The organism is Burkholderia sp. PAMC 26561 (genome assembly GCF_001557535.2).
Lineage (GTDB): Bacteria > Pseudomonadota > Gammaproteobacteria > Burkholderiales > Burkholderiaceae > Caballeronia.
Window position 1 is genome coordinate 683,621 of the sequence record NZ_CP014306.1, and the last position, 230,686, is coordinate 914,306.

General features: G+C 60.1%; 210 protein-coding genes, 6 tRNA genes, 6 rRNA genes, 1 pseudogene and 1 riboswitch (2 of these 224 cut by a window edge). Of the genes and pseudogenes, 79 read left to right on the top strand and 144 right to left on the bottom strand.

What is annotated here, in order from left to right:
- The 13 genes from araG to mpl form a co-directional block, all read right to left on the bottom strand.
- A protein-coding gene (araG, locus tag AXG89_RS03170; RefSeq protein ID WP_062000260.1) for an L-arabinose ABC transporter ATP-binding protein AraG crosses the window boundary here: on the bottom strand, positions 1–278 show its start. Its footprint begins 1,240 nt before the window's first position; 278 of the gene's 1,518 nt are visible here — the first part of the coding sequence; it begins with the start codon at positions 276–278; its stop codon lies beyond the left edge, outside the window.
- A gap of 76 nt (positions 279–354) precedes the next feature.
- On the bottom strand, positions 355–1,365 hold the full coding sequence (locus AXG89_RS03175) for an arabinose ABC transporter substrate-binding protein (RefSeq protein WP_062000261.1): 1,011 nt from the start codon (positions 1,363–1,365) through the stop codon (positions 355–357).
- Positions 1,366–1,486: 121 nt separating this feature from the next.
- Positions 1,487–2,269: an SDR family oxidoreductase gene (locus AXG89_RS03180; protein ID WP_062167918.1), complete on the bottom strand. Its 783-nt coding sequence runs from the start codon at positions 2,267–2,269 to the stop codon at positions 1,487–1,489.
- Positions 2,266–2,946 carry a 2-dehydro-3-deoxy-6-phosphogalactonate aldolase gene (locus tag AXG89_RS03185; RefSeq protein WP_062167920.1) on the bottom strand — a complete coding sequence of 227 codons (681 nt, stop codon included), beginning with the start codon at positions 2,944–2,946 and terminating at the stop codon, positions 2,266–2,268. The genes AXG89_RS03180 and AXG89_RS03185 overlap by 4 nt, the downstream gene beginning before the upstream one ends.
- Before the next feature lie 13 nt (positions 2,947–2,959).
- Positions 2,960–3,943 carry a 2-dehydro-3-deoxygalactonokinase gene (locus tag AXG89_RS03190; protein WP_062167922.1) on the bottom strand — a complete coding sequence of 328 codons (984 nt, stop codon included), beginning with the start codon at positions 3,941–3,943 and terminating at the stop codon, positions 2,960–2,962.
- Complete coding sequence (locus AXG89_RS03195; RefSeq protein ID WP_062170246.1) at positions 3,940–4,815, bottom strand: IclR family transcriptional regulator; 876 nt, start codon at positions 4,813–4,815, stop codon at positions 3,940–3,942. Before AXG89_RS03195 ends, AXG89_RS03190 begins: the two co-directional genes overlap by 4 nt.
- Before the next feature lie 373 nt (positions 4,816–5,188).
- Entirely contained in the window at positions 5,189–6,589 is a 1,401-nt protein-coding gene (locus tag AXG89_RS03200; RefSeq protein WP_062167924.1) for a HipA domain-containing protein, read from the bottom strand.
- The gene (locus AXG89_RS03205) at positions 6,589–6,912 is read right to left on the bottom strand and encodes a helix-turn-helix domain-containing protein (protein ID WP_062167926.1); all 324 of its coding nucleotides are present in this window, start codon (positions 6,910–6,912) and stop codon (positions 6,589–6,591) included. Before AXG89_RS03205 ends, AXG89_RS03200 begins: the two co-directional genes overlap by 1 nt.
- Before the next feature lie 282 nt (positions 6,913–7,194).
- The gene (gene mtgA, locus AXG89_RS03210) at positions 7,195–7,917 is read right to left on the bottom strand and encodes a monofunctional biosynthetic peptidoglycan transglycosylase (RefSeq protein ID WP_062167928.1); all 723 of its coding nucleotides are present in this window, start codon (positions 7,915–7,917) and stop codon (positions 7,195–7,197) included.
- Between the two features lie 31 nt (positions 7,918–7,948).
- Positions 7,949–8,815 (bottom strand): shikimate dehydrogenase, encoded by an 867-nt coding sequence (gene aroE / locus AXG89_RS03215; protein WP_062167930.1) that lies wholly within the window; start codon positions 8,813–8,815, stop codon positions 7,949–7,951.
- Positions 8,812–10,872, bottom strand: a complete 2,061-nt coding sequence (locus tag AXG89_RS03220; RefSeq protein ID WP_062167932.1) for a ribonuclease catalytic domain-containing protein — start codon at positions 10,870–10,872, stop codon at positions 8,812–8,814. Before AXG89_RS03220 ends, aroE begins: the two co-directional genes overlap by 4 nt.
- 102 nt (positions 10,873–10,974) lie before the next feature.
- Entirely contained in the window at positions 10,975–11,562 is a 588-nt protein-coding gene (locus AXG89_RS03225) for a YqiA/YcfP family alpha/beta fold hydrolase (protein ID WP_062167934.1), read from the bottom strand.
- Entirely contained in the window at positions 11,559–12,995 is a 1,437-nt protein-coding gene (gene mpl, locus AXG89_RS03230; protein ID WP_442861747.1) for a UDP-N-acetylmuramate:L-alanyl-gamma-D-glutamyl-meso-diaminopimelate ligase, read from the bottom strand. Before mpl ends, AXG89_RS03225 begins: the two co-directional genes overlap by 4 nt.
- Before the next feature lie 885 nt (positions 12,996–13,880).
- Here mpl and AXG89_RS03235 point away from each other — a divergent pair.
- The 10 genes from AXG89_RS03235 (at position 13,881) to AXG89_RS03280 (ending at position 22,492) form a co-directional block, all read left to right on the top strand.
- Complete coding sequence (locus tag AXG89_RS03235; protein WP_062167938.1) at positions 13,881–14,528, top strand: hypothetical protein; 648 nt, start codon at positions 13,881–13,883, stop codon at positions 14,526–14,528.
- A complete protein-coding gene (locus tag AXG89_RS03240; protein WP_062167940.1) occupies positions 14,525–15,073 on the top strand; it encodes a TlpA family protein disulfide reductase in 549 nt (182 codons plus the stop codon). The genes AXG89_RS03235 and AXG89_RS03240 overlap by 4 nt, the downstream gene beginning before the upstream one ends.
- Before the next feature lie 201 nt (positions 15,074–15,274).
- The gene (gene aroQ / locus AXG89_RS03245) at positions 15,275–15,727 is read left to right on the top strand and encodes a type II 3-dehydroquinate dehydratase (protein ID WP_062167942.1); all 453 of its coding nucleotides are present in this window, start codon (positions 15,275–15,277) and stop codon (positions 15,725–15,727) included.
- A gap of 152 nt (positions 15,728–15,879) precedes the next feature.
- Positions 15,880–16,365: an acetyl-CoA carboxylase biotin carboxyl carrier protein gene (gene accB / locus AXG89_RS03250; RefSeq protein WP_062170248.1), complete on the top strand. Its 486-nt coding sequence runs from the start codon at positions 15,880–15,882 to the stop codon at positions 16,363–16,365.
- A gap of 171 nt (positions 16,366–16,536) precedes the next feature.
- Positions 16,537–17,919: an acetyl-CoA carboxylase biotin carboxylase subunit gene (gene accC, locus AXG89_RS03255; RefSeq protein ID WP_062000277.1), complete on the top strand. Its 1,383-nt coding sequence runs from the start codon at positions 16,537–16,539 to the stop codon at positions 17,917–17,919.
- A gap of 15 nt (positions 17,920–17,934) precedes the next feature.
- The gene (gene prmA / locus AXG89_RS03260; protein ID WP_062167944.1) at positions 17,935–18,837 is read left to right on the top strand and encodes a 50S ribosomal protein L11 methyltransferase; all 903 of its coding nucleotides are present in this window, start codon (positions 17,935–17,937) and stop codon (positions 18,835–18,837) included.
- Between the two features lie 45 nt (positions 18,838–18,882).
- The gene (locus AXG89_RS03265; RefSeq protein ID WP_062167946.1) at positions 18,883–20,181 is read left to right on the top strand and encodes a zinc-ribbon and DUF3426 domain-containing protein; all 1,299 of its coding nucleotides are present in this window, start codon (positions 18,883–18,885) and stop codon (positions 20,179–20,181) included.
- A 104-nt stretch (positions 20,182–20,285) separates the two neighbouring features.
- Positions 20,286–20,786 (top strand): thiol peroxidase, encoded by a 501-nt coding sequence (gene tpx / locus AXG89_RS03270; protein WP_062167948.1) that lies wholly within the window; start codon positions 20,286–20,288, stop codon positions 20,784–20,786.
- A 217-nt stretch (positions 20,787–21,003) separates the two neighbouring features.
- A complete protein-coding gene (locus AXG89_RS03275) occupies positions 21,004–21,939 on the top strand; it encodes a carbohydrate kinase family protein (protein ID WP_062167950.1) in 936 nt (311 codons plus the stop codon).
- 76 nt (positions 21,940–22,015) lie between these two features.
- A complete protein-coding gene (locus AXG89_RS03280; protein ID WP_062167952.1) occupies positions 22,016–22,492 on the top strand; it encodes a glycine zipper 2TM domain-containing protein in 477 nt (158 codons plus the stop codon).
- A gap of 198 nt (positions 22,493–22,690) precedes the next feature.
- Here the strand turns inward: AXG89_RS03280 and AXG89_RS03285 are convergent, their stop codons facing one another.
- From AXG89_RS03285 to AXG89_RS03300, 4 genes are all read right to left on the bottom strand, one after another.
- Entirely contained in the window at positions 22,691–23,407 is a 717-nt protein-coding gene (locus AXG89_RS03285) for a histone H1-like repetitive region-containing protein (RefSeq protein WP_062167954.1), read from the bottom strand.
- 30 nt (positions 23,408–23,437) lie between these two features.
- The gene (locus tag AXG89_RS42960) at positions 23,438–23,752 is read right to left on the bottom strand and encodes a hypothetical protein (protein WP_082771328.1); all 315 of its coding nucleotides are present in this window, start codon (positions 23,750–23,752) and stop codon (positions 23,438–23,440) included.
- Between the two features lie 177 nt (positions 23,753–23,929).
- Positions 23,930–25,201, bottom strand: coding sequence for a ribonucleotide-diphosphate reductase subunit beta (locus AXG89_RS03295; RefSeq protein ID WP_062167957.1), 1,272 nt, complete (start codon positions 25,199–25,201; stop codon positions 23,930–23,932).
- Between the two features lie 686 nt (positions 25,202–25,887).
- The gene (locus AXG89_RS03300) at positions 25,888–26,106 is read right to left on the bottom strand and encodes a DUF3820 family protein (RefSeq protein ID WP_062000284.1); all 219 of its coding nucleotides are present in this window, start codon (positions 26,104–26,106) and stop codon (positions 25,888–25,890) included.
- 90 nt (positions 26,107–26,196) lie between these two features.
- Here AXG89_RS03300 and AXG89_RS03305 point away from each other — a divergent pair, with 90 nt between their 5' ends.
- Entirely contained in the window at positions 26,197–27,594 is a 1,398-nt protein-coding gene (locus AXG89_RS03305; protein ID WP_062000285.1) for an MFS transporter, read from the top strand.
- 142 nt (positions 27,595–27,736) lie between these two features.
- On the opposite strand, the gene AXG89_RS03310 is transcribed toward AXG89_RS03305, so the two are convergent.
- From AXG89_RS03310 to AXG89_RS03325, 4 genes are all read right to left on the bottom strand, one after another.
- Positions 27,737–30,751, bottom strand: coding sequence for a ribonucleoside-diphosphate reductase subunit alpha (locus tag AXG89_RS03310; protein ID WP_062167959.1), 3,015 nt, complete (start codon positions 30,749–30,751; stop codon positions 27,737–27,739).
- A 511-nt stretch (positions 30,752–31,262) separates the two neighbouring features.
- Positions 31,263–31,856, bottom strand: a complete 594-nt coding sequence (gene ampD, locus AXG89_RS03315; RefSeq protein ID WP_062167961.1) for a 1,6-anhydro-N-acetylmuramyl-L-alanine amidase AmpD — start codon at positions 31,854–31,856, stop codon at positions 31,263–31,265.
- Positions 31,853–32,179, bottom strand: a complete 327-nt coding sequence (locus AXG89_RS03320) for a PP0621 family protein (protein ID WP_062167964.1) — start codon at positions 32,177–32,179, stop codon at positions 31,853–31,855. Before AXG89_RS03320 ends, ampD begins: the two co-directional genes overlap by 4 nt.
- A gap of 57 nt (positions 32,180–32,236) precedes the next feature.
- Positions 32,237–33,160 (bottom strand): cytochrome C assembly family protein, encoded by a 924-nt coding sequence (locus tag AXG89_RS03325; protein ID WP_062000289.1) that lies wholly within the window; start codon positions 33,158–33,160, stop codon positions 32,237–32,239.
- Positions 33,161–33,279: 119 nt separating this feature from the next.
- Here AXG89_RS03325 and ffh point away from each other — a divergent pair, with 119 nt between their 5' ends.
- On the top strand, positions 33,280–34,647 hold the full coding sequence (ffh, locus tag AXG89_RS03330; RefSeq protein WP_062167966.1) for a signal recognition particle protein: 1,368 nt from the start codon (positions 33,280–33,282) through the stop codon (positions 34,645–34,647).
- 148 nt (positions 34,648–34,795) lie between these two features.
- Positions 34,796–35,347 carry a hypoxanthine-guanine phosphoribosyltransferase gene (locus AXG89_RS03335; protein ID WP_062000291.1) on the top strand — a complete coding sequence of 184 codons (552 nt, stop codon included), beginning with the start codon at positions 34,796–34,798 and terminating at the stop codon, positions 35,345–35,347.
- A 116-nt stretch (positions 35,348–35,463) separates the two neighbouring features.
- Here the strand turns inward: AXG89_RS03335 and AXG89_RS03340 are convergent, their stop codons facing one another.
- On the bottom strand, positions 35,464–36,075 hold the full coding sequence (locus tag AXG89_RS03340; RefSeq protein ID WP_062000292.1) for a MarC family protein: 612 nt from the start codon (positions 36,073–36,075) through the stop codon (positions 35,464–35,466).
- Between the two features lies 1 nt (position 36,076).
- Entirely contained in the window at positions 36,077–37,825 is a 1,749-nt protein-coding gene (locus AXG89_RS03345) for a proline--tRNA ligase (protein ID WP_062167967.1), read from the bottom strand.
- 228 nt (positions 37,826–38,053) lie between these two features.
- On the opposite strand from AXG89_RS03345, the gene AXG89_RS03350 reads away from it, so the two are divergent.
- On the top strand, positions 38,054–38,704 hold the full coding sequence (locus tag AXG89_RS03350; RefSeq protein ID WP_062000294.1) for an RNA pyrophosphohydrolase: 651 nt from the start codon (positions 38,054–38,056) through the stop codon (positions 38,702–38,704).
- 146 nt (positions 38,705–38,850) lie between these two features.
- Positions 38,851–39,405: a CNP1-like family protein gene (locus tag AXG89_RS03355; RefSeq protein WP_062167970.1), complete on the top strand. Its 555-nt coding sequence runs from the start codon at positions 38,851–38,853 to the stop codon at positions 39,403–39,405.
- Positions 39,406–39,460: 55 nt separating this feature from the next.
- Here the strand turns inward: AXG89_RS03355 and proB are convergent, their stop codons facing one another.
- From proB to rplU, 4 genes are all read right to left on the bottom strand, one after another.
- The gene (gene proB / locus AXG89_RS03360; protein WP_062170250.1) at positions 39,461–40,579 is read right to left on the bottom strand and encodes a glutamate 5-kinase; all 1,119 of its coding nucleotides are present in this window, start codon (positions 40,577–40,579) and stop codon (positions 39,461–39,463) included.
- Between the two features lie 41 nt (positions 40,580–40,620).
- Entirely contained in the window at positions 40,621–41,757 is a 1,137-nt protein-coding gene (obgE, locus tag AXG89_RS03365) for a GTPase ObgE (protein ID WP_062170252.1), read from the bottom strand.
- A gap of 180 nt (positions 41,758–41,937) precedes the next feature.
- The gene (rpmA, locus tag AXG89_RS03370) at positions 41,938–42,198 is read right to left on the bottom strand and encodes a 50S ribosomal protein L27 (protein ID WP_056354760.1); all 261 of its coding nucleotides are present in this window, start codon (positions 42,196–42,198) and stop codon (positions 41,938–41,940) included.
- 39 nt (positions 42,199–42,237) lie between these two features.
- Positions 42,238–42,552, bottom strand: a complete 315-nt coding sequence (gene rplU, locus AXG89_RS03375; RefSeq protein WP_056354755.1) for a 50S ribosomal protein L21 — start codon at positions 42,550–42,552, stop codon at positions 42,238–42,240.
- 287 nt (positions 42,553–42,839) lie between these two features.
- On the opposite strand from rplU, the gene AXG89_RS03380 reads away from it, so the two are divergent.
- The 4 genes from AXG89_RS03380 (at position 42,840) to AXG89_RS03395 (ending at position 45,025) form a co-directional block, all read left to right on the top strand.
- Complete coding sequence (locus tag AXG89_RS03380; protein WP_062167971.1) at positions 42,840–43,832, top strand: polyprenyl synthetase family protein; 993 nt, start codon at positions 42,840–42,842, stop codon at positions 43,830–43,832.
- 31 nt (positions 43,833–43,863) lie between these two features.
- Positions 43,864–43,940, top strand: a tRNA-Pro gene (locus AXG89_RS03385).
- A 158-nt stretch (positions 43,941–44,098) separates the two neighbouring features.
- Positions 44,099–44,500 carry a DoxX family protein gene (locus AXG89_RS03390; protein ID WP_236873370.1) on the top strand — a complete coding sequence of 134 codons (402 nt, stop codon included), beginning with the start codon at positions 44,099–44,101 and terminating at the stop codon, positions 44,498–44,500.
- A gap of 15 nt (positions 44,501–44,515) precedes the next feature.
- On the top strand, positions 44,516–45,025 hold the full coding sequence (locus AXG89_RS03395; RefSeq protein WP_062167976.1) for a M48 metallopeptidase family protein: 510 nt from the start codon (positions 44,516–44,518) through the stop codon (positions 45,023–45,025).
- 2 nt (positions 45,026–45,027) lie between these two features.
- Here AXG89_RS03395 and AXG89_RS03400 read toward each other — a convergent pair whose 3' ends face one another.
- Entirely contained in the window at positions 45,028–46,569 is a 1,542-nt protein-coding gene (locus AXG89_RS03400) for a DHA2 family efflux MFS transporter permease subunit (protein ID WP_062167978.1), read from the bottom strand.
- Between the two features lie 150 nt (positions 46,570–46,719).
- On the opposite strand from AXG89_RS03400, the gene AXG89_RS03405 reads away from it, so the two are divergent.
- Positions 46,720–47,163, top strand: a complete 444-nt coding sequence (locus AXG89_RS03405) for a MarR family winged helix-turn-helix transcriptional regulator (protein WP_062000300.1) — start codon at positions 46,720–46,722, stop codon at positions 47,161–47,163.
- Positions 47,164–47,227: 64 nt separating this feature from the next.
- Positions 47,228–48,511: a cardiolipin synthase gene (gene cls / locus AXG89_RS03410; RefSeq protein ID WP_062000301.1), complete on the top strand. Its 1,284-nt coding sequence runs from the start codon at positions 47,228–47,230 to the stop codon at positions 48,509–48,511.
- 9 nt (positions 48,512–48,520) lie between these two features.
- On the opposite strand, the gene AXG89_RS03415 is transcribed toward cls, so the two are convergent.
- Positions 48,521–49,789, bottom strand: a complete 1,269-nt coding sequence (locus AXG89_RS03415) for a CaiB/BaiF CoA transferase family protein (protein WP_062167980.1) — start codon at positions 49,787–49,789, stop codon at positions 48,521–48,523.
- A 178-nt stretch (positions 49,790–49,967) separates the two neighbouring features.
- Between AXG89_RS03415 and AXG89_RS03420 the strand changes: the two genes are divergently transcribed.
- Genes AXG89_RS03420 through AXG89_RS03435 form a run of 4 tightly spaced genes read left to right on the top strand, consistent with a single transcriptional unit; the run spans position 49,968 to position 52,246 of the window.
- On the top strand, positions 49,968–50,336 hold the full coding sequence (locus AXG89_RS03420) for a COG4315 family predicted lipoprotein (RefSeq protein WP_205583057.1): 369 nt from the start codon (positions 49,968–49,970) through the stop codon (positions 50,334–50,336).
- Positions 50,337–50,394: 58 nt separating this feature from the next.
- The gene (locus AXG89_RS03425; RefSeq protein ID WP_062000304.1) at positions 50,395–50,913 is read left to right on the top strand and encodes a sigma-70 family RNA polymerase sigma factor; all 519 of its coding nucleotides are present in this window, start codon (positions 50,395–50,397) and stop codon (positions 50,911–50,913) included.
- Positions 50,910–51,704, top strand: a complete 795-nt coding sequence (locus AXG89_RS03430) for an anti-sigma factor family protein (protein WP_062167984.1) — start codon at positions 50,910–50,912, stop codon at positions 51,702–51,704. The genes AXG89_RS03425 and AXG89_RS03430 overlap by 4 nt, the downstream gene beginning before the upstream one ends.
- A complete protein-coding gene (locus AXG89_RS03435) occupies positions 51,701–52,246 on the top strand; it encodes a YbhB/YbcL family Raf kinase inhibitor-like protein (protein ID WP_236873371.1) in 546 nt (181 codons plus the stop codon). Before AXG89_RS03430 ends, AXG89_RS03435 begins: the two co-directional genes overlap by 4 nt.
- Positions 52,247–52,261: 15 nt before the next feature.
- Here AXG89_RS03435 and AXG89_RS03440 read toward each other — a convergent pair whose 3' ends face one another.
- From AXG89_RS03440 to AXG89_RS03450, 3 genes are all read right to left on the bottom strand, one after another.
- Positions 52,262–53,764 carry a glycosyltransferase family 2 protein gene (locus tag AXG89_RS03440; protein WP_062170254.1) on the bottom strand — a complete coding sequence of 501 codons (1,503 nt, stop codon included), beginning with the start codon at positions 53,762–53,764 and terminating at the stop codon, positions 52,262–52,264.
- 5 nt (positions 53,765–53,769) lie between these two features.
- Entirely contained in the window at positions 53,770–54,372 is a 603-nt protein-coding gene (locus tag AXG89_RS03445; protein WP_062167987.1) for a cytochrome b, read from the bottom strand.
- A gap of 188 nt (positions 54,373–54,560) precedes the next feature.
- Positions 54,561–55,502 carry a LysR family transcriptional regulator gene (locus tag AXG89_RS03450; RefSeq protein ID WP_062167989.1) on the bottom strand — a complete coding sequence of 314 codons (942 nt, stop codon included), beginning with the start codon at positions 55,500–55,502 and terminating at the stop codon, positions 54,561–54,563.
- 121 nt (positions 55,503–55,623) lie between these two features.
- Here AXG89_RS03450 and AXG89_RS03455 point away from each other — a divergent pair, with 121 nt between their 5' ends.
- The 10 genes and pseudogenes from AXG89_RS03455 to yacG all read left to right on the top strand — a co-directional run bounded on the left by AXG89_RS03455 (position 55,624) and on the right by yacG (position 66,501).
- On the top strand, positions 55,624–56,976 hold the full coding sequence (locus AXG89_RS03455) for an MFS transporter (RefSeq protein ID WP_062167991.1): 1,353 nt from the start codon (positions 55,624–55,626) through the stop codon (positions 56,974–56,976).
- Positions 56,977–57,987 carry a hypothetical protein gene (locus tag AXG89_RS03460; RefSeq protein WP_062167993.1) on the top strand — a complete coding sequence of 337 codons (1,011 nt, stop codon included), beginning with the start codon at positions 56,977–56,979 and terminating at the stop codon, positions 57,985–57,987.
- Between the two features lie 46 nt (positions 57,988–58,033).
- Positions 58,034–59,689, top strand: coding sequence for a tannase/feruloyl esterase family alpha/beta hydrolase (locus AXG89_RS03465; RefSeq protein WP_062167995.1), 1,656 nt, complete (start codon positions 58,034–58,036; stop codon positions 59,687–59,689).
- A 135-nt stretch (positions 59,690–59,824) separates the two neighbouring features.
- Positions 59,825–61,114 (top strand): HlyC/CorC family transporter, encoded by a 1,290-nt coding sequence (locus tag AXG89_RS03470; RefSeq protein WP_062167997.1) that lies wholly within the window; start codon positions 59,825–59,827, stop codon positions 61,112–61,114.
- 206 nt (positions 61,115–61,320) lie between these two features.
- Positions 61,321–62,534: pseudogene (locus AXG89_RS03475) on the top strand (GspE/PulE family protein); the annotation flags it as partial.
- 1 nt (position 62,535) lies between these two features.
- Positions 62,536–63,762 carry a type II secretion system F family protein gene (locus AXG89_RS03480; protein ID WP_062167999.1) on the top strand — a complete coding sequence of 409 codons (1,227 nt, stop codon included), beginning with the start codon at positions 62,536–62,538 and terminating at the stop codon, positions 63,760–63,762.
- 39 nt (positions 63,763–63,801) lie between these two features.
- Entirely contained in the window at positions 63,802–64,704 is a 903-nt protein-coding gene (locus AXG89_RS03485) for a prepilin peptidase (protein WP_062168001.1), read from the top strand.
- 16 nt (positions 64,705–64,720) lie between these two features.
- Positions 64,721–65,344 carry a dephospho-CoA kinase gene (gene coaE / locus AXG89_RS03490; protein ID WP_062168003.1) on the top strand — a complete coding sequence of 208 codons (624 nt, stop codon included), beginning with the start codon at positions 64,721–64,723 and terminating at the stop codon, positions 65,342–65,344.
- A 155-nt stretch (positions 65,345–65,499) separates the two neighbouring features.
- Positions 65,500–66,255 (top strand): cell division protein ZapD, encoded by a 756-nt coding sequence (gene zapD, locus AXG89_RS03495; protein WP_062000318.1) that lies wholly within the window; start codon positions 65,500–65,502, stop codon positions 66,253–66,255.
- 57 nt (positions 66,256–66,312) lie between these two features.
- Entirely contained in the window at positions 66,313–66,501 is a 189-nt protein-coding gene (yacG, locus tag AXG89_RS03500; protein ID WP_062000319.1) for a DNA gyrase inhibitor YacG, read from the top strand.
- Positions 66,502–66,528: 27 nt separating this feature from the next.
- On the opposite strand, the gene mutT is transcribed toward yacG, so the two are convergent.
- The 4 genes from mutT to secA form a co-directional block, all read right to left on the bottom strand.
- Complete coding sequence (gene mutT / locus AXG89_RS03505) at positions 66,529–66,960, bottom strand: 8-oxo-dGTP diphosphatase MutT (protein WP_062168004.1); 432 nt, start codon at positions 66,958–66,960, stop codon at positions 66,529–66,531.
- A complete protein-coding gene (locus AXG89_RS03510) occupies positions 66,957–67,820 on the bottom strand; it encodes an ATP-binding protein (RefSeq protein WP_062168006.1) in 864 nt (287 codons plus the stop codon). The genes mutT and AXG89_RS03510 overlap by 4 nt, the downstream gene beginning before the upstream one ends.
- Before the next feature lie 14 nt (positions 67,821–67,834).
- The gene (gene argJ, locus AXG89_RS03515; RefSeq protein ID WP_062168008.1) at positions 67,835–69,076 is read right to left on the bottom strand and encodes a bifunctional glutamate N-acetyltransferase/amino-acid acetyltransferase ArgJ; all 1,242 of its coding nucleotides are present in this window, start codon (positions 69,074–69,076) and stop codon (positions 67,835–67,837) included.
- Positions 69,077–69,299: 223 nt separating this feature from the next.
- Entirely contained in the window at positions 69,300–72,107 is a 2,808-nt protein-coding gene (gene secA / locus AXG89_RS03520; RefSeq protein WP_062168011.1) for a preprotein translocase subunit SecA, read from the bottom strand.
- 263 nt (positions 72,108–72,370) lie between these two features.
- On the opposite strand from secA, the gene AXG89_RS03525 reads away from it, so the two are divergent.
- Positions 72,371–72,862, top strand: a complete 492-nt coding sequence (locus AXG89_RS03525; protein WP_062168013.1) for a DciA family protein — start codon at positions 72,371–72,373, stop codon at positions 72,860–72,862.
- A 55-nt stretch (positions 72,863–72,917) separates the two neighbouring features.
- Here the strand turns inward: AXG89_RS03525 and lpxC are convergent, their stop codons facing one another.
- From lpxC to coq7, 18 genes are all read right to left on the bottom strand, one after another.
- Positions 72,918–73,835: a UDP-3-O-acyl-N-acetylglucosamine deacetylase gene (lpxC, locus tag AXG89_RS03530; protein ID WP_062000325.1), complete on the bottom strand. Its 918-nt coding sequence runs from the start codon at positions 73,833–73,835 to the stop codon at positions 72,918–72,920.
- A 352-nt stretch (positions 73,836–74,187) separates the two neighbouring features.
- Positions 74,188–74,691 (bottom strand): peroxiredoxin, encoded by a 504-nt coding sequence (locus tag AXG89_RS03535; RefSeq protein WP_062168015.1) that lies wholly within the window; start codon positions 74,689–74,691, stop codon positions 74,188–74,190.
- A gap of 265 nt (positions 74,692–74,956) precedes the next feature.
- On the bottom strand, positions 74,957–76,150 hold the full coding sequence (gene ftsZ, locus AXG89_RS03540) for a cell division protein FtsZ (protein WP_062000327.1): 1,194 nt from the start codon (positions 76,148–76,150) through the stop codon (positions 74,957–74,959).
- Positions 76,151–76,246: 96 nt separating this feature from the next.
- On the bottom strand, positions 76,247–77,479 hold the full coding sequence (gene ftsA / locus AXG89_RS03545; RefSeq protein WP_062000328.1) for a cell division protein FtsA: 1,233 nt from the start codon (positions 77,477–77,479) through the stop codon (positions 76,247–76,249).
- Positions 77,480–77,505: 26 nt separating this feature from the next.
- Entirely contained in the window at positions 77,506–78,258 is a 753-nt protein-coding gene (locus tag AXG89_RS03550; protein ID WP_062168016.1) for a cell division protein FtsQ/DivIB, read from the bottom strand.
- A gap of 24 nt (positions 78,259–78,282) precedes the next feature.
- A complete protein-coding gene (locus tag AXG89_RS03555; protein ID WP_442861742.1) occupies positions 78,283–79,230 on the bottom strand; it encodes a D-alanine--D-alanine ligase in 948 nt (315 codons plus the stop codon).
- An 8-nt stretch (positions 79,231–79,238) separates the two neighbouring features.
- On the bottom strand, positions 79,239–80,651 hold the full coding sequence (murC, locus tag AXG89_RS03560) for a UDP-N-acetylmuramate--L-alanine ligase (RefSeq protein ID WP_062168020.1): 1,413 nt from the start codon (positions 80,649–80,651) through the stop codon (positions 79,239–79,241).
- Positions 80,648–81,793: an undecaprenyldiphospho-muramoylpentapeptide beta-N-acetylglucosaminyltransferase gene (gene murG / locus AXG89_RS03565; RefSeq protein ID WP_062168022.1), complete on the bottom strand. Its 1,146-nt coding sequence runs from the start codon at positions 81,791–81,793 to the stop codon at positions 80,648–80,650. The genes murC and murG overlap by 4 nt, the downstream gene beginning before the upstream one ends.
- Positions 81,790–83,118, bottom strand: a complete 1,329-nt coding sequence (ftsW, locus tag AXG89_RS03570; protein ID WP_062168024.1) for a putative lipid II flippase FtsW — start codon at positions 83,116–83,118, stop codon at positions 81,790–81,792. Before ftsW ends, murG begins: the two co-directional genes overlap by 4 nt.
- Positions 83,115–84,626 (bottom strand): UDP-N-acetylmuramoyl-L-alanine--D-glutamate ligase, encoded by a 1,512-nt coding sequence (gene murD / locus AXG89_RS03575; protein ID WP_062168026.1) that lies wholly within the window; start codon positions 84,624–84,626, stop codon positions 83,115–83,117. The genes ftsW and murD overlap by 4 nt, the downstream gene beginning before the upstream one ends.
- A 27-nt stretch (positions 84,627–84,653) precedes the next feature.
- A complete protein-coding gene (gene mraY / locus AXG89_RS03580; RefSeq protein ID WP_062000335.1) occupies positions 84,654–85,823 on the bottom strand; it encodes a phospho-N-acetylmuramoyl-pentapeptide-transferase in 1,170 nt (389 codons plus the stop codon).
- Positions 85,824–85,838: 15 nt separating this feature from the next.
- Complete coding sequence (locus AXG89_RS03585) at positions 85,839–87,251, bottom strand: UDP-N-acetylmuramoyl-tripeptide--D-alanyl-D-alanine ligase (protein ID WP_062168027.1); 1,413 nt, start codon at positions 87,249–87,251, stop codon at positions 85,839–85,841.
- Complete coding sequence (locus AXG89_RS03590) at positions 87,248–88,795, bottom strand: UDP-N-acetylmuramoyl-L-alanyl-D-glutamate--2,6-diaminopimelate ligase (RefSeq protein WP_062168029.1); 1,548 nt, start codon at positions 88,793–88,795, stop codon at positions 87,248–87,250. The genes AXG89_RS03585 and AXG89_RS03590 overlap by 4 nt, the downstream gene beginning before the upstream one ends.
- Positions 88,792–90,651 (bottom strand): peptidoglycan D,D-transpeptidase FtsI family protein, encoded by a 1,860-nt coding sequence (locus AXG89_RS03595; RefSeq protein WP_062168031.1) that lies wholly within the window; start codon positions 90,649–90,651, stop codon positions 88,792–88,794. The genes AXG89_RS03590 and AXG89_RS03595 overlap by 4 nt, the downstream gene beginning before the upstream one ends.
- On the bottom strand, positions 90,648–90,992 hold the full coding sequence (gene ftsL / locus AXG89_RS03600) for a cell division protein FtsL (protein ID WP_062000339.1): 345 nt from the start codon (positions 90,990–90,992) through the stop codon (positions 90,648–90,650). Before ftsL ends, AXG89_RS03595 begins: the two co-directional genes overlap by 4 nt.
- Complete coding sequence (gene rsmH / locus AXG89_RS03605) at positions 90,989–91,954, bottom strand: 16S rRNA (cytosine(1402)-N(4))-methyltransferase RsmH (RefSeq protein WP_075358589.1); 966 nt, start codon at positions 91,952–91,954, stop codon at positions 90,989–90,991. Before rsmH ends, ftsL begins: the two co-directional genes overlap by 4 nt.
- A 16-nt stretch (positions 91,955–91,970) precedes the next feature.
- The gene (gene mraZ, locus AXG89_RS03610) at positions 91,971–92,399 is read right to left on the bottom strand and encodes a division/cell wall cluster transcriptional repressor MraZ (RefSeq protein WP_062000341.1); all 429 of its coding nucleotides are present in this window, start codon (positions 92,397–92,399) and stop codon (positions 91,971–91,973) included.
- Positions 92,400–92,810: 411 nt separating this feature from the next.
- A complete protein-coding gene (coq7, locus tag AXG89_RS03615) occupies positions 92,811–93,470 on the bottom strand; it encodes a 2-polyprenyl-3-methyl-6-methoxy-1,4-benzoquinone monooxygenase (RefSeq protein WP_062168035.1) in 660 nt (219 codons plus the stop codon).
- 312 nt (positions 93,471–93,782) lie between these two features.
- On the opposite strand from coq7, the gene AXG89_RS03620 reads away from it, so the two are divergent.
- The gene (locus AXG89_RS03620) at positions 93,783–94,934 is read left to right on the top strand and encodes a porin (RefSeq protein ID WP_062168037.1); all 1,152 of its coding nucleotides are present in this window, start codon (positions 93,783–93,785) and stop codon (positions 94,932–94,934) included.
- A gap of 155 nt (positions 94,935–95,089) precedes the next feature.
- On the opposite strand, the gene AXG89_RS03625 is transcribed toward AXG89_RS03620, so the two are convergent.
- Positions 95,090–96,763 (bottom strand): long-chain fatty acid--CoA ligase, encoded by a 1,674-nt coding sequence (locus AXG89_RS03625; protein WP_062000344.1) that lies wholly within the window; start codon positions 96,761–96,763, stop codon positions 95,090–95,092.
- Between the two features lie 154 nt (positions 96,764–96,917).
- Positions 96,918–98,999 (bottom strand): molybdopterin-containing oxidoreductase family protein, encoded by a 2,082-nt coding sequence (locus tag AXG89_RS03630; protein ID WP_062168039.1) that lies wholly within the window; start codon positions 98,997–98,999, stop codon positions 96,918–96,920.
- A gap of 165 nt (positions 99,000–99,164) precedes the next feature.
- Between AXG89_RS03630 and AXG89_RS03635 the strand changes: the two genes are divergently transcribed.
- The gene (locus AXG89_RS03635; RefSeq protein ID WP_062000346.1) at positions 99,165–100,358 is read left to right on the top strand and encodes a M20 aminoacylase family protein; all 1,194 of its coding nucleotides are present in this window, start codon (positions 99,165–99,167) and stop codon (positions 100,356–100,358) included.
- Between the two features lie 169 nt (positions 100,359–100,527).
- Here AXG89_RS03635 and rrf (AXG89_RS03640) read toward each other — a convergent pair.
- The 6 genes from rrf (AXG89_RS03640) to AXG89_RS03665 form a co-directional block, all read right to left on the bottom strand.
- Positions 100,528–100,640: ribosomal RNA gene (rrf, locus tag AXG89_RS03640) — 5S ribosomal RNA — on the bottom strand.
- A gap of 245 nt (positions 100,641–100,885) precedes the next feature.
- A 23S ribosomal RNA gene (locus AXG89_RS03645) occupies positions 100,886–103,766 on the bottom strand.
- A gap of 352 nt (positions 103,767–104,118) precedes the next feature.
- Positions 104,119–104,194: transfer RNA gene (locus AXG89_RS03650), tRNA-Ala, on the bottom strand.
- Between the two features lie 65 nt (positions 104,195–104,259).
- Positions 104,260–104,336 (bottom strand) — tRNA-Ile (locus AXG89_RS03655).
- 69 nt (positions 104,337–104,405) lie between these two features.
- Positions 104,406–105,936: ribosomal RNA gene (locus AXG89_RS03660) — 16S ribosomal RNA — on the bottom strand.
- Together the 16S, 23S and 5S rRNA genes with 2 tRNA genes alongside form the textbook arrangement of a ribosomal RNA operon.
- Positions 105,937–106,447: 511 nt before the next feature.
- Entirely contained in the window at positions 106,448–107,224 is a 777-nt protein-coding gene (locus AXG89_RS03665; protein ID WP_062000347.1) for an enoyl-CoA hydratase, read from the bottom strand.
- Positions 107,225–107,356: 132 nt separating this feature from the next.
- On the opposite strand from AXG89_RS03665, the gene paaN reads away from it, so the two are divergent.
- The 4 genes from paaN (at position 107,357) to paaK (ending at position 111,838) form a co-directional block, all read left to right on the top strand.
- Positions 107,357–109,066 carry a phenylacetic acid degradation protein PaaN gene (paaN, locus tag AXG89_RS03670; protein WP_062168041.1) on the top strand — a complete coding sequence of 570 codons (1,710 nt, stop codon included), beginning with the start codon at positions 107,357–107,359 and terminating at the stop codon, positions 109,064–109,066.
- A 118-nt stretch (positions 109,067–109,184) separates the two neighbouring features.
- Positions 109,185–109,982 (top strand): 2-(1,2-epoxy-1,2-dihydrophenyl)acetyl-CoA isomerase PaaG, encoded by a 798-nt coding sequence (gene paaG, locus AXG89_RS03675; RefSeq protein ID WP_062168043.1) that lies wholly within the window; start codon positions 109,185–109,187, stop codon positions 109,980–109,982.
- A gap of 33 nt (positions 109,983–110,015) precedes the next feature.
- Positions 110,016–110,447 carry a hydroxyphenylacetyl-CoA thioesterase PaaI gene (gene paaI / locus AXG89_RS03680; RefSeq protein ID WP_062168045.1) on the top strand — a complete coding sequence of 144 codons (432 nt, stop codon included), beginning with the start codon at positions 110,016–110,018 and terminating at the stop codon, positions 110,445–110,447.
- Between the two features lie 86 nt (positions 110,448–110,533).
- A complete protein-coding gene (gene paaK, locus AXG89_RS03685; RefSeq protein ID WP_062000988.1) occupies positions 110,534–111,838 on the top strand; it encodes a phenylacetate--CoA ligase PaaK in 1,305 nt (434 codons plus the stop codon).
- A gap of 80 nt (positions 111,839–111,918) precedes the next feature.
- Here the strand turns inward: paaK and mltA are convergent, their stop codons facing one another.
- Positions 111,919–113,085, bottom strand: coding sequence for a murein transglycosylase A (mltA, locus tag AXG89_RS03690; RefSeq protein WP_062168047.1), 1,167 nt, complete (start codon positions 113,083–113,085; stop codon positions 111,919–111,921).
- Here mltA and AXG89_RS44135 point away from each other — a divergent pair.
- Complete coding sequence (locus AXG89_RS44135; protein WP_255581283.1) at positions 113,084–113,206, top strand: hypothetical protein; 123 nt, start codon at positions 113,084–113,086, stop codon at positions 113,204–113,206. The genes mltA and AXG89_RS44135 overlap by 2 nt on opposite strands.
- A gap of 17 nt (positions 113,207–113,223) precedes the next feature.
- Here the strand turns inward: AXG89_RS44135 and apaG are convergent, their stop codons facing one another.
- The gene (apaG, locus tag AXG89_RS03695) at positions 113,224–113,598 is read right to left on the bottom strand and encodes a Co2+/Mg2+ efflux protein ApaG (RefSeq protein WP_062000352.1); all 375 of its coding nucleotides are present in this window, start codon (positions 113,596–113,598) and stop codon (positions 113,224–113,226) included.
- A 293-nt stretch (positions 113,599–113,891) separates the two neighbouring features.
- On the opposite strand from apaG, the gene rpe reads away from it, so the two are divergent.
- The 8 genes from rpe to AXG89_RS03735 all read left to right on the top strand — a co-directional run bounded on the left by rpe (position 113,892) and on the right by AXG89_RS03735 (position 121,134).
- Positions 113,892–114,587 carry a ribulose-phosphate 3-epimerase gene (gene rpe, locus AXG89_RS03700; RefSeq protein WP_062000353.1) on the top strand — a complete coding sequence of 232 codons (696 nt, stop codon included), beginning with the start codon at positions 113,892–113,894 and terminating at the stop codon, positions 114,585–114,587.
- Positions 114,584–115,333 carry a phosphoglycolate phosphatase gene (locus AXG89_RS03705; protein ID WP_062000354.1) on the top strand — a complete coding sequence of 250 codons (750 nt, stop codon included), beginning with the start codon at positions 114,584–114,586 and terminating at the stop codon, positions 115,331–115,333. The genes rpe and AXG89_RS03705 overlap by 4 nt, the downstream gene beginning before the upstream one ends.
- A gap of 411 nt (positions 115,334–115,744) precedes the next feature.
- Positions 115,745–117,241, top strand: a complete 1,497-nt coding sequence (gene trpE / locus AXG89_RS03710; RefSeq protein WP_062168049.1) for an anthranilate synthase component I — start codon at positions 115,745–115,747, stop codon at positions 117,239–117,241.
- 14 nt (positions 117,242–117,255) lie between these two features.
- Positions 117,256–117,840, top strand: coding sequence for an aminodeoxychorismate/anthranilate synthase component II (locus AXG89_RS03715; protein ID WP_062000378.1), 585 nt, complete (start codon positions 117,256–117,258; stop codon positions 117,838–117,840).
- Positions 117,841–117,854: 14 nt separating this feature from the next.
- Complete coding sequence (trpD, locus tag AXG89_RS03720; RefSeq protein ID WP_062170256.1) at positions 117,855–118,886, top strand: anthranilate phosphoribosyltransferase; 1,032 nt, start codon at positions 117,855–117,857, stop codon at positions 118,884–118,886.
- An 11-nt stretch (positions 118,887–118,897) separates the two neighbouring features.
- Positions 118,898–119,683, top strand: coding sequence for an indole-3-glycerol phosphate synthase TrpC (gene trpC, locus AXG89_RS03725; protein WP_062168051.1), 786 nt, complete (start codon positions 118,898–118,900; stop codon positions 119,681–119,683).
- A gap of 21 nt (positions 119,684–119,704) precedes the next feature.
- Entirely contained in the window at positions 119,705–120,361 is a 657-nt protein-coding gene (locus tag AXG89_RS03730) for a CYTH domain-containing protein (protein WP_062168053.1), read from the top strand.
- Positions 120,358–121,134: a uracil-DNA glycosylase gene (locus AXG89_RS03735; RefSeq protein WP_062168055.1), complete on the top strand. Its 777-nt coding sequence runs from the start codon at positions 120,358–120,360 to the stop codon at positions 121,132–121,134. Before AXG89_RS03730 ends, AXG89_RS03735 begins: the two co-directional genes overlap by 4 nt.
- A gap of 65 nt (positions 121,135–121,199) precedes the next feature.
- Here the strand turns inward: AXG89_RS03735 and AXG89_RS03740 are convergent, their stop codons facing one another.
- The 4 genes from AXG89_RS03740 to AXG89_RS03755 form a co-directional block, all read right to left on the bottom strand.
- Positions 121,200–121,796 (bottom strand): FMN-dependent NADH-azoreductase, encoded by a 597-nt coding sequence (locus AXG89_RS03740; RefSeq protein WP_062170258.1) that lies wholly within the window; start codon positions 121,794–121,796, stop codon positions 121,200–121,202.
- A 148-nt stretch (positions 121,797–121,944) separates the two neighbouring features.
- Positions 121,945–123,744, bottom strand: coding sequence for a M61 family metallopeptidase (locus AXG89_RS03745; protein ID WP_062168057.1), 1,800 nt, complete (start codon positions 123,742–123,744; stop codon positions 121,945–121,947).
- A gap of 106 nt (positions 123,745–123,850) precedes the next feature.
- Complete coding sequence (locus AXG89_RS03750; RefSeq protein ID WP_062168059.1) at positions 123,851–124,582, bottom strand: DsbC family protein; 732 nt, start codon at positions 124,580–124,582, stop codon at positions 123,851–123,853.
- 35 nt (positions 124,583–124,617) lie between these two features.
- A complete protein-coding gene (locus tag AXG89_RS03755) occupies positions 124,618–125,790 on the bottom strand; it encodes a UbiH/UbiF family hydroxylase (RefSeq protein WP_062170260.1) in 1,173 nt (390 codons plus the stop codon).
- A gap of 202 nt (positions 125,791–125,992) precedes the next feature.
- Here AXG89_RS03755 and ychF point away from each other — a divergent pair, with 202 nt between their 5' ends.
- From ychF to AXG89_RS03775, 4 genes are all read left to right on the top strand, one after another.
- Positions 125,993–127,087, top strand: coding sequence for a redox-regulated ATPase YchF (ychF, locus tag AXG89_RS03760; RefSeq protein WP_062000386.1), 1,095 nt, complete (start codon positions 125,993–125,995; stop codon positions 127,085–127,087).
- A gap of 135 nt (positions 127,088–127,222) precedes the next feature.
- A complete protein-coding gene (locus AXG89_RS44585; RefSeq protein WP_075359959.1) occupies positions 127,223–127,303 on the top strand; it encodes a DUF3761 domain-containing protein in 81 nt (26 codons plus the stop codon).
- A 194-nt stretch (positions 127,304–127,497) separates the two neighbouring features.
- Entirely contained in the window at positions 127,498–129,165 is a 1,668-nt protein-coding gene (gene ettA / locus AXG89_RS03770) for an energy-dependent translational throttle protein EttA (RefSeq protein WP_062000389.1), read from the top strand.
- Positions 129,166–129,241: 76 nt separating this feature from the next.
- Complete coding sequence (locus AXG89_RS03775; protein WP_062168062.1) at positions 129,242–130,360, top strand: DUF748 domain-containing protein; 1,119 nt, start codon at positions 129,242–129,244, stop codon at positions 130,358–130,360.
- Here AXG89_RS03775 and AXG89_RS03780 read toward each other — a convergent pair whose 3' ends face one another.
- Genes AXG89_RS03780 through AXG89_RS03790 form a run of 3 tightly spaced genes read right to left on the bottom strand, consistent with a single transcriptional unit; the run spans position 130,361 to position 133,105 of the window.
- Positions 130,361–130,984: an HAD family hydrolase gene (locus AXG89_RS03780; RefSeq protein WP_062168064.1), complete on the bottom strand. Its 624-nt coding sequence runs from the start codon at positions 130,982–130,984 to the stop codon at positions 130,361–130,363.
- A gap of 15 nt (positions 130,985–130,999) precedes the next feature.
- Entirely contained in the window at positions 131,000–132,820 is a 1,821-nt protein-coding gene (locus tag AXG89_RS03785; RefSeq protein ID WP_062168066.1) for an aminopeptidase P family protein, read from the bottom strand.
- A gap of 21 nt (positions 132,821–132,841) precedes the next feature.
- Positions 132,842–133,105: a hypothetical protein gene (locus tag AXG89_RS03790; protein ID WP_062000393.1), complete on the bottom strand. Its 264-nt coding sequence runs from the start codon at positions 133,103–133,105 to the stop codon at positions 132,842–132,844.
- 203 nt (positions 133,106–133,308) lie between these two features.
- Here AXG89_RS03790 and AXG89_RS03795 point away from each other — a divergent pair, with 203 nt between their 5' ends.
- The 7 genes from AXG89_RS03795 (at position 133,309) to AXG89_RS03825 (ending at position 139,391) form a co-directional block, all read left to right on the top strand.
- Positions 133,309–134,070, top strand: a complete 762-nt coding sequence (locus tag AXG89_RS03795) for a response regulator transcription factor (RefSeq protein WP_069638338.1) — start codon at positions 133,309–133,311, stop codon at positions 134,068–134,070.
- 52 nt (positions 134,071–134,122) lie between these two features.
- A complete protein-coding gene (gene hemA / locus AXG89_RS03800; RefSeq protein WP_062000394.1) occupies positions 134,123–135,427 on the top strand; it encodes a glutamyl-tRNA reductase in 1,305 nt (434 codons plus the stop codon).
- Positions 135,428–135,539: 112 nt separating this feature from the next.
- Positions 135,540–136,622, top strand: coding sequence for a peptide chain release factor 1 (gene prfA / locus AXG89_RS03805; protein ID WP_062000395.1), 1,083 nt, complete (start codon positions 135,540–135,542; stop codon positions 136,620–136,622).
- Positions 136,619–137,446 carry a peptide chain release factor N(5)-glutamine methyltransferase gene (gene prmC, locus AXG89_RS03810; RefSeq protein ID WP_062168067.1) on the top strand — a complete coding sequence of 276 codons (828 nt, stop codon included), beginning with the start codon at positions 136,619–136,621 and terminating at the stop codon, positions 137,444–137,446. The genes prfA and prmC overlap by 4 nt, the downstream gene beginning before the upstream one ends.
- Before the next feature lie 122 nt (positions 137,447–137,568).
- Positions 137,569–137,880, top strand: a complete 312-nt coding sequence (gene grxD, locus AXG89_RS03815) for a Grx4 family monothiol glutaredoxin (RefSeq protein WP_062168069.1) — start codon at positions 137,569–137,571, stop codon at positions 137,878–137,880.
- A 13-nt stretch (positions 137,881–137,893) separates the two neighbouring features.
- Positions 137,894–138,508, top strand: coding sequence for a UbiX family flavin prenyltransferase (locus AXG89_RS03820; RefSeq protein ID WP_062000398.1), 615 nt, complete (start codon positions 137,894–137,896; stop codon positions 138,506–138,508).
- A 97-nt stretch (positions 138,509–138,605) separates the two neighbouring features.
- Positions 138,606–139,391, top strand: a complete 786-nt coding sequence (locus AXG89_RS03825) for a DODA-type extradiol aromatic ring-opening family dioxygenase (RefSeq protein ID WP_062168071.1) — start codon at positions 138,606–138,608, stop codon at positions 139,389–139,391.
- Between the two features lie 92 nt (positions 139,392–139,483).
- Here AXG89_RS03825 and AXG89_RS03830 read toward each other — a convergent pair whose 3' ends face one another.
- The gene (locus AXG89_RS03830; protein ID WP_062168073.1) at positions 139,484–141,076 is read right to left on the bottom strand and encodes an APC family permease; all 1,593 of its coding nucleotides are present in this window, start codon (positions 141,074–141,076) and stop codon (positions 139,484–139,486) included.
- A 457-nt stretch (positions 141,077–141,533) separates the two neighbouring features.
- On the opposite strand from AXG89_RS03830, the gene AXG89_RS03835 reads away from it, so the two are divergent.
- A complete protein-coding gene (locus tag AXG89_RS03835) occupies positions 141,534–141,737 on the top strand; it encodes a cold-shock protein (RefSeq protein WP_060858913.1) in 204 nt (67 codons plus the stop codon).
- Positions 141,738–141,871: 134 nt separating this feature from the next.
- On the opposite strand, the gene AXG89_RS03840 is transcribed toward AXG89_RS03835, so the two are convergent.
- Positions 141,872–143,122 carry an Hsp70 family protein gene (locus AXG89_RS03840; protein ID WP_062170262.1) on the bottom strand — a complete coding sequence of 417 codons (1,251 nt, stop codon included), beginning with the start codon at positions 143,120–143,122 and terminating at the stop codon, positions 141,872–141,874.
- A gap of 196 nt (positions 143,123–143,318) precedes the next feature.
- On the opposite strand from AXG89_RS03840, the gene AXG89_RS03845 reads away from it, so the two are divergent.
- Positions 143,319–144,797, top strand: coding sequence for an MFS transporter (locus AXG89_RS03845; protein WP_062168075.1), 1,479 nt, complete (start codon positions 143,319–143,321; stop codon positions 144,795–144,797).
- 35 nt (positions 144,798–144,832) lie between these two features.
- On the opposite strand, the gene AXG89_RS03850 is transcribed toward AXG89_RS03845, so the two are convergent.
- Together AXG89_RS03850 and AXG89_RS03855 are read right to left on the bottom strand one after the other, a co-directional pair.
- Entirely contained in the window at positions 144,833–145,429 is a 597-nt protein-coding gene (locus tag AXG89_RS03850; protein WP_062168077.1) for a nitroreductase family protein, read from the bottom strand.
- 130 nt (positions 145,430–145,559) lie between these two features.
- Complete coding sequence (locus AXG89_RS03855) at positions 145,560–146,843, bottom strand: MFS transporter (protein ID WP_062168079.1); 1,284 nt, start codon at positions 146,841–146,843, stop codon at positions 145,560–145,562.
- Between the two features lie 193 nt (positions 146,844–147,036).
- On the opposite strand from AXG89_RS03855, the gene AXG89_RS03860 reads away from it, so the two are divergent.
- Both AXG89_RS03860 and AXG89_RS03865 read left to right on the top strand, forming a co-directional pair.
- Positions 147,037–147,624 carry a TetR/AcrR family transcriptional regulator gene (locus AXG89_RS03860; RefSeq protein ID WP_236873404.1) on the top strand — a complete coding sequence of 196 codons (588 nt, stop codon included), beginning with the start codon at positions 147,037–147,039 and terminating at the stop codon, positions 147,622–147,624.
- Positions 147,621–148,175 (top strand): DUF1415 domain-containing protein, encoded by a 555-nt coding sequence (locus AXG89_RS03865; RefSeq protein ID WP_062168083.1) that lies wholly within the window; start codon positions 147,621–147,623, stop codon positions 148,173–148,175. Before AXG89_RS03860 ends, AXG89_RS03865 begins: the two co-directional genes overlap by 4 nt.
- Here AXG89_RS03865 and AXG89_RS03870 read toward each other — a convergent pair.
- Entirely contained in the window at positions 148,165–149,070 is a 906-nt protein-coding gene (locus tag AXG89_RS03870; RefSeq protein WP_082771331.1) for a class I SAM-dependent methyltransferase, read from the bottom strand. The genes AXG89_RS03865 and AXG89_RS03870 overlap by 11 nt on opposite strands.
- Positions 149,071–149,484: 414 nt before the next feature.
- Between AXG89_RS03870 and AXG89_RS03875 the strand changes: the two genes are divergently transcribed.
- On the top strand, positions 149,485–149,805 hold the full coding sequence (locus AXG89_RS03875) for a hypothetical protein (RefSeq protein WP_062000407.1): 321 nt from the start codon (positions 149,485–149,487) through the stop codon (positions 149,803–149,805).
- Positions 149,806–149,871: 66 nt separating this feature from the next.
- Here AXG89_RS03875 and AXG89_RS03880 read toward each other — a convergent pair whose 3' ends face one another.
- Positions 149,872–150,579 (bottom strand): FadR/GntR family transcriptional regulator, encoded by a 708-nt coding sequence (locus AXG89_RS03880; protein ID WP_062168085.1) that lies wholly within the window; start codon positions 150,577–150,579, stop codon positions 149,872–149,874.
- A gap of 176 nt (positions 150,580–150,755) precedes the next feature.
- On the opposite strand from AXG89_RS03880, the gene AXG89_RS03885 reads away from it, so the two are divergent.
- Entirely contained in the window at positions 150,756–151,778 is a 1,023-nt protein-coding gene (locus AXG89_RS03885; RefSeq protein ID WP_062168086.1) for a zinc-binding alcohol dehydrogenase family protein, read from the top strand.
- A 7-nt stretch (positions 151,779–151,785) separates the two neighbouring features.
- A complete protein-coding gene (locus AXG89_RS03890; protein WP_062168088.1) occupies positions 151,786–152,904 on the top strand; it encodes a D-mannonate oxidoreductase in 1,119 nt (372 codons plus the stop codon).
- 1 nt (position 152,905) lies between these two features.
- Here the strand turns inward: AXG89_RS03890 and AXG89_RS03895 are convergent, their stop codons facing one another.
- The 13 genes from AXG89_RS03895 to AXG89_RS03955 form a co-directional block, all read right to left on the bottom strand.
- Positions 152,906–154,519: an NAD(P)/FAD-dependent oxidoreductase gene (locus AXG89_RS03895; protein WP_062000411.1), complete on the bottom strand. Its 1,614-nt coding sequence runs from the start codon at positions 154,517–154,519 to the stop codon at positions 152,906–152,908.
- Positions 154,520–154,720: 201 nt separating this feature from the next.
- Positions 154,721–154,833 (bottom strand): 5S ribosomal RNA (rrf, locus tag AXG89_RS03900).
- A gap of 245 nt (positions 154,834–155,078) precedes the next feature.
- A 23S ribosomal RNA gene (locus AXG89_RS03905) occupies positions 155,079–157,959 on the bottom strand.
- A 352-nt stretch (positions 157,960–158,311) separates the two neighbouring features.
- Positions 158,312–158,387, bottom strand: a tRNA-Ala gene (locus tag AXG89_RS03910).
- A gap of 65 nt (positions 158,388–158,452) precedes the next feature.
- Positions 158,453–158,529: transfer RNA gene (locus tag AXG89_RS03915), tRNA-Ile, on the bottom strand.
- Positions 158,530–158,598: 69 nt separating this feature from the next.
- Positions 158,599–160,129: ribosomal RNA gene (locus AXG89_RS03920) — 16S ribosomal RNA — on the bottom strand.
- Between the two features lie 668 nt (positions 160,130–160,797).
- Positions 160,798–160,873, bottom strand: a tRNA-Thr gene (locus AXG89_RS03925).
- An 18-nt stretch (positions 160,874–160,891) separates the two neighbouring features.
- The gene (locus AXG89_RS03930; protein WP_062000424.1) at positions 160,892–161,398 is read right to left on the bottom strand and encodes a ClpXP protease specificity-enhancing factor; all 507 of its coding nucleotides are present in this window, start codon (positions 161,396–161,398) and stop codon (positions 160,892–160,894) included.
- 64 nt (positions 161,399–161,462) lie between these two features.
- Positions 161,463–162,074 carry a glutathione S-transferase N-terminal domain-containing protein gene (locus AXG89_RS03935; protein WP_031362199.1) on the bottom strand — a complete coding sequence of 204 codons (612 nt, stop codon included), beginning with the start codon at positions 162,072–162,074 and terminating at the stop codon, positions 161,463–161,465.
- Between the two features lie 96 nt (positions 162,075–162,170).
- On the bottom strand, positions 162,171–162,926 hold the full coding sequence (locus AXG89_RS03940; protein ID WP_062168090.1) for a cytochrome c1: 756 nt from the start codon (positions 162,924–162,926) through the stop codon (positions 162,171–162,173).
- An 88-nt stretch (positions 162,927–163,014) separates the two neighbouring features.
- Positions 163,015–164,397: a cytochrome b gene (locus AXG89_RS03945; protein WP_062000426.1), complete on the bottom strand. Its 1,383-nt coding sequence runs from the start codon at positions 164,395–164,397 to the stop codon at positions 163,015–163,017.
- Positions 164,397–165,017, bottom strand: coding sequence for a ubiquinol-cytochrome c reductase iron-sulfur subunit (gene petA, locus AXG89_RS03950; RefSeq protein WP_062168092.1), 621 nt, complete (start codon positions 165,015–165,017; stop codon positions 164,397–164,399). The genes AXG89_RS03945 and petA overlap by 1 nt, the downstream gene beginning before the upstream one ends.
- Before the next feature lie 205 nt (positions 165,018–165,222).
- Positions 165,223–165,969: a Nif3-like dinuclear metal center hexameric protein gene (locus tag AXG89_RS03955; protein ID WP_062000428.1), complete on the bottom strand. Its 747-nt coding sequence runs from the start codon at positions 165,967–165,969 to the stop codon at positions 165,223–165,225.
- A gap of 20 nt (positions 165,970–165,989) precedes the next feature.
- Here AXG89_RS03955 and AXG89_RS03960 point away from each other — a divergent pair, with 20 nt between their 5' ends.
- Positions 165,990–167,219 carry a S1C family serine protease gene (locus AXG89_RS03960; protein WP_062168094.1) on the top strand — a complete coding sequence of 410 codons (1,230 nt, stop codon included), beginning with the start codon at positions 165,990–165,992 and terminating at the stop codon, positions 167,217–167,219.
- Between the two features lie 90 nt (positions 167,220–167,309).
- On the opposite strand, the gene tatC is transcribed toward AXG89_RS03960, so the two are convergent.
- The 29 genes from tatC to AXG89_RS04105 all read right to left on the bottom strand — a co-directional run bounded on the left by tatC (position 167,310) and on the right by AXG89_RS04105 (position 189,083).
- On the bottom strand, positions 167,310–168,110 hold the full coding sequence (gene tatC, locus AXG89_RS03965; protein WP_062000430.1) for a twin-arginine translocase subunit TatC: 801 nt from the start codon (positions 168,108–168,110) through the stop codon (positions 167,310–167,312).
- Between the two features lie 69 nt (positions 168,111–168,179).
- Positions 168,180–168,713 (bottom strand): Sec-independent protein translocase protein TatB, encoded by a 534-nt coding sequence (gene tatB / locus AXG89_RS03970; RefSeq protein WP_062168096.1) that lies wholly within the window; start codon positions 168,711–168,713, stop codon positions 168,180–168,182.
- 70 nt (positions 168,714–168,783) lie between these two features.
- Positions 168,784–169,011, bottom strand: coding sequence for a Sec-independent protein translocase subunit TatA (tatA, locus tag AXG89_RS03975; RefSeq protein ID WP_056355605.1), 228 nt, complete (start codon positions 169,009–169,011; stop codon positions 168,784–168,786).
- 167 nt (positions 169,012–169,178) lie between these two features.
- The gene (locus AXG89_RS03980) at positions 169,179–169,541 is read right to left on the bottom strand and encodes a histidine triad nucleotide-binding protein (RefSeq protein WP_062168098.1); all 363 of its coding nucleotides are present in this window, start codon (positions 169,539–169,541) and stop codon (positions 169,179–169,181) included.
- Between the two features lie 48 nt (positions 169,542–169,589).
- On the bottom strand, positions 169,590–169,982 hold the full coding sequence (locus tag AXG89_RS03985) for a DUF4870 family protein (protein WP_062168100.1): 393 nt from the start codon (positions 169,980–169,982) through the stop codon (positions 169,590–169,592).
- A gap of 42 nt (positions 169,983–170,024) precedes the next feature.
- The gene (locus AXG89_RS03990) at positions 170,025–170,405 is read right to left on the bottom strand and encodes a phosphoribosyl-ATP diphosphatase (protein WP_062168101.1); all 381 of its coding nucleotides are present in this window, start codon (positions 170,403–170,405) and stop codon (positions 170,025–170,027) included.
- On the bottom strand, positions 170,405–170,818 hold the full coding sequence (gene hisI / locus AXG89_RS03995) for a phosphoribosyl-AMP cyclohydrolase (RefSeq protein ID WP_062000436.1): 414 nt from the start codon (positions 170,816–170,818) through the stop codon (positions 170,405–170,407). Before hisI ends, AXG89_RS03990 begins: the two co-directional genes overlap by 1 nt.
- Positions 170,819–170,821: 3 nt before the next feature.
- The gene (gene hisF, locus AXG89_RS04000; RefSeq protein WP_062000437.1) at positions 170,822–171,595 is read right to left on the bottom strand and encodes an imidazole glycerol phosphate synthase subunit HisF; all 774 of its coding nucleotides are present in this window, start codon (positions 171,593–171,595) and stop codon (positions 170,822–170,824) included.
- A gap of 166 nt (positions 171,596–171,761) precedes the next feature.
- A complete protein-coding gene (gene hisA, locus AXG89_RS04005; RefSeq protein WP_062000438.1) occupies positions 171,762–172,514 on the bottom strand; it encodes a 1-(5-phosphoribosyl)-5-[(5-phosphoribosylamino)methylideneamino]imidazole-4-carboxamide isomerase in 753 nt (250 codons plus the stop codon).
- A gap of 155 nt (positions 172,515–172,669) precedes the next feature.
- Positions 172,670–173,320 carry an imidazole glycerol phosphate synthase subunit HisH gene (gene hisH, locus AXG89_RS04010; RefSeq protein ID WP_062168103.1) on the bottom strand — a complete coding sequence of 217 codons (651 nt, stop codon included), beginning with the start codon at positions 173,318–173,320 and terminating at the stop codon, positions 172,670–172,672.
- 19 nt (positions 173,321–173,339) lie between these two features.
- Positions 173,340–173,960, bottom strand: coding sequence for a MarC family protein (locus tag AXG89_RS04015; RefSeq protein ID WP_062000440.1), 621 nt, complete (start codon positions 173,958–173,960; stop codon positions 173,340–173,342).
- 50 nt (positions 173,961–174,010) lie between these two features.
- Positions 174,011–174,598: an imidazoleglycerol-phosphate dehydratase HisB gene (gene hisB, locus AXG89_RS04020; RefSeq protein ID WP_056355581.1), complete on the bottom strand. Its 588-nt coding sequence runs from the start codon at positions 174,596–174,598 to the stop codon at positions 174,011–174,013.
- Positions 174,599–174,627: 29 nt separating this feature from the next.
- Entirely contained in the window at positions 174,628–175,698 is a 1,071-nt protein-coding gene (hisC, locus tag AXG89_RS04025; RefSeq protein WP_062000441.1) for a histidinol-phosphate transaminase, read from the bottom strand.
- 50 nt (positions 175,699–175,748) lie between these two features.
- A complete protein-coding gene (hisD, locus tag AXG89_RS04030; RefSeq protein WP_062168105.1) occupies positions 175,749–177,074 on the bottom strand; it encodes a histidinol dehydrogenase in 1,326 nt (441 codons plus the stop codon).
- A 43-nt stretch (positions 177,075–177,117) separates the two neighbouring features.
- A complete protein-coding gene (hisG, locus tag AXG89_RS04035) occupies positions 177,118–177,801 on the bottom strand; it encodes an ATP phosphoribosyltransferase (protein ID WP_062000442.1) in 684 nt (227 codons plus the stop codon).
- On the bottom strand, positions 177,798–179,066 hold the full coding sequence (murA, locus tag AXG89_RS04040) for a UDP-N-acetylglucosamine 1-carboxyvinyltransferase (RefSeq protein WP_062168107.1): 1,269 nt from the start codon (positions 179,064–179,066) through the stop codon (positions 177,798–177,800). The genes hisG and murA overlap by 4 nt, the downstream gene beginning before the upstream one ends.
- Positions 179,067–179,202: 136 nt before the next feature.
- Positions 179,203–179,442 (bottom strand): BolA family protein, encoded by a 240-nt coding sequence (locus tag AXG89_RS04045; protein ID WP_062000443.1) that lies wholly within the window; start codon positions 179,440–179,442, stop codon positions 179,203–179,205.
- A 64-nt stretch (positions 179,443–179,506) separates the two neighbouring features.
- Positions 179,507–180,262, bottom strand: a complete 756-nt coding sequence (locus AXG89_RS04050; RefSeq protein ID WP_062000444.1) for an ABC transporter permease — start codon at positions 180,260–180,262, stop codon at positions 179,507–179,509.
- Positions 180,259–181,185 carry an ABC transporter ATP-binding protein gene (locus AXG89_RS04055; protein ID WP_062000445.1) on the bottom strand — a complete coding sequence of 309 codons (927 nt, stop codon included), beginning with the start codon at positions 181,183–181,185 and terminating at the stop codon, positions 180,259–180,261. Before AXG89_RS04055 ends, AXG89_RS04050 begins: the two co-directional genes overlap by 4 nt.
- A gap of 224 nt (positions 181,186–181,409) precedes the next feature.
- On the bottom strand, positions 181,410–181,679 hold the full coding sequence (locus tag AXG89_RS04060; RefSeq protein WP_172811952.1) for an STAS domain-containing protein: 270 nt from the start codon (positions 181,677–181,679) through the stop codon (positions 181,410–181,412).
- Positions 181,676–182,305, bottom strand: a complete 630-nt coding sequence (locus AXG89_RS04065; RefSeq protein WP_062000447.1) for an MlaC/ttg2D family ABC transporter substrate-binding protein — start codon at positions 182,303–182,305, stop codon at positions 181,676–181,678. Before AXG89_RS04065 ends, AXG89_RS04060 begins: the two co-directional genes overlap by 4 nt.
- A 137-nt stretch (positions 182,306–182,442) precedes the next feature.
- Positions 182,443–183,372, bottom strand: a complete 930-nt coding sequence (locus tag AXG89_RS04070) for an MlaA family lipoprotein (RefSeq protein WP_062000448.1) — start codon at positions 183,370–183,372, stop codon at positions 182,443–182,445.
- A 100-nt stretch (positions 183,373–183,472) separates the two neighbouring features.
- Complete coding sequence (gene mlaD / locus AXG89_RS04075; RefSeq protein WP_062000449.1) at positions 183,473–184,045, bottom strand: outer membrane lipid asymmetry maintenance protein MlaD; 573 nt, start codon at positions 184,043–184,045, stop codon at positions 183,473–183,475.
- A 94-nt stretch (positions 184,046–184,139) separates the two neighbouring features.
- Positions 184,140–184,907, bottom strand: a complete 768-nt coding sequence (gene mlaE, locus AXG89_RS04080) for a lipid asymmetry maintenance ABC transporter permease subunit MlaE (protein WP_056355557.1) — start codon at positions 184,905–184,907, stop codon at positions 184,140–184,142.
- On the bottom strand, positions 184,904–185,722 hold the full coding sequence (locus AXG89_RS04085; protein ID WP_062168109.1) for an ABC transporter ATP-binding protein: 819 nt from the start codon (positions 185,720–185,722) through the stop codon (positions 184,904–184,906). Before AXG89_RS04085 ends, mlaE begins: the two co-directional genes overlap by 4 nt.
- Positions 185,723–185,839: 117 nt before the next feature.
- Positions 185,840–186,910, bottom strand: coding sequence for a thiamine phosphate synthase (thiE, locus tag AXG89_RS04090; protein WP_082771332.1), 1,071 nt, complete (start codon positions 186,908–186,910; stop codon positions 185,840–185,842).
- Complete coding sequence (locus AXG89_RS04095) at positions 186,907–187,719, bottom strand: thiazole synthase (protein WP_056355552.1); 813 nt, start codon at positions 187,717–187,719, stop codon at positions 186,907–186,909. The genes thiE and AXG89_RS04095 overlap by 4 nt, the downstream gene beginning before the upstream one ends.
- 21 nt (positions 187,720–187,740) lie before the next feature.
- Complete coding sequence (gene thiS, locus AXG89_RS04100) at positions 187,741–187,938, bottom strand: sulfur carrier protein ThiS (RefSeq protein ID WP_062168111.1); 198 nt, start codon at positions 187,936–187,938, stop codon at positions 187,741–187,743.
- 8 nt (positions 187,939–187,946) lie between these two features.
- Positions 187,947–189,083 (bottom strand): FAD-dependent oxidoreductase, encoded by a 1,137-nt coding sequence (locus AXG89_RS04105; protein ID WP_062168113.1) that lies wholly within the window; start codon positions 189,081–189,083, stop codon positions 187,947–187,949.
- A 224-nt stretch (positions 189,084–189,307) separates the two neighbouring features.
- Positions 189,308–189,438: riboswitch (TPP riboswitch) on the bottom strand.
- Positions 189,439–189,733: 295 nt separating this feature from the next.
- Here AXG89_RS04105 and AXG89_RS04110 point away from each other — a divergent pair.
- Together AXG89_RS04110 and AXG89_RS04115 are read left to right on the top strand one after the other, a co-directional pair.
- Positions 189,734–191,485: an ABC transporter ATP-binding protein/permease gene (locus AXG89_RS04110; protein ID WP_062168115.1), complete on the top strand. Its 1,752-nt coding sequence runs from the start codon at positions 189,734–189,736 to the stop codon at positions 191,483–191,485.
- Between the two features lie 117 nt (positions 191,486–191,602).
- Entirely contained in the window at positions 191,603–192,844 is a 1,242-nt protein-coding gene (locus tag AXG89_RS04115; protein WP_062168117.1) for an MFS transporter, read from the top strand.
- Positions 192,845–192,889: 45 nt separating this feature from the next.
- Here AXG89_RS04115 and AXG89_RS04120 read toward each other — a convergent pair whose 3' ends face one another.
- From AXG89_RS04120 to AXG89_RS04135, 4 genes are all read right to left on the bottom strand, one after another.
- Entirely contained in the window at positions 192,890–193,660 is a 771-nt protein-coding gene (locus tag AXG89_RS04120; RefSeq protein WP_062168118.1) for a carbonic anhydrase, read from the bottom strand.
- A gap of 169 nt (positions 193,661–193,829) precedes the next feature.
- Positions 193,830–195,296, bottom strand: a complete 1,467-nt coding sequence (locus tag AXG89_RS04125) for a glutamate synthase subunit beta (RefSeq protein ID WP_062168119.1) — start codon at positions 195,294–195,296, stop codon at positions 193,830–193,832.
- Between the two features lie 81 nt (positions 195,297–195,377).
- Positions 195,378–200,081 (bottom strand): glutamate synthase-related protein, encoded by a 4,704-nt coding sequence (locus AXG89_RS04130; protein WP_062168120.1) that lies wholly within the window; start codon positions 200,079–200,081, stop codon positions 195,378–195,380.
- A 333-nt stretch (positions 200,082–200,414) separates the two neighbouring features.
- Entirely contained in the window at positions 200,415–201,122 is a 708-nt protein-coding gene (locus AXG89_RS04135) for a transposase (protein WP_062000457.1), read from the bottom strand.
- Positions 201,123–201,399: 277 nt separating this feature from the next.
- On the opposite strand from AXG89_RS04135, the gene AXG89_RS04140 reads away from it, so the two are divergent.
- Positions 201,400–202,125 carry an OmpW/AlkL family protein gene (locus AXG89_RS04140; RefSeq protein ID WP_062000458.1) on the top strand — a complete coding sequence of 242 codons (726 nt, stop codon included), beginning with the start codon at positions 201,400–201,402 and terminating at the stop codon, positions 202,123–202,125.
- A gap of 304 nt (positions 202,126–202,429) precedes the next feature.
- Positions 202,430–202,807, top strand: coding sequence for a DUF883 family protein (locus AXG89_RS04145; RefSeq protein WP_062168121.1), 378 nt, complete (start codon positions 202,430–202,432; stop codon positions 202,805–202,807).
- 73 nt (positions 202,808–202,880) lie between these two features.
- Here the strand turns inward: AXG89_RS04145 and ugpQ are convergent, their stop codons facing one another.
- From ugpQ to pilM, 13 genes are all read right to left on the bottom strand, one after another.
- Positions 202,881–203,624 carry a glycerophosphodiester phosphodiesterase gene (gene ugpQ, locus AXG89_RS04150; RefSeq protein ID WP_062168123.1) on the bottom strand — a complete coding sequence of 248 codons (744 nt, stop codon included), beginning with the start codon at positions 203,622–203,624 and terminating at the stop codon, positions 202,881–202,883.
- A gap of 16 nt (positions 203,625–203,640) precedes the next feature.
- Positions 203,641–204,723 (bottom strand): sn-glycerol-3-phosphate import ATP-binding protein UgpC, encoded by a 1,083-nt coding sequence (locus AXG89_RS04155; protein ID WP_062168127.1) that lies wholly within the window; start codon positions 204,721–204,723, stop codon positions 203,641–203,643.
- A gap of 10 nt (positions 204,724–204,733) precedes the next feature.
- The gene (locus tag AXG89_RS04160) at positions 204,734–205,042 is read right to left on the bottom strand and encodes an antibiotic biosynthesis monooxygenase family protein (protein ID WP_062000462.1); all 309 of its coding nucleotides are present in this window, start codon (positions 205,040–205,042) and stop codon (positions 204,734–204,736) included.
- A gap of 13 nt (positions 205,043–205,055) precedes the next feature.
- Positions 205,056–205,901, bottom strand: a complete 846-nt coding sequence (ugpE, locus tag AXG89_RS04165) for a sn-glycerol-3-phosphate ABC transporter permease UgpE (RefSeq protein ID WP_062000463.1) — start codon at positions 205,899–205,901, stop codon at positions 205,056–205,058.
- Positions 205,898–206,782, bottom strand: coding sequence for a sn-glycerol-3-phosphate ABC transporter permease UgpA (gene ugpA, locus AXG89_RS04170; protein WP_062168129.1), 885 nt, complete (start codon positions 206,780–206,782; stop codon positions 205,898–205,900). The genes ugpE and ugpA overlap by 4 nt, the downstream gene beginning before the upstream one ends.
- A 9-nt stretch (positions 206,783–206,791) precedes the next feature.
- Positions 206,792–208,114, bottom strand: a complete 1,323-nt coding sequence (gene ugpB, locus AXG89_RS04175) for a sn-glycerol-3-phosphate ABC transporter substrate-binding protein UgpB (protein ID WP_062168131.1) — start codon at positions 208,112–208,114, stop codon at positions 206,792–206,794.
- Positions 208,115–208,195: 81 nt separating this feature from the next.
- Positions 208,196–209,422 carry a deoxyguanosinetriphosphate triphosphohydrolase gene (locus AXG89_RS04180; protein ID WP_062000466.1) on the bottom strand — a complete coding sequence of 409 codons (1,227 nt, stop codon included), beginning with the start codon at positions 209,420–209,422 and terminating at the stop codon, positions 208,196–208,198.
- Between the two features lie 186 nt (positions 209,423–209,608).
- A complete protein-coding gene (gene aroB, locus AXG89_RS04185; RefSeq protein ID WP_062170268.1) occupies positions 209,609–210,685 on the bottom strand; it encodes a 3-dehydroquinate synthase in 1,077 nt (358 codons plus the stop codon).
- Positions 210,686–210,693: 8 nt separating this feature from the next.
- Complete coding sequence (locus AXG89_RS04190; RefSeq protein WP_372237077.1) at positions 210,694–211,200, bottom strand: shikimate kinase; 507 nt, start codon at positions 211,198–211,200, stop codon at positions 210,694–210,696.
- A gap of 174 nt (positions 211,201–211,374) precedes the next feature.
- Positions 211,375–212,964, bottom strand: coding sequence for a type IV pilus secretin PilQ (locus AXG89_RS04195; protein ID WP_062168133.1), 1,590 nt, complete (start codon positions 212,962–212,964; stop codon positions 211,375–211,377).
- The gene (gene pilO / locus AXG89_RS04200; protein ID WP_062168135.1) at positions 212,961–213,803 is read right to left on the bottom strand and encodes a type 4a pilus biogenesis protein PilO; all 843 of its coding nucleotides are present in this window, start codon (positions 213,801–213,803) and stop codon (positions 212,961–212,963) included. The genes AXG89_RS04195 and pilO overlap by 4 nt, the downstream gene beginning before the upstream one ends.
- Entirely contained in the window at positions 213,800–214,477 is a 678-nt protein-coding gene (locus AXG89_RS04205; RefSeq protein ID WP_062168137.1) for a hypothetical protein, read from the bottom strand. Before AXG89_RS04205 ends, pilO begins: the two co-directional genes overlap by 4 nt.
- A complete protein-coding gene (gene pilM, locus AXG89_RS04210; protein ID WP_062000471.1) occupies positions 214,474–215,463 on the bottom strand; it encodes a type IV pilus biogenesis protein PilM in 990 nt (329 codons plus the stop codon). The genes AXG89_RS04205 and pilM overlap by 4 nt, the downstream gene beginning before the upstream one ends.
- 302 nt (positions 215,464–215,765) lie before the next feature.
- On the opposite strand from pilM, the gene AXG89_RS04215 reads away from it, so the two are divergent.
- A complete protein-coding gene (locus tag AXG89_RS04215; protein WP_062168139.1) occupies positions 215,766–218,174 on the top strand; it encodes a penicillin-binding protein 1A in 2,409 nt (802 codons plus the stop codon).
- A 36-nt stretch (positions 218,175–218,210) separates the two neighbouring features.
- On the opposite strand, the gene cyaY is transcribed toward AXG89_RS04215, so the two are convergent.
- Complete coding sequence (gene cyaY, locus AXG89_RS04220; protein ID WP_062000473.1) at positions 218,211–218,528, bottom strand: iron donor protein CyaY; 318 nt, start codon at positions 218,526–218,528, stop codon at positions 218,211–218,213.
- 35 nt (positions 218,529–218,563) lie between these two features.
- Here cyaY and lptM point away from each other — a divergent pair, with 35 nt between their 5' ends.
- Positions 218,564–218,863, top strand: a complete 300-nt coding sequence (gene lptM, locus AXG89_RS04225; RefSeq protein WP_062000474.1) for an LPS translocon maturation chaperone LptM — start codon at positions 218,564–218,566, stop codon at positions 218,861–218,863.
- 100 nt (positions 218,864–218,963) lie between these two features.
- Positions 218,964–220,226, top strand: a complete 1,263-nt coding sequence (gene lysA, locus AXG89_RS04230) for a diaminopimelate decarboxylase (protein ID WP_062168141.1) — start codon at positions 218,964–218,966, stop codon at positions 220,224–220,226.
- A gap of 64 nt (positions 220,227–220,290) precedes the next feature.
- Here lysA and msrQ read toward each other — a convergent pair whose 3' ends face one another.
- The 5 genes from msrQ to AXG89_RS04255 all read right to left on the bottom strand — a co-directional run bounded on the left by msrQ (position 220,291) and on the right by AXG89_RS04255 (position 226,459).
- A complete protein-coding gene (gene msrQ, locus AXG89_RS04235) occupies positions 220,291–220,962 on the bottom strand; it encodes a protein-methionine-sulfoxide reductase heme-binding subunit MsrQ (protein ID WP_062168143.1) in 672 nt (223 codons plus the stop codon).
- Positions 220,963–220,972: 10 nt separating this feature from the next.
- On the bottom strand, positions 220,973–221,962 hold the full coding sequence (gene msrP / locus AXG89_RS04240; protein ID WP_062000477.1) for a protein-methionine-sulfoxide reductase catalytic subunit MsrP: 990 nt from the start codon (positions 221,960–221,962) through the stop codon (positions 220,973–220,975).
- 160 nt (positions 221,963–222,122) lie between these two features.
- The gene (ccsB, locus tag AXG89_RS04245; RefSeq protein ID WP_062168145.1) at positions 222,123–223,325 is read right to left on the bottom strand and encodes a c-type cytochrome biogenesis protein CcsB; all 1,203 of its coding nucleotides are present in this window, start codon (positions 223,323–223,325) and stop codon (positions 222,123–222,125) included.
- 4 nt (positions 223,326–223,329) lie between these two features.
- Positions 223,330–225,564 carry a cytochrome c biogenesis protein ResB gene (locus tag AXG89_RS04250; RefSeq protein WP_062168148.1) on the bottom strand — a complete coding sequence of 745 codons (2,235 nt, stop codon included), beginning with the start codon at positions 225,562–225,564 and terminating at the stop codon, positions 223,330–223,332.
- Between the two features lie 208 nt (positions 225,565–225,772).
- Positions 225,773–226,459 carry a c-type cytochrome gene (locus AXG89_RS04255; protein WP_062168150.1) on the bottom strand — a complete coding sequence of 229 codons (687 nt, stop codon included), beginning with the start codon at positions 226,457–226,459 and terminating at the stop codon, positions 225,773–225,775.
- Between the two features lie 321 nt (positions 226,460–226,780).
- Here AXG89_RS04255 and yihA point away from each other — a divergent pair, with 321 nt between their 5' ends.
- Both yihA and hemB read left to right on the top strand, forming a co-directional pair.
- On the top strand, positions 226,781–227,446 hold the full coding sequence (gene yihA / locus AXG89_RS04260) for a ribosome biogenesis GTP-binding protein YihA/YsxC (protein WP_062168151.1): 666 nt from the start codon (positions 226,781–226,783) through the stop codon (positions 227,444–227,446).
- Positions 227,447–227,734: 288 nt separating this feature from the next.
- Positions 227,735–228,733, top strand: coding sequence for a porphobilinogen synthase (gene hemB, locus AXG89_RS04265; protein WP_062000481.1), 999 nt, complete (start codon positions 227,735–227,737; stop codon positions 228,731–228,733).
- Positions 228,734–228,801: 68 nt separating this feature from the next.
- On the opposite strand, the gene dsbD is transcribed toward hemB, so the two are convergent.
- Positions 228,802–230,655, bottom strand: a complete 1,854-nt coding sequence (gene dsbD / locus AXG89_RS04270) for a protein-disulfide reductase DsbD (RefSeq protein ID WP_082771335.1) — start codon at positions 230,653–230,655, stop codon at positions 228,802–228,804.
- A protein-coding gene (cutA, locus tag AXG89_RS04275) for a divalent-cation tolerance protein CutA (protein WP_062000999.1) crosses the window boundary here: on the bottom strand, positions 230,648–230,686 show its 3' portion. 294 nt of this gene lie beyond the right edge of the window; only the last 39 of its 333 coding nucleotides appear in the window; its start codon lies beyond the right edge, outside the window; its stop codon occupies positions 230,648–230,650. The genes dsbD and cutA overlap by 8 nt, the downstream gene beginning before the upstream one ends.

Sequence of the window (230,686 nt, forward strand, 5' to 3'; positions counted from 1 at the left end):
TCCGGTACGTACTGCAATTCCTGGTGAATCACCGCGATGCCCGCCGCAATCGATGCCGCCGCACTCGAGAACTTCACCTCGTTGCCATCGATCAGGACACGCCCGGAATCGGGTTGATATTCACCGCCCAGCACTTTCAGCAAAGTCGATTTACCCGCGCCGTTCTCGCCCATCAGACCGTGCACTTCGCCGGCGTTGACGTCGAACGACACGCCGTCGAGCGCGCGCACGCCTGGAAAAATCTTGCCGATATTGTCAAAACGCAGCGTCGCTGACACATCGCCTCCTTGGAATTCGAGCGGACCGCGCGGCTTGTGCAACGCGGTCCGTACTACACAGAACTTACTTGGCCGCTTATTTAGCCGATGCCAGGCCCATCTTCTCGCGCACGTCGGCCACGTTGTCACGCGTTGCCAGCATGCCGGTCGTGAGCGTCACGAGCGGCGGTTCCTTGCCGTCCTTGATCCACGTGTAGACCAGTTCCGTCGTTTCTTCGCCATGACGCTTCGGGCTGATGATCACCGTGCCGTAGAAGCCGGTCGGGTTCGGTTTCTTGAATTCGTTCAAAGCCGAATCCGAGCCGCCAATACCCACGCCAATCATGTTGTCCGCCTTGAAGCCACGGCCTTCTGCTGCACGCACGGCGCCGAGAACGGCTTCGTCGTTAAGACCGAATGCGACCCAGTGCTTGAACTTCGTGTTTTTCGTCAACGCGATGTTCGCTGCATTGAAGGCGTTTTCCGTATCGGTCTTGGCTTGCGGCGCCATCACGATGTTCGCCTTCGGGAAACCGGCCGCGACCAGCGCTTCGACTGCGCCAGCGGTACGGTCATGCGCCGTCGGAAGTTGCTCATACGTCACGTCGATCGCGCCCACGTCGGCCATGTTCCAGCCGCGCTTCTTGATCTCTGCAGCAATGCCGTCGCCCACTTGCTTGCCGATGTTGAACGCCGAAATGCCCATGTAAGGGACCGATTCGATCGGCTTGCCCGAGCCGTCGACCAGGCGGTCATCGACCGTCATCATCTTGAGCCCTGCAGCTTTCGCCTTGGCGACAATGCCCGGTCCGAGCTTGACGTCAGGCGTGCAGATCACGAAACCCTGGGCCTTTTGCGCGGCGAGGTTGTCGATCGCGCTCATGACTTTTTCACCCGACGGCGCGCCGATCTTCACCAGCGTGAAGCCCTTGTCCTTGGCGGCCATTTCGGCGAATTTCCATTCGTCCTGGAACCAAGGTTCTTCCGGCTGCTTCACGAGAAAGCCGATCTTGACCGGATCAGCGGCCTGCGCGATCGGCGCCGCGAACATGGTGGCGCTTGCAGCCGTAGCCGTGGCAACCAGCGTGATGAACATTCTGCGTTTCATGGTCTGTCTCCTGACTTGAATGTCTAGTTGGTACGAAGGTGTTGGCCGCGTTTTGTTTTCATGACGTCGCACCACGGCCAGTGCGTCATCCGATACTGCTGAATTCGCTTATTTCTCTTTCTTAATCGTGGTACAGCGCCGAGCGCCCGCCATCGACGGTGATGCAACTTGCGTTGATGAACGGCGCTTCATCCGATGCCAGGAACACCGCCGTCATCGCCACTTCTTCCGGCTGGCCGATGCGTTTCATCGGCTGGAGATCGAGCGTTGCCTGTTTCGCTTTTGCCGGATCGGCCTGCCCGTTCCACCAGTCGTGGGTGAGCTGCGTTTCGATATAACCCGGCGCAATCGCATTCACCCGAACCTGCCGCCCCGCGTATTCAATACCCAACGCCCGCGTCAACCCGATCACGCCGTGCTTCGCCACCGGATACGGAAAGCAGCCCGGGATGATCTTGAACGAATGCGTGGACGCAATATTCACGATGCTGCCGCGCCCGCGTTCCACCATGCCCGGCAATACGGCGCGACAACCGTTCCAGACGCCATCGAGATCGACGGCGAAGCAGCGGCGCCAGTCGTCGTCGGTCATGGTCAGCGGATCGCAGAACACGTTGATGCCGGCGTTGTTCACGAGCACATCGACGGGACCGAATTTCGCTTCAGCTTCCTTGACCGCGTTTTGCACCGACGCGCTTTGCGTCACGTCCGTCTGCACAGCGAGCACGTTGGCGAGCAAGTTTTCAGCGGAGCCGATCCGCTGCGCGGTTTCGCGCGCCAGACCCATATCCAGTTCCGCCAGAACCACAGCCGCGCCTTCGCGCACGAACGCAGCGGCAATCGCAGCGCCGATGCCACGCCCGGCGCCGGTGATCATCGCGACCTTGCCTGCAAGCCGGTTCATTTCTTCTGGCCTCGCGCCACCGCCAATCCATTGATGTATGCCTTCGCATGCGCCAGGGTCGTCGCCGCGCTTTGGCCCGGCTTGTACAACGCTGAGCCGAGACCGAATCCGTTCGCGCCCGCGGTGAGAAACGGCCCCATGTTGTCCGGCGCGATACCGCCGACCGGCACGAGCGGAACCTTCGCCGAAATCACCGCGCGCCACGCCTTAACCACGTGCGCGCCGAGTTGCTCAGCGGGGAACATCTTCAGCACATCGGCGCCATTCTTCAGCGCAAGAAACGCTTCATTCGGCGTCGCCACGCCCGGGGCGCATGCCAAACCTTGAGACTTTGCAGCACGCACCACATCGCCGTCGCTGTGCGGCATCACGATCAATTCGCCACCGGCCTTTTTCACTTCACCCACGTAATGTGGATGCAAGACCGTTCCCGCGCCAACGATCGCATCGGCGGGAAGCGCCTGACGGATCGCCGCGATGCTGTCGAACGGCTGCGGCGAATTCAGCGGCACTTCGACGATCCGAAAGCCCGCTTCGTACAGCGCGCGGCCATGGTCGGCGGCGTCCGCCGGCGTCACGCCGCGCAGGATCGCGATCAGCGGACATGCGCTGAACGCAGCGGCAAGTCCGGCGTGCGGCGTGTATGGGCCGGGAAGGTTGATATCGATATCGCTCATGTTCTGCTCCTGATTAGTTCGCGCTGGCCGTCGAGCGGATCAGCCCGGCCTGCAGCGCGATTTCGTGCAAGCCGCGTTCGGTGGCGTGGGCGACGGTTTGGGCATCGTTGCAACCGAAGCGCGCAAGCGCATGCCGATACCGCTCGCACAGCGCATCGTTGCCGATCAGCCTGAGCGTCTTGCCCGCGAGGTCCGATTGCTCGCGTGCGAGCACTTCGTTGAGGCCGCGCAATTCGTGGCCGATCAGCAGGCCCGAGAGGTAATCGGCCTGCTGTTCGGGCTTGAGTTTTCCGGTCAGACCCAATGTGCGCGTGCTGAAGATCGTCGCCAGCATGCCGGCGTGGCCGGCGTCCTTGGCGGTATCGACGCCGCGAATGAACGCCGGCATGTCGTGCTGATCGGCGGCGCGCATCGTGCGGCCGAGGATCGTGTGATCGCGCAGCGCGCCGAAGGTCTCGCCGGTCATGAACGTATAGAAGCGCTCGATCCGTCCCGCCGATACAAACGCCCACTTCGCGTGCGTCCCCGGCAAGCCGATCAACTCGCTGTGCGTGGTGTCGCCGGAGAGCGCGCCGAAGATCTGCGTTTCTTCGCCGCGCATCACGTTCGGCAGCGCGCCGTCTTCCAGCACGCCCGGCACGATATGCACCGTGACGCCCTTAGTCGTCGTCACGCGCACGATGCCCGCTACCAGCGCTGCGGAATCCGCGGGCGTGGTCACGTACGGCGCTTCCACCCAGCCCTGCGCGCTGCCGACCATGCCGGCAGCGATCACCGGAAGTTGCGGGTTGGCGCCAAGCCACGCGCCGCAGGTTTCATCGAAGACGATATCGAAACCGCCTTCCGCCGCCGGGCGCGGCAAATTCATGATCCCCGCCGATGACGCGCGGGTGTCCAGCACCACGCCATCTGCATCGAGGAGATAGGCGCGCAGCGCCGTGGTGCCCCAGTCGAGTGCTATCAGCGCAGCCGTGGATTGGTCGTGGGCAACGCTCATCGTTTGATCCTGCGTGTTGCGGGCTGCGGCACGCGCCAGCCGAGTTCTTGCGATATCGCGCGCGCTTCGCGCTGCACGACGGGAATCAGTTCTTCCATGCGCTCGGTCGGCATGTAGGGGATCGTGCTCGCCACCGAAAGCGCCGCGACGATCGCGCCGGATGCATCGCGCACAGGCGCGGCGACGCAGCGGATGGACGCTTCGTTTTCTTCCAGGTCGAAGGTGAAACCGCCCTGGGCATAGCGCGTCATGCGCTGCACGAAGGTATCCGAATCAGGCTGGTGATCTGGCCGGAAACTCACCTTCGCAAGCACGCGATGCGACGCTTCGAGCAGCGTCGACCACTTTTCGGGCGGCAGGTCGAGCATCATCGCCTTGCCGATGCCGGTGGACGCCATCGGCATGCGGTGACCTACGCGGGAACGCATTTCGAGGCCGCGTGTGCCCGGAATCTTGTCGATGTACAGCACGTCGTCACCATCGCGTACACCGAGGTGGATGGTGTCGTGCGTGTAGTCGGCGAGCACTTGCAGATGCGGCCGCGCCACCGCGGTAAGCGGCATTTGTTCAAGCGCGATGGTGCCGAGTTCGATCAGCTTCGGGCCGAGCAGATAACCGCCGCCGACCTGGCGCAGATAGCGTGCTTGAACGAGCGAGCTGACCAGCCGGTGCGTCGTGCTGCGGGTCGTGCCGAGCGCCGCACCGATGCTGCGCAGATCGCGCGCGCCGGTCGCAGCCGCTTCGAGGATTGCGAGGCCGCGCAGCAGCGTTTGCGTGCCGGCTTGCTGGGGTGTGAGGTCGAGCAGCGCGGCGGCCGATGCCTGGGCTTCGTTGGCGACACTTGCGTCCTGCTCGGCGATGACGCGGTCCATCGACAATTCGGCTTCGATGGTGGAGTTCAGGGTCTTGGTCATGACACTCATCAGCCCGCCAACGAGACAGTGCGGGTTTTCATCAGTAAGGAGTGCTGGACGCGCGGATGCTCGAGCAGATGCGATTGCGCTGGCGATTTCATGACACGTCTCCGATTGCTTTTGTCGTTGCATGAGCTCTTCGGGATTACCCGGAGGCTCATGGAACTGCCGTTTGGCTGTGATCGGATTTTAGAGCCGCGTCGCTGAATTATTCAATATGTGATTGATGTGTTCACATATTGGGAGCATTGAGTTTGTTTCGTCACGTTGGGATGAAATGCAAAAAACCCCGCCGGGCGGGGTTTTGCTTGCTGAGTTCCAGATGAACCCTCTACAGCAGCGACCGGTCGATTCGGGGTACCGAGGGAGCCAGTTGCAACAGCTTATCGGCCTGAACGGTCACGAAGCCGTGAATGCGCTGCACCAGTCGCCTCTCCTCGGCCACGTAGATCTCCGAACGCGCCAAGTCTCCGGAGACGCGCTTTATTGCAAGCGCCATACGCGTCAGTTCGCGTGCAAGAAGCGGTCGGGGCGTACCGGTTCGGTTTGCAAAGTCCGCAAGCTCAAACGCCGTTACCCCGTCCAGCCGGAAGGCGTCGCCGTAAGCCACCGCCATGTCCTGTTCGACCGCGTCTCCATAGGCATTGACGGAGACAAGGTCATAAAAAGGCGCGGGCGACAAACCCGCAGGTCGCACATGAAAAGACAGGTTTTTGCCGTGGGCGTCACTGTTGCCGATGAAGAGTTGAAATAGCGCCCACCGCAGCATGATCTGGCGAGCCTGGGCTGGATTCTCCAGGTGTCGCTCGAGCGAGAACAGCTTCTCGAAGCTCGCGCCCTCTCTGATATTACGAACCGCCGGAGCGTTGCCGAAGTTACGCTCGTACTTGAGGCTCACAGGCAGATCCAGGGCCTGGCACCCGTCAATGACGTGCGTGCGGCGAACTCGAAGCGCCGTGACGCCGTCAGCGGGATCAAGTTCTGCCTGCCGGTCAAATCGCTCGATGAGTAGTATAGGTTCCGGAATTCGGCGAATCTCAACGGCCGCCGTCGGCAATCCGATGCGCGCGGCCAGCGTCATGCAGTAGTGCTCGTTAGCCACCATGAAGGCGGATGCGGGGTTAAGCGACTCCGGCTTGAGGATGTGCGTGGAACTGATGGGGCCGCCATCTACAAGCGAAATTGATTCACCTTCGACCAGCACCTGCAACTTGTCCTGGAAGCCCGCAACTGACAGCCGGAGCTTGCGATCCCATACCGGGAAGGGAATTTCATCCCGACGACGGATACGGTCGCTCAATTCATCGTTGAGGACGATTCGACGCACGGACGGCGCGCCTTCCTGCTGATCGGCCGTGTACTCCGCCTCCGCATTTACGCCGCCCTCTTCGCCGGCCGCAGCGTTTTGCGCCGGGGCCGTGAAACTCAACGCGCCGACCGGTTCTTTCCCCAGGATGTGCATCAAGCCAAAAGTGTTGTCCTTCGACATTTGGTGCATGACGGAGGCGACTTCAAGCGCACGCCCTTCAGGAAGCAGGTTCGCGAGGAAGCGATGCACGGTCCCGAGTTTCGGCTGCTCGCCCGAAAGCGGAATATGCGGCGAAAGCGGGAAAGCGGCGTCCCTGGCCTGCCAGGCTTCATCGTATTTAAAGCTGTAGACGTCTTGCTGCGACTCGAAGCCTAGTTGCCCTACCGGGCCGTCCTGCGTGGAAACGTTGAGCACATGCGCCATCAGGATTGTCCTCCCAGGAGGGACGCCTTCGCATGACTGGTCGGCTCATTCAAAGCGCGCAATGCGGTCGTCGACTTGTTCTTCGGAAGCACCAGCATGATCAAACCGAACCCTTCGAGCACTCGGAGCAGCCGATCCGAGCCGACCGGATGCCCGTTCTCGAGCCGGGAAAGCACGCTTGCGGACACCCCTAGCAGGTCAGCGGCGTCGTCGATGCGCATGGCCTGCTCAAGTCGGCGGTTGCGTACCAAGGCGCCGAGCGCAGCCATGTCTTGGGCGAGCGCTGTGACATTGGGGTCATGCGGGGACAGTGATCGAGCCATAGTTATGCAATATGGAAACAATGAAAATTGGACACCCACTCCACATTATAGTTTCCTTTTATAGAAACTAATCGGTGGAAGTTCAGCACTAACCTTTGGTTTCTATATACGAAAACAACGGCTTTGTGCCGCTGCCTGGTGGATAGTTTCCACATTCTCAGAACGATTTGTCCTTAGCGGAACCGGACTGTGTAGACGGCAAAATAAAAAACCCCGCCAAGCGGGGTTTCCGTTCCTTTGCCACGGGCTGCTTCAATTGCCCCGATCAACGCACAAGCGCACTCACTGCGGCAACTCCGCCGCCCCCATGCGCCTCGCAATTACCCCCGCCCGCTGCGACAGATACGCGGACCCGCGATGTTCATCGAAGTATTTCGGCCTTGGCAGCATCACCGCCAGCCGCGCCGATTGCCACGCGGTCAGCTTCGATGCCGACGTCTTGTAGTAATAATGCGCCGCAGCTTCGGCGCCATACACGCCGTTGCCCCACTCCACCGAATTCAGGTAGATCTCGAAAATGCGCTCCTTGTCCATCCAGAACTCGAGCATCGATGTAATCACGAGTTCCTGGGCCTTCCTCACATAACTCTTTTCCCGCGATAAAAACAGGTTCCGCGCCAGTTGCTGCGAGATGGTCGAGCCGCCCGCCACGATTTTCCCGCGCGCCTTGTTTTTCTCCCAGGCTTGCAGGATGGCATCGGTTTCATAACCGTTGTTGTTGACGAAGTTCGCGTCCTCGGACGCAATGATCGCGCGCTTCAGATTCCGCGATATCTGGTCGTACGGAACCCACGTGCGCTGAATGGAAAGATCGGGACGATCCTGCGCAAGCCGCCAGGCATCGGAACGCATGAACGCCGTGGACGATGGATTCACCACCGTGTAGATGCCGACCATCGCGAAGAAGTAGACCTGCGTGGCGATGACCGCAATCATCATCACCGAGATGCCGTAGACAATCCATCGGGCCGGCCCGAGACGCACGGGCGATTTTGTTCTTGTCATCGTGCTTGTTCTGTTGAGAAGGCCAGCCGCTTCAAATTGACTTCGATAACTTCAGCCGCAACGCCCGCAGCACCGCGCCGCTGTCCGGACGCACCCCGCGCCACAGGAAAAACGATTCGGCAGCCTGTTCCACGAGCATCCCGAGTCCATCCGATGAACGCGCGCCCAAGGTTTCGGCGTGGCGCATGAAGACGGTCGGCTGCGCGCTGTACATCATGTCGTAGGCGAGTGTGCCGGGGCCGAACGAGGCGTGATCGCACGTGGGCAGTGCATCGTCCAGACTGCCGGCCGTTGCGTTGACGATCACATCGTACGGGCCCGCTTCCACACTGTTCGCGCCGCCGCCCGAGAAACGCACGTTCGCGGCGTGGGCGGCATCGGAGAAGTGATCGACCAGTATTTGCGCCTTCGATGCCGTCCGGTTCACGATCGTCAGCGCTGCAACGCCGCAATCGAGCATGGGCAACACGACACCACGCGCCGCGCCGCCGGCGCCGAGCAACAACACGCGTGCGCCCTTCAAGCCAACGCCCAGATTCCCTTCGATATCGCGCACGAGGCCGACGCCATCGGTGTTGTCGCCAAGCACGCCATCCGAGTTGAACGCCAGGGTGTTCACCGCCCCCGCCGCTGCAGCGCGCGGCGTGAGCGTGTTGGCGAAAGCGTGTGCGTCGAGCTTGAACGGCACGGTCACGTTCATGCCGCGACCGCCTGTTTCAACGAAAGCGCGGACATCGTCTGCAAATTCGCCGACGGTTCCCAGCACGCGTCCGTATTCGATCCGCTCGCCGGTCTGCTCGGCGAAGCGCGCGTGAATCCACGGCGATTTGCTATGCGCGACCGGATTGCCGATCACCGCGTATTGATCGATGCCCTCGCCCCGAACGCCCGATGTCATTGCGCGGGCTCCGTCGCGTCCGGCGTGTTTTCGCCAGCCGGTTGCGGCTCTTCCGCAGGCGTGGCTTCCGCCTGCGCCTCGGCCTCGCTTTCGGCGCTCAGGTCTTCCGCTTCGACCAGCTCTTCTTCCGGCTCTTCCGGCTGCGTTGCCGCGCCCGAAGGTGCATCGATCACGTGCAACAAGCGGCACGATGCCTCGACGGTGAGTTCATCGAGATTCATCACTTCCAGCATCACCTTCGTTCCGCGCGCATGCACGCCGAGCCCGGGGACGTGGAGCATCAGCGGGATTTCATCGAGGCGCACGAGATCGTCCTTCACCACCGCCGCCACGACCTGCTTCTTGTTCTCCTGCTTCAGCCAGCGCAGACACCAGAAGAATTCCATGCGCCGTTGATGATCGGCGTAGGCGGAATACTGGTCATCGAATCCCTGGACGACCGCGAACAGATCGGCATCTTTCGGCTTGAACGGCGCGACGAGCGCCGCCGTCACGCCATGCCGCACGCACGCGAGCAACTGCCATTGATTGACCAGGTCGACATACCGGCGCAACGGCGACGTGCTCCACGCGTATTGCGCAACGCCCAGCCCTTCGTGCGGCGCGGGCGTGGTCTGCATGCGCGTGCGCTTCGGACCCGGCGCGCCAAACCCGCGCTGCGAGCGGTAAATGCCCGGCACGCTGTGATCATTGAGGAATGCGCCCCACGATGAATTCGCGAGAATCGCCAGTTCGGCCACGATCAGATCGAGCGGCGACCCGCGGCGGCGCGGCGTGATCTCGATGTGTTCGCCTTCCACATAAAAATTGAAGTCGTTATTGCGCTGCACCTCGCGCCGCAAACCGTAACCGGCACGCGCTTCCTGACGCTTTTCGAACAGCGCCTGCGCGAGCGGCCACAGCACCGCGATGTCATCCTTGTGCGGATATTCGCCCGTTCCCGCCGCGAGCGATTCCTCGGTGACGTGTTCATCGAGATAGTTGTGCCGAAGATTGCTCTTCACGAACACGCGTTCTGCACGCGTTTCGCTGGCGACGATCTCCTGTGTTTCCCGGTTCACGATGATGTAAAGCGACAACGCCGGCCGCAACCCGCCTTCGGCAAGCGTGAACGCTTCCACGACGCTGTCCGGCAGCATCGTAATCTTGTCGCCGGGCATGTAGACCGTTGAAAGACGCGTGCGCGCGATCGCATCGATCATGTCGCCGCGCGTAATGCCCAACGCCGGCGCGGCAATATGCACGCCGATACGAACGCGGCCATCGGCGAGATGTTCGACGGAAAACGCGTCATCGATTTCGGTGGTCGTGACGTCATCGATAGAAAACGCCTGGACGTGCGCTTCCGGCAGATCGTCCGGCAACGGCGGCACGGTGACCGGCGCAAAGCCCGTCCCGTGCGGGAAAAATTCGGAGAGAAAACGCGCTTCGTGCAGTGCACGCGCCGACGGAATGCCGCCGACTTCCAGCATCAGCCGCGCTTGCGAGATGCCGCGCGTCGCTGCGGCGCCCTCGAGCGCCTTATATTCGATGGAGTTCTTGTCCGGCTTCGTCAGCAAGCCAATTGCCTTGCCGGCGAGCGCTTCGGGCAATTTGCCGGCGACTAGTTCCTCTTCGTAGCCGGCCTGCACGAGCGCGAGTTGCCGTTTCTTCTCCAGCCCGGCGAGCGCCATCTGCAACTGTTCCTGCGGCGCGCGCTGATATTGGCCACGGCCTTTCCGGCGGAAATACACCGGCGATCCGTGCATGCGCAAGACGAGCGCGGCGCGTTCGGTCGCGCCGAATTTATCGCCGAAATAATCCGCGCCGAGCTCCGCGAACGGAAACTCTTCCTCCGGCGCGCATTCCCACAGGAAATCCAGATCGATGTCCTTCGCGATGGCGTCGGCCTGTTGCATCAAATCGGCGGCATTCGGTTTCTCGAACTCGATCAACACGTCTTTTGCGCGCACCTTCGCGCGCCGTCCGCCCGGCAATTCGACCTGGAATGCATCGTTTGCCTTCGACAAAACAGCGCCGGCCTTGAAACTACCCGATTCCTCGAAAAAAACGTTCACTCAGTACTCTCGAAAGACTGTTGGTCGGCATGGCGTGCAGGCGGGCGTGTTCCCCGGTTGCCAAGCGCCAGGCCAACGAAAAATGGATGCGCTTGAAAAGATTCAGGCCGCGGCTGCCGGCGGCTGGGCTGCGCAAAACGCCAGCACGTCGTCCAGATAACTGGAAAAGTCGCTGATGGCGTGATTGCTGCCCTGGATCAGCGTGGTTCGCACGCCGGGATAATGCTTGAGCATGGTGCGGTAATCGAGCACTTCGTCGCCCGTGGCGGCTATCAAATAGTAGCGCTCCGGCTGCGTGATCGATGGTACGGAAAGCGCACGTAATTCGTCGATATGCCACGGCTCCACCACGATACTTCCGCCGCCATGCCACAACGGCTGCTCGCCGATATACGCACTCAAGTCTTCCTGCGGCACGACCGCCGGGTTCAGCAGCACGGCGCGCCAGCCGTGCTTTTCGGCGAGCCACGTTGCATAGAACCCGCCAAGCGAACTGCCGACCAGCGTGATGTCTTCACCGATTGCCTGCGCGGCGAGTGATTCGGCCAGCGCGATGGCATCGCGCGGTGAAACCGGCAGCACGGGACAGCACCATTCTTGGCTGAGTCCGAGTTCTTCCAGCCGCGCGCGCATCAATCGAGCCTTGAACGATTGCGGCGATGACCGGAAGCCGTGCAAATAGAGAATCACTCACGCTCCTTCGTGGCAGGACGCGCCGACAATGCATCCAGCAATTTCTGGTGCACGCCGCCGAAGCCGCCGTTGCTCATGACCAGCACATGATCGCCCGGTTTCGCCGCCGCGACGACCGACTTCACCAGGAGCGCGAGGTCGTCGAACGCGCGGGCTTTGTCGCCGAGCGGGCTCAGCGCGGCTTGCAGATCCCAGCCGAGCTTGTCGCGGCCTTCGTGCGCGCCGTAGCCGAAGATCAGGTCGGCGCCCGCGAGACTGGCGGGTAGTTGCGCTTTCATGGTGCCGAGTTTCATGGTGTTCGAACGCGGTTCCAACACGGCCAGAATCCGGTTCTTCCCACCGATACGAGTTCGCAATCCCGCCACCGTCGTTTCGATGGCAGTCGGATGGTGCGCGAAGTCATCGTACACGGTCACGCCGTCGACGCTACCCTTCACTTCCATGCGCCGCTTCACGTTGCGAAACGCTGAGAGCGATTGCGTCGCTTGCGCGGGCGGAACGCCCACCGAGCGCGCCGCCGCGATCGCCGCCAGCGCGTTCAGGCGGTTGTGTTCGCCTTGAACTTGCCAGTCGACCACGCCCATGCGCTCGCCTTCCCAATAGACGGCGAATTGTTCATCGGCGGGAACGCCTTCGGTGGCCGGCTGCGCTTCCCAGCCGCCTTGCACGCCGAAACGCTCGACACTTGACCAGCAACCGCGCGTCAGCACGCGTTCGAGTGCGTCCTCACGCCCGTTCGTCACGATCCTGCCGACGCCGGGAACGGTGCGCACGAGATGGTGGAATTGGGTTTCGATGGCGCCGAGATCCGGGAAGATGTCGGCGTGATCGAATTCGAGGTTGTTCAGAAGCGCGGTGCGCGGGCGGTAGTGGACGAACTTCGAGCGTTTATCGAAAAAAGCCGTGTCGTATTCGTCGGCTTCGATCACGAAGAAGCTCGAATCCGTGAGACGCGCTGAAATGCCGAAATTGAGCGGCACCCCGCCGATGAGGAATCCCGGATTAAGACCCGCATCCTCCAGCAGCCACGCGAGCATGGAACTCGTGGTGGTCTTGCCGTGCGTGCCGGCGACTGCGAGCACCCATTTGCCGTTCAGGACATGTTCGCCGAGCCATTGCGGACCGGACGTGTAGGGCAGGCCGCGATCGAGGATGGTTTCCATCAGTGGATTGCCGCGAGTGACCACGTTGCCGATCACGAAGAGATCGGGTTCCAGTGCGATCTGTTCGACCCCGTACCCCTCGATCAACTCGATGCCTTGCGCTTCGAGCTGCGTGCTCATGGGGGGATAGACGCCGGCGTCGCAGCCGGTGACGCGGTGTCCGGCTTCGCGCGCGAGGACTGCGAGACCGCCCATGAATGTGCCGCAGATGCCGAGGATGTGAATGTGCATAGAGGTTTGTTGGCACGGGGGGAAGTTGGGAATAATCCCGCCCGGAGGGGGATATTGTAACCGACAGGGTTGGGTGGCTGGCGCCTGGGGCGGGATTGGGCGGGGGAGGTCGGGGTTGGTGCCGGGTTGTTGCTCTTCAGGTCTTCGCGCGTTCCGTGTTGGCTGATATTTTTCGCACTATTAGCCACTGTGCGTGGCGGCACTTCATTTCTTTGTTCAACGGCGACAAAGAAACGAAGCAAAGAAAACGCCTCTCAACCGAGGGCACATAAGTGTCCCGAGCGTGCAGTGACAACTGTTTGGTACGTCAGAAGAACGCTCGACGCTGGAATTCAGAACACTTGAAACCCTCCCCCTCCGTAAACGGCAACCCACACGCTTCGCCACCAGTGTGGGAATCCGTTAATGAGGCTTCCGCGCTGCGCGCGCTGACGCCCAAACGCAGGGGTTGGCTGTACTGGTGACGAAGTCTTGGGCAAGTTCAAGATGTTGTAGGGCCGCTATGGGCTCAACCCGTTGTTTTACGTGGGCGAGGTTTCCGTCTTGACTGCCACAGTTACTGGTGGCGAAGCGTGTGGGTATCCGTGTTCGGAGGGGGAGGGGTTCAAGTGTTCGTGGTTATGGCGTCGAGCGTTCTTCTGAAGTACCAAACAGTTGTCACTGCACGCTCGGGACACTTAAGAATTAGCGGTTGGGAGGCTTTTTCTTTGCTTCGTTTCTTTTTCGCCGTTTGGAAAAAGAAATGAAGTGCCGCCACGCACAGTGGCTAATAGTGCAAAAGAAAATGGCCAACATCAAACGCGCGAGAACTTGGAAAGCAGCAACCCGGCATCAACCCCGACCACTACGAACAAGAAACCTCCTCCCAACGAAAACCCCACCCAACCGCCAGCGTCCGCCCCTTCCGGTATCATCCTCACCATGATTCGCAAACCTCATTTCGACCCTCAGCGCGTCCGCGAGGAAATCGCCATCGCGGCGGCGCGAATGATCGCCGAAGACGGCCTCGACTACTCCTCCGCCAAGCGCAAAGCCGCCCGCCAGGTGGTCGGCGAAACGCGCGTCAGCGGCGAATGGCTCCCCGATAACACGCAGATCGAAGAAGAAATCCGCGAGTACCAGGCACTCTTCCAAAGTGAAAGCCAACCCGCCGTCCTGCGCCGGATGCGCGAGGTCACCCTCGAATGGATGCAGCGCCTGAAACCGTTCAACCCTTACGTCACCGGCGCCGTGCTGAACGGCACCGCAGGCGAGCACTCGGACATCCATCTGCAATGTTTCTGCGATAACCCCAAGGAAGTCGCAATCTATTTACTGAACGCAAACATTCAATACGATGTCTCCGAGACGCGCCATTTCGCCGGCCGCGGTTATGTGGAAACGCTGAGCTTCCTCACGCGTCCATCCCGCGACGAAGAACCCATGGGCCTGCACATCGCGCTTTACGATACCAACGACCTGCGAGGCGCCGTCCGCGCCGACGGACGCGGCAAGCTTGCTCGCGCAAACGCCGCCACCGTACAGGCACTCCTCGACGCCCCTCCTTCCACACCGGCTACATCACTATGAAACCCATGCGCATCGTTGCTGCCCTGATTGTCGCCATCGCGGCAACCGGCGGCGGCTTTTATGCAAGCCACCTGATCATGGGCGGCAGCCCGAGCGAAGCGGCCATGACGACATCGGCAAAGGGCAATGCCGTCGATGACCTCTGGAAACAGCAACTGCAAATGGCCGCCGGCACGCAACAAAGCCTGGCATCGTTCAAGGGCAAACCGGTCGTGGTCAATTTCTGGGCGTCGTGGTGCGGCCCGTGCGTGAAGGAAATGCCGACGCTCGCGGCGCTGCATCGTGAATATGCGAAGAAAGGCATCACCTTCATCGGGCTCGGCGTGGACTCCGAGAAGAACGTGAACGCGTTCCTGCAGAAAGTGCCCGTCGACTACCCCATCTATATTGCGGGCTTCGGCGGCGCCGATCTGGCTCGAAGCTTTGGCAACGATGCGGGCGCGCTGCCGTTCACGGTGGTCATCGACGCGAAAGGCGCGATCCGGTCCACAAAACTGGGTGAGGTCGATCCAAAAGAGCTAAAAGCGACGCTCGACGGCCTGTAGGCGTCTGGTTGATCCGCGTCAAATCGAAACGATTCACGGAAAGTTAACGGTAATTCTGCGAAGTTTGCCCGAAAATGCGTGCAAAATGCGCGTGTACACACTCATCTGCCTAGAGTCCAAGGCCGGTGCGGCTTCGTAAAACTAGACAAAATTCTCTAAAGGGCGCTAAAGTGCGCCCAACTCCGCATAAACCAAAGCCCTATGTCACGACTGCTGGTGCTTCACGGCCCTAATCTAAACCTGCTCGGCACCCGCGAACCGGACGTCTATGGACGGGTCACGCTCGCTCAGATCGACCAGGCGCTGGCAGAGAAGGCCAAGGCTGCGGGCGCGGAACTGACGTCATTCCAGAGCAATCATGAAGGCGCGATCGTCGACCGCATTCAGCAGGCGCGGATCGAACATGTGGATTTCGTGCTGATCAACCCGGCCGCGTACACGCACACGAGCGTCGCAATTCGCGATGCGCTTGCAGGCGTGGCGCTGCCGTTCGTCGAGATTCATTTGTCGAACGTCCACAAGCGGGAAGCTTTCCGGCATCACTCTTATTTCTCCGATCTCGCCGAAGCCGTGATTTGCGGCCTTGGCTGGAAAGGCTATCTGTATGCACTCGACTTCGCACTCGAGCGCATTGCCCCGAAGACGCGCGATTGAGCCGCGACCCGCTCGGATCTGAACTGCCCGCACACGATGACGCGGAGCCAGTGTCAGAAGCGCCAACGGACGCACCCGTCGGCGGCACCCAAAAACCAAGTCAAGCACCGGGAAAAGCTCCCGGTCACCAAGCATTGAAAGGGGAATTTTCGATGGACCTTCGTAAACTAAAAACGCTGATCGACCTCGTCTCGGAATCCGGTATCTCGGAACTCGAAGTGACCGAGGGCGAAGGCAAGGTTCGCATCGTCAAGAATGCCGCGCCGGTCTACATGCAGGCCCCGCAGTACATGCCGCAAGGCCAGATGGGCCAGGTGCCGCAGTACAGCCAGTCCGGCGATGCAGGCGCCGGCGGCGCTGCTGCAGGCGCACCGGCTACGCCGGCTGCCGTCGTGCCGCAAGGCCACGTGGTCACCTCGCCGATGGTCGGCTCGTTCTACCGCGCGCCGTCGCCGGGCGCAGACGCGTTCGTGCAAGTGGGCGACACGGTCAAGGAAGGGCAGACGCTTTGCATCATCGAAGCCATGAAGCTGCTCAACGAAATCGAGTCGGACAAGTCGGGCGTCGTGAAGGAAATCCTGGTCGAGAACGGTCAGGCCGTCGAGTACGGCCAACCGCTCTTTGTAATCGGCGATTGATCTCCCGCGCTTCAATAGAGGCGTCGCACGCAGCACGCGCGCCCGGTGAAACGCAGCACTCGGGCGCTCGCCACGTCTGTCAGACAGACAACGGCCGAGACGCGCCGCCGATCTCCCAGGAACGCCACGGACCCTTGTCCCGGCGGTCCATCGATGAGTCGAAACCTTGCTATGTTTGAAAAAATCCTCATTGCGAACCGTGGTGAAATCGCGCTGCGAATCCAGCGCGCGTGCCGCGAACTCGGCGTCAAGACGGTCATCGTCTATTCGGAAGCCGATAAAGAAGCAAAATACGTGAAGTTGGCCGACGAAGCCGTGTGTATTGGACCGGCTCCGTCCAACCTCAGCTACCTCAACATGCCGGCGCTGATCAGCGCGGCAGAAGTCACCGACGCTGAAGCGATCCACCCGGGCTACGGTTTCTTGTCCGAAAACGCGGATTTCGCGGAACGTGTCGAGCAGTCGGGCTTCACGTTTATCGGACCGCGCCCCGAAACGATCCGCATGATGGGTGACAAGGTCTCCGCCAAGCAGACGATGATCAAGACCGGCGTGCCCTGCGTCCCGGGTTCTGAAGGCGCGTTGCCCGACGATCCCAAGGAAATCGTGAAGATTGCGCGCGCAGTGGGTTATCCGGTGATCATCAAGGCGGCAGGCGGCGGCGGTGGTCGCGGCATGCGCGTGGTGCACACGGAAGCGGCGCTGGTGAACGCGGTGAACATGACCCGCGAAGAAGCCGGCCGCGCGTTTGGCAACCCGCAGGTCTACATGGAAAAATTCCTGGAGAACCCGCGGCACATCGAAATCCAGATCCTCGCCGATTCGTTCCGTAACGCAATCTGGCTGGGTGAACGCGATTGCTCCATGCAACGCCGTCACCAGAAGGTAATCGAAGAAGCGCCGGCGCCGGGCATTCCGCGCCGCCTGATCGACCGGATTGGCGATCGCTGCGCCGACGCCTGCAAGAAGATGGGTTATCTCGGTGCCGGCACGTTCGAATTCCTGTACGAGAACAACGAGTTCTATTTCATCGAAATGAACACGCGCGTGCAGGTCGAGCATCCGGTGACGGAGCTGATCACGGGCGTGGATATCGTTCAGGAACAGATTCGTATTGCCGCCGGCGAAAAGCTCGCGTTCCGCCAGAAGGACATCCAGTTCCGCGGCCACGCGATCGAATGCCGGATCAATGCGGAAGATCCGTTCAAGTTCACGCCGTCGCCGGGACGCCTCACGTCGTGGCACGCGCCGGGCGGTCCGGGGATTCGCGTCGATTCGCACGTGTACAACGGCTATTTCGTTCCGCCGAACTACGATTCGATGATCGGCAAGCTGATCTCGTACGGCGCGACGCGCGAGCAGGCGATCAACCGCATGCGTATCGCGTTGTCGGAGATGGTGGTGGAAGGCATCTCGACCAACATCCCGCTGCATCGCGAGATGATGATCGACGCCAAGTTCGTCGAAGGCGGCACGAGCATTCACTACCTCGAAAACAAGCTCGCCGCGCGCAAGGCGGCAGCTGCCGTCGCCGCGGAAGACGCAGCACTATAAGTAAGGCAGCAAAAGATGAGCTACCGGGAATTGATCGCCGAGCTGGACCGGGAACACGCGGAAGCGTTGTCGGATGCGCTGCTGGAACTGGGCGCGCTGTCGGTATCGGTGGAAGACGCCGACGCCGATACCCCCGACGAGCAACCCCTGTTCGGCGAGCCCGGCCTCACGCCGGATCAGAAAGCGTGGAACCGTTCGCGCGTGGTTGCGCTGCTTTCCAATGACGCCGATCCCGCCGTGCTGCTTGCGGCAGCGGCCAATGAAATCGGCTTGAAGGACACGCCTTCGTTCACGTTGCGCGACGTTGAAGACCAGGACTGGGTACGCCTCACACAATCCCAGTTCGATCCGATTCCCATCGGCAAACGGATCTGGGTCGTGCCGTCATGGCACGACGCGCCCGAACCCGACGCGCTCGTGCTCGAACTCGATCCGGGCCTCGCATTCGGCACCGGCAGCCATCCGACCACTCGGCTTTGCATGGAGTGGATCGAGCAGTCGGTGTTCGAAAACCAGTCCGTGCTCGACTACGGTTGCGGTTCCGGCATCCTCGCGATTCTTGCGAAGAAATGCGGTGCAAATCCGGTGGTGGGTATCGATATCGATCCGCAAGCCGTCGAATCCGCGCGCCAGAACAGCGAGCGCAATCACGCGGAAGTGACCTACGGCCTGCCCGCCGACCTGCCCGAAGGACAGTTCGATATCGTCGTGGCGAACATCTTGTCGAACCCGCTGAAACTGATGGCGTCGATGCTTTCCACCCGCGTGAAACCGGGCGGACGCATAGCGCTGTCGGGCATTCTCGCGCGTCAGGCCGACGAAGTTGCGGCCGTCTACGCGCGCTGGATCGACATCAGCGTATGGCGCGAGCACGAAGGATGGGTATGTCTTGCCGGTACCCGCCGCGAAAGCCTTTAGAATAGCGCCATCGTCCTTCTACTGGCCTCTGGCCTTCGGCTAACTATGGCGCTGGCTACCCGCTGTCCCCACTGCGATACGGTTTTCCGCCTTGACCCGCATCTGCTCGCGCCGCACGACGGCCGCGTGCGCTGCGGTCATTGCCAGGAAATTTTCGATGCCGCGCATTATCAATTCGACCGCGATGCCATTGCGATGACCGCGCAGGCGGCGGCCGCGGCTACGCCCGTTCCGAACTACGGGGTCGATCCGGCAAGTCCGTGGGCGGAAAAGTCGAGCGCGGAAGTCGCCGGCGGCAAGGACGAGGCGCTCGGCATTTCGCTGCACCCGTTCATCCCGGATACCGCGCTCGGGCCTCAAGCTGAGGAAGATTTGGCGGCAAACCCCGCGCACGCCGTGCCGGAGGAAGAACCGTTCGCCGGATTGGCTGCGGCGCAAGCCGAAGCGTTGTCACGTACGCGCGACGCGAGCGATTTCCCGGGTGATGGCCGCACAGAATCGCCGTGGCATGAAGTCAATCGTCCGCAGACGCGAGCCGAACCAAACACCCCCAGCCGTAACGACCCGTTCATTGACCGAGTGGAGCCCGAGCCGACAAGGCGCGTCGATCCTTTTATCGGCCGGACGGAAAATGAAGCATTGCACGAGTCGCGTACCGAGCCGTTTGTCGGACGGACAGCGCCCCGTGACGAACCGGAGAAGCCCGCGCCGCGACGCGCCGAAACTCCGCATCCGTGGGCCGAAGAACCCGACGACGATCCCCACGCCGACGACGAACCGCGCTTCGGCCGTCCGGCATCGGCCGTCCCTCCTCCTGCCGAGCCCTTCCCCGTCACCCGTGAAACGCGGCCGGCTACGCGCTCGGGAATGGCCTGGAAGATCATCGGCTCACTGATTGCGCTCGTGCTGCTTGTCGCGCTCGTCGCACAAGTCGCGTGGTGGCAGCGTGAAACCGTCATGGTCTACTGGCCGGCATCGCAACCGCTGTTCGCGCAGGCGTGCGAGCAGATTGGCTGCACGGTTGCGCCGCCGCGCGATATCGATGGATTGCAGATCGAGAATTCCGGCCTGCGTCAGGTGGATGGATCGCACAAGCTCGAACTGAAACTGTCGCTGCGCAATCGCTTCGACCTCGCCATTGCGTATCCGGCGCTGGAACTCACGCTGCTCGACGACAAGAACAACGTCGCGATCCGCCGTGTGCTCTGGCCGCAGGATTACGCGCGGCCGGGAACGCAGATCGGCGCGGGCCTCGGCGCTCGCAGCACGCAACCGGTTATCGTCCGGCTCGATACCGGCGACGCCGTTGCGGCGAATTATCGCGTGCAGATTTTCTACCCCTGACGCGCTTCACTCTTAGTTAGTCGTTGTCTCCGTGCGCGCCGCCCGTCCCTTCTGGCCGGACGACGCGCTCAATCCCTGACCATCAGACCCATTCTGGAGTAGACATGAGCCAAGTTACCCTCGGCGGCAACCCGATCGAAGTCGCCGGCACCTTCCCGTCTGCCGGCGCAAAAGCAGCCGATTTCACGCTGGTCGGCAAGGACCTCGGCAACCTGACGCTCGCGAGCTTCGGCGGCAAGCGCAAGGTGCTGAACATCGTACCGAGCCTGGATACGCCCACGTGCGCCACGTCCACGCGCAAGTTCAACGAAGCCGCAGCCGGCCTCGACAACACGGTCGTCGTGGTGGTTTCCGGCGACCTGCCGTTTGCAGCGTCGCGTTTTTGCACGACGGAAGGCATCGCGAACGTGGTGACGGCTTCGACATTTCGCAGCCATGATTTCGCCAAGGCGTATGGCGTCGATGTCACGAGCGGTCCGCTCACGGGCCTGACGGCGCGCGCGGTCGTGGTTATCGATGAAAACGACAAGGTGCTGTACTCGGAACTCGTGCCGGAAATCAAGAACGAGCCGAACTACGACGCAGCGCTGGCCGCGTTGAAGTAAGCAGAAGAATTTGCGGGACGCCGGCGAGGAATGAAAACGTTGCTCGCCGGCAATGCATGACATCAGAAGTCAGCGGCATGTGCATTCGTGGCGTTGAATAACGAGAAACGCGCAACGAGCAACGCAACGAATGCGCAGCGCCATCATCCGGGCATGCACAGTGCTCAGGAACCTTCACCTGCGCGCACCTTTACCATCATTTTCAGGAATTTCGCCAGTGTCTACGCTCATCTGCGGCTCGCTCGCCTACGACAACATCATGACGTTCCAGGGCCGTTTCGGCGACCACATCCTGCCGGACCAGGTGCATCAGTTGAACATCAGCTTCCTGGTCCCCACGATGCGGCGCAACTTCGGCGGCTGCGCGGGCAACATTGCCTATGCACTGCAGTTGCTCGGCGGCGATGCAAAGATCATGGCGACGCTCGGTGAAGCCGATGCCCAGCTCTACCTCGATCGCTTCGATGCACTGGGTTTGTCGCGCGAATACGTGCGTGTCCTGCCCGACCAGCACTCAGCGCAGTGCTTCATCACGACCGATCTGGCGAACAACCAGATCACCGCATTCCACCCCGGCGCCATGATGGATTCGCACCTGAATCATGCCGGAGAAACGAAGGGCATCACGCTTGGGATCGTCGCACCGGATGGCGCCGACGGCATGCGCCAGCACGTTGAAGAACTCGCGGCGGCGGGCATCCCGTTCGTCTTCGATCCGGGCCAGGGCCTGCCGATTCTCGAAGGTGTGGAGCTTTGTCGCATGATTGAACTTGCCACATACGTGGCGGTCAACGACTACGAGGCGAAATTGTTGAGCAACAAGACCGGCTGGTCTATCGACGAAATTCTGATCCGCGTCGACGCATTGATCATCACGCGCGGCGAGCACGGCGCGCAGATCCTGCACGCTGACGGTATCGAAGAAATCCCGGTTGTGAAGGCGCAGCAGATCATCGACCCAACCGGTTGCGGCGATGCATTCCGCGGCGGCTTGCTTTATGGCATCGAGAACAAGCTGGGCTGGGCGAAAACCGGTCGTCTCGCAAGCCTGATGGGATCGCTGAAGATCGAACATCAGGGACCACAGACCTACGCGCCCACGCGCGCTGAGATCGCCGAGCGTTTCGAGTCGGCGTTCGGCATGGCGCTTTGAGCGTGAAGCAATGAAACACGACGTGGCCGGCTGCTATTCAAAAACGGCGGCCGGCAGTAATTAGCAGGGGTGAAGAATGAACACGACAAACCGAGTAGTGCTGGCAGCAGCGCTGGTTAGCAGCGTCTTCGTGACGGGATGCGCCTACAACAGCAGCTCGCCGGACGTGTACACGGCATCGCAGGCGCAACGCGAAGAGACGGTCCGCATGGGCACCGTCGACAGCGTGCGCGGCGTGAAGATCAGCTCGAACAACGGCCAGCCGAGTGGCCTTGGTGCTATCGGCGGCGGTGCGTTGGGTGCAGTGGCCGGCAGCGCGCTGGGCGGCGGACGTGGCTCGATCCTGACGGGTATCGTTGGTGGTATCGCAGGCGCAGTCGCGGGTAACGCTGTTGAAAACGGTGTCGCCACGCAAAACGGACTAGAGATCACCGTGCGACTTGATAACGGCGACATGCGCGCCATCACGCAAACCGCAACCGGCGAAGTGTTCCAGGCCGGCGAACGTGTCCGCCTGTTGTCGAGCGGCGGTGTGACGCGCGTCACCCACTGAAGTTGATGACGCGTCGGCGCGATCGAACAGGTTGTGCCGGCGCTGGAGAAAGCGCATGGTCCTTCGGGCGCATGCGTTTTTTTTCGCCCATAAAAAAACCCGCCGCCGATATAAACCGGACAGCGGGTCGGGACCGCGCAGCACCACGCGGCCGCGACACACAGAGCGTGTGCCGAATTACTGCATTACCACCTGCGCTTACGGACGGCTGCCCGTCGGGAACGGCCATGCAGCAGCCGGGTTCAACGCCGTCTTGACCGTTGCAGCCGGAGCCGGCGCTGCGGGGGTCGTTGCCGTCGTTGCCGGTGCTACAGCAGTCGTCTTCTTTGCAGCGGCAGCCTTCTTGGCCGGAGCCTTCTTTGCAACCGGAGCAGGCGCTGCAGCGGGGGCTGCGGCAGGAGCGGGAGCTGCAGCTTCCTTCGCAGCAGGGGCGGCCTTCTTCGCAGCAGGGGTAGCCTTCTTGGCGGGCGCAGCCTTCTTGGCGGCCGCCTTTTTGGCAGGTGCCTTCTTAGCAGGCGCCTTTTTGGCAGCAGCCTTTTTAGCAGGCGCCTTTTTGGCAGCGGCCTTCTTCGCAGGAGCCTTTTTAGCAGGCGCCTTTTTGGCAGCAGCCTTCTTCGCAGGCGCCTTCTTGGCAGCGGCCTTCTTCGCCGGCGCCTTCTTCGCTGCAACCTTCTTCACTGCAACTTTCTTGGCTGCAACTTTCTTCGCCGGTGCCTTCTTGGCAGCTACCTTCTTCGCTGCAACCTTCTTCGCCGCGACCTTCTTCACTGCGACTTTCTTGGCTGCAACTTTCTTGGCGGCTACTTTCTTGGCTGCCGGCGCCTTCTTCGCTACCGTTGCCTTCTTGGCAGCCGTCTTCTTAACAGCCGGTTTTGCTGCAGCCTTCTTTGCGACGGATTTCTTGGCTAATGCCATCATTTTCTCCTTCAGGTTTCAAGATGAGAGTCAGTTCAAACAACACCCTTCGTCAAAACCCGCTTCCCGCGTGGGCTTCTCAGGACGCACGCTGCGAAGCGGATTATTCATCGGCGTACGCTGATGGAGCCTGCTTACGCTAATGAATACGGCAAGGCGCGCGGTGCCAGAAGGCACCACGCGCCGAATTAAGTCAGCACCTTGAGACGGTGCCGGCAATCGCTTGATCGTGCCGTCGGCACTGCCGACGGCATATTTCGGGGGGAAGTTTGCCCGTCCCACTGAAGGGTCCGCAAAACGCCTGTCATCTATATGGGCTGTCGAGCCACAAGGCGCACTTTGCATCAGGCGACCGTTCTCCTAAACCTGTTGGACCGGCGCGCGCACAATCGCGTTTCGCACGCGAGAACACCGGTTTGCTATTTACCCGTCTACTCGGCGCCGTAATCGGCGCCTGGTCTGCATCTCATTCTTCGCGGCAATGCGTCCATTGCCGCGGCTGACGTCGATTCGCTTTGCCGTTTATTCCCAGGTCAACGCGCCGCCAGTTTGATACTCGATTACTCGCGTCTCGAAGAAGTTGCGTTCCTTCTTCAAGTCGATCATCTCGCTCATCCACGGGAACGGGTTTTCCTCGTTCGGGAACAGCGTGTCGAGGCCGATCTGCTGGCATCGACGGTTACAGATGAAGCGCAAGTAGCTCTTGAACATGGATGCATTCAGACCGAGCACGCCGCGCGGCATCGTGTCTTCTGCATACCGGTACTCGAGTTCAACAGCCTGCTGGAAAATCTCGCGGATCTCCGCGCGGAATTCCGGCGTCCACAATTGCGGCTCTTCAAGCTTGATCTGGTTGATCAGGTCGATACCGAAATTGCAGTGCATCGACTCGTCGCGCAAGATGTATTGATACTGCTCTGCCGCGCCTGTCATCTTGTTCTGGCGACCCAGCGCCAGGATCTGTGTAAAGCCGACGTAGAAGAACAGCCCTTCCATCACGCAAGCAAACACGATCAACGACTTCAGCAATTTCTGGTCCGCTTCGAGCGTACCCGTGGTGAATGCCGGATCAGTCAGCGTGTTGATGAACGGAATCAGGAACTCGTCCTTCGCACGAATCGAGTCGACTTCGTGATACGCGTTGAAGATCTCGCTCTCGTCCAGACCCAGCGATTCGACGATGTACTGATACGCGTGCGTGTGGATTGCTTCCTCGAACGCCTGGCGCAGCAGGAACTGGCGGCACTCGGGCGCGGTGATGTGGCGATACGTGCCGAGCACGATATTGTTCGCCGCCAGCGAATCCGCCGTCACGAAGAAACCGAGGTTGCGCTTCACGATGCGGCGCTCGTCGTCGGAGAGACCATTCGGATCTTTCCACAACGCGATGTCGCGCGACATGTTCACTTCCTGCGGCATCCAGTGGTTTGCACAACCCGCCAGATACTTTTCCCACGCCCACTTGTACTTGAACGGCACCAACTGGTTCACGTCGGTCTTGCCGTTGATGATGCGCTTGTCCGCTACATTCACCCGCTTCGCACTTGCAGCCGCGATGTCGCTGGCGCTCGGTGCAGCGGGAGCAACGAAGTCGCTCGCAAAAATGTTCGCGCCTACTGGCGTTTGATGGGCAGTTTGAAGAACGCCATGACCTGCAGCATGCGCAGCGCTCGGAGCGGCTGCACGTGATGCCTGACTGACGTCGGCAACCTGGCCTGCCGGGTTACGCAACGTGTTGTGTTGCGAACCGTTCGAGGGAGTTACGGCAGTGGTCTCGTCATCCCAGTTGAGCATAAATTCTCACCATCAATTTAGATCGGTTTGTACCATCTTTCCATGAGCGATAAAAGAGCTTGCTCATAAAAATCCTGTTTTCGTGTTGACGCTGCTACTTGCATACAACACTTTGCGTTCATCTCACTGCTTGAAGCTTCAAGCGAGATGCTGCTGAGCGTGTTCGAAGCAGTGCGCTTTCATGCACTTCACAGCGTTGTGATGCGTTGCTGCGAATCGTCTTGCATGTGTCGTTTGAAGCGTGACGTCCAGTGACTTTCGTTGCATTCGAACTTCAATTGCCTTCGATGAAAATCCTGGCTCGCCTGCATGTTGATGCGTGTGGATCTGTTGCGGGTTCGTACGATGCGCAACGCGTTCATTCAGTTAAGTCGATCTTCGCGATGCACACAAGCAAAGCTTTGAAACTCACCTCGGACGACACGCTTGCGCGACACGTTCTTGATCGATCGAGCGCTGCTTCAGCGCCTTCGATTCCCGCCTGTCCCGCAGTGGAAACAAGGCGCTTTCGCGTCGTGTTTCCATGGTGAAAGTGTAGCACTCGCCGCCTTCATCGCAAAGGTTAAAAACACAAAATCTTGGGTCTTCGAGTCAGTTACAAACTACCTATAGTACAAGTCTGCGCATCGTGCAAGCGGCAATCCGGGCCGGAAAATCAAGCCTCGAAGCCTTGCTCAGCACTGCGCTCACGCACGTTTGTCTCGCAGCGGCACGAGCAGTTCACGCAGATTGTTGTGATCGATTTCGTGCATCAGGGCGAGCAGCCGGCCGAGCTGTCCTGCAGGAAAACCCTCACGCGCAAACCACGCGAGATAGTGACCGGGCAGGTCCGCAAGCAAGCGGTCCTTGTACTTTCCGTAAGGCATTTTTTGCGTGACGAGACGCTGCAGATCTTCGGGGTCCATCGTCGTGCTCCTTGTGTTTCGAATGTCGCTGCCATGATATCGATGCCATAATCGCAACTCCCGCCGCGAAGAGATCCCCTTCCGTTCTCCATGCCGCTAGCCATCAAAGCTTTCGTTGCCCCTCTCATCGTCGCGTGTGCGATGTTCATGGAAAGCGTCGATGCCAACGTCATCGTCACCGCGATCCCCGAAATGGCCAAAGCTTTCGGCCGCGATCCTGTAACGCTAAAGATTGCGGTCACGAGTTATGTGCTCGGCCTCGGCGTGTTCATTCCGATCTGCGGCTGGGTCGCCGACCGCTTTGGCGCGCGCACCATCTTTCGTCTTGCCATCGGCATCTTCGTGGCCGGCTCCATCTTGTGCGCGGCGTCCACCTCGCTGATTCCCTTCACCCTCGCGCGTTTCGTGCAGGGCGTCGGCGGCGCGATGATGGTCCCGGTCGGGCGGATCATCATCTTCCGCTCGGTGCGCCGCTCGGAGTTCATCCGGGCGATGAACTACCTGTCGCTGCCTGCCATGTTCGGTCCCGCGGTCGGTCCGCTGCTCGGCGGGTTCATCACGACGTACCTGCACTGGCGCCTGATTTTCTTCATCAACATCCCGATCGGTATTGCCGGGATCTACCTCACGAACAAGTACATTGCGAATGTGCGCGAGGCGCATCCGGGGCCGCTCGACTGGCTTGGCTTCTTTTTATCGGCGATGGGCGGCACGTTGTTCCTGCTCGGACTCTCGCTGATCGGCGGCGAACTGGTCACGGATCGGGTCGCGGCGGGCATGGCGCTCGGCGGCGTGGTTTTCCTCGTGCTCTATTTTCTCCACTCGCGGCGCATCAAGTTGCCACTGCTCGATCTGAGCTTCCTGCGCGTGCCGACCTTCCAGGCGAGCGTGGTCGGCGGGTCGCTGTTTCGTATCGGCTTGGGCGCCGTGCCGTTCCTGCTGCCGCTCGCCATGCAGGAGGGACTCGGCATGAGCGCGTTCAAGTCGGGCTCGATCACATGCGCGTCCGCGGTTGGCGGCATGTTCATGCGCTCGCTGGCCTCGCGCGTGCTGCACCGCTTCGGCTTCCGGCAGACGCTGATGGTGAATGCCGCGCTCTCCGGCATCGCGATCGCGGCGTGCGGCATGTTCTATCCGGGCACGCCGACGTGGCTCATCTGGGCGGTCGTGCTGCTCGGCGGATTCTTCCCGGCGCTGCAATTCACGAGCCTCAACTCGCTGACCTACGCAGAAATCGAAAGCCGCGATGTGGGCCGCGCGACGAGTCTCGGCAGTTTCATCCAGCAGGTTTCGCTGGGCTTGGGCGTGACGGTCGGCGGGATCGCGCTGCAGATCTCTCACGATCTGCAAGGCCATCCGCAGATGGTCTGGTCGGACTTCTGGCCGGCGTTCGTGGTTGTCGGCATGTTTTCGTTTCTTTCGATTCCCATTACCGCGAAGCTTTCCCGTGATGCCGGGCATGAGATCTCGCGTGGAACGCGAGGGTAAGCGGCGAGTACAAATGGAAAAGGCCGGTATCGAATCCGGCCGCCACTTCCTGACCAGGAAGAACAACCATATCCGTACCGGCCTCTACTAACTACTGTACTTATTAGCGACGGGCCATCTGCAACCCGTCGCCTGCATCTTCTTACTGGCAAGCCTCGCATTCGTCGAACCCGGCATCGCCCGGACGCATCATGCAAACCGGACCATCGGCTTCCTGCTCAGCCGCTGCCACCGCTGGCGCCGCGACTGCCGCCGCATTGAAACCACCCGTCGATGACCCGTGCGAACCCTGCGTGCCGAAGCCGCTGCCGTTCGTACCCGAAGCACCACCCGCACCGCCCGCGCCGTTGTCCGAACTGCCCGACGGCACCGAGTTCAACTGACCGTGAGCCACAGTCGACTTCTCGACGTGCGTGGCGGCCATGGTGCGGAGGTAGTACGTGGTCTTCAGGCCGCGCAGCCACGCGAGCTTGTACACCTCGTCCAGTTTCTTGCCCGATGCGCCGCCCATATAGATGTTCAGCGACTGCGCCTGGTCGATCCACTTCTGGCGGCGCGATGCCGCTTCCACGACCCAGGTTGCGTCCAGTTCGAACGCAGTGGCGTAGATGGCGCGCAGATCGGCCGGCACCCGGTCAATCCGCGAGAGCGTGCCGTCGAAGTACTTCAGGTCGGAGACCATAACTTCGTCCCACAGGCCGCGTTCCTTCAGGTCACGCACCAGGTATTCGTTCACGACCGTGAATTCACCCGACAGATTCGACTTCACGTACAGATTCTGGAACGTCGGCTCAATACACGCCGACACGCCGATGATGTTCGAAATCGTCGCAGTAGGTGCAATCGCCACGCAATTCGAGTTGCGCATGCCATAAGTTGCAATGCGCGAACGCAGCTCGGTCCAGTCCATGGACGCGCTTTCGTCCACTTCCACGTAGCCGCCACGCTCGGCCGCCAGCAGCTTCAGCGAGTCTTGCGGCAGAATGCCGCGATCCCACAGCGAACCGCGATAGCTCGAATAACGGCCGCGCTCTTGCGCCAGTTCCGTCGATGCGTAGTACGCGTAGTAGCAGACCGCTTCCATCGACGTATCGGCGAATTCGACCGCTTCCTTCGATGCATACGGCGTGCGCAGCAAGTGCAGGCAGTCCTGGAAGCCCATGATGCCCATGCCGACCGGACGATGCTTCAGGTTCGAATTACGCGCCTTGGCAACGGCGTAGTAATTGATGTCGATGACGTTGTCGAGCATGCGCATTGCCACGCTGACCGTGCGCTTGAGCTTCTCGTGATCGAGCGCCAGCGTGCCGTCGGCCTGCTTCGTCATGTGCGCGACGAGGTTCACAGAGCCGAGGTTACATACGGCGATTTCAGTGTCGCTGGTGTTCAGCGTGATTTCCGTGCACAGGTTCGACGAATGCACGACACCCACGTGCTGCTGCGGCGAACGGATGTTGCACGGATCCTTGAACGTGATCCACGGGTGACCCGTTTCGAACAGCATGCCCAGCATCTTGCGCCACAGTTGCGCGGCCGGAACCTTCTTGAACAGCTTGAGTTCGCCACGCGCCGCTTTTTCTTCGTACGCCACGTAGGCTTTTTCAAACGCTGCGCCGAACAGGTCGTGCAGATCCGGCGTGTTGGCCGGCGAGAACAGCGTCCAGTCGCCGTTTTCGTGAACGCGCTTCATGAACAGGTCGGGAATCCAGTTCGCCGTGTTCATGTCATGCGTGCGGCGACGGTCGTCGCCCGTGTTCTTGCGCAGTTCCAGGAATTCTTCGATATCCAGGTGCCACGTTTCCAGGTACGCGCACACCGCGCCCTTGCGCTTGCCGCCCTGGTTCACCGCGACGGCGGTATCGTTCACGACCTTCAGGAACGGCACCACGCCTTGCGACTTGCCGTTCGTACCCTTGATGTGCGAACCAAGCGCACGCACGCGCGTCCAGTCGTTGCCCAGGCCGCCCGCGAACTTCGAGAGCAGCGCATTTTCCTTCAGCGCTTCGTAGATGCCGTCGAGGTCGTCGGCGACCGTCGTCAGATAGCACGATGACAACTGCGAACGGCGCGTGCCCGAGTTGAACAGCGTCGGCGTGGACGACATGAAGTCGAAGCTCGACAACACGTTGTAGAACTCGATAGCGCGTGCTTCGCGGTCGATCTCGTTGAGCGCCAGGCCCATTGCAACGCGCATGAAGAACGCCTGCGGCAGTTCGATGCGCTTGTTTTCGTTGTGCAAGAAGTAGCGGTCATACAGCGTCTGCAGGCCCAGATAGCCGAATTGCAGGTCGCGGTCGGCATCGAGTGCGGCGCCCAGGCGCTTCAGGTCGTACTGCTGGAGCTTCTCGTCGAGCAGTTCCGCTTCCACGCCCTGCTTGATGAACAGCGGGAAGTATTCGGCGTAGCGCGTCGACATTTCGCCTTGCGAGACGTCTTCCTCCAGGATTTCGCGTCGGATGGTGTGCAGCAGGATGCGTGCGGTGACCTGGCTGTACGCCGGGTCCTTTTCGATCATGGTGCGCGCGGCGAGAATGGCCGAGTCGTAGACTTGCGCCATCGGCACGCCGTCATACAGGTTCTTCACCGTCTCCGCGACGATCGGGTCCGCGTTCACTTCGCTGCCGAGGTTCACGCACGCTTCGTTGATGCGCGCCTTCAATGCGTCGAGGTCGAGCGGATGCGACACGCCGTTGTCGATCACGTTGATGCCGAGCGCGTTCGCACGCGTTTCCGGTGCGTGAGCGCGTTCCTGCGTGCGCTTCTCGCGATACAGCACGTAAGCGCGCGCCACGTTGTGCTCGCCGCCGCGCATCAGCGCGAGTTCGACCTGATCCTGGATGTCTTCTATATGGAACGTGCCGCCGTTCGGACGGCTGCGCACCAGCGCGCGTACGACGCTGTGCGTCAGTTGTTCAACGAGCTCGCGCACACGGGCCGAACCTGCGCCCTGACCTCCGTTCACGGCAAGGAATGCCTTCGTCACGGCGATGGAAATCTTCGACGGCTCGAACGACACCACGGTCCCGTTACGACGTATGACTTTGTAGTCGGCCAGCGTGGCGTCCGGCGCGAGCGCGTTCGGCTGTTGAGCCTGCGCGCCGGTGGGCCGCTGGTAGGCGCCTTCGTAGGAAATCGTGGCGTTGTCGGTGGTTTGCATGTGCAAATCTCCTGGTGTTCGATGGTGCGGAACGTCCGCGGATTGAGATGCGTGCCGTGCGCGCTTGGCTAGCTTTTTACTGCTGGATGCTGCTCATGCCGCCCGCGCACGACGATGAAATTGAGAATGGTCAGCTTGGGAAATTGCCGCTGCGATCAATAAGATCGCGATGGTAAATCACTCACTACGCCTATCTGCCCCCGAGTGTTTCAACCCGACTCGCCGGCGATTTTCACGCGGCGAATCAGTTGCTTATGCGGCGTCTTGTTCTATGGCCGCACAAGCATGCGGCGCCGGCTCTGTGAGCAGGGCGCCGCCTTGACAACACAACATATAGTGCGATTTACGTCTCTGAGCACCAAGTATAGTGACATTCCGCACAGTCTCAAAAACTTTTATTTGCTGAGGAATCGACTAACCGGGCTTGACTTTTCGAATGCCAAAGTCGGGCAAGGGCTCGCGAGCTTGTAATGATTTAATGCGCTGCGCTGCAAAATGAAAGACAGGGATGTCAAGCAGTGCGCGCGTTGGCGAGATAGGGAAAGTACTGAAGAGGAAGTTCACAACCGTGTTGCAGCCGCGACCATTCGAAGTGCGGACCGGGATCGGTCTTGCGGCCCGGCGCAATGTCCGAATGGCCGGCGAAGGCGTCGATTGGATAACGCTGCATGGTCGCGCGGACCACCTCGTCGAGCGACGCGTACTGGGCATCTTCGAACGGGCTTGTGTCGCTGCCTTCCAGCTCGATGCCCACCGAAAAATCATTGCAGCGTTCGCGCCCGAAGAAATTCGATAACCCCGCGTGCCACGCGCGCTCGTTGCACGAGACATATTGCTCGACCACGCCGTCGCGGCGAATGACGAAATGCGACGAGACGCGCATGCCGCGCAACTGGTCGTAGTACGGATGGGCGTCGTGATCGAGACGGTTCTGGAAGAGCTCGGTGATCGCGCTGCCGCCGAAGTCATCGGGCGGCAGGCTGATGTTGTGAACCACGATCAGCGTCGGTTCAATGCTGCCCGGACGCACTTCAAAGTTGGGCGACGGCAACCGGCGCGCTGATGAATACCATCCATCCTCGCCGATGAAACCTGCTTCGTTCATCGTGCGTCGCGGCCTGTCGGGCGCGCGGCGTGACGTTGAGCGTGGTCGACGGAGCAGAAGCGGTGGCCTGCCGCGACGACCGCGTCGCTGCTCGGCGTATGCACGCCGCATTCGGCGCAACGCACGAGTGCATCGGGAAGTTGCGGCGCGCTGGAGGCCGAAGGACCGCGAGAGGCCCGCGCACTGCCAGTGCCATTGCCATTGCCGGCACCATTACCCGCGCCGGCCTGCGCACCGCCGGCGGCAGCCTGGGCGCGCTTGAGCTTTTTGAAAAGCCACTGGCTCGCGAAGAACACAAATATGAGAAGGATGATTTGGCGCATGAGCTTAGTAATAGACGAAGCAGAAGAAGCAATAGACGCGAAGCCGGGGCGAACGCGTCAGACGACCGCGCGATGCAGCAGCACTTCGAACACAAAGCGGCTGCCCACATACGCAAGCAGCAGCGCCACGAACGACGCGAGCACCCAGCGCAACGCAGCGCGGCCACGCCAACCGGAGACGCGGCGGGCGGTCAGCAAAGCGCCGAACATCAACCACGACAGAATCGCGAACACCGTCTTGTGATCGAGCCTGAACGCCTTGTCGACGAGTTGTTCGTTGAACGCAACGCCCGAGATCAGCGTGAGCGTCAACAGCACGAACCCCGCCGAAATCAGGCGAAACAATAATTTTTCGAGCGTGAGCAACGGCGGCAAGGTATCGAGCCAGCTCGATACCCAGCTATTCGATGTATGCCGCGTCGCCGTGCCGCGCATGTTCTGCAATCGCCTTTCGACCATCAACATGAGGATGGCGTGGAGCGCCGCGATGGCAAACAATCCATACGCAATATTGGCGATCAGGAAGTGCAGCTTGAACATGGGCGCGGCCGAATACGGCAACACGCGCACGCCGCCGAAGAACAGCGGCATCACCGACGCGACGCACGCGAGCGGCAATACGAGCAGCCGCAAGCCGTCGAGCGGGAAGAAGAAACTTTCGATCCAGTAGATGCCCGCACCCAGCCAGAACATGGCGGAGAGCGCAAACGCGAAGCCGAACACCATCGCGTTCTGAGGAAAGATGGTGGTGTGCAGCAGCACGCCATGCAAAAGCAACGCTACGCCGAGCAGCACGCGCCCCATGGAACTCATGCCCGACGCCTTCGATACCCGCCCGCTATCCATGGAGCTGCCCACACGGGCACCCGCCGGCATGCCGGCGAGCGCCGGTTCGACCGACGTGTCGCGATGCGCGCGCCAGCCCGCTACGGCAAGTCCGCCGTAGAGAAGCGCAGTGAGGGCATACAGTACAATATCCATGATTGAAGTTTACACCAGGCCCCGAGGCCGCGACGTCTTCCCCCTTCTCGCAAAGGGCTGCCGAGACGCCGTTATCGCTTAGTTACCGACACTTACCGGCCGCACTCTCACACGCTCCCATGCTAGACACACTCACTACACGGATGGCGCGCGTCGTAAAGACGCTGCGCGGCGAAGCCCGGCTCACCGAGGCTAACACGCAGGAAATGCTGCGCGAAGTACGCCTGGCGCTGCTCGAGGCCGACGTTGCGCTGCCGGTCGTGCGCGAATTCATCGCCAAGGTGAAGGAAAAGGCGCTTGGCGAAGAGGTGATCTCAAGCTTGTCGCCGGGTCAGGCGCTGGTCGGCGTGGTGCAGCGCGAGCTGACGGCGATCATCGGCGGGGATTATGAGGGCAAGGCGGTCGAGCTGAATCTTGCCGTCACGCCACCTGCAATCATACTCATGGCCGGTCTGCAAGGTGCGGGCAAGACCACCACGACCGGCAAGCTCGCCAAGCTGCTGCGCGAAAAGCACAAGAAAAAGGTGCTGACGGTGTCGGTCGACGTGTATCGACCGGCTGCTATCGCGCAGTTGAAAACGGTGACCGAACAGGTTGGCGCGGACTTTTTCCCGTCGGAACCGGATCAGAAACCGGCGGACATTGCGCGGGCGGCGGTGGATTGGGCGAAACGCCACTTCCACGACGTGCTGATCGTCGATACGGCCGGCCGGCTCGGTATCGACGAAGCCATGATGAAGGAAATCACCGAGCTTCACGGCATCCTGAAACCGGCGGAAACGCTGTTCGTAGTCGACGCCATGCTCGGCCAGGACGCGGTCAATACGGCCAAGGCGTTCAGTGACGCCCTGCCGCTGACCGGCGTGGTGCTCACCAAGCTCGACGGCGATTCCCGCGGCGGCGCGGCGCTTTCCGTGCGCCACGTGACCGGCAAGCCGATCAAGTTCGTAGGCGTCGCCGAAAAGCTCGACGGCCTGGAAGTGTTCCACCCGGATCGCATGGCGAACCGGATTCTCGGCATGGGTGACATTCTCGCCCTGGTCGAGGAAGCGCAGAAAGGCGTGGACAGCGCTGCCGCGCAAAAACTCGCCGACAAGGTCAAGAAAGGCGGCGATTTCGACCTGAACGACTTCCGCGCCCAACTCGCGCAGATGAAGAACATGGGCGGTTTGTCGTCGCTGATGGACAAGCTGCCGGCGCAATTCCAGCAAGCTGCGGCGGGAGCGAACATGGGTATCGCTGAAAAGCAGATGCGCCGCATGGAAGGCATCATCAATTCCATGACGCTTGCGGAGCGTGCGAAACCCGACCTCATCAAGGCGCAGCGCAAACGCCGGATCGCCGCGGGCGCGGGCGTGCAAGTGCAGGAAGTGAACCGCATGCTGAATCAGTACGAGCAAATGCGCGGCATGATGAAAAAGCTGAAGGGCGGTAATCTGCAGAAAATGATGCGCGGCATGAAAGGCATGATGCCGGGCATGCGCTAAGCGCTCATCTTTTTTTGTCCGACAATCGGCTTTGATTCGATCGGCCCGGGTTTCATCGAGGAACTCGGGTTTATCATGTCGTGGCGCGCGCCTGAGCGTTGGCGCCCTCGTCGCTCCTTTTTAGCCTCATACCCTCCCCGCCTGCCCTATGAACCGCGAAGAAGCACTCCACATTTTCAGCCACTCCGAAGAGATTGTTTCGGCGCAGGACGTGACCGCGTCGATCGTCAACATGGCGAAAGCCATCGGCGCGAGCACCGGCGAAGAATTTCCGCTCGTGCTGTCCGTCATGGGCGGCGCGGCGGTGTTCACCGGCATGCTGCTGCCGCATCTCGACTTCCCGCTCGAGTTCGACTACATCCATTTGACGCGCTACCGCAACACGACCAAGGGCGGCGACAAGATGGAATGGCGCGTGGCGCCGGCGGAGGCGGTGAAGGATCGCGTGGTGCTCGTACTCGACGACATCCTGGATGAAGGCGAAACCATGGCCGCCATCCGCGACCGGATCATGGCAATGGGCGCGAAGAAATTCCTCTCGGCGGTGCTCTGCGAGAAGCTCATCAGCAAAGAGAAACCGCTGCGTCCGGATTTTTGCGGTTTCGAAGTCCCCGACCGTTACGTGTTCGGCTGCGGCATGGACGCGAAAGGCTATTGGCGTAACCTGCCGACCATCCGGGCACTGACTGAAGGTGCATGATTGAAGGCGCGTGATTGAAGGCGCGTGACCGGCCGAACGGCCATTGCAGCAGAAAGTGAAAAAGGCCGTTTCAACTCAAGTTGAAACGGCCTTCTGTCTTATTGGCAGCAACGAAATCAGCCGTTCGCCGCCAGTTGATGTACGAAGGTCCGAATCCCGGTCAGGATCATTTCGACGGATATGGACACGAGCACCAGTCCCATCAGCCTTTCGAACGCCGTCACCGCGCGTTCGCCGAGCCAGTGCTGAATCTTCTCGGCCATGACCAGCACGATCGCGCAGACGAACATGGTCACGGTCAGCGCGCCGATCCATTCCCACATCTGCCCCGGCGCCTGCGATGTCAGCAGCATCACGGTCGCCAACGCCGACGGACCGGCGAGCGCCGGAATGGCCAGCGGCACGATCAGCGGTTCACCGCCGCGCGAATCGCCGCCCATGGGGCCATCGGGATGCGGGAAGATCATTCGCAGCGCGATCAGGAACAGCACGATCCCGCCACCCAGCCGCAGCGACAAGTCTGTCAGGCTCATCGCGCGAAGAAAGCGGTCGCCGACCAGCATGAACAGCAGCAAGATCCCGAACGCGATCGCGACTTCACGCAGGATCACAACCCGCCGGCGCTCCTTCGCCACACCACGCAACGCGTTGATGAAGATCGGGATGTTGCCGAGCGGATCGGTGATCAGGATCAGCAGCACCGTCGCCGAGAGGAAGTTGTACTGCACGTTACTTCGTCACTCCACCCGCCAGCGCGGCTCGTACCTTCTCGATCACCACATTCGCGGCGTCATCGACCGGTAACAACGTCGCTTCTGCGTCGCGTCGTGCCTGGTATTCGAGCTTGCCTTCCTTCAGCCCGCGATCACCGATCACCAGCCGATGCGGCACGCCGATCAGCTCCCAATCTGCGAACATCACACCCGGCCGCTCGCCGCGATCGTCCAGGATCACGTCGATACCCGCCGCCTGCAGCGTTGCATACAGCTTGTCGGCCTGCTCGCGCACGGCCTCGCTGCGGTCACAGCCCATGGGGCAGAGCACGACTTCGAACGGTGCGATCGATTCCGGCCAGATGATGCCCTTGGCATCGAAATTCTGTTCGATCGCCGCACCCAGAACCCGCGTGATGCCGATGCCGTAACAGCCCATCAGCATCTTGGCCGGCTTGCCGTTTTCATCGAGGAACGTCGCGCCCATGGCGTCCGAATACTTCGTGCCGAGCTGGAACACGTGGCCCACTTCAATGCCGCGGCAAATTTCGAGCGCACCCTTGCCGTCCGGCGAAGGATCGCCCGCCAGCACATTGCGGATGTCCGCCACGACCGGTTCCGGCAGATCGCGGCCCCAGTTCACGCCGGTGATGTGATAGTCCACCTCGTTCGCGCCGACCACGAAATCGCTCATGTTCGCGACCGTGCGGTCCGCGATCACCTTGACCGGCTTCTTCGTGTTGATCGGGCCGAGATACCCGGGCGGCGTGCCGAAGGTATCGATGATCTCCGCTTCCGTGGCGAACCGGTAACCCGACAAGCCCGGCAGCTTGCCCGTCTTGATGTCGTTGAGCGAATGGTCGCCGCGCAGCATCAGCAACCAGATGGTCGCCTCGGCGCCTTCGTTTTCGGTTGCGAGGATGATCGACTTGATGGTCCGTTGCAGCGGAATGTTCAGCAACTCGGCCACGGCCTCGCACTTCGCCTTGCCCGGTGTTGCAGTCTTCTTCATTTCCTCGGCCGGCGCCGCACGGGTGGCGTTCAGCGGCAACGCCTCTGCCGCTTCGATGTTCGCCGCGTAATCCGATGCCGGGTTGTACGCAATCGCGTCTTCGCCGGTGTCGGCGATCACGTGGAATTCATGCGAACCGCTGCCGCCAATCGATCCGTTATCTGCCGCGACCGCACGGAATTCCAGGCCGATGCGCGAGAACACCCGCGCGTAGGCATCGAACATTTTCTTGTACGACTCGGCAAGACCCGCTTGGTTGCGATCGAACGAATACGCGTCCTTCATGATGAATTCGCGGCCGCGCATCACGCCGAAACGCGGGCGGATTTCATCGCGGAATTTCGTCTGGATCTGATAGAAATTGACCGGCAATTGCCTGTAGCTCTTGATCTCGCGGCGCGCAATGTCCGTCACCACTTCTTCGTGCGTCGGGCCGACCACGAAATCGCGGTCGTGACGATCCTTGATACGCAGCAATTCCGGCCCGTATTGCTCCCAACGACCCGACTCCTGCCAAAGTTCGGCGGGCTGCACCGCGGGCATCAGCAATTCGAGCGCGCCAGCGCGATCCATTTCTTCGCGCACGATGGCTTCCACCTTGCGAATGGAACGCAGACCGATAGGCAGATAGCTGTAAATGCCGCCGGCGACACGGCGGATCATGCCTGCGCGAACCATGAGCTGATGGCTGACGATTTCTGCGTCGGTGGGGGCTTCTTTCAGGGTGGCGATAAAGAAACGGGATGCTTTCATTCAAAAATCTTCCAAAGCGGAGCGCGTCGATTGAATGGGCGGTGAGCGCCCAATCGTGCTGAACGTGCGGAACGAGTGAACGACGGGACAGCGATGCGGGGCGAAGACCAAAGCGCGCCCGCCTCAACGCCCACACGCAACGAACGCTGGATTCGGGTTCGTGCCGGTGCGCCAGGCCCGTTATCTGTTTATAATCAAAGCAATTTTAAAGGATTCGAAGGTGGTTGTATGCTGGATCGTGAAGGCTTTCGCCCGAACGTCGGCATCATCCTCTTGAACGCGCACAACGAAGTGTTTTGGGGCAAGCGGCTGCGTGAACATTCCTGGCAGTTTCCGCAAGGGGGCATCAAGTACGGCGAGACCCCTGTGCAAGCGATGTATCGGGAGTTACACGAAGAAACCGGTTTGCTGCCGGAACACGTCAAGGTCGTGGGTCGAACCCGCGACTGGCTGCGTTATGAGGTGCCGGACAAGTTCATCAAGCGCGAAGTGCGCGGTCATTATCGCGGACAAAAGCAGATTTGGTTTTTGTTACGCATGGTTGGCCGCGACTGTGACATTTGTTTGCGTGCGACTGATCATCCGGAATTCGATGCCTGGCGGTGGAACGAATATTGGGTCCCGCTCGACGCGGTGATCGAGTTCAAGCGTGATGTTTATCAGCTTGCGCTCACAGAACTTTCTCGCTTCCTGAGGCGCGCCGCCGTGCGTGCCGAGCGCGCGGAACATTTGGCGCGTCATGCGAATCGGTATCCGCGCGTGATTGGGAGCATGACCATGGAGGACGCGACCGTTTCTGCCAACGGTCAGGTCATTCAGGCAGAATGTTCAGTGACCGAAGAGCTGCATATCTACGCACAACGTCCTTCGCGGGATTAGGACGTGTGTCATCCAAAGCGGCGGCGCGGCAACGCGCGCCGCTTTTTTTTCGTGCAGCGTTGGAGACGGGCCCCAGGCGTCGTGAGGCTCAAACCATTTGCAGTCGATTTGCAGTCGCTGCTGCATCAACCTCAGGGATTCAAGAATTGAAAGCCATTGCATTGTTTGCGGCATCCGCGGCAGCTCTTGTCGTGCTCGCCGGTTGCGGCAGCTCGAAGCCTTCAAACAAGGACGACAGCGCGTTTGTTTATTTGATGGACCGCAAGCCGAACTGGACCGAAAACAAGGTCGAGACCATCCCGCCGTTGCCGCAAGACGCCAATCTGGTGCCGTTCACGGTTTCGCAGAACACGCCGCTCAGTTTTTTCATCGATAAAAAATCGCTCAGCGTCGGCGATGACGGCGTGATTCGCTACACGGTCGTGGTGCAAAGTCCGGCCGGCGCGCGCAACGTGAACTACGAAGGGATCCGCTGCGACAACTTCAACTGGCGCCTCTACGCGAGCATCAACGAGTACCAGACAGGTTGGGATCGTGCGGTGGAACGGGACTTTGCGCGCATTGAAACCGGCGAGCTGAACTCGTATCACTCGGCGCTGTATCAGGATTATTTCTGTGCAAACAAACTGCCGACGGGAACGGCACAGCAAATCTTGTCAAATATTCAGATGAAACGGACAGCGGTGTCGAACTACCACTAAGCGTCGCGTTAAAAGAAAAAGTCGCCAGTTGGCGGCTTTTTTCGTGGTCGACCGGTCAGGCAAGGACCAGATTGTCGCGATGAATGAGCTCCGGCTCCAGCATGTAGCCGAGCACCGTTTCGATCTCGCCGCTTGGTTTGCGCTGGATCAGCCGCGCCTCCGAGCTGCTGTAATTCGTAATGCCGCGCGCCACTTCGTGTCCGGCCGGATTCATGCACGCGATCACTTCGCCACGCGCGAACGCGCCGTGGACATCGATCACACCGATTGGCAGCAGGCTTTTACCGCCCGCCGTGAGCTTCTCGACCGCGCCGTTGTCGATAACCACGTGTCCGCGCACCTGCAGGTGATCGGCCATCCATTGCTTTCGCGCCGCAATCCGCGCCGTCCGGGCAACGAGTTGCGTACCGATCATCTCGCCCGAAGCGAGTCGCGTCAGGACATCCGACTCCCGCCCGCTCGCAATCACGGTATTCGCCCCACTGTGCGCCGCGCGCTTTGCCGCAAGAATCTTGGTTAGCATGCCGCCGCGCCCGAGGCTAGACCCCGCGCCCCCCGCCATGGCTTCGAGTTCCGGCGTGCCGGCATCGGCTTGTTCGACCAAAGTCGCCGATGGATCGTGACGCGGATCGGCGGTGAACAGACCGCGCTGATCGGTGAGGATGATCAGCGCGTCGCCCTCAATCAGATTCGCCACGAGCGCGCCGAGCGTGTCGTTGTCGCCGAATTTGATTTCGTCGGTGATGACGGTGTCATTTTCATTGATGATCGGCACGCAACCCAGGCGCAGCAAGGTCAGGAGCGTTGAGCGTGCGTTCAGATAACGTTCGCGATCGGCCAGATCGGCATGCGTGAGCAGAATTTGTGCGGTCCGGATGCCGTGTTTGCCGAAACTGCTTTCGTAGACCTGCGCCAGCCCCATTTGCCCGACTGCCGCGGCGGCCTGCAACTCGTCGATTTCACGCGGCCGCTTTGTCCAGCCCAGCCGATGAATCCCTTCGGCAATCGCGCCCGAACTTACCAGCACGACTTCCTTGCCCTGAGCGCGCAACGCTGCGATCTGCGCGGCCCAGCGCGCGATGGCTGCATGATCGAGCCCGCGGCCATCGTTTGTCACGAGGCTCGATCCCACTTTCACTACGAGTCGCTTTGAAGCGGCTATGACGGAACGCATCTGACGCATTTCTCCTCGATACACCACGGGCCTGGCTTTTCTTACGCTTCGTTTTCGTCTTCGTCTTCGTCGATCTCCGGCGCTGGCTGAGGCGCCGCGACTGCGGGCTCGTCGCGGAAACGCACGTCGGCGGCGAGGTCTTCGGCTTCCGCCGCACGCGATGCGTCCGAGTTCTTCGAGATGTAGTCGAAGATGGCGTACGTCAGGCCTTCGCAGCCCTGGCCGGTCAGCGCCGAGATTTCGAACACCGGACCGTCCCATTCATAACGCTTGATGAAGTCCGCCACGCGCGCCTTGCGCTCGTCGTCCGGAACCATATCCAGCTTGTTGAGCACCAGCCAGCGTGGTTTTTTGTACAGCGCTTCGTCGTACTTGCGCAGTTCGTTGACGATCGCACGCGCTTCCTGAACCGGGTCGACGGCTTCGTCGAACGGGGCCAGATCCACGAGATGCAGCAGCACGCCCGTGCGCTGCAAATGCCGCAGGAACCGGTGGCCAAGCCCCGCGCCTTCCGCCGCACCTTCGATCAGGCCCGGAATGTCCGCGATCACAAAGCTCTTTTCCGGCCCGACGCGCACCACGCCGAGATTCGGCGCGAGCGTGGTGAACGGATAATCGGCGATTTTCGGCCGCGCATTCGACACGGATGAGATAAATGTCGACTTGCCGGCGTTCGGCATGCCGAGCAGACCGACGTCGGCAAGCACTTTCAGCTCGAGACGCAGCATGCGCCGGTCGCCGGGCTTGCCTTCAGTTTTCTGGCGCGGCGCGCGGTTCGTGCTCGACTTGAAATGCAGGTTGCCAAGGCCGCCCGCGCCGCCATGCGCAATCAACACGCTCTGGTTGTGCTCGGTCAGATCGGCAATCAGCTCGCCCGTTTCCGTATCCGCGATGATCGTGCCGACCGGCATGCGCAGGATGATGTCGTCACCGCCCTTGCCGTAACAGTCAGCGCCGCGGCCGTTTTCGCCGTTGCGCGCCTGGTGTTTCTTGGCGTAACGATAGTCGATCAGCGTGTTGATGTTGCGATCCGCGACCGCGTACACGCTGCCGCCCCGGCCGCCGTCGCCGCCGTCCGGTCCGCCGAACGGGACGAACTTCTCGCGCCGCATCGACGCGCTGCCATCCCCTCCGTCGCCGGCGATGACTTCAATTCTCGCTTCGTCAATGAACTTCATGAGTTGCTCCGTCCCGTGTTTCAGCGGTGTTCCGCTATTTTGCCGCGACCAGCCGATGCCAGCCACTAGACCATTCGATATATGTCACTACTTGGCTGGTCGAAAAAATCAGCCAATAAAAAAAGCCCCGCGAACTTCGCGGGGCCTGTTCCGGTCCTGAAGCCCGTGCCTGAATCTTACTTAGGCAGCCGGGACGACGTTGACCAGATGCTTCTTTGCTGCGCCCTTCGTCGTGAACGTGACGTGGCCGTCCGTCAACGCGAACAAGGTGTGATCCTTGCCAATGCCGACGTTGTCGCCCGGGTGCATGCGCGTGCCGCGCTGGCGAACAATGATGCCGCCTGCGTTGATTGCCTGGCCGCCATAAACCTTCACGCCGAGGCGCTTTGATTCAGAGTCGCGACCATTGCGGGATGACCCGCCTGCTTTTTTGTGTGCCATTTGATAGCTCCTTGACCGTTTAGCTTATCGACTCGACGCTTAAGCAGCGTTGATGGCGTCGATACGCAGTTCGGTATAGTTCTGGCGATGGCCAGCGTGCTTTTGGTAGTGCTTCCGGCGACGCATCTTGAAGATCGTGACCTTCTTGTGACGACCTTGGGACACGACGGTACATGTGACGGAAGCCCCACTGACCAGCGGTGCACCGAACTGAATCGATTCACCTTCGCCTACTGCGAGAACCTGGTCGAGCGTGATTTCAGCGTCAATGTCTGCCGGTATCTGTTCTACTTTCAATTTTTCGCCGACAGCAACTTTATACTGCTTGCCACCGGTTTTTATGACCGCGTACATTGAGAACCTCACTCTGAATTCATTTTTCCGCACACCGTGCGCGAAAACGCGTGATTATACAGAGAGTTAGGCTCTCCGTCAAAACCCTTGTTCGTCGCAAAATGCGCCGCCGCTGTGCCAGGACGGGGCGCGGGGGATGCGAGGCACCCGAGGCGAACGCAATATTATCCTGATCATTACCGCGACATGCCGCACGTGAAGCGAGGCTGGATGGTCCAAGGCGTCTATTAGAGGCGTCGATCGGCCGATTCGCCTTATAATTCGCGGCACTACCCTAATTGCCGATCATGTCGTCCACAGCCACTTCCTCCCCAAACGCCGCCAACGTGCTCGAGCCTATCGCCGAGGACATGCAGCAGGTCAATCGCGTCATCCGGCAGCGCCTGGCATCCGAAGTGATGCTGATCAACCAGATTTCCGAGTACATCATCGGGGCCGGCGGCAAACGGCTTCGTCCCGCGCTGCTGCTTCTGGTGTCGGGCGCGCTCGGCGACAAGACCGGCCATCGGCACGAACTGGCCGCAGTCGTCGAGTTCATTCATACGGCGACCCTGCTGCACGATGACGTCGTCGACGAATCCGATCTCCGGCGCGGCCGCAAGACCGCGAACGCGATCTTCGGCAACGCGGCGAGCGTGCTGGTCGGCGATTTCCTGTATTCGCGTTCGTTCGAAATGATGGTCGGCGTGGGCAAGATGCGCGTGATGGAAATCCTGTCGGTTGCGACCAACGTGATCTCCGAAGGCGAAGTGCTGCAGTTGCTGAACATGCACGATCCGGATGTCGACGAAGCGCGCTACATGCAGGTGATCCGCTACAAGACGGCAAAGCTTTTCGAAGCGGCGGCGCAGCTCGGCGCAGTGCTCTCCGGATCGGATGCAAAGACGGAAGCCGCGGCGGCGGAATTCGGACGGCGCATCGGCACGGCATTCCAGATCATGGACGACTGGCTCGACTACACGGGCACGGCGGAATCCATGGGCAAGAACGCCGGCGACGATCTGCGCGAAGGCAAACCCACGTTGCCGCTCATCTATTTGATGGAGAACGGCACGGCGGAACAGGCGGCGTTGGCGCGCGAGGCTATCGAGCAAGGCGGGACCGACAAATTCGATACCATTTTCGAAGCCATCACCACGTCGGGCGCGCTCGATCACACGCTGAAATGTGCACGTCAGGAAGCGCAAGCGGCCGCGAATGCAATTTCTTCGTTTCCGGATTCCATTTTCAAAGAGAGCCTGCTAGAATTATGTTCTTACTCGACGGCGAGACAGTCCTGAAAAGGAAACGAACCGTCTCTGAGTAAATTTTCGGGGTGTAGCTTAGCCTGGTAGAGCGCTACGTTCGGGACGTAGAGGCCGGAGGTTCGAATCCTCTCACCCCGACCAGAATTCCCTTGTTAAACCAAGGCCAAAACCGCCCAGCTTGCTGGGCGGTTTTTTGTTTTGGGGCTGATTTTTGCGTGCGGGTATCGTGTAAGACGCCGTGTAAATCGCCGCGCAATCCACAGGGCAATCCCCTTCCTGCTTTTTCTGCCGGGTGCCTCATGGGTTTATCGAGCATTGCATCGCCGCCAATGTCCATCGCACGACGTCTCGCCCTGACATTCGTGTTCCTCTGGTTCGCGATCGGCGGCGTCTGCCACTTTCTCCTCATGCCGTCGTTCGTGAAGATCGTGCCGCCGTTCGTGCCCGCACCCATCCTGGCCGTGATCGTCAGCGGCGTGTTCGAATTGCTCGGCGCCGCCGGCATCACGATCAGACGCACGCGCCGCATGGCGGGAATCGGGCTGACGCTTTTGACCATCGCGGTGACGCCGGCCAATGTCTTCATGCTCCAGCACGCCGAACTCTTTCCCGGCGTTCCTGTGTGGGCGCTCATCGCACGCCTGCCGCTTCAGCTCGCTTTGATCGCGTGTATCTTGTGGAGCACGCAGCGTACTAACTAAGTAACGGGTCTCGCCATGCTTCCTCTGAAATACCTGAGCGCGTACCCGGAAACGCTTCAGGACAAGGTCCGCAAACTGATCGCCGACGACAAGCTCGGCATGTACCTCGCTGATCGATATCCGCATCGGCATGCGGTGCAGTCCGACCGCGCGCTGTATGAATACACGACCGAGTTGAAGCAGGAGTTCCTGCGCGTGGCGCCGGCCATCGACAAGGTCATGTACGACGCCAAGCTCGACGTGCTGCGGCACGCGCTCGGCCTGCATACGGCGATATCGCGTGTACAGGGCGGCAAGCTGAAGGCGAAGAAGGAGATCCGCGTGGCGTCGCTCTTCAAGGAAACGCCGCCGGAATTCCTGCGCATGATCGTCGTGCACGAACTCGCGCATCTGAAGGAAAGCGATCACAACAAGGCGTTTTACCGGCTGTGTGAATTCATGCAGCCGGGGTATCACCAGATTGAATTCGACCTGCGCGTGTACCTGACGCAGCGCGATCTCGCACGCGATTCTTCCATCAAATAGTTCTAATCTGCGGCCGCGTGCACGAGGGTTTCGCCCGGAATCGGTCGCGCCGGACGGATCAGCAACACGAGCGGCACGACCAGCAACGTTGCGACGAACATCAGCTTGAAGTCGTTCAGGTAGGCGATCATCTGCGCCTGCTGGTTGATCGACTGGTCCATTAACGCGAGACTCATCTGCGACCCGGTTTCAAGCATGGGTTGCATCGATGGATTGAAGACGTTCACGTTCGCCGCAAGATCCGCGTGCGCGACCTGCGTGTTGCGCGTCATCATGGTCTGCACAATCGAAATGCCGATACTGCTGCCAATGTTGCGCATCAGGCTGTAGGTCGCGGTGCCATCGGCGCGAAGCTCGGGCGTCAAGGTCGAGAACGTCAGCGCGCTCAGCGGCACGAATACGAAGCCCAGTCCAAAGCCCTGGATCACACCCGGCCAGACGATGTCGGACACCGACAGCACCAGCGTGTATTGCATCATCTGCCATAACGCGAACGCCGATATCAGGAAGCCCGCGAGTAACAGAAGCCGTGCATCGGTGCGTCGCAGCATGCGGCCTGCGATCATCATGGCGAGCATCGTTCCGGCGCCGCTGGGCGCCGTGACAAGGCCGGTGGTTGCCACCGGATAGTTCATCAGGTTCTGCAACATCGGCGGCAGGAGCGCACGCGTCGCGTACATCACGGCGCCGATCACGAAGATGAAAAATACCCCGGTCGCGAAGTTCCTGTCCTTCAACAATTCATATTTGAAGAACGAACGTTTGCCGGCCGTCGCGGTATGCGCCAGGAAAAAGATGAAACTGAGCAAAGCCAGAATCGCTTCGATGCGGATCTCGAGCGAGCCGAACCAGTCGAGTTGCTCGCCGCGATCGAGCATCGCCTGGAATGCACCGATCGCGAGACCAAGCGTGGCGAAGCCGAAGGCATCGAATTTCACGCCGTGCTTCGCGGCGCGCGCCGGCAGGAAAGTCAGCACGCCAAACAGCGCAAACGCGCCGATGGGCACATTGATGAAAAACACCCAGCGCCAGTTGTAGCTGTCGGTGAGCCATCCGCCGAGCGTTGGCCCGAGGATCGGCCCGACCATCACGCCCATGCCCCAGACGGCCATCGCCTGGCCTTGCTTTTCGCGCGGGTTGATGTCGAGCAGGATGGATTGCGAAAGCGGTACGAGCGACGCGCCGAAAATTCCCTGCAGCAACCGCGACGCAACAATCTGCCCGAGTGATTCAGAAAGGCCGCAGAGCGCGGATGCAACTGTGAAACCGCCTATCGAGATGATGAGCAGGCGCTTCGTGCTCAGGCGGTCGGAAAGCCAGCCGGTGAGCGGAGTTGCGATGGCGGCAGCCACGATGTACGACGTCAGCACCCACGTGATCTCGTCCTGCGACGCCGACAGCGTGCCCTGCATGTGCGGCAACGCAACGTTGGCGATGGTGCTGTCGAGCGTCTGGATCAGCGTGGCAAGCATGATCGACACAGTCAGCATGGGCCGGTTGAGCGGCGCTTCGGCAGCGCTCAACGGGATTGATTCTGAGGACATTCAGGCGCCGGATCGTTGGATCAAATAGTAAGCATGCTTATTATAAACAGGCTATCGATTGTCACAACATGTCAATAACCGGGATAAACCCGTAGGCTGCGGCAGGCCTTATCTGCCGGTAAATGCGCGCATCTTTCGTATAATCGGCGCATGGAAACGCACCTCGACAAGCGCTTTGGCTTTCTGATTTCGGACGTGGGGCGCTTGTGCAGCAAGCGCTTCGACGAACTTGCGAAATCGTCCCTCGATCTCACGCGGGCGCAATGCCGCGCGCTCGCATATCTGTCGCACTTCGGCGATGTGAACCAGGCCCGCCTCGCCGACCTGCTGGAAGTCGCACCCATATCGGCGGGCCGTTTGCTCGACCGGATGGAAGAAGGCGGCTGGATAGAACGCTTTTCAAACCCTGATGACCGCCGCGAGCGGACGGTGCGCATGACGGCCAAGGCCGAAGGCGCGCTTGGCCGAGCACGGCGAGTCGGGGACGCAGTTGCGACGGAAGCGCTGGCCGGCCTCGATGCGGACGAACGCGCGCTATTGATCTCCATGCTGCGCCGCGTGCGCCTGAATCTCAGCACGATCGTGGACGAATAGCGGAGAAGGTCCGACTCTTGCTGCAAGGCGTGGCGAATCCCGCATCGCTCTCCTTGGACTCGACATGCTCTTTCTTGTCATACCGCTTACGGTTCTGATCACGCTCATTGTCGTGGTGTTTCTGGCGAATTTCGTAAGCGGTGAGAAGAAGGTCGAGCACAACATCGACCGGCTCTATTCCAGCGACGACCCGCAGTTCATCCGCTCGATGAGCCTGCTGCTCGGGCCGCCGGTTACATCGGGGAACCGGTATCGCGTGCTGCTCAACGGCGACGAAATCTTTCCATCGATGCTCGACGGCATCCGCTCGGCCAAAGAAACCATCACGTTCGAAACGTTCATTTACTGGTCCGGCGAAATCGGGGAACAGTTTGCGGCGGCGTTATCGGAGAAAGCGCGTTCGGGCGTGGCCGTGCACGTGCTGCTCGACTGGGTCGGCTGCAAGAAAATGGACCACAAGTATCTGGAACAATTGCGCCAGGCCGGCGCTGAGGTCGTTCAGTATCACAAGCCGCACTGGACTGGACTCGGGCGCATGAACAACCGGACGCATCGGAAGTTGCTGATCATCGACGGGCGCGTGGGGTTCACCGGAGGCGTGGGGATCGCGGAAGAATGGACCGGCCACGCGCAGGACGAGAAGCACTGGCGCGACACGCATTTTCGCGTGGAAGGACCGGTGGTCGGGCACATGCAGGCCGTGTTCATGGACAACTGGATCAAGGTGACCGGCGACGTGCTGCACGGTCCGAAGTACTTTCCTGACGTCAAACCGTTGCCGGAGGGCGAAGCGAGCAACGGCGTCGCGCACATGTTCAGCAGCTCGCCGACGCACGGCGCCGACGACATGGAGCTGATGTACCTGATGGCGATCACGGCGGCGACGGGAAGCATCGATCTGGCGAGTGCGTACTTCGTCCCGGACGGCCTCGCGATCAACGCGCTGGTCGAAGCCGCGCGGCGCGGCGTGAAAGTGCGGATCGTGACGCCGGGAAAGCGTATCGATACCCACACGGTACGCGAAGCCTCGCGGGCGTGCTGGGGTGATCTGCTGGCGGCGGGCATCGAAATTCACGAATATCAGCCGACCATGTTCCACTGCAAATTGCTCGTGGTGGACGAGTTTTTGGTATCGGTGGGATCGACGAATTTCGACAGCCGTTCGTTCAAGCTCAACGACGAAGCCAACCTCAATATCTACGACCGCGAGTTCGCGCGGCAGCAAAGCGCGATCTTCGATGCGGATATCGAAAAGTCGCAGCTAGTCACATATCAAGACTGGCTCAATCGGCCCGCGATGGAAAAGCTGATCGAGAAGGCCGTGCCCTTGCTTGACTGGCAACTTTAATCTACCGCTTCAGCCTTGATCGCCTATTACGCCGGCCTGTTGCAACTCACTGATTTGCGCATCGGTCATACCCAGCACCTCGCGCAGCACTGCGCTCGTGTGCTGACCGAGCATCGGCGGCGCCCGATTATATTCAACCGGCGTAGCCGATAAACGCAGCGGACTCGCCACCGTCGGCGCCACGCCCGCAACCGGATGCGCAATCTCGCGTGCCGACTCGCGACACACCGCCTGCTCCGAGCCGAACGCCTGTTCGATATCGTTGATCGGTCCGCACGGCACGCCGCACGCTTCGAGCGCCGCGACCCATGCATCGCGCGTGCGGGTCATGAACACCGCGCCCAATTGCGGCAATAACTCCGCGCGGTTCACGCTGCGGCCGCTGTTGGTCGCAAAGCGCGAATCGATGGCAAGCTCCGGCACGTTCATCGCCGTGCAGAGCGCGCGGAACTGCCCATCGTTTCCGCACGCAACGATCACGTGGCCATCGCTCGCCGCGAACGTCTGGTACGGCACGATGTTCGGGTGCGCGTTGCCCATGCGCTTTGGCGCGATGCCGGTGGTGAGGTAGTTCATCGACTGGTTGGCGAGCATGGCGAGCTGCGCGTCGAACAGCGAGATGTCGAGATGTTGCCCAAGGCCGCTTTTCTCGCGCTCCATCAAGGCCGCGAGAATGCCCGTGGTCGCGTACATGCCCGCCATCAGATCAGTCACGGCCACGCCGACTTTCTCCGGACCGCCGCCCGCCACGCTGTCGGGTTCGCCGGTGATGCTCATCAGGCCGCCCATGCCCTGGATCAGGAAGTCGTATCCTGCGCGTTGCGACAACGGCCCGCTTTGACCGAAACCCGTCACCGAGCAATACACCAGCCGCGGGTTCAGCTCGGAAAGACTCGCGTAATCCAGGCCATATTTCTTCAGGCCACCGACCTTGAAGTTTTCTACGACCACATCGCAGGATTTCGCGAACTCACGGATGAGCGCCGCGCCTTCCGGCGAACTCATATCGATGGCGACCGACTGCTTGTTGCGATTCGCGCAGAGGAAATAGGCGCTCTCGGAGGTGTTGTTGCCGTCGGCATCGCGCAGGAACGGCGGGCCCCACGTGCGGGTATCGTCGCCCGTACCCGGGCGTTCGATCTTAAACACTTCCGCGCCGAGATCCGCGAGATTCTGCGTGCACCAAGGCCCCGCCAGCACGCGCGATAAATCCAGCACACGGATTCGGTCGAGTGGACGTTTTCTCGCCGCCGATGACTTCTTGCTGTCCTGCACCATTTCACCTCGTCTGTTTCAGGGTTATGGGAACGCGTCGATTGTAGCGACGTCCGCGTTTTCAGCCTTGGAACCGAGAAAACTCTGCCGCCCACCGCAAATCGGACCAGAATATTCGCAGCCCGCCGGAATATTGCGCGGGTGATGTTCGTTTAAACCGTATCGATAAATGGAAGAGACAATGAAAACGCGAATCCCGATGCTCGCAGCGGCGCTCGCCGCCACGTTCAGCTTGACCGTTCATGCCGCGCCGCCTGTGGCCGCGAACGGCATGTACACCGATTCCAAGGGCATGACGCTCTACACGTTCGACAAAGACACCGCCTCCGGTCCAAGCGCCTGCTCGGGCGGCTGCGCGCAGGCATGGCCGGCGGCGATGGCAGACGCATCGGACCAACCACAAGGCGACTGGACGGTCGTGTCCACCGCCGATGGCGGCAAACAATGGGCTTACAAAGGCAAGCGCGTGTACACGTTCGCGAAAGACACCAAGGCGGGCGACGCCAAGGGCGAGAACTTTAAGGACGTGTGGCACACGGTGAAGCAATAAAGGTGTGGCGCGAGCGAGACCGGACAGCAAACCTGAAACATGTGATGGGCGAAGGGCGTTGAGTTTCGATACTGATCTCGTTGGGATTCTCCCGCAGTTGCGGCGTTATGCGCGCGCGCTGACGGGAGACCGCGCCTGGGCCGACGACCTCGTTCAGGACGTCACGGAGCGCGCGCTCGGCCGCTCGGCCGCGTTTCGCGTGGGCAGCAACCTGCGCGCATGGCTCTTCACGATCATGCGCAATCTTTACATCGATCAATTGCGCGGCCGGCGCGACATTGCCGTCGACGATGAAACCGCGCCCTGGCGCCAGATGGCCGCGCCCGTTGGCGAAGTGGACGGACTTGTACTGCGCGACGTGCAGCGCGCGCTATATTGCCTGCCTGTCGAGCAACGCGAAGTCATGCTGCTTGTATGCGTGGAGGACATGAGTTATCAGGAGGCATCGGCGGTGCTGAACGTGCCGGCCGGAACGGTGATGTCGCGCCTTTCCCGCGCACGCGAACACATGCGCGTGATGCTCGGAGAGGAACCGGGCCGCAAATCGGCGTCGTTGAAAATCGTGAGTGGCACATGACGAAACCCGAAAATCCGGACCGGCCGGAATCGAGCGCTTCAGCCGATGAGCTGCGAGCGCTGTCGGCGTTTATCGACGATGAATCCACGGATGCAGAGCGCGCCGAAATAGCCGCGCGCATTGCCCGCGATCCGGAGAGCGCGGCGACGGTGGCGACGTATCGGGCGCAGGACAACGCGTTGCGCGCGCTGTTTGCCGGGACGGCGGACCAGGAACCGCAAGTGGTCGTCGTGCGACCGCGGCGGCGTTATCTCATGGCGGCGAGCTGGCTGGTCGTAGGTATCGCGTGCGGGTTCCTGATGCACATGATGTTGCCGATGATCGGTCGCGACAAACCTGCGCCGGTGTTCGCGCAGCGCGCGGACATTGCTTACGCCGTGTACGCGCCTGAACAGCGGCACGCGGTGGAAGTCGCGGCGTCACAGGAAGACCATCTGGTGACGTGGCTTTCGAAGCGGCTCAACCGGTCGTTGACGATTCCATCGCTGCACGAATACGGGTTCGAACTGGTCGGCGGCCGTCTGTTGCCGGGCGAGGACGGACCTGCCGCGCAGTTCATGTATCAGAACGCGAGCGGCGAGCGTCTCACGCTTTATATGACGAGCAGTACGGGCAAGCGTCGCGAGGAATACGCAATCCGCATGTTGCGCGACGGCACGCGACGCACCTTCTACTGGACCACGGAACAAGCAGGTTACGCGTTGTCGGGACAAATCGGCGAGGCAAAGCTGCGCGCGATCACCTTCGATACCTGTGCCGCGTTAGGCGGCGATCCAAAAAAATGGCAATGAACCTTCGAAAGATTCACATGCTTGCCCTGTGCGCGGGGCTCGGCCTGAGCGCCGCGGCCCTCGCTGATAACCGCTTCACCCTTACCTCACCCACCCTCTCCGATAACGCCACGCTTGATTCCCGCTACGCCGCGAGCGCGCAGGACTGCGGCGGCAAGAACGTCTCTTTGCCGCTCGCATGGCGCAACGTGCCTTCGGGCACGAAGAGCTTCGCGGTGACGATCTACGACCCCGATGGAGCCAAAGGCCTCGGTATCGTGCACTGGGTCATGTATGGAATTCCGGCGTCCGTGACAACGCTCGAAGAAGGCGGACCGCCGCCGGCGGGGAGTATCGGCGGGATCAACCGGACGGGGAAAGACGGCTATTACGGTCCGTGCCCACCACGCGGCGATGCACCCCATCACTACGTAGTGCAGGCTTACGCGCTGGATCTTGCCGGAGAAACGATGCCGCCCGCGCTCAATCGCGACACGCTGATTGCCGCGATGAAGGATCACGTGCTGGCATCGTCGAGTATCGTGATTCGCTACGCGCGTTAAATAGCCTCGCGGCCGTCAGGTTTCATCGGCTGCGGCGAGACCCGCTCTCGTTTGCACGCCCCAGGCGCGCGAACGTCCCAGGAAATCGACCCAGCCCAGCGCCGCGCCCGTGTGGCGCAACAACTGGAACGTGAACGGCTCGACCACCGCCGATACCACCGCCATCCACAAGCTCGATCCGGCTGTGTCGCCGGTCCATCGGCGGTACAAGTGCACCGTCCACAAGTGGAACGCGAAATCGAGCAGGATCTTCGCGCCGATCACGCTGAAAATCGGTAGCACCACGGCGCCGCGCCGCTCCACGATAAACCCGATCAGCAACGCAAACGCCGTCAGGCCGTAGATGGGCTGCAGGGTATCGAACGCCTTCACGGGCAACATCAGGAGGCCGAGCTTGCCGTATCGGCGATTGCCGGTCATGTCGCGGTTCCAGTATTGCGTCTGCAGGAAACCCGCGAACCAGCGGCGGCGCTGGCGCATGAAACCGCTGAGCGAACTCGGCGCGTCCGTGATCGCGTGCGCATTGCCGACCACACGCACATCCCAGTCGAGACCGTGATCCACCGCGTGACGGCGCAACCGGTGAATCAGTTCGTAGTCTTCAACGAGACATTCGGCATCGAACCCGCCGACCGCGACCAGCGCGTCACGTCGAAACGATGCAAACGCGCCCGAGATCAGCAGCAGGCTGTCGGCGCGCATCCAGGCAAAGCGCGAGATGAAATTTCGAATGTATTCGTACGTCTGGAACCACTGGAAAAAGCGTCCGCTGAGCGTTTTGCTGCAGACCGGCACCAGAATGCCTGCCGCCGCCACGAGGTTCGTTCGCGCGGCAAAGGCGCTCCGCATGGCGAGGACGGCGTCATCGGCGAGACGTGTGTCGGCGTCGCAGGTCATCACGATCGGCGTGCTGATCTTTTCGATGGCGGCGTTCAGCGCCCGCGCTTTCCCGCCGTGCGGGACGCGCAGCCAGAAGAGATTGGGATAGATCGTCGATGCCGCGCTCAACTCGCCTTCCACTGGCTTGATCAAACCGAAACGTTGCGTGAGAACTTCGGCGGTGGCGTCGGTGGAACCATCGTCGGCGATCACGATTTGCGCCGCGCTGTGCGTCTGGCCAAGCAGCTTGGCGAGCGTGTTCGGCAACACGGCCGCCTCGTTGTGCGAGGCGACGATCACGCCAAGCGGCGGCAAACCCTGTTCGCGCTGCTGCCGGTCGAGCGGCTTGGGCCGCTTCACGAGCGTCCACGATTTCGCGCCGACGAACATCAGCAACAAGGTGTCGTAGACGACATACGCGATCCCCGTCGACCACGCGACCACGCCATGCAGAAAGAACGCGCGGGCAAAAAGAACCATCCAGAGCACGACCACGCTGCCGTGAATCAGCACGCTTGCGACCGTCACCGGACGCGGAGCAATCCGCGGCGATGCTTTCGCAAGCGCTGCTTCAAGCGAGGTTTGTGTGGGTCTGGACGCGTGTTTCGCGGGAAGCGCCGGCGCGGTCTTGAGTTCCATGTCCATTACGGCACCATCCGCGAAATCACCGACTTCCGGTCGATCCATTGATGCTTGAGCGCGCCGCCTACGTGCATCGCGAAAAGTGCGTACAGCGCGTAACCCAGCCAAGTGTGCAATGCGCCGAAACGATCGTGCAGCGTTTCCTTCAGCACGGGATCGAGGTTCATTACGTAACCAATGCGCGGCCACGGAATCACGCCGAAAAGGTGCATGGGATGCGAGGCTGCGGCATTCCAGGCCGAATCGTGCAGCCAGCCCGACAACGGCAAACCAATCATCAACAGATACAGCAGGAAATGCGCGATATGCGCGGCGACGTGTTCCCATTTCGGAAACGTCTTCGGCAGCGGCGGCGGCCGATGCGATACCCGCCACAAGATGCGCAGCAGCACTAGCCCGAGCACTGTGATGCCGATGGACTTGTGGGTATCGACAATCGGCCGTATCCAGTTGTCCGGAAACTTTTCCGCCGATAGTCCGAGCACGACATTGCAAATGATCAGCACAGCGACAAGCCAGTGCAGGACCATCGCCGTGCGCGTGTAACGCAGCGGCGCCTCGGCTTCAGGCTGTTTTGACGCCACGTTGGCGGCTTGCGTGGACATTGGAACTCCGTGCGGAAATGGGGTGGATCGACAGGTTGTCATGTGGTGGGTCTGCCCATGCAGCCGTGCAGACCGACACTCTTCAAACGCGCCATCGCACCCGTTTATTCCACCGATTCTGAGGGAAAACGCGGACTCGCGTTCGTACCCGATTTGACGGGAAGCATTCCGTAATATTTCACGGTGTTTCAGCGCTGTGTTTTCGGCACGACGAAATCAAGTACGGCCTGAGCAAATCGCGCCGCCGCAGGGTTCGCCGAGCTTCGATGCGTCACGAGATGAAGCGGCGCTGAAAACGCTTCGTCACCGGCCACAACGCAATACACGACGCTTTCCTGCTGGTATCGCTGCATGGACGCCGGCACGAGCGTGATGCCCGCCCCTGCCGCCACGAGGTTGATCGCACTCGACATGCGCGGCACTTCGCTCACCACGTCCGGCTTGAATCCGGCCGCTTCGCACGCGCGGATGAAATCGGCGTACATGCCCGGCGCGCCGGGACGTCGAACGAAAATGAAAGGTTCGCCGGCAAGCGCCTTCAACGGAACCTGAGGCTGCTCATCTGACTTACGTGGCCGCCTGCCTTTTGGACGCACCAACAACGCGTGTCCGACCGGCAGCACGAGCACCATGCGCTCTTCGTGCAGCAGATCGAAGCGCAATTCGGCGGGCGTCTCGATGGGTTTGCGTAGGATTGCGGCATCGATACGCCCGCTCATCATCCGTTCGATGATCCCCGCAGCGTTGATCTCGTTCAGGTCGATGGCGATATCCGGATGCGCCGCGCGGAATTGGCGAATCGCTGCGGTCGCGAGCGGATGGAACGCGGCCGAACTTGTCAGCGCGATCCGCACGGACCCCAATTGTCCGGTTGCAACGCGGCGCGCGTTCGTGACGCCTTGGTCCAAAGCATCTAGAACGCCCTGGGCATCGACGGCAAAAGCCGCCCCCGCCGATGTCAACTCCACGCCGCGCGGCAGGCGCGCGAACAAGGCGAAGCCGAGTTCCCGCTCCAGTTCCTGGATCTGCTGCGACAACGGCGGTTGCTGGATATGCAGCCGCGCCGCCGCGCGTGTGAACTGACGCTCTTGCGCGACAGTGAGGAAATACCGGAGATGACGCAGTTCCATTCATGGTCCTCACATATTCAGGATGTATGGCAGTGCCATCTGATATGTATTTTACATTTGCCAACCCGTTTCGTACTCTTCGATTCAAATACAACTAGACAACAAACGTGTCAGGAGACTTATGCAAACGGCCTTCCCTTCACGCTCACCGGCCTTTCCGCCGACGGCGGCCTCGACGCTGAGCAAATCGCAGATTCGCCGCGCCGTACTGGCGTCCGTGATCGGCAACGGGCTGGAATGGTTCGATTTCCTGATCTACGGCTACTTCGCGAAGATCATCGCGCACGTGTTTTTTCCGGTCGGCAACGCGGCGCTTTCAACCACGCTGACGCTCGGCACGTTCGCGGTCGGGTTTATCGTACGGCCGCTCGGCGGGATTGCGATTGGCGCGTACGCCGATCGCGTCGGCCGCCGGCGCACGCTGTCCATGCTCATCCTGCTAATGGCAGCAAGCACCTTGCTCATGGGATTGACGCCGGGATATTCCAGCATCGGTATTGCCGCGCCGCTGCTTGTGTTGCTTGCGCGGGTGCTCCAGGGTTTGTCGGTGGGCGGCGAATTTGCGACCGCCGCCGCGATGCTCACCGAATACGCTCCGCGCGGCAAGAAGATGTTCTTCGGCAGCTTCCAGATGACCTCGCAGGCGGTGGCGCTGGTGTTGTCGTCGGCTTGCGGTTATGCGCTGACCACGAATCTCGATCGTGCCTCGCTTGAAACGTGGGGCTGGCGCGTGCCGTTCTTGCTCGGCGCGCTGGTCGGGCCGGTCGGCTTCTATATACGACACAAGGTGGCTGAATCGCCCGAGTTCGTGGAGCTGCGCCAGCGGCTTGGCCATGCGCCGCGCCAGACCATTCGCGGTTTTTTCAAACAACGCAGCGATGCCTCCTTGTGCGCGATGGGCGTGATCATCGTGGGCACGGCGACGAATTACCTGTGGCACACCTTCCTGCCGCTTTATGTCGAGCGGCAATTGCACTTGCCGCTCAAGAACGCGTTGATGGGAACGGCGGTTTCCGGGTTGATAGCTATCGTGGGATATCCGCTCGCGGGGAAACTCGCGGACCGCGTGGGCGCGTTCCGGCTGTTCTTTCCCGTGACGATTGTGTGGGTCGTGATCGCGTATCCGCTGTTCGCGTGGGTGCTTGCGTCGCCTACGCCGGGACGGGTGTTCGCCGCTCAAATGGTCGCCTCCGTTGTGCTCAGCCTGATGTCCGGGCCGCACCCCGGCATGCTCACGCAGCTTTTCCCGACGGCAACGCGCTCGACCGGCGTGGCGCTCTCGTACAACATCGCGGTCACCCTGTTCGGTGGCCTCGCGCCGCTGACGGTCTCCACGCTGATTACCCTGACCGGATCGAACATCGTTCCGGCGTATTACCTGATTTTTGCAGGCATCGTGTCGCTCGCGCTGGTTGGACTAACTCGCTCCGGGCAGCGCCTGCGTCGCGATCCCGAAGCCGTTGCGGTGGATTAAATGACCCTTTTCGATAAACCTCGTAACGAGCAACCGGTCGGCGCAGTCGGCAATGAACGCCTGCGTGTTGCTATGCCTCGCGGGACTGGCGTTGTGCCGTTTTATCGTTCGATGCAAGAACGCGATGCGGTGAATGTTTCGCGCATCGTGGTCCTGTTGCATGGCCGTTTGCGCGATGCCGACGCCTATCTGCTCTCGGCGCAGAACGCGCTGGCGGCGGCATCGACCGATCCGGCCCGCACGCTGTTGCTCGTCCCGCAATTTCTCGCGACTGCGGATATCGGCGCGCACGGCTTGCCCACCGACACGCTGCACTGGGAGTGGACATCGTGGATGGGCGGCGATGACGCGGTCGGTCCCGCGCCGCTCAGTTCCTTCGATGTCCTCGATGCATTCGTTGAACAATTCGCGGATCGTGCACGGTTTCCGGCACTCACCGATGTGATCATTGCCGGGCATTCGGGCGGCGCGCAGGTCGCGCACCGGTACGCCATCGTCGGGGCGGGATGCAAGGCGCCCGGCGTGCATTGCCGCTATGTGATTGCGAATCCGTCGTCGTATGTGTACTTCAATGCAATGCGCCCTGACGCCCAAGGCATATTGCGTCCCGCCGATACAGACCGGTGCCCCGGCGTGGACAACTGGAAATACGGCGTGCGACGCGCGCCCCGCTATGTGGAGTCCGCGCAGTTCGAAGCGCTCGAACAACGCTACTTCGCCGCCGATGTGATCTACCTGCTCGGCCAAGAGGATCGCAATCCGCGTCACGACGCGCTCGATCGTTCTTGCGCCGCCGCTGCTCAGGGGCCGCACAGGCTCGCACGCGGGCGGTCCTACTTTGCATACCTCAAGGAAAGGCATCCGGCGCTGGCTCATCGATGCTGGGAAGTGCCGGGCGTCGGCCACAACGGCGCAGCCATGCTCGGCTCGCACGAAGGTGTGCGCGCATTGTTCGGCGTGGAAAGGTTGGCTCACGTCATTGCTCCATCCACAGCCGGCGCGACCGACTGAACAGTTTTTGCAAGGCAGCAGTTCATAAACACACGGAGACAGAATCATGAAAATCTACCTGGCCGCTTGCGGCTTATCTCTTCTCGCCGCGACGCTTTCCGGCTGCGGCGGGTCGTCATCGGATTCGGGCGGCACGCCACCGGCGGTCACAGCCGCCGCCGCGTGCTCGGCGCTCGGCGGCATGAAGATCGCGGCGGCGTCCATTGGCGCACCCAGCAACGGCGCGGCGGTGGCAAGCGCGACGCTCGTGGCGGCATCGGCCACGTCCGGCGAGTATTGCCAGGTGAACGGCACCATCGCTCCCGTCGATACAACCGCGCCGAACATCAACTTCGAAGTCAACCTGCCGACCGCCTGGAACAACAAGGCGCTGCAGTACGGCGGCGGCGGCTTCGACGGCACCCTCATCACCGGACTTGCGGCGCTCGACATGGCGCCCGCCGGATCGTCGACGCCCCTCGCCCGCGGCTACGTGACCTTCGGCGACGATTCCGGTCACCAGAGCAAGAGCATCACCGACGGCTCGTTCGCCGCCAACGACGAAGCGCTCGCCAACTACGGCGGCCTGACGCTTAAGAAAACGCACGATGTCGCCATGCTTTTGCTCAAGGCGCGCTACAACACGACGCCTGCAAAAACCTATTTCTTTGGCAGCTCGACCGGCGGCCGCGACGGCCTCACCGTGATCCAGCGCTGGCCTGCTGACTACGACGGCATTGTCGTAAACCGCCCCGCGCTCAACTACACCGGCCTGCGGCTGTCGAATGTCGTGCTCGGGCGCGCGCTTTATCTCAACGGCGGCGCGGGCTGGCTCGATGTCAAAAAGACCGTCCTGCTGCAAAACGCCGTGACCAAAGCCTGCGATACGCTCGATGGCGTGGCCGACGGCATCATTTCCAACGTCGCCGCCTGCAAGCTGCAGGCGCCGTCGGTTCTCGCCGCCGTGCGCTGCCCGGACGGCAAAGACACCGGCGATACGTGTCTTTCGGATGCGCAGATTGCAACCGTCAACACGATTGCTTCACCCTTGCTCCTGCCCTATCCGCTTGCAAACGGCGTAACGCGTTACGCCGGCTACAACATCCTTGCCGGATCGGTATTCGCGGGTCAGTACACCACGCGCGATTTCGGCACTTCTCCGACGCCTGCCAACCCTGCCGGCAAGAACGACGCAAACCAGTGGGTCACCGGCGACCAATGGGTCAAGTACTTCATCACGCGCATTCCGACCTTCAATTCGCTCACCTTCGATCCGCTTAATCCCGGCGCATATCAGGGGCAGGTCCAGCAGGTTTCGGCCGAAAGCGACGCCACCAATCCCGATCTCTCGGCATTCGTCGCCAAGGGCGGCAAGGCAATCATCACCCACGGTCTCGCCGATGAAATCGTCAGCACCGATTCGTCCGTGGACTATTACAACGCCCTGGTGCAGAAGTTCGGCCAGTCTTCCGTCGATAACTTCGCGCGCTTTTACCTGATGCCGGGCGTCGGGCACGGCACCGGCCCGTTCCTGCCACAAGTCGATTCCCTTGCCGCACTCGAACAGTGGGTGGAGAACGGCACGGCACCGGGCACCCTGACGATGACAGACTCGACGCCCGCAACACTCGGGCGCACGCGTCCCCTTTGTCGTTATCCGACATGGCCGAAATTCACCGGCGGCGACGCGAATTCATCAGGCAGCTTCACCTGCAGTCAATAAAAACCAGTGTGTAGCTAGCGGATCAAGGGGAGGATCGGCCGTTCCGACGGCCGTCCAGAAAGCGTGGCGGCGCAAGAGAAGCAATCGTTTTGGCCTCTGCTATAGTCTTTCCCATCCTCCCTCTTTGAACCTCGCGTGGACCACATTCCCTTATGGGCGCAAATTTGCGCCATTTTTCTGCTGCTGTTTTTCTCCGCTTTTTTCTCGATTTCCGAAACATCGATGATGGCGCTCAATCGCCATCGCCTCAAACACCTCGCCAACCAGGGTTCGCTGCGCGCCCGCGTCACGCAGGGCCTGCTGGCCAAGACCGACCAGTTGTTGAGCGTGATCCTGATTGGCAACAATCTGATCAACACGATCATTTCGGCGCTGACCACCTCCATAGCGCTGCGCACTTTCGGACACGACAACATCGTGCTGTCGGTCGCAACCGGAATCGTCGCCTTCCTCATTATTGTGTTCGCGGAAATCGCGCCGAAGATTGTCGGCGCGACGTATCCGGAAAAAGTCGCATTGCCGGCGAGCCTGGTGCTCTCGCCGCTGATGCGCGTGGCCCGGCCGCTTGTGTGGTTCGTCAACCTGTTCGCAAATGGCGTGCTGCGGTTGCTGCGTATCAATACGAAGGGCGGCCGGGATCAGCGGCTTTCCACCGAGGAATTGCGCACTGTCGTGCTGGAATCCGGCAACTTCATGCCGACCAAGCACCGCAGCATCTTGCTGAACCTGTTCGACCTCGAAAACATCACGGTCGACGACGTGATGATCCCGCGCCGCCGGATAGAGTCGCTCGATTTCGATGCCCCTTTCGACACCATCCTTCATCAACTCGAAACCTGCTATCACAACAAGCTGGTCGTATATCAAGGCGATATAGATCGTGTGCTGGGCGTGCTGCACGTGAGAAAAACGCTGTCGGCGCTGCATAACCAGGAGTTCGAGCGCGAGACCTTGCGCGAGTTGCTCGCCGAACCGTACTTCGTTCCGGCCGGCACGCCCGTGTTCCAGCAACTGCAGTTTTTCCAGGAAAGCCGCCATCGGATTGCGATCGTGGTGAACGAATATGGCGAGTTGCAGGGCCTCGTCACGCCGGAAGACATCATTGAAGAACTGATAGGCGAATTCACGACCACCATCCCACGCGGCGCCGGTTCGAGCGGCGGCTGGAACGAGAACGGCGAATGCATTGTGGCCGGCAGCATGCCGCTGCGCGAACTGAACCGCTGGCTCAAGCTGACGCTTCCCACCGACGGCCCGAAAACGCTGAACGGGCTGATCCTCGAGACGCTCGAAGAGATTCCCGACGGCGATGTGAGCGTGCGCATTGCGGGCGTGCATTTCGAAGTAATGCGCAGCGACGATCAGGCCATTCGCACAGTGAAGGTCTTCCAGCCACAAGGCGTACTGCCCAAGAAACAAAAGTAAGAAAGATGGCGGTGTCATAAGAGGATGCGGTCCAGGGTTTCGGGTTGCACCAGATTGCCCTGTTTTGCGGGATCTGCGTCGCCGGTTGCATCGCGTTAGCCGTTCGGCCTAGTTTTTTGCGCCTGCGAGCGTTAGCCGTTCGGTCTAGTTTCAATCGATGGCGTGCAAGGTCATGATCGGGACATACCGATCACCGAGCCACGCCCATGTCCTCCTCCCCGCTTGCCGCCTTTTCCAGCCCGCCGCCGTTCAGCGCCCGGGCCGCCGAAGCTATCGCCGAGGCAGACAGCGCGCCCGCCGTCGCGCTTCTCACCGATACCTTGCGCGAAGCCGCGTCACGCGGCGCATCCGATATCCACGTCGAGCCTGGCGAGCACGAATGGCGAATCCGTTTGCGTATCGACGGCGCGCTGCACACGTATCTCACGCCGCCGCCCCACTTGCGCGATGCCTTCACCACGCGCATCAAAGTGCTGGCGCGGATGGACATTGCGGAGCGGCGCGTGCCACAAGACGGGCGCTTGCGGCTGCCGCTTGCAAATGGGAGTCCTGAGGACTATCGGGTCAATTCCCTGCCGGTGCTGTTTGGCGAGAAGCTCGTTTTGCGCCGGCTGGAGTCGCTGCCCAAGAATTTATCGTTGGCGGCACTCGGGCTTGCAGCCGATCAGCAGAGGAGCGTCGAGGCCGCAATCCAATCCACGCGCCGCACGGTCTTGTGCTCGTGACCGGTCCGACCGGCAGCGGCAAGACCTTGTCGTTGTATTGCTTCCTGCAGATGCTCAACGCCGAATCGCGCAATGTCTGCTCCGTTGAAGATCCCGCTGAAATCCACCTCGCCGGCATTAATCAGGTCAGCGTGCGGGACAAAGCCGGTCTCACCTTCGCGGTCGCGTTGCGGGCCTTCATGCGGCAGGACCCGGACGTGATCATGGTGGGCGAGATCCGCGACGCCGAGACCGCCGATGTCGCCGTGAAGGCGGCGCAAACCGGGCATCTCGTGCTCTCCACGCTTCACACGAACGACGCGCCCGCTGCCATCGCGCGCCTGATCGATATCGGCATTGCGCCGTACAACCTGGCATCGGCGCTCAGGCTCGTCACGGCTCAGCGGCTGGTGCGACGGCTTTGCGAAACATGCCGCGTGACGTCCGAACTGGAACTGGAGCCGGGTTTCCGGCCGCTCGAACCGCGGGGCTGTGCTGCGTGTCATGGCATCGGCTATCGCGGACGAGTTGGCGTGCATCAACTCATGCCCGTGTCCGATGCAATGCGCGAACTCATCGTTGCTCGCGCCGCCACGCATGCCGTCATGCGGCAGGCACGGAGCGAAGGCATGCCAAGCCTGCGCGACGCTGCCATCGCCCGGGTGCGGGAGGGCGTAACGAGCGTGGCGGAAGCTGCCAGTGCGACGGAGTCGGCTAATGCAACTACCGCAAACACCGCAAGCATCGCAACCATCCGATACTCGCTTCAACTGGCGAGGCATCGATGCCACCGGCGCGAACAAGCGGGGCAGGACAATTGCCATGGACGCCACGACTGCCCGCGCTGTGCTCAAGCGCAACGGCGTTACAGTGCTCGAACTCACAGGAATTGGACCGGCACCGCCGCCAAAAGCCAACGCCGCCGATGTCACCCTGTTTACCCGGCAACTCGCTGGCCTGCTGCGCGCCGGGCTGCCGCTTGCGCCATGTCTCGACCTGATCGCGAACACGCCTGCGCGCGGCGGCTTGCCGCGTATCGTCGGATTGGTTGCGCGGGACATCACGCAGGGCATCGCGTTTTCGGAGGCGCTCGGGCGTCATCCGGCGTGCTTCAACGCGCTGTATTGCCAGCTTGTATCGGTCGGTGAACTCGCCGGCGCGCTGCCGACCGTGCTCGCGCGCCTCGCGGAAGATCGCGAACGCGCGGGCGCCCAGCGGGCCAAGCTGCGTGCGGCGCTCACCTATCCGGTCGCCGTACTGCTGCTATCGCTTGTCATCACGGCAGGACTGCTGATCGGCGTGGTGCCGACGTTCAAGACCATCTTCGATGGCTTCGGCGCCAAGCTGCCCGCGCCGACGTTGTTCGTGCTGGCTTTGTCGGATGGTGTTGCGCGCTGGAGCGTACCGTTTGCGGTGTTCTGCACGATTTCCGTGATCGCATTCAAGCGTCTGCTTCAACGCGCGCCGTCAGTGCGCAGCGAATTCGACCGCGCCATGCTGAGATTGCCGCTGGCGGGCTCGCTGCTGCGCGCGCTGGCCGTCGCCCGATGGAGCCGCGCGCTGGGCACCCTGCTCGCAGCGGGAACGCCGCTGTCGGATGCGTTCGATTTGTTATCGAAGGCCACGGGCAACCGCATCTTCGATACTGCCACCGTCGAGATCGCCGGACGTCTGCGCCGCGGCGAACGACTCGCCGCCGCCATGCGCGCGGCCGGCTGCTTTCCGCCCGACGTCGTGCAACCCATAGCCGTCGCCGAAGAATCCGGGTCACTGGACGCAATGCTGCTCGATCTGGCTACACTGGGCGACCGTCAGGTCGACGAGAAAACCAGCGCTTTCGCCAGCTTGTGCGAGCCAGTGGTAATCGTGGTGCTGGGCGCGCTGGTGGGCGGCCTTGTCGTGGCGATGTATCTTCCGATCGTGCAGCTCGGGAACGTGGTGTAAGTAGTGTAGGATCGCAGCCGAATTCGACCCAGGACAGTCATGCATCCCTTGTATCAGGCGGAGTTTTCAGGCCGCTATCTCGACGCTTACGGTTCCGCTTTCGGCACCCTGCCGCTTGTGGCGCAGTATGGTTTCGCGATCGTCTTCGGGTTGGTGATCGGCAGCTTCCTGACAGTCGTCGTGCACCGTCTGCCGATCATGCTGGAGCGTGCGTGGCAGGCTGAAACCACTGCCGTGGAAAGCGATGTAAAACCGAAGCCAATAGAACGCTACAACCTCGCCGTCCCGCGCAGCGCATGTCCACATTGCGGCCACGTGCTGCGTCCATGGGAAAACATCCCGGTCGCAAGCTTTCTGCTGCTGCGCGGCCGTTGCGCCAAATGCCACGCCCGGGTGAGCGCGCGCTACCCAGTGACAGAGCTCGCGACCGCGCTGCTCGCTGCCCTCTCGCTCTATGCGTTCGGGCCCAATTGGATCGCACTCGCGGCGTTCGGCCTTTGCGGCACACTGCTCGCCATGAGCCTTATCGACTTCGACACCCGCTATCTCCCCGACTCGCTCACCTTGCCGCTGCTGTGGGCAGGCCTGATCGTCAATCTCGGCGATACAGGCTTTGCTCCGCTGCACGAAGCAGTGATCGGGGCCATCGTGGGATATCTGTTCCTGTGGTGCGTGTATTGGCTTTTCCGGCTCGTACGCGGCGTGGAAGGAATGGGCTACGGCGATTTCAAGCTGCTCGCCGCGCTCGGCGCGTGGCTCGGCTGGGAAGCGTTGCCCCAGATCGTGCTGGTCTCTGCCATTGCGGGCGCGATCTTCGGGCTGGTGGCGACCGGCATAGGCAAGATGCGCTTCGAGGAACCGCTGCCGTTCGGGCCCTTCCTCGCAGCGGGCGGCGTAATCACGCTTTTCTTCGGCACGCCGTTCTATACGCTTTTTGGATAAAGGGAGGATTCGCAAGATGTTCAGCATTGGCCTGACCGGCGGGATAGGAAGCGGCAAGACGACCGTGGCGGATATGTTCGCGGCGCTCGGCGTGACGGTCATCGACGCCGACCTGATCGCGCATCAGATCACCGCGCCAGGCGGCGTCGCCATGCCGCTGATCGAGATCGCGTTCGGCCCGGAGTTCGTCACCGCCGACGGCGCCATGGATCGCGCGAAAATGCGGGCCCGCGTGTTCACCGATCCCGCCGCCAAGGCACAACTCGAATCCATCACACATCCGTTGATCCGCGCGGAAAGCGAACGGCAACGCAGCGAAGCGCGCAGTGCGTATCACATCGTCGTGGTGCCGTTGCTGATCGAGGCAGGAGAACGCGCGAGCAAGGTGGACCGGATTCTCGTCGTCGATTGCCCGGTCGAAACGCAAATTGCACGTGTCATCCAGCGCAATGGTTTCGCCCAGGAGCAGGTGCTGGCGATCATCGCCCGGCAGGCGACACGCGAAGCGCGACTCGCCGCCGCCGATGACATCGTCGTCAACGACTCTGCCGCCACGCTACAGACATTGCAGCGCGAGGTCGACCTCCTGCACGCACGCTATATCGAGATGGCCGCGGCCGGCAGCAAAGCGCGTACCTAACAAGTGCATGCAACGCATTCGAATTTCTCACCATCGGCGCTGAAAATGCGCGCCAGATGTGATTGAACGTGGAGATTTGCTTGGGGTTTGATGCGGCATTAGAATGTCCTCACTTTCCGCATCGAAACTATCGACCAACGCCGAGGCGAGCGCGCTTGATCCTTTACGAGTACCCCTTCAACGAGCGAATCAGGACGCTGCTGCGTCTCGAAGATCTTTTCGAGCGCTTCACCTTCTTTCTGACTCAAGAAGACCCGCGCGAACACCACGCTGCATTGACCACGCTGTTCGAGATCGCCGAAGTCGCCGGACGGACCGACCTGAAAGCCGACCTGATGAAGGAACTGGAACGGCAACGCCAGACGCTGGCGCCGTTTCGGGGCAATCCCGGAATCGAGCAGGACGCGCTGGAGTCGGTGCTGGGCGAGATCGAACAGACGCTTGCCGGGCTCGGACAGATGCAGGGCAAGACCGGCCAGCATCTCGCGGACAACGAATGGCTCGCCAGTATTCGCAGCAGGACGATCATTCCGGGTGGAACTTGCCGCTTCGACTTGCCGTCGTACTTTGCGTGGCAGCAGTGCCCAGCGGAACAACGTCGCGGCGATATCGCAAAGTGGGTCACACCCATGCTGCCGTTGCGCGACGCTGCCATTATCGTGCTGCGACTGGCACGCGAATCGGGCCAGGCATCGAAGGTAATGGCAATGCAGGGCAGCTATCAGCAGATGCTGTCGGGCCGGACGTATCAGTTGATGCAGGTACGAGTGCCGTCGGATACGCGGCTGATTCCCGAGGCGAGCGCGAACAAGTACATGCTGTGGGTGCGTTTTACGGTGCAGGACGGCGATTTGAGGCCCCGCGCCGTCGATGCCGACATTCCGTTTCACCTGACACTGTGCAGTCTTTAAATCGGGCTAAAAACCCTTATTTATCGAACTCAATCTTTATCAGATCCGTACTGCCGAATGACTACCATCGTTAAATGCCCGACTTGCGCGAAAGATGTGCGCTGGGTTCCGGAAAGCCGGTTCCGCCCGTTTTGTTCAGATCGTTGCAAGCAGATCGATCTTGGCGCGTGGGCGACCGAGAAGTACAAGATTGGCGGCGGTCAGCAGGACACGCCGCCAGATGACGACCATAGCGGCCTCAACTAAACGCTTCAAATCGCGCTTTATATCGCCCTAAGCCGCCTCTGCCGCGAGCCATTCGAGCACTGGAATGGCAGCGGGTAGCAACGGCGTCACATCGGCGGGAAGATGTTGCCAGGCAAGCGCCTGACCTTCCCGGCCGACCGGCTCACCTTTCCACGCCGTCACCTTGCAGAAGTAAAGCCGCACGTAGGCATGCGGATAATCGTGTTCCAGCGTCCGCCAGCGCTCGCAAGCGGTCACATCGATACCCAGTTCCTCGTGCAATTCCCGCACGAGCGCCGTTTCCACGCTTTCACCCGCCTCCAACTTGCCGCCCGGAAATTCCCAGTAACCCTCATACGGTTTGCCTTCGGGACGTTGCGCCAATAGATAGCGGCCATCCGGCTGAACGAGCACGCCGACCGCGACATCGGTCATCTTGCGCCCGTCGGGCGCCGTGGTTGGAAGCGGCGCCGCGCTCATGCCTTGCGGCCCGAATAGTCGCGTGCGAATTGCCACGCGACGCGGCCTGAGCGCGAGCCACGTTCGAGCGCCCAGACGAGCGCGTCGCCGCGCGCATTCGTGATTTGTTCTTCCGGACAGCCAAAATGCTTCAGCCAATGTCCAACAATGGTCAGGTAGTCGTCCTGCTTGAACGGGTAGAAGCTTACCCACAGGCCGAATCGCTCGGACAGCGAGATCTTCTCCTCGACCACTTCGCCCGGATGAATCTCGCCATCCGATGTGTGCTTGTAGGTCTCGTTGTCGCTCATGTATTCGGGCAACAAATGGCGGCGATTCGACGTCGCGTAGATCAGCACGTTGTCCGATTGCGCCGAGATCGATCCGTCGAGCGCCACTTTCAGCGCCTTGTAACCTGACTCGCCGTCTTCGAACGAAAGGTCATCGCAGAAAACGATAAACCGCTCCGGCCGCGCCGAAATCAGGTCGACGATGTCTCCAAGATCGTGCAAATCGTCCTTGTCGACTTCGATCAGCCGCAACCCTTCCGACGCATACGCGTTCAGGCACGCCTTGATGAGCGACGACTTGCCCGTCCCGCGCGCCCCTGTGAGCAACACGTTGTTCGCCGGCGCCTTGCGCACGAACTGCCGTGTGTTCTGCTCGATCAACTGCTTCTGACGTTCGATATTGCAAAGGTCATCGAGCGAAAGCGCCGACAGATTCGGCACCGGCTGCAAAAAGCCACGTCCTTGACGCTTGCGCCAGCGGAACGCCACGGCCTTATCCCAGTCGATTTCAGGCGCGGCGGGCGGCAACATCCCTTCAACACGTGCGAGAACGGCTTCAGCACGCGTCAGAAACTGTTCGAGTTTATCCATGGGAGAGTTCGGGTTCAGGAGCGATAGTCGGCGTTGATGCTGACGTAATCGTGCGAAAGGTCGCACGTCCAGACAGTGGCACGGGCCTCGCCGCGGCCGAGCAGGACGCGGATCGCGATCTCGCTCTTCTTCATCACGCGCTGGCCGTCTTCCTCGCGATACTCGGGATTGCGGCCGCCCTTTTTCGCGACGAGGACATCGTCGAGATACAGATCGATCTTGTTCACGTCCAGGTCCGTCACACCCGCATAGCCGATGGCCGCGAGGATCCGGCCGAGGTTCGGGTCCGATGCATAAAACGCGGTCTTGACGAGCGGCGAGTGACCGATAGCGTACGCGATCTGCCGGCATTCCGCTTCGCTCGTGCCGCCTTCGACCGTCACCGTCATGAACTTCGTCGCGCCTTCGCCGTCGCGCACGATCAGTTGCGCCAGCTCTTGTGCAACCGAAGTCACGGCGTCGCGCAACGCGGCATAAGCGGGAGAATCTGTGGAATCGATCAAGGGCAATGTCGACTTGCCCGACGCGATCACGATGAACGAGTCGTTAGTCGATGTATCCCCGTCGATGGTGATGCAATTGAACGAGCGATCCGCGACGTGTTTGATCAGCGTGTCGAGCACGGACTGGGACACGGCGGCGTCGCAGGCGAGAAAACCCAGCATGGTGGCCATGTTCGGCCTGATCATGCCGGCGCCCTTGCTGATGCCCGAGAGCGTGATCGTGTGGCCATCGATCTGAACCTGACGCGATGCCGCTTTCGGCAAAGTGTCGGTGGTCATGATGGTTTGTGCGGCGTCGAACCAATGATTGGGCTTCTGGTTCGCAATCGCCGCCGGCAACCCCGCAGTCAACCTGTCGATAGGCAACGGCTCCAGGATCACGCCCGTCGAAAACGGCAGGATCTGCGCGGCGTCGAGGCCCAGCAACGCGGCAAGCGCGGTACAGGTCTCGCGCGTATGCGCCATGCCCGGCTCCCCCGTTCCCGCGTTTGCGTTACCGGTATTCACGACCAGCGCGCGGATGCCCTTGCCGCCCGCGCGCACGGCGTCGAGATGCTCGCGGCACACCGTCACGGGCGCAGCGCAAAAGCGGTTCAGGGTGAACACGCCGCCAACCGTCGCGCCTTCATCGATCTGCACAACGAGCAAATCCTTGCGATTCGGTTTTCGGATATTCGCCTCGGCCCAGCCTAGCGTGACGCCGGAGACGGGATGCAGGTTGGCGGGATTGATCGAGGGGAAATTGACGGCCATGTTCGCGACTCGCTGAAAGTGGCGAGTGCCGGTGCGCAGGAAAACGCAACGACACGAAAGATGAATGAAACGGTGCCTGACTCGATGAAAGACGGACGCCCGCGAAACGAAAATACCTAAAACACAAACGCAAGAAACAAAACCAATCGGCCAAAGACAAACGACGCATCACTGCGTCGCCTGTCCTGGATGTTTCAACCTGCCAAAGCGTTCAGACCGCCGATTATGCGAGCTTGCCGTGACAGTTTTTGTACTTCTTCCCGCTGCCGCACGGGCACGGGTCGTTACGGCCAACCTTCGGGACGTCGTCAGTGGACACGTGGGTCGCGACCGTGGTGTCATCACCGTATGCCATGGCCTGATTGACCATTTGAGCGGTCGCGTCGGCAGCAACTGCTGCAGCGGCGCCGCTGCCGTCGAAGTCAGCATGCTGGAACGACACGTTTTCCAGATGGCTGCCCTTCTCTTCGTACTGCTCGGCGGCTTCTTCAAGCTGTTCCGGCGACTGGATCTGCACGTTCATTACAACGCGCGTGACTTCCTGCTTCACCGAATCCAGCATCGCGGCGAACAATTCGAACGCTTCGCGCTTGTATTCCTGCTTCGGGTTCTTCTGCGCATAACCACGCAGATGGATGCCCTGACGCAAGTGATCGAGCGCGGCGAGATGCTCGCGCCAGCGGCTGTCGAGCGTCTGCAACATGATCGAACGCTCGAACGCGCTGAACGACTCACGCCCGACCAGCGCGACTTTCGCCTCGTAGGCTTCGTCGGCGGCAGCGACTACAGCTTCGAGAATTTCGTCGGCATCGATGGAATTCGACTCGTTGATCATCTCCTGAACCGCGAGATCGAGCGACCAGTCGTTGCGCAGCGCTTCCTCGAGTTCCGGCGCGCTCCACTGCTCCTCGATGCTTCCCGCCGGCACGTACGTGCGCGTCACTTCGGTGATCACGCTCTGACGCATGGCGGTGATGGTCTCAGCAACGTCGGTTGCCTCCAGCAATTCATTGCGCTGCTGGTAGATCACCTTGCGCTGATCGTTCGATACATCGTCGTATTCGAGCAGTTGCTTGCGGATATCGAAGTTGCGCGCTTCGACCTTGCGCTGCGCCGATTCGATCGAACGCGTCACGATGCCCGCCTCGATCGCCTCGCCTTCCGGCATCTTCAGGCGGTCCATGATGGAACGCACACGATCGCCCGCGAAAATACGCAGCAGCGGATCATCCAGCGACAGATAGAAGCGTGAGGAACCCGGATCGCCCTGCCGGCCTGCACGGCCGCGCAATTGGTTGTCGATACGACGCGATTCATGGCGTTCCGTACCGACAATGTGCAATCCGCCCGCCGCCTTCACGCGGTCGTGCAGCGCTTGCCATTCGTCTTCGAGCGCCTTGATGCGACGTTGTTTCTCGTCTTCAGCCAACGCTTCGTCGGCAATGATGAACGACGACTGCTTCTCGACGTTCCCACCCAACACGATGTCCGTACCGCGCCCGGCCATGTTCGTCGCGATGGTCACAGCGCTCGGGCGACCCGCCTCGGCAACGATCGCGGCTTCGCGTGCGTGCTGCTTGGCGTTCAGCACTTCGTGCTTGAGGCCGGCCTGGGTGAGCAAACCCGAAAGCAGTTCCGATGCTTCAATCGATGTCGTACCAACCAGCACGGGCTGTCCGCGCTCGACACAATCGCGAATGTCGCGCGTGACGGCGTCGTAACGTTCCTTGGCGGTCTTGTAGATCTGATCCTGCTTGTCGATCCGTTTTGGCGGACGATTCGTCGGAATCACGACGGTTTCGAGACCGTAGATCTCATTGAATTCGTACGCTTCGGTGTCGGCCGTACCGGTCATGCCGGACAGCTTGGAATACATGCGAAAGAAGTTCTGGAACGTGATCGACGCAAGCGTCTGGTTCTCGTTCTGGATCTTGACGTGTTCCTTCGCTTCCACGGCCTGATGCAAACCGTCCGACCAGCGGCGGCCGGTCATCATGCGGCCCGTGAATTCGTCGACGATCACGACTTCATTGCCTTGAACCACGTAATGCTGGTCGCGGAAGAACAGCGTGTGCGCACGCAACGCGGCATACACATGGTGCATCAGCGTGATGTTCTGCGGCGCGTAGAGGCTTTCGCCTTCACCAATCAGGCCCCACTCGGCTAGGAGCCGTTCGGCTTTCTCGTGACCTTGTTCGGTCAGGAACACCTGACGGGCTTTTTCGTCGAGCGTGAAGTCGCCCACCTTTTCGACGCCCGTGCCGTCCGCCTTCTCTTCGCCGATCTGCTGCTCGAGCAGCGGCGGCAGCGCGTTCATGCGCACGTAGAGTTCGGTGTGATCCTCGGCCTGGCCGGAGATGATCAGCGGCGTACGCGCTTCGTCGATAAGAATCGAGTCAACCTCGTCGACGACCGCAAAGTTCAACGGCCGCTGCACGCGTGCGTTGGTCTCGTAGACCATGTTGTCGCGCAGGTAGTCGAAGCCGAACTCGTTGTTCGTGCCGTACGTGATGTCTGCGGCGTAGGCTTCCTGCTTCTGCGCGTGTTCCATCTGCGACAGGTTGATGCCCCACGACAACCCCAGGAAGTTGTAGAGCTTGCCCATCCACTCGGCGTCGCGCTGTGCGAGGTAATCGTTCACCGTCACCACATGCACGCCACGTCCGGACAACGCGTTCAGATACGCGGCAAGCGTGGCGACGAGCGTCTTGCCCTCGCCCGTGCGCATTTCCGCGATCTTGCCGTAGTGCAGCACCATGCCGCCGATGAGCTGCACGTCGAAGTGCCGCATTTTCAGTACGCGCTTGCTGGCCTCCCGGCACACCGCGAACGCTTCAGGCAGCAACCGGTCGAGCGATTCGCCGCTCGCGACGCGCTGACGGAATTCTTCGGTCTTGGCCCGCAGTTGCTTGTCCGTGTACTGCTCGATCGTCGGCTCGAAAGCATTGATCGCCGCAACGGTCTTTTGGTATTGCTTGACTAGGCGCTGGTTGCGACTGCCAAAAAACTTTTGGAGGAAACCGGTGGTCATCGGATCAGTGTCTGCGTCGCGGTATCGGCTTGGAGCGCGCTGGGTGCATCCCAGTCCGGGGAACCTCGGCGGCTTCAGTCCATGGGTGAAAACGAATCGAGGATTTTAGCACGCGCCCCCGCTGGAGCCTGTACCGCCATCTTTTGTGTTACAGCACCCCGGCGTTATGTTTGTCGGCGTTGACACGCAAAGCGTGCCGTCGTGTTGCACGATGCGCGGCGTTACAATCTGCGAACCGCCGCCAGCCCTGCATACTCCAAAAAATGAGCCGTTTCCCGCCGAATTCAAGGCCGCCGCAACGCTTCGATCCGCGTAAGCCCCAGGCGTTGTCCGACGTCCTCGGCCGCACCAGCGAGTTCCTTGCGCTACGGGCGGGCGTCGAGCAGGTGACGGCGCTCCAGCGCGACCTGATGGCGTTGCTGCCGGACTATCTGGGCGCGAACGTGGAACCGGGGTTCATCAAAGATGGCGTGCTTTCGCTTTTTGCCGGACATAACGCGCTGGCGGCGCGTCTGCGGCACATCGAGCCGCGTCTCTTGGTGGATTTGCAGCAACGCGGCTGGGCCGTGACCGCACTGAAGATCCGTGTTCGTCCACAAGCAATGAAAGAAGTGATTCCGCCGAAGCAAGCCCGGATGTCTGCCGCCGGCGCGGATGCGCTTCAAACGCTGGCTGAAACGCTCGAGCCGTCGCCGCTTCAGGAAGCGCTCGCGAAAATGGCGGCGCGTCATCAGGCGAAAGCACAAAAAAAATGAGCGGCGCCCGAAAGCTGCCACTCATTCTCATATTATTGCTCTGATTATTTACTGATCACGCGAACGCCGTTTGCGTATCGAAAGCAAAACCGCGCGGCGCCGCTTGCTTGTCTTCAAACGTCACGATCTCATACGAGTCTTCGTGCGCCAGCAATTCACGCAGCAACATATTGTTCATTGCGTGACCGCCTTTATAGGCCGCGTAAGACGCCAGCAACGGGTGACCGACCACATAAAGGTCACCAATCGCGTCGAGCATCTTGTGCTTCACAAACTCGTCTTCGTAACGCAAACCATCGTTATTCAGAATTCGATACTCGTCCAGAACAATGGCGTTATCCATGCTGCCGCCACGCGCCAGACCGAGCTCGCGCATCATTTCGACTTCATGCGCAAACCCGAACGTCCGTGCCCGGGCAATATCCCGAACGTATGACGTATGGGCGAAATCGACTTCGAGTGCCTGACCGGTCTTATCGACGGCCGGATGGCGGAAATCAATGGTGAACTTCAGTTTGAAGCCGAAATACGGATCGAGACGAGCGAACTTGTCGCCGTCGCGGATTTCAACCGGCTTCGTCACCTTGATGAATTTCTTGGCCGCGTTCTGTTCCTCAATACCCGCCGATTGAATCAGAAACACGAATGAAGCAGCGCTGCCGTCCATGATCGGGATTTCTTCAGCAGTGACATCGACATAAAGGTTGTCGATACCCAGTCCGGCGCAAGCCGACATCAAATGCTCGATGGTCGAAACGCGCGCGCCGTCCTTCTGCAACACAGAAGCCAGGCGCGTGTCGCCGATAGCCAAAGCCGAGGCCGGAATATCGACCGGCTCAGGCAAATCGATACGCGCAAAAACGATCCCGGTGTTCGCCGGTGCGGGCCGAAGCGTCAGATCGACCTTGCGGCCAGAGTGCAGGCCGATCCCGACGGTTTTGACGATGGTTTTGATGGTTCGCTGCTTCAACATGATTTTTTTCGCTTCGATTGTGACTCTCGATTGAGAGAATCAATCGTGAATTTGTATTCAATAGCGCGAAGTATACTCCAATCCCTTCGCGTCGTCCCGAGCGGGAACGTTGCAACTTGTTTCTCCCCGTTACTGCCTCGGCTCGGTACGCGAGAACCAAATTCACGCGAAAGCAAATAGGGTCGGGCCGATACCCAGGACGGAGGCGTTCCCGGATATCGGCGCCGCGTTACGGCTTTGTTGCGACTTTGTCATGCGAGTTCCAGAAGACACGCGATGGCGTCCTTTCCTGTTGCGGCAATGCAACAAACACCGGGCATATCGACCGCCAGCACAACATTGTTAAAACACATCAGCCCAACGTCGCGAGGACGCTTTCAGCGCTGCTGACTTCAAACTTGCCGGGTGCTTCGACATTCAGCGTCTTGACCACGCTGTTGTCGACCACCATGGCGTAGCGCTGGGAGCGAATTCCCATGCCACGCTCCGACAGATCCTGATCGAGGCCGAGTGCTCGAGTAAAACGCGCGCTGCCGTCGGCGATCATCTTCACCTTGCCCGAGGTTTGAAGATCGCGTCCCCACGCGCTCATCACGAACGCGTCGTTGACGGAGACACACCAGATTTCATCGATACCCGCCGCGGCCAGTTTCTCCGCATTATCGATAAAACCCGGCACGTGCCTGGCGGAACAGGTGGGCGTGAATGCACCCGGCAATCCGAAGATCACCACGCGTTTGCCCGCCGTCCGCTCGCGCACCGAGAACCCGTATGGTCCCACGGCGCAGCCTTCCGTCGCCACGTCGATAAATTCGTAGAGGCGTTCGTCCGGCAGCGTTTCACCTGTCTTGATCATTGTTCGGCCTTTCACTGAGTCAGTGCTGAACACGCCAGCGATTCAAACTTTTCCTTCCGAGAGACGTTCGCCGCACCGCTGCTTACGTATCGATACGCATCGATCTCATCCCAATATAGACGATGATGAACGTTATCGAAGCGGTCACGCCGCCACAGTCCAGCATCCATAAGACGCGGCCTGAAAACGAACGCATGACAACCCATCTCCTGAGACCTTTGCCTTTGGGCGCTTACATCAAAGCGACACGCCCCGGCAAAAGGCATCAGTCGGCTTGCTTGCGCAAAAACGCCGGAATGTCATACGTATCCACACCCTTTTCCTGCAGCGCCTGCACGTGCGAGGCCGCGGTTTCACGCGTCTGACGCCATACAGCCGGTGCTTCCAGCGCGCCGTAATCCGTGCCGTTCGACTGCTGCGGCGCGTAGCTGTGCTGTGCGTGCGCGATCGGCGAGTTGTCCGTGCCGGTGCGCAGCAGGGTCATCGGTGCAGCTTGTTGTTTCTTTGCAGCGCGGCCAAGGCCCGTTGCCACGACCGTCACGCGCAATGCATCGCCCATGGCGTCGTCATACACCGCGCCGAAAATCACGGTCGCGTCTTCTGCCGCGTACGACTTGATCGTGTTCATCACTTCACGCGTTTCCGACAAACGCAGCGAACGGCTCGACGTGATGTTCACCAGCACGCCACGTGCGCCCGACAGATCCACGCCTTCCAGCAGCGGGCTTGCAACCGCCTGTTCTGCCGCCAAACGCGCACGATCGACGCCGGCAACCGTCGCCGTGCCCATCATCGCCTTGCCTTGCTCGCCCATCACCGTCTTCACGTCTTCGAAGTCGACGTTGACCAGCCCGTCGACGTTGATGATTTCCGCGATACCGGCAACAGCGTTGTTCAATACGTCGTCAGCGCACTGGAAGCACTTGTCCATCTCGGCGTCGTCGCCCATCACCTCGAACAGCTTGTCGTTCAGAACGACGATCAGCGAGTCGACGTGATCCTCCAGTTGCTGCGATCCAGCTTCAGCCACGCGCATGCGGCGGCCACCTTCAAATTCGAACGGCTTGCTGACTACACCAACGGTGAGAATGCCCATTTCCTTCGCGATCTGTGCCACGACCGGTGCTGCACCCGTACCCGTGCCGCCACCCATGCCCGCGGTGATGAACACCATGTGCGCGCCGCGCAGTGCATCGGCGATACGCTCGCGCGCATCTTCCGCTGCGGCACGGCCCATGTCCGGCTTGGCGCCAGCGCCGAGGCCCGTGTTGCCCAACTGGATCACCGACGAAGCACGCGAGCGTGCAAGCGCCTGCGCATCCGTATTCATGACGATGAAATCCACGCCCTGCACGCCGCGGTTGATCATGTGCTGTACTGCATTACCGCCCGCGCCACCAACACCGACGACCTTGATGATCGTTCCGTTGGTTTCCGTTTCCAGCATTTCGAAATCCATATTGCCTCCGTCAAGAATGAAAATCGGCGTTATTCGGCAAGAGATCGGGCAACCTCTTGTCGCGCGCCAGCCGCCGGCACCAGCGCGAATTTGTATTTAAAAATTCCCAAGGAACCAGTCTTTCATGCGTCCAAAAACCTGTCCCATCGATCCTGATTGCACCGCGACCTTGCGCCCGCGCATGCGTTGCGAACGACCTTCGACGAGCAAACCCATCGCCGTGGAATAACGCGGGTTGCGAACCACGTCCGCCAGGCCGCCCGCGTATTCGGGCACGCCAATGCGCACCGGCTTCAGGAAGATGTCTTCGCCGAGTTCGACCATGCCGGGCATCATCGACGCGCCGCCGGTCAGCACCACGCCGCTGCTGAGCAATTCTTCGTAACCCGACTCGCGCACCACTTGCTGCACGAGCGAGAACAGTTCTTCCACGCGCGGTTCGACAACCGCTGCAAGTGCCTGACGCGACAACGTGCGCGGACCGCGCTCGCCGAGTCCCGGCACTTCGATCATTTCGTCCGGATCGGCGAGCGCCTGCTTCGCGATGCCGTAGCTCACCTTGATGTCTTCGGCGTCGGGCGTCGGCGTGCGCAGGGCCATGGCGACATCGCTCGTGATCTGGTCGCCGGCAATAGGAATGACCGCCGTATGACGAATCGCGCCTTCGCTGAAAATGGCGATGTCCGTCGTGCCGCCGCCGATATCGACGAGCACAACGCCAAGTTCCTTTTCGTCTTCCGTCAGCACCGCCAGCGACGAAGCCAGCGGCTGCAGGATCAGGTCGTTCACTTCGAGCCCGCAGCGGCGCACGCATTTCACGATGTTCTGCGCCGCGCTCACCGCGCCCGTCACGATATGCACCTTCACTTCCAGCCGAATGCCGCTCATGCCGATCGGCTCACGCACATCTTCCTGGCCGTCGATGATGAATTCCTGCGTGAGGATATGCAGCACCTGCTGGTCGGTCGGGATGTTGATCGCCTTGGCCGTTTCGATCACGCGCGCCACATCGGTCTGCGTGACTTCCTTGTCCTTGATCGCGACCATGCCGCTCGAATTGAAGCTGCGAATGTGGCTTCCGGCAATGCCGGTGAACACATTCGTGATCTTGCAATCGGCCATCAATTCGGCTTCTTCGAGCGCGCGCTGGATCGACTGGACCGTGGCTTCGATATTCACCACCACGCCCTTCTTCAATCCCTTCGAGTCGCTCTGTCCGAGCCCGATCACCTCGTAGTGGCCTTCGCCCTTCAACTCGGCGACGATCGCCACCACCTTCGACGTCCCGATGTCGAGGGCGACCAGCAAGTCTTTGTAGTCTTTGCTCATAGCGTGCTCATTGCCTGTGATGTCCCTTACTTCTTCGCTTTGTCGGTGTCGCTGATGAAACGCATGCCGGCGGCCTTGATTGCGAAGCCGTTCGGATAGCGCAAATCCGCGTACTCGATGTCATTTCCCCACCGCCCCGTCACCGACGTCCACGCAGCCACAAACCGTTTGCTGCGATCGAACAACGTGTCCTGATTGCGCTCGCGCCCCAGTTCGATCTGCGTACCGTTCGAAAGCTTCACTGTCCACGCGTATCGCGGCGACAAGATGACTTCTTCCGGATGCGCGTCGAGCGGCGCAAACCACTTCGTAAAATCGTGATACCGCGCGACCACTTCTTTCGCCGATCCATCCGGCCCTTCGAACGCAGGCAAGTCGTCGTCGAGTTCGCCCTGGTTCGCCGTGAACAGATCACCGTCCACGCTCACCAGTTGATCCGTACCCCACGTGCCGAGCGGCTTGAATTCTTCCAGCGTCACCGCCAGCGCATTCGGCCACACACGACGCACGCTTGCATGACGCACCCACGGCATTTGTTCGAACGCGGCGCGCGCTGCGTCCAGATCAACGGTGAAGAAGTTGCCCTTCAAATGCCCCACCACGCTTGCACGTACGGTCGGCGAATTGATGTGCAGCGTGTCGCCATCGATCTGGATTTCGCGCAGGCGAAACTCCGGCCGCTGGATCGCCCAGTAACCGGCGGCCCCGAGCAGCACGAACACGAGCAATACGTGCAGTGCGTTGGCCGTGAGGTTCATCTGGCGAGCGTTATTCCACATGTTCTGTACGTTCCAAACCCGGTCTCAATCCTGCAATGTCAGCGACAACACCTTCACCACCAATTCCATGTAGCTGATCCCGACTGCCCGCGCCGCTTTCGGCGGCAGCGAGTGATCGGTCATGCCCGGCGCCGTGTTCACTTCGAGGAAATACGGATTGCCGTCGCCGTCCATCATGAAATCGGCACGGCCCCAGTCCGTGCAACCGAGCACATCGAACGCGCGGCGCGAAAGCTGTTTCATGCGCGCTTCGTCGGCGGGCGTCAGGCCGCAGGGAATCGGATACTGCGTGTCGTCAGCGATGTACTTCGCGTTGTAGTCGTAGAACTCACCGGCCGGCACGATCTTGATGATCGGCAAGTCCAGGTCGCCCGCGATACAGCACGTGTATTCGCCACCGCCTTCAACGCTTTTCTCGACGAGCACGATCTTGTCGAACTTCGCCGCTTCGATCAGCGCCGGCACCAGCGTTTCCGCGCTCTTCACCTTGATCACGGCAACGCTCGAACCTTCGCTCGCCGGCTTCACGAACAGCGGCAAGCCGAGCTTCGCAATGCTTCGCTGCGCTGCATTTTCGTAGTCATCGCCGCGCAGCACGACTTCGAAAGGCGGCGTGGGCACGCCCGTTTGTTGCCACACGAGCTTGGTGCGGAATTTATCGAGCCCGAGCGCCGAACCCAGCACGCCGCTGCCCGTGTACTTGATGCCGTAGAAATCGAGCGCGCCCTGCAACTGGCCGTTCTCGCCATACCCGCCATGCAACGCGATGAACACGCGCGCAAAGCCTTCCGACTTCAAGTCGGCGAGCGGCCGCTCAGCGGGATCGAACGGATGTGCGTCGATACCTGCATCGCGCAGTCCCTGCAGCACGAGACGCCCCGAATTCAGCGATACCTCGCGCTCGGCCGTTTCCCCGCCAAGCAGCACGGCGACTTTGCCGAACACCTTCGGGTCGATTGCGGATGTGCTCACGTTACTTGTCATTTCAAAACCTTCGAATCCTGAACTTGCGCGGTCAGCCGGCCACATACGCCGCCAATAGAGCCCGCGCCCATCGTTATCACCACGTCGCCGTTGCGTGCCAGCGTGGCAATCGCGTCCGGCATCTCATCCACTGTTTCCACGAAGACCGGTTCCACTTTTCCCGCCACGCGAATTGCACGAGCGAGCGCGCGGCCATCGGCGGCGACGATCGGCGCTTCGCCTGCTGCATAGACTTCGGTGAGCACGAGGGCATCGACGGTCGACAACACGCGTACGAAATCCTCGAAGCAATCACGCGTGCGCGTGAACCGGTGCGGCTGGAACGCGAGCACGAGACGCCGGTCTGGAAACGCGCCGCGCGCGGCTGCAACCGTTGCGGCCATCTCGACCGGGTGATGACCGTAGTCATCGATCAGCGTGTACGCACCGCCTTCCGCCGACTTTACTTTCACTTCGCCGTAACGCTGGAAGCGGCGGCCCACGCCTGTAAATTCCTGCAATGCCCTCTGGATATCGGCATCGGCGACTTCAAGTTCAGTCGCAATCGCAATGGCGGCCAACGCGTTCTGCACGTTGTGCGTGCCCGGCAGGTTCAACACGATGTCGAGCGGCTTCGCGTCTTCGCGCAAGGTCGTGAAATGCATCTTGCCGTCGCGCGCCTCCACGTTCACCGCGCGCACTTGCGCTTCGGCGCCGAGGCCGTAGCGGATGATCGGCTTCGAGACGAACGGCAGGATTTCACGCACGTTCGGATCATCCACGCACAGCACGGCGATCCCATAGAACGGCAGTCGGTGCGTGAACTCGATGAACGCCTGCTTGAGCCGCGCGAAGTCGTGGCCGTACGTGTCCATGTGATCGGCATCGATGTTCGTGATGACTTCGATCACCGGGAAAAGATTGAGGAACGACGCGTCCGATTCATCGGCTTCAGCCACGATGAAATCGCCCGTCCCCAGTCGCGCATTCGCACCGGCGCTGATCAGGCGGCCGCCGATCACGAACGTGGGATCGAGGCCGCCCGCTGCCAGCACGCTTGCTACCAGAGAGGTGGTCGTGGTCTTGCCGTGCGTGCCGGCAATCGCGATGCCCTGCTTGAGCCGCATCAGCTCCGCGAGCATCACGGCGCGCGGCACGATCGGGATCCGCCGATGACGTGCGGCCAGCACTTCGGGGTTATCGGAGCGAACAGCGGTCGAGACGACCACGGCGTTCGCGCCATCGATATTCTCTTCACGATGCCCGATCGCCACGCGCGCACCCAGCGTGGTCAAACGATCGGTCACGCCATTGCTCGCCAGGTCCGAGCCACTGACCTGGTAACCGAGGTTGAGCAGCACCTCGGCAATGCCGCTCATCCCCGCGCCGCCGATGCCGACGAAGTGAATGTGTTTGACGATATGTTTCATGGCTGGATTTCCTTCGGCGCTTGTATCAGCGCGCTCAAGCCGGCTACATCGGCGCAGACCCGGCCGACACGTTCAGTTGCGTCGGGTTTCGCCAGGGCGCGCGCTTTCACCGCCATCTGGCTGAGCGTCTCGCGGGTCTGATCGCGCAACCAGCCGGCAAGCTTTTCCGCCGACAAATCGCGCTGTTGTATCAAGTGAGCCGCACCCTCGTTGGCGAGGAACGCGGCATTGGTTGTCTGGTGGTCGTCGACGGCAAAGGGAAACGGCACGAACAACGCCGCCACGCCCACGGCCGCGATTTCGGAAACGGTCATCGCGCCCGAGCGGCAGATCACGAGATCGGCCGCAGCGTACGCGCTTGCCATATCGTCGATGAACGGTACGAGCTGCACGTCTTCATCCGATGTCAGGCCTGCTGCCGCGTAGTTCGCCTTCAATGCATCGATATGCTTCGCTCCAGCCTGATGCACGACATGCGGACGCGCCGCCGGATCGAGCAACGCAAGCGCTTTCGGTACGGTTTCATTCAAAGCGGCTGCACCCAGACTGCCCCCGACGACCAGAACATTGAGACGCGCGTCAGGCTTCACATTCCGCGCGGCGTAGCGTTCTTTGGGTGACAGAGTCTCAGCAAGTTCCGCACGAACTGGATTTCCGGTCCATTCGGCATTCGGCAGCGCGTTCGGGAACGCGACAAGAACCCGCTTGGCGATGTGCGCGAGCACCTTGTTCGCCAGTCCCGCGATGGAATTCTGTTCGTGCAGCACGAGCGGCGTGCCGCTCAGCTTCGACATCAAACCAGCCGGGAACGTGATGTATCCGCCCATGCCGAGCACTACATCAGGCTTCACCGAACGCAGCGCGCGCAGGCTTTGCGAACACGCGCGCAGCAGGTTCACCGGCAACATCAGCTTCGTCTTGAGACCCTTGCCGCGCACGCCGCCAAAGCGCACGTATTCCATCGCGATGCCGTGCTTCGGCACGAGCGTCGCTTCCATGCCCGCCGCATTGCCGAGCCACACCACACGCCAGCCGCGCGCCTGCATCCAGTGAGCGACCGCGAGCCCCGGGAACACATGTCCCCCGGTGCCGCCGGCCATCACCATCAGCGTGCCTGTGCGTTGTGATGCAGGTCTTGTCATACCTTGCCCCCACGCATCAGGACGCGGTTTTCGTAGTCCACGCGCATCAGCACTGCAAGTGCGACACAGTTCAGCAAGATGCCCGAACCGCCGTAACTCACGAGCGGTAACGTCAGACCTTTGGTCGGCAGAAGCCCGAGATTCACGCCCATGTTGATGAACGTCTGCGCCCCGAACCACAAGCCGATGCCCTTCGCCATCAGACCGGCAAACGTGCGGTCGAGCGCAAGCGCCTGGCGGCCGATCTCGAATGCGCGACGCACGATCCAGTAGAACAGCAGGATCACGACGATCACGCCGACGAATCCGAGCTCCTCGCCGATTACCGCCAGGATGAAGTCGGTATGCGCTTCAGGAAGATAGTTGAGCTTCTCGACGCTGCCGCCAAGCCCTACGCCGAACCATTCGCCACGGCCGAATGCGATCAGCGAGTGCGTCAACTGATAGGCCTTGCCTTGGGCATAGCGGTCATCCCACGGATCGAGGTAAGCGAAGATCCGCTCACGGCGCCATGGCGATGCCCAGACCAGCAGCGCAAACGTGCCGACCGCCGTAGCGACCAGTCCGCCGAACAGCTTGGCGTTCACGCCGCCGAGGAACAGCACGCCCATCGCGATACACGCGATCACCATAAACGCGCCCATGTCCGGTTCGAGCAGCAGCAACGCGCCGACGAAGCCGACGGCGACTGCCATCGGCAAGAAGCCGCGGCCGATGCTGTGCATGAACTCTTGCTTGCGCACGGTGTAGTTCGCCGCGTAGATGGTCACGGCGAGCTTCATGATTTCCGATGGCTGCATGTTCGTGATGCCAAGCGGAATCCAGCGGCGCGCGCCGTTCACGCCCTTGCCGATGTGCGGAATCAGCACGATCACCAGCATGAACAGCGAAATCAGGAAGAACTTCCCGGCGTATTTGTCCCATGTCGAGACCGGGATCTTGAACGCGATGATCGACGCGACCACGGCGGTCGCTATCGATATGAGATGGCGCACCAGGAAGAAGTAGTCGCGGTACTGCGCGTACTTCGGCGAATCCGGCATGGCGATGGACGCCGAGTACACCATGACAATGCCAAGCCCCAGCAACGCGATGGTCACCCACAGCAGCGAGTAATCGTAGTCGAGCATGCGCGAACGGGCCGGCTTCACGCCATTGACCGCGCTCGAGATGCCGCTCGCGCGTTCGGCCACGCGTGCACCGAGACCACCAAGCGAGCCCACGCCTGCCACGCGCGATGAACGCCCGCCAAGCGAGGCGCTGTCGTTCGCGACGGCGTTGCGTTGTCCTGTCAGCTTCGAGCCAAAACGTTCGGACCAGCTCATAGCATTACCCCCCGGTCTGCAGCAATATCAGCCACCGCTTGCCGGAAAACATCCGCGCGATGTGCATAGTTCTTGAACATGTCGAAGCTTGCGCACGCCGGCGACAACAACACGGCGTCGCCGGGCTGGGCCAGTTGCGCCGCCGCTTGCGTCGCGGCTTCGAGCGTTTCGTGGTCGTGCAATGGCACGGCCGTGTTTGCCAGCGCTTCACGAAGACGCGGTGCATCGCGGCCGATCAGCAGCACCGCGCGGCACCAGCGTTCCACCGGCGCTTCGAGCGGCGAAAAGTCCTGGCCTTTGCCATCGCCACCGGCAATCAGCACGGACTTCTGCGCGAGACCATCCAGTGCAGCGACGGTTGCGCCGACGTTCGTGCCTTTGCTGTCATCGACGAAATCGATGCCGTCGATCTGCCCGATCACTTCCACGCGATGCGGCTCGCCCTTGTATTCACGCAAGCCATGCAGCAATGAAGCCAAGGGCAAATCCACCGCACGCGCGAGCGCCAGGGCAGCCAGCGCATTCGCCGCGTTGTGCAGGCCGCGAACACGCAACGCATCCACCGGCATCAGGCGCTTCGAATACACGTTCGGCTCGGCCGCGACATCGCTTTTACGGCGACGCGCGGGCGCGGGTTCATCGCTGAGATCACGGTCGTGACCTTGCGCAAGCCACGCAATGCCGTTCTCGCGCAGCAACCCGAAGTCGCCGAGACGCGCCGGTTCGTCAAGCCCGAACGTCACGACCTTCGCTGCATTTCCCGAAGCAAGCTTCATGGTCCGCGCGTCGTCACGATTCAGCACGCGCACGGTCTTCACACCGAAGATGCGGCCTTTCGCGGCGGCGTACGCATCGAGCCCGCCGTGCCAGTCCAGATGGTCTTGCGTGATATTCAGCACGGCAGCAGCGTCCGGCGCGAACGAGTGTGCCGTCTCAAGCTGAAAACTCGACAGCTCCAGCACCCAGACATCGGGCAGCGCGGTGTTGTCGATTGCTTCGCTGAGCTTGTCCAGCATGGCCGGGCTGATGTTTCCCGCCACCGCCACGGTCTTGCCGGCACGCTCGCACAACAACCCGGTCATGGCGGTCGTCGTGGTCTTGCCGTTGGTGCCCGTAATGGCAATCACCTTCGGCGTGTAGCCGTTCGCGCCAAGCGACTTCAACGCTTGCGCGAACAATTCCAGCTCGCCCCACACAGGGACGCCGCGTTCCCGCGCGGCGTCGAGGAGCGGCCTCAAATCATCAGCCAGAGGCGACAGTCCCGGGCTGATTGCAACAATCTCGATCCCGCCATCGAGCAGCGCCGGCGTGAATTCACCGCCGACGAAATCTGCATCGATGCCGTGCACTGCGAGTTCCGACAGATTCGGCGGCGTGGCGCGGGTATCGGCCACGCGCAGACGGCACCCGTGACGCGCGCACCAGCGCGTCATCGCGAGGCCGGATTCACCGAGCCCCAGCACAAGCACCATCGGACTCTGCCGATCGAAGAACTTCTCGCCAAACATCGCTTTACCTTTTCCTGGCCAACAAGATCAACGCAGCTTCAGCGTCGACAAACCAAACAGACACAACATCAGCGTGATGATCCAGAAGCGCACGACCACCTGCGTTTCCTTCCATCCCGACAACTCGAAATGGTGATGCAGCGGCGCCATCTTGAAGATGCGCCGCCCTTCGCCGAAGCGTTTTTTGGTGTACTTGAAGTAGGTCACCTGCATCATCACGGAAACCGTTTCCGCGACGAACACGCCGCCCATGATGAACAGCACGACTTCCTGCCGCACGATCACGGCGATGGTGCCAAGTGCGCCGCCAAGCGCGAGCGCGCCGACATCGCCCATGAAGACCTGCGCGGGGTGCGTGTTGTACCAGAGAAACGCGAGTCCGGCGCCGCCCATCGCGGAACAGAAGATCAGCAATTCGCCGGCACCCGGAATGTGCGGGAACAACAAGTATTTCGAGTACACCGAGCTGCCCATCACATAGGCAAACGCGCCGAGCGATGCACCGACCAGCACCACCGGCATGATCACGAGACCATCGAGGCCATCGGTGAGATTCACAGCGTTGCTCGAACCGACGATCACGAGATACGTCATCGCGATAAAGCCCCACGTGCCCAGCGGATAGCTGATCGATTTGAGGAACGGCAGCATCAGGTCGGCGCGCGCAGGCAAGCCCATCGACAAACCGCTTCGCACCCACGCCATGAACAGGTCGAACACACGAGCGTTGTTCGCCTCGGACACGCTGAACGCGAGATACACGGCGGCAAACAAGCCAATCGCTGATTGCCAGAAATACTTTTCGCGCGACGACATGCCGCGCGGGTCCTTATGCACGACTTTGCGGTAGTCATCGACCCAGCCGATCACCCCATAACCGAACGTAACGAGCATCACGATCCAGACGAACCGATTGGCGAGATCGGCCCACAGCAACGTGGAAAACGCGATGCCCAGCAGGATCAGCACGCCACCCATGGTCGGCGTGCCGGACTTGACCAAATGCGATTGCGGACCGTTCGTGCGCACGGCCTGACCGACTTTCAACTGCGTCAATTTGCGGATCACCCACGGGCCGCAAACGAGACCGACGAACAACGCCGTGATCGTCGCGCCAACTGCGCGGAACGTGAGGTAGGTAAACACGCGCAGAAAACTGGCGTCATTCTGAAGCCATTGCGCGAGTGCGAGTAGCATGCTGGACCTTCTTCTTCAGTGCGCGGCAGGCGTAACGCCCGCTGCGGGTTGGTGTGGACTCGTCACGGCGTCCACCACGCGCTCCATCTGCATGAAGCGCGAGCCTTTCACGAGAAACGTGGCGCCGGGTCCGAAGCCCGAGCCGGTGAGTGCTGCAATGAGTGAGGAGATATCAGTGAAATGCTGTCCTGCCGGGCCGAAGGATTTCGCGGCGTCGATGCTTGCATCGCCGAGTGCGAAGAGCGTGTCAATTCCCTGTTGCGCCGCATACGCACCCACTTCGCGATGAAACGCCGGACCCTGATCGCCGACTTCGCCCATGTCGCCCATTACGAGCACACGCGGCGAAGCTTGCGACGCCAGCACGTCGATGGCCGCGCGCATGGAATCGGGATTCGAGTTGTATGTATCGTCGATAACCGTTGCGCCTTCGATCGGCCTCACCGCCGCGCGCTTCACTTGCAGACGGCCCTTCACCGGCTCGAAGGCTTCGAGTCCGCGCTTGATGGCATCGAGTGACACGTTCGCGGCGAGCGCGGCTGCCGTTGCCGCCAGCGCGTTGCGTGCGTTGTGATCCCCGAGGACTTGCAATGCGACTTCGGTTGCGCCCTCCGGCGTTGTGACGTGCAGCGTCGCGCCAACCAGCTTGCCGGTCACCGCTGCAGGGGGTTGCGAAGCGTCCGTATGCAACGCGAAATCAAGGATGGGATTGCCCGTCGCGGCGACGCGCCAGATGCTCGCGTACTTGTCGTCGGCGGGAAACACGGCCGTTCCATTCGATGCCAGCGCATGAATCACCGACGCATGTTCCAGCGCGACCGCTTCGACCGTCGCCATGAATTCCTGGTGCTCGCGCTGCGCGTTGTTCACGACAGCAACCGTCGGCGCGGCAATCTTGCCGAGCGTTTCAGTTTCGCCCGGATGATTCATGCCGAGCTCGATCACGGCAAGCTTGTGCGATTCGTTCAGACGGAACAGCGTCAACGGCAAGCCGATGTCGTTGTTGAAATTTCCCGCCGTCGCGAGCCGGGCGCTTTCACCAACAGCGGCAGCGAAGATCGACGAGATCATTTCCTTGACCGTAGTCTTGCCGTTGCTGCCGGTCACCGCAATCAGCGGAATCGCAAAGCGCTTGCGCCAGCCGTGCGCCAGCGCACCGAGCGCAATGCGCGTGTCCTTTACCTTGACGGCTGGCGTTGCAAAGTCATCAGGCAGACGCGAAGCGAGCACGGCGGTAGCGCCGCGTTGCGCGACTTGCGGCAGAAAATTGTGGGCATCGAAACGATCGCCCTTGATCGCGATAAACAGATCGCCCGGACCGGCCGTGCGGCTGTCCGTCGACACACGATCGAACGCAATGTTTTCGTCGCCTGAAACAGTAGCGCCGGGAATTTCCAGCGCTGCATCGCGCAAAGTAAATAACGTCATTCACCACCTCCGCGCGCTTTCGTGGCGCGAGCGGCGAGAGCCAGGCGCGCATGATCCTGATCGGAAAACGCGCGCTTCTTGCCCATGATTTCCTGCGTGGCTTCGTGGCCTTTTCCGGCCAGCACGACCACGTCCTCGCGAGCCGCCGTGCGGATCGCCTGAAGAATCGCGCTCGCGCGGTCTTCGATGCGACGCGCTTTGGCCGCATCCTGAAAGCCTGCCGCGATTTGACCGATGATCGCAAGCGGATCTTCGCTGCGCGGGTTATCGCTCGTGATCACCACGTGATCCGAATTCTTTTCCGCGATGGCGCCCATCAGCGGACGCTTGGTTGCATCGCGATCGCCGCCGCAGCCGAACATGCAGATCAACTGACCGCCGCGCGTTTCTGCAATCGGCCGCAGCGCCAAGAGCGTTTTCTCCAGCGCATCCGGCGTATGCGCATAGTCGATCACCACGAGCGGTTCGTCGTTCTGCAACCGGCCGCCGAGACGCTGCATGCGGCCGTTCACCGGTTCGAGCTTCGCGATCTGAGCGAGCGCGGCGTCGAGCGGAACGTGCGCGGCCAGCAACGCGCCGAGCACGCCGAGCAGATTGCTCACGTTGAACTCGCCGAGCGTTGCAACTTCCACGTCAGCGGCGCCCCAGTCGGACTCCAGGTGAAACGCCGTGCCCGTTGCGGTTGCACGCACGGCGCTCGCGGCCAGCGATGCATCGGCTTTTACATTCGTCACGTCCGACGCGCCCTCGATGCCTTCGATGCCATAAGCAATCGTTCGCGTGCGGCCGTGACAGGCAGCGATCAGGCGTTGACCGGCGGCATCGTCACGATTGATGACGGCAGCCTTCAACGCAGGCCACGCAAACAGCTTCGCCTTGGCACCTTCATACGCGGCGAATGTGCCGTGATAGTCGAGGTGATCCTGCGTGAGATTCGTGAAGATCGCGATGTCGAACTTCGTGCCGTTCGCACGCCCCTGATGCAACGCATGCGACGACACTTCCATGGCGACGCCTTTCGCGCCTTCCGTCTTGAACTGCGCAAACGTGCGTTGCAGTTGCGGCGCGTCGGGCGTCGTGAAACCTGAATGCACGAGCTTGCCCGGCATGCCGCTGCCAAGCGTGCCGATCACGGCGGTCGGCGTACCCAGCGCGGAGAGCGCCGTTGCAAGCCACTGGCTGCACGACGTCTTGCCGTTCGTTCCAGTCACACCCACGACCAGCATGGATTCGGTCGGCTCGCCATACCACGCCGATGCTATCGGCCCGGCCAGTTCGTTCAACGCCTTCACGGCAAACGAACGCGACGCATCCGGCTTGCCCGGGAAGTTTTCCGGCTGATACAACACGGCGGCCGCGCCTTGCTTGAAAGCGGCATCGATATGCGGACGGCTGTCGGCACCGTCAACGGCGTAGGCAAAAAACACATCGCCCGGTTTGAGCGAACGCGAATCGGCATGCAGTTGCGCACCGGCATCGGCATGCGAGCGCAACCACGCCACCGCTTTCGCGATCTGCGCCTGTTGCTTGATCAAGTCGCTCATCGAACGACTCCCGGATGCGTTTTCGTATTCGCCGATACTTTCAGCTTCTTCGGCGGATTCGTGGTCGTCGCGTTCGGCTTCTTGATGTCGGTTGCCGGCGTGCCGGAAGCGGGGTCGTCGGAGACGACCATCTGCTTCACGGCCATGTCAGGCGGAACGTTCAGCGAACGCAGGGTATCGCCGACGATGGCCGAGAACACCGGCCCCGAAACCTGACCGCCGAAGTGGCTGCCGGCCGTGGGTTCATCGACAGAAACCGCCACCACGATGCGCGGATTCGGCATCGGGCCCATGCCCACGAACGACGCGCGGTACTTGGATTTGTCGTAGCCGCGGCCAGCGTGCTTGTACGCCGTACCCGACTTCCCGCCCACGCGGTAACCCGGCACGGCCGCATCCGGCGACGTGCCGCCCTTCGCCGTCACGGTTTCGAGCATGGCGCGCACTTCACGCGCGGTGGTCGGTGCAAATACTTGGGGACCGGTCACGGCCGAGTCGCCGGGCGTGCGGAAGATGGAAACCGGCAACACCTGGCCATCATGCGCGATCGCCGTGTAAGCGCGCGCCAACTGGAACAGCGACGCCGACAAACCATAGCCATACGACATCGTCGCCTGTTCGATCCGGCGCCAGCTTTTCCACGGCCGCAAACGTCCGGACACCGCGCCAGGGAATCCCACCTTCGGCGCTTGTCCGAGCCCGATGCTCGTGTACATGTTCCACATCTCTTCGGGCTTCAACTGCATCGCAATCTTGGTCGCGCCGATGTTGCTCGACTTCTGGATCACGCCACCCACGGTCAGCGTGCCGAAGCCCGAGTCGTCAGTAATGCGCGCGCCGTCGAGCACGAACTGGCCGTTGCCCGTTTCGACAAGCGTATTCGGCGTCACACGATGCAGATCGAGCGCAAGCGACACGGTGAACGGCTTCATGATCGAGCCCGGCTCGAACGTGTCCGTCATGATCCGGTTGCGCAACTGCTCGCCGGTCATGCGCGAGCGGTCGTTCGGGTTATAGGTCGGGTAGTTGACGAGCGCGAGCACTTCGCCCGTCTTCACATCGATGACAATGGCTGCGCCCGCCTTCGCCTTGAACTTCTCGACGGCCGCTTTCAGGTTCGTATAAGCGATGTACTGGATCTTGCTGTCAATCGACAGATCCACGTCTTCGCCGTTGTGCGGCACGACTTGTTCGTCGACGTCCTCGACGATGTGCCCCATCCGGTCCTTGATCACGCGGCGCATGCCCGGCGTTCCGGCGAGCACGCCCTGATCGCCGAGTTCGACGCCTTCCTGACCCTTGTCTTCAATATTGGTGAAGCCGATCAGATGCGCGGTGATCTCGCCTTCCGGATAGAACCGTTTGTATTCGCCACGTGTGTAGATGCCTGGGATATCCAGCGCAGCGACTTTCTGCGCGACTTCCATGGGCACCTGGCGTTTCACGTAGACGAAGGTCTTGTCCATCGACAACTTGGAGCGCAGTTCTTTCGGCGACATCTCGAGCAGCGTGGAAAGCTGGCCGAGCTTTTCCGCGCCGAGGTCGTCGGGAACGGCTTCGGGGATTGCCCAGATCGCCTTTACCGGCAGGCTGGTCGCAAGCACGAGGCCGTTGCGGTCCTTGATCTGGCCCCGCGTAGCAGGCAGTTCAAGCGTGCGCTGATAACGGCTCTCGCCTTGTTTCTTGAAGAACGCGTTGCCCGGACCCTGGATCCAGAACGCACGTCCTGCAAGCGCAACGAAGGCCATGAACAGGAGGAATACGACGAGCTTCGAGCGCCACATTGGGAGGCGCACGGAGAGAATGGGATTGGGCGTGAACGCGACGCCCTTGTTCTTCTTTGGCGTGGGTTTCATCGTTTCACCCCGCGTGCGGGAGGAGCCGACGCCGGCAGGGGCGCGGGCAACGGCGCGTCTGTTGCCTTCGACGTCGCCGGGTCATAGTTCAGATATTGCGTACGGCCCGTCGTGACGGGCTGCATTTTCAGGGACGTAATGGCCAACTGCTCGATACGCGAGGTTTTCGACAACGCGCTCTGCTGATATTGAAGCTGGGAAAAATCCTGCTGCAACTGACGCTCTTGCGACTGCGCCCGCTGCACATTGATAAAAATCTGCCGCTGCTTGTTCGACGAGCTCACCGCAGACAACGCGCAGCCAAGCACGACGATCAGCAGGAAGATATTCAGACGGTTCATGGCGCCGTCTGCTCTGTGACGCGCTCGGCGATCCGCATGACTGCGGAGCGCGCGCGCGGGTTCGCCGCAACTTCAGCTTCGGAAGCGAATACGCGGCCGAGCAACTTGAGCGGCGGCGTGGGAATGTCGGCAGCGCGGATGGGCAGGCGGCGATCGATCGCAGGCCCGCTTGCGTGAGCCTGCATGAAACGCTTGACGATCCGGTCCTCGAGCGAATGAAAGCTGATCACGACGAGGCGCCCCCCTTGCTCCAACAACGCCAATGCTGCGTCCAGAACTACTTGCAGCTCCGCAAGCTCTTGATTGATGTGAATCCGTATAGCCTGAAAGGTGCGGGTTGCCGGATCCTTGCCCTTCTCACGGGTTTTGACGACGTGACCCACGATTTGGGCAAGCTCGCCCGTGCTGACGAGAGGCCCAAGACGGTCGGACTCTGCCCGGCGAGCAACAAGCGCCTTTGCAATCTGAAAAGCAAACCGTTCTTCCCCATAATCTCTGATCACCTCCGTCAATTCCTGCACCGTTGCCCGCGCCAGCCAGTCCGCTGCGGATTCGCCGCGGCTCGGGTCCATTCGCATGTCGAGTGGGCCATCGGCCCGAAAGCTGAAGCCGCGGTCCGGATCGTCCACTTGCGGCGACGACACACCCAGATCCAGCAACACGCCCGACACTTTCCCAACTCCTCGCTCGGCAGCGGCATCGGCTAACGAGGCGAAACTCTCATGCACGATCGAAAACCGCGAATCCTGAATCTGTCCTGCCGTGGCGATGGCCAGCGGGTCTTTGTCGAAAGCGATCAGCCGGCCGGCTTCGCCCAACTTCGTCAGCGCGAGCCGGCTATGGCCGCCGCGCCCAAACGTTCCATCTATATAAGTACCGTCGACACGCGTTATCAGCGCATTGACCGCTTCATCCAGCAGCACCGTGCGATGCTGCAATTCGTTTTTCATCGCAGGGGCCATGTTCTTTAGCTCTGCGTCAAAACGTAAAATTCTTCAGCGCGTCGGGCATGCCCTGCGCCATTGCCGCTTTTTCCTTCTCCGCGTAAGTCGCGGCGTCCCACACTTCCAGGTAATTACCCATTCCAAGCAATGTCACTTCTTTGGCGAGCGTGGCCGCGGCACGCAATTCCGGCGATACCAGCACGCGCCCGGCGCTGTCGAGTTCGACATCCATGGCATTGCCGAGATATATACGGCGAACCCAGATTGCGTCCATGGGGAGTGCAGCGATTTTTGAACGGAAGATTTCCCACTCCGGGCGAGGAAAGAGCAACAGGCATCCATCCGGGCTCTTCGTGAGCGTGACCCGGCCTTCTGCCTGTCCTTGCAGCGCGTCGCGATAGCGAGACGGGACGGACATCCGTCCTTTCGCATCGAGCGATAGCGCTGAAGCTCCCTGGAACACTCGCCCTCTCCTCTCACGCCCCGGCGGCGCCACGACTTTGTTGGAATATTGCCCGAAAATCCGCGCTGACTCACACAAAAATACACTTTCTCACACCATTTCCCACTGTAGAGGAACGCTTTTCGCCGGTCAATACGATATGGCGTTTTCTGACTAAATTTGTTTGTTAGAACAATGACTTAGCGCAGACCGCTAAAGTAGGCTGAATTCTTGAAAACCGTTATGAATGAATGAGGTAGTGAAGGATGTGAAGGTAGTACGTGAAATGCGGCGGCGGGGTGGGATAGGATTTTGTTGCGCGCAGGCGCGAATAAGGAAATTACGGGCTTGGTTGAGCGCAGATCGGAGCAGAACATTCAAAACGCCTCTCACAAGGGCCGCGAGAGGCGCCAAACGATTAGACCGTACTGTTTAAATGTAGTACGCGGTGCGGGTCATGACCTTCGATGTTGCGCGCATTAGCGCCCGCACAAGGAACGGCAATTCGGTGCCGCCAGCTTGCGTCGCAGCGACAGCATGCGCCGCTTCATCGACTCGCATCTGATCGACGATCGCCCGCGACGCGTAGTCATTGACCGGCAAACTGGTCATGTGGCTGTCCAGGTGCTTCTCGACCTGCCGCTCCGTCTCGGCCATAAAGCCGAGACTCACGCGGTCACCGAACCGCCCGGCAAGGAAACCCAATGCCAGCGAACCCGTGTACCACAACGGATTGAGCAGGCTTGGCCGCGAGTCCAGGTCGCGCAGACGGTGCGCCGTCCACGCAAGGTGATCCTCTTCTTCGCGCGCTGCTTCCTCGAAGCCGCGTTTCAAGGGCGCTGAGTTGGTCGCAAGCTTCTGCGCCTGATACAGCGCCTGTGCGCAGACCTCGCCCACATGATTCACGCGCATCAACCCCGCTGAATGCGCTTTCTCTTCTGCGGTCAAGGACGTTTCCGCCGGATGCTCGGTCGCATCGCTTGCATCGACATATGCGCCTTGCGGCTCCGGAACCGGACGGGACATCCGGGAAACGCCGGTCATCGACCGAAGTCCACGATCGAACTCAGAGATCAATTCATCGAGTGTCATGTTTCAAAACTCCTGTTTCGATCTCCTGAGCGTCTGGTCGCCCGAATGAGTCGATCAACTTGCACGAAACGTACTCTTGCAAACCCGTAACTAGGGCAAACACGGGTCGCAAAATGCCGTAAGGCCTTGATTTTAGCGCATGTTGCGTAAACGTCACACGAGGGAAAGAGAGGGGCCGCTTTTCCTTTGTTGCCAAAAAGCTCTTTGTTACATTACGTTCAACTTCAATTTTGAAGTATCGGCAGGGACGTCAACACACTGGCGCTAGAACAGTGACCTTGCCAAACAGTTTCAACCCTTTGGAGATCATCAATGAAAAAGTCGCTTCTCGCTCTGGCTGCGTTGGGTACGTTTGCTGGTGCTGCGCACGCTCAGAGCAGCGTGACGCTGTACGGTATTGTCGATGCAGGCTTTGTCTATAACAACAACTCGGGCGGCCAAAAGCTGTACGCAACGAGCGCCGGCAATCTGCAAGGCGATCGTTGGGGCCTGCGTGGTACCGAGGACCTGGGCGGTGGCCTGAAGGCGCTGTTCGTGTTGGAAAACGGCTTCAATGCATTCACCGGTCGTTTGAATCAAGGGGGCGACGAGTTCGGCCGTCAGGCCTATGTTGGTTTGTCTTCGCAATTCGGCACGGTCACCTTGGGTCGTCAATACGACTCAGTGGTTGACTACACCGGCGCGCTGGAAGTCGGTAGCCAGTGGGGCACGTTCTACGGTGCGCACCCGGGCGACCTGGACAACATGAACAACTCGAACCGCACGAACAACGCGATCAAGTACACGAGCGCCAACTACTCGGGTATCACGTTCGGCGGTTTGTACAGCCTCGGTGGTGTTGCAGGTCAGTTCAACCGCAACCAGATCTTTTCGGGCGGTGTTGGCTATGCGCAAGGTCCGTTGACGTTGGGCGCAGGTTACGTGAACGTCAAGAACCCGAACTTTTCGTTCTTCGGCAACAACGCAACGTCGAGCGCAACGGCTTCGAACATGACCGGTTCGCGTGTGTACTCGGGTTATGCAACGGCCAAGACGCAGCAGATCATCACGGCTGCAGGCGCTTACACGTTCGGCCCGGCAACCGTCGGCGCAACGTACAGCAACACGCAGTTCAAGGATCTGGGTCAAACCGGCGTGACGGGCGCAGGCCAGGTCACGAACGGCAGCGCCAAGTTCCACAACGCCGAAGTGAACTTCAAGTATCAACTGACGCCGGCGTTCTTGCTGGGTGCTGCATACGACTACACCAAGGGCTACGGCGTGAACGACGCGAAGTACCACCAAGGCGTGATCGGTGCGGACTACTTCCTGTCGAAGCGTACGGACGTCTACGTCGATGGTGTGTACCAGCACGCAAGCGGCACGGACTCGGTCGGCAAGGCAGTGGCGCAGATCAACGGTCTGTCGGCATCGACGACGTCGAACCAGGTCGCAGCAATCGTCGGCATTCGCCACAAGTTCTAATAAGTCGTAATAAAACAGTTGTCTTGAAAGGCGCCTTCGGGCGCCTTTTTTTCGTCTCGCGCAGTCGTGCGAGCGCCTTATGCGCGTAAAAAAACCTTCGCGTCTTTCGATGCGAAGGTTTTCGATGCTGTGTGAGATTTCGTTGGCTTGAAGCGTCAGGCGTTGCCGTCGCGCAACTCGCGGCGCAGAATTTTGCCAACGTTGCTCTTGGGCAATTCCGTACGGAATTCGATCACCCGAGGCCGCTTGTATCCGGTCAGCCGCTCCTTGCAATAAGCAATGACGTCCGCTTCAGTCAGGTGCGGGTCCCGCCGCACGACAAACAGCTTCACCGCTTCGCCCGATGCCGCGTCCTTTACGCCGACGGCAGCCACTTCGAACACGCCCGGAAGCTTGGCCACCACGTCCTCGATCTCGTTCGGATACACGTTGAAGCCCGACACCAGGATCATGTCCTTCTTCCGGTCGACGATCTTCACGTAACCGCGCTCGTCCATCACGCCGACGTCGCCGGATTTGAAGAAGCCGTCGGGCGTCATTACTTTCGCGGTTTCGTCGGGACGATTCCAGTAGCCCGCCATCACTTGCGGTCCGCGAATGCAGACCTCGCCCGGCTGGCCGAGCGGCACTTCGCGGTCGTCGTCATCGCGAATGGAGATTTCAGTCGATGGAAACGGCAACCCGATCGTCCCGGTATATTCCGTGGCGGTCACCGGATTGCACGTCACGCACGGCGATGTCTCGGACAACCCATACCCTTCGATAATCGGCGACCCCGTTATCTCGAACCAGCGCTTCGCCACGGCTTCCTGCACCGCCATGCCGCCGCCATTCGCCGCAATCAGCTTCGAGAAATCCAGCTTCGCGAATTCCGGGTTGTTCAGCAACGCGTTGTAGAGCGTGTTGACGGCCGGGAAGGTGTTGATCGGGAAGCCTTTGAGCTCCTTGATCGTGCCGGGGATATCGCGTGGATTCGGAATCAGGATGCCCATGCCGCCGGTCCTGATGGTGAGGAAGCCACAAACCGTCAGCGCAAAGATGTGATAAAGCGGCAGCGCCACGACACTGATGAACTGGTCGATATCAGGCCGGTTCCTGCGTCCGGGTTCAAGCCACACTTCCGACTGCAGGACGTTCGCAATCAAGTTCCGATGCAGCAACATTGCGCCCTTCGCCACGCCGGTCGTGCCACCCGTGTACTGGAGGAAAGCGATGTCGTCCGGTCCCTGGCTGACGGGCTTGAGCGTTTCGCTCGCGCCTTGCCGAAGCGCCGTGTTGAAGCTCACGTGGCCCGGAAGATTCCATGCGGGCACGAGCTTCTTCACCTTGCGCACGACGAAATTGACGATCATGCCTTTCACGCCCATCAGGTCGCCCATCGTGGCAACCACGACGTGTTCGATCGCTGTGTTTTTGACGACCGACTGCACGGTATGCGCGAAGTTTTCGAGCACGACGATGGCCTGCGCGCCGGAATCCTGCAACTGGTGTTCGAGTTCGCGCGGCGTGTAAAGCGGATTCACGTTCACGACCACATACCCCGCCCGCAAGATCGCCGCGATCGCAACGGGATATTGCAGCACGTTGGGCATCATGATCGCGATGCGCGCGCCTGGTTTCAGGCCACGTGCCTGGAACCAGGCGGCGAGCCGGGTCGAGACTGCGTCGAGCTCGCCATACGTGATGGCTTTGCCCATGCAGACAAACGCGCGCTTGCTGCGATTTTCGCGGAAGCTCTCCAGCAGCAGATCGGAAAGCGAGTTGTAGCGGGTTGCATCGATTTCCTCGGGCACGCCTGCCGGATAGGACTTCAGCCAGATTTTTTCCATACGGCGTCTCCTTTGTATGATTTTAGAATGGTCGTGCGAAAATGTCTCTTGCGCATCGTAGCGGCTGGATCACTTTCCGACAACCGGGTTAGACGCCAGCTTCAAAACCGGGCAAACGCGTGCTTCCCCCTGTGCCGCCTTGCTTCTGCCTGAATTAGTAAACGGTCTCGACCTCCACGAGACAGTCATAAAATGTCGCAGAACCGCCGAGATCGGTCAGCGCCTGGCTCGTCACCTGATTCGCATTGCAACCATCGGGTGCGAGTTTCTTCCACCAGATCGACAATCCGACCACCACGCCTTCACGCGCGCGATCCGTTATGCGAGCCCGCGCTTGCATCGATCCACGATCGTTGAAGATGCGCACCGTTTCGCCGTTGGCAATCTGGCGGGCGTGGGCGTCGGCGGGATGAATATCGACATGCGGCTCGCCTTCTGTTGACCGAAGGCTTTCGACGTTGACGAAGCTGCTATTGAGGAAGTTCCGGGCCGGCGGCGAGATCATCGAAAGCGGATACCGTGCAGCCAGCGCCGGCGCGTATTCAGCCGATTCATACGGCGGCAAATAGTCGGGCACCGGCTCCAGTCCCGCGCGCTCGAGGCGCTCGCTAAAAAACTCGCATTTTCCCGATGGCGTGCGGAATCCGCCCTCCGCAAACGGCGCGTCCGGTAGCTTGAGCTGCGCCCAGCCGTTCGACTTCAGTGTTTCCCAGTTCACGCCCGCAAGCGCGGGGTCATCCCATCTGAATGCCTTCGATGCCACTTCGTCATCGGTTTCGAACAACGCGGGATGCGTCAGCCCCATCGCTTTTGCCAGGCCTCGGAAAATCTCCGTGTTCGCGCGTGATTCGCCCACTGGCGGGATCGCCGGCAAGTTCGCCATCACATGCGTGTGACCGTAGGACTTGTGGGCATCGAGATGTTCGAGCTGCGTGGTCGCGGGAAAAATGAGGTCGGCGTAATCCGCGGTATCGGTCTGGAAGTGCTCGAGCACGATCGTGAACAGATCTTCCCGCGCGAAACCCGTGGCGACCTTCGCCGAATCCGGCGCGACGGCTACGGGATTTGAGTTGTAGACAATCATCGCTTCGATCTTCGGGCCGAACGTAGTGTCGCCGGGATGCAAAAGTGCATCGCCGATGGCATTCATGTTCACGATGCGCGGCAATTTCGACGGCCATCTCGGCAACAAGTCGGGCCGTTCGAGGGCATTGACGTCAACAGGCGCCCAATTCGACGATGAAAGCAGCAACCCGCCCGACCGCTCGCGCCACGCGCCGGTAAGCGATGGCAAACATGCAATTGCGCGAACCGCATTGCCGCCGCCGCGCACGCGCTGCATGCCGTAGTTGAGACGTATGGATGCTTTTTTCGTCGATCCCAAAGCGCGCGCCAGATCGGTCACCACTTGCGCTTCGATTCCGCAAATCTCCGCCACGCGCGGGGGCGGATAGTCGTTCGCGCGAGCCTTGAGCTGATCGAAACCGAGCGTATGCGCGCTTATGTATTCATGGTCGATCAACCCGTCGCCGATCAGGACATTGATCATACCGAGCGCAAGCGCGCCGTCCGTGCCGGGCTTCAACGCAATGTGCTGATGACACTTCTCCGCCGTGAGCGAACGATACGGATCGATCGCGATCAGCCGCGCGCCGCGCCGCTTGGCCTCCTGCGCCCGCGTCCAGAAATGCAGATTCGATGCAATCGGATTCGATCCCCAGATGAGGATCAACTCGCTTTCCTCGAAGTACTCGGTATGCATGCCGAGACTTCCGCCATACGTGTAGCGCAAGCCCGCGGCGCCGGCTGCGGCGCAAATCGTCCGGTCTAGCCTCGATGCACCCAGCATATTGAAAAAACGCGCCGCGATGCTTTCGCCCTGCACGAGACCCATCGTGCCGGCATAGCTGTACGGCATGATCGCTTCGGGCGAACGCGCGGCTATCTCACTTAGCCGATCGGCAGCGAGTGTCAGCGCTTCGCCCCAGCCGATCGCTTCGAAATGTCCTTCGCCTTTGCGTCCGACGCGGCGCATCGGCGTCAGCAAACGATCCTTGTGATGCGTGCGCTCCGCGTATCGCGTCACCTTTGTACACAGCACGCCTTGCGTCGGCGGATGATCCGGGTCACCCGAAATCTTGATCGCGCGACCGTCCTTCACCGTGACGCGCATTGCGCATGTATCGGGGCAATCGTGCGGGCAGACGGCGCGGACGAATTCGGCGGGAGCGTTCATGGGAGATCCATTTAGAACCGGCGAAATCCGCCAGATGAGACAATTTTATTACGGTTGGCGAAAGCCGACGGTCTCGAACATCGATAAATAATCGCGGGCGTAGAATGGAACCACTGACGCGGATACCCGTGCGCACGATCAATTGTTCAGACAGGGGCTTTTTCCATGAATTTGATTCCAGAAATCGAAGCATCACACGAAGAAATCAAAGCTTTGCGACGAACGATCCACGCAAACCCGGAACTACGTTACGAAGAAGTCGGAACCGCGAAACTCGTGGCTGAAAATCTTGAACGATGGGGTCTCGAGGTTCATCGCGGGATGGGAAAAACCGGCGTGGTTGGTGTGTTGAAGCGCGGTTCGAGCTCGAGGAGCATTGGCCTTCGTGCCGATATGGATGCCTTGCCGATCACGGAACTCAACACGTTCGATCACAAATCACAAAATGCGGGACGCATGCACGCATGCGGTCACGACGGCCACACGGCCATGTTGCTCGGCGCGGCCCAACATCTGGCCAAGTATGGAAAGTTCGATGGGACCATCGTGTTCATCTTCCAACCGGCCGAAGAAGGCGGCGCGGGCGCAAAAGCGATGATCCACGATGGCTTGTTCGAGCAGTTTCCCGTCGATGCCGTCTTTGGCATTCATAACTGGCCGGGCATGAAGGCGGGCACGTTCGGCGTGACGGAAGGCCCATTGATGGCATCGAGCAACGAGTTTCGAATCAGCGTCAAAGGGATCGGGTCGCATGCAGCGTTGCCGCATAACGGCCGCGACCCGATTTTCGCCGCAATGCAGATTGCCAACGGACTGCAGGGAATCATCACGCGGAGCAAGAAGCCTATCGATACGGCCGTCTTGTCGATCACGCAGATCCACGCGGGCGACGCAGTCAATGTCGTCCCCGATGATGCATGGCTTGGCGGCACGGTAAGAACATTCACGGTCGAAACGCTCGATTTGATCGAACGACGAATGAAGACGATTGTGGAATCGACCGCGGCCGCGTATGAGTGCGAAGGCGTGTTGGAGTTCTATCGAAATTATCCGCCGACGATCAATGATGCTGAGCAGGCGCGGTTCGCGGTATCGGTGATGGAAGAAATCGTGGGTAAGCAGAACGTGAATGCATCAGTGGAACCGACGATGGGCGCCGAAGACTTTTCGTTCATGCTGCTCGCAAAGCCTGGCTGTTATGCGTTTTTGGGAAATGGCGAAGGCGAGCATCGCGAATCGGGACACGGCGCGGGCCCTTGCATGCTTCACAACGCGAGCTACGATTTCAATGACGACTTGTTGTCGGTCGGTTCAACCTATTTTGTGAAGCTCGCTGACAGGTTTTTATCGGCTCGTTGATGGGTGTTTCATATCCGAGGGAAGGATTGCGATGCGTCTTGCACTGCAATCCTTCCATTAACGGATGTAGTGGGTTCGGCTGGTCCGATCAATTTGCGCTGTAAACGCAAAAACCCCACCTTGCTGGGGTGGGGTTTTAGCGACTGCGATGAGATGCAGAGGATGAGGAGCCTGACGATTACCTACTTTCACACGGGTATCCGCACTATCATTGGCGTGGAGTCGTTTCACGGTCCTGTTCGGGATGGGAAGGGGTGGTACCAACTCGCTATGGTCATCAGGCATTGAGGGGGTGTTCAGTCGCGGTGAAGCGGTGCGACTGAACCAATCTGGGGAAGAAGTAGTCGAGTGCATGTGTTGAGCACGCCTCGTTATTACGGGTGAAGCTTGGGGTTGTGTTTGCTACTACTTATATCAGGCACAACACTGATCTCAACCGATGCGTGTACTCAAGACCCCGCGCATGGCGCGGGATGGGGCATCCATACGTGCTTAAGCACTAACGGCTGCCGACACACACTGGTTATAGGATCAAGCCTTACGGGCAATTAGTATCAGTTAGCTTAATGCATTACTGCACTTCCACACCTGACCTATCAACGTCCTGGTCTAGAACGACCCTTCAAGGAGCTCGAAGCTCCAGGGATATCTCATCTCAAGGCGAGTTTCCCGCTTAGATGCTTTCAGCGGTTATCTCTTCCGAACATAGCTACCCGGCGATGCCACTGGCGTGACAACCGGTACACCAGAGGTTCGTCCACTCCGGTCCTCTCGTACTAGGAGCAGCCCCCTTCAAATATCCAACGCCCACGGCAGATAGGGACCAAACTGTCTCACGACGTTTTAAACCCAGCTCACGTACCTCTTTAAATGGCGAACAGCCATACCCTTGGGACCGGCTACAGCCCCAGGATGAGATGAGCCGACATCGAGGTGCCAAACACCGCCGTCGATATGAACTCTTGGGCGGTATCAGCCTGTTATCCCCAGAGTACCTTTTATCCGTTGAGCGATGGCCCTTCCATACAGAACCACCGGATCACTATGACCTGCTTTCGCACCTGCTCGACTTGTCGGTCTCGCAGTTAAGCACGCTTATGCCATTGCACTATCAGCACGATTTCCGACCGTACCTAGCGTACCTTCGTACTCCTCCGTTACACTTTGGGAGGAGACCGCCCCAGTCAAACTGCCTACCATGCACTGTCCCCGACCCGGATCACGGGCCAAGGTTAGAACCTCAAACAAACCAGGGTGGTATTTCAAGGACGGCTCCACCGAAACTAGCGTTCCGGTTTCATAGCCTCCCACCTATCCTACACAGATCGGTTCAAAGTCCAATGCAAAGCTACAGTAAAGGTTCATGGGGTCTTTCCGTCTAGCCGCGGGGAGATTGCATCATCACAAACACTTCAACTTCGCTGAGTCTCGGGAGGAGACAGTGTGGCCATCGTTACGCCATTCGTGCAGGTCGGAACTTACCCGACAAGGAATTTCGCTACCTTAGGACCGTTATAGTTACGGCCGCCGTTTACCGGGACTTCAATCAAGAGCTTGCACCCCATCATTTAATCTTCCGGCACCGGGCAGGCGTCACACCCTATACGTCCACTTTCGTGTTTGCAGAGTGCTGTGTTTTTATTAAACAGTCGCAGCCACCAGTTTATTGCAACCCCTTCACCCTTTGCGCGCAGGCGCATCAAGCTACAGGGGCGTACCTTATCCCGAAGTTACGGTACCAATTTGCCGAGTTCCTTCTCCCGAGTTCTCTCAAGCGCCTTAGAATACTCATCTCGCCCACCTGTGTCGGTTTGCGGTACGGTCTTGTTAAACTGAAGCTTAGAGGCTTTTCTTGGAACCACTTCCGATTGCTTCTTCACCTAAGTGAATGGCCTCGTACCCTTGAATTCCGCGCCCGGATTTGCCTAAGCGCCTTCTCCAATACAAGGACCGGGACTTCCAACACCCGGACAACCTTCCGCGATCCGTCCCCCCATCGCATTTAACAATGGTGCAGGAATATTAACCTGCTTCCCATCAGCTACGCATTTCTGCCTCGCCTTAGGGGCCGACTCACCCTACGCCGATGAACGTTGCGTAGGAAACCTTGGGCTTACGGCGAGGGGGCTTTTCACCCCCTTTATCGCTACTCATGTCAGCATTCGCACTTCCGATACCTCCAGCACACTTTTCAATGCACCTTCACAGGCTTACGGAACGCTCTCCTACCATGCGAGATAAATCTCGCATCCGCAGCTTCGGTATATTGCTTAGCCCCGTTACATCTTCCGCGCAGGACGACTCGATCAGTGAGCTATTACGCTTTCTTTAAAGGGTGGCTGCTTCTAAGCCAACCTCCTGACTGTTTTAGCCTTCCCACTTCGTTTCCCACTTAGCAATATTTGGGGACCTTAGCTGGCGGTCTGGGTTGTTTCCCTCTTGACACCGGACGTTAGCACCCGATGTCTGTCTCCCGTGATTGCACTCTTCGGTATTCGGAGTTTGCTATGGCGTAGTAATCCGCAATGGACCCCACAACCATGACAGTGCTCTACCCCCGAAGGTGATACACGAGGCACTACCTAAATAGTTTTCGGAGAGAACCAGCTATTTCCAAGTTTGTTTAGCCTTTCACCCCTATCCACAGCTCATCCCCTAATTTTTCAACATTAGTGGGTTCGGTCCTCCAGTACGTGTTACCGCACCTTCAACCTGGCCATGGATAGATCACTTGGTTTCGGGTCTACGCCCAGCAACTGAACGCCCTATTCGGACTCGCTTTCGCTACGCCTGCCTTAATCAGTTAAGCTTGCTACTGAACGTAAGTCGCTGACCCATTATACAAAAGGTACGCCGTCACCCCTTACGAGGCTCCGACTGTTTGTATGCATGCGGTTTCAGGATCTATTTCACTCCCCTCCCGGGGTTCTTTTCGCCTTTCCCTCACGGTACTGGTTCACTATCGGTCGATCACGAGTATTTAGCCTTGGAGGATGGTCCCCCCATCTTCAGACAGGATTTCACGTGTCCCGCCCTACTTGTCGTACACCTAGTTCCACACATCCGCTTTCGCCTACAGGGCTATCACCTGCTATGGCCACACTTTCCAGAGTGTTCGGCTAACGGTCGTGCTAAAGAGTACAGGCTGATCCCATTTCGCTCGCCACTACTTTGGGAATCTCGGTTGATTTCTTTTCCTGCGGTTACTTAGATGTTTCAGTTCACCGCGTTCGCTTCACGTAACCTATGTATTCAGTTACGGATGACCCAGAAGGGCCGGGTTTCCCCATTCGGACATCTACGGATCAAAGCTCGTTTGCCAGCTCCCCGTAGCTTTTCGCAGGCTACCGCGTCCTTCATCGCCTGTGATCGCCAAGGCATCCACCACATGCACTTGTTCGCTTGACCCTATAACGAGTGCGTCTCCGAGACCCCTCCCGACTCCGAACCGAAGTTCAGCTTCGAGGGAAACCTCTTTCACACCGCTATAGGTTGAGTATTCGTGTTGCGCCGTATTCCAAAGCAATCTCTCGATCACTTTTTCATACATTGATACAATCACAACCCTGATTCACCTACTCACACACCCATCTCTAAGTATGCTTTCGTGAATCTCTTTACTACTTCTTCCAGATTGTTAAAGAACGACAGCATCACCTGAAGCGCTATGCTCCACATGATTTTACTGACTGGCTCAATCGCCAATGCAAATCACGCTCGACCGGCATGGCTCGGTCTAAACGTGCTTGGCATTGATGATTGGTGGAGGATGACGGGATCGAACCGACGACCCCCTGCTTGCAAAGCAGGTGCTCTCCCAGCTGAGCTAATCCCCCAGATACCTTGATGCTTGAGGGTCTGCATTTATCTTCGTTCGTTCTTTCAAACGTTCAAGAGTAAATGGTGGGTCTGGTTGGATTCGAACCAACGACCCCCGCCTTATCAAGACGGTGCTCTAACCAACTGAGCTACAGACCCTTAGCCTGTCTTCTTACAGCCGATAAGCGTGAGCACTTTAGTGCTTCGTTCAGAAGCGTTGAGCTCGAGAAAGGAGGTGATCCAGCCGCACCTTCCGATACGGCTACCTTGTTACGACTTCACCCCAGTCATGAATCCTACCGTGGTGACCGTCCTCCTTGCGGTTAGACTAGCCACTTCTGGTAAAACCCACTCCCATGGTGTGACGGGCGGTGTGTACAAGACCCGGGAACGTATTCACCGCGGCATGCTGATCCGCGATTACTAGCGATTCCAGCTTCACGTAGTCGAGTTGCAGACTACGATCCGGACTACGATCGGTTTTCTGGGATTAGCTCCCCCTCACGGGTTGGCAGCCCTCTGTTCCGACCATTGTATGACGTGTGAAGCCCTACCCATAAGGGCCATGAGGACTTGACGTCATCCCCACCTTCCTCCGGTTTGTCACCGGCAGTCTCCTTAGAGTGCTCTTGCGTAGCAACTAAGGACAAGGGTTGCGCTCGTTGCGGGACTTAACCCAACATCTCACGACACGAGCTGACGACAGCCATGCAGCACCTGTGTATCGGTTCTCTTTCGAGCACCCCAGCCTTTCAGCCAGGTTCCGACCATGTCAAGGGTAGGTAAGGTTTTTCGCGTTGCATCGAATTAATCCACATCATCCACCGCTTGTGCGGGTCCCCGTCAATTCCTTTGAGTTTTAATCTTGCGACCGTACTCCCCAGGCGGTCAACTTCACGCGTTAGCTACGTTACTAAGTCAATGAAGACCCAACAACTAGTTGACATCGTTTAGGGCGTGGACTACCAGGGTATCTAATCCTGTTTGCTCCCCACGCTTTCGTGCATGAGCGTCAGTATTGGCCCAGGGGGCTGCCTTCGCCATCGGTATTCCTCCACATCTCTACGCATTTCACTGCTACACGTGGAATTCTACCCCCCTCTGCCATACTCTAGCTCGCCAGTCACAAATGCAGTTCCCAGGTTAAGCCCGGGGATTTCACATCTGTCTTAACGAACCGCCTGCGCACGCTTTACGCCCAGTAATTCCGATTAACGCTCGCACCCTACGTATTACCGCGGCTGCTGGCACGTAGTTAGCCGGTGCTTATTCTTCCGGTACCGTCATCCCCTCACAGTATTAGTGCAAAGGTTTTCTTTCCGGACAAAAGTGCTTTACAACCCGAAGGCCTTCTTCACACACGCGGCATTGCTGGATCAGGGTTTCCCCCATTGTCCAAAATTCCCCACTGCTGCCTCCCGTAGGAGTCTGGGCCGTGTCTCAGTCCCAGTGTGGCTGGTCGTCCTCTCAGACCAGCTACAGATCGTCGCCTTGGTAGGCCTTTACCCCACCAACTAGCTAATCTGCCATCGGCCGCCCCTATAGCGCGAGGTCTTGCGATCCCCCGCTTTCTTCCGTAGATCGTATGCGGTATTAATCCGGCTTTCGCCGGGCTATCCCCCACTACAGGACACGTTCCGATGTATTACTCACCCGTTCGCCACTCGCCACCAGGGTTGCCCCCGTGCTGCCGTTCGACTTGCATGTGTAAGGCATGCCGCCAGCGTTCAATCTGAGCCAGGATCAAACTCTTCAGTTCAATGCCTGTTACTGTTTTCTATTCTTCCGAATAGGTCGCTCACTCAACGTACTGACAAGTTCCTCCCATCTTTCCATCTCTGAAAAGACGCTCAAAACCTACCTTAATACTAGTGTGAGACTTGATACTTTCGCTTCACGGCAGCGCCCCGAAAGACACCACCACGCTCTAAAGCAAAACACCAAGCGCCCACACTTATCGGCTGTTAGTTTTTAAAGAACATTCACCAAAACCGCAGCATCCCATCCCTCAGAACACCACCGCTTTCGCGTCGCTGCGTTTGCAGCACAGAAACGAGATTATGTAGAACGTTTCGCTTTTCGTCAACAGGTTTTTTACTCAACCCGCGACTTCCGATTTTGCTGCAAGGCCCGTCCTGCTTGGCTCTGCGGCTTCCTCTTGCGCGCCACTGCACCTGCACTTTCTCACTTCCCTTCGCCTCGTTGTGAAGCGAAGGAACGGAATTCTAGTGCCCGTTTCAACACTGCGCAAGGGGTTCGGGAAAAGAATTTTATCGATGCTTAAAATCAGGTTTCCGCTTCTCTACAAAAGCCGCCATCCCTTCCTTCTGATCCTCGGTCGCAAACAGCGAATGGAACATGCGGCGCTCGAAATGAACTCCCTCCGCCAGCGTTGATTCGTATGCGCGGTTGACTGACTCCTTCGCCATCATTACTGCAGGCAAGGAGAAGCTCGCGATTGTCGCTGCAGCCTGCATGGCGTCATCCAGCAGGTTCGCTGCCGGAACGACGCGCGACACCAACCCTGCCCGCTCGGCTTCGTCGGCATCCATCATTCGTGCAGTCAGACACATGTCCATTGCCTTCGCCTTCGATACAGCGCGCGGCAGTCGCTGCGTGCCGCCGGCGCCGGGGATCACGCCGAGCTTGATTTCGGGCTGGCCGAACTTGGCGGTATCGGCGGCGATGATGATGTCGCACATCATCGCCAATTCGCAGCCGCCACCGAGGGCGAATCCGGCAACAGCCGCAATGATCGGCTTGCGAATGGTGCGCACCGTTTCCCAGTTACGCGTGATGTAGTCGCCCTTGAACGTATCCATATACGTGTAGTTGGCCATCATGCCGATGTCCGCCCCCGCTGCGAACGCCTTCTCGCTGCCGGTCAGCACGATGGCGCCGATGTTTTCGTCGGCATCGTATTGTTTAAGGACAGTGCCGAGCTCATCCATCAGCGCGTCGTTGAGCGCGTTGAGCGCTTTGGGCCGGTTCAGTGTGATCAAGCCGACACGCCCGCGCACTTCGGTCAACAGATTCTCGTAAGACATTCACTCCTCCTATATGAACTCGCGCGAAATCGCTTCGCGCACGCGTCTCGATAATGCTAACATTCGCATACCAACCGGTCGGTTAATTAATTATCCGAGCGACCCTCATTACAACCAAATCCTTTTGCCGCCATGACCCATCCGCTCTTCACGAAGCACGAAGCGACGCTTACTCAAGCGCTTGCCGCTATTGCAACGCGCGGCTACTGGAGCCCGTTTCCCGAAATGCCGAGTCCCAAAGTGTACGGTGAAACAGCAAATCCGGATGGCGAGGCGGCCTTCAAAGCGCACCTGAACCGCGCGTTCGAACTGGATCAGCCCTTGACCGGGGAGACAGTGGGTAACGAGCGGTCGCCTTACGGATTCGCGCTCGGCGTTCGCTACCCGAAAGCGGACGTAGACTCGCTGCTCGAAGCCTCCGCCTTGGCGCAACGCCAGTGGCGCGCCGCCGGGCCTGCAGCCTGGGCCGGCGTAAGCCTCGAGATTCTGTCGCGGATCAACAAAGCCAGTTTCGAGATCGGTTACAGCGTGATGCACACGACCGGACAGGCATTCATGATGGCGTTTCAAGCGGGTGGCCCGCACGCGCAGGACCGCGCGTTGGAAGCGGTGGCTTATGCGTGGGATCAGCTTCGCCAAATTCCTGCCGACGCTTATTGGGAAAAGCCGCAAGGCAAGAACCCGCCGCTCGCCATGCACAAGCAATTCACCGTCGTACCGCGCGGCACGGGCCTCGTTCTGGGGTGCTGCACCTTCCCGACCTGGAACGGTTATCCCGGCATGTTCGCCGACCTGGCTACGGGTAACACTGTCATCGTCAAGCCGCATCCGGGTGCGATCTTGCCGCTTGCCATCACCGTGCGCATTGCGCGTGAAGTTTTGCGTGAAGCCGGATTTGACCCGAATGTGGTCACTCTGCTGGCTACCGAAGGGAACGACGGCCCCCTCGTTCAAAATCTTGCGCTGCGCCCGGAAATCAAGATCATCGACTTCACCGGCAGCACGCAAAACGGCAACTGGCTCGAACGTAACGCACATCAGGCCCAGGTCTACACCGAGAAGGCGGGTGTGAATCAGATCGTGATCGATTCCGTCGACAACATCAAAGCCGTCGCCAGCAATATTGCGTTCTCGCTGGCGCTTTACTCGGGCCAGATGTGCACGGCGCCGCAGAACATCTATGTTCCCCGCGACGGCATTCGCACGAGCGAAGGCCAAATGAGCTTCGACGACGTTGCGAAGACGCTCGCAGCGGCGGTAGAAAAGCTGATTGCCGATCCGGCCCGCGCCGTCGAATTGACCGGTGCGATACAAAACGACGGCGTGATGGGTCGTATCGCCGAAGCCCGGCAATTGGGTGAAGTGCTGACGGATAGCCAATCGCTTGCTCATCCAGTTTTTCCCGATGCTCAAGTGCGCTCTCCCCTGATGTTGAAGCTCGACGTGAACGCTGATGCCGCGAACTTCACGCGCGAGTGGTTTGGTCCAATTTCGTTTGTAATCGCCACGGATTCGACGGCCCAATCGCTCGAGTTGGCCGGATCGATTGCAGCCGAGCATGGCGCGTTGACCTTCTCCGTGTACAGCACGGACGACGCAGTCGTTGAAGCAGCCTATGAAGCTGCCATCCGCGGCGGCGTCGCGCTGTCGATCAATCTGACCAGCGGCGTCTTTGTGAACCAGACGGCCGCATATTCGGACTTCCACGGCACAGGCGCCAATCCTGCCGCGAACGCAGCGCTGTCGGACGCCGCGTTTGTCGCCAATCGCTTCCGGGTCGTTCAAAGCAGAGTCCATGTTGCGCCAAAGAGCGCGCCGCCGGTAGTCAGCCAAACGGCATAGGCGACCGCCCCAAGGAATCGCGGCGAGTCCTAGGCCGTTCAGCCGAATAGCAACTGTAGCTGGGCGCGATTAGTATCGAAGGCATGGGTGTTTGCGCTCATTAGCCAAAGGAGACTTCATGTCTGATCAGAGCAACTCGATTGTTTTGAACATCGACGAAACCACGCACGTGGCCACGCTGACATTGAATCGCCCTGAGAAGCTGAACAGCTTCACGCGGACAATGCACGAGGAGTTGCGTGCAGCGCTGGACGAGATCGAAGGCAGTCACGCCCGTGCGCTCGTCATCACGGGCTCGGGCCGTGGGTTTTGTGCCGGTCAGGACCTGGCCGACCTCGACTTCACACCCGGAGCCATGACCAATCTGGGCGCCCTGATTGATCAGTATTTCAACCCGCTGGTGCGTCGGTTGCAGGCGTCACGTCTGCCAGTAATTGCGGCTGTGAACGGAATCGCTGCAGGCGCGGGCGCCAACCTGGCGATGGCTTGCGACCTGATCGTGGCCGCTCGTTCGGCGAGCTTCATCCAGGCTTTCGTGAAGATTGGCCTGGTTCCGGACTCCGGCGGCACCTGGCTATTGCCGAGGCGAGTGGGCGAGGCGCGCGCCATGGGCCTTGCACTGACTGGCGACAAATTGAGTGCGGAACAAGCCGAAGCGTGGGGGCTGGCGTGGAAGGTAGTCGACGATGTCGAATTGCAGGACACGGCGCTCACACTTGCAGCGCACCTCGCGCAGCAACCGGCGAAGGCCGTCGCGGCGATCAAACACTCGATCCGCGCAGCAGCGACCAATACACTCGATCAGCAACTCGATCTTGAACGCGACGTTCAGCGGGAACTCGGCGACTCGCACGACTATGCGGAAGGCGTCGCTGCGTTCAAGGAAAAGCGTGCGCCGCGATTCGAAGGCCTTTGACAATCAAACACATCGCTTTTGGAGACGGCAGCAATGAACCCTCAGAAACTCGCCGAAGCAACCGCGCAAACCATGTACGAAGCAGACGCGTGCAGCCGTGCGCTCGGCCTGGAACTGAAGGAAGTACGGCCAGGCTATGCGCGAATGCAAATGAACGTGCGCGACGACTTTCTCAACGGCCACGGGATTTGTCATGGCGGTCTCATCTTCACGCTGGCCGACTCAACGTTCGCGTTCGCTTGCAACTCGTACAACATCAACACGGTCGCGGCCGGCTGTTCAATCGAATTCTTGCGTGCCGTCAAAGGCGGCGATCGTCTGACTGCTGAGGCAACGGAACAATCGCTCACCGGTAGAACGGGTATCTACGACATCCGCGTGACGAACCGTGATGAAGAAACGGTCGCCATGTTTCGCGGCAAGTCCTACCAGATCAAGGGCAATCTGGTTGCTACCGGGTCCTGACCTGTTTCAGACGATGCGCTGAAAAACCATAGCGTCCGGGCAAATTTGATTCGGGCCGCCAACAGATATTTGGAAGGAGACATTTGATGACCGCCCCGCTTCCACTGGATCCTATAGAAACGGCCAGTCGCGACGAACTCACCGCGTTGCAGCTTGAACGCCTCAAGTGGTCGATCGCGCACGCATATGAGAATTCGCCTGTGTACCGGCGCAAGTTCGATGAAGCGGGCGTGCATCCAGGTGACATTAAAAGTCTCGCCGATATCGCGCGCTTCCCGTTCACTACAAAGAAAGATCTTCGCGATAACTACCCGTACGGAATGTTCGCGGTGCCGCACGATCAGGTCTCGCGTATTCATGCATCGTCGGGGACTACGGGTAAGCCGACGGTGGTGGGCTACACGGCGAAAGACATTGATACATGGGCGAACCTTGTCGCGCGCTCCATTCGTGCGGCTGGCGCGCGTCGTGGCGACAAGGTTCATATCAGTTACGGATACGGTCTCTTCACGGGCGGCCTCGGCGCTCATTACGGCGCGGAACGGGCTGGCTTGACCGTGATTCCGTTCGGCGGCGGCCAGACCGAAAAGCAAGTGCAGCTCATCCAGGATTTTCGCCCGGACATCATCATGGTGACGCCCAGCTACATGCTGTCCATTGCCGATGAACTCGAACGCCAGGGCGTTCACCCGGCCGACTGTTCGCTGAGAATCGGGATCTTCGGCGCCGAGCCGTGGACCAACGATATGCGCGCGGCCATCGAGAAGCGCATGGGTATCGACGCCGTGGATATCTATGGACTCTCGGAAGTCATGGGACCGGGCGTGGCGTCGGAATGCGTGGAAACAAAAGATGGCCCGACGATCTGGGAGGATCATTTCTATCCGGAAATCATCGACCCCAACACTGGCGAAGTGCTGCCCGATGGCGAGCTGGGTGAACTTGTGTTCACGTCGCTGACAAAGGAAGCGTTGCCGATCATCCGCTACCGGACGCGCGATCTCACCCGGCTCTTGCCCGGCAGCGCCCGAACCATGCGGCGCATGGAAAAAATCACCGGGCGCTCGGACGACATGATGATCGTGCGAGGCGTAAATGTTTTCCCGACGCAGATCGAGGAGTTGCTGCTCAAGCAGCATGCGCTGGCGCCGCACTACCAGATCGTGCTGACCAAGGAAGGACCGCTCGATGTGCTCACGCTCAATGTCGAACCGTGCCCTGAGACAGCGCCGGATGTCGCCGTGCTGCAGCAGGCGAAGGCCGCCCTTGCGTACGATATCAAGGCGTTGATCGGGGTCAGCGCGGTGATCGAGTTGCTGGGAGTGAACGGGATTGAGCGTTCAGTGGGAAAGGCGCGGCGCGTAATCGACCGGCGCAAGGCAGCAATCTGACATCCGGCGTTGCGCTGAAAAGCAGCCGGTCCGAACGGAACGGCTGCCAGAGTCTTACAAGAGAGTATTACAAGAGATCCCTACGAATTCGGCAGCAAGAGCCACATGCGCCCGCCCTGCTTCATCCGGCCGGCGAGATCGCCTGCGTCATCGCCCAATCCCCAAAAATAGTCCGCGCGTACACCGCCTTTGATTGCGCTTCCCGTGTCTTGCGCAAACACTAGGCGGTTCATCGGCGAATTGCTCAGAGGGCGCGTGGTCTGCAGGAAAACCGGCGTTCCAAGCGGGATTGCCGAGGGATCGACGGCAATGGAACGCTCCGGCGTCAATGGAACACCCAATGCGCCGACGGGCCCCGTCCCTACGCCTGCGGCGAGTGTCGAAGTCGCCGGCATTTCGCGGAAAAACACAAAACGCGGATTCACGTCGAGCAAGGCATCCACACGCGCCGGATTCGCTTTCGCCCAAGCCTTGATGCCTTGCATCGTGGCCTGTGCGGGCGTCAATTCGCGCCGGTCCAGCAGTTCGCGGCCGATCGATTTATACGGCTGGTTGTTGGTCCCGCCGAAGCCAACGCGCATGGTCGTGCCGTCTTCCATCACGACTTGCCCCGAACCCTGGACCTGAAGGAAAAACGCTTCGATAGGATCATCGACCCAAACCAGTTCGTTGCCATTCAGCGCGCCTGAACTTTCAAGCTGAGCGCGCGACGGTAATGTCGTGCCGGTCTTGAACCGATACGGCCATCGATACAACGCATATTGGTACGCTCCGTGCCGGGTGCGCGAGCCGCGCAGCAACGGCTCGTAATAGCCGGTCACGAGTCCGTCCAGCGTGCCGTCGGTGTTGGCCAACTGGAACGGCGTGAAGTAGGCCTCGAAGAATTCACGAGCCGCGTTCATGTCAAGGTCGTCGAGCCGTTGCGCCGCCGCGCACGCGCGCCGCCAGGTCGGCTGCTGCGCGAGGCGGCTGCAGTTCTGACGCATGGCGGCAGTTGCGCCAAGCAGTGAATCGTCCTGCCAGCCGGGGACCTGCTGCCAGCTGACGGCGGTCAGCCGGGTAGCCGCGCGCTGTCCCGTGACGATCGGTGCGCCACTCGGCGGAGCTTGATAGCCGGACTTGATGGCGCCACCGCCGCCACACGATGCCAGTAAAACGGCAGTGGTAAGAAAAGCCGCCCAAGCCGCCAATCCGGCGAGCGAAGAGGTGAAACGCTTACAATGTTCGTTCTTGATGAGAACCGCCATGTCAGATCTATTCGACGAATATCCAATGCTTGTTTTTGCGCTCGAGTCACTCGTGGCGCTGCTTCTGCTGATTTTTATCGTCGCGTGGACGGCGTCGGGCAAAAAGAAAAACAGGCGTTAGCAGGACCCAACGCATGCTCAGTGAAGCGTGCGCGGCATGTGCAGCGCGAACTCGGCAATGGGCGCCTCGAAACGCTCGCCGTCTTCGGCCACACAGAAATACGATCCGCGCATGGTGCCGACCGGCGTTGCGATCACGGCCCAACTCGTGTACTCGAACTTCTCGCCCGGCGGCAACAAGGGCTGGTTGCCAACCACGCCAAGCCCTTTCACTTCCTGGACCACGTTGTCGCTATCCGTGATGATCCAGTGCCGCGAGATCAGTTGCGCGGCGACCTGACCGGTATTCCGAATGGTCAGCGTGTATGCGAACGCAAACTGGTGAGCATCCGGTTCCGATTGTTCAGGAAGGTATTGCGTCTGGACCGCTACGCTGAATTCATACTGGCTCATCGCTTTTCCAATTCAAAATATGCTGCGCGCAGCGACGCCCGGCAGGGCGAACAGCGGCACGATTACGCGAATTTGCGTGAACATCAGGTGACGCATTCTGCTTGATGCAGCCGGTACCCGCAACCGAACGCGGTGGCTTGCGACGGCTTTGTCATGCGGCTGAAACGTTGCCGGAATCCTGCGACGACGGGAAAAAGAGCCCGCAGCCGGCCCCGCGCGTTAGCCGTTCGGCCGACGGTCAAAAACGGCGTGTCGCGGTAAAATGAGTTCCTCGCTTGCAACCGGCAGACGTCATGACGCAATTCCGCTTGTCCCCCAGTATCTTGTCCGCCGACTTCGCCATTCTCGGCGAAGAGGTTCGCAATGTCGTCGCCGCCGGCGCGGACTGGATCCATTTCGACGTCATGGACAACCATTACGTTCCGAACCTGACAATCGGCCCCATGGTCTGCAAGGCGCTGCGGCCGCATACGACCGTGCCTATCGACGTGCATTTGATGGTGCGTCCGGTGGACCGTATCGTGCCTGACTTCGCGGAAGCCGGTGCGAATGTGATCAGCTTTCACCCGGAAGGTTCGGATCATATCGACCGGACGCTGTCACTGATTCGCGATCACGGCTGCAAGGCTGGCCTGGTGTTCAACCCGGCGACATCGCTAAATCACCTGGATCACGTGATGGACAAGGTCGATCTCGTGCTGATCATGTCGGTGAACCCGGGTTTCGGCGGCCAGTCGTTCATTCCGGAAGCGCTCAACAAGCTGCGCGAAGCGCGCCGGCGTATCGATGAATACAACGAGCGGACCGGACGCGAGATTCATCTGGAAGTAGACGGCGGCGTGAAGATCGAGAACATTCGTGAAATCGCGGAAGCAGGCGCGGACACATTCGTGGCGGGATCGGCGATTTTCGGGCATCACAACTACGCCGAGATCATCGGCAAGATGCGCGAGGAACTGGCCAAAGTGAACACCGGGGATTCAAGATGAGCGAACTCAGCGCCGAGCTTCCGGCATTCACGAACAAGACGTTGCGAGCGGCGATCATCGACCTGGACGGCACCATGGTCGATACAGCAGACGATTTCACCGCGGCGCTGAACGGCATGCTCGCGCGCATCGGCGCGAAAGCGACTGATCGCGACGAGGTGATCGGCTATATAGGAAAAGGCTCGGAGAATTTGATCCGCAGCATTCTGGCCGTGCGGTTTTCGGCGCTCGAAGCATCCACGAAGTTCGAAGATGCCCTCGCGATCTATCAGATCGAGTACGCGCGCATCAACGGACAGAGCGCAACGCTTTATCCCGAAGTCGCCGAAGGGCTGAAAGCGTTGCGCGATCTCGGCTTGCCGCTCGCGTGCGTAACGAACAAGCCGCACCGGTTCGCCGTTGAATTGCTGACGAAGTTCGGCCTCGCGGAATACTTCAAGGTCGTACTCGGTGGCGACTCGGTCCCGCAGAAAAAGCCCGATCCGGCGCCCATGCTGATCGCCTGCGAACGCCTGGACGTTTTGCCGCGGGAAGCGGTTGCCATCGGCGACTCGGAGAACGATGCGCTGGCGGGCCGCGCGGCCGGAATGGCGACGCTGACGGTGCCTTACGGCTACAACCACGGCAAACCCGTGCACCTCGTGAAATCCGATGGTATAGTTTCTTCCCTGCTGGCTGCCGCACAGGCAATAGCAGCAACCATGGCCGCGCCCGAAGCACCCGGCGCGACAACATTGACTGACTAGCTTAATCCCTCATGTTTCTGAACAAAAAACGGAGTCTGAGCAGCATCGACCGGGGAGCCTGGCCCTGGCGTCGCTGGTCGCGCTAACCTCGCCTGAGGTCCGCTGAAGCTCGTCTTCAGCACCGTTTTTTGTTTCGCTGCGCACTCCGCGCGCCGATCCCGCTGACTTGCCTTACCTTTGATGCCCGGCTTGATGCGCATCATTCGCTGCGCCCGATTGTGTCGTGAGTGTCTCAAGTCCACACGGTTCCCGTGAACGGCCCGAGCCCTGATAATCGGACATGCAGTGCGTGAAGCCCCGGCCGACGCACAAACCCAAGCGGGTTAAGCGCCGCGCGGTGAATTTTTCCGCAGCGCCCAGTATGTGCTCGATGTCGCAAAACCCAACAAGCGACACGCAAAGGATCAGAACATGACCGAACTCGAATTCCAATCGCTGGCGAATGAAGGCTTTAACCGCATTCCGCTGATTGCCGAGGCGCTCGCCGACCTCGAAACGCCGCTTTCGCTTTATCTCAAACTCGCTCAGACCGAGCGCAATGGCGCCAACTCCTTCCTGCTGGAATCCGTGGTCGGCGGCGAGCGCTTTGGCCGCTATTCGTTTATCGGCTTGCCGGCACGCACGATGATTCGCGTGCAGAACGGCGTGTCGGAAGTGGTGAAGGATGGTCAGGTAATCGAAACGAGCGAAGTTGATCCGCTGACGTTCATCGAAACATTCCAGAAGCGGTTCAAGATTGCGCAACGCCCGGGATTGCCGCGCTTTTGCGGTGGTCTGGCAGGGTACTTCGGCTACGACGCCGTGCGTTATATCGAGAAAAAGCTGGCGCACTCGGCGCCGCGCGACGATCTCGGCCTGCCCGATATCCAGTTGCTGCTGACCGAGGAAATGGCGGTCATCGACAACCTCGCCGGCAAGCTCTATCTGATTGTCTACGCCGATCCGACCGTGCCGGAGGCTTACACGAAAGCCAGGCAGCGCCTGCGCGAACTGCGTGCGCGTTTGCGTACGACCGTGCAGCCGCCGGTGACGTCGGCGAGCGTGCGTACGGAGACGTATCGGGAGTTTGCGAAAGAGGACTACCTGAACGCCGTGCGCAAGGCCAAGGAATACATCGCGGCGGGCGAGTTGATGCAGGTTCAGGTCGGCCAGCGCCTCGTGAAGCCGTTTCGCGATAATCCGCTTTCGCTGTATCGCGCGTTGCGGTCGCTGAATCCGTCGCCGTACATGTACTACTACAACTTCGGCGGTGAATTTCATGTGGTCGGGGCGTCGCCGGAAATCCTGGTGCGCCAGGAAAAGCGTGGCGACGAACGTATCGTCACCATTCGTCCGCTCGCCGGCACACGGCCGCGCGGCAACACGCCCGAGCGCGACGCCGAACTCGCCACCGAATTGCTGAACGATCCAAAGGAAGTCGCCGAACACGTGATGTTGATCGATCTGGCGCGAAACGATGTCGGCCGGATTGCGCAAACGGGTTCGGTGGTCGTGACGGACAAACTGGCGATCGAAAAGTATTCACACGTTCAGCACATCGTCAGTTCGGTGGAAGGCAAGCTGAAACCCGGCACGACGAACTTCGACGTGCTGCGCGCGACCTTCCCGGCCGGCACGCTTTCGGGCGCACCGAAAGTGCGGGCGATGGAAATCATCGATGAACTGGAGCCAGTGAAGCGCGGCCTGTACGGCGGCGCTTGCGGGTATTTGTCGTTCACGGGCGAGATGGATCTCGCCATCGCGATTCGCACGGGCCTGATCCACAAGGGCAATTTGTATGTGCAGGCCGCCGCCGGCGTGGTCGCAGATTCGGTGCCCGAGTCCGAATGGCAGGAGACGGAGAACAAGGCGCGTGCAGTTTTGCGCGCCGCCGAGCAAGTGCAAGACGGCCTCGATAGCGACTTCTGATCCGGAGAAAGACCATGCTGCTGATGATCGACAACTACGATTCGTTCACCTATAACCTGGTTCAGTATTTCGGCGAACTGGGCGAAGACGTGCGGACGTTCCGCAACGACGAAATCACCCTTAGTGAAATCGCGAAACTCAATCCCGAACGGATCTGCCTTTCGCCGGGGCCGAGCAATCCGCAACATGCGGGCATTACGCTCGACGTGTTGCGCGAATTTTCCGGCCAGATTCCCATACTTGGCGTGTGCCTTGGCCATCAGGCCATTGGCGAGGCGTTCGGCGGACGGGTCGTGCGCGCGCAAACCATCATGCACGGCAAGGTCAGCACGATCGAAACCGATTGCCGCGGCGTGTTTGCCGACCTGCCCAAGCATTTCAGCGTGACGCGGTATCACTCGCTGGCAATCGAGCGTGAATCGCTGCCGGACTGCCTGGAAGTATCTGCGTGGACGCCCGATGGCGAAATCATGGGCGTGCGTCACAAGGAACTTGCGGTCGAAGGCGTTCAGTTCCACCCCGAATCGATCCTGTCCGAGCATGGCCACGCGCTGCTCGAGAACTTCGTTAAAAGCTCGAAGCAGGGCGAACGCGTGTGAACCGGGATCAGAACATGACTATTACGGCCCAGGAAGCGCTGCAACGGACCATCGAGCATCGTGAAATTTTCCACGATGAGATGCTCCACCTCATGCGCATGATCATGCGCGGCGAGATGTCGCCGGTGATGTCCGCCGCGATCATCACGGGATTGCGCGTGAAGAAGGAAACCATCGGCGAAATCGCAGCGGCGGCGACCGTCATGCGCGAATTCGCCAATCATGTGATGGTGCCGGACAGCGATAACCTCGTGGATATCGTCGGTACGGGCGGCGATGGCTCGCACACGTTCAACATCTCGACGGCAACCATGTTCGTTACCTCGGCCGCCGGCGCGAAGGTTGCGAAGCACGGGAATCGCGGGGTATCGAGTAAATCGGGCAGCGCGGACGTGCTCGAAGCGCTCGGCGTGAATATCGATTTGAAACCGCAGCAGGTCGCACAATCCATCGCCGAAACAGGCATGGGTTTCATGTTCGCGCCGAACCATCATCCGGCGATGAAAAACATCGCCGCCGTGCGACGTGAGCTCGGCGTGCGGACCATCTTCAACATTCTTGGCCCGCTGACCAACCCGGCAGGCGCGCCGAATCAGTTGATGGGCGTGTTTCATGAAGACCTCGTCGGCATCCAGGTTCGCGTGATGCAGCGCCTTGGCGCAAAGCACGTGCTGGTTGTGTACGGCAAGGACGGCATGGACGAAGTCTCGCTGGGAGCCGCGACGGTTGTCGGCGAACTGCGCGATGGACAAGTCCGCGAATACGAGATTCATCCGGAAGATTTCGGCTTGCAGATGGTGTCGAACCGAACGCTCAAAGTGGCCGACGCGCAGGAATCGAAGACCATGCTGCTCGGCGCGCTCAATAACAAGCCGTGCGTGGCGCGCGAAATCGTTACGCTGAACGCAGGAACGGCGCTTTATGCCGCGAACGTCGTGGAATCGATCGAGGACGGCATGCGCCTCGCGAAAGAAGTGATCGCGAGCGGCCAGGCGCGCGAGAAAGTCGATGAACTCGTGCGCTTCACGCAGCAATTCGCCAAATAACGGAATCCGATATGAGTGACATTCTCGACCGCATCATCCAGGTCAAGCGCGACGAAATCCGCGCTTCACAAGAAAGCATTTCGGTGGAGGCGCTGCGTTTGCAAGCGAGCACGCGCGACTCGCGCGACTTCGTCGGCGCCTTGCGTGCGAAGCATGCTGAAGGTAAAGCGGCGGTGATTGCCGAGGTGAAGAAAGCGAGTCCGTCCAAGGGCGTACTACGCGAAAGCTTCGTCCCCGCCGATATCGCCAGGTCGTATGAACGTGGCGGCGCCGCGTGTCTGTCGGTGCTGACCGATGTGCAGTTCTTCAAGGGCAGCGTCGCGTATCTTGAGGAAGCGCGCGCCGCGTGCAGCTTGCCGGTCCTGCGCAAGGACTTCATTGTCGATCCGTATCAGATCCTCGAAGCCCGCGCGATGGGCGCCGATTGCATCTTGCTGATCGCCGCTGCGCTTCTGCCCGAACAAATGCGTGACCTCGAAGCCTATGCCCATTCACTGGGCCTCGCGGTGCTGGTCGAGGTTCACGATGAGAATGAGCTTGTGCAGGCGCTAACGCTGAAAACGCCGCTTATCGGCATCAACAACCGGAACCTCCGCACATTCCAGACGTCGATAGATACAACCATCGGCATGCTGGAAATGGTGCCGGAAGAGCGCATTGTGGTGACCGAATCCGGAATCCTGTCGCGCGTGGATGTCGAACGGCTCCAGGCAATGGACGTGCAAACGTTCCTCGTCGGCGAAGCGTTCATGCGCGCCGACGATCCCGGCACCGAACTTGCGCGAATGTTCTTCTGACGCTGTTGCACGGAGTTTATTTTGGGTATTGAACGTGAGATCAAGCTGGCGCTGCCGACATCGGACCACGAAGAGATCGCAAGGGATCTGACGAAGCGAACGGGCCAGGAAGGCCGGAAGATTCACCTGACGAACGTCTACTTCGACACCGCTGACCGCGCGCTCGCCAAAGCAAAGAGCGCTGTACGGCTGCGCGGCGCACCGGATCAATGGCTGCAGACGTACAAGACCGCAGGTGAGTCGAGTGGCGGCATGCATAACCGGCACGAATGGGAAATGCCGGTTGCGGGCGAAGCGCTGGAGATCGACAAGCTGCTCGAACTTTGCGACGACGAACACGCGCGCAACGCTCTGCGTGACGCCGCGCCTGAGTTGAACGCCCTCTTCCGTACGGACTTTGACCGCGTGATATGGAACGTCGATATCGATGGCGCGACAATCGAAGCCGCGCTAGATCTTGGCGAAGTCGTAACGGATATCGATGGCGAGCGCCGCACCTCGCCCATCAGCGAACTGGAACTTGAACTCAAATCCGGCGACGAAGCCGGAATGACCAACCTCGCCGCCCAGATGCGTGGCGCGTTTCTCTACCTCCAGCCTGAAGATGCGAGCAAGGCGCGCCGTGGTTACGAATTGTGCGAGCCAAAGGCGGAAGGTTCGAACGGTGGCGTGAAATGAACCAGGCGTCGTTGTTCGAGGCCGAAGGCGCTTCGGAAAGTCATCCGTTCACAACGCTTGAGAGCCAGTTCAATGCATTGCCTGCCGATTGGCGCAAGCACCTGAAGGCGTTCATCGAAAGTCCGCATTACGGCGCGTTGTGCGCGTTCGTCGACAATGAGCGCGCCGCCGGCAAGACCGTGTATCCCGCCGATGTCTTTCGCGCCTTGCGTCTGACCAGTCCCGCCGACGTCAAAGTGGTGATTCTCGGACAAGATCCGTATCACGGCGAAGACCGTGGCGCACCGCAGGCTCATGGCCTCGCGTTTTCGGTTCCGGCGCCGGTCCGTCCGCCGCCGTCGTTGCGCAACATCTTCAAGGAAATCAACGCGAGCCTCGGTTTTGCCGCGCCGAATCACGGTTGTCTCGACGCGTGGGCGCAGCAAGGCGTGCTGTTGCTGAACACATCGCTGACCGTGGAACGCGATAAAGCCGGCAGCCACGCCAAACGGGGCTGGGAACATTGCACCGACACGCTGATTCACGAGCTTGCGATGCGGCACGAACATCTCGTGTTCGTGCTTTGGGGCGCGCATGCGCAGGCGAAACGCGGATTGATCGCGTCTGCCGTGGCAGCGGGAAAAGCGCATTGCGTGCTCGAGGCGCCGCATCCGTCGCCGTTATCGGCACATCGCGGATTTTTGGGCTGTGGGCATTTCGCGTCGGCGAATGCTTACCTGGAAGAAAATGGACGGCGGGCCATCGACTGGCGTTTGCCTGATCGGCCAAACTGAAGCGCCAAGAAAAAGCCCGCCGTGTCTATCAAACACACGGCGGGCTTTTTTAAAGCTGAAGCAACTTACAGTGCAGCGATCGAATCCCGCGCCGTAGCCAACGCGGCGCCGGCAGCGTCCGGACCCATTGCCAGGCCTTCAGCGAACACGAAGCTGACATCGGTCATGCCGAGGAACCCGAGGAACGACTTCAGATAAGGCGTTTGCGAATCGTTCGGCGTGCCGCTGTACTTGCCACCACGTGCCGACACAACGATCACCTTCTTGCCCGTCACGAGGCCCTCCGGGCCGTTCGCGCCGTATTTGAACGTGATGCCGGCGCGTGCGATCCAGTCGAAGTAAGCCTTCAGTTGCGATGAAATGCCGAAGTTGTACATCGGTGCGGCGATCACAACGATGTCAGCCGATTGCAATTCGGCGATCAGCGCTTCGCTCTTTGCATGAATGGCGTTTTGCTCGGCGGTGCGGGCATCGGCCGGCGTGAAGAACGCGCCTAGCGTGGCGTCGTCGAGATGCGGGAGGTTATCGGCGAGAAGGTTGCGAACCACGAGCTTCGCGCCAGCATGCGATTGCAGCAGCTTGGCCGCGACTTCGTCGGCGAGCAACGTGGACTGGGCGCCTTGCGAGCGGGCAGCGGAATTGATTTGAAGAATGGTCGTCACGATGACTCCTGTCCCTTGGTTGAGTGCGAGCGCGAAAACGCTCTGACAGGACGCATTCTTCGTGGTTAATCGATCGGGAAAAAGCTGTGCACCCATGACGGATCGTTGCACTGATAGAACAATCCGCCTTTTGGCCGCTATTGCTGCATCAACCTTTCAGCCAGCGTTCACGCCATTGCTTCGTCTGAGCGCTGGAATCGGCCGTGGAAAGCACGTAACGGGACACGTCCGGCGCGTCGAGTTTCACCTGCGTCACGCGCAATTCGTCGCGACGGAATGCGTGAACTTCAACCTTCGCGCCGGGCAGATAACGCGAAAGCAGTGAATCGAGATTGGAACCCGTGACGCGCAGACCATCGATTGCAACCAGCACATCTCCCGCCGATAACTCCGCCTTCTGCGCCGCACTGTTCTCGTGGACGGCCGCAAGCACGCAATCCGCGCCGCCGCGAACGCGTGCGCCAAGCGACGGCTTGCCTGCCGTGCCGTTCGTGGCGATATCGGCGGCGAGCTTGATGCCGAAAGGTTCCAGCAAGGTCTCCAGCGGCAGATCGCGCGTGCCGTGCACGCCCTCGCGGAAGAGCTTCCTCAGATCGGCGCCGGTGGCTTCGGCAAACAGCGCTTCGACTTCGTTCTCTTCAATGCCGCGCGCCCGGCCGTTGTAGAAATCGCGGCCGTAGCGCTGCCACAACAGACGCATCACGTCGTCGAGCGACTTCTTGCCTTCCGTTTGCGCGCGAATCGACAGATCGAAAGCCAGCGCGACGAGCGAGCCCTTCTGGTAATAACTGACGATGGCGTTCGCCGCGTTCTCATCCTGCCGATAATATTTGACCCAGGCATCGAACGAGCTTTCCGCGACGGTTTGCTTCAACCGTCCCGAGCCGCGCAACACGCCGCCGATCGTCTTGCCTAGCAGCGCAAAATAATCGCTTGCGCTGATCGAGCCGGTGCGCACGAGTATCAGGTCGTCGTAGTACGACGTGAACCCTTCGAACAGCCACAGCAACGACGTGTAATTTTCCTGCGATAAATCGTATGGCGCGAACGCTGCAGGTTTGATGCGCTTCACGTTCCACGTATGAAAATATTCGTGACTGCACAGCCCCAGATACGTCCTGTATCCATCGGTCATCTCCGGCCGTCCGGTGACGGGAAGGTCCGCGCGATTGCAGATCAACGCGGTCGATGCACGATGTTCCAGCCCGCCATAACCATCGCCAACGGCAACGGTCATGAACACATAACGATCGATAGGCGCCTTCTTCGTGCGCGGCTCGAAGAGCGCAATTTGAGACTCGCAGATGCGCTTGAGATCGGTTTCGAGACGCTGCATATCGAGCGCGGTCACGCGGCCCGAAATCACAATGTCGTGCTTCGCGCCGTGAGCATTGAAGGAACCGAGCGCGAACTCGCCGAGCGTCACGGGATGATCGATCAGCGCGTCGTAATTCGGCGCTTCGTACGCGCCAAAGCCATAGCGCTTCGTGCCGCGCGCTTCCGGCAACGCCGTGGCGACGCGCCAGCTTGCATACTGCGCGCCCGAAGGCTTCTGAATATCCACGATGCACGGCGCATCCGCCTGCCCTTCCACGGCCAGGAACACGCTCGTGCCGTTGAAGAAGCCGATGGTGTCATCCAGATGCGCCGCTCGCACCGACAAATCCCAGCCGTAGACCTCGTAACGCAGCGTGATCGGGCCGTCGTGCGGCGCGGTTTGCCATGCGTGTTTGTCGGTCTTCTCGATGCCGATCTTCCGTCCCGCTGCGTTGAACGCCTGCAGCGTCACGATATTGCGCGCGAATTCGCGAATCATGTAGCTGCCCGGAATCCACACGGGCAGCACGAAGCGCTGGCCGTGTGGATCGGGTTGCGCAACGGTCAACGTCACTTCGAACACATGCGCTGCGGGATTTTTCGGAACGATGGTGTACCGGATGGCGTTCATGCTTCGAGGTCCTTTCTTCTTATCGCCGGCGAGGCTGGCGTTGGATGCCTGTTTGAAAGCGAAAGAGGCGCATCGCGCGCCTCCTTTCGTGGATCGGCCGCTACGTTCAGCGAACCGCCGACAATTCCTTTTCCAGCCGGTCAGCCGGAATGGCGCCGGGGAGACGGCGTCCATCGGCGAGGAAAACCGTAGGCGTGCCGGTCACGTTCATCGACTGGCCGAGCTTCAGGTTTTTATCGATGGCGGTCGTATCGCAACTTGCCGAAGCGGTCGGCGCGCTGTGGTCGAGCATCCAGCCTTCCCATGCATTCGAGCGATCCTTCGAGCACCAGATGGACTTGGACTTGGACGTAGAATCCGGCGATAAAACCGGGTACAGGAACGTGTAGACGGTGACGTTATCCACGGATTTCAGCGTGGTTTCGAGCTGCTTGCAATACGGGCAGTTCGGGTCCGAGAACACCGCAATCTTGCGTGCGCCGGTGCCCTTCACGACCTTCACGGCGTTCTCGAACGGCAGCTTCGCAAAGTCGATCTTGTTGGTTTCGGCGAGACGCGCTTCGGTGAGATTCGTGCGCGTGCGGGTATCGACGAGATCGCCCATCAGCAAGTAATTGCCGGTCGCGTCCGTATAGACGATCTGCGCGCCGAGGTTCACCTCGTACAGGCCCGGAACGGGCGACTTCTGGATGCTCTTGATATCGGCGTCGCCAATACGCGACTGCAGCGTGGACTTGATCTTGTCGGTGGTCTGATCGGCCTGGGCCGCGATGCCGATGCCAAACACCGCTGCCAGCGTGGCGGCAGCGACCAGAGCGCGGCGAAGAGTGATTTTCATTCGGATTCCTGTGATGCTGAAAAGTGAATAGGTCTTTAGCCAAGCGCAGCTGAAACGAGCCAGCGCTTGATCTGCGGCTGCGCGCCAACGAGCGCCATGCCCGTATTGCGCACCGCGCTTGCAAGCGTGCCGGGCACGGCAAAGAGTCGTTGCAGGCCATCGCACGCGATGGTCAGTTTTTGAATGTCCTCGCGGCGGGCGCGTTCGTATCGGCGGAGTAAAACCGGATCGCCCGCGGAACGGAAGGCTTCCTTGCCGGCGAGTGTATCCGCGAGCGCGGCGACATCGCGCAAACCCAGATTCATGCCCTGTCCCGCAAGCGGATGAATCAGGTGTGCAGCGTCACCGACCAGCGCCACACGCGGCCCGACCAGACGATCCACCGTTTGCAGCGCAAGCGGGAAACCGTGCGCCGGCGTCACGCATTCCAGCGTGCCGAGCATGTTTTGCGTGGCTTTCTCGACTTCGGCCGCGAGTTGCTCGGGATCGAGCTTCAGCAGGGCATCGGCATGATCGGCTTTCGCGGACCAGACAAGCGACACGTAATCGCCCGGCAACGGCAACAGCGCGATGATTTCGCCGTCACGGAACCATTGGTATGCAGTTTCGGCGTGTGGTTTCTCGCACTTGAAATTCGCGACCACGCCGGTCTGCCGATATTCCCTCCGATGCATCTTCGCGCCCGTCTGCGCACGCACCCAGGAGTGCGCACCGTCGGCGCCGACCACGAGATCGGCTTCGAGCGTGTCGCCGTTGGCGAGCGTGAGGTGCGCGGCGTCATCGTGAATCACGAGGCCCTGCGCGCGCGAATCGATCCACGTGAGGTTCGGCTGGAAACGCAGCGCGGCATCGAGCGAACGTTCGATCAGCGACGACTCCGCAATCCACGCCAGTTGCGGCACGGCGGCCTGGAACGCGGAAAAGTGCAGTTCGGCGAAGGCATCGCCGAAAACCCGCATGTCCAGCACCGGCCCGAGCTTTTCACGCTCGAGCGCCTGCCAGACGCGCAAGCGTTCGAGCAACGCCTGCGAACTCGACGAAAGCGCGTAGATTCGCGAATCGAAGCTGCCGGCGGCGGGCGGCGGTGCGGCCGGCGTTGCAAGCAATGCCGTGCGCAAGCCGGATTGCGTCAGCGCGAGCGCCGCCGTCTTGCCGACCAGGCCGCCGCCAACCACGACCGCGTGGAAATTTCGAGAGTGGAAAGTCATGCGGGCATTATAGCCGCGGGGGTATTTCGAGATTTGATGCGCAACACGGTGTTTCGACCGTGTATCCCTGCGCGCCCAGCGTGCCGGGCCAGAGCGGTACAATATGGGTTTGTCCGGCCCGCAAGACGTGGCCGCCCGCTGCACAGCGAAATGCAGCGTTGACCCACGCGGCGCACGCCGTTTCACCAGTTCGAAGGATCCCATGAGCCTCCAATGCGGCATCGTCGGCTTGCCCAACGTCGGCAAGTCCACACTGTTCAATGCACTGACCAAGGCCGGCATCGCCGCCGAAAACTACCCGTTCTGCACGATCGAGCCGAACGTCGGCGTGGTCGAAGTACCCGATCCTCGTCTCGCCGCCCTGTCCGACATCGTCAAGCCCGAGCGCGTGGTTCCGGCGATCGTTGAATTCGTCGATATTGCCGGCCTCGTCGCCGGTGCGAGCAAGGGCGAAGGTCTCGGCAACAAGTTCCTCGCGAACATCCGCGAAACCGATGCGATCACGCATGTGGTCCGCTGCTTCGAAGACGAGAACGTGATTCACGTCGCGAACAAGATCGACCCGCTGGCGGATATCGAAGTCATCAACACCGAACTGGCGCTGGCGGATTTGTCGACGGTGGAGAAGGCGCATCATCGTTATGCGAAATCGGCGCGTTCCGGCAACGACAAGGAAGCGGCGAAGCTCGTGCCCCTGCTCGAAAAGATCCAGGCGCAGCTCGACCAGGCGAAGCCCGTGCGCGGCCTGGACCTGAGCGAGGACGAACTCCTGCTGATCAAGCCGCTGTGCCTGATCACGGCCAAGCCGACCATGTACGTGGCGAACGTGAAGGACGACGGCTTCGAGAACAATCCGCATCTGGACGCGGTGCGCAAGTACGCGGAAGCCGAAAAATCGCCGGTGGTGGCCGTTTGCGCGGCGATCGAAGCGGAAATCGCCGATCTCGACGACGCCGACAAGCAAGAGTTTCTCGCCGATATCGGCATGGACGAGCCGGGCCTCGACCGCGTGATTCGCGCGGGCTACACGCTGCTTGGATTGCAGACGTATTTCACGGCAGGCGTGAAGGAAGTGCGGGCGTGGACGATTCATATCGGCGATACGGCCCCCCAGGCCGCGGGCGCGATCCATACGGACTTCGAGCGCGGCTTCATTCGCGCACAGACCATTGCGTTCGATGATTTCATCGCGTTCAAAGGCGAACAGGGCGCGAAGGAAGCCGGGAAGATGCGGGCCGAAGGGAAGGAATATGTGGTCCACGACGGCGATGTGATGAATTTCTTGTTTAACGTGTGATTTAACGATTTTCCGTCCGTACTCGTTCCGAAAAGCGGGGTCCCTGGTAGAGGGATCCCGCTTTTTTCATCTCCCGACGCCGCCGGAAAGAGAGCGGGTAGCATCCTCGCGGACCATTTTCCTGAAGCCAGGAAGATGGTCATTGGCGCCTGGAGTTTCAGCCGCCATTACCGCGGAACATGCTCCCGGCACAGCGGCGCAGCGGTCTGGCGCTGAATCGCCGGACTCCACGCCGACCACCGGTATCCATCGAAGTACAATGTCGGCACGTTCCTGCTCCCTTGGGACACGCATCGTCGCGTATTGAATCGAGGTGCATCGCTGCAGCGGCTTGAAACGCCAGCCGCCGTCAGCCGAAGCCAGCCTCGAAAAGCAAAACCCCGAAAACCTCAAGACAACCGAATCCGCAAATGGCCCAATACGTCTTCACCATGAACCGCGTCGGCAAGATCGTGCCGCCGAAACGCCAGATCCTGAAGGACATCTCGCTGTCGTTCTTCCCGGGCGCCAAGATTGGCCTGCTCGGCCTGAACGGCTCGGGTAAATCGACGCTGATCCGCATCATGGCGGGCGTCGACAAGGAAATCGAAGGCGAAGCCACGCCGATGCCGAACCTGAACATCGGCTACTTGCCGCAGGAACCGCAACTCGACCCGCAGCAAACCGTGAGAGAAGCAGTCGAAGACGGTCTCGGCGACGTCTTCACCGCGCAAAAGAAACTGGACGACATCTACGCGGCCTACGCTGAGCCCGACGCCGATTTCGACGCCCTCGCCGCCGAGCAAGCCAAATACGAAGCCATCCTCGCAACGAGCGACGGCGGCACGCCCGAGCAACAGCTCGAAGTCGCCGCCGACGCGCTGCGTCTCCCCGCGTGGGACGCGAAGATCGAACATTTGTCCGGCGGTGAAAAACGCCGCGTGGCGCTCTGCAAGTTGTTACTGCAAAAGCCCGACATGCTGCTGCTCGATGAACCGACCAACCACCTGGATGCAGAATCCGTCGATTGGCTCGAGCAATTCCTGACGCGTTATCCAGGCACGGTCGTCGCCGTGACCCACGATCGCTATTTCCTCGATAACGCCGCCGAATGGATTCTCGAACTCGACCGCGGCCACGGCATTCCGTGGAAGGGCAATTACAGCAGTTGGCTCGACCAGAAGCAGGACCGGCTGAAGCAGGAAGAATCGTCGGAATCGGCGCGTCAGAAAGCGCTGAAGAAGGAACTGGAATGGGTGCGCCAGAACCCGAAGGGACGTCAGGCGAAATCGAAGGCGCGTATAGCGCGGTTCGAGGAACTCAACAGCCAGGAATACCAGAAGCGCAATGAAACGCAGGAAATCTTCATCCCGGTCGGCGATCGTCTGGGCAATGAAGTGATCGAATTCAAGAACGTCAGCAAGGCATATGGCGACCGTTTGCTGATCGATAACCTCAACATGAAGATACCGGCGGGTGCGATTGTCGGAATAATCGGGCCAAATGGCGCAGGGAAGTCGACATTGTTCCGCATGCTCACGGGTAAGGAGCAGCCGGATTCGGGCGAGATCGTGACCGGCCCGACCGTGAAGCTGGCTTACGTGGATCAAAGTCGCGACGCGCTCAATGGCAACAAGACCGTGTTCGAAGAAATTTCGGGCGGTGCGGATGTGCTGACCGTGGGCAAATATGAAACGCCGTCGCGGGCGTATATCGGGCGGTTCAACTTCAAGGGCGGCGACCAGCAGAAGACGGTCGGCGCATTGTCGGGCGGTGAGCGTGGCCGGTTGCATCTGGCAAAGACGCTGATTGAAGGCGGCAACGTATTGCTGCTGGATGAACCGTCGAACGACCTGGACGTTGAAACGCTGCGGGCGCTGGAAGATGCGTTGCTGGAATTCGCAGGATCGGTGCTCGTGATCTCGCACGATCGCTGGTTCCTTGACCGCATCGCAACGCACATCATCGCGTTCGAAGGCGATTCGCAAGTGACGTTCTTTGATGGCAACTATCAAGAGTACGAAGCCGACAAGCGCAATCGTCTCGGTGACGAAGCCGCGAAACCGAAGCGCCTGCGCTACAAGCCGATCATCCGCTAAACGCGGCAGATCGAGAATAACGACCAACAACGCATCGGCTCGCCGCCCGTGCGCGGCTTGATTTGGAGACATCGGGATGGCGGGTTCGAAGGCGCAGCGCGTGGTGCTGTGGGCGGGCGCGGTGATCGTGATTCTGCTGCTCGCGGCGGGCGGCGGCTGGCTGTACGTCATGCACGAGATGAAGGCCCGTGTCGTGGAAGCGCTCGGGCCGCTCGGATCAGTCGAAGATGTCGATGTCGGTTACTCGCGGATCACGCTCAGCCGTCTGCGTTTGCGCGGTCCGAAGGGCTGGCCCACGGAAGACGCATTGCGTGCCGAACGCGTGACGCTCAACGTCGATATGCGCTCCGTGCTGACCAGCACGCTGCATCTGCGTCACATCACGGTCGATGGCTTTTATCTCTCGGTAGCGCGTTTTCCGGACGGCCGTGTCGACCTGCTTCCCAACCTTAAGCAGTCCACGCGCGAGGCGCAAGCCAGTTCAACCGAAGCCGCCGAGCATGCGCGCGAAGACCGCCTGATCGATCATGTCTCGTTCGAGCGCGGCGCCATGGAATTCTTCGATGAATCGGTGCAACAGCCGCCGTATCGGATCCTGATTTCAAATGCCCGCGCAACAGTTGACAACTTGCATCTCCCCGCGCTCACGGAGCCGACCAAGCTCGACATGACCGGCTCGATCAAAGGGCAGTCGCACACGGGAACGGTTGCGTTCAACGGCTGGATGAAGATTGCGAACAAGGATTCGCAGACGCATACGACCTTGCGTAATGTCGATATTGCCACGCTCGATCCGTATCTGATGAAAAAGGCCGGCGCGCGCACCACGGTGACCGGCGGCACGATCGATCTCACGCTCGACGCCACCGTGCAGAATTACACGATCCACGCGCCGGGATCGGTGCTGCTGAACCATTTGCAGTTATCGGATAACGGGAATCCGCTCGACACGTTCCTCTCCATCCCCACGAAGATCGCAATCGCGGCGTTGAAGAATCACGATCAGATCAAGCTCGACTTCGAACTCGATGGCAACCTGCGCGATCCGAAGTTTTCGCTCAACGAAAGCCTGACGAAGAAACTCGCAGCAGGTTTCGCGAAGGCGCTTGGCGTGAATGCAGAAGGCGTCGCCAGGAACGCGGGGGGTGTAGTCAAGAACATTGGCGACGCGCTGAAGAATTTGTTTGGGAAATGATCAGACTGGCAAGCCGAGCGCTCGCAGACGCGCTTCGGTCTGCTCCGCGTTCGTGTGATGCACGGCGTTCCAGCCAAGTGCGGTCGCGGCGGCGATGTTCTTCGCGTTATCGTCGATGAAAACGACTTCCTGCGGTTGAATGCCCGGAAAATGCCGGTCGATTTCCTTCCACATCAACGCGAAAATCGCCGGATCGGGCTTCGCAACCAGCACGCGTCCCGATACCACCACTTCCCGAAAACGCTGCAGCACCGGAAAACGCTCCCACGCCCACGGGAAGGTTTCCGCCGACCAGTTGGTCAGCCCGAACAGCGGAATATCCGCCGCTTCCAGCTTGTCCACCAACGCTACGCCGTCTTCCAGCACGCCCGCCACCATCTCCTGCCAGCGCTCGTAGAACGCGCGGATCAGCGCCTCATGCTCGGGAAACTTGGCAATCAGCTCGGCGTTGCCGTCAGCGATGGTCTGCCCTGCGTCCTGCTGCAGCACCCAGTCCATGTGCACGACGTTGTCCATGAACCAGCGCCGCTCAGCCTCATCCGGAATCAGGCGGCTATACACGTACTCGGGATTCCAGTCGATCAGCACGCCGCCGAAATCGAACACCACTGCCTTGATCGCCATGCGCTTTGAGCTCCGTTAAATAGCCTGCGTGCGTTTTTCGAGCCACGTTTTTGCCGCGCCGGAAACATGCGGCGAAACGCGTTCAAGCACAGTTGCGTGATAGTCGTTGAGCCACGCGCGTTCGTCGTCGCGCAGCAAGGTGAGGTCGATGCAGCGTGTATCGATCGGACACAAAGTCAGCGTTTCGAACTTGAGGAAATCGCCGAATTCGGTTTTGCCGGCGGCTTCGTTCATCACCAGGTTTTCAATGCGAATGCCCCATTTCCCCGGCCGATAAAGCCCCGGCTCAATCGACGTGATCATGCCTTCTTCCATCGCCGTGAAAGGCTCGGCCGGCGCGTAGTGCGAGATGACCTGCGGACCTTCGTGCACGTTCAGGAAGTAGCCCACGCCATGTCCGGTTCCATGGCCATAGTCCGCGCCCGCTTCCCAGATGGGCGCACGGGCGATGGCATCGAGCATCGGCGAACGGATGCCGCGCGGGAAACGGGCGCGCGACAACGCGATCGTCCCTTTGAGCACGACGGTGAAATCGCGCTTGTGCTCGGCGGTGATCTTGCCGATGGGCACCACGCGCGTGATATCCGTCGTACCGCTCAGGTACTGCCCGCCTGAATCGATGAGCAACAAACCGTTGCCTTCGATCACCGAATGCGAGTCGTCGGTGGCGCGGTAATGCGGCATCGCACCGTTTGCGTTGAACCCGGCAATGGTCGCAAAACTCAGCGTGACGAAACCCGGGCGGCGAGCGCGCGCGGCCGTCAGTTTTTCATCGATGGTCAGTTCCGTGATCGTCTCGCGCCCGAGCGCGTCTTCGAACCATGCGAAAAACTCGGCTAGGGCCGCGCCGTCCTGTTCCATGGTGGCGCGAATGTTGACGGCATCGGCGGCGGTCTTGCGCGACTTGGCGAAGGTCGACGGATTCACCGACTCCACGATCTTCACTTTCGCCGGCACTTTCTCGAGCGAGCCGAACGTGACGCGGCGCGGATCGACGAGCAACGTGGAACCTGCCGGCAACGCGGCGAGCGCATACCCGGTTTTGGCGTACGGCTCGACATACACGTCGTCTTTCAGCAGCGACGCTTTCAACTCGGCGGGGATTTTTCCATCGCCGACGAACAATGCCGCGTCATCCAGCCCGATCAACGCATGCGCGACGAACACAGGGTTGTAGGTGACGTCGGCGCCGCGCAGGTTGAAAAGCCACGCGAGGTCGTCGAGGGTGGAAATGAAATGCCATTGCGCGCCTTTCTCGCGCATCACACGGCGAACATCGGCTAATTTATCCGCGCGGGACACGCTCGATTGAGGCGCAACGTGCTCATAAACGCTGTCCGACGGCAAACCCGGCCGCTCCGGCCAGACGGCATCGAGCAGATCCAGATCCGTGCGCAACACGATCCCGCGCGCTGTCAGGGCGTCCTTCAGCGTGCGTGCGGCGGCTACGCCGAGCACGGTGCCGTCGACGGAAACCGTATCGCCCGCCGCAACATTTTCGGCAAGCCAGTCCACGTGCGGCGCCGACTGCTGGCCGGCCATCATCTTCACAAGCGTGATGCCGGTGCCGGCGAGTTGCGCTTCAGCTTGCGTCCAGTAGCGGCTATCGGCCCAGACGCCGGCGAAATCGGGCGTCACGACCAGCGTTCCTGCCGACCCGGTGAATCCTGACAGCCACTGCCGCGCCTGCCAGCGCTCGGGCAAGTATTCCGAGATATGCGGATCCGACGACGGCACCAGCACGGCGGCCAGCGCCTCGCGCGCCATGACACCGCGCAGCAACTCGATTCGCCGGGCGAAGGTCTCGGCATTGGGGGAAATCAGTCGATCGTTCATGGAGTCACCTGCAGAAATTATTTAACGCCGCGCCGCCAGCCCGACCGCGACGCTCACCGCGACGAGCGCGACCAGCGCGCACGCCAGCCACTCGAGCGAATCGCCATCGTGAAAAGCGCCAGTGACGTTGCCCAACATCTTCGCGACGACTGCGCCAAGGACGGCGGCAGCCAGGGCCAGCCAGAAACGGCCGGCGCGTTTTGCGCCCGACCGGCGCAAGGGATGCAGCCACCAGCCCGCCAATCCGATCACGAGTCCGAGAAAAACGATGCCAAACCAACCCATCAGGAATTCATCCGGACCGAATTCAGACTAAACCTATGTGTCGAATCGGATGGGTGAACTAGCATTTTCAATCCTGTGTTATTAGAAGGTTTGGAAGGCGCTCGCAGCGCAGCGGTTGAGTTTAGGGGGCTGGAATGGCGATGGCAAGCACACGCCGCGCCGTGCGGCCCTCTTACTCGAAGCACGCGGCGGCGTAAGAAATCATGCGAATCGCCATCATCGACGCGGACGTTCAGCACGCCGCACTCATCCGCCGGACTCTCGTCCTGGACGGCCATTTCTGTCATTTCTTCCCGACTCCGCCGGCGCTGCTCGACCGTATGCGGCACGACACGTTCGACCTGCTGATCACCGCCAATGAAACGCGCGACATGATCGGCGCGGAAATCATCGAACGGGTCCGGCATCTGGCGCCGCAGCTTCCCATCGTGCTGATGGCATCGAGCCAGAGCGAGGCCGACGTGGTGGCGTGCCTGAAGGCCGGCGCGGACGACTGCGTCTCGAAACCCGTGCGCTTCGATGAACTCGCCGCCCGCGTGGAAGTGCTCGCCCGGCGCAGCATGGTGCGCACGCCTGCAGCAGAGCATTTCGGCGACTACCGGTTCAATTCTTCCGAATTGAGCGTCAGTTTTGCTGACCAGCGGGTTCTGCTCACGCCGAAGGAGTTCCGCTTCGCACGGCTGTTGTTCACCAACCTGTCGCGCGCCGTGTCACGGGCCCACATCATGGAAGTAGTGTGGCCTCGGGGCAGCGACATGGCGTCGCGCACACTCGATACCCATGCATCGCGCCTGCGCTCGAAATTGCATCTTCGTCCGGAAACCGGATACCGGCTGACGCCGCTTTACGGCTATGGCTACCAACTGGACCGGATCGAAGCCTCGGAAATGCCAGGCGGCTTGTCTGGCATGGGTTTCGCCGGAGGTCCGCCGGGAGGAACTGAAGAGTTTCGTGAAAGGCTATAATATTGGGCTAATTCTTAGGCATTTTTAAAGGCCATCAGCTCAGGCCCACAACATGCAGCTCCTCGCGATCGGAATCAACCACCACACTGCGCCTGTCGCCCTGCGCGAACGCGTGGCGTTTCCGCTCGAACAAATCAAGCCGGCCCTCGGCGCGCTGAAGGACCTGTGGCTCGGGTCCATGGGCAAGGCGGCGCCGGAAGCCGCAATCCTCTCCACGTGCAACCGCACGGAGCTGTATTGCGCGACCAGCGACAAAGCGGCACGCGACGCCGCCGTCCACTGGCTTTCGAAGTATCACAACTTGCCAGTCTCCGAACTCGCGCCGCACGTGTACGCGCTGCCGCAGTCCGAAGCCGTTCGGCATGCGTTTCGGGTCGCCTCCGGGCTCGATTCCATGGTGCTCGGCGAGACGCAGATCGTGGGGCAGATGAAGGATGCGGTGCGCACCGCCTCCGAAGCTGGCGCGCTTGGCACGTATCTCAATCAGTTGTTTCAGCGCACGTTTGCCGTCGCCAAGGAAGTCCGCACGACGACCGAAATCGGCGCGCAATCGGTTTCCATGGCGGCTGCCGCCGTGCGTCTCGCGCAGCGGATCTTCGAAAATATCTCCGGCCAGCGCGTGTTGTTCATTGGCGCCGGCGAAATGATCGAGTTGTGCGCAACCCATTTCGCCGCGCAAAAGCCGCGTGAACTCGTGGTGGCAAACCGCACCGCCGAACGCGGCGAGAAACTCGCGGATCGTTTCAACGGACGCTCCATTCCGCTGTCCGAGCTTCCGGCACGCATGCATGAGTTCGACATCATCGTGTCGTGTACGGCGTCCACCTTGCCCATCATCGGGCTGGGCGCGGTCGAGCGGGCGGTGAAAGCCCGCCGCCACAGGCCGATTTTCATGGTCGATCTCGCCGTACCACGCGACATCGAGCCAGAAGTGGGCGAGTTGCAGGACGTGTTCCTCTATACCGTCGACGATCTCGGCGCGATCGTGCGCGAAGGCAGCGCGTCGCGCCAGGCGGCGGTGGCGCAGGCCGAGTCGATCATCGACACACGCGTGCAAGGTTTCATGCAATGGCTGGATGCACGCAGCATCGTGCCGGTGATCCGTCACATGCACACGCAAGCCGACGCCCTGCGCCGCGCCGAAGTCGAACGCGCTCGCAAGATGCTCGCGCGCGGCGAAGATCCGGCAGCCGTGCTCGAAGCGCTGTCGCAGTCGCTTACCAACAAGCTGATCCATGGTCCCACGCACGCGCTCAGCCGTGCCAGCCATGAGAACCGCGACCAGCTCATCGAATTGATGGGCGGACTCTACAAACACGGCCATCCGGTGGGATCGAACGATCCCACGGAGAATTAGCGCCCCTCCCCCGCCTTTAGCGGTTACAGCCGCCGTCTCGTCTTCAATAGCGCCGTATTTTTAGGCCGCTTTCCTGATCGCAGTCTTCTCCGGAGCCTCGCTCCAGCACCCCATGAAAACGAGCATGCAAAGCAAGCTCGACCAGCTCACTACCCGGCTGGCCGAACTCAATGACCTGATGAGCCGCGAAGATGTCACCGCCGATATGGATCAGTATCGGAAGATCACGAAGGAAAATGCGGAGATCGGGCCCGTGGTCGAGCAATACGCGCTGTGGCGCCAGGCAGCGAACGACGAACGCACCGCCCAGGAACTGCTCACCGATCCGTCCATGCGCGACTTCGCAGAAGAGGAGATCGGCGAGGCGCGCGAGCGGATGGCGGCGATCGAACGCGATCTGCAAGCCATGCTGCTGCCGAAAGATCCCAACGACGACCGCAATATCTTCATCGAAATCCGCGCGGGCACGGGCGGCGATGAATCCGCGTTGTTCGCCGGCGACCTGCTGCGCATGTATCTCCGATACGCAGAGCGCAATCGCTGGACGGTCGAGATGATGTCGGAAAGCGCGTCGGATCTGGGCGGTTACAAGGAAGTGATCGTGCGGATCGCGGGGCTCAATGTGTATTCGAAGCTGAAGTTCGAGTCGGGCGGGCATCGCGTGCAGCGGGTTCCGGCGACCGAAACGCAAGGGCGCATTCACACGTCGGCGTGCACGGTCGCAGTGATGCCGGAAGCCGATGAAATCGGCGAGGTCGTGATCAATCCGGCCGACTTGCGCATCGATACCTTCCGCGCTTCGGGCGCGGGCGGCCAGCATATCAACAAGACCGATTCGGCCGTGCGCGTGACGCACTTGCCGACGGGCATCGTCGTGGAATGCCAGGACGACCGCTCGCAGCACAAGAACAAGGACCGTGCGCTGAAAGTGCTCGCCGCGCGGATCATGGACAAGCAGTATCACGAGCAGCACGCGAAGGAAGCCGCGACGCGCAAGAGTTTGATCGGATCGGGAGACCGGTCGGAGCGCATTCGCACGTATAACTTCCCGCAAGGGCGGATGACGGATCATCGGATCAACCTGACGCTCTACAAGCTCGACGCAATCATGGACGGCGATATCGGTGAACTCGTGGCCGCGCTCGTCAGTGAACATCAGGCCGAGTTGCTGGCCGCGCTGGGCGATGCCGAATGACAACCGTTGCCGGGCTCTTGCGGGCATCACCGTTGCCTGCGCTTGAAGCGCGGATCCTGCTCGAGCATGTGCTCGGCTGGCGGCGCACGGAACTGATCACGCGCGATGACGAGGAACTGCCCGAGGAAAGCGTCGACCGCTTTGAAGCGCTTGCTCGACGACGGACGGATGGCGAACCGATCGCGCAGCTTGTTGGAACGCGCGAGTTTTTCGGGTTGTCATTCGATGTGACGCCCGATGTGCTGATTCCCCGCCCCGAAACCGAATTGCTGGTCGAGATCGCTTTGGCGAAGATCGAGGGAATGCACGAGCCACGCGTGCTCGATCTCGGTACGGGCAGCGGCGCGATTGCTGTCGCGATCGCCTCGTCCCGCCACGACGCAAAAGTCTGGGCTGTCGATCGATCCGCGGAAGCGCTCGCGGTTGCGGCCGCGAATGCATCGAAGTTGCTCGGCATCGACCGGTCGCTGACCGTCGTCCAAAGCAACTGGACGGAGGCGTTGGACCCGGCGCAGCGGTTCGAAGTGATCGTGAGCAATCCGCCGTACATCGCGCAAAACGATCCGCATCTGGCCGAAGGCGACCTGCGTTTCGAACCGCGCGCCGCCCTCACCGACGAAGCCGACGGACTCAGCGCAATTCGCACGATCATCCAGACGGCGCCGTTTTTTCTCGCCGCGAATGGTTCTCTGTGGCTGGAACACGGCTACGACCAGGCGGAGGACGTCCGGGCGCTGCTGACGGCGCGCGGCTTCTCGGATGTCCGTTCCGAATACGATCTCGCCGGAATCGAACGCGCCAGCGGCGGCGTGTTCGCGGCATGAGCTCGGGCGCGCTCAAGCTGCGCCGATTGAAATCCGCTATCATTTCAGACACGTTGGCGCATAAATCTCGCGCCGCTCGACCCCCAAATCAACCCGCATTACAACGCATCGCAGGAAAGACCATGGATACGCAAGAACGCATCAAGCAAATCGTCGATGCAGCACCGGTCGTGCTGTTCATGAAAGGCACGGCGCAATTCCCGATGTGCGGTTTCTCCGGCCGCGCCATCCAGGTCCTCAAGGCTTGCGGCGTGACCGAGTTGAGGACGGTCAACGTCCTGGAAGACGAAGGCGTGCGCCAGGGCATCAAGGAATTCTCGAACTGGCCGACCATTCCCCAGCTTTATGTGAAGGGTGAGTTCATCGGCGGGTCGGACATCATGATGGAAATGTACGAATCGGGCGAATTGCAGCAATTGTTTGCCGCTGCCTGAGTCTGTCCCGAGCTTGGTCGCCGACCGTACTTCACCCTCCGACCCCGTACCGCGACGGCTGATCGTCGCGATCACCGGGGCCACGGGTTCGATCTACGGCGTGCGACTGCTTGAAACGCTGCGCCGCCTCGGCGGCGTGGAAACGCACCTGTTGATATCGAATGCGGGTTGGCTGAATATCCAGCACGAACTGACACTCGATAAATCCACCGTCCACGCGCTCGCGGACGTCGTGCACAACGTGCGCGATGTCGGCGCAAGCATTGCATCAGGATCGTTTGCGACGGACGGCATGATCGTCGCGCCCTGCTCCATGAAAACGCTGGCGAGCATCGCGCTGGGGTTATCGGACAATCTCATCACCCGCGCGGCTGATGTCGTGCTCAAAGAACGCCGGCGCCTTGTTTTGATGGTGCGCGAGACGCCGTTCAACCTCGCGCATCTGCGCAATATGACGTCCGTCACCGAAATGGGCGGCGTGATTTTTCCGCCGCTGCCGGCGTTTTATCACCGGCCGGGTTCTATCGATGAAATGGTCGATCAGACGGTGGATCGCGTCATCGACATGTTTGCTGTGGGGCGTCCCATCGCGACCGCTTGGCCCGGCCTGAAGAACGCCGAGCATTAACAACAGGCGCGACACAATTCATCTCCTCAGCGACCGTTTATCAACGCGCTGAGTAGCCGTATATTCATGGCAACCACTCTTATAGAGGCTCGCTGCCATGTCCCGGCTTCCTACCGTCTTCATCTCCCACGGCGCACCGACACTGCCTATCGACCCGTCGATGCCATCGGCGGAGTTCGCTTCGTTCGCTACGCGTTTCGAGCGCCCGCGTTCAATCCTCATGCTCTCCGCTCATTGGGGCACGGCGCAGCCGGTCGCGAGCATCGCGGAACAACCGGAAACCATCCATGACTTTTATGGCTTTCCACGCGCGCTGTACGAGATCCGCTACCGCGCGCCCGGCGCGCCTAAACTTGGAAAACAAGCCGCGACGCTATTGACGCAAGCGGGCATTGCATCGGCGGTCACCGAACACGGCCTGGATCACGGCGCGTGGGTTCCGCTGTTGCTGATGTACCCGGATGCGGCCATTCCGGTCGCGCAACTATCGATACAACCGCATCTCGATCCGGCGCACCACTACCGCATAGGCCGTGCGCTGCGGGCATTGCGCGACGATGGCGTGATGATCGTGGGCTCGGGCCAGATCACGCACAACCTGCGTACGGCCGATTTCGGCGCGCGGCCGGAAGACGGGGATCCGCGTGTGACGGAATTTACGAACTGGTTCGAAGACAAAATGGCGGAGCGGGATATTGCGGCGCTGCTGGACTATCGGAAACAGGCGCCTCATGCCGTCCTGATGCATCCGACCGATGAACATCTGCTGCCGATTTTCGGCGCATTGGGCGCTGCGGGTGACGATTTCGTACTCGATATTCAGTCGCTCGGCACATTCCAAAAAACGCTGGCCATGACGAATTACGTTTTCGGCGACGCTTGATTGACGCAAAACACGTGGATTTGCCGCGAATGAAAAAAAACCCGCCTGCAAGTCCAGGCGGGTTCTTATGGTCAGGTATTCAAGCCGTCAATTCAATGACCGATACCTTCCAGGATTTCATCGTGGCTTTCACGCTCTTCGAGATATTGCGTCCTGTACCCGGTATGCACGCCCCAATAATAAAACGTGAGCGCGAGGACTGCCACAAGGGCCATATCCCAGCCATACGGCAATAATCCACGGCCGCCGAATTCCTTGCTGCCGATCAGCGATAAAACCGCCATAGACGGCAAATATGCCACCAGCCACCACGAGGCTTTCAGGTCATTTCCCCAAGTATCGAAACCAGTTTTAGCTTGATAGTAGAAATAAACTGGCAGCGCAACCACCATCAACACGATGATTTCACCGGTCAGCGGCCATTTCGCCCAATACAACACTTCAGACGCGCACACGAACGCGAACGGCGCAATGATGCTCATGCCCGGAATCGTCAATGGCCGATGTAAATCCGTCGCCGCCCGGCGCAACGCCATCAGGCTGACCGGTCCAGTCAGATAGGAGATCACGGTGGCAACCGAAATCACCGCCGCCAGCGAGCTCCACCCGCGGAAGAAGAACATGAAGATGAACGCGATGATCAAGTTGAAGAACATCGCCGGACGCGGCACGCCGTAAAGCGGATGTACGCTGCCCAGGAACTTCGGCAACGTGTTGTTGCGTTCCATTGCGTAGATCATGCGCGACGTGGTCGCCATATACGTGGTGCCGGTGCCGCTGGGACTCACGAATGCATCGACATAAAGCAGGAACGCAAGCCAGTTGAGGTTCAGCGCCAATGCCAGTTCTGCAAAAGGCGAAGCGAAGTTGAAATGGCTCCACCCTTTCAGCACATCGCCTGGACTTACCGCGCCGATATAGGCGACCTGCAGCAGCACATAAATAACCAATGCAAGCAGGATCGAACCAATCACCGCAAACGGAATGCTCTTGGACGGATTACGGGCTTCACCGGCCAGATTAACTGGACTCTGGAAACCGTTGAAACTGAAGACGATACCGCTGGTCGCCACTGCGGTTAATACCGCCGACCATCCATAAGGTGCGAAACTCGACGCCGTACCAAAGTTTTCCGAATGAAAACCGGTAAGCATCAATCCCAAAATTGTCGCGCCGGGGATAATGAACTTGAAGACGGTAATCATCGAATTGGCGCGAGCAAATAATTTCACGCCCCAATAATTCAAAAGGAAATAAACGATGACCAACATTGCCGATAACCCCAACCCTATCGGCGTTAGAGATTCATCGACATATAGCGCATGCGCCCACGCATAAGGCCATGTGCTCATGTATTGGATCGATGCCTCCGCTTCAATAGGAATCACCGAAACAATCGCGATCCAGTTCGCCCATGCGCTGACGAATCCAACCAGCGCGCCATGTGAATAGCGGGCATATCGCACCATGCCGCCGGACTCAGGGAACATTGCGCCGAGTTCCGCATAAGTGAGCGCGATGGCGAGAATCACGAGCGCGCCGATCACCCATGCCACGATGGCAGCGGGCCCCGCAATCTTGGCCGCCTTCCAGGCGCCAAACAACCAGCCAGAGCCGATGATGGAACCCAGACCCGTCAGCAGCAACGCAACTGGTCCGATGTTCCGTTGAATAGAACTTTTCACTCCATCTCCTTGAGTCAGCAAACTTCCAATCGACAAGTGCGGGTTGATGAACTTGTACGTACTTTTCGGTTCAATCCCCTTCCTCGCACCAGCGTGGCGCGTAGTTTAACGGCTGTCGAAGCAATGTGTTGTATGAGGTTTCCTAATGACACATGATTTGTGTCTGCATCGGCAAACATCGAGAAACGAAAGACTTGTAAGATTAACTTTCGATGTCCGACGATCACGCCTCACAAGAAGCGAACCGTGTCTCAAAAAACCCCAAATTCCGGTCGGTTATTATTTGACCTCGTGTTTGATTCGCCGTATAAACCCTCTTGCAGGATTTCAAGCGGCGAGTGAATTGGTCTTTCGTAGTTCGCCCAGTACGGTACTCCGGTTGGTCCCATTGCCCCTTCCTTGATTTTCATGCACATTCGGGCCTCGGCCTTATTCAACATCTTTAGGAACACGTAACATGGAAACCGGTACCGTCAAGTGGTTCAATGACGCAAAGGGCTTTGGCTTCATCACGCCGGACGGCGGCGGCGAAGATCTGTTCGCTCATTTCTCCGAAATTCGCACGGAAGGCTTCAAGACGCTTCAGGAAAACCAGAAGGTTACCTTTGAAGTGAAGACTGGCCCGAAGGGCAAACAAGCTGCAAACATCAAACCGGCTTAAGTTTTAGTCGGTTTGATTCAGCAAAAGAAAACCCCGCATTCGCGGGGTTTTTCCTTTTTACTTCACGGGTTTATGCGGAGTCATCGAGAAGCGGCATTAATTTATCCAGACAACAATTTAGCAATTAATACCGATTAACCGAATAGCCGCCGCGCATAGATTCCGAGTCCGGTTGCAACGCTCGCGAGACGATCGCCGAAAACGGCCTCGGCTGCGGGAAATGCGCTCGATATCGACTGCGAAAGAAAGCTGAGGCCGGTGGAACCGCCCGTGAAGTAGACCGCGCTTACATCGGCTGGAGCAACGCCCGCGCGACGCACCGTCTCCTCGGCGGCTTGCGCAATCCGGCGCGTTTCTTCCAGCCCTGCATCGACGAGTTGTTGCGCCGTAAAGCCGATGCGCAGCGCCTCTTCGACCTCCTCCATGCCGATGGTGGTCTCGCCGCCCGCGGCGACATCGATCTTCGCGGCTTCCGCGTGCGATGCCAGCGCATGGCCCAGGCGCCGGTCGACAACGCGCATCAGCCGGTCGTGATGCCGCTGATCGCTGTAGAGATGCCGCATCAATTGCAGTTCGCCCACGCGTTTCGGCCCGTAGACCGTGTTGATCAAATGCCACGTTGCGAGATCGAAATAAACGCGATTCGGCACTTCGCGGCCTTCCGGCGCAATCGACTGGTAGCCGAGTTCGCGCAGGATCGTTGCAAGTTCGACGCGCCGGTCGAAGTCCGTACCAGCCACGTGCACGCCGTAATGCGCGAGCACGTCGTCTTTACGCGACAACTTTTCAGCGCGCTCCGGCCCGACTCGCACTAGCGAGAAGTCCGACGTCCCGCCGCCAATGTCCGCGACCAGGACCAGCGCTTCTTTCGTGAGACTCGCCTCGTAGTCGAAAGCCGCCGCGATCGGTTCGTACTGGAAGTGGATGTCCGTGAGGCCAATGGCCTGTGCCGCAGCCTGCAACTGGTTCTGGGCGAGTTGATCGGCGCGCGGGTCGTCATCGACGAAAAATACCGGGCGGCCGAGCACGGCGCGGGTGATCGGCGTGCTCGACACGGCTTGCGCCTTCTGCTTCAGGTGCTGGAGGAACAGCGTGATGACATCGACGTAGCGAATCGCGGAACCGTCGCCGAGATCCGTGCTGGTCTCGGCGAGCGGCGAGCCGAGAATACTTTTCATGGAGCGCATCAAACGGCCGTCAAAACCGTCGATATAAGCCTCGAGCGCCGCGCGCCCGTAGGTCTGCTCGTCCTCGTCAGTGTTGAAAAACACAGCGGTAGGCAGCGTGGTGGCGTTGCCTTCGACCGGAGCAAGCCGGATCGATGCCCCGTCAGGCAAAGCGACCGCTGAGTTCGACGTGCCGAAATCGATCGCGCAATAAGTCATGGGGTGAGCGACGGCAGCGTGAACCCCGCCGAGCATCGCAAACAAAAAGTGGAGCGCGTTTTTAGCACGTAACGCGCTGCACTTCAACCGGCGATCAAAAACATCTGCGACGGTACGGTTTTTGCTCGAAAACCCGGTAATTAGTACGCTACCGGCATGCATCGGGCCGGATTTTTCCACGCACCCGGCCAAATGCATGAACGACACCACCGCAGTCTCCGACGTCGACCAGGATGACAAGGCGTCCGCAACGATCATCGAAACGGATCTGCCCGGGCGGCTCGACAGGTTGCCTTGGGGGCGGTTTCACACGTTGATCGTGGCGGCGCTCGGCATCACGTGGCTGCTCGACGGGCTCGAAGTCACGCTGGCCGGTGCGGTGGCGAGTGCGCTCAAGGCGAGCCATGTGCTGAAATTTTCCAATGCCGACGTCGGCATTGGCGGCAGCGCCTACATTGCCGGCGCGGTGGTCGGCGCACTGGGTTTCGGCTGGCTCACCGACCGGCTGGGGCGCCGGAAACTCTTTTTCATCACGTTGTTTCTGTACGTGGCCGCGACCGCTGCAACCGCGTTTTCGTGGGATCTCGCGAGTTTCGTGCTGTTTCGGTTTCTTACCGGCGCGGGTATCGGCGGCGAATACACGGCGATCAACTCCACGATCCAGGAATTCACGCCCGCTCGCGTGCGCGGCTGGACGGACCTGGCAATCAACGGGACGTTCTGGGTCGGCGCGGCGCTGGGCGCGGCCGGCTCCATCGTGCTGCTCGATCCGGGCCTGCTGCCGCCCGATTACGGCTGGCGGGCGTGTTTTCTTATCGGTGCGATTCTCGGGCTGGCCATTCTCTTCATGCGCATGTGGGTGCCCGAAAGTCCGCGCTGGCTGATCACGCACAACCGCGTGGACGAGGCGAAGGAGATCGTGGAAGGCATCGAGGCGAAGTTCCGCGAGCACGGCGTGACGCTTTCGACCGATCCCATCAAGCCGCTGCGCCTGCACGTACGCGATCACACGAAGTTGAGCGAGGTGTTCCAGTCGCTGTTTCATTCTCACCGGCGCAGGTCGCTGGTCGGATTGACGTTGATGACGGCGCAAGCTTTCTTCTACAACGCGATATTTTTCACCTACGCGCTCGTGCTGACGGAGTTCTACCACGTGCCGGGCGACCGCATCGGCTGGTACGTGCTGCCGTTCGCCGCGGGCAATTTTCTCGGGCCGCTCGTTCTCGGCCGCCTCTTCGACGTCCTCGGCCGGCGCAAGATGATCGCCTTCACCTACGGCATGTCAGGCATCCTGCTGACCATCAGCGGGTACATGTTCGAGCAGGGCATGCTGACCAGCACCACGCAGACGATCTCGTGGATGGTGATTTTCTTCTTCGCGTCGTCGGCGGCAAGCTCGGCATATCTCACCGTCAGCGAAACTTTTCCGCTGGAGATTCGGGCGTTGGCTATCGCCATTTTTTATGCGTTTGGGACGGCGCTGGGGGGGATTGCCGGGCCGGCGCTGTTCGGGCGGCTCATCGATACCCATCAGCGCGGCGCCGTCTTCACGGGCTATCTGATCGGTTCTGCGTTGATGATGCTGGCAGCGGTCGTTGCAGGGGTCTGGGGGGTGTCGGCCGAGCGCAAGTCGCTGGAGGAAGTGGCCCGGCCGTTATCGTCGGCGGAGGATTGATGCGTCCCTCGCAACGAGGGACGTAGAACCGATGCTTATTTGAACGCCTTGCCCCAGGCACCATCGAATGCGATTTCACTGAGCGCCACGCGCGCACGCGGCGCGAGTTCACGTTCACGCAGGGCGTCGTCGAGCGTGGCCGGGTCGCCCGGATGACCCACGGCAATCATCGCGATGACTTCGACGTCGTCCGGCGGCGAGAAGGTTTCGCGGAACGCATTGGTGTCGAAACCGCTCATCTGGTGCGCGACAAGCCCGAGTGAATGCGCCTGCAGCGCCAGCGAGAACGCGGCCGCGCCCGTGTCATAAGGCGCCGTGCGGTTCACTTCTCCCTTCGATGTCAGCGTCTTCGCCAGCACGCAAACCAGTACCGGCACGTTGGCGTTCCAGCCCTGATTGAACGGGACGAGCGTGGCGAAGGCCTTGTCGAACGCGGCTTGATCGTGGCTCCGGTCAAAGACGACGAAGCGCCACGGCTGCATGTTGTACGAAGACGGCGCCCAGCGCGCGGCTTCCAGAAGACTGTGCAACTGCTCGCGGCTTACCGCCTTGTTCGATATCGCCCGCGGGCTCCATCGGCCGGCGAGCAACGGGTCGATAGCGACTTCGGTAGGAGCGATTTTTTCAGTCATGCGAGATCCTCGTTCGAGTGGGTTATCACAACAACACGAGCGGCACGCTGGAAACGCGCGCCGCAACCGCCATAGGATAACCAAGCCCGCGACGCCGTGCTGCCGCCCGGAATCCGAGTCCACCTCAAACTTACGTTGCCACCGCCTGAATCCGCCGCGACGCCTTGTTGATGCGCAACACCATCACGGCCGCGACAATGCACAGGCTGCCCGAAATCATGGTCGCGACCGTGTAGGTGCCGAGGCTCGCGCGCAGCATGCCGCCGCCCAGCGCCGCAAATGCCGCGCCAAGCTGATGCGCCGCGACGACCCAGCCGAATACGATCGGCGCTGATTCCTTGCCGTAGACATCGGTGGCCAGCTTGACTGTGGGCGGGACGGTCGCGACCCAATCGAGTCCGTAGAACACGGCGAAGATCGGCAAGCCGTAGAAATCGATGCCGAACGCCTGCGGCAAGAACATCAGCGACAACCCGCGCAAGCCGTAGTACCAGAAGAGCAGGACGCGAGCGTTGAAGCGGTCCGAAAGCCAGCCGGAAAGCGTCGTGCCGAAAAGATCGAAGATGCCCATGGCCGCAAGAAGGCCCGCGCCCTGCACTTCGCTCATGCCGTGATCGGCGCACATCGCAATCAGATGCGTACCGATATACCCGTTCGTACTCGCCCCGCAAATGAAAAAACTGCCGGCCAGGAGCCAGAAATCGCGCGTCTTGCTCGCCATGCCGAGCGTGCCGAACGCGAGCGCAATCGGATTTTTCTGCGCGACGGGAATGGGCGGCGGCGCGTCGGCCGGTTCGCCGAACGGGCGCAACACGAGGTCCGACGGACGTTCCGGCAGCAGCCACGCGACCAGCGGCAACGTGAGCGCCGCAGCGGCGGCAACCACCAGCACGACCGGCCGCCAGCCAAAATGCTCGGCAATGGCCGCGAGCACTGGCAGGAACACCAGTTGGCCGGTCGCCGAACTGGCGGTGAGAATGCCCATCGCGAGGCCGCGGTGGGTCGTGAACCAGCGATTGACCACCGTCGCTGCCAGCGTCATCGCGGCAACTCCGGTTGCGCCCCCCACCAGGACGCCCCAGACGAGCACCATCTGCCAGGGCGCTGTCATCAGCGACGACAACGCCACGCCCGTCGCCAACGTAGCAAGCGCGACCAGCACGGTCGGCCGCACGCCGAAGCGCTGCATGGCGGCAGCAGCGAATGGTCCGGTCAGCCCGTACAAGGCAAGGTTGATGGATATCGCGAGCGAAATGGTCGCGCGGCTCCAGCCGAATTGCTGCTCGAGCGGCAGCATCATGACGCTCGGCGTCGCGCGTGTGCCGGCGGCGGCCAGCAACACCAGGAACACCACGCCCACCGATATCCACGCGTAATGCATGCGGCCCGAAAGCCGCCGTGCTGCCCAATTCATGCTTCGCTCCGGTTTTTCATCGTATTTTTTACGTGGCCGGCGGCATAGAGGTTACCGATCAGTCACATTGAGGTTGCGAGCTTAGTGACTGATCGGTAACATGTCAAGAATCCCTCCGGATTCAGAGGTTATGACCGTGGTACGAGCATCGACCCGAAACACTATCGCCGATAAAAAACCCGTCCGCCGGCACATGGACGGCGCAACTGCGCAAGAGCAACTGCTCGACGCGGCAGAACGGCTCTTTTATCGCGACGGCATTCGCGCAATCAGCGTCGATGCCGTCGTGGAACGCGCCGGCGTGAACAAGATGAGCGTCTACCGGCAGTTTTCGTCGAAGGACGATCTGGTCGTGGCGTATCTCACGCGCATGGACGAGCGGTTCCGCGAGCGCGTCGAGGCGAGCTTCGCAAAGCATCCCGGCGATGCCGCCAAGGGTCTCGTGCAAGGCATCACGGATCTGGTGGAACGCGCGTCGCGGCCGGATTACCGTGGCTGCCCGTTCGTGAACGTGGCGTGCGAATTCGCGGATCGCGAACATCCGGCGCGGGTATCGGTTGCGCGCAACAAGGCTTATCTGATTGGACGATTACTGGCGCTGTCAGAAGCATCCGGCGCCGCCGATCCACAATCGCTCGCCGATTCGCTCGCGTTGCTGATCGAGGGCATCTACGCGTCAAGCCAGACTTTCGGGCCGGGGTGCGGTCCAATGCGCAGCGCGCCTCGCACAGCGCAGACGCTCGTACGCGCCGCTTGCGCCGAAGGCCAGGTGGAACAATGAACGAAGAGATCATCGATGCAACGCGCCACTGGCTGACGCGTGCGGTAATCGGGCTGAACCTGTGTCCGTTCGCCAAAGCCGTATACGTGAAGGAGCAGATTCGCTACGTGGTCAGTGAGGCGCGTTCGTTCGAGGACGTGCTGGCCGACCTGGAAAAAGAACTCAAGCACCTTGCGGATTCCGACCCCGAAAAAATCGACACCACCTTGCTGATCGTTCCGCACGCGCTGGAAGATTTCGCTGAGTACAACGACGCGCTGCATTTCGCCGACACGCTTTTGAAACAGCTCAGGCTCGAAGGTGAACTGCAGATCGCGAGCTTCCATCCGGACTATCGATTCGATGACGCCGAACCTGACGACATCGAAAATTTCACGAACCGCGCGCCCTATCCAATCTTCCATCTGCTGCGGGAAGCGAGCATCGAGCGCGCCGTCGATGCCTTCCCGGATGCCGCCAATATCTACGAACGCAACATGGCGACCTTGCGCCGTCTGGGCCTTGACGGATGGCAGGAACACATGAAGCGCGACATCCAGGTCAAGTCGTAAAGAAGCGCTCGCGCATCTCGTCAAGGCCGAGTGTTTCGAGTACATCGGACAGGCGTTGCGCAGGCTTGCCGCGCGGCAAGTCCTTGAACTGCGCGATGATCAATTCGTTTTTCATCGAATGTTCCCAGCCGACGAGTTCCGTCACGCTGACCTGGTAGCCATGCGACTCAAGTTGCAGACATCGCAGCACGTTCGTGATCTGGCTGCCAAATTCGCGTGTATGCAGCGGATGCCGCCACATTTCAGTCAGCACATTCTTCGATAACGAATGGCCCTTGTTCTTGCGCAGGACAGCGGCCACTTCCGCCTGGCAACACGGCACGACCACGATCGTTTTCGCCTTTTTCTGCAGGGCGAAATGAATGGCGTCATCGGTTGCGGTATTGCACGCGTGCAAGGCCGTGACCGCGTCCACGGTCTCGGGCAACTTGTCCGACGTAGTCGATTCGGCCACCGACAGATTCAGAAACGACATCCCGTCGAAGCCCAGCCGCGCGGCCAATTCCTCCGACTTTTCAACCAGTTCCGGGCGCGTCTCAATTCCATAGATATGTGACCGATCGCGCAGAGCTTTGAAGTAGAGATCGTAGAGAATGAAGCCAAGGTAGGACTTGCCAGCACCATGATCGACCAGCGTCACCGAGCTCTGCTTCGCATGAATTTCCGCAAGCAACGGCTCGATGAACTGAAACAGGTGATAGACCTGTTTCAGCTTGCGGCGGCTGTCTTGATTCATCTTGCCGTCGCGAGTAAGGATATGCAGTTCCTTCAAAAGCTCGATGGATTGCCCCGGACGAATTTCATGTTTTTCATTCGTCGAGGTGGTTTCCGGCTTTAGATCGGATGAATCCGATGATGCAATGGGCGCATTAAACGCCCGGGACTTCTTGGCCATCGTCTGGTTACCGTAGGGATTTTTGCGTAGGGATTTAACGCGAAGTGTGCGCTAACCGCTGGTTTTAATGATGCAAATGCGCAAGTTTACCGAAAAGCGCAAAGACGCTCCCGAACAACGCAACGTCAGGAATTGGTAAGCGTTCGACTCTTCGTTTTTTGGATTGATCGAGCAGACAGTTTCAGATGGAACATTTCGTGCATTTGCAACGGGACAATCAACGGGACGGATGGACGCAACGGCGGCACGAAACCGCAAAATTGACTGAACAACAAGCCTGTAGCCAAGGTGAGCGCGATTAACCGGCGACCGGTGAGATGCACCGAGTCTCGTAACCACGCGCTGCCTGTTACGTAACACCCACGCACACAAAGCGCGTTCCCCGAGGAACACGCGAACGAAATGAGGACGGCAATGGACCCAATCCGAGACAGTAAAGCCGAACAGCAGTTTCAAGAGATGCTCGCCAAGCTCACCGCGTTGCCGGAATGGAGCGAAAAGCAGCAACTTGAACTGGAAATGGCTCGAGAGATTTCCGGCGAAATGCTGCGGCTTGCAGAAGCCATGCGCGACGGAACCACCGACATGGAAACTTGCCTGACGATGCTCAAGTACGCCAAGGTCATGGACTTCGTGCTGACCACGCTGGCGTCGCGTCGCGAGATCGCTCCGCAGACGTTGCGCGTGATCTTCAAGCTCGCCGGGCTGAAAGTCGATGAGGCTTATCCGGGTTGAGCCTGCATTCAGTGATGGTCTTGCGGCCAGTCCGGTATTTTCATCGGCTGGCCTGAAGCGGTTTTCTCAATGTTTGCGGCGGGTCATCAGCCGCTCGTAAGACGCTTTCAGGTGGCGCTGCATGGCAGCCTGAGCTTGAATCGCATCGCGCGCTTCGAGTGCGTCCAGTATTTCCTTGTGCTCGCTCAACGCGTCCGCCCACGTCTCCTCCCCCTCGAAATGCCCGCGCAACGTCGATGACAACGGGCTATGCCGTTCATCGAAAAGACCTGCAACGGTACGCACCAGCACGTCGTTACCCGACATTTGCGCAACAGCCATGTGAAACGCACGGTCCGCAGCAAGTGGAATCTGGCCGTGGGCAACCTGGCGTCCCATGTCCTCGTAAATGTCGCGCAATGCCCTGAGCGCCTTGGGCTTGGCGAACGCCGCGACGCTCGCCGCGATCGCACCTTCTATCACCATGCGCGCCGTCGTGATTTCCAGCGGGCTCTCCCCGAGCTCCGTGTCGGCCAGCATGCCGGGGCGAGAACCTGGCGCGGGTGCCGCGCAAATATAAACGCCCGATCCCATTCGGATTTCGACACGCCCTTCCAGTTCCAGCGCAACCAGCGCTTCGCGCACGGACGGCCGCGATACGCCGAGCGTCGACGCCAGTTCACGCTCCGACGGCAAACGGCCGTTCGGCGCGAACCCCTTGTCGTCGATGAGTGCGCGCAGCTTATCGGCGATCTGGAGATAGAGACGGCGCGTTTCGATGGGTTTGCCTGCCACGAGGATTCCTTTTTCTGCAGATATCGCGCGCCGGGATTAACCAGGCGAAAGCGTGAATTCTAAACAAAGGAGGTCAGAATGGTCAGGCCAAACCCGTACTATCGGCAAATTGGCTTGACCAGTTCTCTTTTACGAAACTAACATGCACTCTGGTAAGGCCAAAACAGACCCCTCTCATGAAAACTGTCATCTGCGAACAACCCGGCTCTCTCGTCCTGATCGATCGGCCGTCTCCGGAACCCGGTCCCGACGATGTGCTGATTCGCATCAAACGCGTCGGCGTGTGCGGCACGGATCTGCACATATTCACGGGCAATCAGCCGTTTCTCGCGTATCCGCGCGTGATGGGACATGAGCTGTCGGGAATCGTCGAATCGGCACCAGCCGGTGCGCGCGTCGCAAAAGGCGATCAGGTCTACGTGATGCCTTATCTTGCGTGCGGGAAGTGCATCGCGTGCCGCGCCAAAAAGCCGAATTGCTGCATGAACATTCGTGTGCTCGGCGTGCACACGGACGGCGGTCTGGTCGAGCAACTCGCCGTGCCGCAAGCTTTCGTGTTCAAAGCCGATGGCGTCACGCTCGATCAAGCTGCGATGATCGAATTCCTCGCCATTGGCGCACACGCCGTCGCCCGCGCCGATGTACAGCCGAAACAGCGCGCGCTCGTGGTGGGCGCGGGTCCCATCGGCATGGCGGCAACGATTTTCGCGAAGCTGCGCGGCGCCGAAGTGACGGTGCTCGATGGCCGGGAAGACCGCCTGAAATTCTGCGAGACGCAACTGAGCGCTGATCACATCGTGCGCCTGGATACCACCGACGCCGCGACCGACGCCAAACAACTCGCCGAGCTCACGGACCAAGAATTCTTCGATATCGTCTTCGATGCCACCGGCAACGTCAAAGCCATGGAACGCGGCCTGGAGTTCGTTGCGCACGGCGGCAAGTACGTGCTGATATCGATCGTTCGCGACCGCATCTCGTTCGCCGATCCCGAGTTCCACAAGCGCGAAACCACACTGCTCGCAAGCCGCAACGCCACGCCCGACGACTTCGAAACCGTACTCACCGCCATGCGCGCCGGCCTGATTCCCACCGCCGCACTCAACACGCACACGTTGCAGCTCAGCAATTTGCCGCATGAGTTTTCGAGGTTGCTGGATCCATCGGCCGGGGTGATCAAGGCGCTGGTCGAGTGTTGAGCACGCAATGAGCAATCCCATTCTGCAGTTCGGCACGAGCCGCTTCCTTCAGGCGCACGTGGATTTGTTTGTCGCGCAAGCCTTGCGAAGCGAGCCGCCGAAGGCGCTTGGCCGCATCACGGTTGTACAAAGCACGTCGAATCCCGAGAGCCGCGCGCGCATTGATGCGTTGCGCGCATCGAGCGTCTATCCGGTGCGGATTCGCGGACGAAAAGGCGATACGACCATCGATGAAACCGTGCAATGCGACGCGATCACCGAAGCGCTGAACGCCGCCGATGACTGGCCGACGCTTCGTGAACGCGTGCGGCGCGACGTCAGGGTCATCGTGTCGAACACGGGGGATACGGGCTACGTTTCCTTCGATAAAGACATTGGCCGCGGATTCGAAGCGGCCTCAGTGCCGCGCGGTTTTCCGGCGAAACTCGCTGCGCTGCTGCATGACAGGTTCGTCGCAGGCGCTGAGCCGGTCACATTGCTGCCGTGTGAACTCGTTTCGCACAACGGCAATACGTTGCGTGACGCGGTGGTTGGCATCGCGAAGCAATGGCATGCAAATGAGGCGTTCATACGCTATCTCGAGCACGATTGCGTGTGGGTGAATTCGCTTGTCGACCGCATTGTCTCGGAGCCGATTCATCCGGTTGGTGCCGTCGCCGAACCTTACGCGCTATGGGCAATCGAGCGCCAGCCGGGCATGATTCTGCCGTGCGAGCACGAAGACATCGTGATCACCGACGACCTCGCCCACTACGAGCGTCTCAAGCTTTTGCTGCTCAATCTGGGTCACACGATGCTCGCCGAACTCTGGCTCGCCGGGCAATCCGCAGCCGACGCAACCGTGCTCGATGCCATGCGCAACGCCGCATGGCGCGATACTTTGGAGTCGGTATGGCAGGACGAAGTGCTGCCCGTCTTTAATGCCCTCGGCAAGCACGACGCAGCACAAGCCTATCTCGCCGATGTTCGCGATCGCTTCCAGAATCCGTTCCTCGATCATCGCCTTGCGGACATCGCGCGCAATCACGCGGAGAAGAAACAACGCCGCTTCAAGCCCGTAATCGATCTCGCGCGTCAGTTGGGGCTGGACATCGAACAAAAGCGGCTCGTCGCCGCGCTTGGATGACTCATTTCGCCATCATGTCCAACGCCAACGCTTCGGCGACTTCAATCCCATCGATCGCCGCCGAATAAATGCCGCCGGCATACCCTGCACCTTCTCCCGCGGGGAATAAGCCATCGACGTTCATGCTCTGATAGTTGTCCTTGCGCCGCACGCGGATTGGCGATGACGTCCGCGTCTCCACGCCGGTCAGGACGGCGTCGGCCATGGCGAACCCGGGAATCTTTTTATCGATTTGCGGAAGCGCTTCGCGAATCGCCTCGACCACGTAATCGGGCAACGCGGTACTCAAGTCAGTCATACGTACGCCTGGCTTGTACGACGGCTCTACAGAACCAAGCGCCGTCGATGCCCGCCGCGCGATGAAATCCCCAACCAGTTGCGCCGGCGCCGAATAGTCACCGCCGCCAAGCTCGAACGCCCGCTCTTCCCACTGCCGCTGAAACGCGATGCCGGCAAGCGGACCGCCCGGAAAATCTTCCGGCGTAATCCCGACGACGATCCCCGCGTTTGCATTCCGCTCATTTCGCGAATACTGGCTCATGCCGTTCGTGACCACGCGGCCTGGCTCCGACGCCGCGGCTACTACCGTTCCGCCCGGGCACATACAAAAGCTATAGACCGCTCTACCGTTGCTGCAGTGGTGAACGACCTTATAGTCAGCAGCGCCCAGCAATTTATGTCCGGCAAACTTCCCGAACCGGCTTCGATCGATCAACCCTTGCGGATGTTCGATCCGAAACCCGAGCGAAAACGGCTTCGCTTCCATATAGACGCCACGCCGGTGCAACATCTCGAACGTGTCACGCGCGCTATGTCCCACCGATAACACCACGTGATCGCAGCGCAGCGTCTCTCCGTTGGAAAGCGTCAATCCACGGACCTTTCCGTTTTCAATATCGATATCCTCGACTCGAGTATCGAACCGCACTTCCCCGCCGAGCTGATGAATGGTCGCGCGCATTTTCTCGACCATGCCGACCAGCCTGAACGTACCGATATGCGGCCGGCTCAGATAGAGGATGTCTTCCGGCGCGCCGGCGAGCACGAATTCATCGAGGACTTTGCGGCCGTAATGCTTCGGGTCCTTGATCTGGCTATACAGCTTGCCGTCGGAGAACGTACCGGCGCCGCCCTCGCCAAACTGAACGTTTGACTCCGGGTTCAACACGTTTTTCCGCCACAGGCCCCACGTGTCTTTGGTCCGTTCACGGACCGCCTTGCCCCGCTCGAGGATGATCGGGCGAAAACCCATCTGCGCGAGAATGAGGCCGGCGAACAAACCGCACGGTCCCATGCCGATCACAACCGGTCTCGGCGATGGCATCTGTTCAGGCGCCTTCGCCACGAACTTGTACGCCATATCAGGCGTGGTCGAACAATGCGGCTGATCGTCGAGATGACGAAGAGCGGCCGCTTCGTCCTTGATCTCTACATCGACGATATACGTGAGCTTGATGTCGGAACGCTTCCGTGCATCGTGCGCACGGCGAAACACCGTATAGCGGATAAGGCTTTCGGACGGAACGTGGATAAGCGCGAGGCGTGAGCGAATAGCCGACTCGAGCTCGCTTTCCGAATGCTCAAGCGGAAGCTTGATTTCGCTTAGACGTAACATGGAGACCTGATTGTTTTGCAGACGCCCTTGAACGACGGGCCGAAGCGCTATTTTAGCGTGTTGATACCAGGGGAGCCGACGCGAGCTGAGATTCCTCCGCCACCTGGGCTTGAGTGGCTACTAAGCCGCGCTGTAAACGCAAAAACCCCACCTTGCTGGGGTGGGGTTTTAGCGACTGCGATGAGATGCAGAGGATGAGGAGCCTGACGATTACCTACTTTCACACGGGTATCCGCACTATCATTGGCGTGGAGTCGTTTCACGGTCCTGTTCGGGATGGGAAGGGGTGGTACCAACTCGCTATGGTCATCAGGCATTGAGGGGGTGTTCAGTCGCGGTGAAGCGGTGCGACTGAACCAATCTGGGGAAGAAGTAGTCGAGTGCATGTGTTGAGCACGCCTCGTTATTACGGGTGAAGCTTGGGGTTGTGTTTGCTACTACTTATATCAGGCACAACACTGATCTCAACCGATGCGTGTACTCAAGACCCCGCGCATGGCGCGGGATGGGGCATCCATACGTGCTTAAGCACTAACGGCTGCCGACACACACTGGTTATAGGATCAAGCCTTACGGGCAATTAGTATCAGTTAGCTTAATGCATTACTGCACTTCCACACCTGACCTATCAACGTCCTGGTCTAGAACGACCCTTCAAGGAGCTCGAAGCTCCAGGGATATCTCATCTCAAGGCGAGTTTCCCGCTTAGATGCTTTCAGCGGTTATCTCTTCCGAACATAGCTACCCGGCGATGCCACTGGCGTGACAACCGGTACACCAGAGGTTCGTCCACTCCGGTCCTCTCGTACTAGGAGCAGCCCCCTTCAAATATCCAACGCCCACGGCAGATAGGGACCAAACTGTCTCACGACGTTTTAAACCCAGCTCACGTACCTCTTTAAATGGCGAACAGCCATACCCTTGGGACCGGCTACAGCCCCAGGATGAGATGAGCCGACATCGAGGTGCCAAACACCGCCGTCGATATGAACTCTTGGGCGGTATCAGCCTGTTATCCCCAGAGTACCTTTTATCCGTTGAGCGATGGCCCTTCCATACAGAACCACCGGATCACTATGACCTGCTTTCGCACCTGCTCGACTTGTCGGTCTCGCAGTTAAGCACGCTTATGCCATTGCACTATCAGCACGATTTCCGACCGTACCTAGCGTACCTTCGTACTCCTCCGTTACACTTTGGGAGGAGACCGCCCCAGTCAAACTGCCTACCATGCACTGTCCCCGACCCGGATCACGGGCCAAGGTTAGAACCTCAAACAAACCAGGGTGGTATTTCAAGGACGGCTCCACCGAAACTAGCGTTCCGGTTTCATAGCCTCCCACCTATCCTACACAGATCGGTTCAAAGTCCAATGCAAAGCTACAGTAAAGGTTCATGGGGTCTTTCCGTCTAGCCGCGGGGAGATTGCATCATCACAAACACTTCAACTTCGCTGAGTCTCGGGAGGAGACAGTGTGGCCATCGTTACGCCATTCGTGCAGGTCGGAACTTACCCGACAAGGAATTTCGCTACCTTAGGACCGTTATAGTTACGGCCGCCGTTTACCGGGACTTCAATCAAGAGCTTGCACCCCATCATTTAATCTTCCGGCACCGGGCAGGCGTCACACCCTATACGTCCACTTTCGTGTTTGCAGAGTGCTGTGTTTTTATTAAACAGTCGCAGCCACCAGTTTATTGCAACCCCTTCACCCTTTGCGCGCAGGCGCATCAAGCTACAGGGGCGTACCTTATCCCGAAGTTACGGTACCAATTTGCCGAGTTCCTTCTCCCGAGTTCTCTCAAGCGCCTTAGAATACTCATCTCGCCCACCTGTGTCGGTTTGCGGTACGGTCTTGTTAAACTGAAGCTTAGAGGCTTTTCTTGGAACCACTTCCGATTGCTTCTTCACCTAAGTGAATGGCCTCGTACCCTTGAATTCCGCGCCCGGATTTGCCTAAGCGCCTTCTCCAATACAAGGACCGGGACTTCCAACACCCGGACAACCTTCCGCGATCCGTCCCCCCATCGCATTTAACAATGGTGCAGGAATATTAACCTGCTTCCCATCAGCTACGCATTTCTGCCTCGCCTTAGGGGCCGACTCACCCTACGCCGATGAACGTTGCGTAGGAAACCTTGGGCTTACGGCGAGGGGGCTTTTCACCCCCTTTATCGCTACTCATGTCAGCATTCGCACTTCCGATACCTCCAGCACACTTTTCAATGCACCTTCACAGGCTTACGGAACGCTCTCCTACCATGCGAGATAAATCTCGCATCCGCAGCTTCGGTATATTGCTTAGCCCCGTTACATCTTCCGCGCAGGACGACTCGATCAGTGAGCTATTACGCTTTCTTTAAAGGGTGGCTGCTTCTAAGCCAACCTCCTGACTGTTTTAGCCTTCCCACTTCGTTTCCCACTTAGCAATATTTGGGGACCTTAGCTGGCGGTCTGGGTTGTTTCCCTCTTGACACCGGACGTTAGCACCCGATGTCTGTCTCCCGTGATTGCACTCTTCGGTATTCGGAGTTTGCTATGGCGTAGTAATCCGCAATGGACCCCACAACCATGACAGTGCTCTACCCCCGAAGGTGATACACGAGGCACTACCTAAATAGTTTTCGGAGAGAACCAGCTATTTCCAAGTTTGTTTAGCCTTTCACCCCTATCCACAGCTCATCCCCTAATTTTTCAACATTAGTGGGTTCGGTCCTCCAGTACGTGTTACCGCACCTTCAACCTGGCCATGGATAGATCACTTGGTTTCGGGTCTACGCCCAGCAACTGAACGCCCTATTCGGACTCGCTTTCGCTACGCCTGCCTTAATCAGTTAAGCTTGCTACTGAACGTAAGTCGCTGACCCATTATACAAAAGGTACGCCGTCACCCCTTACGAGGCTCCGACTGTTTGTATGCATGCGGTTTCAGGATCTATTTCACTCCCCTCCCGGGGTTCTTTTCGCCTTTCCCTCACGGTACTGGTTCACTATCGGTCGATCACGAGTATTTAGCCTTGGAGGATGGTCCCCCCATCTTCAGACAGGATTTCACGTGTCCCGCCCTACTTGTCGTACACCTAGTTCCACACATCCGCTTTCGCCTACAGGGCTATCACCTGCTATGGCCACACTTTCCAGAGTGTTCGGCTAACGGTCGTGCTAAAGAGTACAGGCTGATCCCATTTCGCTCGCCACTACTTTGGGAATCTCGGTTGATTTCTTTTCCTGCGGTTACTTAGATGTTTCAGTTCACCGCGTTCGCTTCACGTAACCTATGTATTCAGTTACGGATGACCCAGAAGGGCCGGGTTTCCCCATTCGGACATCTACGGATCAAAGCTCGTTTGCCAGCTCCCCGTAGCTTTTCGCAGGCTACCGCGTCCTTCATCGCCTGTGATCGCCAAGGCATCCACCACATGCACTTGTTCGCTTGACCCTATAACGAGTGCGTCTCCGAGACCCCTCCCGACTCCGAACCGAAGTTCAGCTTCGAGGGAAACCTCTTTCACACCGCTATAGGTTGAGTATTCGTGTTGCGCCGTATTCCAAAGCAATCTCTCGATCACTTTTTCATACATTGATACAATCACAACCCTGATTCACCTACTCACACACCCATCTCTAAGTATGCTTTCGTGAATCTCTTTACTACTTCTTCCAGATTGTTAAAGAACGACAGCATCACCTGAAGCGCTATGCTCCACATGATTTTACTGACTGGCTCAATCGCCAATGCAAATCACGCTCGACCGGCATGGCTCGGTCTAAACGTGCTTGGCATTGATGATTGGTGGAGGATGACGGGATCGAACCGACGACCCCCTGCTTGCAAAGCAGGTGCTCTCCCAGCTGAGCTAATCCCCCAGATACCTTGATGCTTGAGGGTCTGCATTTATCTTCGTTCGTTCTTTCAAACGTTCAAGAGTAAATGGTGGGTCTGGTTGGATTCGAACCAACGACCCCCGCCTTATCAAGACGGTGCTCTAACCAACTGAGCTACAGACCCTTAGCCTGTCTTCTTACAGCCGATAAGCGTGAGCACTTTAGTGCTTCGTTCAGAAGCGTTGAGCTCGAGAAAGGAGGTGATCCAGCCGCACCTTCCGATACGGCTACCTTGTTACGACTTCACCCCAGTCATGAATCCTACCGTGGTGACCGTCCTCCTTGCGGTTAGACTAGCCACTTCTGGTAAAACCCACTCCCATGGTGTGACGGGCGGTGTGTACAAGACCCGGGAACGTATTCACCGCGGCATGCTGATCCGCGATTACTAGCGATTCCAGCTTCACGTAGTCGAGTTGCAGACTACGATCCGGACTACGATCGGTTTTCTGGGATTAGCTCCCCCTCACGGGTTGGCAGCCCTCTGTTCCGACCATTGTATGACGTGTGAAGCCCTACCCATAAGGGCCATGAGGACTTGACGTCATCCCCACCTTCCTCCGGTTTGTCACCGGCAGTCTCCTTAGAGTGCTCTTGCGTAGCAACTAAGGACAAGGGTTGCGCTCGTTGCGGGACTTAACCCAACATCTCACGACACGAGCTGACGACAGCCATGCAGCACCTGTGTATCGGTTCTCTTTCGAGCACCCCAGCCTTTCAGCCAGGTTCCGACCATGTCAAGGGTAGGTAAGGTTTTTCGCGTTGCATCGAATTAATCCACATCATCCACCGCTTGTGCGGGTCCCCGTCAATTCCTTTGAGTTTTAATCTTGCGACCGTACTCCCCAGGCGGTCAACTTCACGCGTTAGCTACGTTACTAAGTCAATGAAGACCCAACAACTAGTTGACATCGTTTAGGGCGTGGACTACCAGGGTATCTAATCCTGTTTGCTCCCCACGCTTTCGTGCATGAGCGTCAGTATTGGCCCAGGGGGCTGCCTTCGCCATCGGTATTCCTCCACATCTCTACGCATTTCACTGCTACACGTGGAATTCTACCCCCCTCTGCCATACTCTAGCTCGCCAGTCACAAATGCAGTTCCCAGGTTAAGCCCGGGGATTTCACATCTGTCTTAACGAACCGCCTGCGCACGCTTTACGCCCAGTAATTCCGATTAACGCTCGCACCCTACGTATTACCGCGGCTGCTGGCACGTAGTTAGCCGGTGCTTATTCTTCCGGTACCGTCATCCCCTCACAGTATTAGTGCAAAGGTTTTCTTTCCGGACAAAAGTGCTTTACAACCCGAAGGCCTTCTTCACACACGCGGCATTGCTGGATCAGGGTTTCCCCCATTGTCCAAAATTCCCCACTGCTGCCTCCCGTAGGAGTCTGGGCCGTGTCTCAGTCCCAGTGTGGCTGGTCGTCCTCTCAGACCAGCTACAGATCGTCGCCTTGGTAGGCCTTTACCCCACCAACTAGCTAATCTGCCATCGGCCGCCCCTATAGCGCGAGGTCTTGCGATCCCCCGCTTTCTTCCGTAGATCGTATGCGGTATTAATCCGGCTTTCGCCGGGCTATCCCCCACTACAGGACACGTTCCGATGTATTACTCACCCGTTCGCCACTCGCCACCAGGGTTGCCCCCGTGCTGCCGTTCGACTTGCATGTGTAAGGCATGCCGCCAGCGTTCAATCTGAGCCAGGATCAAACTCTTCAGTTCAATGCCTGTTACTGTTTTCTATTCTTCCGAATAGGTCGCTCACTCAACGTACTGACAAGTTCCTCCCATCTTTCCATCTCTGAAAAGACGCTCAAAACCTACCTTAATACTAGTGTGAGACTTGATACTTTCGCTTCACGGCAGCGCCCCGAAAGACACCACCACACTCCAAAGCAAAACACCAAGCGCCCACACTTATCGGCTGTTAGTTTTTAAAGAACATTCACCAAAACCGCAGCATCCCATCCCTCAGAACACCACCGCTTTCGCGTCGCTGCGTTTGCAGCACAGAAACGAGATTATGTAGAACGTTTCGCTTTTCGTCAACAGGTTTTTTACCGCATCGTGACAAACTCCAAATCACGACCACCTGGACCTCGATTCCTGCGAGGGCCGTCCTGCATGGCTCTCCAGCTACCGGAATAGAACTGCGAATCCCCTACTTCCCGCTTCTCTTCGCCTCACCCAGAAGCGAAGAGGCCGAATTCTAGTGTGCCCTCACGGGCTGCGCAAGGGGTTTGTGAAAAGAATATCAAGCCGCAGGCGTTCCCTAGGGAATGGATCAGGAACGCGGCGTAAGCGCTGCGTCGAGGGACGCAAAGAAAAAACCCCGCGGACCGTTGCCGGGCGCGGGGTTCAATTACATCTGACTACTTCTTGAAGCTATCTGGTGCCGGCTGCAGGACTCGAACCCGCCACCTTCTGATTACAAATCAACTGCTCTACCTGATGAGCTAAGCCGGCGAAGTCAGCGATATTACTTCATTTGACGACCTTGAGGTGAGCCCGGCCAGTGGATTTTGATCCATCGTCGTCGGGAGGCAACTCGTCGTCATCTCGTGTTGACGCGGCCGGTTCACGGCGTTCTATCCGCTCGGCGCCGCTCTCGTCCGGACCCAATTCCGATGAACGCGGTCCATCCAGACCCGAGACATCGGGCGCCGCGCCCAGTGCTGCGGGATCGACCGGAAACGCCATGCCCTGGCCATTTTCACGCGCGTAGATAGCGAGCACGTTGGCGACCTGCACCTCGATCTTGTGCGACTTGCCGGAAAACCGCGCGCTGAACTCAATCCACTCATTGCCCATCTGCAACTGGCTCGTCGCCTCGAAGCTGATGTTGAGCACGATCTCGTCGTTACGCACGAATTGCCGCGGCACGCGCGTTCCGTTATCCACACGAACTGCTATGTGCGGCGTGAAGCCGTTATCCGTGCACCACTCATAGAGCGCGCGCAACAGATACGGCTTGGTGGAGATTTCTTGCATCGGCTTGTCCTCTATCGATGCGAAACGCCGCCAGTCGACCCGGCGCGCTCCGCGATCGGATACGTCAGCGACGCATCACTTTTTCCGAAGGCGTCAGCGCTTCGATATAAGCCGGCCGGCTAAAGATCCGCTCGGCGTACTTCATCAAGGGCGCGGCGTTCTTCGAGAGCTCGATGCCATAGTGATCCAGGCGCCACAGGAGCGGCGCAATGGCGACGTCGAGCATGGAGAACTCTTCGCCGAGCATGTACTTGTTCTTGAGAAAGATGGGCGCAAGCTGCGTCAGGCGATCGCGAATCGCGTTGCGCGCCTTCTCGTGATTCTTTTCGGCGGCTTTGCCCTTTTCGTTCTCGAGCGTGCCGACGTGCACGAACAGCTCTTTCTCGAAATTCAGCAGGAACAGGCGGGCACGCGCGCGCTGGACCGGATCGGCGGGCATCAGTTGCGGATGCGGGAAACGCTCGTCGATGTATTCGTTGATGATGTTCGATTCGTACAGGATCAGGTCGCGTTCGACCAGAATCGGCACCTGGCCGTACGGGTTCATCACTGCGATGTCTTCGGGCTTGTTGAACAGGTCAACGTCGCGGATTTCGAAGTCCATGCCCTTTTCGAACAACACCAGCCGGCAGCGCTGGGAGAACGGGCAAGTAGTGCCGGAGTACAAAACCATCATGATTAAAAGTCCCTTCAGAAAACATAAGGGCCAGCGTGCGAAAAGCGCCTTCTGCGAGGCGCTTTGTCGACGCTGACCCACACCGATCGCGGCGTGTTATTTAATCTGCTTCCAGTATGCCGCGTTGAGGCGCCATGCGAGAAAGCTCAAAATTCCCAAGAACATCAGGACCCAGACGCCCAGCTGTTTTCGCGTCTGCTGCGCCGGTTCCGCCATCCACGAAAGGTACGAAACCAGATCGGCCATAGCCGAATCATAATCTACTGGCGACATTGTCCCCGGAGTGACTTGGGTATAACCCGCGAAATGTTTCACCTTTTCGCCAGTTTTTTCGTCGACTTCGGTGTCGAATTTTGCGGTGCGCGTGCCCTGCAACTCCCACAGCACATGCGGCATTGCAACGTTTTCATACACCCGGTTGTTCCAGCCGGTCGGCCGGGTGTCGTCGCGATAAAAACTGCGCAAATACGTGTAGATCCAGTCCTTGCCGCGCGCCCTCGCCTCCACCGACAAATCCGGCGGCGCCGAACCGAACCACGCTTTTGCATCGTCCGGACGCATGGCGACGGTCATCGTGTTGCCGATCTTGTCCGTGGTGAACAGCAAGTTCGCCTGGATTTCCTTCGGATCGATGCCAATGTCCGTCAGCCGGTTGTAACGCATCAAATTCGCGCTGTGGCAATTCAGGCAGTAGTTTACAAACAATTTTGCGCCATGTTGGAGCGAAGCGAAATTTTCCGAACTGTCGGGCGCGGCGTCGAGCTGCGGGTTTTCTTGCGCGTGCGCCGGCGTCAAGCCGAACGCGACCAGCGACGCCCCGATCAGCACGAGGGCAGAGAGCCATTTTTTCATCGTTGTGTCTCCTGTGTCGACCAGAGTTGGCGCTGAGCGCCTTACCCTGATCCCATGCAATCTGGCTGCGGCCATATCCCAAGCGAGGTCAATGCGGCTTGAACTGAACGCGGTCAGGCGGCTGCTTGAAGCGGCCGCGCGTCGTCCAGAAAGGCATGCCGAGGAAAAAGCCGAAATAAATCAGCGCGCATATCTGCGCAATCAACGTGCTGGCCGGCGACGGCGGTTTTGTGCCGAGATAGCCGAGCACGAAGAACGCGAACACAAAGACGCCGTAGAAGACCTTGTGGAAAAGCGGGCGGTATCGGATGGATTTGACCGGGCTCCGGTCAAGCCACGGAAGGAAGAAGAGCGATACCACCGCCGTTCCCATCACCACCACGCCCCAGAATTTCGATTCGGTCAGCGCCATGAACACGATCACGAGCAACGCCAGCACCGGCAAGCCGAAGCGCCACTTGCCGCGCCCGCGCAACAACGCCAGAACGCCAAGCAACGCGATGATCACCATCAGCACGATCTTGAACGGATCGGTGGTCGCGCGCAGCATTGCGTAGAAGGCGGTGAAGTACCAGACCGGCGCGATTTCGTTTGGCGTCTGCAGTGGGTTCGCCGGAACGAAATTGTTGGCTTCCAGGAAGTAGCCGCCCATTTCCGGCGCGAAGAACACGATCGCCGCGAAGATGAACAGGAACACGCACACACCCATGAAATCGTGGACCGAGTAGTACGGATGGAACGGGATGCCATCGAGCGGAATGCCCTTCTCGTCTTTCTTCGCCTTGATTTCGATACCGTCCGGATTGTTCGATCCGACTTCGTGCAACGCGACCAGATGCGCGACGACCAGCCCGATCAGGACCAGCGGGATGGCGACCACGTGGAACGCGAAAAACCGGTTCAGCGTGACGTCGGATACGACGTAATCGCCGCGAATCCAGAGCGACAGATCCGGGCCGATAAACGGGATGGCCGAGAACAGGTTCACGATCACCTGCGCGCCCCAGAACGACATTTGTCCCCACGGCAGCAAATAACCGAAGAACGCTTCGGCCATCAGGCACAGGAAAATAGCGCAGCCGAAGATCCAGACAAGTTCACGTGGCTTCCGATACGACCCGTACATCAGTCCACGGAACATGTGCAGATAGACGACGACAAAGAACATCGACGCGCCCGTGGAATGCATGTAGCGGATGAGCCAGCCCCATGGCACCTCGCGCATGATGTACTCGACCGATGCGAACGCCAGCGTCGCGTCGGGCTTGTAGTTCATCACGAGGAAAATGCCGGTGACGATCTGGATCACAAGCACCAGCAGCGCAAGCGAGCCGAAGAAGTACCAGAAGTTGAAGTTTTTCGGCGCGTAGTACTCGGAGACGTGCGCTTTCCAGGTCGATGTCAGCGGAAAACGCCTGTCGATCCAGCCCAGGAATCCGCTTGTCTCAACGTCTTTGTCGGTCGTCGCCATTACGCTTCTCCCTTTTCGTCCTTGCCAATCACGAGTGACGTCGCCGAGGTGAACATGTACGGCGGAATGTCGAGGTTCTGCGGCGCTGGCTTGTTCTTGAAGACGCGGCCGGCCATGTCGTAGGTCGAACCGTGGCAGGGGCAGAGAAAACCGCCGGGCCAGTCATCGGGGAGATTGGGTTGCGCGCCTTCCTGGAAGCGCGGCGTGGGTGTGCAGCCGAGATGCGTGCAAACGGCGACGGCAACGAACAGGTTCTTGTGCTCCGGGCGCGAGCGGAATTCGTTGTTGCAGTATTCCGGCAGCGGCATCGTGAATTCTTTTTTCGAATGCGGATCGGCGAGTTCGGGATCGGCTTTCTTCACGTCGGCGAGCATTTCCTCGGTGCGGTTCACGATCCACACCGGCTTGCCGCGCCAGGCGACAGTCATCATGTCGCCAGGCTTGAGACCGGATATATCTACTTCGACCGGCGCGCCTGCCGCCTTGGCTTTTTCCGACGGTGCAAACGAACCGACAAACGGAATGACAGTGGCTACGCCACCGAGTCCGCCTGCTACGGTTGTCGCAATCAGCCAGGTCCTGCGGCCGCCGTCGACGCGTTGATCTTCGTTGTCTCGCATCACACGCCCCACTTCTGAGTTGGATTTATACCGTCAGTCCGTTCTACCGACGCTAGTGTGCGCGAATGGAGTCGTCATTTACAAGAGTTGAATAGCAAAAAACGCTCGAAGTCCTTCATTCTTAAGGGTTTCCCCGCACTTTTCAGTCACTCTTGAATGAAGGGGTTATTTACGGAGCATCATTAATTATTGCAGCGCAAGATAATCAGACGGGATTATCGATATCAATAAACACGTGCTCGATATCGAAATGTTCGGCCACATGGGCGCCGAGTGCCTGAACGCCATAACGCTCGGTCGCATGATGCCCGGCCGCAACATATGCCACGCCGCTTTCCGCCGCGATGTGCATGGTCTGCTCCGACACTTCGCCGCTAATGTAGACATCGGCGCCGGCGGCGATCGCTTCATCGAAGAAACCTTGCGCGCCGCCCGTACACCACGCCACGCGACGCAATTCCATATCCGGGTCGCCGAACACGAGCGGCTTGCGGCCGAGCTCGTTCTCGACTGTCGCGGTGAAGTGTTCGAGCGACAGCGACATGGGCAATGACGCAATCCAGCCGAGGTCCTGGTCGCCGAACCGGTTGTCCGCGATCAATCCGAGCCGCGCGCCGAGTTGCGCGTTGTTGCCGAACTCGGGATGCGAGTCGAGCGGCAGGTGGTAGGCAAACAGGTTAAGGTCGTTGGCAAGCAGCGTTTTCAGCCGCTGATATTTGCGTCCCGTGACCTGCGGCGCCTCGTTCTTCCAGAAATAGCCATGATGCACGAGCACAGCGTCCGCGCCCCATTCGATCGCGGCTTCGAGGAACGCCAGCGATGCCGTCACGCCCGTCGCCAGTTTCCCGACGCGGCGCGAGCCTTCAACCTGCAATCCGTTCGGGCAATAGTCCTTGAAGCGTCCTATTTCCAGCAGATTGTTCAGATACAATTCGAGTTCGATCCGATCCATGAATTCCTCTATTCCATCAAATGCTTAGACGCTTCTGGCTGTTTTTTGCCCAAGCGGTGACCGTGCTGTTGGCGCTGATGTTCATCGTCGCGACCTTGAAACCGCAGTGGCTTCAACGCCAGGGAACGTTCGGCAAGCAACTCGCCGAACCGATCGTCGCGTTGCAGGAAGTGGCTCCCAGCATTGGTTCCCGGCCTGCTCAGTCGTCGTATGCGGATGGCGCGCAAAAAGCGATGCCCGCCGTGGTCAACGTTTTTTCCAGCAAGGACGGCACTTTGCCGCCCGACCCGCGCGCGAAAGATCCGTTGTTCCGGTACTTCTTCGGCGATAAAAACAAGCGCAAAGGCGACGAGACGCCCGCGTCGAATCTTGGTTCAGGCGTGATCGTCAGCTCCGAAGGCTACATTCTAACGAACCAGCATGTCGTCGACGGGGCGGATCAAATTGAAGTTGCACTCGCGGACGGCAGGACGTCATCGGCGAAGGTGATTGGTGTGGATCCTGAAACCGACCTCGCCGTGCTGAAGATCAACATGACGAACCTGCCGACCATCACGCTCGGCCGCATGGACCAGACGCGCGTGGGCGACGTGGTGCTTGCCATAGGCAATCCGTTCGGCGTCGGGCAGACGGTGACCATGGGGATTGTCAGCGCGCTCGGGCGCAATCACCTCGGCATCAACACCTTCGAGAATTTCATCCAGACGGACGCCGCGATCAACCCAGGTAATTCGGGTGGCGCGCTCGTGGATGTGAACGGCAATCTGCTCGGCATCAATACCGCGATTTATTCGCGCAGCGGCGGCTCGCTCGGAATCGGCTTTGCGATTCCGGTATCGACTGCGCGCAGCGTGCTAGAAAGCATCATCACGACGGGAACGGTCACGCGTGGATGGATTGGCGTGGAACCGCAGGACGTGACGCCGGAAATCGCGGAATCGTTCGGACTCGACCAGAAGTCCGGCGCAATCGTGGCGGGCGTGCTGCAAGGCGGCCCCGCCGACAAAGCCGGCATCAAGCCAGGCGATATCCTGATCAGCATCAACGACGACGCCATCACCGACACGACGCGTTTGCTGAACGTCGTCGCGCAGATCAAGCCAGGGACATCGGTGAAAGTTCACTTGATGCGAAAGAGCAAGGAGCTGGACCTGAATGTGGTGATCGGCAAGCGGCCGATGCAGCCCAAGGCGCCTCAATCACCGGACGACGAAGGCGGCGACCAGGGCGGAGATCAGGGCGACGAGTAAGTAACTTATCCGGACGATGCAAATCAAAAGGCCGTTCCAACTCGACGTTGGAACGGCCTTTATGCTTTAGGTTAGCTGATGACAAACCGCTTACTCGGCATCCCTTTTGGCGTCCTCGGTGGCTTCCGCTTCCTGCACCTTGATTTTGTCCTTCCCGACTATGACTCGCGCTGCAATGATGCCCACCTCGTAAAGAATGATCAGCGGGATGGCCAGAATCAATTGGGAGAACACGTCCGGCGGCGTCACGACCGCTGAGATCACAAATGCGCCAACGATCACGTACGGCCGGATCTGCTTGAGCTTCGCGATCGTCACGAATCCCATGCGTGCCAGGATCACCACGATGATCGGGACCTCGAAGGTCACGCCGAACGCCAGGAACATGGTGAGCACGAAGCTCAGGTAATTATCGATATCCGTCGTCATTTCCGCGCCGAGCGGCGCGTTGTAATGCGCCATCACGCGGAAAATGGTCGGGAAGACGACGAAATACGCGAACGCCATGCCGCACAGGAACAGGAAGTAGCTGCTTCCGACCAGCGGCACGACCAGCTTCTTCTCGTGCTGATACAGCCCGGGCGCAATGAACGCCCAGATCTGATACAACACGATTGGCAACGCGATCACGAGCGCAACCATCATGGTCACTTTCATCGGCACGAAGAACGAGCCGGTGACGTCCGTGACGATCATCTTGCCGTCCTTCGGCAAGTTCTGCATCAGCGGCCGGGCGAGCAACCTGAAGATATTGGGCGCCCAATAAACCAGGCCGATAAACACGACGATGACTGAAGCGCCTGCGCGGATGATGCGGTCACGCAGTTCGACCAGGTGCGAGATGAACGTCTCTTCGACGGCCTCGTCTTTAATCTGTTGCGGGTCGCTCACGCCGGCCCTCTGCTGGGATTCATCGATGGAAGGGAAGTTGGTGTTCGCGAATTCAAAGCGGCTGCGTCATCAGAAAAACCGCGTCGGACGGCGCAGCGTTTCTGGCGTATGCCGCGCTACACGCGCCGCGCCCGACTGAACGCGCGTCTTGCGTAACGACGTACGCTTATACCAGTTTGGAATGGCACTCTGCTTGACGCGCCAGTTCTTGCGCTTGCCGGACGACGTGCCGCTGTCCAACGATGACCGCCACGTGTCGCCCGAAACATGCGTCAGATCCGGGTCGCCGCCGCCCGCGACGCTGTCGGAAACCGACGTGCCCTGCTTCCAGGCATCGTTGAGTTCGTTCTCGTGCTGGCGCAGGTTGTCGTGAATCGTGTTCTCCACATTCGACGCCGCCGTCTCGAACTCGGTACGCATCTTCTTCAGCTCGTCGAGTTCCATCTCACGCGAGACTTCGGCCTTGACGTCGTTGATGTACCGCTGCGCGCGCCCGAACAGCGCACCGGCCGTCCGCGCCACGCCGGGCAGACGCTCCGGCCCGAGCACTACCAGCGCGACGACGCCGATCAGCGCCATTTTGGTCAGACCAAGGTCGAGCATGGAATCGAAGATCCTGAAGGTGACGAATGAATACGGCTGGAACTACACGGAGAACCGAGCCGGGCTTGGCTTACCGGTAGTCGCTCGAGCGCGTCTTGTCCTTCGCTTCCACGTCCACCGCGCCGTTGCGCGGCAGTTCGCGCTGCTCGGCCGGCGTCTCGCCTTCCTTCATGCCTTCCTTGAATCCCTTCACCGCGCCGCCCAGATCGCCGCCGATGTTACGCAGCTTCTTCGTGCCGAAAACCAGCGCCACGATCAACAACACGATCAACCAATGCCAAATGCTCAACGAACCCATGACTGAAAACTCTCCTTGGCTTCACCGGGATTGCTGCCCGCAGCGAAGAATGTGGACCTTTCGGCCCGAGTCGGAGCACTGACGCTCCGCTGATTAAACCGACAGTTTGCGCGCGCAATATTGCGATGAAAAGACGCTTTCGATTTCATTACATGAAAACAGCCTTCCTAGCCCATCCGGCGCCACGGCCGCTCGCCCGCAAGAATATGTGCGTGAATGTGATAAACCTCTTGCCCGCCACCCGGCCCAGTATTGATGACCGTACGAAATCCTGTGTCGCCGCCGGTGTATGAAACGCCGAGTTCCTTGGCAAGGCGCGCCGTCAGGCTCAGCATTCTACCAAGCAGCGGCGCATCGGCTTCGGTACAGCTCGACAGTGTCTCAATATGTTTACGCGGAATCACCAGCACATGGACGGGGGCGGCCGGATTGATATCGTGGAAAGCAACGAATTCATCGTCCTCATGGACTTTCTTGCTCGAAATTTCTCCCGCGGCGATCTTGCAGAAAATACAGTTCTCTTGGCTCATGTGTCTCGCGGGTAAATCCCGGTTATCAGTGCGCGGTTAAGTTCTGGTTCAAACCCAGGCGCGCGGTTGCAACGGCTTGTTCTCGTACAAAAACAGCCAGCCTTTTATGACCCGATACAAGGTCCAGATTCCGACCACGGCCAGAACGGGAAAACCGATCAGTACCCAGATCAGCGCAACGCCGATCACATGCCCGAGCAACGCCCACCAGAAAGTGCGGATCTGCCACTGGAAATGCGCTTCATATGGCGTCCCGACGACATCGTCGCGTTTCAGGTAATTGATGATGATCGCAATCAGCACCGTCAATCCGCCGGTCAGCCAATAGGCCGCATAGAGCGCGTACAGCACGTGAGTCAGGGTGCGCAGTCCGCGTAGCCGCTCGGAATCGGCCGGGTTCTCGTAGACGGGCGGTGGATAAGGTTCGTACGGCTGATTCATTTCATCCTCCAGATGCCCTTCGATGCGAACCGGCGCCGCTTTTCAGCGGCCGTTTTCGTCCTGCTCGCGGTCGCGGGACTTGCGCAACGCTTTCTCTTCGATCCCCGACGTACCTTCGCGCCGCTCGAGTTCCGCGATGACTTCCGCTGGACCGAGATCGAAATGAGACAGCATCACGAGACAATGGAACCACAAGTCGGCCACTTCACCGACCAGCGCGTTGGGCGCACCACCGTGCCGAGCGTCCTTGGCGGCCAGCACGACTTCGGTGGCTTCTTCGCCGATCTTCTTCAGAACGGCGTCGTCACCTTTATGAAAGAGTCGTGAAACGTAGGATTGTTCCGGATCGCCGCCCTTGCGGCTGTCGATAATCGCCGCGAGGCGCAGCAACGTGTCTTGCGTGGAAGTCGTGGATTCGGTCATTACTTGTAGATATGTTCGGGGTCCATCAAGACCGGTTCTACGGCGAGCCAGTCACCCGTTTCCACCGATCCTTCGAATTTTTGGAAAAAGCACGAATGACGGCCGGTATGGCAAGCGATGCCCGATACCTGCTCGACCTTCAGCAATACGACGTCTTCGTCGCAATCGAGCCGGACTTCGTGAACGTGCTGCACGTGTCCCGACTCCTCGCCCTTGAACCACAGGCGTTTGCGCGAGCGCGAGTAATACACGGCGCGCTTCAATTCGATGGTCTTTGCCAACGCCTCGCGGTTCATCCACGCGAACATCAGCACGTCGCCCGTGGCGGATTCCTGCGCGATCACCGGCACGAGACCGTTGTCGTCCCACTTGACCTTGTCGAGCCAGCCCGACGCTTCAGTTTGTGCAGTCACCGCTTAAATCCTCACCGATATACCCTGATCCGCCATGAAGCGTTTTGCTTCGCCGACCGTGTGTTCGCCATAGTGGAAGATGCTGGCAGCAAGCACCGCGTCGGCGTGACCTTCGGTGATGCCGTCGGCGAGATGCGCAAGCGACCCCACGCCGCCCGACGCAATCACCGGAATCGAGATCGCGTCCGATACCGCCCGCGTCAACGCAAGGTCGAAGCCGCTCTTGGTGCCGTCGCGATCCATGCTGGTCAGCAGGATTTCCCCGGCGCCGTACTCCGCCATCTTGCGCGCCCATTCGATCACATCGAGCCCGGTGTTCTTGCGTCCACCGTGCGTGAACACTTCCCAGCGCGGGGTTTCGTCGCCAGTGCTGACGCGCTTGGCGTCGATCGCGACCACAATGCACTGCGAACCATGTTTATCCGATGCGTCGCGCACCAGTTGCGGGTTCGACACCGCCGATGAATTCATGCTGATCTTGTCCGCGCCCGCGTTCAGCAGCCGCCGCACGTCTTCGACAGCCCGCACGCCGCCGCCAACGGTCAACGGAATGAAAACCTGCGACGCCACCTGTTCGATGATCGGCAGGATCAGATCACGTTGATCCGAAGTTGCGGTGATGTCGAGAAACGTGAGCTCGTCGGCGCCTTGATCGTCGTAGCGACGGGCAATTTCCACGGGGTCGCCCGCATCGCGCAATTCGAGGAAGTTGACGCCCTTGACCACGCGGCCAGCGGTGACGTCGAGACACGGGATGATGCGTTTAGCGAGAGCCATAGTCTTGCAATTGCCGTTTTGCTGCGAGTGTGAATGCTGACGAAGGCGCGGCGGTTTCAGACTTGAAACCGCCATCGGGAAAAGATGCTGCGTCGGCGCAAATGCGCATTGAGCGGCCATCAAAGACGCTGGCGGCTTGAATGAAGCGCCGCGCAGCAATGCTGCTTCAGGCGTCGTCCGCTTCGCGCAGTTTGTCGGCGCGTGCTTGCGCAGCGGTGAAATCCAGGTCGCCCGAGTAAATCGCGCGGCCGCAGATTACGCCTTCAATGCCTTCGTCTTCGACTTCGCATAACGAGTCGATATCGCCGATATTGGACAGGCCGCCGCTTGCGATCACCGGAATCTTGACGGCTTGGGCGAGCCGCACAGTCGCTTCGATGTTGATGCCCTGCAGCATGCCGTCGCGGCCAATGTCCGTGTAGATGATCGCTTCACAGCCGTAATCCTCGAACTTGCGGCCGAGGTCGATGACTTCGTGACCGGTCAGCTTGCTCCAGCCGTCGGTTGCGACCTTGCCGTCTTTCGCGTCCAGACCGACGATGATATGGCCCGCAAAAGCAGTACACGCGTCTTGCAGGAAACCTGGATTCTTGACCGCCGCCGTGCCGATGATCACGTACTCCAGACCATCGTCCAGATAGCGTTCGATGGTATTCAGGTCACGAATCCCGCCGCCGAGCTGCACCGGGATGTCGCTGCCGACTTCCTTGATGATCGCGCGGATGGCGTCTTCGTTTTTAGGCTTGCCGGCAAATGCGCCGTTCAGGTCGACGAGATGCAGCCGCCGCGCGCCTCGCTCGAGCCAGAGCCGGGCCATTGCCGCCGGATCTTCGGAAAAAATGGTCGCCTGGTCCATATCGCCTTGTTTGAGGCGTACGCACTGACCGTCTTTTAGATCGATGGCCGGAATGAGCAACATAGAAATAGCGTTAAAGGAAAGGGTTGATCGAACGATTGCGAATCTGGGCGGAGCGCCGCTTTTCGCCTACCGTCTCGCTAGTGTAGTACAAGTAATGCGCACGTCACGGCTGCAAACGGCATAAGCCAAAACGTCAGAATTACGCCGCGCAGACATCACGGATTCCAGTGAACGAAGTTACGGTACAGGCGCAATCCGGCATCGGCGCTCTTCTCCGGATGGAATTGGGTGGCGAAGAGGTTGTCGCGGGCAATCGCGGACGTGAAAGGCGCCCCGTACAGGGTTTCGCCGGACGTGTGCGCCGGGTTGTCCGGCACACCGTAATAACTGTGCACGAAATAGAAAAACGAGTCGTCAGGCACGCCTTCCCAGATCGGGTGGTGCTGCGCCTGACGCACACGGTTCCAGCCCATTTGCGGGACCTTGAAGCGCGAACCGTCGTCCTGCAATTGCCCTTCCAGATCGAAACGCACGACCTTGCCCGGCACGAGACCCAGGCCATTCGTGCCGTCAGCGCCGCCTTCCTCGCTCCAGTCGAACAGCATTTGCTCGCCCACGCACACGCCGAGCATCGGCTTGTTCCGCGCGGCTTCCATGACGGCTTCCTGCAAGCCCGACGCGCTGAAATGCGCCATGCAGTCGCGCATTGCGCCCTGTCCCGGCAACACGATCCGGTCGGCCGCACGAATGGCTTCCGGCTGCTCGACGATCGCCACGTCCGCTTCCGGCGCCGCATGGCGCAGCGCCTGGTACACGGAGCGCAGGTTGCCCATGCCGTAATCCACGATTGCTATCGAAGTTTTCATCGAAGTCACTAAAACAACGCTATTTCAGGGAGGGGATCAACGCCTTCAATCCATTGACGATAAATTCGACCGCCAGCGCCGACAACATCAGACCCATCAGCCGCGTACCAATGTTGATACCCGTTCGGCCGACCCAGGTTGCGATCGGCTCGGCCAGGCTCATCGCGCCGTAGCACAACACGGCCAGCACGCCGCCAATCATGACGAGACCAATGCGGTCGTACCAGTGCGCCACGCTTGCAGAATAGATGATTACCGTGCTGATCGAACCCGGCCCCGTCAGAAGAGGAATGGCCAGCGGCACGACCGCGATGCTGTTCTTGATCTCGGCTTCGTGCCGCTCTTCCGGCGTGGAGCGCGCGTTGCCAGTCTGCGCGTTCAACATGTTGATTGCCATCAGCAACATGATGATCCCGCCGCCGACTTCAAGCGATCCTACGGAAATGCCGAAGAACGCGATGATTTGCTGTCCGAGCAATGCCGTCACCGCGATCACGCAGAACACCGAAATGGACGCGATCCGGATCGTGCCCGCTTTTTCCGAGCGCGACATTTCGGTCGTCAGGCTCAGGAAAAACGGAATCGCGCCGACCGGATTGATCAGCGCGAGCAGGGATATAAACGATTTGAGTAGGTTCATCGCGGGCCGTCACGGCGTTGCATGGTGCAAACCGTGGCGTTTATCCGGCTTTAGAGGCTGCCCTTGGTAGATGGAATCTGCCCGGCCGCGCGTTCGTCCAGTTCCACGGCCATGCGCAGCGCGCGCCCGAACGCCTTGAAGACGGTTTCCACCTGATGGTGCGCGTTGATGCCACGCAAATTGTCGATGTGAAGCGTTACGCCCGCGTGATTCACGAAGCCGCGGAAGAATTCGATGGTCAGGTCCACGTCGAACGTACCAATGCGCGCGCGCGTGAACGGCACGTTGAATTCCAGGCCCGGACGGCCCGAAAAGTCGATCACGACACGCGACAACGCTTCGTCGAGCGGCACGTACGAGTGGCCGTACCGGCGAATGCCCTTGCGGTCGCCGATTGCCTTCGCCACCGCCTGGCCCAGCGTGATGCCCGTGTCTTCGACCGTGTGATGGTCGTCGATATGGAGGTCGCCATGCGCTTCGACGTCGAGGTCGATCAGGCCGTGACGCGCGATCTGGTCCAGCATGTGGTCGAGAAACGGCACGCCGGTCGCAAGTTTTTGTTTGCCGGTGCCATCCAGATCGAGCTTCACACGGATCTGCGTTTCGCTGGTGTTGCGAACGACTTCCGCAATGCGCATGGTATTTCCTTCGGAACTTTTAAGAGAATTCAGTGCAGCGCGAGTTTCAAAGCGGCGATCATTTGCGCGTTCTCCTGCGCCGATCCAACCGTCAAACGCACGCAATTTGCCAATAACGGATGCATTTTACTCACGTTTTTGATCAAAACCCGCGATGTCAGCAGGGTTTCGAAGACGGCTGCGGCATCCGGAACACGAACCAGCAGAAAGTTGCCGGCGCTGGGATAAACGGTCGCGCCGGGGAGCGCTGCGACGGCCTGTTCCAGACGTGTGCGTTCGAGGCGAAGTCCGGCGGCCTGGGCATCGAGCACATCGAGGTGATCCAGCATGAAATCCGCGGCCGCCTGCGTCAGCACGTTGATGTTGTACGGCGGGCGGACCTTGTCGAACTCGGTGATCCATGACGCCTTGCCGGCCAGGTAACCGAGGCGGATGCCGGCCAGACCGAGCTTCGAAAACGTGCGCATGACCACCACGTTGTCGAACTCGGCGGCGCGCGGCAGCCAGCTTTGCTGCGCGAACGGCTGATAGGCTTCATCGATTACGACAAGACTGCCCGATGCCGCCGCGATCACGCGTTCCATATCGGCGTCGTCGTAAAGCGTGCCGGTGGGATTGTTCGGGTACGCGAGATACACCAGCGCCGGATTGTGCACTTCGATAGCGGCGATGAGCGTGTCGGCATCAAGCGTGAAGTCGTCATTCAAAGGCACGCCGACGAAGTCCAGCCCCGCGAATTTTGCCGAGATTGCGTACATCACGAAGCCCGGAACGGGCGCGATCACCTTGGCGCCGGGCTTCGCGCACGCAACCGACATCATGCTGATCAGTTCGTCCGAACCATTGCCGAGCAGGACTTCGCACGCGGCGGGAACCTGCATCACGCGCTTGATCTTCTCGATCAACGCGGTGGGGCGCGGCTCGGGATAGCGGTTCAGCGCGACATCGGCGAGCCGTTCGCCTAGTCTGGACGCGAGTTCTGCCGGCAGCCGATACGGATTTTCCATCGCGTCGAGTTTCACCAGGCCGGTGGAATTCGGCACGGGATAGCACGTCATCGCGAGGACGTCGGGGCGGAGAATGTCTTGTGGTCGTGTCATGGTCTGCAAACTTCCGGGCGGCTTTTGAGCCGCCTCCTATAAGTGTAGTGTTACTGCGCCGTGTTTTTCATCCGGTACTCAGCGCTGCGGGCATGCGCCTGCAGGCCCTCCCCGTAGGCCAGTTCCGCTGCGATTTCCCCGAGCGTCTGCGCGCCTTCCGCGCTGACTTCGATCACGCTCGAACGCTTGATGAAGTCATACACGCCAAGCGGCGATGAGAACCGCGCCGTACGCGATGTCGGCAAAACGTGGTTCGGTCCCGCGCAGTAATCGCCGAGACTTTCGCTCGTGTAGCGGCCGAGGAAGATCGCGCCCGCGTGACGGATCAGCGCGCCCCATTGATGCGGATCGAGCGCTGAAATCTCCAGGTGTTCCGGCGCGATGTCGTTGGCGATCGCGCACGCTTCGTTCATGTCGGCGACCTTGATCAACGCGCCGCGATCTTCCAGCGAGCGCCGGATCACGTCACGACGCGGCAACGTGGGCAGCAATTCGTTGATTGCGTCTTCCACGCGCTGGATGAACGCGGCGTCCGGGCACAGCAGGATGGATTGCGCGAGTTCGTCGTGCTCGGCTTGCGAGAAGAGATCCATGGCGACCCAGCGCGGGTCGGTGGTTCCGTCGCAGATGATCAGGATTTCCGACGGTCCCGCGATCATGTCGATACCGACCGTGCCGAACACGCGCCGTTTCGCCGAGGCCACGTACGCGTTGCCGGGGCCGCAGATTTTATCGACGGCCGGGATGGATTGCGTGCCGTACGCGAGCGCGCCAACTGCCTGCGCGCCGCCGATGGTGAACACGCGATCCACGCCACCGAGCAACGCCGCCGCCAGCACCAGCGGATTCTTCACGCCGTCCGGCGTGGGCACGACCATCACGATTTCCTTCACACCGGCAACCCGCGCAGGAATCGCATTCATCAGCACGGACGACGGATACGCCGCCTTGCCGCCCGGCACGTAGATTCCGGCGCGATCCAGCGGCGTGACTTTCTGGCCGAGCATGGTGCCGTCGGCTTCAGTGTATTGCCAGCTATGGCTGCCACACTCGATTCGCTGCTTCTCGTGATACCCGCGCACGCGCGCCGCCGCTGCTTCGAGCGCCGCGCGGCGTTTCGGCTCGAGCCCTTCGAGCGCCGCTTCGAGTTCGGACTGCGGCAATTCCAGCGAAGCCACGCTTTCCGCCTTCAGCCGGTCGAACTTGTTCGTGTAGTCGAGCACGGCTTCGTCGCCGCGCTGTTTTACGTCAGCGAGAATTTGCGCGACAGAGCGCTCGATAGCTTCGTCCTCGCTCGCCTCGAACGCGAGCACCGCGTGCAGCGCCGTGTGAAAACCGTTGGCGCTGGAGTCGAGTTTGCGAATCTTGATAGACATGATGCTGGTATCCGTTTGTTTGCCTTGGCCTGCGTCGCTTTGCCTACACACTAGCCGACGCGCGTTCGAACGCATCGAGATAAGGCTTCAACGCAGCGCGCTTCAACTTCAGCGCGGCCTGGTTCACGACCAGACGCGACGATATTTCCATGATCTCTTCGACTTCGACAAGATCGTTGGCGCGCAACGTGTTGCCCGAGCTGACCAGGTCGACAATAGCATCGGCCAGTCCGACCAGCGGCGCGAGTTCCATCGATCCATACAGCTTGATCAAGTCGACGTGAACGCCCTTCGACGCGAAATGCTCTCGCGCCACTTCAACATATTTTGTCGCAATGCGCAGCCGCGCACCTTGCCGCACGGCGGTTTCGTAGTCGAAACCGTTCTTCACCGCCACCGACATCCGGCAGCGCGCAATGTTCAGGTCGACCGGCTGGTACAGCCCGCCGCCGCCGTGTTCGATCAGCACGTCCTTGCCCGCCACGCCGAAATCCGCAGCGCCGTATTCCACGTAAGTGGGGACATCGGTTGCACGCACGATGATCACCCGCAAATTCGGATTCGTGGTCGGCAAGATCAGCTTGCGCGACGTTTCCGGATCTTCGGTCACTTCAACGCCGGCGGCTGCGAGCAGCGGCAAGGTTTCTTCGAAGATCCGTCCCTTCGACAAAGCCAGCGTCAGCATTGCCCCCGCCGGCACCGATGCAGAAGTCTGCAGTGAACTCATTGCTCCACCCCGTTGCCCTTGATGCGCCGCACGTTTGCACCGACGGCCGTCAGCTTGCTTTCCATCCGGTCGTAGCCGCGATCGAGGTGATAGATCCGGTCGATCAGCGTCTCGCCTTCCGCACACATGGCCGCGATCACCAAACTCGCCGATGCTCGCAGATCCGTTGCCATCACCTTCGCGCCCGACAGCTTTTCGACGCCGGTAACCAGCGCCGTGTTGCCATCGACAGTAATGCTCGCGCCCAGGCGGTTCAGTTCCTGCACATGCATGAAGCGGTTTTCGAAGATGGTTTCGACCGCTTGCGACGTGCCGTTGGCCATGGTATTGAGCGCCATGAACTGGGCCTGCATGTCGGTCGGGAACGCCGGATATTCCGATGTCCGGAAACTCACCGCGTTCGGACGCTTGTTCATGCGCACGCGAATCCAGTTCTCGCCCTCTTCCACCGATACACCCGCTTCGTGCAGCTTCTCGATCACCGCTTCGAGCAGCGAAGGATTCACGTTACGCAATGTGACGTCGCCGCCGGTCGCCGCAACGGCGCAAAGAAACGTGCCGGCTTCAATGCGGTCAGGCACCACTGAATGGTGCGCGCCATGCAGCTTGTCCACGCCTTGAATGACGAGCCGGTCCGAGCCGATGCCATCGATCTTCGCGCCCATCGCGACGAGCAGATTCGCAAGGTCGCTGACTTCCGGCTCGCGCGCCGCGTTCTCGATCACCGTTTCGCCTTCCGCCAGAACCGCCGCCATCAGCAGGTTTTCCGTGCCGGTGACCGTGATCATGTCGGTGACGATGCGCGCGCCTTTCAGGCGCTTCGCCCGCGCCTCGATAAAACCATGCTCGATGGTGATCTCGGCGCCCATCGCCTGGAGGCCCTTGATATGCTGATCGACGGGGCGCGCGCCGATGGCGCAGCCGCCTGGCAACGACACCTTCGCTTCACCAAAGCGCGCGACGAGCGGACCGAGCACGAGGATGGACGCACGCATGGTCTTGACCATTTCGTACGGCGCGACGAGGTTGTCCAGCTTCGCTGCGTTCAGCGACACGCGGCCATCCGCCGACTCCGAACGCACGCCCATCTGGTTGAGCAATTTGAGCATCGTGCGCACGTCCTGCAGGTTGGGCACGTTTTCCAGATGCACGTCGTCTGCGGTCAGCAAGCTGGCGCAGAGAATCGGCAATGCCGCGTTCTTCGCACCGGATACAACGATTTCGCCCGAGAGCTTCGAGCCCCCGACAATCACGAGTTTGTCCATGCCTGGCGTTCCTTCTACGGAGCTTCCTGCAGCGGCGCCGTGGTCGGCGTCGCGGTTGTCTTGAGTGAATCGCACTAAATTTCCAGCTAATCGGTTGACAGGTGATGCTCAGCTACAGCGCGAGCCGGCGAACCGCTCAGGCGGGTTTCCACTCGGCGGGCGTCAGCGTCTTCATGCTCAGCGCGTGGATTTCCGCCCGCATGCGGTCGCCAAGGGCCGCGTAAACGAGTTGGTGACGCGCGATCGGCCGCTTGCCTTCGAACGCATCGCTCACGATGGTCGCAAAGAAATGCTGGCCGTCGCCTTCGACTTCGACGTGCTGGCAAGACAAGCCGCCAGCGATGTAGTCCTTCACTTGCTCGGGAGTTGGCAACATGGGTGTCTCCTGAAAATTGAGCGAATCGATTAAATGAGCCTGCGAGTGAGCCTGATGAGTGAGCCTAGTGGCGCAGCTTGTAGCCGCTTGCCAGGAGGCGCATGGCAACCACAGCCAGCACGATAAAAAACCCGCCGACAATGCCAAGGCTCGCGAGCGGACTGACGTCGGACATGCCGAAAAAGCCGTAGCGGAAACCGTCGATCATGTAGAAAAACGGATTGAGCCGCGACACTTCGCGCCAGATGGGCGGCAGCGTATGCGTGGAGTAAAACACGCCCGACAGGAACGTCAGCGGCATGATCAGGAAGTTCTGGAACGCGGCGAGCTGGTCGAACTTGTCTGCCCAGACGCCGGCGATCAACCCGAGCGTGCCGAGAATCGCCGAGCCGAGGATGGCGAACGCGAGAATGTAGAGCGGCGCGGAGAAGCTCATTGGAATGAACCACACCGTCACGATAAAGACGCCGAATCCAACCGCCAATCCGCGCACAACGGACGCCAGCACGTACGCGAAGAACATTTCCCAGTGCGAGAGCGGCGGCAGCAGGACGAACACCAGATTACCCGTGATCTTCGACTGAATCAGCGACGAAGAACTGTTTGCGAACGCGTTCTGCAGCACGCTCATCATCACGAGGCCAGGCACGAGAAAACTCGTGTAGGCCACACCGGGATAAACCTCGACATGACTCGTCAGCGCGTGGCCGAAGATCATCAGGTACAACAAGGCCGTGATCACCGGCGCGAGCACGGTCTGGAACGCGACCTTGTAGAAACGCAGGATTTCCTTGTAGAACAGGGTGCGAAAGCCGCTCATGACAAGCCCTCGACCACTTCCGGCCCGTTCATCACTTGCACGAATACGTCTTCCAGATCTGCCTTGCGGACATCGATTTCATCGAACGTGCAGCCGGCCGCTCGGCATTTCGCGAGGATCGGCTCGACGTCGTCGTAGCTTGAAAGTCGCAGCAAATGATTCGTGCCCGAGGTCGCCCGCGGATCGACTTCCAGCGTGCGCAGCTCGACGGGCAACACGCCCTGCGAGAATCTCAGCGAAAGCTGCATGCCGGCGAAGCGCTGCAACAGCGTGCTGGTTCGTTCGAGCGCGACCACCTCGCCGCGACGCAGCATTGCGAGCCGGTCGCACAAGGCCTCGGCTTCTTCCAGATAGTGCGTCGTCAACACGATGGTGTGACCCTCGCGATTCAGGCGCGAGATGAATTTCCAGAGCGTCTGGCGCAACTCGACATCGACACCCGCGGTCGGTTCGTCGAGCACGATCACCGGCGGTTTGTGCACCAGCGCCTGCGCGACCAGCACACGGCGTTTCATGCCGCCGGACAGTGCACGCGTGTTGACATCGGCTTTCTCGGTGAGATCGAGATTCGCCATGATTTCGTCGATCCAGTCATCGTTTTTACGCAGACCGAAGTAGCCCGACTGGATGCGCAGCGATTCGCGGACGGTGAAAAACGGATCGAAGACGAGTTCCTGCGGCACCACGCCGAGCGAACGGCGTGCATCGCGGAAATCCGTGACCACGTCGTGGCCGCGTACGGAGATCGTGCCGCTATCCGCGCGCGCGAGGCCCGCGAGAATGCTGATCAGGGTAGTTTTACCCGCGCCGTTCGGGCCGAGCAGACCGAAAAACTCGCCCTCTTCGACGACGAGATTCACGCCTTTGAGCGCTTGCAGCTCTTTGTAGCGCTTTTTGACGTTGCGTATTTCTATGGCTGACATTGACAGTGCGCGCGCGTGTTGGGGGCTGCGCCTCTAGGTGTGCGGATCGGAACCAGAACCGGCCTTCATTACGACGAAAGGCGGAAGTCAGGCCGAAAAAACGGTTGATTATAGGCCATCTGCGGCTGGGAGCTGCCGCAAGCGTGTCCGTGACAACCCTGTCTGGCGGGTCTCGTCTGCGTCAGAACGCGACGAAAACACGCCATGGGTTCAGGCAGACAGGATCAATGTCGGAAGGTGAGAAGCGTATCGACGCCATAGACTTGCGCGAGACTGGCAAGCCCGGAGGGGAGATTGACGACGGCAAATGCCGCACCGCGCGCAGTGGCAGCACGCTGCCACGCGATCAGGACGGCGAGCGCCGACGAATCGAATTGCTTGAGCGGCGCGCAATCCACTTCGGTTGCGCCCGCTGCGATCCGCGACAAACCCGCATCGAGCGCGCTCTTTGCGCTGTCGTGCGTGAGGGTCGCGGCGGTTTCGAAGCGACTCACGATGCCTTGCCGTTCGCGAGTTGCTGGTTACGCTGGGTCAGGAACTGCAGCAGGCCGGACACGCCATGCTGCTGGATCTGCTCGTTGAACTGCTGCTGGTAAGCCTGGATCAGCCACGCACCGAGCACGTTGATGTCGTACACCTTCCAGCCCTGCGGCGTCTTGTACAGGCGGTAGTCGAGCTGGATCGGCGAACCGTTGTTCAGCACGACCGAGCGAACGACCACGTCTGTGTCGCTCGGATCAGCGCGGAACGGCTTGTACTGGACTTGCTGGTCGCGAACCTGCGCCAACGCGCCCGCATACGTGCGGATCAGCAGCATCTTGAACTGCTCGACGATCTGCTTTTGCTGTTCCGGCGTCGCCGTGTTCCAGTTGCGGCCCATCACCAGACGCGTGGTCCGGGTGAAGTCCGTGTATGGCAGGATCTTTTCATTCACCAGCTGCGTGATGCGCGTGATGTTGCCCGACTGGATCTGCTTGTCGGCCTTGATTTGATCGAGAACCTGGGAGGTCACCGTCTTGACGAGTCCGTCTGGCGTCGACATATCGTCGGCTTGAGCGAACGCGCCCGTGCAAAAAGCCATCAGCACGGCAAACAGGGGGAGCAAGAATAGTTTTTTCATTAAAGACTCTGCAAAAAAAGTGGCCTGGGTTTGAGCGCGGCGTGCACTACGAGTTCATCACCGCACTATTACCAGCCGTCAAAACGCTTTCGATATATTACTGGCGCGCGGTGTTTTGCGCTTTTTCCACACTTTGCTCAACGCAGCCTGAACGACGGGAACGACGGAATGCGCGGCGGCACCATGCGATCAGCCGGAACACCGGTTGCGCCCGGTGCGCTTGCACCCGCTGCGCCAGAAGCCGCTTGCGGCGCCGATGCCGATCCTGCCGGCGGCGACGCCAATACCCCTGAAGCAGCTCCCGCGCCTGCCGGCGCATTTACGTCGTCATATTTCGGTAGTGGCTCGTTGCCTGTGTCGCCGTAATCCGGCACGGCCGTGTTGTCCTGATTGCCGAGCAGATACTGACGGCGCTGAAGGTACGCATTGCGGACGAACGAGTATTTGTCGAGCGCGGCGTCAGCCAGTACGTCGCTTGCGCCGAGCAGGTTCGCACGCGTGTTCACCAGTTCCACACCAAACAGCGTCGTGCGGAACCAGGTCGGATCGACATAACTCGTCACGTTGCCGAAATAGTCGACCACCGTACCGGCCGTATCCCGCACCGTGCTCGGTCCGAGCAGCGGCAACACGACGTAAGGACCCGACGGCACGCCATAGTGGCCAAGCGTCAAGCCGAAATCCTGATTGTGCTTGGGCAAGCCCGCGACGCTCGCCACGTCGAAGAGACCCGCCACGCCGAAGATCGAGTTCATCACCACGCGCATGATGTCCGACACGCCGTCCGCAATCCGCAACTGCACGAGATTGTTCGCGGCCGTGTAGATATCGCCGATATTGCCGAAGAAGTTCGTCACGCTGTCGCGCACCGGCTGCGGCGTGATGAACACATAACCCTTCGCAATCGGCTTGAGCGCGACCTGGTCGATCTTGTCGTTGATCGTGAACATCGTCCGGTTATAGCTTTCGAACGGATCGCCCTTCGTGGGCGTGGTCACAGTCGCGCACCCGGCAAGCACCGCCACCGCGAGCACCACGGCCGCGTTCTTTACGCGCATTGCCTGCATTTTGTTCTTCTCCTTATTGTCGCTGACCCGAAGGCTGGCTTGTACTGCGAAATATGCCTGCCTTCGGCTGCCTGAATTTTGCCGGATCAATAAGTCCGGATCATTGACCTGCAGCGCTTGCGCCCATTGCGCTAGCCGCGCCCGGGAACGCCGGAGCCGCGGGCGTTGCAGCGGCTGGCGCTCCAGCGCCAGGCGATGCCGGCTTGGATGCGCCCGAATCCGCCGCCTTGTTGTACAGGAACTGCCCGATCAGGTTCTCGAGAACCACGGCCGATTGCGTCATCGAAATCGTATCGCCGCTCTTGAGCATCTGGTCGTCGCCGCCTGGCTCGAGCCCGATGTACTGTTCGCCGAGCAAGCCCGACGTCAGGATCTTCGCCGACGAATCCTTAGGAAACTGATACTGCTTGTCGATATCGATCGTGACCTGCGCCTGATACGTATTCTGGTCGAAGCCGATATTCGCAACACGGCCCACCGTCACGCCCGCGCTTTTCACCGGCGCACGCGGCTTCAATCCGCCAATGTTGTCGAACTTCAGCTTGACCGGATAGGTCGGCTGAAACGACATTGCGTTCATATTGCCGGCCTTCAGTGCAAGGAATAACAGCGCCACGAAACCCAGCACCACGAAGAGGCCGACCCAAAAGTCGAGAGCAGCAGTCTTTTTCATCGTCTTCCCAAAGAATCTTGTCGCAGTTTTTTGCGTGAAGGTCTGTGCCCTTCACAACGTCTGCGACCCGGTAGTCGGGCCGCAGGCCGATACGTCAGTTGAACATCAGCGCGGTCAGCAAAAAGTCCAGTCCGAGCACGGCAAGAGACCCGTACACAACCGTTTTTGTGGTCGCGCGCGATACGCCTTCCGGCGTGGGCTGCGCTTCGTAGCCCTGGAACAGCGCGATGAACGTGACCGCAAAGCCGAACACAATGCTCTTGATCACGCCGTTGCCGACGTCGCTCCAGACATCCACGCCGCCCTGCATCTGCGACCAGAACGCACCGGAATCCACGCCGATCATCAGCACGCCCACTACATATCCGCCGAAAATGCCGACCGCGCTGAAAATAGCCGCCAGTACCGGCATGGCGATGATCCCGGCCCAGAAACGCGGCGCCACGACCACCTTGAGCGGATCGACGGCCATCATTTCCATGGCGGTGAGTTGCTCACCCGCCTTCATCAGGCCGATTTCCGCCGTCAGCGACGTTCCCGCGCGGCCGGCAAACAACAGGGCCGTGACCACGGGACCGAGTTCACGCACGAGCGACAGCGCCACCAGCAGCCCAAGTGCTTGCTCGGAGCCGTACCGGTTGAGGGTTAGATAGCCCTGCAAACCCAGCACGAAGCCGACGAACAAGCCCGACACGCCGATAATCAGCAGCGAATAATTGCCGACGAAGTGGATCTGTTTCGTGACAAGGCGCGGGCGGCGCAGCAACGGAAAGAATTCGACGACCAGGCGCAGGAACATGCGCGTCGCGTATCCGATCGTGCCGAAGCTGCCGAGCACCGAGCGTCCGATGGCGCTGATCATGCCTTTGCTCCGATACCAAAGTCCGCCGCGAGCGGCGTCGTGCTTGGATAGTGAAATTTGAAGGGACCGTCGGGCGCGCCGTCGATGAATTGCCGCACCGAGGGTTCCTGCGACGCCCGCAATTCCGCCGGCGTGCCTTCCGCCAGAATGCCGCCGTTCGCGATGAAATACACGTAATCGGCAATGGCGAACGACTCCGGCACATCGTGCGTGACGAGAATGGACGTGGCGCCCAGCGCGCTGTTCAACGTGCGGATGAGGTTGGCCGTAATGCCGAGCGAGATGGGATCGAGGCCGGCGAACGGTTCGTCGTACATCATCAGTTCGGGATCGAGCGCGATCGCGCGGGCAAGCGCTACGCGGCGCGCCATACCGCCCGATATCTCCGATGGCGACAGATCCCGCGCACCGCGCAGCCCGACCGCATTGAGCTTCATCAGCACGAGGTCACGCAGCAGTTCCTCGGGAAGATCGGTGTGTTCCCGTAACGGGAACGCGACGTTGTCGAAAACAGTCTGGTCGGTGAAGAGCGCGCCGAACTGGAACAGCATGCCCATTTTCCGGCGCAGTTCGTAGAGGCCGTCGCGCGTCTGCGCGCCGACGTCCTTGCCGCCGAAAAGCACTTGGCCTTTTTGCGCCTTCACAAGTCCGCCGATCAGGCGCAGCACGGTCGTCTTGCCACAGCCGGAGCCGCCCATGACGGCCACGACCTGACCGCGCTTGAAGCGCATGTTGAGTTTCGACAGGATGAGCCGGTCGCCGTAGCCGAAATCGACATCGCGAAGCTCTAGCAAAGTCTCGGGAGAAGCTGACACAGGGGCTGACAATCCTTTTACGCAAGAGGCCGAATTATAGGGCCTGTGCGCTTGCAGCGACGTGACGGTCCCTTTCGACTGATCAAAACATATGAAGTTTTTTCCGATTCGGATGCATTATCGCGCGAATTCCTGTTGCAGCGCAGAAATGGCGGACGTGAGCTCTGGCGCCTCTGTAATGGCGCGAACGACTGCTGCGCTTCCTACACCGGTCGACAACACTTGCTGCAGCACGGAACCATTCACGCCGCCAATAGCAACAAGCGGAACAATGCCGTCGAGCAAGCGCACATATCGTGCCAGACGCGACAAACCTTGCGGCGCGGTTGGCATGACCTTGGTCGTTGTCGGAAATACCGCACCAAGCGCAAGGTAGCTTGGTTTGAAATGCAGCGCCTTCAACATTTCGTAGTAACCGTGCGTCGACAGCCCGAGGCGCAGCCCGGCTTCTGCGATGGCGTTCAGGTCGGCCGTATCGACGTCTTCCTGCCCAAGGTGGACGCCGTAAGCGCCGGCGCGGACCGCTGCCTGCCAATGATCGTTGATGAACAACTGGGCGTCATGTTTGGCGCCCGCAGCCACCGCACGCTCGATTTCCTGCTTCAAATCACCAGAATCGGCCGATTTACGGCGCAATTGCACCGTCCTCACTCCGTGGTCCAGAACCTGTTCAACCCATTCCGCGCTTGGCAGCACGGCGTACAGGCCCAGCCGGTCCGGGCAATGCGGGAAGGGCTTCGATAGTGCAGGCGGCAAATTTGCCACCTTCGGGAAGGTGTAAAAGTCCACGGGCCAGGCATCGAGTTCGTCCAGGTTCGATGGGCGCCAGGCGAGCGCCAGCACAAGCGCGTCGTGCGGCTCGAATCCGCAATCCAGAAACGCGGCCAATGCTGCGAGCCAGTCGTCCGACCATTCGCCATCGAGCGCGTATTCCACGCCATCGAGCTGCAGCGTCGCGTGGCCCGCGGTGGCGGCCAGCAAGCCCACGCCATCCGCCGCCTCTGCGGAGGAACCGCCGCCCACGATCAAATCCCCCTTCAGCGGACGATCCGGCACGCTCAAGCAAATCCGCCATTGCTTCGATGCCGCCGGCCAGTCCCCCAGGCGCCGGCGAATTCGCTCGGCGGCTTCCAGGAGTTCGTCGGCGGGTGGCCAGAATATTTCTCGATCCTGCGACAACAAACTCATGCAGCACTCCCGTCTTGATGCCAGAACGGCATGCCGACAACCGGCGTGCTCGCCTGCGCGCTATCGCGCTCGGCCATTGGACCTGCCAGATAGGCCATCCGCCCCGCCTCGACGCCCAGCGCAAACGCGCGGGCCATCTGCGGCGGAAACGTGGCCTGCGAGACGGCCGTGTTCAGCAACACGCCGTCGAAACCCCATTCCATTACCTGACACGCATGCGACGGCACGCCCAGACCGGCATCGACGATAAGCGGCACATCCGGCAACCGCTCACGCAACGTGCGCAATCCGTAGGGGTTCGTCACGCCCTTCCCCGTGCCGATCGGCGCGCCCCACGGCATCAGCGCCTCGCAGCCGACATCGAGCAGACGCCGGCCGATCACCAGGTCCTCCGTGCAATACGGCAGCACCTTGAAGCCTTCGCGGATCAGTATTCCGGCGGCCTCGACCAGGCCAATCGGGTCGGGCTGAAGCGTGTAGTCGTCGCCGATGAGTTCGAGCTTGAGCCAAGGGGTATCGAAGAGTTCGCGCGCCATTCGCGCTGTGGTGAGCACTTCGTCCACCGTCTGGCAGCCCGCTGTGTTCGGCAGCAATGCGACGCCGTGGCGCTTCAAGACATCGAAAAAACCGGCTTCACCCGTGTTCGACTGGCGCCGCAATGCGACGGTGACCATGCCGGGACGGGCGGCATCGATGGAATCCGACAGCGATTGCAACGACGGATAGCGCGAGGTCCCCAGCAATACGCGGCTCGGGAAAGACGTGCCGTAGAGCGTGAGGGTATCGGCGGTGGTGATCGTGGAGGTCATGATCGATCCTTTTATGAATGCTCAGCCGCCGGCGACCGGCGAGACAATATCGAGCTTGTCGCCGGCATTGAGCGCCTTCGATGCATGCTCGCCGCGCGCCACGAACTGGCCGTTCAGGGCCACGGCGAACGGCGGCTTCGCGCCGAAAGCGGCGAGCGCGTCGGTGACGGTGGCGGCATTGGAGACGGAAAACGGCTGTTGATTGATGTGAATGTTCATGATGAATCTCAAAGCACGGGCGCCGCGTGTTCGCAGCGCAGCAAGGCGGACCAGCGGGCCTGCTGGCGCCAGTCATCGAAGGAATCGGGGTTATTGATCGCGCCGCCGAGCAACGCTTCGGCGAGCGCGCGGGCGGTGTCCGCGACTTCGGGCGCGATCATGTAGCCGTGCCGGTATAAACCATTCACGCGCAAGGTTCGTGCGCCGTCCCAGACAACCGCCGGCCGATGGTCCGGCAAGGTCGGGCGGCATTGCGAATTCAGCTCGAGAATGCGCGCCTCGCCAAAACCCGGATGCACCGCGAACGCGGCGCTCAGCAGTTCCAGCGCGGATCGCACGGTGACCGGCGACATGTCTTCGCCCTCGACTTCGGTCGCGCCGATCACGTACAAATCGTTTTCCTTCGGCGCGATGTAAAGCGGATAACGCGGGTGCAGCAAACGCACCGGCCGCATCAGGCCGATACCCGGCGCATGCACGCGTGCGACTTCGCCCCGGATGCCTCGCAACGCCGGCCACGCGGGTTTGCCGCCGAGACCACGGCAATCGATGACAAAACGCGCGTCCGGCATCGTATCGATCGTTGTGTTCCAGTGAAGGTCGACGTTGCGCTCCGCGAGTCCTGCCGCGAGTGCAGTCAGGACCTGGCGGTTATCGAGCTGGCCTTCATTGGGGAGCAGCCAACCCTGCGGGAAACGTGTGCCGAGCGATGGTTCGGCGGCCGCGACCTGCGCGCCCGACAGCTTGACGAAGCCGTCCTGAAACAACGCCGGCGGCGCATTCGCCCGCAAGCGGCGTTCGAACAGCGGCGCCTCGGCGCGATCGCCGGCATGCCAGACGACCAGCGTGCCATTGCGCTGGAAGAACACCGGTTGCGGCAATTGCGCAATCAACTGCGGCCAGCGCTCAAGCGACGCCGCCCCGAGTTCCGTGATCAGCAATTCGGCGCTGGCCGCTTCGGCGAGCGGCGCGAGCATCGCCGCGGCGACCCACGCCGCCGACTGGGTGCCCGCTGCATCGCCTCGTTCGTACAACGCCACGCGATGCCCCGCGCCCGCCAGCAGCCACGCGATCAGCCGCCCGCACAGGCCGCCGCCGACGACGGCAAAGTCGGGCTGGGCAGACACGAACGGATTGGACCGCATAACAGTATTCACGATGACGATGCCTCCTCAGCAAACGCTGCAGAACGGACAGGCGCGCACGAAGCACAAGGAAGTCGATGTCGGGAGACATGCCCGTTTCGAGCCCTGACTGAACGCGCGGCGCATCAAACATGTTCAGGGACGAAACCACGGCGAGAATGCAGCCGGCGCGCACGAAATGCGGATTGCGGGCCAGCCAGAACTGGAAGAAACAGAAAACCCCATGCGGGTTTCCGGAAACTTCCCTCGCCGGTATTACCCGGATCGGGTGCAAAGGGACTCTCTCAGCCTCGCCGCGCGTTTCTCCACTTTTTCAAACCCGGAGACGCGTGCCGAAGCACCCCTGTTTCGTCAACAATCATTAAAACATAAAAACGAAACGACCCGCAAACAAGCGGCTCTCATACTAGCGACCCGAACAGGGAAAAAGCCCGCCTTTCTTCCCTTTCGTTCGAGCCCGGCGCACTCTGGCACAATGCCGCGAACGCCGATGCATGTTGCAATTGCACGGATACAGCGAGAATTAAGGAGCAGTTAAGGCGCGCCCGAAACAATGCTCCGGCGCGCGCCGCCTTTGCTGATTGCGTACGATCCCAGGCGACCGCCAAGTTACAAACCTGCCGCCGAGCCGGCACGTCCTCAGGAAGCTCATGACCATCACACCTCCAGGCAACACAGAACAAAACGCCGACAAAGTGTCGGCGTGGAGTCTCATCAAGCCTTATTGGGTATCGGAAGAACGCGGCATTGCGTGGCTTTTGCTGGTTGCGATCATCGCGATCAACATGACGGTCGTGTACATCAACGTTCGCCTGAACAAGTGGAACGGGGACTTCTACAACGCGCTGCAGACCAAGAATGTCCACGACTTTCCGCACCTGCTGATGATCTTCACCGGTCTTGCGTTTGCGTACATCCTGCTCGCGGTGTACGGCCGGTATTTGCGGCAGATGCTCGGCTTCCGGTGGCGTCAATGGCTGACACATCGCTACCTCGAACAATGGCTCGGCGACAAAGCCTTCTACCGCATAGAACGCGATCGTCTCGCCGATAACCCCGACCAGCGGATCAGCGACGACCTCCAGTCGTTTGCCACGACGACGCTGGCGTTATCGCTGGATTTGCTGTCCACGCTCGTGACGCTCGCCACGTTCATCACCATCCTGTGGTCGCTCGCCGGCGCGTTGAGTTTCTCCGTGTTCGGCACGGCCGTCACCATTCCGGGCTACATGGTCTGGGCCGCTGCGGGATATGCCGTCATCGGGTCGCTCCTGATGCAACGCTTCGGCCATCCGTTGGTATCGATCAATTACCAGGCGCAGAAAGTGGAAGCAAACTTCCGCTTCGGCCTCATCCGCATTCGCGAAAACGCCGAGCAGATCGCGTTCTACGATGGCGTCGCGACCGAGACCACGACCGCCAAGGGCATCTTCCAGACGATCCGCCAGAACTACTGGCAGATCATGAAATACACCAAGCGGCTCACCTTCGTACTGGCGTTTTATAGCCAGGTAGCGAACATCTTCCCGATCATGGTCGCCGCGCCCCGCTACTTCGCCGGGTTTTATTCGCTCGGCGTGCTGATGCAGATCAGTTCGGCGTTCGGCACGGTCAGCGACTCGTTTTCGTGGTTCATCAATAGTTACTCGACCTTGGTCGAATGGCGCGCGACCGTGAACCGGCTGCGCGAGTTCAAGCGCGTGATGCGCTCCACGCACATCAAGGAAGCGATTTCGCCGGCAACCGTGCATGGCGGCATCAACCTGCATTACGCGAGCACGGATGCGCTGGTAACAAAGGGATTGAAACTGGCCTTGCCCAATGGCAAGCCGCTCGCCAGCGTCGCCGATGTCACCGTCAAGCCCGGATCGCGATGGCTCGTGCAAGGGCCGTCGGGTTCAGGCAAGAGCACGTTGATGCGCGCGCTGGCCGGCTTGTGGCCGTTCGGCGATGGCACCATCGATGCGCCCGTCGATGCAAAGCTGATGTTCATCCCGCAGCAAAGCTACTTGCCGATCGGCACGTTGAAGGCGGCGCTGAGCTATCCGTCGGAGGCGTCCATTTTCTCCGATGACGCCTGCCGCGAAGCGCTGCGCGTCTGCAATCTGGCTGCATACGGCACGCGGCTGGAAGAGTCCGGTCATTGGGCGAAGATGATGTCGCCGGGCGAACAGCAACGGCTTGCTGCGGCTCGAGTGCTGCTGCACAAGCCGGACTTCATCTTCCTCGACGAAGCGACCAGCGCCCTCGATGCCGAGAACGAGATGCTGATCTATACGGCCTTCATCGACGCCTTGCCGAACGCCGCGATTGTCAGCGTCGCGCATCGGGAATCGGTCTCCGGGTTCCATGAAAACCGGATCGATATCGAGCGCGCGGCGGTGGAAAGTATCCCGGCGTAGCGCACCGGTTATTGCGTGTTTGGAAAAGCGGGCGCTTGCTGACCCGCTTTTCGCATTTTTGGACGCCGTAGAATGTCTCGCCGCCCTTGCAGAAGCGGGCATTGAACAGGAGACGGGATGCGAGCGTTCGAGTGGTTCACCGAGTTGACGACGCGCGAGCGCCGCACGCTTTACGCCGGGTTCGGCGGCTATGCAGTCGATGCCTTCGACTTCATGATCTACTCGTTTCTCATTCCCACGCTGATCGCCACGTGGGGCATGACCAAGAGCGAAGCCGGGATGATCGCGACGAGTTCGCTGATTTCATCGGCGATTGGTGGATGGCTCGCCGGCATTCTCTCCGACCGATACGGCCGCGTGCGTGTGCTGCAGTGGACCATCGGCTGTTTTGCGTTCTTCACGTTTCTATCCGGCTTCACACATTCGTTCGGGCAGTTGCTTGTCACGCGTACGCTGCAAGGCGTGGGCTTTGGCGGCGAATGGTCGGTCGTGACCGTGATGATGGCCGAGACGATCCGCTCGCCGCAGCATCGCGCGAAAGCGGTCGGGACCGTGCAGAGCAGCTGGTCGTTCGGATGGGGCGCGGCCGCCATTCTCTACTGGGCGTTTTTCGCGTTGCTGCCGGAGGATACCGCGTGGCGTGCGTGCTTCTGGATCGGTATCGTGCCGGCGTTGTGGATACTTTATATTCGCCGCAATGTCAGCGATCCCGATATCTTCCTGGCGACGCGTCGCGCCCGCGATGCTGGCACCGAAACGGCCACGTTCTCCGATATTTTCAAAGGCCCTTATCTCAAGACAACGATACTCGGCAGCGCGTTATGCACCGGCATGCTCGGCGGTTATTACGCGATCACCACGTGGCTGCCCACCTACCTGAAGACCGAACGGCATTTGTCCGTGTTCAACACGAGCGGTTATCTCGTGGTGCTGATCGTCGGCTCGTTTCTTGGCTATGTGTTCGGCGCGATTCTTTGCGACAGGATCGGACGGCGTGCGTCGTTCGTGCTGTTTGCCATCGGCTCATTTTTGCTCGGCATGATCTACACGATGATCCCCATCACCGATCACGCCATGTTGCTGCTTGGCTTTCCGCTCGGCATTGTCGTGCAGGGGATTTTCGCGGGCGTGGGGGCGTATTTATCAGAGTTGTATCCGAATGCGATTCGCGGATCGGGACAGGGATTTTGCTACAACCTCGGACGCGGGCTTGGATCGTTCTTTCCGATTCTTGTCGGGGTGTTTTCGCAAAGCATGTCGCTCGTCAAGGCAATAGGCGTGGTCGCGGGGACAGGGTATTTGCTGGTGATCGTCGCGACGTTGTTGTTACCGGAGACAAAGGGGAAGGCGCTGAGTTGAGGCCGCCTTTTTTTCTTTTTGCGCGGCCTCGTTCGGCTTGGCTGCTTAATCCACCTCGAAGATCTCGCGTCCGTTCGTCGGCTGCACCGGGCGTTGATTTCCATTATAGAAATGATGCATGGCATCGAGTTGCTGCTTTGTGATCGTCATCGGTTCCTTGAACTCGATCCACGTCACACCTTCCGTGCAAGGCGGCGTTGTGAGTGATCCACTGTAGGTGTAATAGCCCTTGTTTTTAGGCAGCAAGTCCAGCGGATTTACCGTGACGGCAGTCACTTTCATCTCAGCACCCGCCTCGTTTGGGACGCGATCGAGCATCGCCTGGATGACAGGGTTCGCGCGCTCGCCGAGCTTGAATTGCACGGCTAATACGAGCAGCTTGCCATCGGCGGAACTGTGCACAAGGTGAGCGTCCATCACGCTTTCCTTGCCAGCGAAACGCTCTTCGCCTGGCGAGTGGAAGTGGAATTGAACGAGTTGATAGGCGTGATCGCCGAGGGTGATGCTGTCAGTGCCGGGCGTTGCGTTGAACTGAACCGCGTGACCGGTATTGACGATATCGATGGGAAGCGGCGCATAGTTGATCTTGAGGCGCGGCATGTCGGCGGGCGCCTTTTTCGCGCCTTCGATGTTGATCGGCGATTCAGCGCGGCCGCTTTCGCATGCGTGGAAGGCTTCGCTCAAAGCGCCCCAGTGCGCGGGGCCGTGGTTGCCGGTATAGGTCCAGCCGTGGTTTGTTTCTGCCGCGGATGTCGTTAGTGAAACGAAGGCGGCAATTAGGATTGCGCCGCTGGACTTCCACTTGATCTTGGTCATGCCGTACCCCCGGAAATGTGAGGGCGTTAGCATGCGCCTGGGTTAGAGCGGGGGATATCGGAGAAGTCGTAATAGCGGGTTGTGGAAATGGAAACGGTGCCGACCGCCAATAAAAACCGGGCTCACCCTCGAGCCCGGTTTCAACAAACCGCAACGATAAACCAAACCTTTATCGCGGCAATTCGCTAGACCCCATCAAAAATGCATCGACCGAACGTGCGCACTGCCGGCCTTCGCGGATCGCCCACACGACCAGCGACTGGCCACGGCGCATGTCGCCGGCGGTAAAGACCTTCGGCACCGACGTGAAGTACGCCTTCTCGCCTTCGGTCGAAGCCTTCACGTTTCCACGCGCGTCCTTATCAACACCGAACGCGTCGAGAACCGGCGACGTAGGCTGCGTAAAGCCCATTGCGAGCAGCACCAGGTCGGCCTTCATTTCGAACTCCGATCCCGCCACTTCCTGCATCTTCCCGTCCTTCCATTCCACGCGCACGGCAATCAGCTTCTCGACCTTGCCGTTCTTGCCTTCGAAGCGCTTTGTCGCCACGGACCAATCGCGCTCGCAACCCTCATCATGCGACGACGACGTACGCAACTTGATCGGCCAGTACGGCCAGACGAGCGGCTTGTTCTCGACTTCAGGCGGCTGCGAAAGCAACTCGAACTGCGTCACGCTCTTCGCGCCATGCCGGTTCGATGTCCCTACGCAATCCGAACCCGTATCGCCGCCGCCGATCACCACGACATGCTTGCCCTTGGCAATCAATTGATCGGCAACCGTATCGCCGGCGTTGACCTTGTTCTGCAGCGGCAGGAATTCCATCGCGTAATGGATGCCCTGCATTTCGCGACCCGGCACCGGCAAGTCGCGCGGCGTTTCGGAACCGCCGGCAATGACGACGGCATCGAATTGTTCGCGCAGTTCGTCGGGCGTGATGGTTTCACGCGCCGTGTTCGCAATATGCCCCGGCAACGGATCCTTGCCGATAAACACATTCGTCCGGAACGCCACGCCTTCGGCTTCCATCTGGCGCATGCGGCGATCGATGAGCCATTTCTCCAGCTTGAAATCAGGAATGCCATAACGCAGCAATCCGCCAATGCGATCGTTCTTCTCGAACACCGTCACCTCGTGACCGGCGCGCGCAAGTTGCTGCGCAGCGGCCAATCCCGCAGGACCCGATCCAACCACGGCCACCTTCTTGCCGGTCTTGTGCTTCGACGGCAAAGGTGCAACCCAGCCTTCGGTCCAGGCTTTATCGATGATCGCGTGTTCGATCGACTTGATGCCGACGGCATCGTCATTGATACCGAGCGTGCACGCCGACTCGCACGGCGCCGGGCAAATGCGGCCCGTGAACTCGGGAAAGTTGTTCGTGGAATGCAGCACTTCAATGGCCGACTTCCAGTCCTGACGGAATACCAGATCGTTGAAATCCGGAATGATGTTGTTCACCGGACAGCCGTTGTTGCAGAACGGAATGCCGCAATCCATGCAGCGCGCGCTCTGGATCTTCGCGTTCTCGTCCGACAGTGCGTGAACAAATTCCTTGTAATGCTTGACGCGGGCGAGCGGCGCTTCATACGTCTCATGCTGGCGCTCGAACTCGAGAAAACCGGTTGCCTTGCCCATATGGTTCTCTTTCTCTGTATTGGGGGTTGATCCACCCCTCGGCGTCTTGCGCCGAAGGGCCGTACTAAGGATTAAGAAAGCTCAGGCGGCGATCGCGTCTTTCGCTTTCTTCGCGCCCAGCTCGCCGAGCGCCCGCTTGTATTCCGTCGGGAAGACCTTCACGAACTGACGGCGCGACGCATCCCAGTTCTCCAGCAAAGCCTTCGCGCGCGGCGAACCGGTGGTCTGGAAGTGCCGCTCGATCAGCCCCTTGAGCAACGCTTCGTCGGTCTGGCCGGTGTGCCACAAAGCGCGGTCGACCGTACGCTCCTGTTCGGCTTGCTGCAGGACCGGATCGAGCGCGACCATCGCCTTGTTGGCCTTGCCGCCGAACGTGCCGTCCGGATCGAAGACAAACGCCACGCCGCCCGACATGCCCGCGGCGAAGTTGCGCCCCGTTTCTCCGAGCACGACAACCGTGCCGCCAGTCATGTATTCGCAACCGTGATCGCCCGTGCCTTCGACAACCGCCGTCGCGCCCGAGTTACGCACGGCGAAACGCTCGCCCGCGACGCCGCGGAAATACGCTTCACCTTCAATCGCGCCGTACAGGACCGTGTTGCCGCAGATGATGTTTTCTTCCGACTTGCCACGGAAATCGTTCGTCGGGCGAATGATGATGCGGCCGCCCGACAAACCCTTGCCGACGTAGTCGTTGCCATCGCCGACGAGATCCAGCGTGATGCCCTTCGCCAGGAACGCGCCGAAACTTTGCCCAGCCGTACCCTTCAACTGGATATGGATGGAGTCATCGGCGAGACCGTCATGGCCGTGCTTGCGCGCGACGAGCCCCGACAACATTGCACCGACCGTGCGGTTCACGTTGCGTACCGGCTGGATGAACGAGACGTGCTCGCCCTTCTCGATCGCGGCCCGCGACTTCTCGATCAACACGTGATCCAGCGCCTTCTCAAGACCGTGGTCCTGCGTCTCGACGTGCTTCGTCGCGATGCTGCCGTCGTTCGGCACTTGATAGAACACCTTCGAGAAGTCCAGACCCTTCGCCTTCCAGTGCTCGACGCCCTTCTTCGTATCGAGCAATTCGGCGTGACCGATCAGGTCATCGAACTTGCGGATGCCCAGTTGCGCCATGATTTCCCGCACTTCTTCCGCGATGAAAAAGAAGAAGTTCACGACGTGTTCCGGCTGTCCCGTGAACTTGGCGCGCAGAACCGGATCTTGCGTTGCAACACCGACCGGGCACGTGTTCAGGTGACACTTGCGCATCATGATGCAACCCTGCACGACGAGCGGCGCGGTCGCGAAACCGAATTCATCGGCGCCGAGCAGCGCACCGATCACCACGTCGCGGCCGGTTTTCATCTGACCGTCGGCCTGCACGCGGATACGCCCGCGCAGACGATTGAGCACGAGCGTCTGCTGCGTTTCAGCCAGACCCAGTTCCCACGGCGTGCCCGCATGCTTGAGCGATGACAACGGCGAAGCGCCCGTGCCGCCATCGTGGCCTGCGATCACGACGTGATCCGCCTTTGCCTTTGCAACGCCGGCGGCGACGGTTCCAACGCCCACTTCCGACACGAGCTTCACCGACACGCTCGACGACGAGTTTACGTTCTTCAGATCGTGAATGAGCTGCGCCAGGTCTTCGATGGAATAAATATCGTGGTGCGGCGGCGGCGAGATCAGGCCCACGCCCGGCACCGAATAGCGCAACTTGCCGATGTAATCGCTGACCTTGTGGCCCGGCAGTTGTCCGCCTTCGCCCGGCTTCGCGCCCTGCGCCATCTTGATCTGAATCTGATCAGCCGACGACAGATACTCGGCCGTCACGCCGAAACGTCCCGACGCCACCTGCTTGATCTTGGAGCGCAGCGAATCGCCATCCTTCAGCGGGATGTCGGTGACGACTTCGTCGCCGATGACCGAGCGCATGGTGTCGCCGTTCTTGATCGGAATGCCGCGCAGTTCGTTGCGATACCGGTTTGCATCTTCGCCGCCTTCACCCGTGTTCGACTTCCCGCCGATACGGTTCATGGCCACGGCCAGCGTCGCGTGCGCCTCCGTGCTGATGGAACCCAGCGACATCGCGCCCGTCGCAAAACGCTTGACGATTTCCTTCGCCGGTTCCACTTCATCGAGCGGAATCGCCTTGGTGGGATCGACCTTGAACTCGAACAGGCCACGGAACGTCATGTGACGCTTCGTCTGGTCGTTGATCAGGTGCGCATATTCCTTGTACGTCTGGTACGAATTGCTGCGCGTGGAGTGCTGCAACTTGGCGATGGCATCCGGCGTCCACATGTGCTCTTCACCGCGCACGCGATACGCATATTCACCGCCGGCATCGAGCATGGTCGCGAGGACCGGGTTCTCGCCAAACGCCTCACGATGCAAACGGATCGCTTCCTCGGCCACTTCGAAGATGCTGATACCGCCAACCTTCGATGCCGTGCCCTTGAAGTACTTCTCGACCAGATCGCTCGACAAACCGACGGCTTCAAAAATCTGCGCACCCGTGTACGACATGTACGTGGAGATGCCCATCTTCGACATGACCTTGTACAAGCCCTTGCCCACGGCCTTCGTGTAGTTGTAGATGGCTTTGTCGGCGGAAAGATCGCCTTTCAGGCCTTCGGCCATTTGCGCGAGCGTTTCAAGCGCCAGGTACGGATGCACGGCTTCCGCGCCGTATGCAGCCAGCAACGCAAAGTGATGCGTCTCGCGCGCCGATCCCGTTTCCACGACCAGGCCCGTGCTCGTGCGCAGACCATGCTGCACGAGATGCGTATGAATGGCGGACGTGGCGAGCAGCGCCGGAATGGCGAGATTGTCGCGATCCATCTTGCGATCCGACACGATCAACATGTTGTAGCCGGACTTCACTGCGTCCACGGCTTCCGCGCACAGCGAAGCAAGGCGTGCTTCAACGCCTTCGTTGCCCCACACGACCGGATAGCAGATGCTCAGTTCGTACGAGCTGAACTTGCCGCCGGTGTATTTGTCGATGGCGCGAATCTTCGCAATGTCCTTGAAGTCGAGCACGGGCTGCGAGACTTCGAGACGCATCGTGGGGTTGATGTTGGTGGTGTCGAGCAAGTTCGGCTTCGGGCCGACGAACGACACCAGCGACATCACCATGTTCTCGCGGATCGGGTCGATCGGCGGGTTTGTCACTTGCGCGAACAACTGCTTGAAGTAGTGATACAGCGTCTTGTTCTTGTTGGACATGACCGCGAGCGGCGAGTCGTTGCCCATTGAACCGACGGCTTCTTCGCCCAGTTGCGCCATGGGGGCCATCAGGAACTTGACGTCTTCCTGCGTGTAGCCGAACGCCTGCTGACGATCCAGCAAAGCCGCGGCTTCGCGACGCTGGGTATCGACTTCTTCCGCCTTAGGTTCGATCTCGTCGAGCTTGATGCGCACAGCGTCGATCCAGCTCTTGTACGGCTTGCCGTTCGCGAGGTTGTCCTTGAGTTCCTTGTCGTCGATGATCCGGCCTTGCTCCATGTCGATCAGGAACATCTTGCCCGGCTGCAGACGCCACTTCTTCACAATCTTCGATTCCGGCACAGGCAGCACGCCCGCTTCCGATGCCAGGATGACGAGGTCGTCGTCCGTGATCACGTAGCGCGCCGGACGCAGGCCGTTACGGTCGAGCGTGGCGCCGATCTGGCGGCCATCGGTGAACGCGATTGCGGCGGGGCCGTCCCACGGCTCCATCATGGCCGCGTGATATTCGTAGAACGCGCGCCGGTTGTCGTCCATCAGCGTGTGCTGTTCCCAGGCTTCGGGAATCATCATCATCATGGCGTGGACAAGCGGGTAACCCGCCATCACGAGCAATTCGAGGCAGTTATCGAACGATGCCGTGTCCGACTGGCCCGGGTAGATCAGCGGCCAGAGTTTCGGCAGGTCGTCGCCCAGCACGTAGCTGGCGATCGCGCCAGTACGCGCGTTCAGCCAGTTGACGTTGCCCTTCACGGTGTTGATTTCACCGTTGTGCGCAATCATGCGGTACGGGTGCGCGAGTTCCCACGCAGGGAACGTGTTCGTGGAGAAACGCTGGTGCACGAGCGCAAGCGCCGACACCGTGCGGTCGTCCTGCAGGTCGCGGTAATACACGCCGACCTGGCCGGCCAGCAACAGGCCCTTGTAGACGATGGTGCGCGCTGACATCGACGGCACGAAGTATTCCTTGCCGTGCTTCAGCTTGAGCGCCTGGATGCGGTGGCTGGCGGTCTTGCGGATCACGTACAGCTTCCGCTCGAGCGCGTCGGTCACGACAATGTCCTTGCCGCGGCCGATGAAGATCTGCCGGATCAGCGGTTCGCTTGCTTTCACGGTCGGCGAAATTGGCATGGTGGCGTCGACGGGGACATCACGCCAGCCGAGCACGATCTGGCCTTCCGCCTTCACCGTGCGTTCGAGCTCCTGCTCGCACGCCAGACGCGATGCGTGTTCTTTCGGCAAAAAGATCATGCCTACGCCGTACTCGCCTTCCGGCGGCAACGTCACGCCCTGCTTCGCCATTTCCTCACGATAAAACCCGTCGGGGATCTGGATCAGGATGCCCGCGCCGTCGCCCATCAGCTTGTCGGCGCCGACAGCGCCCCGATGGTCGAGGTTTTCAAGGATCTTCAGACCCTGCTGGATGATTTCGTGGCGCTTCTTGCCTTTGATATGCGCAACGAAGCCAACGCCACACGAGTCGTGTTCGTTCTCAGGGTCGTACATGCCCTGAGCGGCGGGAGCGGAACCGAGAGTCGGCGGCAATTGATCGTTCATGGGTCACCGTGTTCTGTGGGGGGCCGAGAGCGGCCGTTGAACATGCTTTATGCGTTGCTCGTGCCACGGTCAGGGCAAGACCTGGAACCTGACGATCGACACGAAGCCGGTCGTACAACGGACGCAATGCGTCCCGAACCGCCGGAAAACGAAATATACGCGATCAATCAAACAGTTGGCAATGAAAACGCTATGATCTGGCACCTATTATCGAGTTGGTGCATGAAAACTTGATTTAATTGGTGTCATATCAAATTCGATGAAAATAAAACGGCATGCCGATTTTTGTCGTCATGCCGTTGGTTCATTCTTCAGTTCTTGCTCAAAAGTCCGTTATTGCGTCTGTGGTGTTTCGCGAATCTTGCGGGGCCGGCCACGGGGCAGCGGCGAGACGCGCCGGTTGGCTGCGCGCGCCGCCCATTCGCGGTAAGAATCGCTGCCGAGCACCCAGCCCTTGAGTGTCGCTTGAAGGAGACGGTTGGCTTCGCGTTCATCGAGCGGTTGCTCGCACAGCTCGAGATAAGCGCGCTGGCGCTCGAACGGAGTGTTGCCGAGCTTCCAGAAAAGCGCATGGTCGGTGATCAGGCTGTCGAGCGTCAGGCCGATGTGATGCCGGTAGCTCGACCACTTGTAGTCTTGCGGCGTGCCCGCGAGACCCGCCTGCACCGGCGCCATCTCGACCACGCGGCTTGCGAGCAGGAAGTAGGTTTCACCTTCGATCACCGTTGCGCGGTAGCGGCCCTCCCATAGCGTGCCGCGACGGGCGTACCGTCGGTTGAAGTGCGCGACGTAGCGCCTGCCGACCGCCTGCATCGCTTTGGGCAGACTTGCTTCGTCGCGGGGCGTGACGAGCAGGTGCACCGCGCCGGGCATGAGCGCGTAGGCGTGGATGGCGAGATTGTGGTCGCGGGAAGCCGTGCGCAGACATTCGATAAAAAGCTCGTAGTCCGGAGCATCGATGAAAGCGGGCTGCTGGTCGAGACCGCGCAAGATGACGTGCTGCGGCTGTTCGGGAACGTAGAGTCGTGCAAGCCGTGCCATTCTGGATTTTCCGTTGGTCGGGCGTTGATCGGTTTCGGGGAGTTCCGGCGGCGCTCCGGGGGTCCGTCTAAACGATATTCTGGGCCACCTTGAATTTTTTCGTTGAGATGCCGGCGATTCGCATCGACGAGGGAACTCAGGTGTACGAGACAGTTTTACGTATAGCGCTAACCCATTTGGAGCCGGCATTCCTCCTAGGGAAAACGCTTTGCGGTGAAACGTGGTTTGTTTCAATTGTTCTGTTCATAATTAGCGTGCTTTCTCGGAGGAGCACTCAATGAAAATAAAACAGGTAGTGACGGGGGTTGCAGCATTTACCTGCATCACGGGCGCAGCACATGCCCAGTCGGCAAATACTTTTTACTTCACCACAGGCTGGTTCCACTTTGCACCGCTCTCGAGCAGCGGTCCGCTCAAGGAGACCAGCGTGGGTGGATCGCCGGTTGGTATCGAGGTGCCCAACACGGGCGCCAGCCTCTCGAATGGTGATACGGCAGGTTTCACTGCGGGCTACTTCGTCACCGACCATATCGCCGGCGAGTTCGTACTCGGCATTCCGCCCAAGTTCGATCTCAAGGGTGACAAGAGTTACTCCGGTTACGGCACGATCGGAACGGCCAAGCAATGGAGTCCGACGTTTCTTCTGAAGTATTACTTCATGCAACCACAGGCCAAACTGCGCCCGTACGTGGGGATTGGCGTAACGCGGGTGTGGTTCACCGACGCCAAGATCACGAACACGGGATTTGAAAGCAACGTGCTGCATGGTCCGACCGACGTATCCACGGATCGTTCCTGGGCTCCCGTGTTTAATGCAGGTCTCACTTATTCGTTTTCGGAACACTGGTTCGCTGGCTTCTCACTCTCCTTCGTGCCCTTGCATGCCACTGCCAAGCTGACCACGCAAGCCCAGACGCCCGTTGGACCGCTGACCGTCAAGACCGAGGCTAAGCTCAGGCTGAATCCGATCGTGACGTATTTGAACGTTGGATACCGGTTCTGACGCTCCGGGTTGAAGCCATAGCAAGCAATAGCAAGAAACAAGCGCCGTCGCGGGTGAAACGCGGCGGCGCTTTGTATTCATCGGCTTGTAAAAATGACCCGGATATTGTGCCAACAGGCAGGTGCCAGCGCACTTTCTACCCTTTCGTCCTCTATTCAATTCATCAGACGCCTTGCGTGGCAAGGCTTCAGCGCGCATTGTTGAACCCGACAAGTGAACCGGCATCCAACTTGCTCACCTCTAGCGTTTCCGCCAACTTAAGGTTGCGGCCCATCCACGACTCATCCATCGACGGAGCGATCCTATGAACGCCTTTCCCAATACGCGAGACGCCATCGGAGATTCATGGAACTCCACCAGCCGCCGTGCTCGCCGGATTTCACGGCACAGCAGCGACGCGGCGCAGGATATCGGCGGCGAACTTCGCACGCTGATTTCAGAGATTGAAGAAACGTTGTCAGAAGGGACATCGGCGGATGTCGCCGCATTGCGTACTCAGTTGAGCAAAAGCGTGGATTCGGCGCGCGCCCGCTTGAACGACACGCAAGACGCAGTACGCGCCCGCGCTAATGCAGCGCTGACCGATGCGGACACCTATATTCACGAAAAACCCTGGCAGACCATTGCCCTGGTCGGTGGCCTCGCGCTCGTCGCAGGCGTGCTGCTGGCTCGCGCCCGATAAGTTTCAGCGATGCGAAAAAACGCGCGCCGGGAAATTCCCGGCGCGCGTTTTTATTTGTCGTCTGCTGACGGAATTATCCGAGGAAGTCCACGCCAATCACATCGATACGATCCGTACAGATCGCATCCACGCCCCACTGGGCGAGTTCGCGAGCGCGGGCCGGTTCATTGACCGTGTAGGCGAGAATCCGCAAGCCTGAGTCCTTGATCTCGCGGACCAGGGACTCATTGAGCGTCGTGTGGTCCGCATGCAACGACACGCATGACAGCGCGGCGGTCTGCGCGCGCCAATCGGCGGGAATCTCCTCGTAGAGCATTCCGCGCGGCAAATCGGGCGCGGCTTCGGCGGCGGCCTTGAGTGCATCGTACGAAAACGATGACAACAGCGGCGCCGGCTCGGCATTGGCCCATAAGCGCGCCGCCTCTTGCGCGACCAGAACGCCGGTTTCCACGTCGCGCCCTTCGCACGGCTTGATTTCGATGTTCGCGGCAAGGCCGTGCGAGAAACAACGCTCGGCGACCTGCGCGAGCGTCGGCATGCGTGCGCCGGCGAAACGCGGATCGAACCACGTGCCCGCATCGAGCAACTCGATTTCCTCATAGCGCATCGCTTTCGCGGGTCCGCGACCATTCGACGTCCGGTCCACCAGGTCGTCGTGCAGCAGGAACACGACGTTGTCAGCCGATAACTTCGCATCGAATTCGATCATCTTCAGGCCGAGCCGTGCGCCGGTATCGATTCCGTCCAGCGTGTTTTCCGGCGCGACCTTGCCGCCGCCGCGATGCGCGACGATGCGCGGATAAGGCCAGGTTTTCATCGTAATTCGTCCTTTTTCAGTTCACGCGCCGCCCGGTCTGCGGATCGAAGATATGCAGGCGATGCGCCGGGAGCGCCACTTCCAGCGCCTCGCCACGTGCCGGCCGATGCTCGTGCGGCAAACGCACCGCAACGTCGTGATCGCCCCAGCGGCCGTGAGCGAGGTTGTCGGCGCCAAGCAGCTCACAGGAATCCACGGTAAGCGACACATGCGCGCTCTGCTGCTCCGGCAGCATGTGTTCCGGCCGGATGCCCAGCGTCCACTCGCGGCCCTTCAGGTCCTGCGTCAGCGCATGCATGCCGGCGAGCGGGAGGCGCGGCCCATTGCCGGCGACATCGAAAGTCGAACCGTCATTCGACACGCGTCCTTGCATCAGATTCATGGCCGGCGAGCCAATAAAACTCGCCACGAAAACCGTCGCCGGGCGTTCATAGACTTCGGTCGGCGGCCCGATCTGTTCCGCGTAGCCGCGATTCATCACGATTACGCGCTCCGCGAGTGTCATGGCTTCGATCTGGTCGTGCGTGACGTACAGGCTCGTGGTCGAGAGCCGGGCGTGCAGCCGCTGAATCTCCAGCCGCATCTGCACGCGCAGCTTTGCGTCGAGATTGGAGAGCGGTTCATCGAACAGAAACACGGCCGGTTCGCGCACGATCGCGCGGCCCATCGCCACGCGTTGCCGCTGCCCGCCCGACAACTCGCGCGGTTTTCTCTGCAGCAGCGGTTCGAGCTCCAGGATCTTCGCCGCGTTCTGCACACGCCGGTCGATATCCGACTTGCCCACGCCGCTGATCTTCAGCGCGTACGCCATGTTCTGCGCGACGCTCATGTGCGGATACAGCGCGTAGTTCTGGAACACCATCGCGATGTCCCGATCCTTCGGCTCGAGCTTGTTCACCACCTTCTCGCCGATGGAAATCGTCCCTTCGGACACGCTTTCGAGTCCCGCCACCATCCGCAGCAACGTGGATTTTCCGCAGCCCGACGGACCGACCATGACGACGAATTCGCCATCGGCCACTTGCACGTCGATGCCGTGCAAGACGAACTGCTTGCCGTCGTATGTTTTCTTGACGCCTTGAAGGCTTAGTGCAGCCATCGACCCGCCTTCATTTCAGTGCGCCCGCGACCGTCGCAAAATGCGCGACCGCGATGCCCGGTTCATAGAATTTGTGCAGCAACTCGCGCCATTTTTGATAATCGGCGGAATTGCGAAAGCCGTCCTGATGCGCCGCGACGGTTTCCCAGCGGACCAGCAGAACGTATTGCGAACCGTTGCCGGCGTCGGCGCCGCGCACAAGTTCATGCGAGAGGTATCCCGGCTGCGCCGAGATGATCTTCGCGGCTTGCGCGAACGCTGCTTCGAACGCAGCTTCCTCGCCAGCCTTGACCGGCAATTGAGCGACTTCAAGGATCATTGAGTGAGCTCCATTATTTTTCGGAATCGACAAGACCACGCACGAACCAGCGCTGCATGCTCAGCACGACAGCGAGCGGCGGCAACATGGCGAGCAACGTCGCGGTCATCACGAGATGCCACTCGGTGGCCGTGTCGCCCGAACCGATCATGCTCTTGATGCCGACGACCGCGGTTTGCATCGACTGGTCGCTGCTGATCAGGATGGGCCACAAGTACTGGTTCCAGCCGTAGATGAACGTGATCACGAAGAGGGCGGCAATGTTGGTCTTCGAGAGCGGCAACACTACGTCCCAAAGGAAACGCAACGCGCCGGCGCCGTCGATGCGCGCCGCCTCCATGAGTTCATCGGGCAGCGTCATGAAGAACTGGCGGAACAAGAACGTCGCCGTCGCCGATGCAATCAGCGGCAGCGTCAACCCTGCGTACGTATTGCTCATGTGCATCGATGAAACCACTTGCACCGTCGGAAAGATCCGTACTTCCACGGGAAGCATGAGCGTGATGAAGATGAGCCAGAACGCGAGGTTCTTGAACGGGAAACGGAAGAACACGATGGCATACGCGGACAGCATCGAAATGACGATCTTCCCGATGGAAATCACGAGCGCCATGACCAGGCTGTTCATCAGCATGCGGCCAAACGGACTTGCCGCGCTGCCGCTGCCATGCGTCCAGATGTGCGCGACGTTCTCGAACAAATGCGTACTTGGCACGAGCGACAGCGGCACGTTGAAGACTTCCGCTTCGCTCATGGTGGCCGCGCAAAACGCGATGTACACCGGAAACACGACCAGCACCACGCCCACGATCAGCACCGCGTGGCAAAAGAGGTCGAAACCGCGACGGTTTTCGATCATGAGTACTGCACCCGACGTTCAATGAAACGGAATTGCACGACGGTCAGCGCCACCACGATCACCATCAGCACGACGGACTGCGCGCCGGAACTGCCGATATCGAGGCCCTGGAAACCTTCGGCAAAGATCTTGTAGATGAGCGTCTTCGTAGACTGCGCAGGGCCGCCGCCGGTTGCCGCATCGATGACCGGGAAGGTATCGAAGAAGGCGTAGACCACGTTCACGGTCAACAGGAAGAAACTCGTTGGCGACAACAACGGCAACGCAATACCGAAGAAACGCCGGACGGGACCTGCGCCGTCGATAGCCGCCGCCTCGATCAGCGAGCGCGGAATGGCTTGCAGACCGGCGTAGAAGAACAGGAAGTTGTAGCTCACCTGTTTCCACACGGATGCCAGCACCACGAGGAACATGGCCTGCGAGCCATTCAACGCATGGTTCCAGACAATGCCGTATTTCGCGAGCGCATACGTCACCAGTCCAATACTCGGATTGAACAGGAACGACCACAACACGGCGGCAATGGCCGGCGCCACCGCGTACGGCCAGATCAGCAGCGTCTGATAAGTCTTGGCGCCGCGCGTCACGCGATCGGCGCATGCCGCAAGCAGCAGCGAAATGACGAGCCCCGATACGGTGACGAGCGTGCAAAAGATGATCGTCGTGTTGAACGACGACAGATACAGCGGATCCGTGAAGATCTGCTTGAAGTTCGCCAGTCCGACGAACTCGCTCGACGTCCCGAAAGCATCCTGCGTCTGCGTGGCCTGCCACAACGCTTCACCCGCCGGCCACAGGAAAAAGATCGCGGTGATCACGAGTTGCGGCGCGACCAGCAGGTAAGGCAGCAGGCTTGTATTGAACCGCGATCGTTTTTCCATGGCGCGCTCTTAGCTTCCAGCTTTTTCGAATCGGCGCAGCAGATCGTCGCCGCGCGATACGGCCGAATCCAGTGCGTCCTTCGGCGTCTTCTTTTGCGCCCAGACTTGTTCGAGCTCTTCGTCGACGATCGTGCGGATCTGCGGCATGTTGCCAAGACGCAGGCCCTTCGTGAACGGTAACGGCGGCTTGTTCAACATCTGCTTGATGGCGGTATCGGCGCCGGGATTCTTGTCATAGAAACCCTGCTTTTGCGTCAGCTCGTACGCGGCTGTCGTGACCGGCAGATAACCCGTGTCCTGATGCCATTTGGCCGCAACCGCCGGCGAGGTCAGATACGCCAGGAACTTGGCGACGCCCTTGTACGTTGCAGCGTCGTTGCCCGACAGCACCCAGAGACTCGCCCCGCCGATGATCGCGTTTTGCGGTGCGCCCTTCACGCTTTCGTCGTACGGCATCATGCCCGTGCCGAAGCTGAACTTCGCGTACTTCTTGATGTTGGCAAGCGAGCCCGACGAGTTGGTCACGATGCCGCAATCGCCGCTGTAAAACTTCGATACCGCCTCGTCCTTCCGGCCAACGTAGGTGAACGTGCCGTCCTTGGCCATGTTCTGCAGGAATTGAATGTGCGCGATCTGCAGCGGCTTGTTGAATTCGAGCACGGCGTCGGTGCCGTCAAAACCATTGTTCTTCGATGCAAACGGCGCACCGTGCCACGCGCTGTAGTTTTCAAGCTGAATCCAGCTCTGCCAGCCCGACGAATAACCGCACATGCCGGCCGCTTTCAGCTTCTTCGAATCGGCTTCGAGTTCGCCCCATGTTTTCGGCGCATGCGTCGGATCTATGCCGGCCTTCTTGAACGCGTCCTTGTTGTAGTACAGCACGGGCGTGGAGCTGTTGAACGGCATCGAAATCAACTGGCCCGTCTTGGCGTCGCTGTAATAGCTGGCGATGGTCGGCACGAATGCTTTTTCGTCGAGCGGAACGCCGGCTTGCTTGAAGACATCGGACACGGGAATCACGGCTTTCTTGGCCTGGATCATCGTGGCCGTACCGACTTCATAGACTTGCAGGATGGCCGGCGCGTTGCCGCTGCGATACGCCGCGATCCCGGCCGCCAGCGTCTGGTCGTAGCTGCCCTTGAAGACCGGCACGATCTTGTAGTCGCTTTGCGACTTGTTGAAGTCGTTCGCGATGTCGTTCACGCGTTCGCCGAGCGCGGATTCCATTGCATGCCAGAACTGGATTTCTGTTGCGGCCTGCGCCTGGCTTGCACCAAACGTCAAAGCGGCAGCGAGGGAAATGGCGCTGACCAGCAGCTTGCGACTACTCATGAGTTACGTCTCCTTGGACCCGGGTGAAGTGTGCGTGTCTTGCGCGTGAGGGAAGCTCGAAAAACTCTCGAATGCGCGATTCTAGTTATCGTCGATGACGAACAGACGTCCGTATTCCTTCAGCGCGTACCGGTCCGTCATGCCCGCAATGTAATGCGCGATCAGCCGCGCCTGCGTTGTGTTCCCGGCGGCCGCGCCGCCGTGAGTATCGTTCGCCGATTCTTCCGTGACCAGCGCACGCGCCTGGTAATCGGGCGGCAACAGGCGCGGGTCGTCAATGAACGCCTTGAACAGGCCGCTCACCACGCGCTGCGCCTTGTTCGCCATGCGCATCACGCGGTAATGGCGATACAGGTTCTTGTACAGGAAGCGCTTGAGTTCGGCAGCCTGTGCCGCGACGGCGGCCCCGTGCGTGACGAGGGCGGGTGCATTGCGAACGTCTTCGATGGATTGCGGATTGACGCGCGCCAGGTTCTCGCTCGTCGACTCGATCAGGTCCACGATCAGCGTGTTGATGATCCGCCGAATGGTCTCGTGAATCAGCCGGCGTCCTTCGATATCCGGATATTCAGCGCGCGCCGCTTCGTAATGCGTCTGCCAGAGCGCCACGTTCGAGAGCTGCTCGAGCGTGATCAGGCCGGAGCGCAGGCCGTCGTCGACATCGTGATTGTTGTACGCGATCTCGTCGGCGACATTCGCGATCTGCGCTTCTATCGACGGCTGTTTGCGCTTTAAAAAGCGTTCGCCCAGTTCGCCGAGCTTCAGCGCGTTTTCACGCGAACAATGCTTGAGAATGCCTTCGCGTGTTTCGAAGCACAGGTTCAAGCCATCGAATGCGCCATAGTGTTCTTCGAGTTCGTCGACCACCACGAGGCTTTGCAAGTTGTGTTCGAACCCACCGTGCTCGCGCATGCATTCGTTCAGCGCGTCCTGTCCTGCATGGCCGAACGGCGTATGGCCGAGATCGTGCGCGAGCGAAATGGCTTCCACCAGATCTTCGTTCACGCGTAGATTGCGCGCGACCGAACGCGCGATCTGCGCGACTTCGAGGCTGTGCGTGAGGCGTGTGCGAAACAGGTCGCCTTCGTGATTCACGAAAACCTGGGTCTTGTATTCGAGCCGTCGAAAAGCCGTCGAATGAACGATGCGATCGCGGTCGCGCTGGAATTCACTGCGTGCGACCGGCGCTTTTTCTTCGAAGCGGCGGCCGCGAGATTCGGCGGAATGCGCGGCGTACGGCGCGAGATGCGCCTCGAGTGCGAATGACGTCGGTGTGATGCTGGAAACCTGAAATGTCTTGTCGCTCACCGGCTGCTCCGAATCATCGTCATGTCCTGCCCGGCAATGGCCGCGCTTGAACGCAGCATCAACCGCGTCCGATCAGCGGCCATTGGCCCGAGTCGATCTCTTGCCCTTTCGTTCGTTGGTTCTTTGTTCTTCTTTAGCCGCGGTCAAAACTCGCGCGGCACTGGGGATGTCGCGGAGCGTGGCCGCTCAGATGCTGGCCGCGAGTGTCGCACGCACGGCGTCGTCCGGGGCGCCGGTGATCTCGGTTTCGCCGAAACGCTTGAGCAGGATGAACTTGATCTCGCCCGCCTCGGCTTTTTTATCGACTTTCATCAAGTCGATATATCGTTGCTCACCCAGCGCCGGGGCCTTCACCGGCAATTTGGCGTCTGCGATCACGCGAACCAGGCGCGCACGCGATTGTTCGTCCAGCCGGCCAAGCCGCACCGACAGATCCGCAGCCATCACCATGCCCGTACCGACCGCCTCGCCGTGCAGCCATTCGCCATAGCCGAGGCCAGCTTCGATCGCGTGGCCAAACGTATGGCCGAAGTTGAGAATCGCGCGCAGGCCGCCTTCGCGTTCGTCGGCGGCAACCACCGACGCCTTCACCTCACACGAGCGCTTGACCGCACGCGCGAGCGCGGTGGCGTCGCAGTCGTTAAGCGCAGGCGTGTTCGCCTCGATCCAGTCGAAGAATTCGCTGTCGGCGATCGCGCCCGTCTTGATCACTTCCGCGATACCGGCAGCAAGTTCGCGCGGCGGCAGCGTGCGCAACACGCCGATATCCGCGATCACCGCTTGCGGCTGATAAAACGCGCCGATCATGTTCTTGCCAAGCGGATGGTTGATGCCCGTCTTGCCGCCCACCGACGAATCCACCTGCGAAAGCAGCGTGGTCGGCACCTGGATGAACGGGATGCCGCGCATGTAGCTCGCCGCAGCAAACCCGGTCATGTCGCCGATCACCCCGCCGCCCAGCGCAATCAGCGTGGTCTTGCGGTCGGCGCGCTCGGTCAGGAGCGCGGTGAAAATCTGATTGAGCGTGTCGAGATTCTTGTGCGCCTCGCCATCCGGAAGAACGACGGTCGTGACTTTCTTGCCAAGCGGCGCGAGCGCGGCGCGCAGCGCGTCGCCATAAAGCGGATCAACGGTGGTGTTGGTGACGATGGCAACCGATGACCCCGCAATATGCGGCGCGTACAGTTCCGCTTGGCCAATCAGTCCTGCACCGATATGGACGGGGTAGGCGCGATCGCCCAGTTCAACGTTGACGGTAATCATGGCCGACATTATGACGTAGCCGGCTTGGCGATGCCGGCCATCTCCAGTTGCATCAACACCATGTTGACGAGGTTGTTCACCGTCGGCCGCCCCGTTTCCACGATGAAATGCGCGCACTCCTGATACAACGGATCGCGCGTCTTGTAGAGCGCTTCCAGCTTGCCGCGCGGGTCGTCGGTTTGCAGAAGCGGCCGGTTTTTATCGCGGCGGGTGCGCTGCCAAAGCTCGTGCGGCGTTGCACGCAGGTAGATCACCAGGCCGCGATTCTTCAGATGATCGCGATTTTCGGGGCGGAGAATCGCGCCGCCGCCCGTGGCGAGGACGATATTCTCGCGTCGTGACAGCTCATCGATCACGTCCGCCTCCCGCTGCCGGAAGCCTGCTTCGCCCTCGACTTCCCAGATCACGGGAATGCGCGCGCCCGTGCGCGCCTCGATTTCGAGGTCGGAATCGATGAACGAACGCTGCAAGCGGCGCGCGACCGCCCGCCCCACGGTGGTTTTGCCTGCTCCCATGAGTCCGACGAAAAATACGTTCGAGTTCGTTTGCCCGGCTTCCAACTCGCTTACCTTTGCATTGATTCCGGTCCCGATTCTGGTCCCGTTCGTGCGGGAGCTTAAAGGCAAAAGGGCCGCTTTGTCGAGCCGGAAAGCCTCGCCGAAGGCTTGCCACAGGCTTTCCGGCGACCTTCACAAGCGCGCCGGGACGATGTGCGGGGTGATAAAAATGACCAGTTCGCTGCGCGAATTCCGGCGCGCGGTGTGACGAAAAAGCCAGCCCAATCCCGGGATTTTACCGAGCAACGGGACGCGGGTGACGTCGTCGCGCTCGTCGCTCGAATAAATCCCGCCGATTGCGACCGTGCCGCCGTCCTCCACTTCGACTCGCGTCTGCACGTGTTTTGTGTTGATCGCGGGCCCCGCAGCGGTCTGCTCGCCGACACTATCCTTCGATACATCCAGGTCCAGGATCACATGCCCATGCGGCGTGATTTGCGGTTCGACCTCCAGTTTCAGCGCAGCGCGGCGAAATTGCACGCCCGACACGCCGTTGCCGACCTTCGCCTGATACGGCAATTCCGTGCCCTGCTCGACAATCGCTTTCACGCGATCGGCCGTGACCACGCGCGGGCTCGACACGATCTCGCCGCGCCCTTCCGTTTCGAGTGCGCTCAGCTCGATGTTCAGCAGCCGCGTCGCCTGGGCGGCGAAAAGCGTGAGGCCGGCGGTGGCTGCATCGAATCCGCCGATAGGACGCGCCGACAGATCGAGCACCGCGCCGTCCGTACCCGCTACCAGCCCGCGCGCGGTGCCCTCGCCGGTGGCTATCATCGACAGCTTCACGCCCAGGTTGCGCGAAAACCCGGTTTCGCCTTCCACGATGCGCGCCTCGATCATCACTTGTGGCGTCGGCTGGTCGATCCGCGCGATCAGCTCGGCGATCTCCGCGACGCGTGCATCAAGGTCCGTGACGAACAGCAGGTTCGTGCGTGCGTCGGCCATGACGGAACCGCGCTTCGACAACACCCGCTGGTTGCCCGAGCCGGTAAGCAGCTTCCTGACGTCGTCGGCGCGCGGGTAGCGCAGGACAAACGTACGGCTGCCAAGCGGCTCCAGGTCCGCGGCACGCGCATGGGCCTCGTAGCGCAGGCGCTCGCGCGCCGCGAGTTCGGCCATCGGCGCGACCCAGATCACGTCGCCGTGGCGCTCCATTGCAAGGCCGTGGACGTCGAGAAGCGTATCGAACGCGCGCCGCCAGGGGACATCGATCAGATTGATCGATACTTGCCCGCGAATCTTGTCACTCGCCACGATATTCACCCCTGAGAACTTCGCGAACGTCTGCAGTACCGCGCCGAGGTCCGCATTCTTCAGGTTGAGCGAGATCGGTTTGCCATCGTCGTTGGCCGCATCTGCGCGATCAGGCGCGCTACGGCTCATGCGCTCCATGGGCGGCAAAGGCGTGGGCGGGCCTTCGAGCGGCGGGGCGGCATCCGCAGTCGCGGGGGTTGCAGTGAGTCCGGCTGGCGCGGCGGCTTTCGCCGGAGCGACCCAGGCGCCATCCTCCCCGGACGGCTCCGCCGGAACGTCCGCCGATGTGTCCTCGGCGAACTGATCGGTGGGCAGCGTCAGCGGAAAGCTGGCCGGCAAGGGCGGGAGCGGAGCAATGGCGGCGTCCACGCAAGCAGACTGCAGCAACAAGATTGACGCGCTGCTCCAGGCAATCATTCGGCGACAAACCCCGCGCTCCACCCGCACCATTACACGCATGAAGCTCATGGCCGATCCTCGGCAAAAGCAATCGTGCGCGCGACACCATCGACACGACGCAACTCGATTGAGCGAGCACGCACGCTGCCGAGCCATTCGTCGCCGACCGCTTGACCCGGTGTATATCCGTCGATGCCCGCAGCGGTTTCCAGCAGCGCCATGGAACGGCTTCGGCTCCGAAGCGTGCCGACCAGAAGAATCGCGCCTGCATCGCCGGGGCCGGTGCCGTTTTTCACGCCGAAGGGGTCAATGGCGAATGCGTCCCGCCGCGACGGTTCTGGACGTGCAACAGCCGGCAGGTCCTCAAAGACCCGCAGCGTTGCGTCCAGGCCGAGCGAATTGCTGACCAATACGTCCCGTTTGATCTGCACGTCAGCGGGTACGACCAGACGCGGCAGCCCCTCGAGCGCTTCCATGAAACGCCGGATCTCACCAAACGAACCTTCCGCGCGAAACCGCAGCGGCCGCTCGCTCTCGAGGCCCTCGCCCTTTTGCACCGATGGTTCTATGGTTCCGATCCGCAATCCGCTTTGAGCGGCGAGCGCTGTGATCTCGTGAAGCGCGTCGGCGACGGTCCAGCGTGATTGGCGTGCGTCCTCGCCCGAACGCGTGCGCATCGCCGGCAATTCGTTGGCCACTGTGCGAGCACGGTCAAGCCGATGCCTGGCGTCATCCAGCGCCGAGCGGCTTGCTTGCGTGCCGCCCATATCGGATGAGCGCCATAGCGTAGTGCCCAATGCAAACACCAGCGCGCCCACGACAACGCCCGTCACTGCAAGTCGAAAGTTGCTCCACGCATCGAGTGGCTCGGAGAGGAGCGAAAGAAGGTTGGCATATGAAGGTTTCATCGCGTGCTGCTCCGGACGCCAGGTTTGGAAGCCGATGGTGAGAGCGCCCGCTTGCCAGCCTTCAACGGTTTCGCGTTCTTGGCACTCCCAACGCCATCCGCCCATCGCACGAGCGCGATGAAGTCGTAAGCGCCGGACCTGTCCACCCGCACGTTTTTCACAGGCGAAACGACTCGCCGGCGCATTTCGACAACCTCGACAGCACCCACGCCCGGCACATCTTCAAGCGCCTTGAGCCACGCTGCAGCGGTGTGGGAATCCGGTGCACTCGCGGCAAGCTCCACTTCGCTCACTCGCTGCGTCACGCGCTGCAAACCAACCCTACCCTGCGATGCCCCTTGCGCCAGCGCGTCGAGCAAACCGAGAAATCGCGCACGCGGCTCGGCGATCGGCACGGCGGCACTTTCGGCGCGCTTGCCCAAGGCCTCCCGTTCGGCCAGACGCGCGTGCTCCGCCAAAGGCGCGCTCAACCTGGCCAACGCCTGATCGAGCGCCACACGTTGCTCATCCAGATGAGCACGCGTCAGCGCCTCCCATCCGGCCATTGCGCCGATCGCGCCACATCCGGCAACGCTCGCGCCGGCGAGCAACGCCAACGCACGATTGCGCGCACGACGCCGCGCGCCCGGCCGATAAGGCAGCAAATTAAAAGCATGCAAACCAGCCGCGCTCATGGCATCACCTCACGCAGTCCGAGTCCCAGCGCAACGGCGAACAAGGGCGAATGCGCGAGGCGGTCGTCCACACGCTGCGCTCCATTGCAAAACGGCGCGCATTCGAATGGCATGACCGGGCATCCGAACGTGACCGTCAGCATTTGTGTAGACACACCCGCCCGATTCAGCAGCTCAATATCCCCGCCCACATAAATCCAGTGCACGCGAGGCCCATTGCCGACAAGATCCGTCAACGCCTCGATCGCGCTCGAGTATTCCGGCGATGGATACCGCATCTCGTTCTCCACGCCATCCTCGCCGATAACCCACGCATGAAGCCCCGAGCTCTCGATCCAGCACGCGACAAACCGCTCCTCCCGGTCGATTTCCATCGCAGCCGAATAGCACAACGCACGCAAGGCGGCGCCCGGCTCGCCATCGATGGCGCTCAGCACAATGTCGGCGCCCGCCGCGGCCTCTACGCGCGACTCCACGTAGCGCCGGGCCGTGGCTGCGATGGAGACCTCGGTCGCACCGTCGTCACGCTCGTAGATCGACCAGTCCACAGACAGCGCCCCACGTTCGATACCCGCCAGGCGCTCAGCCTCGGCCAGCACGGCCGGCTCGAGCACACCGCGCGGATCGTGACCAAGCTTCTGCTTTTCGTTCGACAGCTTTTCAAGCAATACCCGCGTGGTGAGCGTCGCCGATGCAGGCAACGCCATTGCACAACGCAGCGAGCGCAGCGCGCCCCGCGCCGGCAGCCGCGAAAACGCTTCGCGCAACGCCGCGGAGATCGCAGCACCATCGACGAAATCGCCGCTGACCACCGCGCCCCTCGGCAACAAGACCTCTTCCAGCCGCTCGACGCAAACCGGCCGGTTGGCCTGCAGCCGCTTGCTGACCACGGCCAGTCGCACAGCCCGCTCGGTTATATCGATACCCGCCGCGAACCGCCGGGTCACCGTCACCACTGATCCACGCAACGCCGTCTGCGCACCCATGCTCTACCTCTCCTGTCCGGCCGCGCACCGAACCGTTCGGGCGCTGGCAATGGAAGAATTGTGGGCAGCAGGCGTGGTTGTCACCACTCAGCCAAGTGGCTAACGTCAAGGTCCCGGCCGGTTTAAAACGGCGGCATTCTGGCGCCAATGCGCGTGCCGCAAACGTTAGACTTGGTCATTCAGTCAACGCTTATTCCGACAAAAATCATCGCTTCCGAGACCTCCGCGCAACACCCGAGTAAGCCGGCCGAAAGCCGCAAAGTCGGGCGGCTATAATCGCGGGACCGTTTTTTGGTGGTGCCATGCAATCTCAGTCTCCGTCGTCCCCGCCGTCCCGTCAGTCCGAACCTGGCAAGCGCCGTCCGCTCTGGATCAGGCTTCTGCTCGGGCTGATGATTTGCATTTTTGGATTGATCGCCAGCGCCGTACTCGTCTTGGGTTACGCGCTCGTCGTGGCGCAGCCGAATCTGCCGTCGCTCGACGCGCTCACTGACTACCGTCCGAAAGTGCCGCTGCGCGTGTACACGGCGGATCACGTGCTGATTGGAGAATTCGGCGAGGAACGGCGCAGCGTCGTGCGCATCCAGGACGTGCCGGACTATCTCAAGAAAGCGGTGCTCGCCATCGAGGACGCCCGTTTCTACGATCACGGCGGCGTCGACGTGACCGGCATCCTGCGTGCCGGCGCGGTTGCATTGACGAACGGCCATGCATCGCAAGGCGCGAGCACGATCACCATGCAGGTCGCGCGCAATTTCTTCCTGTCGAGCGAAAAAACCTATACGCGCAAGATTTACGAAATGCTCCTCGCGTACAAGATCGAGCGGGCGCTCACCAAGGACCAGATTCTCGAGGTCTACATGAACCAGATCTACCTGGGACAGCGTGCGTACGGTTTCGCGAGCGCCGCCCGGGTTTATTTCGGCAAGGACATCAAGGACATCACGCTCGCTGAGGCAGCAATGCTCGCCGGCCTGCCCAAAGCGCCGTCGGCGTACAACCCGGTCGTCAACCCGAAGCGCGCGAAGGTTCGCCAGCAGTACATTCTCGAGCGCATGTACGAGTTGCGTTACATCACGCGGGAACAGTACGAGGAAGCCGCGAAGCAGCCGCTGGTGGTGAAAGGCGCGGGACGTGAGTTCAGCGTGCACGCCGAGTACGTGGCTGAAATGGTCCGCCAGATGATGTATGCGCAGTATCGGGAGGAGGCTTATACGCGTGGGCTGAACGTGGTGACGACCATCGATTCCGCCGATCAGGACGCGGCCTACCGTGCGCTGCGAAAAGGCCTGATGGATTATGAACACCGGCATGGATACCGGGGGCCGGAAGGTTTCATCGATTTGCCGGCTGATGCCGACGATCGCGAACAGGCGATTGACGACGCGCTCGTCGACCATCCGGACAACGGCGAGATTGTTGCAGCCGTCGTGACCTCGGCGAACGTGAAGCAGGTAAAGGCGAGTTTTATCGATGGCAACGTGGCCACGGTTGAAGGCAACGACTTGCGCTTCGTCGCGAGCGCGCTCAGCACGCGCGCGCAGCCGAGTCAGCGCCTGCGCCCTGGCGCCATCGTGCGCCTGATGAAAAACGAAGACGACAACTGGGTCATCACACAGCTTCCGCAGGTTGAAGGCGCGTTCGTTTCCGTCGTGCCGCAGGACGGCGCAATCCGCGCGCTTGTCGGCGGCTTCGATTTCAACAAGAACAAGTTCAACCACGTCACACAGGCGTGGCGCCAGCCGGGTTCGAGCTTCAAGCCGTTCATCTATTCGGCATCGCTTGAGAAAGGCTTGTCGCCCGCGACCATCATCAACGACGCGCCGCTTTATTTCAGCGCCGGAGAAACAGGCGGCCAGGCGTGGGAACCGAAGAACTACGGCGGCGGGTTCGACGGACCCATGCCCATGCGTACCGCGCTGATGAAGTCGAAGAACCTGGTGTCCATCCGCATCCTGAACAACATCGGCACGAAGTACGCGCAGGGCTACGTGACGAAGTTTGGATTCGATGCCGCGCGCCAGCCCGCCTATCTGCCCATGGCGCTTGGCGCCGGTCAGGTCACCCCGCTGCAAATGGCGACGGGTTATTCGGTGTTTGCAAACGGCGGGTATCGTGTGAATCCGTATCTGATCGCCGATATCACCGACCCTCGTGGCGCGGTGGTCTCACATCCGCAACCGCTGGTTGCCGGCGAAAGTGCACCGCTCGCCATCACGCCGCGTAACGCATACGTGATGAACAGCCTGCTGCAAAGCGTGGCGCAACGCGGTACCGGCGCGCGCACCAACCAGTTGAAGCGCTCGGATCTCGCGGGCAAGACGGGAACGACCAACGACTCGCACGACGCATGGTTCGCCGGATACCAGCATTCGCTGGTAGCGATTTCGTGGATTGGCTACGACTCGCCGCGCAGTCTCGGCGACAAGGAAACAGGCGGCGGACTCGCGTTACCAGTGTGGATGGAATATATGAGCCGGGCATTGCGTGGCGTGCCGGAGTACAAGTCGAGCATGCCGCCCGATGTGGTGTCGCTTGGTGGCGAGCTGTACTTCGATGACCTCACGCCGGGACATGGATTCGTTGCGACCATCGGCGTGAGCCAGGCGCCGCCGGAAGGCGCGAGCGGCGCATCGCCGGCAGCGCCTGCACCTCAGGTCGGCGACCAGGAAAAGCAGGACATCATGAATCTGTTCAAGGGCGGCAACTAAAAAAGCGCCGGTCTGAATTTTGATTTGAAACGGATTTCAGGCTGAAAAGCGGACCGGCTCGCCGGCCTGTTCGCTTGCGCACTGACTGAGCGCCTCGAAAAACTCGCTGCCATCGCGCGTATTGCGCCACGCGCCGTCCACATATTTGTAATGGAATCCGCCCGATTTCGCCGCAAGCCACAACTCGTGCATCGGCGGCTGCAAATTGACGATCAGCTTCGTGCGATTTTCAAATTCCAGCGTGAGCACATTGCCGCTGCGCTCGAATTCCACGTCGGCATCCAGGCTGTCCACATCGCGCTCGATGGCCGCCAGCGCAGCCTCGGCGAGCGTCAGGTATTCGTTGTCGGTCATGCTAAACTCCGTCGATTAATTATTCAGGGACAGTGATGCAAGTCGTCTTCAGGATGAGCGCGATTGTAGCGGCTTTGGCCATTTCCGCCGGGACGCTGCTCACCGCGTGTGGTCAGCGCGGACCGCTGTATATGCCCGCCGTTCCGCCCATTCCGCCGCGTCCCGCCAGCATGCCGCCGTTGCCCGCAACCCATGCCGTCGCACCGGCCGCGGCATCGTCGGCATTCGACTCCGGTGACGTCCCGGACACCTCCGGCGAAGCCCTTTCGCTCTCGCCTGACGACAATTTGAAACCGTCCGCGTCAGTACCCAAGGCCGCGTCAGCCGGCGACTAAATTTTTGCCTCGCCACGTTTGCGACGTGTTTGTGCGACTGTTTGTGCAATTCATAGCGCGATTCAAATGACGCATGCGCGTCAGCCGGACCAGAAAAGTCATGACCCAATCCGTATTCTCGCGCGCCGATGGCGTGCTTCAAGTCGAAGGCGTTTCGGCGGCATCGTTAGCCGAACAGTTCGGCACGCCGCTGTACGTGTACTCGCGCAGCGCGCTGACCGACGCCTATCAAGCTTACGCCGATGCGTGCAAAGGCCGCCGCGCCACCATCCACGTCGCGGTGAAAGCGAACAGCAATCTGGCCGTGCTGAACGTGTTCGCGCGTTTGGGCGCGGGCTTCGACATCGTCTCGTCGGGAGAACTGGCGCGCGTGCTTGCAGCGGGCGGCAAGGCGGAAAACACCGTGTTTTCGGGCGTGGGCAAGTCGGTGTGGGAAATGCGTGAAGCGCTCGATGCCGGCGTCAAATGCTTCAACGTCGAGTCGATTCCTGAGCTGCACGCACTCAACGAAGTCGCCGGGTCGGCCGGCAAGAAGGCGCCGGTTTCGTTGCGCGTAAATCCCGATGTCGACGCAAAGACGCATCCGTATATCTCCACGGGTCTCAAGTCGAACAAGTTCGGCGTAGCGTTCAGCGATGCACGCGCGACCTACGCGCAAGCCGCAGCCATGTCGAACCTGAATGTCATTGGCATCGATTGCCATATCGGTTCGCAGATCACGGAAGTGAGTCCGTACCTCGACGCCGTCGACAAGCTGCTTGATCTCGTCGAGCAGATCGAAGCAGACGGGACGAAGATCCATCACATCGATGTCGGCGGTGGACTCGGCATCACCTACGACGACGAGACGCCGCCTGCCATCGGTGAATTCGTGAAAGCGGTGCTCGCGCATATCGAGAAGCGCGGACATGGCGAGCGTGAAGTGTATTTCGAGCCGGGACGTTCGCTGGTTGGCAACGCGGGCCTGTTGCTCACGCGCGTGGAATATCTGAAGCCGGGTGCGGAGAAAAACTTTGCTATCGTCGATGCCGCCATGAACGACCTCGCGCGTCCCGCAATGTATCAGGCGTTTCACCGCATTGAAGCGGTGGGAACGAGCGCGGCGAAGGCCGAACTCTACGACGTGGTCGGTCCCGTGTGTGAAAGCGGCGACTGGTTGGGGAAGGACCGCTCGCTTGCCATCGAACAAGGCGATCTGCTTGCGATCTTCTCGGCCGGCGCGTACGGGTTCGTCATGAGCTCGAACTACAACACGCGCCCGCGCGCGGCCGAAGTGATGGTCGATCACGAACGCGCGCGTCTCGTGCGTGAACGTGAAGAAGTGAAGGATCTGTTCGCCGGGGAATCGATCTTTCCGGATTGAGTTTTCCGCGCAATAGAAAAGGGCGACGCTCGGCATGGCGTCGCCCTTTTTGCATTTTGGAGCCTCAAGCCATACGAGCTTTGGTCATTCTTCCGCGCAGCCAGACAATCACGCGCCAAGCCAGCAATACGACCACGATCGCCCCATAGATCTTCGGCAAGATCAGATCATGCTTGCCCGCTTTCATCCACCAGAAATGCAGGATCGCGAGCGCGGCGATCGGGTAAATCAGCTTGTGCAGCGTCTGCCAACGGCGGCCGAGTTTCCTGACCATCGCTTTCGGCGATGTGATCGCGAGCGGAATCAGCAGCACGAACGCCGCGAACCCGACCATGATGAACGGCCGCTTGGCGATGTCCTTCAAGATAGCGAAGACATCGAACCATTTGTCGAACCAGATGTACGTTGTGAAGTGCAGCACTACGTAGAAGAACGCGAACAGCCCGATCATGCGGCGAAAACGCAGCAGCGCGTTGAATCCTGTCAAACGGCGAACCGGCGTCACAGCCAGCGTGATGCACAGAAAAACAAGCGTCCAGAGACCAGTGGATCGCGTAATGAACTCGATTGGATTCGCGCCCAATCCGCCCGTAAATCCAAGCAAGACAATGCGCGCAAGCGGATACAAGCCGCCCAGGAAGACGGCGACTTTCGCCGGCTTGATCCAGTTCGTCTTTGTGGCCGGCGCGGTAGTCCGCGCCGCGGGTCGGGGCTTTACATCGGAAGCCGAAGCCATCCGTTGCTCCTTAGAAGTTGGCCTTGAGGTTCATGCCCTGATACAGCGATGCAACCTGATCGCCATAACCATTGAACATCAGCGTCTTGCGTTTCGGCGTGAAAAATCCGTCTTCACCGATGCGCCGCTCGGTCGCCTGGCTCCATCGCGGATGGTCGACGTTCGGATTCACGTTTGAGTAGAAGCCGTACTCGGCGGGCGCATATTCGTTCCAGCTCGTCTTCGGCTCTTTCTCGACGAAACGAATCTTCACCAGCGACTTTGCGCTCTTGAAGCCGTACTTCCAGGGCACGACGATCCGCACGGGCGCGCCGTTCTGGTTCGGCAGCACCTCCCCGTATAAACCCACCGTCAGCAAGGTCAGCGGGTTCATGGCTTCATCCATGCGCAAGCCTTCCGAATACGGCCAGTCGAGAATCGGCGTGGACAATCCCGGCATCTGCGACGGATCGGCAAGCGAGATGAACTGCACGAATTTGGCGTTGCCCGTCGGCTGTGCACGCTTGACGATCTCGGCGAGCGGAATGCCGATCCACGGAATGACCATCGACCAGCCTTCCACGCACCGCAACCTGTAGATACGCTCTTCGAGCGGCGCGAGCTTCAGGATTTCATCGATGTCATACACCTTCGCGTTCTTGACCTCACCTTCCACCGAAATCTTCCACGGACGCGGGCGCAGCGAATGCGCGTTTTGAACGGGATCGCCCTTGTCGGTGCCGAATTCGTAGAAGTTGTTGTAGCTCGTGATGTCTTTGAGTGGCGTGACCTTGTCCATCGCGACAAACTTCGTGTTCGTGGTCGCCACGAGCTTCTGGCCCTTTGCATCGGGCGATGTCATGGTTGCGAACGCTTCACCGTTGACGCCGACCAGTCCGGTCGCGGCAAGCGCGCCTGCGGCTTTCAACACACGGCGGCGATTCTCAAAGAACGCACGCGGCGTAATTTCGCTGCGGGGGATTTCATCGCCGAAAAGACGGCTATTGTTCTTGATCAACATCTCGATGCTCCTCAATGCGTTGCGCCCGGCGTGGGCGCTGCCGCTCTACTAGCTATATTCGTGGCAAACACCCATTTGGTTTCACGTATTCCGCCCTGGCAATAAAAAAACCGCCAGCAGATCATGCATGGCGGTTTTTAAACTGGGCTTAACGTAAAAGTTACAGCTTGCCGTAGCTGTGAAGTCCGGAGAGGAACATGTTGACGCCAAGGAAAGCGAAGGTCGTGACCAGCAAACCGGTCAGCGCCCACCATGCAGCAACCGATCCGCGCAGGCCCTTCATCAACCGCATGTGCAGCCACGCGGCGTAATTCAGCCAGACGATCAAAGCCCACGTTTCCTTCGGGTCCCAGCTCCAGTAACCGCCCCACGCTTCCGCGGCCCACAACGCGCCGAGAATGGTCGCGATGGTGAAGAACGCGAAACCCACCGCGATCGACTTGTACATGACGTCGTCGAGCACTTCGAGCGATGGCAGGCGATCCGCCAGAATGCCGCGCTCCTTGACCAGGTAGGTCACGCCGACCATTGCCGCCAGCGCGAAACTGCCATATCCGATGAAGTTCGCCGGCACGTGGATCTTCATCCACCAGCTTTGCAGCGCGGGGACGAGCGGCTGGATCTGCTGCGCATCGCGGGAAATCGAATACCACATCAGGAAGCCGACGGCCGCGCTGATCACGAGCAACACGAACGCGCCCATGGCGCGCGTGCTGTAATGCTCTTCGTAATACAAATAAAACAAAGACGTGATCAGGCAGAACAGCACGAACACTTCATATAGGTTCGAGATGGGGATATGCCCGACGTCCGAGCCGATCAGATACGACTCGTACCAGCGCACCATCAGCCCCGTGAAGCCCATGAGCACGGCCACCCACGTCATCTTCGAGCCGATCGCGCCGCCGGTTGCGGAGCGTGTGACCAGGCCAATCCAGTAGAACACGGTTGCCAGAACGAGCAGCGCGCTCATCCAGAGGATGGCCGACTGGCTGGACAGGAAGTACTTCAAGAAGAAGTTGGTGTCGGCGCGGGCGAGATCCGAGTGATAAAGCTGCAACGACGACAGCGACAGCAGCGCAATGCACGCAATCAGCAGGCGCACCGGTTTCCAGCGCCACCCGAGCACCACGAACGTCGGCACGGCGGCGCAAAGCACCAACTTGTCGTAATAGTTCATGAACGGGTGGTACCGATACAGCGCGAAACCCGCGCCGGCGACCATCGCGAGCGCGAATAGCCAGTCGGTTACACCCAGGCGCTTGAGGAACGGCCGTTCGTCGAACAGGTCGGAATCGACGGGCACTTTGCCCGCGCGCTGCTGCGCCTGATTTGACTGCGAAGAGGCTTGTGTGAGGTCCATGTTCTTACCGAGTTGAATCGTGCGAGCCGGCGGACTTCGTGTCCGGGGGCGGTTCCGACGTTGGCGATGACGCCGATGGCGCCGCCGGCTGCGATTTGACACCGAGTGCAGCGCCTATCGCGTCGCGCGTTTGCGCGAATTCTTTCTCGAAATCGAGCGTCCGGCGCGCGGTGGACATTGCCATCAACACGCTGGTGCCGCCCGTTGCCGAATCTTTGAGCCAAAACCAGAGACGACGTTCCCGGACGTAAAACATCGAGAAAATGCCGAGTACCAGCAGGGCGCTGCCAAGATACACCACTTTTTTACCCGGCGCGCGTGTCAACTGAAACACCGACGCCTGGATCTGTTTGAACGAGTCAAGTTGCAGGAAAACGGGCGAGCCATACAAAAAGCTGTCTGAAAGCGCATTGATCGACGACTGCACGAACTGCGTGTTCTTCGCATCCGCCTGCGCTTCCGGCATGCCGTTCTGGGCGCGCGAGATTTGCCACAAGTCCCACGTCGCGCCTTCCAGCATGCGCAGCAATAAGCCGGCCGCTTTTTCCTGCTCGCCCTTCGGCACCGATTTATCGATGAAACCCGCGATCGCCTGGAATCCGCCGACAGTTGCGCCGGGTTGAGCCGGAACGCCCGCTTCGTCAGCACCCGCGAACAGGTTCAGCACGCGCAATGCGCTTTCTTCCAGATGGTTCTGCAGGTCGGCGTTGGCTTCCGGCACGGAACGCTGCGCGAAACGATGCGCCGCTTCGACACGCATAGCGGGCGTTTCCAGCGCGGCGCGCAGGTTCATCCATTGTTTGATCGAGCTTTGTTCGTCGGCGGGGATGCGCAGATAGCGGAACGGGTCGTTCGGGCTCAGGCGCATGCCGGCGAGGAACATCGGCTGGCCTTGTACGTCCACGGGCAGCATGTAGTTGTTGAACTCACGCGCCTGTCCGTCCGTGCCGCGCACCTTGTATTGCACCGATGGCCCCACGTTGCGCAAATCCGTCGGCCGCGATGTCTTCGCGCCGGAGCCGAGGCGTTCGTCGAATGCCTGACGCAGCGTTTGCGTCTTGCCGACACCGCGTGCGTCGATCGTGCCGTTGCCGTCCGTGATGTTTTCGACATTGATCGCGCGGAAATCGGTGAACTCGACGCTTTCACCCTGTCCGCCGATGATCTGCGGGCTCATGGGCGCCGTTCCGCCAATCGCGCCCTCGAAAGGCACTGTTTTCGTGCTGCCGCCGGACATGGGCCAGGCGGTCATGGAAAGTTTGGAGCCGCCGTCCTGGAAGCTCGATTGATAGATGGAAATGTTGTCATACGTGAACGGCTTGTTCACCTCCACACGCGCCGGAATGCGCTTGCCGGTCGCATGATCGATCACGACGATATCGCTTGCGAACAGCTTCGGCATACCCGTCGAATAGTAGTCGACGATGAATTTATCGAGCTGGATGGAAAACGGCAGATCCTGGATCAGCGAGCCGTCCTGCTGGTTCAGGATGGCGGTCGCGACGTGCTGCCCTTCCGGCACCCAGGCGTAACCGCGGAACGTAGGATTCGACGTTGACAACCGGTGCGACGCCGGGATGTCGTTGATGACTTCATTCGACGCAATCGGCGTTTTGTTGAAGAGCCACATCTGCAGCTTGATGGGCAGGTTGCTGTCGAGCAAACCGCCAATACAGATCACCACGATCGCCAGATGCGCCGAGATATAACCGAGCTTCGTCATCGCGCCGCGCTTCGCCGCGATCAGCGTGGCGCCGCTTTCCGTCTCGAGCGTCTTGAACTTGTAGCCCATCTTGCCCGACAGCCGTTGCAACTTGGCAGCGGTCTCGGCGCGCGAGTCCGGCACCGGCGGGTATTCGCCCTTGTGATGGAACGCACGCAGGCTTCCCTCGCGCACCCGATCCTTCCAGCTCTTCATGTCCGCGATCATCTTCGGGCCGTTGCGGATCACGCACAGCGACACCGAGATCACCAGGAAAACCAGGATCAGCATGAACCACCACGCGCTGTACACGTTGTAGAGGCTCAGGCCGCGGAAAATATCCGCCCAGAACGGACCGAACTGGTTGACGTAATTCGGGTAGGGATCTTCCTGCGTAAGCACGGTCCCGATGATGCTTGCTATTGCAAGAATCACAAGCAGCGCGATGGCAAAGCGCATCGAGCTGATTGTTTCGATGGCATGACGTACGCTGCTACGGCTCGACTTCGACTGCAATCCCGACGTGGTGACGCTCATTCAAACTCCGGCTGAACAGCAAAAAAGGGTGGAGACGCACCGGCACCAGACCGGCGTCCCACCCTTTTTCTTATTTGCACGCCGGTCTCGCTGGACCGGCTTCGTGATGCTTATGTATGCTGGGTTCGCACTATGCCGGACGCTTGCGACGTCCGGACGACGCTGCGCGCATCTTAAAGCAGACCCTCGCGCGGCGCAGATTACTACTTCAATGCAATCCCGCGATGTAGTCCGCCACCGCCTTCACTTCCGCTTCATTCAGGCGCAACGCAATGGTATGCATGGGCTCGCTGTTGTTGCGTGTTCCTTGGGCGAACGCGGTGAGCTGCGCCGCCGTGTAATCGGACCACTGCCCCGACAAGCGCGGATACTGCACCGGCACGCCCATACCTGTTGCACCGTGACACGCGGCGCAAGCGGGAACAGCTCTATCCGTTATGCCGCCACGATAAATCTTCATCCCGAGCGGCACGGTGTTCTTGTCCCGCGCGTAACCGGGCTTCGCTTTCTGCGTCTCAAAATACGCAGCCACGTTGACCATGTCCTGATCGTTCAAAGCGGCCGCCATACCGGCCATGATCGCGTTCTTGCGCGCCGGCTCTTTCGCGCCCGGCTGCGTCTTGTAATCCTTCAACTGCTTGACGATGTACTCGGCATGCTGACCCGCGAGCTTCGGAAACGCGCCGCCAGCGCTGTTGCCATCTGCTCCGTGACACGAAGCGCAGACCTGAGTGGCAATCGCCTGACCCCGCGCTACATCGGGCTTGGCAGGCGCCGCGGCCGCTGCGGGCTCTGCTGCATTGACCGTCTGCGCCGTGAGTGTCCAGCCCACCAACCCCGCTCCGAATGCTGCTGCTAATTCCAAGGCCATCAGAGTCTTGTACAGTCGGTTCATTCGCGTACCCTGTTATTCGTCTTGTGAGAATTGTGAGGTTTTGCAAAACGACGGTTACCGATGCACTGCAAGACACCCGACAGGGGACGCGATACGAGTTCGGTACGGGCAAAAAGATCACCCGCCGCGCGCCCCGAAATCTGCCTTCAAACCTGTCTCACTCCTTATCCCGCTTGGGTCTTGCGTGCCCTGGCTGGTCTTCGTACGACCGTCGTATTGTACAATAACTCGCTAAACGCAAAGACGCCAGTCGGGGCAAGCCCAGTATTCAGTGGCTCCTTACAGCTCGAGTTTCCACAGAATTTCACTTTCGGTCTTCCCATGTCGTCATTCCTGCTCCATCAAGCCCGTTTCTTTACAACGGTCAATCACTTACGCGATCTGCCTCCCACGCCGCAGCCGGAGATCGCGTTCGCTGGACGCTCGAACGCCGGCAAGTCAACGGCCATCAACCTGCTGTGCAATCAGAAGCGGCTCGCGTTCGCGAGCAAGACGCCCGGGCGCACCCAGCACATCAACTACTTCGCCATCGGCCCGGCGGACCAGCCCAAGGCCCACGTGGTGGACTTGCCGGGCTACGGTTATGCCGAAGTGTCAGGCAACGCGAAGCTGCACTGGCAGGCGTTGTTGTCCACGTACTTGCAAAGCCGCGCCCAGTTGGTCGGCATGATCCTGATGATGGATTCGCGTCGCCCGCTGACCGAGCTCGACAAGATCATGCTCGAATGGTTTGCGCCCACCGGCAAGCCAATTCACGCGTTATTGACGAAATGCGACAAATTGACGCGTCAGGAAAGCATCAATACGCTGCGCGCGACCAAGAAAGCGTTCGAGGAATATACGGCGTCCGGATATCGCGGCGAACTGACGGTCCAGCTCTTTTCGGCACTGAAGCGCGTTGGCCTCGACGAAGCGCACGAGAAGATCGAAAGCTGGCTGATTCCCAAGGCGATTGAAGAATGCGACCCGGCAGACGAGGCGCAGTAAGCCCGCTTCGAGCGGTCCGCGCTCCCGGCATAAAAAAACCCGCCGCATGACGGCGGGTCAAACAGCCTGATCGAATCCTTTACGAATCACCACAGGCACCCGCTCAGGGAGGAGAAGCGGGGAGGTCGGCGCCAGGCGCCTCACTCGATCGGTATGATATACCATTGTCTCGAAATGGTTCTGGAGCTGCCCCGCCTGGCGTCTCAGCTGGCTCTGACACGCACGCCGTCTGGCCAAGCCGCCTCTTCCCGATAATTTCCCGATTTTCAAAACTCCCGAGTACACGTCATGAGCTTTTATCCGCATCATCGTCCGCGCCGCATGCGCCGGGACGACTTTTCGCGCCGCCTGATGCGTGAAAACCTCCTGTCGACCAACGACTTGATCTATCCGGTGTTCATCGTCGAGGGGACGAATCTGCGTCAGGCCGTGCCTTCAATGCCAGGCGTCGAGCGTACGTCCGTCGACCTGCTGATGAAAGTCGCCGAGCAGTGCATGGAACTGGGTGTGCCGGTTATTTCGCTCTTCCCTGCCATCGAGCCGTCGCTGAAGACGCCCGACGGCCGCGAGGCGACCAACCCCGAGGGCCTCATTCCGCGCGCCGTGCGCGAGTTGAAGAAGCACTTCCCCGAACTGGGCGTGCTCACCGATGTCGCGCTGGACCCGTACACCAGCCACGGCCAGGACGGCGTCCTGGACGAACAAGGCTACGTCATCAACGACGAAACCAGCGAGATCCTCGTCGACCAGGCTCGTACGCAAGCTGAAGCGGGCGTGGATATCGTCGCGCCCTCGGACATGATGGATGGGCGTATCGGTGCGATCCGCGAAATGCTCGAAAGCGATAGCCACGTGCACACACGAATCATGGCGTACGCGGCGAAGTTCGCATCGGCGTTCTATGGTCCGTTCCGCGATGCCGTCGGCTCGGCCACGAATCTCGGCAAGAGCAACAAGATGACCTACCAGATGGACCCGTCCAATTCCGATGAAGCCATGCGCGAAGTCCGCATGGACATTGAAGAAGGCGCCGACATGGTGATGGTCAAGCCGGGCATGCCGTACCTGGACATTGTGTATCGCGTGAAGGAGGAGTTTCGTTTTCCGACTTATGCGTATCAGGTCAGCGGTGAGTACGCCATGATCAAGGCCGCCGCGCAAAACGGCTGGCTCGATCACGACAAGACCATGATGGAATCGCTGCTGGCATTCAAGCGCGCGGGAGCAGATGGCGTGCTCACGTACTTTGCTTTGGACGCTGCCCGGATTCTGCGGGCTTCGAAATAGCCGGCATGATGGGAGCGAAAAAGGCGACGCAATGCGTCGCCTTTTTCGTTTTCCGTAAGGTTAATGTTTTACGTCGTAGGCGCTCCAAGCTTGTCGAGGCTCTGCAAAAACTTGTCGGCCGATTCGTAGCCTACGACGCGTGCGAGTTCATTGCCCTGGGCATCGAAGAAGATGATGCCCGGCGGTCCGAAAAGCTTGAAACGCTTGAGCAGGGCCTGGTCGTCGGTATTGTTCGCAGTCACATCCGCGCGCAGGAGATTGAGCTGTGCCAAGCGTGCGCGCACTCTCGAATCACTGAACGTGAGGTGTTCCATCTCTTTGCACGAGACGCACCAGTCGGCGTAGAAATCGAGCATTGCCGGACGTCCAGCGGCTTTCACCGCGAGATCAAGTTGCTCCGATGACTTCACCGGCGCGAAGGTTTCGCTCGGAGCCGATGCTTGCGTGGCGACCGCTGTTCCGGCACCGGCGCGAGCCGTGAAGACGGCAAGGGGACGCAGCGGGTCGGTCGACCCGGCAGCGAGGCCCACCAGCAGCGCCGCGCCCCAAATGGCGAGCAGCGCACCGAATCCGCGTCCGAGCCGCCTCCAGACAGATATCCCTGCTGCACCCGACGAAAACAACCCGAGCGCGGCCGCAGCAATCAGCAGCCACAACGCAGCCAGCGCCATCTGTACGACGGCGCCCAGGACCGGCCAGACGATCCACAAGGCCGCTGCGAGCAGGATCACGCCGAAGAAAACCTTGACGCCGTCCATCCAGTTGCCGGCGCGCGGCAGCAACGTCCCGGCTCCGAGGCCGATGATGAGTAGCGGCACACCGAGTCCGACACCCATCGAAAAGAGCGCAGCGCCGCCGAGAAACGCATTGCCCGTATGCGCGATGAACGCCAGCACGGCAAAAAGCGGCGCAGTCATGCACGCACCGACCACGAGCGCCGACAGCGCGCCCATGACGATCACAGCTACGACCTTCCCGCCCGAACGCTTCTGCGAGGCCTCGTTGACGCTGTTTTGCCAGCGCGCGGGCAGCGCGATATCCATGCCCGCGATCAACGTCAGCGCAAAGACCGCGAGCAACACGCCGAATGCGCCGAGTACCCAAGGATTCTGGAGCCATGCGCCGAGGCTTTGTCCGATCATCGCCGCGAGCACGCCGAGCGCGGTGTACACGAGCGCCATGCCGAACACATACGCGGCCGATAACCCGAACCCGCGCGACCGCGTGACCCGCGCACCCTCGCCGATGATGATTGCCGAAAGGATCGGGATCATCGGATAGGAGCACGGCAGCAAGCTCAACACGACGCCCGCAACGAAGTACAACCCGACGATCGCAAAAAAACCGCCACTTTCAAGCAGCGATTGCGCGTAGTCCGCGTTGGTCGCGCGGTCGTACCAAGGTACGTCACTGACGCTGGTTGCGGGCGTGAGCGCGCTTGTAGAACCGGCCGCCTGCAACGCAGCGCCAGTCACGTGATAAACATGATCCGCAGGCGGATAGCAGATACCCTGATCGGCGCATCCTTGCGACGTCACCACAATGTCGAACGGACCTGATGCCTGTTTCACCGGGATCCGGATCAGCAGTTCTCCACGATACGTCTCAACGTCCTTGTTGAAGGTTTGATCGAAGTGGACTTTCCCGGGCGGCAGTTGTGCTTCGCCCAACGTCGCCGTGCCGCTTTTTACGGCAAACGCAAAACGCTCGCGGTACATGTAGTAGCCGTCTGCGACCTTATATCGCACATCGATTTCGCCTGGCTTTTCGCTTGCGCTGAATTTGAAGGCGACGGACGGATCGAGAAAATCGTCGGCGGCATGCGTAATCGAAATCGAACTGAAGACCAGGACGAAGCACGACAGCAACATGAGCGCGGCGTCGACAACACGGCGCGCGCAAAAATCGAAGGGCTTATACATTAATAGGACGTTGAGTTTCCGCGATGACCCA

Excerpts from the sequence above, each read along its gene's own strand:
- AXG89_RS03175 (WP_062000261.1), bottom strand. The coding sequence starts at position 1,365 with ATGAAACGCAGAATGTTCATCACGCTGGTTGCCACGGCTACGGCTGCA.
- AXG89_RS03180 (WP_062167918.1), bottom strand. The coding sequence starts at position 2,269 with ATGAACCGGCTTGCAGGCAAGGTCGCGATGATCACCGGCGCCGGGCGT.
- AXG89_RS03185 (WP_062167920.1), bottom strand. The coding sequence starts at position 2,946 with ATGAGCGATATCGATATCAACCTTCCCGGCCCATACACGCCGCACGCC.
- AXG89_RS03190 (WP_062167922.1), bottom strand. The coding sequence starts at position 3,943 with ATGAGCGTTGCCCACGACCAATCCACGGCTGCGCTGATAGCACTCGAC.
- AXG89_RS03195 (WP_062170246.1), bottom strand. The coding sequence starts at position 4,815 with ATGGACCGCGTCATCGCCGAGCAGGACGCAAGTGTCGCCAACGAAGCC.
- AXG89_RS03200 (WP_062167924.1), bottom strand. The coding sequence starts at position 6,589 with ATGGCGCATGTGCTCAACGTTTCCACGCAGGACGGCCCGGTAGGGCAA.
- AXG89_RS03205 (WP_062167926.1), bottom strand. The coding sequence starts at position 6,912 with ATGGCTCGATCACTGTCCCCGCATGACCCCAATGTCACAGCGCTCGCC.
- mtgA (WP_062167928.1), bottom strand. The coding sequence starts at position 7,917 with ATGACAAGAACAAAATCGCCCGTGCGTCTCGGGCCGGCCCGATGGATT.
- aroE (WP_062167930.1), bottom strand. The coding sequence starts at position 8,815 with ATGACATCGGGCGTTCGGGGCGAGGGCATCGATCAATACGCGGTGATC.
- AXG89_RS03235 (WP_062167938.1), top strand. The coding sequence starts at position 13,881 with ATGATTCGCAAACCTCATTTCGACCCTCAGCGCGTCCGCGAGGAAATC.
- AXG89_RS03240 (WP_062167940.1), top strand. The coding sequence starts at position 14,525 with ATGAAACCCATGCGCATCGTTGCTGCCCTGATTGTCGCCATCGCGGCA.
- aroQ (WP_062167942.1), top strand. The coding sequence starts at position 15,275 with ATGTCACGACTGCTGGTGCTTCACGGCCCTAATCTAAACCTGCTCGGC.
- accB (WP_062170248.1), top strand. The coding sequence starts at position 15,880 with ATGGACCTTCGTAAACTAAAAACGCTGATCGACCTCGTCTCGGAATCC.
- accC (WP_062000277.1), top strand. The coding sequence starts at position 16,537 with ATGTTTGAAAAAATCCTCATTGCGAACCGTGGTGAAATCGCGCTGCGA.
- prmA (WP_062167944.1), top strand. The coding sequence starts at position 17,935 with ATGAGCTACCGGGAATTGATCGCCGAGCTGGACCGGGAACACGCGGAA.
- AXG89_RS03265 (WP_062167946.1), top strand. The coding sequence starts at position 18,883 with ATGGCGCTGGCTACCCGCTGTCCCCACTGCGATACGGTTTTCCGCCTT.
- tpx (WP_062167948.1), top strand. The coding sequence starts at position 20,286 with ATGAGCCAAGTTACCCTCGGCGGCAACCCGATCGAAGTCGCCGGCACC.
- AXG89_RS03280 (WP_062167952.1), top strand. The coding sequence starts at position 22,016 with ATGAACACGACAAACCGAGTAGTGCTGGCAGCAGCGCTGGTTAGCAGC.
- AXG89_RS03285 (WP_062167954.1), bottom strand. The coding sequence starts at position 23,407 with ATGGCATTAGCCAAGAAATCCGTCGCAAAGAAGGCTGCAGCAAAACCG.
- AXG89_RS42960 (WP_082771328.1), bottom strand. The coding sequence starts at position 23,752 with ATGCAAAGTGCGCCTTGTGGCTCGACAGCCCATATAGATGACAGGCGT.
- AXG89_RS03295 (WP_062167957.1), bottom strand. The coding sequence starts at position 25,201 with ATGCTCAACTGGGATGACGAGACCACTGCCGTAACTCCCTCGAACGGT.
- AXG89_RS03300 (WP_062000284.1), bottom strand. The coding sequence starts at position 26,106 with ATGGACCCCGAAGATCTGCAGCGTCTCGTCACGCAAAAAATGCCTTAC.
- AXG89_RS03305 (WP_062000285.1), top strand. The coding sequence starts at position 26,197 with ATGCCGCTAGCCATCAAAGCTTTCGTTGCCCCTCTCATCGTCGCGTGT.
- AXG89_RS03310 (WP_062167959.1), bottom strand. The coding sequence starts at position 30,751 with ATGCAAACCACCGACAACGCCACGATTTCCTACGAAGGCGCCTACCAG.
- ampD (WP_062167961.1), bottom strand. The coding sequence starts at position 31,856 with ATGAACGAAGCAGGTTTCATCGGCGAGGATGGATGGTATTCATCAGCG.
- AXG89_RS03320 (WP_062167964.1), bottom strand. The coding sequence starts at position 32,179 with ATGCGCCAAATCATCCTTCTCATATTTGTGTTCTTCGCGAGCCAGTGG.
- AXG89_RS03325 (WP_062000289.1), bottom strand. The coding sequence starts at position 33,160 with ATGGATATTGTACTGTATGCCCTCACTGCGCTTCTCTACGGCGGACTT.
- ffh (WP_062167966.1), top strand. The coding sequence starts at position 33,280 with ATGCTAGACACACTCACTACACGGATGGCGCGCGTCGTAAAGACGCTG.
- AXG89_RS03335 (WP_062000291.1), top strand. The coding sequence starts at position 34,796 with ATGAACCGCGAAGAAGCACTCCACATTTTCAGCCACTCCGAAGAGATT.
- AXG89_RS03345 (WP_062167967.1), bottom strand. The coding sequence starts at position 37,825 with ATGAAAGCATCCCGTTTCTTTATCGCCACCCTGAAAGAAGCCCCCACC.
- AXG89_RS03350 (WP_062000294.1), top strand. The coding sequence starts at position 38,054 with ATGCTGGATCGTGAAGGCTTTCGCCCGAACGTCGGCATCATCCTCTTG.
- proB (WP_062170250.1), bottom strand. The coding sequence starts at position 40,579 with ATGCGTTCCGTCATAGCCGCTTCAAAGCGACTCGTAGTGAAAGTGGGA.
- obgE (WP_062170252.1), bottom strand. The coding sequence starts at position 41,757 with ATGAAGTTCATTGACGAAGCGAGAATTGAAGTCATCGCCGGCGACGGA.
- rpmA (WP_056354760.1), bottom strand. The coding sequence starts at position 42,198 with ATGGCACACAAAAAAGCAGGCGGGTCATCCCGCAATGGTCGCGACTCT.
- rplU (WP_056354755.1), bottom strand. The coding sequence starts at position 42,552 with ATGTACGCGGTCATAAAAACCGGTGGCAAGCAGTATAAAGTTGCTGTC.
- AXG89_RS03380 (WP_062167971.1), top strand. The coding sequence starts at position 42,840 with ATGTCGTCCACAGCCACTTCCTCCCCAAACGCCGCCAACGTGCTCGAG.
- AXG89_RS03390 (WP_236873370.1), top strand. The coding sequence starts at position 44,099 with ATGGGTTTATCGAGCATTGCATCGCCGCCAATGTCCATCGCACGACGT.
- AXG89_RS03395 (WP_062167976.1), top strand. The coding sequence starts at position 44,516 with ATGCTTCCTCTGAAATACCTGAGCGCGTACCCGGAAACGCTTCAGGAC.
- AXG89_RS03400 (WP_062167978.1), bottom strand. The coding sequence starts at position 46,569 with ATGTCCTCAGAATCAATCCCGTTGAGCGCTGCCGAAGCGCCGCTCAAC.
- AXG89_RS03405 (WP_062000300.1), top strand. The coding sequence starts at position 46,720 with ATGGAAACGCACCTCGACAAGCGCTTTGGCTTTCTGATTTCGGACGTG.
- cls (WP_062000301.1), top strand. The coding sequence starts at position 47,228 with ATGCTCTTTCTTGTCATACCGCTTACGGTTCTGATCACGCTCATTGTC.
- AXG89_RS03415 (WP_062167980.1), bottom strand. The coding sequence starts at position 49,789 with ATGGTGCAGGACAGCAAGAAGTCATCGGCGGCGAGAAAACGTCCACTC.
- AXG89_RS03420 (WP_205583057.1), top strand. The coding sequence starts at position 49,968 with ATGAAAACGCGAATCCCGATGCTCGCAGCGGCGCTCGCCGCCACGTTC.
- AXG89_RS03430 (WP_062167984.1), top strand. The coding sequence starts at position 50,910 with ATGACGAAACCCGAAAATCCGGACCGGCCGGAATCGAGCGCTTCAGCC.
- AXG89_RS03435 (WP_236873371.1), top strand. The coding sequence starts at position 51,701 with ATGAACCTTCGAAAGATTCACATGCTTGCCCTGTGCGCGGGGCTCGGC.
- AXG89_RS03440 (WP_062170254.1), bottom strand. The coding sequence starts at position 53,764 with ATGGAACTCAAGACCGCGCCGGCGCTTCCCGCGAAACACGCGTCCAGA.
- AXG89_RS03445 (WP_062167987.1), bottom strand. The coding sequence starts at position 54,372 with ATGTCCACGCAAGCCGCCAACGTGGCGTCAAAACAGCCTGAAGCCGAG.
- AXG89_RS03450 (WP_062167989.1), bottom strand. The coding sequence starts at position 55,502 with ATGGAACTGCGTCATCTCCGGTATTTCCTCACTGTCGCGCAAGAGCGT.
- AXG89_RS03455 (WP_062167991.1), top strand. The coding sequence starts at position 55,624 with ATGCAAACGGCCTTCCCTTCACGCTCACCGGCCTTTCCGCCGACGGCG.
- AXG89_RS03460 (WP_062167993.1), top strand. The coding sequence starts at position 56,977 with ATGACCCTTTTCGATAAACCTCGTAACGAGCAACCGGTCGGCGCAGTC.
- AXG89_RS03465 (WP_062167995.1), top strand. The coding sequence starts at position 58,034 with ATGAAAATCTACCTGGCCGCTTGCGGCTTATCTCTTCTCGCCGCGACG.
- AXG89_RS03480 (WP_062167999.1), top strand. The coding sequence starts at position 62,536 with ATGCAACTACCGCAAACACCGCAAGCATCGCAACCATCCGATACTCGC.
- AXG89_RS03485 (WP_062168001.1), top strand. The coding sequence starts at position 63,802 with ATGCATCCCTTGTATCAGGCGGAGTTTTCAGGCCGCTATCTCGACGCT.
- coaE (WP_062168003.1), top strand. The coding sequence starts at position 64,721 with ATGTTCAGCATTGGCCTGACCGGCGGGATAGGAAGCGGCAAGACGACC.
- yacG (WP_062000319.1), top strand. The coding sequence starts at position 66,313 with ATGACTACCATCGTTAAATGCCCGACTTGCGCGAAAGATGTGCGCTGG.
- mutT (WP_062168004.1), bottom strand. The coding sequence starts at position 66,960 with ATGAGCGCGGCGCCGCTTCCAACCACGGCGCCCGACGGGCGCAAGATG.
- AXG89_RS03510 (WP_062168006.1), bottom strand. The coding sequence starts at position 67,820 with ATGGATAAACTCGAACAGTTTCTGACGCGTGCTGAAGCCGTTCTCGCA.
- argJ (WP_062168008.1), bottom strand. The coding sequence starts at position 69,076 with ATGGCCGTCAATTTCCCCTCGATCAATCCCGCCAACCTGCATCCCGTC.
- secA (WP_062168011.1), bottom strand. The coding sequence starts at position 72,107 with ATGACCACCGGTTTCCTCCAAAAGTTTTTTGGCAGTCGCAACCAGCGC.
- AXG89_RS03525 (WP_062168013.1), top strand. The coding sequence starts at position 72,371 with ATGAGCCGTTTCCCGCCGAATTCAAGGCCGCCGCAACGCTTCGATCCG.
- lpxC (WP_062000325.1), bottom strand. The coding sequence starts at position 73,835 with ATGTTGAAGCAGCGAACCATCAAAACCATCGTCAAAACCGTCGGGATC.
- AXG89_RS03535 (WP_062168015.1), bottom strand. The coding sequence starts at position 74,691 with ATGATCAAGACAGGTGAAACGCTGCCGGACGAACGCCTCTACGAATTT.
- ftsZ (WP_062000327.1), bottom strand. The coding sequence starts at position 76,150 with ATGGATTTCGAAATGCTGGAAACGGAAACCAACGGAACGATCATCAAG.
- ftsA (WP_062000328.1), bottom strand. The coding sequence starts at position 77,479 with ATGAGCAAAGACTACAAAGACTTGCTGGTCGCCCTCGACATCGGGACG.
- AXG89_RS03550 (WP_062168016.1), bottom strand. The coding sequence starts at position 78,258 with ATGTGGAATAACGCTCGCCAGATGAACCTCACGGCCAACGCACTGCAC.
- murC (WP_062168020.1), bottom strand. The coding sequence starts at position 80,651 with ATGAAACATATCGTCAAACACATTCACTTCGTCGGCATCGGCGGCGCG.
- murG (WP_062168022.1), bottom strand. The coding sequence starts at position 81,793 with ATGACAAGACCTGCATCACAACGCACAGGCACGCTGATGGTGATGGCC.
- ftsW (WP_062168024.1), bottom strand. The coding sequence starts at position 83,118 with ATGAGCTGGTCCGAACGTTTTGGCTCGAAGCTGACAGGACAACGCAAC.
- murD (WP_062168026.1), bottom strand. The coding sequence starts at position 84,626 with ATGTTTGGCGAGAAGTTCTTCGATCGGCAGAGTCCGATGGTGCTTGTG.
- mraY (WP_062000335.1), bottom strand. The coding sequence starts at position 85,823 with ATGCTACTCGCACTCGCGCAATGGCTTCAGAATGACGCCAGTTTTCTG.
- AXG89_RS03585 (WP_062168027.1), bottom strand. The coding sequence starts at position 87,251 with ATGACGTTATTTACTTTGCGCGATGCAGCGCTGGAAATTCCCGGCGCT.
- AXG89_RS03590 (WP_062168029.1), bottom strand. The coding sequence starts at position 88,795 with ATGAGCGACTTGATCAAGCAACAGGCGCAGATCGCGAAAGCGGTGGCG.
- AXG89_RS03595 (WP_062168031.1), bottom strand. The coding sequence starts at position 90,651 with ATGAAACCCACGCCAAAGAAGAACAAGGGCGTCGCGTTCACGCCCAAT.
- ftsL (WP_062000339.1), bottom strand. The coding sequence starts at position 90,992 with ATGAACCGTCTGAATATCTTCCTGCTGATCGTCGTGCTTGGCTGCGCG.
- rsmH (WP_075358589.1), bottom strand. The coding sequence starts at position 91,954 with ATGGCCCCTGCGATGAAAAACGAATTGCAGCATCGCACGGTGCTGCTG.
- coq7 (WP_062168035.1), bottom strand. The coding sequence starts at position 93,470 with ATGACACTCGATGAATTGATCTCTGAGTTCGATCGTGGACTTCGGTCG.
- AXG89_RS03620 (WP_062168037.1), top strand. The coding sequence starts at position 93,783 with ATGAAAAAGTCGCTTCTCGCTCTGGCTGCGTTGGGTACGTTTGCTGGT.
- AXG89_RS03625 (WP_062000344.1), bottom strand. The coding sequence starts at position 96,763 with ATGGAAAAAATCTGGCTGAAGTCCTATCCGGCAGGCGTGCCCGAGGAA.
- AXG89_RS03630 (WP_062168039.1), bottom strand. The coding sequence starts at position 98,999 with ATGAACGCTCCCGCCGAATTCGTCCGCGCCGTCTGCCCGCACGATTGC.
- AXG89_RS03635 (WP_062000346.1), top strand. The coding sequence starts at position 99,165 with ATGAATTTGATTCCAGAAATCGAAGCATCACACGAAGAAATCAAAGCT.
- AXG89_RS03665 (WP_062000347.1), bottom strand. The coding sequence starts at position 107,224 with ATGTCTTACGAGAATCTGTTGACCGAAGTGCGCGGGCGTGTCGGCTTG.
- paaN (WP_062168041.1), top strand. The coding sequence starts at position 107,357 with ATGACCCATCCGCTCTTCACGAAGCACGAAGCGACGCTTACTCAAGCG.
- paaG (WP_062168043.1), top strand. The coding sequence starts at position 109,185 with ATGTCTGATCAGAGCAACTCGATTGTTTTGAACATCGACGAAACCACG.
- paaI (WP_062168045.1), top strand. The coding sequence starts at position 110,016 with ATGAACCCTCAGAAACTCGCCGAAGCAACCGCGCAAACCATGTACGAA.
- paaK (WP_062000988.1), top strand. The coding sequence starts at position 110,534 with ATGACCGCCCCGCTTCCACTGGATCCTATAGAAACGGCCAGTCGCGAC.
- AXG89_RS44135 (WP_255581283.1), top strand. The coding sequence starts at position 113,084 with ATGTCAGATCTATTCGACGAATATCCAATGCTTGTTTTTGCGCTCGAG.
- mltA (WP_062168047.1), bottom strand. The coding sequence starts at position 113,085 with ATGGCGGTTCTCATCAAGAACGAACATTGTAAGCGTTTCACCTCTTCG.
- apaG (WP_062000352.1), bottom strand. The coding sequence starts at position 113,598 with ATGAGCCAGTATGAATTCAGCGTAGCGGTCCAGACGCAATACCTTCCT.
- rpe (WP_062000353.1), top strand. The coding sequence starts at position 113,892 with ATGACGCAATTCCGCTTGTCCCCCAGTATCTTGTCCGCCGACTTCGCC.
- AXG89_RS03705 (WP_062000354.1), top strand. The coding sequence starts at position 114,584 with ATGAGCGAACTCAGCGCCGAGCTTCCGGCATTCACGAACAAGACGTTG.
- trpE (WP_062168049.1), top strand. The coding sequence starts at position 115,745 with ATGACCGAACTCGAATTCCAATCGCTGGCGAATGAAGGCTTTAACCGC.
- AXG89_RS03715 (WP_062000378.1), top strand. The coding sequence starts at position 117,256 with ATGCTGCTGATGATCGACAACTACGATTCGTTCACCTATAACCTGGTT.
- trpD (WP_062170256.1), top strand. The coding sequence starts at position 117,855 with ATGACTATTACGGCCCAGGAAGCGCTGCAACGGACCATCGAGCATCGT.
- trpC (WP_062168051.1), top strand. The coding sequence starts at position 118,898 with ATGAGTGACATTCTCGACCGCATCATCCAGGTCAAGCGCGACGAAATC.
- AXG89_RS03735 (WP_062168055.1), top strand. The coding sequence starts at position 120,358 with ATGAACCAGGCGTCGTTGTTCGAGGCCGAAGGCGCTTCGGAAAGTCAT.
- AXG89_RS03745 (WP_062168057.1), bottom strand. The coding sequence starts at position 123,744 with ATGAACGCCATCCGGTACACCATCGTTCCGAAAAATCCCGCAGCGCAT.
- AXG89_RS03750 (WP_062168059.1), bottom strand. The coding sequence starts at position 124,582 with ATGAAAATCACTCTTCGCCGCGCTCTGGTCGCTGCCGCCACGCTGGCA.
- AXG89_RS03755 (WP_062170260.1), bottom strand. The coding sequence starts at position 125,790 with ATGACTTTCCACTCTCGAAATTTCCACGCGGTCGTGGTTGGCGGCGGC.
- ychF (WP_062000386.1), top strand. The coding sequence starts at position 125,993 with ATGAGCCTCCAATGCGGCATCGTCGGCTTGCCCAACGTCGGCAAGTCC.
- AXG89_RS44585 (WP_075359959.1), top strand. The coding sequence starts at position 127,223 with ATGGTCATTGGCGCCTGGAGTTTCAGCCGCCATTACCGCGGAACATGC.
- ettA (WP_062000389.1), top strand. The coding sequence starts at position 127,498 with ATGGCCCAATACGTCTTCACCATGAACCGCGTCGGCAAGATCGTGCCG.
- AXG89_RS03775 (WP_062168062.1), top strand. The coding sequence starts at position 129,242 with ATGGCGGGTTCGAAGGCGCAGCGCGTGGTGCTGTGGGCGGGCGCGGTG.
- AXG89_RS03780 (WP_062168064.1), bottom strand. The coding sequence starts at position 130,984 with ATGGCGATCAAGGCAGTGGTGTTCGATTTCGGCGGCGTGCTGATCGAC.
- AXG89_RS03785 (WP_062168066.1), bottom strand. The coding sequence starts at position 132,820 with ATGAACGATCGACTGATTTCCCCCAATGCCGAGACCTTCGCCCGGCGA.
- AXG89_RS03790 (WP_062000393.1), bottom strand. The coding sequence starts at position 133,105 with ATGGGTTGGTTTGGCATCGTTTTTCTCGGACTCGTGATCGGATTGGCG.
- AXG89_RS03795 (WP_069638338.1), top strand. The coding sequence starts at position 133,309 with ATGCGAATCGCCATCATCGACGCGGACGTTCAGCACGCCGCACTCATC.
- hemA (WP_062000394.1), top strand. The coding sequence starts at position 134,123 with ATGCAGCTCCTCGCGATCGGAATCAACCACCACACTGCGCCTGTCGCC.
- prfA (WP_062000395.1), top strand. The coding sequence starts at position 135,540 with ATGAAAACGAGCATGCAAAGCAAGCTCGACCAGCTCACTACCCGGCTG.
- prmC (WP_062168067.1), top strand. The coding sequence starts at position 136,619 with ATGACAACCGTTGCCGGGCTCTTGCGGGCATCACCGTTGCCTGCGCTT.
- grxD (WP_062168069.1), top strand. The coding sequence starts at position 137,569 with ATGGATACGCAAGAACGCATCAAGCAAATCGTCGATGCAGCACCGGTC.
- AXG89_RS03825 (WP_062168071.1), top strand. The coding sequence starts at position 138,606 with ATGTCCCGGCTTCCTACCGTCTTCATCTCCCACGGCGCACCGACACTG.
- AXG89_RS03835 (WP_060858913.1), top strand. The coding sequence starts at position 141,534 with ATGGAAACCGGTACCGTCAAGTGGTTCAATGACGCAAAGGGCTTTGGC.
- AXG89_RS03840 (WP_062170262.1), bottom strand. The coding sequence starts at position 143,122 with ATGACTTATTGCGCGATCGATTTCGGCACGTCGAACTCAGCGGTCGCT.
- AXG89_RS03845 (WP_062168075.1), top strand. The coding sequence starts at position 143,319 with ATGAACGACACCACCGCAGTCTCCGACGTCGACCAGGATGACAAGGCG.
- AXG89_RS03850 (WP_062168077.1), bottom strand. The coding sequence starts at position 145,429 with ATGACTGAAAAAATCGCTCCTACCGAAGTCGCTATCGACCCGTTGCTC.
- AXG89_RS03855 (WP_062168079.1), bottom strand. The coding sequence starts at position 146,843 with ATGAATTGGGCAGCACGGCGGCTTTCGGGCCGCATGCATTACGCGTGG.
- AXG89_RS03860 (WP_236873404.1), top strand. The coding sequence starts at position 147,037 with ATGGACGGCGCAACTGCGCAAGAGCAACTGCTCGACGCGGCAGAACGG.
- AXG89_RS03865 (WP_062168083.1), top strand. The coding sequence starts at position 147,621 with ATGAACGAAGAGATCATCGATGCAACGCGCCACTGGCTGACGCGTGCG.
- AXG89_RS03870 (WP_082771331.1), bottom strand. The coding sequence starts at position 149,070 with ATGGCCAAGAAGTCCCGGGCGTTTAATGCGCCCATTGCATCATCGGAT.
- AXG89_RS03875 (WP_062000407.1), top strand. The coding sequence starts at position 149,485 with ATGGACCCAATCCGAGACAGTAAAGCCGAACAGCAGTTTCAAGAGATG.
- AXG89_RS03885 (WP_062168086.1), top strand. The coding sequence starts at position 150,756 with ATGAAAACTGTCATCTGCGAACAACCCGGCTCTCTCGTCCTGATCGAT.
- AXG89_RS03890 (WP_062168088.1), top strand. The coding sequence starts at position 151,786 with ATGAGCAATCCCATTCTGCAGTTCGGCACGAGCCGCTTCCTTCAGGCG.
- AXG89_RS03895 (WP_062000411.1), bottom strand. The coding sequence starts at position 154,519 with ATGTTACGTCTAAGCGAAATCAAGCTTCCGCTTGAGCATTCGGAAAGC.
- AXG89_RS03930 (WP_062000424.1), bottom strand. The coding sequence starts at position 161,398 with ATGCAAGAAATCTCCACCAAGCCGTATCTGTTGCGCGCGCTCTATGAG.
- AXG89_RS03935 (WP_031362199.1), bottom strand. The coding sequence starts at position 162,074 with ATGATGGTTTTGTACTCCGGCACTACTTGCCCGTTCTCCCAGCGCTGC.
- AXG89_RS03940 (WP_062168090.1), bottom strand. The coding sequence starts at position 162,926 with ATGAAAAAATGGCTCTCTGCCCTCGTGCTGATCGGGGCGTCGCTGGTC.
- AXG89_RS03945 (WP_062000426.1), bottom strand. The coding sequence starts at position 164,397 with ATGGCGACGACCGACAAAGACGTTGAGACAAGCGGATTCCTGGGCTGG.
- petA (WP_062168092.1), bottom strand. The coding sequence starts at position 165,017 with ATGCGAGACAACGAAGATCAACGCGTCGACGGCGGCCGCAGGACCTGG.
- AXG89_RS03955 (WP_062000428.1), bottom strand. The coding sequence starts at position 165,969 with ATGGATCGGATCGAACTCGAATTGTATCTGAACAATCTGCTGGAAATA.
- AXG89_RS03960 (WP_062168094.1), top strand. The coding sequence starts at position 165,990 with ATGCTTAGACGCTTCTGGCTGTTTTTTGCCCAAGCGGTGACCGTGCTG.
- tatB (WP_062168096.1), bottom strand. The coding sequence starts at position 168,713 with ATGCTCGACCTTGGTCTGACCAAAATGGCGCTGATCGGCGTCGTCGCG.
- tatA (WP_056355605.1), bottom strand. The coding sequence starts at position 169,011 with ATGGGTTCGTTGAGCATTTGGCATTGGTTGATCGTGTTGTTGATCGTG.
- AXG89_RS03980 (WP_062168098.1), bottom strand. The coding sequence starts at position 169,541 with ATGAGCCAAGAGAACTGTATTTTCTGCAAGATCGCCGCGGGAGAAATT.
- AXG89_RS03985 (WP_062168100.1), bottom strand. The coding sequence starts at position 169,982 with ATGAATCAGCCGTACGAACCTTATCCACCGCCCGTCTACGAGAACCCG.
- AXG89_RS03990 (WP_062168101.1), bottom strand. The coding sequence starts at position 170,405 with ATGACCGAATCCACGACTTCCACGCAAGACACGTTGCTGCGCCTCGCG.
- hisF (WP_062000437.1), bottom strand. The coding sequence starts at position 171,595 with ATGGCTCTCGCTAAACGCATCATCCCGTGTCTCGACGTCACCGCTGGC.
- hisA (WP_062000438.1), bottom strand. The coding sequence starts at position 172,514 with ATGTTGCTCATTCCGGCCATCGATCTAAAAGACGGTCAGTGCGTACGC.
- hisH (WP_062168103.1), bottom strand. The coding sequence starts at position 173,320 with ATGAAAACTTCGATAGCAATCGTGGATTACGGCATGGGCAACCTGCGC.
- AXG89_RS04015 (WP_062000440.1), bottom strand. The coding sequence starts at position 173,960 with ATGAACCTACTCAAATCGTTTATATCCCTGCTCGCGCTGATCAATCCG.
- hisB (WP_056355581.1), bottom strand. The coding sequence starts at position 174,598 with ATGCGCATTGCGGAAGTCGTTCGCAACACCAGCGAAACGCAGATCCGT.
- hisC (WP_062000441.1), bottom strand. The coding sequence starts at position 175,698 with ATGACACGACCACAAGACATTCTCCGCCCCGACGTCCTCGCGATGACG.
- hisD (WP_062168105.1), bottom strand. The coding sequence starts at position 177,074 with ATGTCTATCAAGATTCGCAAACTCGACTCCAGCGCCAACGGTTTTCAC.
- hisG (WP_062000442.1), bottom strand. The coding sequence starts at position 177,801 with ATGAGTTCACTGCAGACTTCTGCATCGGTGCCGGCGGGGGCAATGCTG.
- murA (WP_062168107.1), bottom strand. The coding sequence starts at position 179,066 with ATGGACAAACTCGTGATTGTCGGGGGCTCGAAGCTCTCGGGCGAAATC.
- AXG89_RS04045 (WP_062000443.1), bottom strand. The coding sequence starts at position 179,442 with ATGTTGCCAACTCCCGAGCAAGTGAAGGACTACATCGCTGGCGGCTTG.
- AXG89_RS04050 (WP_062000444.1), bottom strand. The coding sequence starts at position 180,262 with ATGAGCGGCTTTCGCACCCTGTTCTACAAGGAAATCCTGCGTTTCTAC.
- AXG89_RS04055 (WP_062000445.1), bottom strand. The coding sequence starts at position 181,185 with ATGTCAGCCATAGAAATACGCAACGTCAAAAAGCGCTACAAAGAGCTG.
- AXG89_RS04065 (WP_062000447.1), bottom strand. The coding sequence starts at position 182,305 with ATGAAAAAACTATTCTTGCTCCCCCTGTTTGCCGTGCTGATGGCTTTT.
- AXG89_RS04070 (WP_062000448.1), bottom strand. The coding sequence starts at position 183,372 with ATGCAGGCAATGCGCGTAAAGAACGCGGCCGTGGTGCTCGCGGTGGCG.
- mlaD (WP_062000449.1), bottom strand. The coding sequence starts at position 184,045 with ATGAAAAAGACTGCTGCTCTCGACTTTTGGGTCGGCCTCTTCGTGGTG.
- mlaE (WP_056355557.1), bottom strand. The coding sequence starts at position 184,907 with ATGATCAGCGCCATCGGACGCTCGGTGCTCGGCAGCTTCGGCACGATC.
- thiE (WP_082771332.1), bottom strand. The coding sequence starts at position 186,910 with ATGAGTTTGTTGTCGCAGGATCGAGAAATATTCTGGCCACCCGCCGAC.
- AXG89_RS04095 (WP_056355552.1), bottom strand. The coding sequence starts at position 187,719 with ATGACCTCCACGATCACCACCGCCGATACCCTCACGCTCTACGGCACG.
- thiS (WP_062168111.1), bottom strand. The coding sequence starts at position 187,938 with ATGAACATTCACATCAATCAACAGCCGTTTTCCGTCTCCAATGCCGCC.
- AXG89_RS04105 (WP_062168113.1), bottom strand. The coding sequence starts at position 189,083 with ATGCGGTCCAATCCGTTCGTGTCTGCCCAGCCCGACTTTGCCGTCGTC.
- AXG89_RS04110 (WP_062168115.1), top strand. The coding sequence starts at position 189,734 with ATGACCATCACACCTCCAGGCAACACAGAACAAAACGCCGACAAAGTG.
- AXG89_RS04115 (WP_062168117.1), top strand. The coding sequence starts at position 191,603 with ATGCGAGCGTTCGAGTGGTTCACCGAGTTGACGACGCGCGAGCGCCGC.
- AXG89_RS04120 (WP_062168118.1), bottom strand. The coding sequence starts at position 193,660 with ATGACCAAGATCAAGTGGAAGTCCAGCGGCGCAATCCTAATTGCCGCC.
- AXG89_RS04125 (WP_062168119.1), bottom strand. The coding sequence starts at position 195,296 with ATGGGCAAGGCAACCGGTTTTCTCGAGTTCGAGCGCCAGCATGAGACG.
- AXG89_RS04130 (WP_062168120.1), bottom strand. The coding sequence starts at position 200,081 with ATGAACGATCAATTGCCGCCGACTCTCGGTTCCGCTCCCGCCGCTCAG.
- AXG89_RS04135 (WP_062000457.1), bottom strand. The coding sequence starts at position 201,122 with ATGGCACGGCTTGCACGACTCTACGTTCCCGAACAGCCGCAGCACGTC.
- AXG89_RS04140 (WP_062000458.1), top strand. The coding sequence starts at position 201,400 with ATGAAAATAAAACAGGTAGTGACGGGGGTTGCAGCATTTACCTGCATC.
- AXG89_RS04145 (WP_062168121.1), top strand. The coding sequence starts at position 202,430 with ATGAACGCCTTTCCCAATACGCGAGACGCCATCGGAGATTCATGGAAC.
- ugpQ (WP_062168123.1), bottom strand. The coding sequence starts at position 203,624 with ATGAAAACCTGGCCTTATCCGCGCATCGTCGCGCATCGCGGCGGCGGC.
- AXG89_RS04155 (WP_062168127.1), bottom strand. The coding sequence starts at position 204,723 with ATGGCTGCACTAAGCCTTCAAGGCGTCAAGAAAACATACGACGGCAAG.
- AXG89_RS04160 (WP_062000462.1), bottom strand. The coding sequence starts at position 205,042 with ATGATCCTTGAAGTCGCTCAATTGCCGGTCAAGGCTGGCGAGGAAGCT.
- ugpE (WP_062000463.1), bottom strand. The coding sequence starts at position 205,901 with ATGATCGAAAACCGTCGCGGTTTCGACCTCTTTTGCCACGCGGTGCTG.
- ugpA (WP_062168129.1), bottom strand. The coding sequence starts at position 206,782 with ATGGAAAAACGATCGCGGTTCAATACAAGCCTGCTGCCTTACCTGCTG.
- ugpB (WP_062168131.1), bottom strand. The coding sequence starts at position 208,114 with ATGAGTAGTCGCAAGCTGCTGGTCAGCGCCATTTCCCTCGCTGCCGCT.
- aroB (WP_062170268.1), bottom strand. The coding sequence starts at position 210,685 with ATGATTACCGTCAACGTTGAACTGGGCGATCGCGCCTACCCCGTCCAT.
- AXG89_RS04190 (WP_372237077.1), bottom strand. The coding sequence starts at position 211,200 with ATGGGAGCAGGCAAAACCACCGTGGGGCGGGCGGTCGCGCGCCGCTTG.
- AXG89_RS04195 (WP_062168133.1), bottom strand. The coding sequence starts at position 212,964 with ATGAGCTTCATGCGTGTAATGGTGCGGGTGGAGCGCGGGGTTTGTCGC.
- pilO (WP_062168135.1), bottom strand. The coding sequence starts at position 213,803 with ATGAAACCTTCATATGCCAACCTTCTTTCGCTCCTCTCCGAGCCACTC.
- AXG89_RS04205 (WP_062168137.1), bottom strand. The coding sequence starts at position 214,477 with ATGAGCGCGGCTGGTTTGCATGCTTTTAATTTGCTGCCTTATCGGCCG.
- pilM (WP_062000471.1), bottom strand. The coding sequence starts at position 215,463 with ATGGGTGCGCAGACGGCGTTGCGTGGATCAGTGGTGACGGTGACCCGG.
- AXG89_RS04215 (WP_062168139.1), top strand. The coding sequence starts at position 215,766 with ATGCAATCTCAGTCTCCGTCGTCCCCGCCGTCCCGTCAGTCCGAACCT.
- cyaY (WP_062000473.1), bottom strand. The coding sequence starts at position 218,528 with ATGACCGACAACGAATACCTGACGCTCGCCGAGGCTGCGCTGGCGGCC.
- lptM (WP_062000474.1), top strand. The coding sequence starts at position 218,564 with ATGCAAGTCGTCTTCAGGATGAGCGCGATTGTAGCGGCTTTGGCCATT.
- lysA (WP_062168141.1), top strand. The coding sequence starts at position 218,964 with ATGACCCAATCCGTATTCTCGCGCGCCGATGGCGTGCTTCAAGTCGAA.
- msrQ (WP_062168143.1), bottom strand. The coding sequence starts at position 220,962 with ATGGCTTCGGCTTCCGATGTAAAGCCCCGACCCGCGGCGCGGACTACC.
- msrP (WP_062000477.1), bottom strand. The coding sequence starts at position 221,962 with ATGTTGATCAAGAACAATAGCCGTCTTTTCGGCGATGAAATCCCCCGC.
- ccsB (WP_062168145.1), bottom strand. The coding sequence starts at position 223,325 with ATGGACCTCACACAAGCCTCTTCGCAGTCAAATCAGGCGCAGCAGCGC.
- AXG89_RS04250 (WP_062168148.1), bottom strand. The coding sequence starts at position 225,564 with ATGAGCGTCACCACGTCGGGATTGCAGTCGAAGTCGAGCCGTAGCAGC.
- AXG89_RS04255 (WP_062168150.1), bottom strand. The coding sequence starts at position 226,459 with ATGAACCGACTGTACAAGACTCTGATGGCCTTGGAATTAGCAGCAGCA.
- yihA (WP_062168151.1), top strand. The coding sequence starts at position 226,781 with ATGTCGTCATTCCTGCTCCATCAAGCCCGTTTCTTTACAACGGTCAAT.
- hemB (WP_062000481.1), top strand. The coding sequence starts at position 227,735 with ATGAGCTTTTATCCGCATCATCGTCCGCGCCGCATGCGCCGGGACGAC.
- dsbD (WP_082771335.1), bottom strand. The coding sequence starts at position 230,655 with ATGTATAAGCCCTTCGATTTTTGCGCGCGCCGTGTTGTCGACGCCGCG.